188 protein-coding genes, 4 tRNA genes and 1 riboswitch (2 of these 193 only partly in view) are annotated in these 230,686 nt (G+C 63.9%); of the genes, 74 read left to right on the top strand and 118 right to left on the bottom strand.

Annotated features, from left to right (window positions below):
• Positions 1-2,123: the 5' portion of an acetyl/propionyl/methylcrotonyl-CoA carboxylase subunit alpha gene (locus F8G81_RS07760; protein ID WP_267278416.1), read on the bottom strand. Its footprint begins 136 nt before the window's first position; 2,123 of the gene's 2,259 nt are visible here — the first part of the coding sequence; it begins with the start codon at positions 2,121-2,123; its stop codon lies beyond the left edge, outside the window.
• An 8-nt stretch (positions 2,124-2,131) separates the two neighbouring features.
• Entirely contained in the window at positions 2,132-3,739 is a 1,608-nt protein-coding gene (locus F8G81_RS07755; RefSeq protein WP_267278415.1) for a carboxyl transferase domain-containing protein, read from the bottom strand.
• A 141-nt stretch (positions 3,740-3,880) separates the two neighbouring features.
• Between F8G81_RS07755 and F8G81_RS07750 the strand changes: the two genes are divergently transcribed.
• The gene (locus F8G81_RS07750) at positions 3,881-4,549 is read left to right on the top strand and encodes a TetR/AcrR family transcriptional regulator (RefSeq protein WP_323809233.1); all 669 of its coding nucleotides are present in this window, start codon (positions 3,881-3,883) and stop codon (positions 4,547-4,549) included.
• 76 nt (positions 4,550-4,625) lie between these two features.
• Here the strand turns inward: F8G81_RS07750 and F8G81_RS07745 are convergent, their stop codons facing one another.
• From F8G81_RS07745 to pdhA, 3 genes are read right to left on the bottom strand one after another with little or no spacing between them, the layout of a single operon-like run.
• A complete protein-coding gene (locus tag F8G81_RS07745; protein ID WP_267279158.1) occupies positions 4,626-6,116 on the bottom strand; it encodes a dihydrolipoamide acetyltransferase family protein in 1,491 nt (496 codons plus the stop codon).
• Positions 6,117-6,124: 8 nt separating this feature from the next.
• Entirely contained in the window at positions 6,125-7,135 is a 1,011-nt protein-coding gene (locus F8G81_RS07740; RefSeq protein ID WP_267278414.1) for an alpha-ketoacid dehydrogenase subunit beta, read from the bottom strand.
• Positions 7,135-8,313, bottom strand: coding sequence for a pyruvate dehydrogenase (acetyl-transferring) E1 component subunit alpha (gene pdhA / locus F8G81_RS07735; protein ID WP_416377114.1), 1,179 nt, complete (start codon positions 8,311-8,313; stop codon positions 7,135-7,137). Before pdhA ends, F8G81_RS07740 begins: the two co-directional genes overlap by 1 nt.
• 194 nt (positions 8,314-8,507) lie before the next feature.
• Here pdhA and F8G81_RS07730 point away from each other — a divergent pair, with 194 nt between their 5' ends.
• Together F8G81_RS07730 and F8G81_RS07725 are read left to right on the top strand one after the other, a co-directional pair.
• Positions 8,508-8,981 carry an Lrp/AsnC family transcriptional regulator gene (locus tag F8G81_RS07730; protein ID WP_267279156.1) on the top strand — a complete coding sequence of 158 codons (474 nt, stop codon included), beginning with the start codon at positions 8,508-8,510 and terminating at the stop codon, positions 8,979-8,981.
• Positions 8,982-9,174: 193 nt separating this feature from the next.
• Entirely contained in the window at positions 9,175-9,816 is a 642-nt protein-coding gene (locus F8G81_RS07725) for a hypothetical protein (protein ID WP_267278413.1), read from the top strand.
• Between the two features lie 50 nt (positions 9,817-9,866).
• On the opposite strand, the gene F8G81_RS07720 is transcribed toward F8G81_RS07725, so the two are convergent.
• Together F8G81_RS07720 and F8G81_RS07715 are read right to left on the bottom strand one after the other, a co-directional pair.
• Positions 9,867-10,331: a GNAT family N-acetyltransferase gene (locus F8G81_RS07720; protein WP_267278412.1), complete on the bottom strand. Its 465-nt coding sequence runs from the start codon at positions 10,329-10,331 to the stop codon at positions 9,867-9,869.
• 45 nt (positions 10,332-10,376) lie between these two features.
• The gene (locus tag F8G81_RS07715; RefSeq protein ID WP_267278411.1) at positions 10,377-11,018 is read right to left on the bottom strand and encodes a hypothetical protein; all 642 of its coding nucleotides are present in this window, start codon (positions 11,016-11,018) and stop codon (positions 10,377-10,379) included.
• Between the two features lie 366 nt (positions 11,019-11,384).
• Between F8G81_RS07715 and F8G81_RS07710 the strand changes: the two genes are divergently transcribed.
• Together F8G81_RS07710 and F8G81_RS07705 are read left to right on the top strand one after the other, a co-directional pair.
• Complete coding sequence (locus tag F8G81_RS07710; protein WP_267278410.1) at positions 11,385-11,789, top strand: DUF4383 domain-containing protein; 405 nt, start codon at positions 11,385-11,387, stop codon at positions 11,787-11,789.
• 5 nt (positions 11,790-11,794) lie between these two features.
• Positions 11,795-12,481 carry a hypothetical protein gene (locus F8G81_RS07705; protein WP_267278409.1) on the top strand — a complete coding sequence of 229 codons (687 nt, stop codon included), beginning with the start codon at positions 11,795-11,797 and terminating at the stop codon, positions 12,479-12,481.
• A 117-nt stretch (positions 12,482-12,598) separates the two neighbouring features.
• Here F8G81_RS07705 and F8G81_RS07700 read toward each other — a convergent pair whose 3' ends face one another.
• On the bottom strand, positions 12,599-14,215 hold the full coding sequence (locus tag F8G81_RS07700) for a cation acetate symporter (RefSeq protein ID WP_267278408.1): 1,617 nt from the start codon (positions 14,213-14,215) through the stop codon (positions 12,599-12,601).
• Positions 14,212-14,592: a DUF485 domain-containing protein gene (locus tag F8G81_RS07695; protein WP_267278407.1), complete on the bottom strand. Its 381-nt coding sequence runs from the start codon at positions 14,590-14,592 to the stop codon at positions 14,212-14,214. Before F8G81_RS07695 ends, F8G81_RS07700 begins: the two co-directional genes overlap by 4 nt.
• 202 nt (positions 14,593-14,794) lie before the next feature.
• On the opposite strand from F8G81_RS07695, the gene F8G81_RS07690 reads away from it, so the two are divergent.
• From F8G81_RS07690 to F8G81_RS07675, 4 genes are read left to right on the top strand one after another with little or no spacing between them, the layout of a single operon-like run.
• A complete protein-coding gene (locus tag F8G81_RS07690; RefSeq protein ID WP_267278406.1) occupies positions 14,795-16,009 on the top strand; it encodes a sensor histidine kinase in 1,215 nt (404 codons plus the stop codon).
• Positions 16,010-16,041: 32 nt separating this feature from the next.
• Positions 16,042-16,761 carry a LytR/AlgR family response regulator transcription factor gene (locus F8G81_RS07685; protein ID WP_267278405.1) on the top strand — a complete coding sequence of 240 codons (720 nt, stop codon included), beginning with the start codon at positions 16,042-16,044 and terminating at the stop codon, positions 16,759-16,761.
• Positions 16,758-17,108: a hypothetical protein gene (locus F8G81_RS07680; protein ID WP_267278404.1), complete on the top strand. Its 351-nt coding sequence runs from the start codon at positions 16,758-16,760 to the stop codon at positions 17,106-17,108. Before F8G81_RS07685 ends, F8G81_RS07680 begins: the two co-directional genes overlap by 4 nt.
• 31 nt (positions 17,109-17,139) lie before the next feature.
• Positions 17,140-18,606 carry a cation acetate symporter gene (locus tag F8G81_RS07675; protein ID WP_267279155.1) on the top strand — a complete coding sequence of 489 codons (1,467 nt, stop codon included), beginning with the start codon at positions 17,140-17,142 and terminating at the stop codon, positions 18,604-18,606.
• 99 nt (positions 18,607-18,705) lie between these two features.
• Here F8G81_RS07675 and F8G81_RS07670 read toward each other — a convergent pair whose 3' ends face one another.
• The 6 genes from F8G81_RS07670 to rpsB form a co-directional block, all read right to left on the bottom strand.
• A complete protein-coding gene (locus F8G81_RS07670; protein WP_267278403.1) occupies positions 18,706-19,290 on the bottom strand; it encodes a DivIVA domain-containing protein in 585 nt (194 codons plus the stop codon).
• 95 nt (positions 19,291-19,385) lie between these two features.
• Complete coding sequence (locus F8G81_RS07665; protein WP_267278402.1) at positions 19,386-20,309, bottom strand: phosphatidate cytidylyltransferase; 924 nt, start codon at positions 20,307-20,309, stop codon at positions 19,386-19,388.
• Complete coding sequence (gene frr, locus F8G81_RS07660; protein ID WP_267278401.1) at positions 20,309-20,866, bottom strand: ribosome recycling factor; 558 nt, start codon at positions 20,864-20,866, stop codon at positions 20,309-20,311. The genes F8G81_RS07665 and frr overlap by 1 nt, the downstream gene beginning before the upstream one ends.
• A 136-nt stretch (positions 20,867-21,002) precedes the next feature.
• Entirely contained in the window at positions 21,003-21,740 is a 738-nt protein-coding gene (gene pyrH / locus F8G81_RS07655) for a UMP kinase (protein WP_267278400.1), read from the bottom strand.
• Positions 21,741-21,866: 126 nt separating this feature from the next.
• The gene (gene tsf / locus F8G81_RS07650; protein ID WP_267278399.1) at positions 21,867-22,703 is read right to left on the bottom strand and encodes a translation elongation factor Ts; all 837 of its coding nucleotides are present in this window, start codon (positions 22,701-22,703) and stop codon (positions 21,867-21,869) included.
• A 127-nt stretch (positions 22,704-22,830) separates the two neighbouring features.
• Positions 22,831-23,709 carry a 30S ribosomal protein S2 gene (rpsB, locus tag F8G81_RS07645; protein ID WP_267278398.1) on the bottom strand — a complete coding sequence of 293 codons (879 nt, stop codon included), beginning with the start codon at positions 23,707-23,709 and terminating at the stop codon, positions 22,831-22,833.
• Positions 23,710-24,125: 416 nt separating this feature from the next.
• Between rpsB and F8G81_RS07640 the strand changes: the two genes are divergently transcribed.
• Positions 24,126-24,689 carry a M23 family metallopeptidase gene (locus tag F8G81_RS07640; RefSeq protein WP_267278397.1) on the top strand — a complete coding sequence of 188 codons (564 nt, stop codon included), beginning with the start codon at positions 24,126-24,128 and terminating at the stop codon, positions 24,687-24,689.
• Positions 24,690-24,771: 82 nt separating this feature from the next.
• Here the strand turns inward: F8G81_RS07640 and F8G81_RS07635 are convergent, their stop codons facing one another.
• Positions 24,772-25,962 carry an acyl-CoA dehydrogenase family protein gene (locus F8G81_RS07635; protein WP_267278396.1) on the bottom strand — a complete coding sequence of 397 codons (1,191 nt, stop codon included), beginning with the start codon at positions 25,960-25,962 and terminating at the stop codon, positions 24,772-24,774.
• Between the two features lie 510 nt (positions 25,963-26,472).
• Positions 26,473-27,930, bottom strand: coding sequence for a site-specific integrase (locus tag F8G81_RS07630; protein WP_267278395.1), 1,458 nt, complete (start codon positions 27,928-27,930; stop codon positions 26,473-26,475).
• Positions 27,931-28,403: 473 nt separating this feature from the next.
• On the opposite strand from F8G81_RS07630, the gene F8G81_RS07625 reads away from it, so the two are divergent.
• From F8G81_RS07625 to F8G81_RS07590, 8 genes are all read left to right on the top strand, one after another.
• Positions 28,404-28,595 (top strand): hypothetical protein, encoded by a 192-nt coding sequence (locus tag F8G81_RS07625; protein WP_267278394.1) that lies wholly within the window; start codon positions 28,404-28,406, stop codon positions 28,593-28,595.
• A gap of 200 nt (positions 28,596-28,795) precedes the next feature.
• A complete protein-coding gene (locus F8G81_RS07620) occupies positions 28,796-30,118 on the top strand; it encodes a hypothetical protein (RefSeq protein WP_267278393.1) in 1,323 nt (440 codons plus the stop codon).
• A gap of 57 nt (positions 30,119-30,175) precedes the next feature.
• Complete coding sequence (locus tag F8G81_RS07615; RefSeq protein WP_267278392.1) at positions 30,176-30,478, top strand: hypothetical protein; 303 nt, start codon at positions 30,176-30,178, stop codon at positions 30,476-30,478.
• Positions 30,479-30,525: 47 nt separating this feature from the next.
• Positions 30,526-30,834 (top strand): hypothetical protein, encoded by a 309-nt coding sequence (locus tag F8G81_RS07610; protein ID WP_267278391.1) that lies wholly within the window; start codon positions 30,526-30,528, stop codon positions 30,832-30,834.
• 255 nt (positions 30,835-31,089) lie between these two features.
• Positions 31,090-31,608, top strand: a complete 519-nt coding sequence (locus F8G81_RS07605; protein ID WP_267279154.1) for an ArsR/SmtB family transcription factor — start codon at positions 31,090-31,092, stop codon at positions 31,606-31,608.
• 21 nt (positions 31,609-31,629) lie between these two features.
• Positions 31,630-31,908: a hypothetical protein gene (locus F8G81_RS07600; protein ID WP_267278390.1), complete on the top strand. Its 279-nt coding sequence runs from the start codon at positions 31,630-31,632 to the stop codon at positions 31,906-31,908.
• On the top strand, positions 31,905-32,312 hold the full coding sequence (locus tag F8G81_RS07595) for a hypothetical protein (RefSeq protein WP_267278389.1): 408 nt from the start codon (positions 31,905-31,907) through the stop codon (positions 32,310-32,312). The genes F8G81_RS07600 and F8G81_RS07595 overlap by 4 nt, the downstream gene beginning before the upstream one ends.
• 185 nt (positions 32,313-32,497) lie before the next feature.
• Entirely contained in the window at positions 32,498-32,986 is a 489-nt protein-coding gene (locus tag F8G81_RS07590) for a hypothetical protein (protein WP_267278388.1), read from the top strand.
• Positions 32,987-33,081: 95 nt separating this feature from the next.
• On the opposite strand, the gene F8G81_RS07585 is transcribed toward F8G81_RS07590, so the two are convergent.
• The 9 genes from F8G81_RS07585 to F8G81_RS07545 all read right to left on the bottom strand — a co-directional run bounded on the left by F8G81_RS07585 (position 33,082) and on the right by F8G81_RS07545 (position 45,785).
• Positions 33,082-34,152, bottom strand: a complete 1,071-nt coding sequence (locus F8G81_RS07585) for a hypothetical protein (RefSeq protein ID WP_267278387.1) — start codon at positions 34,150-34,152, stop codon at positions 33,082-33,084.
• A gap of 917 nt (positions 34,153-35,069) precedes the next feature.
• The gene (locus tag F8G81_RS07580) at positions 35,070-35,579 is read right to left on the bottom strand and encodes a hypothetical protein (RefSeq protein WP_267278386.1); all 510 of its coding nucleotides are present in this window, start codon (positions 35,577-35,579) and stop codon (positions 35,070-35,072) included.
• A 615-nt stretch (positions 35,580-36,194) separates the two neighbouring features.
• The gene (locus F8G81_RS07575) at positions 36,195-36,899 is read right to left on the bottom strand and encodes a hypothetical protein (RefSeq protein ID WP_267278385.1); all 705 of its coding nucleotides are present in this window, start codon (positions 36,897-36,899) and stop codon (positions 36,195-36,197) included.
• Positions 36,900-36,978: 79 nt separating this feature from the next.
• On the bottom strand, positions 36,979-37,428 hold the full coding sequence (locus F8G81_RS07570; RefSeq protein WP_267278384.1) for a hypothetical protein: 450 nt from the start codon (positions 37,426-37,428) through the stop codon (positions 36,979-36,981).
• A 15-nt stretch (positions 37,429-37,443) separates the two neighbouring features.
• Entirely contained in the window at positions 37,444-39,960 is a 2,517-nt protein-coding gene (locus F8G81_RS07565; RefSeq protein ID WP_267278383.1) for a DEAD/DEAH box helicase, read from the bottom strand.
• Complete coding sequence (locus F8G81_RS07560; RefSeq protein WP_267278382.1) at positions 39,957-41,792, bottom strand: site-specific DNA-methyltransferase; 1,836 nt, start codon at positions 41,790-41,792, stop codon at positions 39,957-39,959. The genes F8G81_RS07565 and F8G81_RS07560 overlap by 4 nt, the downstream gene beginning before the upstream one ends.
• A gap of 176 nt (positions 41,793-41,968) precedes the next feature.
• Entirely contained in the window at positions 41,969-43,600 is a 1,632-nt protein-coding gene (locus F8G81_RS07555) for a UvrD-helicase domain-containing protein (protein ID WP_267278381.1), read from the bottom strand.
• A gap of 47 nt (positions 43,601-43,647) precedes the next feature.
• Complete coding sequence (locus F8G81_RS07550) at positions 43,648-45,348, bottom strand: ATP-dependent nuclease (protein ID WP_267278380.1); 1,701 nt, start codon at positions 45,346-45,348, stop codon at positions 43,648-43,650.
• A gap of 50 nt (positions 45,349-45,398) precedes the next feature.
• Positions 45,399-45,785 (bottom strand): hypothetical protein, encoded by a 387-nt coding sequence (locus F8G81_RS07545; protein ID WP_267278379.1) that lies wholly within the window; start codon positions 45,783-45,785, stop codon positions 45,399-45,401.
• A 56-nt stretch (positions 45,786-45,841) separates the two neighbouring features.
• Between F8G81_RS07545 and F8G81_RS07540 the strand changes: the two genes are divergently transcribed.
• A complete protein-coding gene (locus F8G81_RS07540; RefSeq protein WP_267278378.1) occupies positions 45,842-46,276 on the top strand; it encodes a hypothetical protein in 435 nt (144 codons plus the stop codon).
• Here F8G81_RS07540 and F8G81_RS07535 read toward each other — a convergent pair.
• From F8G81_RS07535 to F8G81_RS07505, 7 genes are all read right to left on the bottom strand, one after another.
• Complete coding sequence (locus F8G81_RS07535; RefSeq protein ID WP_267278377.1) at positions 46,271-46,891, bottom strand: hypothetical protein; 621 nt, start codon at positions 46,889-46,891, stop codon at positions 46,271-46,273. The genes F8G81_RS07540 and F8G81_RS07535 overlap by 6 nt on opposite strands.
• A gap of 57 nt (positions 46,892-46,948) precedes the next feature.
• Complete coding sequence (locus F8G81_RS07530) at positions 46,949-48,013, bottom strand: hypothetical protein (RefSeq protein ID WP_267278376.1); 1,065 nt, start codon at positions 48,011-48,013, stop codon at positions 46,949-46,951.
• Positions 48,014-48,479: 466 nt separating this feature from the next.
• Positions 48,480-48,553 (bottom strand) — tRNA-Ile (locus F8G81_RS07525).
• 77 nt (positions 48,554-48,630) lie between these two features.
• A complete protein-coding gene (locus F8G81_RS07520) occupies positions 48,631-49,827 on the bottom strand; it encodes a glycosyltransferase (RefSeq protein WP_267278375.1) in 1,197 nt (398 codons plus the stop codon).
• Positions 49,828-50,022: 195 nt separating this feature from the next.
• Positions 50,023-50,931, bottom strand: coding sequence for a DMT family transporter (locus F8G81_RS07515; RefSeq protein WP_267278374.1), 909 nt, complete (start codon positions 50,929-50,931; stop codon positions 50,023-50,025).
• Positions 50,931-51,557 carry a CDP-alcohol phosphatidyltransferase family protein gene (locus F8G81_RS07510; protein ID WP_267278373.1) on the bottom strand — a complete coding sequence of 209 codons (627 nt, stop codon included), beginning with the start codon at positions 51,555-51,557 and terminating at the stop codon, positions 50,931-50,933. Before F8G81_RS07510 ends, F8G81_RS07515 begins: the two co-directional genes overlap by 1 nt.
• Positions 51,558-51,698: 141 nt before the next feature.
• Positions 51,699-52,553 carry a phage holin family protein gene (locus F8G81_RS07505; RefSeq protein WP_267278372.1) on the bottom strand — a complete coding sequence of 285 codons (855 nt, stop codon included), beginning with the start codon at positions 52,551-52,553 and terminating at the stop codon, positions 51,699-51,701.
• Between the two features lie 178 nt (positions 52,554-52,731).
• On the opposite strand from F8G81_RS07505, the gene F8G81_RS07500 reads away from it, so the two are divergent.
• The 3 genes from F8G81_RS07500 to F8G81_RS07490 all read left to right on the top strand — a co-directional run bounded on the left by F8G81_RS07500 (position 52,732) and on the right by F8G81_RS07490 (position 54,686).
• A complete protein-coding gene (locus tag F8G81_RS07500; RefSeq protein ID WP_267278371.1) occupies positions 52,732-53,955 on the top strand; it encodes a multidrug effflux MFS transporter in 1,224 nt (407 codons plus the stop codon).
• 94 nt (positions 53,956-54,049) lie between these two features.
• On the top strand, positions 54,050-54,229 hold the full coding sequence (locus F8G81_RS07495; RefSeq protein WP_267278370.1) for a hypothetical protein: 180 nt from the start codon (positions 54,050-54,052) through the stop codon (positions 54,227-54,229).
• A gap of 49 nt (positions 54,230-54,278) precedes the next feature.
• Positions 54,279-54,686: a hypothetical protein gene (locus F8G81_RS07490; RefSeq protein ID WP_267278369.1), complete on the top strand. Its 408-nt coding sequence runs from the start codon at positions 54,279-54,281 to the stop codon at positions 54,684-54,686.
• Positions 54,687-54,758: 72 nt separating this feature from the next.
• Here the strand turns inward: F8G81_RS07490 and F8G81_RS07485 are convergent.
• The 6 genes from F8G81_RS07485 to F8G81_RS07460 all read right to left on the bottom strand — a co-directional run bounded on the left by F8G81_RS07485 (position 54,759) and on the right by F8G81_RS07460 (position 61,201).
• A tRNA-Asn gene (locus F8G81_RS07485) sits at positions 54,759-54,831 on the bottom strand.
• Positions 54,832-54,956: 125 nt separating this feature from the next.
• Positions 54,957-55,029: transfer RNA gene (locus tag F8G81_RS07480), tRNA-Asn, on the bottom strand.
• Between the two features lie 123 nt (positions 55,030-55,152).
• Positions 55,153-57,078: a DNA primase gene (gene dnaG / locus F8G81_RS07475; protein WP_267278368.1), complete on the bottom strand. Its 1,926-nt coding sequence runs from the start codon at positions 57,076-57,078 to the stop codon at positions 55,153-55,155.
• Between the two features lie 70 nt (positions 57,079-57,148).
• Positions 57,149-58,438, bottom strand: coding sequence for a deoxyguanosinetriphosphate triphosphohydrolase (locus tag F8G81_RS07470; RefSeq protein WP_267278367.1), 1,290 nt, complete (start codon positions 58,436-58,438; stop codon positions 57,149-57,151).
• Complete coding sequence (dusB, locus tag F8G81_RS07465; RefSeq protein ID WP_267278366.1) at positions 58,431-59,612, bottom strand: tRNA dihydrouridine synthase DusB; 1,182 nt, start codon at positions 59,610-59,612, stop codon at positions 58,431-58,433. The genes F8G81_RS07470 and dusB overlap by 8 nt, the downstream gene beginning before the upstream one ends.
• An 80-nt stretch (positions 59,613-59,692) precedes the next feature.
• Entirely contained in the window at positions 59,693-61,201 is a 1,509-nt protein-coding gene (locus tag F8G81_RS07460) for a YibE/F family protein (protein ID WP_267278365.1), read from the bottom strand.
• 54 nt (positions 61,202-61,255) lie between these two features.
• Between F8G81_RS07460 and F8G81_RS07455 the strand changes: the two genes are divergently transcribed.
• Positions 61,256-62,044: an alpha/beta hydrolase gene (locus F8G81_RS07455; protein ID WP_267278364.1), complete on the top strand. Its 789-nt coding sequence runs from the start codon at positions 61,256-61,258 to the stop codon at positions 62,042-62,044.
• 138 nt (positions 62,045-62,182) lie between these two features.
• Here the strand turns inward: F8G81_RS07455 and F8G81_RS07450 are convergent, their stop codons facing one another.
• From F8G81_RS07450 to F8G81_RS07440, 3 genes are all read right to left on the bottom strand, one after another.
• Positions 62,183-63,214: a GNAT family N-acetyltransferase gene (locus F8G81_RS07450; protein WP_267278363.1), complete on the bottom strand. Its 1,032-nt coding sequence runs from the start codon at positions 63,212-63,214 to the stop codon at positions 62,183-62,185.
• A gap of 2 nt (positions 63,215-63,216) precedes the next feature.
• The gene (locus tag F8G81_RS07445; RefSeq protein WP_267278362.1) at positions 63,217-64,602 is read right to left on the bottom strand and encodes a glycine--tRNA ligase; all 1,386 of its coding nucleotides are present in this window, start codon (positions 64,600-64,602) and stop codon (positions 63,217-63,219) included.
• A gap of 144 nt (positions 64,603-64,746) precedes the next feature.
• On the bottom strand, positions 64,747-65,763 hold the full coding sequence (locus tag F8G81_RS07440) for a DMT family transporter (protein ID WP_267278361.1): 1,017 nt from the start codon (positions 65,761-65,763) through the stop codon (positions 64,747-64,749).
• Between the two features lie 33 nt (positions 65,764-65,796).
• On the opposite strand from F8G81_RS07440, the gene F8G81_RS07435 reads away from it, so the two are divergent.
• Positions 65,797-66,033: an RNA-binding S4 domain-containing protein gene (locus F8G81_RS07435; RefSeq protein ID WP_267278360.1), complete on the top strand. Its 237-nt coding sequence runs from the start codon at positions 65,797-65,799 to the stop codon at positions 66,031-66,033.
• Between the two features lies 1 nt (position 66,034).
• On the opposite strand, the gene F8G81_RS07430 is transcribed toward F8G81_RS07435, so the two are convergent.
• A complete protein-coding gene (locus F8G81_RS07430; RefSeq protein WP_267278359.1) occupies positions 66,035-66,685 on the bottom strand; it encodes an alpha/beta hydrolase in 651 nt (216 codons plus the stop codon).
• 95 nt (positions 66,686-66,780) lie between these two features.
• Here F8G81_RS07430 and F8G81_RS07425 point away from each other — a divergent pair, with 95 nt between their 5' ends.
• The 3 genes from F8G81_RS07425 (at position 66,781) to F8G81_RS07415 (ending at position 69,565) form a co-directional block, all read left to right on the top strand.
• Positions 66,781-67,629, top strand: a complete 849-nt coding sequence (locus tag F8G81_RS07425; protein WP_416377135.1) for an SGNH/GDSL hydrolase family protein — start codon at positions 66,781-66,783, stop codon at positions 67,627-67,629.
• Between the two features lie 123 nt (positions 67,630-67,752).
• Complete coding sequence (locus tag F8G81_RS07420) at positions 67,753-69,045, top strand: winged helix DNA-binding domain-containing protein (protein WP_323809232.1); 1,293 nt, start codon at positions 67,753-67,755, stop codon at positions 69,043-69,045.
• A gap of 13 nt (positions 69,046-69,058) precedes the next feature.
• Positions 69,059-69,565 (top strand): hypothetical protein, encoded by a 507-nt coding sequence (locus F8G81_RS07415; protein WP_267278357.1) that lies wholly within the window; start codon positions 69,059-69,061, stop codon positions 69,563-69,565.
• Between the two features lie 94 nt (positions 69,566-69,659).
• Here F8G81_RS07415 and metX read toward each other — a convergent pair whose 3' ends face one another.
• On the bottom strand, positions 69,660-70,775 hold the full coding sequence (metX, locus tag F8G81_RS07410) for a homoserine O-acetyltransferase MetX (RefSeq protein WP_267278356.1): 1,116 nt from the start codon (positions 70,773-70,775) through the stop codon (positions 69,660-69,662).
• Between the two features lie 12 nt (positions 70,776-70,787).
• Positions 70,788-70,903: riboswitch (SAM riboswitch) on the bottom strand.
• A gap of 231 nt (positions 70,904-71,134) precedes the next feature.
• Between metX and F8G81_RS07405 the strand changes: the two genes are divergently transcribed.
• Complete coding sequence (locus F8G81_RS07405; RefSeq protein ID WP_267279152.1) at positions 71,135-71,773, top strand: VOC family protein; 639 nt, start codon at positions 71,135-71,137, stop codon at positions 71,771-71,773.
• Positions 71,774-71,903: 130 nt separating this feature from the next.
• Here F8G81_RS07405 and F8G81_RS07400 read toward each other — a convergent pair whose 3' ends face one another.
• The gene (locus F8G81_RS07400; protein WP_267278355.1) at positions 71,904-72,683 is read right to left on the bottom strand and encodes a CPBP family intramembrane glutamic endopeptidase; all 780 of its coding nucleotides are present in this window, start codon (positions 72,681-72,683) and stop codon (positions 71,904-71,906) included.
• Positions 72,684-72,810: 127 nt separating this feature from the next.
• Here F8G81_RS07400 and F8G81_RS07395 point away from each other — a divergent pair, with 127 nt between their 5' ends.
• Positions 72,811-73,467: a histidine phosphatase family protein gene (locus tag F8G81_RS07395; RefSeq protein WP_267278354.1), complete on the top strand. Its 657-nt coding sequence runs from the start codon at positions 72,811-72,813 to the stop codon at positions 73,465-73,467.
• 78 nt (positions 73,468-73,545) lie between these two features.
• Here the strand turns inward: F8G81_RS07395 and F8G81_RS07390 are convergent, their stop codons facing one another.
• The 5 genes from F8G81_RS07390 to tdh form a co-directional block, all read right to left on the bottom strand.
• Positions 73,546-74,340: a DeoR/GlpR family DNA-binding transcription regulator gene (locus tag F8G81_RS07390; RefSeq protein ID WP_267278353.1), complete on the bottom strand. Its 795-nt coding sequence runs from the start codon at positions 74,338-74,340 to the stop codon at positions 73,546-73,548.
• A gap of 93 nt (positions 74,341-74,433) precedes the next feature.
• Positions 74,434-75,645 (bottom strand): imidazolonepropionase, encoded by a 1,212-nt coding sequence (gene hutI, locus F8G81_RS07385; protein WP_267278352.1) that lies wholly within the window; start codon positions 75,643-75,645, stop codon positions 74,434-74,436.
• An 11-nt stretch (positions 75,646-75,656) separates the two neighbouring features.
• Complete coding sequence (locus tag F8G81_RS07380) at positions 75,657-76,763, bottom strand: NAD(P)/FAD-dependent oxidoreductase (protein ID WP_267278351.1); 1,107 nt, start codon at positions 76,761-76,763, stop codon at positions 75,657-75,659.
• Positions 76,764-76,880: 117 nt separating this feature from the next.
• On the bottom strand, positions 76,881-78,077 hold the full coding sequence (locus F8G81_RS07375) for a glycine C-acetyltransferase (protein ID WP_267278350.1): 1,197 nt from the start codon (positions 78,075-78,077) through the stop codon (positions 76,881-76,883).
• Positions 78,078-78,085: 8 nt separating this feature from the next.
• On the bottom strand, positions 78,086-79,132 hold the full coding sequence (gene tdh / locus F8G81_RS07370; protein WP_267278349.1) for an L-threonine 3-dehydrogenase: 1,047 nt from the start codon (positions 79,130-79,132) through the stop codon (positions 78,086-78,088).
• A gap of 134 nt (positions 79,133-79,266) precedes the next feature.
• Between tdh and F8G81_RS07365 the strand changes: the two genes are divergently transcribed.
• Positions 79,267-80,187 (top strand): LysR family transcriptional regulator, encoded by a 921-nt coding sequence (locus F8G81_RS07365; protein ID WP_267278348.1) that lies wholly within the window; start codon positions 79,267-79,269, stop codon positions 80,185-80,187.
• Between the two features lie 77 nt (positions 80,188-80,264).
• Here F8G81_RS07365 and F8G81_RS07360 read toward each other — a convergent pair whose 3' ends face one another.
• The 5 genes from F8G81_RS07360 to F8G81_RS07340 all read right to left on the bottom strand — a co-directional run bounded on the left by F8G81_RS07360 (position 80,265) and on the right by F8G81_RS07340 (position 86,140).
• On the bottom strand, positions 80,265-80,891 hold the full coding sequence (locus tag F8G81_RS07360) for a hypothetical protein (RefSeq protein WP_267278347.1): 627 nt from the start codon (positions 80,889-80,891) through the stop codon (positions 80,265-80,267).
• Between the two features lie 194 nt (positions 80,892-81,085).
• Positions 81,086-82,594, bottom strand: coding sequence for an Asp-tRNA(Asn)/Glu-tRNA(Gln) amidotransferase subunit GatB (gatB, locus tag F8G81_RS07355; protein ID WP_267279151.1), 1,509 nt, complete (start codon positions 82,592-82,594; stop codon positions 81,086-81,088).
• Positions 82,591-84,210 carry an Asp-tRNA(Asn)/Glu-tRNA(Gln) amidotransferase subunit GatA gene (gatA, locus tag F8G81_RS07350; RefSeq protein WP_267278346.1) on the bottom strand — a complete coding sequence of 540 codons (1,620 nt, stop codon included), beginning with the start codon at positions 84,208-84,210 and terminating at the stop codon, positions 82,591-82,593. Before gatA ends, gatB begins: the two co-directional genes overlap by 4 nt.
• Positions 84,211-84,213: 3 nt before the next feature.
• The gene (gene gatC / locus F8G81_RS07345) at positions 84,214-84,510 is read right to left on the bottom strand and encodes an Asp-tRNA(Asn)/Glu-tRNA(Gln) amidotransferase subunit GatC (RefSeq protein ID WP_267278345.1); all 297 of its coding nucleotides are present in this window, start codon (positions 84,508-84,510) and stop codon (positions 84,214-84,216) included.
• A gap of 145 nt (positions 84,511-84,655) precedes the next feature.
• Positions 84,656-86,140, bottom strand: coding sequence for a CitMHS family transporter (locus F8G81_RS07340; RefSeq protein ID WP_267278344.1), 1,485 nt, complete (start codon positions 86,138-86,140; stop codon positions 84,656-84,658).
• 168 nt (positions 86,141-86,308) lie between these two features.
• Here F8G81_RS07340 and F8G81_RS07335 point away from each other — a divergent pair, with 168 nt between their 5' ends.
• Together F8G81_RS07335 and F8G81_RS07330 are read left to right on the top strand one after the other, a co-directional pair.
• Positions 86,309-88,078, top strand: coding sequence for a sensor histidine kinase (locus F8G81_RS07335; RefSeq protein WP_267278343.1), 1,770 nt, complete (start codon positions 86,309-86,311; stop codon positions 88,076-88,078).
• Positions 88,071-88,733, top strand: a complete 663-nt coding sequence (locus tag F8G81_RS07330) for a response regulator (protein WP_267278342.1) — start codon at positions 88,071-88,073, stop codon at positions 88,731-88,733. The genes F8G81_RS07335 and F8G81_RS07330 overlap by 8 nt, the downstream gene beginning before the upstream one ends.
• Before the next feature lie 87 nt (positions 88,734-88,820).
• Here the strand turns inward: F8G81_RS07330 and F8G81_RS07325 are convergent, their stop codons facing one another.
• From F8G81_RS07325 to F8G81_RS07225, 21 genes are all read right to left on the bottom strand, one after another.
• Positions 88,821-89,204, bottom strand: a complete 384-nt coding sequence (locus tag F8G81_RS07325; protein ID WP_267278341.1) for a RidA family protein — start codon at positions 89,202-89,204, stop codon at positions 88,821-88,823.
• 46 nt (positions 89,205-89,250) lie between these two features.
• The gene (locus tag F8G81_RS07320) at positions 89,251-89,754 is read right to left on the bottom strand and encodes a GNAT family N-acetyltransferase (RefSeq protein WP_267278340.1); all 504 of its coding nucleotides are present in this window, start codon (positions 89,752-89,754) and stop codon (positions 89,251-89,253) included.
• Positions 89,755-89,853: 99 nt separating this feature from the next.
• On the bottom strand, positions 89,854-90,687 hold the full coding sequence (locus F8G81_RS07315; RefSeq protein ID WP_267278339.1) for an inositol monophosphatase family protein: 834 nt from the start codon (positions 90,685-90,687) through the stop codon (positions 89,854-89,856).
• Positions 90,684-92,933, bottom strand: coding sequence for an NAD-dependent DNA ligase LigA (gene ligA, locus F8G81_RS07310; protein WP_267279150.1), 2,250 nt, complete (start codon positions 92,931-92,933; stop codon positions 90,684-90,686). The genes F8G81_RS07315 and ligA overlap by 4 nt, the downstream gene beginning before the upstream one ends.
• A gap of 110 nt (positions 92,934-93,043) precedes the next feature.
• Entirely contained in the window at positions 93,044-93,637 is a 594-nt protein-coding gene (locus F8G81_RS07305) for a hypothetical protein (RefSeq protein WP_267278338.1), read from the bottom strand.
• A gap of 153 nt (positions 93,638-93,790) precedes the next feature.
• Positions 93,791-94,372, bottom strand: a complete 582-nt coding sequence (locus F8G81_RS07300; RefSeq protein ID WP_267278337.1) for a hypothetical protein — start codon at positions 94,370-94,372, stop codon at positions 93,791-93,793.
• 119 nt (positions 94,373-94,491) lie between these two features.
• Positions 94,492-98,937, bottom strand: coding sequence for an FtsK/SpoIIIE domain-containing protein (locus tag F8G81_RS07295; protein ID WP_267278336.1), 4,446 nt, complete (start codon positions 98,935-98,937; stop codon positions 94,492-94,494).
• Positions 98,934-99,638, bottom strand: coding sequence for a hypothetical protein (locus tag F8G81_RS07290; RefSeq protein ID WP_267278335.1), 705 nt, complete (start codon positions 99,636-99,638; stop codon positions 98,934-98,936). Before F8G81_RS07290 ends, F8G81_RS07295 begins: the two co-directional genes overlap by 4 nt.
• 64 nt (positions 99,639-99,702) lie before the next feature.
• Positions 99,703-101,496 carry a serine/threonine-protein kinase gene (locus tag F8G81_RS07285; protein ID WP_267278334.1) on the bottom strand — a complete coding sequence of 598 codons (1,794 nt, stop codon included), beginning with the start codon at positions 101,494-101,496 and terminating at the stop codon, positions 99,703-99,705.
• Positions 101,493-103,403: a hypothetical protein gene (locus F8G81_RS07280; RefSeq protein WP_267278333.1), complete on the bottom strand. Its 1,911-nt coding sequence runs from the start codon at positions 103,401-103,403 to the stop codon at positions 101,493-101,495. Before F8G81_RS07280 ends, F8G81_RS07285 begins: the two co-directional genes overlap by 4 nt.
• Positions 103,390-104,307: a PP2C family protein-serine/threonine phosphatase gene (locus F8G81_RS07275; protein ID WP_267278332.1), complete on the bottom strand. Its 918-nt coding sequence runs from the start codon at positions 104,305-104,307 to the stop codon at positions 103,390-103,392. Before F8G81_RS07275 ends, F8G81_RS07280 begins: the two co-directional genes overlap by 14 nt.
• Positions 104,304-105,815 (bottom strand): RDD family protein, encoded by a 1,512-nt coding sequence (locus F8G81_RS07270; protein WP_267278331.1) that lies wholly within the window; start codon positions 105,813-105,815, stop codon positions 104,304-104,306. Before F8G81_RS07270 ends, F8G81_RS07275 begins: the two co-directional genes overlap by 4 nt.
• 365 nt (positions 105,816-106,180) lie before the next feature.
• Entirely contained in the window at positions 106,181-108,793 is a 2,613-nt protein-coding gene (locus F8G81_RS07265) for a transglutaminase-like domain-containing protein (protein ID WP_267278330.1), read from the bottom strand.
• On the bottom strand, positions 108,790-110,121 hold the full coding sequence (locus F8G81_RS07260) for a DUF58 domain-containing protein (protein WP_267278329.1): 1,332 nt from the start codon (positions 110,119-110,121) through the stop codon (positions 108,790-108,792). Before F8G81_RS07260 ends, F8G81_RS07265 begins: the two co-directional genes overlap by 4 nt.
• Positions 110,122-110,171: 50 nt before the next feature.
• Entirely contained in the window at positions 110,172-111,143 is a 972-nt protein-coding gene (locus F8G81_RS07255) for an AAA family ATPase (protein WP_267278328.1), read from the bottom strand.
• A 67-nt stretch (positions 111,144-111,210) separates the two neighbouring features.
• Positions 111,211-117,357 (bottom strand): Ig-like domain-containing protein, encoded by a 6,147-nt coding sequence (locus F8G81_RS07250; RefSeq protein WP_267278327.1) that lies wholly within the window; start codon positions 117,355-117,357, stop codon positions 111,211-111,213.
• Positions 117,358-117,519: 162 nt separating this feature from the next.
• Positions 117,520-123,651, bottom strand: a complete 6,132-nt coding sequence (locus F8G81_RS07245) for an Ig-like domain-containing protein (RefSeq protein ID WP_267278326.1) — start codon at positions 123,649-123,651, stop codon at positions 117,520-117,522.
• Between the two features lie 134 nt (positions 123,652-123,785).
• Positions 123,786-124,955, bottom strand: coding sequence for an adenylate/guanylate cyclase domain-containing protein (locus F8G81_RS07240; RefSeq protein WP_267278325.1), 1,170 nt, complete (start codon positions 124,953-124,955; stop codon positions 123,786-123,788).
• The gene (locus tag F8G81_RS07235; RefSeq protein WP_267278324.1) at positions 124,945-125,544 is read right to left on the bottom strand and encodes a PH domain-containing protein; all 600 of its coding nucleotides are present in this window, start codon (positions 125,542-125,544) and stop codon (positions 124,945-124,947) included. Before F8G81_RS07235 ends, F8G81_RS07240 begins: the two co-directional genes overlap by 11 nt.
• Positions 125,537-126,472 (bottom strand): biotin--[acetyl-CoA-carboxylase] ligase, encoded by a 936-nt coding sequence (locus tag F8G81_RS07230; RefSeq protein WP_267278323.1) that lies wholly within the window; start codon positions 126,470-126,472, stop codon positions 125,537-125,539. The genes F8G81_RS07235 and F8G81_RS07230 overlap by 8 nt, the downstream gene beginning before the upstream one ends.
• Positions 126,473-126,538: 66 nt before the next feature.
• On the bottom strand, positions 126,539-127,444 hold the full coding sequence (locus F8G81_RS07225) for an SDR family oxidoreductase (RefSeq protein ID WP_267278322.1): 906 nt from the start codon (positions 127,442-127,444) through the stop codon (positions 126,539-126,541).
• Positions 127,445-127,694: 250 nt separating this feature from the next.
• Between F8G81_RS07225 and F8G81_RS07220 the strand changes: the two genes are divergently transcribed.
• From F8G81_RS07220 to F8G81_RS07205, 4 genes are all read left to right on the top strand, one after another.
• Positions 127,695-129,278 carry an acyl-CoA carboxylase subunit beta gene (locus F8G81_RS07220; RefSeq protein WP_267278321.1) on the top strand — a complete coding sequence of 528 codons (1,584 nt, stop codon included), beginning with the start codon at positions 127,695-127,697 and terminating at the stop codon, positions 129,276-129,278.
• Entirely contained in the window at positions 129,275-129,505 is a 231-nt protein-coding gene (locus F8G81_RS07215; RefSeq protein ID WP_267278320.1) for an acyl-CoA carboxylase subunit epsilon, read from the top strand. The genes F8G81_RS07220 and F8G81_RS07215 overlap by 4 nt, the downstream gene beginning before the upstream one ends.
• A gap of 118 nt (positions 129,506-129,623) precedes the next feature.
• The gene (locus F8G81_RS07210) at positions 129,624-131,306 is read left to right on the top strand and encodes a DUF885 domain-containing protein (RefSeq protein ID WP_267278319.1); all 1,683 of its coding nucleotides are present in this window, start codon (positions 129,624-129,626) and stop codon (positions 131,304-131,306) included.
• A gap of 258 nt (positions 131,307-131,564) precedes the next feature.
• Positions 131,565-133,013, top strand: a complete 1,449-nt coding sequence (locus F8G81_RS07205) for a dicarboxylate/amino acid:cation symporter (RefSeq protein WP_267278318.1) — start codon at positions 131,565-131,567, stop codon at positions 133,011-133,013.
• 93 nt (positions 133,014-133,106) lie between these two features.
• Here F8G81_RS07205 and F8G81_RS07200 read toward each other — a convergent pair whose 3' ends face one another.
• Entirely contained in the window at positions 133,107-133,667 is a 561-nt protein-coding gene (locus tag F8G81_RS07200) for a hypothetical protein (protein WP_267278317.1), read from the bottom strand.
• A gap of 203 nt (positions 133,668-133,870) precedes the next feature.
• On the opposite strand from F8G81_RS07200, the gene F8G81_RS07195 reads away from it, so the two are divergent.
• From F8G81_RS07195 to F8G81_RS07180, 4 genes are all read left to right on the top strand, one after another.
• Entirely contained in the window at positions 133,871-134,569 is a 699-nt protein-coding gene (locus F8G81_RS07195; protein ID WP_267278316.1) for a Maf family protein, read from the top strand.
• Between the two features lie 142 nt (positions 134,570-134,711).
• On the top strand, positions 134,712-136,529 hold the full coding sequence (locus F8G81_RS07190; protein ID WP_267278315.1) for an acetyl/propionyl/methylcrotonyl-CoA carboxylase subunit alpha: 1,818 nt from the start codon (positions 134,712-134,714) through the stop codon (positions 136,527-136,529).
• A gap of 18 nt (positions 136,530-136,547) precedes the next feature.
• On the top strand, positions 136,548-136,988 hold the full coding sequence (locus F8G81_RS07185) for a YybH family protein (protein WP_267278314.1): 441 nt from the start codon (positions 136,548-136,550) through the stop codon (positions 136,986-136,988).
• Positions 136,989-137,062: 74 nt separating this feature from the next.
• A complete protein-coding gene (locus F8G81_RS07180) occupies positions 137,063-137,794 on the top strand; it encodes a glutamine amidotransferase (protein ID WP_267278313.1) in 732 nt (243 codons plus the stop codon).
• Positions 137,795-137,931: 137 nt separating this feature from the next.
• Here F8G81_RS07180 and F8G81_RS07175 read toward each other — a convergent pair whose 3' ends face one another.
• Entirely contained in the window at positions 137,932-139,344 is a 1,413-nt protein-coding gene (locus F8G81_RS07175; RefSeq protein WP_267278312.1) for an MFS transporter, read from the bottom strand.
• Between the two features lie 263 nt (positions 139,345-139,607).
• Between F8G81_RS07175 and F8G81_RS07170 the strand changes: the two genes are divergently transcribed.
• Genes F8G81_RS07170 through F8G81_RS07160 form a run of 3 tightly spaced genes read left to right on the top strand, consistent with a single transcriptional unit; the run spans position 139,608 to position 144,878 of the window.
• Positions 139,608-141,083: an MFS transporter gene (locus F8G81_RS07170; RefSeq protein WP_267278311.1), complete on the top strand. Its 1,476-nt coding sequence runs from the start codon at positions 139,608-139,610 to the stop codon at positions 141,081-141,083.
• Position 141,084: 1 nt separating this feature from the next.
• The gene (locus F8G81_RS07165; protein ID WP_267278310.1) at positions 141,085-143,319 is read left to right on the top strand and encodes a molybdopterin oxidoreductase family protein; all 2,235 of its coding nucleotides are present in this window, start codon (positions 141,085-141,087) and stop codon (positions 143,317-143,319) included.
• Positions 143,316-144,878, top strand: a complete 1,563-nt coding sequence (locus F8G81_RS07160) for an FAD-dependent oxidoreductase (protein ID WP_267278309.1) — start codon at positions 143,316-143,318, stop codon at positions 144,876-144,878. The genes F8G81_RS07165 and F8G81_RS07160 overlap by 4 nt, the downstream gene beginning before the upstream one ends.
• A 130-nt stretch (positions 144,879-145,008) precedes the next feature.
• On the opposite strand, the gene F8G81_RS07155 is transcribed toward F8G81_RS07160, so the two are convergent.
• Together F8G81_RS07155 and F8G81_RS07150 are read right to left on the bottom strand one after the other, a co-directional pair.
• The gene (locus F8G81_RS07155) at positions 145,009-145,194 is read right to left on the bottom strand and encodes a PspC domain-containing protein (RefSeq protein ID WP_267278308.1); all 186 of its coding nucleotides are present in this window, start codon (positions 145,192-145,194) and stop codon (positions 145,009-145,011) included.
• Positions 145,195-145,279: 85 nt separating this feature from the next.
• Positions 145,280-146,695, bottom strand: coding sequence for an NAD(P)H-quinone dehydrogenase (locus F8G81_RS07150; protein ID WP_267278307.1), 1,416 nt, complete (start codon positions 146,693-146,695; stop codon positions 145,280-145,282).
• Positions 146,696-146,807: 112 nt separating this feature from the next.
• On the opposite strand from F8G81_RS07150, the gene F8G81_RS07145 reads away from it, so the two are divergent.
• Entirely contained in the window at positions 146,808-147,626 is an 819-nt protein-coding gene (locus F8G81_RS07145) for a purine-nucleoside phosphorylase (RefSeq protein WP_267278306.1), read from the top strand.
• Between the two features lie 39 nt (positions 147,627-147,665).
• On the opposite strand, the gene F8G81_RS07140 is transcribed toward F8G81_RS07145, so the two are convergent.
• Complete coding sequence (locus F8G81_RS07140; protein ID WP_267278305.1) at positions 147,666-148,121, bottom strand: RrF2 family transcriptional regulator; 456 nt, start codon at positions 148,119-148,121, stop codon at positions 147,666-147,668.
• A gap of 160 nt (positions 148,122-148,281) precedes the next feature.
• Here F8G81_RS07140 and F8G81_RS07135 point away from each other — a divergent pair, with 160 nt between their 5' ends.
• Positions 148,282-150,030 carry a phospho-sugar mutase gene (locus F8G81_RS07135; protein ID WP_267278304.1) on the top strand — a complete coding sequence of 583 codons (1,749 nt, stop codon included), beginning with the start codon at positions 148,282-148,284 and terminating at the stop codon, positions 150,028-150,030.
• Between the two features lie 45 nt (positions 150,031-150,075).
• Here the strand turns inward: F8G81_RS07135 and nirD are convergent, their stop codons facing one another.
• Positions 150,076-150,450, bottom strand: coding sequence for a nitrite reductase small subunit NirD (gene nirD, locus F8G81_RS07130; protein ID WP_267278303.1), 375 nt, complete (start codon positions 150,448-150,450; stop codon positions 150,076-150,078).
• 321 nt (positions 150,451-150,771) lie between these two features.
• Between nirD and nirB the strand changes: the two genes are divergently transcribed.
• From nirB to F8G81_RS07100, 6 genes are all read left to right on the top strand, one after another.
• Positions 150,772-153,402 carry a nitrite reductase large subunit NirB gene (gene nirB, locus F8G81_RS07125; RefSeq protein WP_267278302.1) on the top strand — a complete coding sequence of 877 codons (2,631 nt, stop codon included), beginning with the start codon at positions 150,772-150,774 and terminating at the stop codon, positions 153,400-153,402.
• A gap of 2 nt (positions 153,403-153,404) precedes the next feature.
• Positions 153,405-154,439, top strand: coding sequence for a uroporphyrinogen-III C-methyltransferase (gene cobA / locus F8G81_RS07120; RefSeq protein ID WP_267278301.1), 1,035 nt, complete (start codon positions 153,405-153,407; stop codon positions 154,437-154,439).
• A 14-nt stretch (positions 154,440-154,453) separates the two neighbouring features.
• Entirely contained in the window at positions 154,454-155,608 is a 1,155-nt protein-coding gene (locus F8G81_RS07115; protein ID WP_267278300.1) for a uroporphyrinogen-III synthase, read from the top strand.
• Between the two features lie 222 nt (positions 155,609-155,830).
• Entirely contained in the window at positions 155,831-156,706 is an 876-nt protein-coding gene (locus tag F8G81_RS07110) for an FAD-dependent oxidoreductase (protein WP_267278299.1), read from the top strand.
• Between the two features lie 116 nt (positions 156,707-156,822).
• Positions 156,823-157,548, top strand: a complete 726-nt coding sequence (deoC, locus tag F8G81_RS07105) for a deoxyribose-phosphate aldolase (RefSeq protein WP_416377113.1) — start codon at positions 156,823-156,825, stop codon at positions 157,546-157,548.
• A gap of 51 nt (positions 157,549-157,599) precedes the next feature.
• A complete protein-coding gene (locus tag F8G81_RS07100; RefSeq protein ID WP_267278298.1) occupies positions 157,600-157,845 on the top strand; it encodes a hypothetical protein in 246 nt (81 codons plus the stop codon).
• A gap of 92 nt (positions 157,846-157,937) precedes the next feature.
• On the opposite strand, the gene F8G81_RS07095 is transcribed toward F8G81_RS07100, so the two are convergent.
• The 4 genes from F8G81_RS07095 to mfd all read right to left on the bottom strand — a co-directional run bounded on the left by F8G81_RS07095 (position 157,938) and on the right by mfd (position 164,094).
• Positions 157,938-158,324, bottom strand: a complete 387-nt coding sequence (locus F8G81_RS07095) for a hypothetical protein (protein WP_267278297.1) — start codon at positions 158,322-158,324, stop codon at positions 157,938-157,940.
• A gap of 455 nt (positions 158,325-158,779) precedes the next feature.
• Complete coding sequence (locus tag F8G81_RS07090; RefSeq protein WP_267278296.1) at positions 158,780-159,367, bottom strand: hypothetical protein; 588 nt, start codon at positions 159,365-159,367, stop codon at positions 158,780-158,782.
• Positions 159,368-159,571: 204 nt separating this feature from the next.
• Positions 159,572-160,393: a metal-dependent hydrolase gene (locus tag F8G81_RS07085; protein ID WP_267278295.1), complete on the bottom strand. Its 822-nt coding sequence runs from the start codon at positions 160,391-160,393 to the stop codon at positions 159,572-159,574.
• Between the two features lie 5 nt (positions 160,394-160,398).
• Positions 160,399-164,094, bottom strand: coding sequence for a transcription-repair coupling factor (gene mfd / locus F8G81_RS07080; protein ID WP_267278294.1), 3,696 nt, complete (start codon positions 164,092-164,094; stop codon positions 160,399-160,401).
• Between the two features lie 237 nt (positions 164,095-164,331).
• Here mfd and F8G81_RS07075 point away from each other — a divergent pair, with 237 nt between their 5' ends.
• From F8G81_RS07075 to nhaA, 4 genes are all read left to right on the top strand, one after another.
• On the top strand, positions 164,332-165,885 hold the full coding sequence (locus F8G81_RS07075; RefSeq protein WP_267278293.1) for an SDR family oxidoreductase: 1,554 nt from the start codon (positions 164,332-164,334) through the stop codon (positions 165,883-165,885).
• Positions 165,886-165,951: 66 nt separating this feature from the next.
• Positions 165,952-166,449 carry a DUF2505 domain-containing protein gene (locus F8G81_RS07070; RefSeq protein WP_267278292.1) on the top strand — a complete coding sequence of 166 codons (498 nt, stop codon included), beginning with the start codon at positions 165,952-165,954 and terminating at the stop codon, positions 166,447-166,449.
• Positions 166,450-166,453: 4 nt separating this feature from the next.
• Positions 166,454-166,675, top strand: a complete 222-nt coding sequence (locus tag F8G81_RS07065; RefSeq protein ID WP_267278291.1) for an SCO4848 family membrane protein — start codon at positions 166,454-166,456, stop codon at positions 166,673-166,675.
• A gap of 73 nt (positions 166,676-166,748) precedes the next feature.
• Positions 166,749-168,062: a Na+/H+ antiporter NhaA gene (gene nhaA / locus F8G81_RS07060; protein ID WP_267278290.1), complete on the top strand. Its 1,314-nt coding sequence runs from the start codon at positions 166,749-166,751 to the stop codon at positions 168,060-168,062.
• Between the two features lie 100 nt (positions 168,063-168,162).
• On the opposite strand, the gene sufU is transcribed toward nhaA, so the two are convergent.
• The 9 genes from sufU to F8G81_RS07015 all read right to left on the bottom strand — a co-directional run bounded on the left by sufU (position 168,163) and on the right by F8G81_RS07015 (position 180,233).
• Positions 168,163-168,612: a Fe-S cluster assembly sulfur transfer protein SufU gene (gene sufU / locus F8G81_RS07055; protein ID WP_267278289.1), complete on the bottom strand. Its 450-nt coding sequence runs from the start codon at positions 168,610-168,612 to the stop codon at positions 168,163-168,165.
• Positions 168,613-168,637: 25 nt separating this feature from the next.
• Entirely contained in the window at positions 168,638-169,963 is a 1,326-nt protein-coding gene (locus F8G81_RS07050; protein ID WP_267278288.1) for a SufS family cysteine desulfurase, read from the bottom strand.
• A gap of 487 nt (positions 169,964-170,450) precedes the next feature.
• Complete coding sequence (locus F8G81_RS07045; protein ID WP_416377134.1) at positions 170,451-173,087, bottom strand: LuxR C-terminal-related transcriptional regulator; 2,637 nt, start codon at positions 173,085-173,087, stop codon at positions 170,451-170,453.
• Positions 173,088-173,145: 58 nt separating this feature from the next.
• Positions 173,146-175,884: a helix-turn-helix transcriptional regulator gene (locus F8G81_RS07040; protein ID WP_267278286.1), complete on the bottom strand. Its 2,739-nt coding sequence runs from the start codon at positions 175,882-175,884 to the stop codon at positions 173,146-173,148.
• Positions 175,885-176,003: 119 nt separating this feature from the next.
• Positions 176,004-176,594: an aminoacyl-tRNA hydrolase gene (gene pth / locus F8G81_RS07035; RefSeq protein ID WP_267278285.1), complete on the bottom strand. Its 591-nt coding sequence runs from the start codon at positions 176,592-176,594 to the stop codon at positions 176,004-176,006.
• An 85-nt stretch (positions 176,595-176,679) separates the two neighbouring features.
• Positions 176,680-177,276, bottom strand: coding sequence for a 50S ribosomal protein L25/general stress protein Ctc (locus F8G81_RS07030; RefSeq protein ID WP_267278284.1), 597 nt, complete (start codon positions 177,274-177,276; stop codon positions 176,680-176,682).
• Positions 177,277-177,590: 314 nt separating this feature from the next.
• Entirely contained in the window at positions 177,591-178,571 is a 981-nt protein-coding gene (locus F8G81_RS07025; RefSeq protein ID WP_267278283.1) for a ribose-phosphate diphosphokinase, read from the bottom strand.
• Positions 178,571-180,052 carry a bifunctional UDP-N-acetylglucosamine diphosphorylase/glucosamine-1-phosphate N-acetyltransferase GlmU gene (glmU, locus tag F8G81_RS07020; RefSeq protein WP_267278282.1) on the bottom strand — a complete coding sequence of 494 codons (1,482 nt, stop codon included), beginning with the start codon at positions 180,050-180,052 and terminating at the stop codon, positions 178,571-178,573. Before glmU ends, F8G81_RS07025 begins: the two co-directional genes overlap by 1 nt.
• A 109-nt stretch (positions 180,053-180,161) precedes the next feature.
• Positions 180,162-180,233, bottom strand: a tRNA-Gln gene (locus F8G81_RS07015).
• 160 nt (positions 180,234-180,393) lie between these two features.
• Here F8G81_RS07015 and F8G81_RS07010 point away from each other — a divergent pair.
• A complete protein-coding gene (locus tag F8G81_RS07010) occupies positions 180,394-181,023 on the top strand; it encodes a TetR/AcrR family transcriptional regulator (protein WP_267278281.1) in 630 nt (209 codons plus the stop codon).
• Positions 181,024-181,627: 604 nt separating this feature from the next.
• Here F8G81_RS07010 and F8G81_RS07005 read toward each other — a convergent pair.
• From F8G81_RS07005 to F8G81_RS06985, 5 genes are all read right to left on the bottom strand, one after another.
• The gene (locus F8G81_RS07005) at positions 181,628-183,454 is read right to left on the bottom strand and encodes an ABC-F family ATP-binding cassette domain-containing protein (protein WP_267278280.1); all 1,827 of its coding nucleotides are present in this window, start codon (positions 183,452-183,454) and stop codon (positions 181,628-181,630) included.
• Between the two features lie 36 nt (positions 183,455-183,490).
• Positions 183,491-184,453, bottom strand: coding sequence for a 4-(cytidine 5'-diphospho)-2-C-methyl-D-erythritol kinase (locus F8G81_RS07000; RefSeq protein ID WP_267278279.1), 963 nt, complete (start codon positions 184,451-184,453; stop codon positions 183,491-183,493).
• Complete coding sequence (gene rsmA / locus F8G81_RS06995; RefSeq protein ID WP_267278278.1) at positions 184,450-185,322, bottom strand: 16S rRNA (adenine(1518)-N(6)/adenine(1519)-N(6))-dimethyltransferase RsmA; 873 nt, start codon at positions 185,320-185,322, stop codon at positions 184,450-184,452. The genes F8G81_RS07000 and rsmA overlap by 4 nt, the downstream gene beginning before the upstream one ends.
• 160 nt (positions 185,323-185,482) lie before the next feature.
• Positions 185,483-186,643, bottom strand: a complete 1,161-nt coding sequence (locus tag F8G81_RS06990; RefSeq protein WP_267278277.1) for a resuscitation-promoting factor — start codon at positions 186,641-186,643, stop codon at positions 185,483-185,485.
• Positions 186,644-186,925: 282 nt separating this feature from the next.
• Positions 186,926-187,831, bottom strand: coding sequence for a TatD family hydrolase (locus F8G81_RS06985; RefSeq protein WP_267278276.1), 906 nt, complete (start codon positions 187,829-187,831; stop codon positions 186,926-186,928).
• A 164-nt stretch (positions 187,832-187,995) separates the two neighbouring features.
• On the opposite strand from F8G81_RS06985, the gene F8G81_RS06980 reads away from it, so the two are divergent.
• Genes F8G81_RS06980 through F8G81_RS06970 form a run of 3 tightly spaced genes read left to right on the top strand, consistent with a single transcriptional unit; the run spans position 187,996 to position 193,103 of the window.
• The gene (locus tag F8G81_RS06980) at positions 187,996-189,114 is read left to right on the top strand and encodes an AAA family ATPase (RefSeq protein ID WP_267278275.1); all 1,119 of its coding nucleotides are present in this window, start codon (positions 187,996-187,998) and stop codon (positions 189,112-189,114) included.
• 12 nt (positions 189,115-189,126) lie between these two features.
• Positions 189,127-190,569: a DUF58 domain-containing protein gene (locus F8G81_RS06975; RefSeq protein WP_267278274.1), complete on the top strand. Its 1,443-nt coding sequence runs from the start codon at positions 189,127-189,129 to the stop codon at positions 190,567-190,569.
• Positions 190,566-193,103 (top strand): transglutaminase TgpA family protein, encoded by a 2,538-nt coding sequence (locus tag F8G81_RS06970; RefSeq protein WP_416377112.1) that lies wholly within the window; start codon positions 190,566-190,568, stop codon positions 193,101-193,103. The genes F8G81_RS06975 and F8G81_RS06970 overlap by 4 nt, the downstream gene beginning before the upstream one ends.
• 55 nt (positions 193,104-193,158) lie before the next feature.
• Here F8G81_RS06970 and F8G81_RS06965 read toward each other — a convergent pair whose 3' ends face one another.
• Together F8G81_RS06965 and rsmI are read right to left on the bottom strand one after the other, a co-directional pair.
• Positions 193,159-194,658, bottom strand: coding sequence for an NAD-dependent succinate-semialdehyde dehydrogenase (locus F8G81_RS06965; RefSeq protein WP_267278273.1), 1,500 nt, complete (start codon positions 194,656-194,658; stop codon positions 193,159-193,161).
• 196 nt (positions 194,659-194,854) lie between these two features.
• On the bottom strand, positions 194,855-195,793 hold the full coding sequence (gene rsmI, locus F8G81_RS06960; protein WP_416377111.1) for a 16S rRNA (cytidine(1402)-2'-O)-methyltransferase: 939 nt from the start codon (positions 195,791-195,793) through the stop codon (positions 194,855-194,857).
• A 46-nt stretch (positions 195,794-195,839) separates the two neighbouring features.
• Here rsmI and F8G81_RS06955 point away from each other — a divergent pair, with 46 nt between their 5' ends.
• Both F8G81_RS06955 and F8G81_RS06950 read left to right on the top strand, forming a co-directional pair.
• A complete protein-coding gene (locus F8G81_RS06955; protein ID WP_267278272.1) occupies positions 195,840-197,570 on the top strand; it encodes a dolichyl-phosphate-mannose--protein mannosyltransferase in 1,731 nt (576 codons plus the stop codon).
• Between the two features lie 65 nt (positions 197,571-197,635).
• Positions 197,636-199,465: an AMP-dependent synthetase/ligase gene (locus tag F8G81_RS06950; RefSeq protein ID WP_267278271.1), complete on the top strand. Its 1,830-nt coding sequence runs from the start codon at positions 197,636-197,638 to the stop codon at positions 199,463-199,465.
• Here F8G81_RS06950 and F8G81_RS06945 read toward each other — a convergent pair.
• Both F8G81_RS06945 and F8G81_RS06940 read right to left on the bottom strand, forming a co-directional pair.
• Complete coding sequence (locus F8G81_RS06945) at positions 199,456-200,724, bottom strand: TIGR01906 family membrane protein (RefSeq protein WP_267278270.1); 1,269 nt, start codon at positions 200,722-200,724, stop codon at positions 199,456-199,458. The two genes, F8G81_RS06950 and F8G81_RS06945, sit on opposite strands and share 10 nt — an antisense overlap.
• A 125-nt stretch (positions 200,725-200,849) precedes the next feature.
• A complete protein-coding gene (locus F8G81_RS06940; protein WP_267278269.1) occupies positions 200,850-201,842 on the bottom strand; it encodes a stage II sporulation protein M in 993 nt (330 codons plus the stop codon).
• A gap of 81 nt (positions 201,843-201,923) precedes the next feature.
• Here F8G81_RS06940 and F8G81_RS06935 point away from each other — a divergent pair, with 81 nt between their 5' ends.
• Positions 201,924-202,733: an RDD family protein gene (locus F8G81_RS06935; protein WP_267278268.1), complete on the top strand. Its 810-nt coding sequence runs from the start codon at positions 201,924-201,926 to the stop codon at positions 202,731-202,733.
• A gap of 33 nt (positions 202,734-202,766) precedes the next feature.
• On the opposite strand, the gene F8G81_RS06930 is transcribed toward F8G81_RS06935, so the two are convergent.
• From F8G81_RS06930 to F8G81_RS06915, 4 genes are all read right to left on the bottom strand, one after another.
• Complete coding sequence (locus F8G81_RS06930) at positions 202,767-204,005, bottom strand: L,D-transpeptidase (RefSeq protein ID WP_267278267.1); 1,239 nt, start codon at positions 204,003-204,005, stop codon at positions 202,767-202,769.
• A gap of 63 nt (positions 204,006-204,068) precedes the next feature.
• Positions 204,069-205,556 carry an adenosylhomocysteinase gene (gene ahcY, locus F8G81_RS06925; protein WP_267278266.1) on the bottom strand — a complete coding sequence of 496 codons (1,488 nt, stop codon included), beginning with the start codon at positions 205,554-205,556 and terminating at the stop codon, positions 204,069-204,071.
• 72 nt (positions 205,557-205,628) lie between these two features.
• A complete protein-coding gene (locus F8G81_RS06920) occupies positions 205,629-205,925 on the bottom strand; it encodes a Trm112 family protein (RefSeq protein WP_267278265.1) in 297 nt (98 codons plus the stop codon).
• 77 nt (positions 205,926-206,002) lie between these two features.
• Positions 206,003-206,392: a DUF3499 domain-containing protein gene (locus F8G81_RS06915; protein ID WP_267278264.1), complete on the bottom strand. Its 390-nt coding sequence runs from the start codon at positions 206,390-206,392 to the stop codon at positions 206,003-206,005.
• 118 nt (positions 206,393-206,510) lie between these two features.
• Between F8G81_RS06915 and F8G81_RS06910 the strand changes: the two genes are divergently transcribed.
• On the top strand, positions 206,511-207,026 hold the full coding sequence (locus F8G81_RS06910) for a metallopeptidase family protein (RefSeq protein ID WP_267278263.1): 516 nt from the start codon (positions 206,511-206,513) through the stop codon (positions 207,024-207,026).
• An 83-nt stretch (positions 207,027-207,109) separates the two neighbouring features.
• Here the strand turns inward: F8G81_RS06910 and F8G81_RS06905 are convergent, their stop codons facing one another.
• The 3 genes from F8G81_RS06905 to F8G81_RS06895 are packed head-to-tail and all read right to left on the bottom strand — an operon-like array spanning position 207,110 to position 212,701.
• A complete protein-coding gene (locus tag F8G81_RS06905) occupies positions 207,110-208,801 on the bottom strand; it encodes a DUF5719 family protein (protein WP_267278262.1) in 1,692 nt (563 codons plus the stop codon).
• The gene (locus F8G81_RS06900; protein ID WP_267278261.1) at positions 208,794-212,126 is read right to left on the bottom strand and encodes a glycosyltransferase family 2 protein; all 3,333 of its coding nucleotides are present in this window, start codon (positions 212,124-212,126) and stop codon (positions 208,794-208,796) included. Before F8G81_RS06900 ends, F8G81_RS06905 begins: the two co-directional genes overlap by 8 nt.
• Positions 212,127-212,155: 29 nt before the next feature.
• Positions 212,156-212,701 (bottom strand): WhiB family transcriptional regulator, encoded by a 546-nt coding sequence (locus F8G81_RS06895; RefSeq protein WP_267278260.1) that lies wholly within the window; start codon positions 212,699-212,701, stop codon positions 212,156-212,158.
• Positions 212,702-213,137: 436 nt separating this feature from the next.
• On the opposite strand from F8G81_RS06895, the gene F8G81_RS06890 reads away from it, so the two are divergent.
• Positions 213,138-213,836, top strand: a complete 699-nt coding sequence (locus tag F8G81_RS06890) for a TIGR03089 family protein (protein WP_267278259.1) — start codon at positions 213,138-213,140, stop codon at positions 213,834-213,836.
• A gap of 9 nt (positions 213,837-213,845) precedes the next feature.
• On the opposite strand, the gene F8G81_RS06885 is transcribed toward F8G81_RS06890, so the two are convergent.
• Positions 213,846-214,424 (bottom strand): GtrA family protein, encoded by a 579-nt coding sequence (locus tag F8G81_RS06885; protein WP_267278258.1) that lies wholly within the window; start codon positions 214,422-214,424, stop codon positions 213,846-213,848.
• Between the two features lie 220 nt (positions 214,425-214,644).
• Here F8G81_RS06885 and F8G81_RS06880 point away from each other — a divergent pair, with 220 nt between their 5' ends.
• The 5 genes from F8G81_RS06880 to F8G81_RS06860 all read left to right on the top strand — a co-directional run bounded on the left by F8G81_RS06880 (position 214,645) and on the right by F8G81_RS06860 (position 220,326).
• Positions 214,645-215,793, top strand: coding sequence for a 5-(carboxyamino)imidazole ribonucleotide synthase (locus F8G81_RS06880; protein ID WP_267279146.1), 1,149 nt, complete (start codon positions 214,645-214,647; stop codon positions 215,791-215,793).
• On the top strand, positions 215,790-216,374 hold the full coding sequence (purE, locus tag F8G81_RS06875; RefSeq protein ID WP_267278257.1) for a 5-(carboxyamino)imidazole ribonucleotide mutase: 585 nt from the start codon (positions 215,790-215,792) through the stop codon (positions 216,372-216,374). The genes F8G81_RS06880 and purE overlap by 4 nt, the downstream gene beginning before the upstream one ends.
• Positions 216,375-216,382: 8 nt before the next feature.
• Positions 216,383-218,038, top strand: coding sequence for an LCP family protein (locus tag F8G81_RS06870; RefSeq protein ID WP_267278256.1), 1,656 nt, complete (start codon positions 216,383-216,385; stop codon positions 218,036-218,038).
• A gap of 61 nt (positions 218,039-218,099) precedes the next feature.
• Positions 218,100-219,350 (top strand): mannose-6-phosphate isomerase, class I, encoded by a 1,251-nt coding sequence (gene manA, locus F8G81_RS06865; RefSeq protein WP_267279145.1) that lies wholly within the window; start codon positions 218,100-218,102, stop codon positions 219,348-219,350.
• Between the two features lie 4 nt (positions 219,351-219,354).
• The gene (locus tag F8G81_RS06860) at positions 219,355-220,326 is read left to right on the top strand and encodes a lipid II:glycine glycyltransferase FemX (RefSeq protein WP_267278255.1); all 972 of its coding nucleotides are present in this window, start codon (positions 219,355-219,357) and stop codon (positions 220,324-220,326) included.
• A gap of 27 nt (positions 220,327-220,353) precedes the next feature.
• Here F8G81_RS06860 and F8G81_RS06855 read toward each other — a convergent pair whose 3' ends face one another.
• Both F8G81_RS06855 and glpX read right to left on the bottom strand, forming a co-directional pair.
• A complete protein-coding gene (locus F8G81_RS06855) occupies positions 220,354-221,151 on the bottom strand; it encodes an endonuclease domain-containing protein (RefSeq protein WP_267278254.1) in 798 nt (265 codons plus the stop codon).
• Positions 221,152-221,441: 290 nt separating this feature from the next.
• Complete coding sequence (glpX, locus tag F8G81_RS06850) at positions 221,442-222,464, bottom strand: class II fructose-bisphosphatase (RefSeq protein WP_267279144.1); 1,023 nt, start codon at positions 222,462-222,464, stop codon at positions 221,442-221,444.
• Positions 222,465-222,684: 220 nt separating this feature from the next.
• Between glpX and F8G81_RS06845 the strand changes: the two genes are divergently transcribed.
• The 3 genes from F8G81_RS06845 (at position 222,685) to F8G81_RS06835 (ending at position 225,497) form a co-directional block, all read left to right on the top strand.
• The gene (locus tag F8G81_RS06845; RefSeq protein WP_267279143.1) at positions 222,685-223,365 is read left to right on the top strand and encodes a DUF4245 domain-containing protein; all 681 of its coding nucleotides are present in this window, start codon (positions 222,685-222,687) and stop codon (positions 223,363-223,365) included.
• Positions 223,366-223,374: 9 nt separating this feature from the next.
• Positions 223,375-223,989, top strand: a complete 615-nt coding sequence (locus F8G81_RS06840; RefSeq protein ID WP_267278253.1) for a carbonic anhydrase — start codon at positions 223,375-223,377, stop codon at positions 223,987-223,989.
• 86 nt (positions 223,990-224,075) lie between these two features.
• Positions 224,076-225,497, top strand: coding sequence for a class II fumarate hydratase (locus F8G81_RS06835; RefSeq protein WP_267278252.1), 1,422 nt, complete (start codon positions 224,076-224,078; stop codon positions 225,495-225,497).
• A gap of 178 nt (positions 225,498-225,675) precedes the next feature.
• Here F8G81_RS06835 and F8G81_RS06830 read toward each other — a convergent pair whose 3' ends face one another.
• The 3 genes from F8G81_RS06830 to F8G81_RS06820 all read right to left on the bottom strand — a co-directional run bounded on the left by F8G81_RS06830 (position 225,676) and on the right by F8G81_RS06820 (position 227,458).
• Complete coding sequence (locus F8G81_RS06830; RefSeq protein ID WP_267278251.1) at positions 225,676-226,146, bottom strand: NUDIX hydrolase; 471 nt, start codon at positions 226,144-226,146, stop codon at positions 225,676-225,678.
• A gap of 57 nt (positions 226,147-226,203) precedes the next feature.
• On the bottom strand, positions 226,204-226,758 hold the full coding sequence (locus F8G81_RS06825) for an META domain-containing protein (RefSeq protein WP_267278250.1): 555 nt from the start codon (positions 226,756-226,758) through the stop codon (positions 226,204-226,206).
• 142 nt (positions 226,759-226,900) lie between these two features.
• On the bottom strand, positions 226,901-227,458 hold the full coding sequence (locus tag F8G81_RS06820) for a prepilin peptidase (RefSeq protein WP_267278249.1): 558 nt from the start codon (positions 227,456-227,458) through the stop codon (positions 226,901-226,903).
• A gap of 59 nt (positions 227,459-227,517) precedes the next feature.
• Between F8G81_RS06820 and F8G81_RS06815 the strand changes: the two genes are divergently transcribed.
• The gene (locus F8G81_RS06815) at positions 227,518-228,312 is read left to right on the top strand and encodes a hypothetical protein (protein WP_267278248.1); all 795 of its coding nucleotides are present in this window, start codon (positions 227,518-227,520) and stop codon (positions 228,310-228,312) included.
• Positions 228,313-228,361: 49 nt separating this feature from the next.
• Positions 228,362-229,009 carry a GNAT family N-acetyltransferase gene (locus F8G81_RS06810; protein WP_267278247.1) on the top strand — a complete coding sequence of 216 codons (648 nt, stop codon included), beginning with the start codon at positions 228,362-228,364 and terminating at the stop codon, positions 229,007-229,009.
• Positions 229,010-229,354: 345 nt separating this feature from the next.
• Here the strand turns inward: F8G81_RS06810 and F8G81_RS06805 are convergent, their stop codons facing one another.
• Positions 229,355-230,686 carry the 3' portion of a PhoH family protein gene (locus F8G81_RS06805; protein ID WP_267278246.1) on the bottom strand. It continues 93 nt past the right edge of the window, so 1,332 of the gene's 1,425 nt are visible here — the last part of the coding sequence; its start codon lies off the right edge, out of view — the gene reads right to left on this strand; it ends in the stop codon at positions 229,355-229,357.

Below are 230,686 nucleotides of genomic sequence, written 5' to 3'. Positions count from 1 at the left end.
CCCGGGCCCACGCCGAGGAGGACGGTGCCGGCCAGCGGCGCCAGCAGTTGGTGCTCCATTTTCATGGCTTCCACCGAGAGCAGCACCTGGCCGGTTTTTACGTGTTCGCCGTCGCCGACGGAAACGGATACCACGGTGCCGGGCATCGGAGAGCGCACGGCCGGATCCGCGGCACCTTCCTGGCGTTGGATGGCCGCAAGTACCCGGGCGAGCCGCGATTCCCGGGTCAGCACCTCCAGGCGGCAGGACCATCCGCCGGTTCCCAGGAAGAGTTCGGTAGGCCAGGCTGGAGTGGGCTTATCCCAGGTGGGAACTACCGCACCCCGGTACACCGGCGCGAGGGAGTACTGCACCGTTTCCCCCGCAAGGCTCAGCACCGCGTCCCGACGGGAGCGGAACTCCAGTGACGCTTCGCGCCCCGGCCCGTTGTCCACGGTGACCATGACTGGCCCGTCAAGAACCCGGCCGCCGGATACGCGCACCGTTGCGACGCCGCCGTCGGGCGTTCCGAGGCTGATCGGCCGGGGCGCCGCTGCGCCGAGCCGCCAGCCGCTGCGGGTATGCCAAAGATCCGATGGCGCTTGGCGCGTGTCCTCTTCTTCCTTCGCCATGGCATAAAGGGCCGCGGCCACCAGTTCGGCGTCGTCCACATGGCGAAAGGTGAAGCCCGGCAGCTTGCGCTCGATCAGGCCGGTGTCCAGGTGCCCGGCGCGGACGTCGTCATCGTTGATCAGGAGCCGGAGGTATTCAACGTTCGTCTCCAGCCCGAGCGCCGTATAGCCGGCAAGTGCTTCATCCAGCGTGTCCAGGGCGGCCGTCCGGTCCCCGCCCCAGGCCACCACTTTGGCCATCATGGGATCGTAGTTCGACGAGATTTCCAGGCCCTCGCGCAGGGAGGAATCCACCCGAACGCGGCCCTCGCCGGTAGCCACTTCCGTGCGGGCCGGGGCGCTGGGGCGCTGCGGCCGGGCCGGCAGTTCGTCCAGCAGCAGGACGGTGCCGGTGGAGGGCAGGAAGTTCTTTTCGGGGATTTCGGCGTAGACCCGGGCTTCGACGGCGTGGCCCTTGAGTTCGACGTCGGCCTGGGCCACGGTGAGCGCCTCACCGGCGGCGATCCGGACCTGCCATTCGACCAGGTCCACGCCGGTGACCATTTCCGTGACGGGGTGTTCGACCTGGAGGCGGGTGTTCATTTCCATAAAGAAGAACTCGTCCGGGGCCTCGTCGGAGACCAGGAATTCCACCGTCCCGGCCCCGGTGTAGTTCACGCTCCGGGCCGCCTGGCACGCGGCCTCGCCGATCCGTTCGCGCACCGCGGCGCCGTCGGCGAGGGATTCCAGCAGCGGCGACGGTGCCTCCTCGATGACCTTTTGGTGCCGGCGCTGCAGCGAACACTCACGCTCGCCCAGATGGATCACGTTGCCGTGGTTGTCCGCGAGGACCTGGACCTCGATGTGCCGCGGCGTGCGGATCAGCCGCTCCAGGAACAGCGTGTCGTCCCCGAACGCACTGGCGGCGACGCGCCGGGCGGTGGCAAGGGTGGCTGCCAGCTCCCCGGGGCTTTCCACGATGTGCATGCCTTTGCCGCCGCCGCCCGCGGACGGCTTGATCAGCAGGGGGAAGCCGACGGCGTCCGCGGCCTCAACCAGCTGGGCGTCGGTCATGCCCGGCTCGGCGATGCCCGGGACCACCGGGACGCCGTAGCCGGATACGTGGTTCTTGGACCGGATCTTGTCCCCCATCACGTTCAGGGACTCCACGCCCGGCCCGATGAACGTGATTCCCGCGGCTTCCAGGGCACGGGCGAAGTCGACGTTCTCACTCAGGAACCCGTACCCGGGGTGCACCGCCTGGGCGCCGGTCTCCCGGCACGCCCGGATGATGGCCTCGATCTTCAGGTAGCTCTCGGCCGCCGCGGCCGGACCGATCCGGACAGCGACGTCCGCTTCTCGCACGTGCCGGGCACCGGCGTCGGCGTCGCTGTACACAGCCACCGAACGGATCCCCAGGGCACGCAGGGTCCGGATCACCCGGCAGGCGATTTCGCCCCGGTTCGCCACGAGGACGGTACCGAACAGTGCCGGCGTCACGGCCGGCTGAGTCAGTTGGGGTGCTTCAGTCATCGCTGGGCTCACATCCTGAAGAGGCCGAAGGAGGTTTCCGGCAGCGGGGTGCGGGAGACGACGTCAAGCGCCAGCCCCAGCACGGTACGGGTATCGGCCGGGTCAATCACACCGTCATCCCACAAACGCGCCGTGGAATAGTACGGGCTGCCCTGGTCCTCGTACTGCTGCCGGATCGGGGCCTTAAACGCCTCCTCATCCGCCGCGGACCAGTCCTGGCCGGCGGCCTCGTACTGGTCCCGCTTCACGGTGGCCAACACACTGGAGGCCTGGTTCCCGCCCATGACCGAGATCCGCGACGCCGGCCACATCCACAAAAACCGCGGCGAATACGCCCGCCCGCACATCGAATAATTCCCGGCACCGAACGAGCCGCCGATCACCACCGTCAGCTTGGGCACCCGTGCCGTCGCCACCGCGGTGACCATCTTCGCGCCGTTCTTCGCGATGCCGCCCTGCTCCGAATCCCGGCCCACCATAAAACCGGAGATGTTCTGCAAGAACACCAGCGGGATCCCGCGCTGGTCACACAGCTCAATGAAATGCGCGCCCTTCAACGAAGACTCACTGAAAAGCACCCCGTTATTGGCCACAATCCCCACCGGGTGCCCGTGCAGCCGGGCGAAGCCCGTCACCAGGGTGGTGCCGTATTCCTTCTTGAATTCATGGAACCTGCTGCCGTCCACCAGCCGGGCAATGACCTCGTGGACGTCATACTGCGCGTTGACGTCCGTAGGCACGGCCCCATACAGTCCGGCCGGGTCAGCGACGGGTTCGACGGCGGTTTCCACGTCCCACGCCGGGGCCGCCGGTTTCGGCAGCGTCGCCACGATGTCACGGACAATCTGCAGCGCATGCTCATCGTTTTCGGCCAGGTGGTCCGTCACCCCGGAGACCCGTGAATGAACCTCCCCGCCGCCAAGCTCCTCGGCCGTCACAATCTCCCCGATCGCGGCCTTCACCAGCGGCGGCCCGCCCAAGAAAATAGTCCCCTGGTTGCGGACAATCACCGTCTCATCACTCATCGCCGGAACATACGCACCGCCGGCAGTGCAGGACCCCAGCACCGCCGCGATCTGCGGGATCTTGGCGGCCGAGAGCCTGGCCTGGTTGTAGAAGATCCGGCCGAAATGCTCCTTATCCGGAAACACCTCATCCTGCTTCGGCAAAAACGCCCCGCCCGAATCCACCAGATAGATGCACGGCAACCGGTTCTCCCACGCGATCTCCTGGGCGCGGAGGTGCTTCTTCACCGTCATGGGATAGTAGGTGCCGCCCTTGACCGTGGCGTCATTGGAAACCACCAGCACATGCCGGCCATGGACCAGGCCGATGCCGGCAATCACTCCGGCGCCAGGAGACTCGTTGTCATACATGCCGTTGGCCGCAAGCGGGGCGATCTCCAAAAAAGGACTGCCCTCATCCAGCAACTGATCGATCCGCTCCCGCGGCAGGAGCTTGCCCCTGGCCACATGCCGTTCACGCGACTTCTCCGGACCACCCAACGCCGTTTGGGCCAGCGTGTCCCGCAGTTCGCCGGCGAGCGCGGCCTGGGCTGCATGGTTTGCGGCGAACGCTTCACTGCTGGCGTCTAGCCGGCTGACGAGGGTCTCCATCGACGGGTCCGTTCCTGTTTTCGCAGTGCCCACAAGCAGACTGGGTTAGTGTTCCGTAACTGAGATTTAGGTTAGTCTGTATTAACTGTGATGTCCAACACAGTGCGGCCTTGCTAGAATTTCCAGGTCCGAGGAGGAAATGTGCCCACCACACAGGCCGCGCAATCTGTCCAGCCCAACCCGTCAAACCAGCACAGCCAGCGCGCCCAGACCACCCAGCGGAGCCAGGCCAAGGAAAACCGGCGGCAGGCCCTGCTGTCCGCCGCCGCATCCCTGTTTGCGGTGAACGGCTACAACCGCGTATCCCTGGAGGACCTTGGTGCTGCGGCGGGGGTCAGCGGGCCGGCCGTGTACCGCCACTTCACCGGGAAGCAGGCAGTCCTGGGTGACCTGCTCCTGACTGTCAGCCGCGACCTCCTCGATGGCGGCCGGAATGTGCTGGCCGAGACGACGGATCCGCTGGCCGCCTTGGGCCGCCTGGTGGCATTCCAGGTGGACTTTGCGCTGGGCAAGCCGGACGTCATCCGGGTCCAGGACCGGGACTTCAGCAACCTCACCGAGCAGGACCAGGCGGAGGTCCGGGCCCTGCAGCGCAGCTACGTTGAGCTCTGGGTGGAGGTGCTCGCCGCGCTGCACCCCTCAACCGATGCCGCGGAGCTGCGGATGCGGGCCCACGCCACGTTCGGCCTCATCAACTCCACGCCGCACTCCGTGCGCAGCCACGGCCGCCGGGTGGCCCCCAAGACAGCCCGTCCGCTCCTGGAGGGCATGGCGCTGGCGGCTCTGACCGCGGACGTCCGGACGAACTAGGGCTAAGGACGGCTCTGGCCCGCATAACCGGTGCCGGGCAGCAGCGGTCATGCGGGCCAGATGCGTTCATGTACGCCTAGACCATGGTCAGGACCATACCGGGCTCGGCCAGGATGGCGCCGACGTCGGCCAGGAACCGGGAGCCCTGCTCCCCGTCCACCAGCCGGTGGTCAAAGGACAGGCTCAGCGTCATGACCTGGCGGAGGGCAACCTCCCCCTGGTACTCCCACGGCATCCTGCGGACCGCACCCATGGCCAGGATGGCTGCCTCGCCCGGATTCAGGATGGGAGTTCCGGCGTCGATCCCAAAGACTCCGATGTTGGTGATGGACACAGTTCCCCCTGACAGGTCAGCGGGTGTGGTCTTTCCTGCCCGCGCCGTCTCCGTCAATCCGGTCAGGGCCTCCGAGAGTTCCAGCAGGGACAGCCTGTCCGCATCCTTGATATTGGGAACTGTGAGGCCACGCGGGGTTGCCGCTGCGATTCCCAGGTTCACATAGTTGAACTGCACGATCTCCTGGCGCTCTTCGTCCCACCGTGAGTTCAGCGAGGAATTCCGCCGCAGCGCAATCAGGACGGCCTTTGCGACGAGCGTGAGCGGCGTGAGCTTGTACCCGGCAAAAGTCCGGCTGGCCTTCAACTTGTCGAGCAGCTCCATGCTGGGCGTCACGTCCGCCGTCAGGAACTCGGTCACGTGTGGTGCTGTGAATGCGCTGGAGACCATTGCCGCGGCGGTGAATTTGCGGACACCCTTGATGGGTGTGCGGACCTCCCGCTCGCCTGGTGTACCCGCCTGCCCCGCTGTTACTTCCCTATCCCGGGCTTCCCTGTCGGGAACCGTGACGGAATGGTGGGCTGCCGCCAGATCGCCGCCGTCCACAAAGTTCTGCACGTCTTCCCTGGTGATCAGTCCGCCGGGTCCGGTTCCCGTCACGGTGCCCAGCTCAACTCCGAGGTCCTTGGCCAGCTTCCGGACAGGAGGAGTGGATTTGGGCCGTTCGCCACTTGCACCGGGGGCGCCGGCCGCGGGTGCCGAGGTTTCAGCAACATGCTGTGAGGGCGCGGGAGCGTTGACCACAGTCATGTGGGAGACCGGATGTTTTGAAATCATCGTCCGGGGCCGCCGGGCGGGGCGGCTGGAACTTTCGACGACGGCGCCGTAGCCAACCAGGTTCGGCTGCCGTTTGGCGGTGCCCGCCTCAGCCGCGCCCGCCGCCGCAGGTTCAGTCACGCTGGGCGCGGGATTTTCATTGACGTCGAATTCCGCAGGTACGTCCCCGGCGTCCCGCTCAACGGGCGTACTTGCGGAAGGTGACCCACCGGCGTCGTCCGCTACTTCAAAGGAGACGATAGGCTTGCCCACCTCCACGATGGTGCCGGGTTGTTCGTGGAGGGCGGTGATGACGCCCGCGAACGGGGAAGGCAGTTCAACCACGGCTTTGGCGGTTTCAACCTCGGCGATGACCTGGTTGAGTTTGACCGTGTCCCCAACACCGACTTTCCAGCTGAGGATTTCGGATTCGGTCAGTCCCTCGCCGAGATCCGGAAGCCTGAATTCCTTGATCATGGTGGCGCTCACCCTTCCAGCCCGCTGAGCGAGTTGGGGCGGCCCAGGGCGCGGTCCACACCGTCAAGGATCCTGTCCAGCCCCGGAAGGTGGTGCATTTCCAGCTTGGAATAGGGGTAGGGAATGTCAAAGCCGGTAACCCGGACCGGCGCTGCCTCCAGATGGTAGAAACACCGTTCGGTGATGCTGGCCGCAACCTCGGCCCCCAGCCCGCCGGACTGGCCTGCTTCATGGGTTATGACCAGGTGGCCCGTCTTCCGCACCGAGGCCTCCAGCGTGGCGTAGTCCACGGGGGCCAGCGAGCGCAGGTCGATGACTTCGATGGACACTCCTTCGTCCGCGGCGGCGATGGCGGCATCCAGCGCGGTCTTGACCAGGGGGCCATAGGCCACCAAAGTGACATCCGTGCCCTGCGTGAGCACCCGGGCTGCGTCCATCGGCAGCGCGGTCCGCGGATCGAGCGACTCATCCACTTCGCCCTTGTCGTGGTAGCGGCGCTTGGGTTCGAAATACAGCACCGGATCATCGCAGGAAATGGCCTGCTGAATGACCGTGTGGGCGTCCTGGGGGTTGGATACGCTGACCACGCGCAGGCCTGAGGTGTGGGTGAAGTAGGCCTCCGGAGATTCCGAGTGATGCTCGGGCGAGCCAATGCCGCCGCCAAAAGGCACGCGGATGGTGATGGGCATTTTGACAGCACCCTGGGTCCGGTAATGCAGCTTGGCCACCTGGCTCACGATCTGGTCGAACGCGGGGTAGATGAAACCGTCGAACTGGATTTCCACCACAGGACGGTAGCCCCGGTAGGCCAGGCCGACGGCGGTGCCGATGATCGCGGATTCGGCCAGCGGGGTATCCACCACCCGATGTTTGCCGAAGTCTTTTTGGAGCCCGTCCGTCACCCTGAAAACACCACCGAGGGTGCCGATGTCCTCCCCCATCAGGATGACCTTGGGATCGTTCTCGAGGGACTTGCGCAGGCCGGCATTAATGGCGCGGGCAAAGGTCATCTGGGTCATCAGCGTGCACCTTCTTCTGACGGGGCTCCTGCGGGGTCGCCGAAGGAAGCCAGGTAACGGGAGTAGTGGTCCTGCTGCCGGTCGAGCCACGTGTTGGGCGAGCTGTAGACATGCTTGAAGACATCCAGGGGTTCCGGCTCGGGCAGGGACGTGCAGGCCAGACGCATCTCGCGGGCTACGGAGTCGGCTTTGTCGTCCACGTGCCGCTGCAGCTCTTCCGTCAGGAGGCCCTTGCGTTCCAGCAGGGATTTCACCCGCCAGATGGGATCTTTGGCGGCCCAGTCCTCGAGTTCGTTGGCATCCCGGTAGCGGGTGGGGTCATCGGCCGTGGTGTGCGGGCCCATGCGGTAGGTGACGGCTTCAATAAAGGTGGGCCCGCCCCCGCGCCTGGCCCGGTCCAGGGCGACGCGCGTCGCCGCCATCACGGCCAGGACATCGTTTCCGTCCACCCGCAGGCTGGGAATACCGAAGCCGGTGGCCCGGTCCGCAAGGTGGACGTGGGACTGCAGCCGGACGGGCTCCGAGATGGCCCAGTGGTTGTTCTGGCAGAAGAAGACCACCGGCGCCTGGAAGCTGGCAGCGAAAACCATGGCCTCGTTCAGGTCGCCCTCGCTGGTGGCGCCATCACCAAAGTAGGTCACCGCCACGGCGTCCGCGCCGTCGTTCTGGATTCCCATGGCATACCCCGTGGCGTGCAGGGTCTGGGCGCCGATGATGATCTGCGGAGTTGCCATGTTGATGGTGTACGGGTTCCATCCGGATGATGCGTTCCCCCGCCACACCCGAATGATGCTGGTCAGGTCAACCCCGCGGCAATACGCCACGCCATTCTCACGGTAACTGGAGAAGACAAAGTCATCCTGGCGCAGGGCCCTGCCCGAGCCGATCTGCGATGCCTCCTGGCCCAACAGCGGGGGCCAGAGGGCCAGTTCACCCTGCCGCTGCAGGGCGGTGGCCTCGACGTCGATCCGCCGGATAACCGTCATGTCCTCATAGAGGGAACATAGGTGCTCGTCCGTGATGTCCTGTAGCCAGGGATCGAATTCCGGATGGCTGATCCGCTCCCCCGCGGGGGTGATCAGCTGGATCAGACTCCTGCCGGATCCGCCGTGGTGTTCTGCACTGTTGCCCTGGCCACGGGAGCTTGGTCCGCCCTGGCCCGCTTCGTCTGTAGACACGATCGCCCGTACCTTCTCACGTCGTTTGACCCGCTCCTGGGGACTTGTGGTCCCGCCGGATGCCGGCCGCCCGGGCGCCGTTGCCCCGGATAATTGTGACCATACTCACAATGCTCAGGGGGTACAACCACTTCGGCAAAAACTGAGCATAATGCTCTATTCCGGTTGTTCAGACCGTGCTAGCGTTGCGCATTATGCAAGCTTTGGATGGCACAGACACTCGCCTGCTTTCAGCTTTGGCGAACGACCCCCGCCGCACCGTTGTGGCACTCGCGCAGAAGCTGGGACTGTCCCGAAACACCGTGCAGGCGCGGATGGCGCAGCTGGAGAAGAAGCACGTCTTCCTCTCCTTCGAGCGGCGCATCAACCCGGCGTCGCTGGGCTACCCCCTGATGGCGTTTATCTCAGTGCATGTCCAGCAGCAGAAGCTGGGCCAGCTGGCCCATGACCTTGCCGGCGTTCCCGAGATCCTGGAAGGGTATGGCCTCACCGGGTCCGCCGACCTTCTGCTCCGCGTTGTAGCCCTGGACGCCGAGGACCTGTTCAGGATCAACGGCAAGATCCTGGCGTGTGACGGCGTGGACCGTACGGACACTGCCCTTGCCATGGGTGAGCTTATTCCTTTCCGCATCCAACCCCTGCTGGACCGGGGATCGGGCGACGGCTGAAACTCCGGCAGCCCTCTGCCGCGCAGGGCGCCCCCGTGCCATGCCTCAACGGGCCCCGGCTTAACCTGTCCTTGCCGTGTACGGGAGCCTTCGTGCCGGGTTATAGGCTGGTCCCAGTTGAATCGATGGGGCGCCGGTCAGCGGGTCCCTGCAAAAAGGCAGTGCGAACTTACGCTGCCGGAAAGGCTCCATCTTGAGCATTCCTCGGGAACCGTACCAGCCCGACGCCGGATCGCCGGCAGCTCCGGCGGCACCGGCATCGCCACAAATGCAGCCGGTATCGCCACAGATGCAGCCTGCGCCTCCGCAGCATCAGCCTGGAGGCACGTATCCGGCTCCGGCCCAAAGCGGGAACCCGGGCCGCGACCCTAACCCCTTCGGACTCCCCGGCCAGCAGCCTCCCGTCAAGAGCCGCAGGAAGCTGTGGATCATCCTGGGAAGCGCCGGTGGGGTCCTGCTGCTGGTCATCATTGGCCTGATCATTCTGGTCAACGTTGTGGGCAGCGCCACGAATCAAGCGCGGGGACTCGCGGACGACTTCACCAAGCTGGTCATTTCCGGCGACACTGACCAGGCCTATGGCTACCTGGACCCCGCCCTGCATGACCAGCTGACGAAAGAGACCTTTATTGAGGGGATCGCCAGCCTGGAGCTGAATGACTCCTGCAAGCCGGAGTACAACGACGTGCAGGTTACGTCAGAGAACGGCACCAAATCCGCGGACATCGCAGGCCTCATCACCTGCGACGACGACAAAAAAGTTGACCTCACCTACCGCTTTGAAGGCCAGGACGAGCTCAAGATGATCAACATCAAACTGCGCCCCCAGGAATAGCAGGTGGAGCGCCGTTGGAACTCGCGGGCATCACGATCGAAAAGCAGGGCCTATCGATGAGATCGTTCAAGCAGATAGCGTGCAGTTCCAAAGCCCTCTGCTGAATACATCGCAGCGGCGGCGGCATTTGCGCTCACAGTCACTCTCGGCACGCCTCGCTCGTCTGCCGCGTCGATCAATGAGCGGACCAGCGCGCGGCCGATCCCCCGCTGCCGGTGTTGCGGAAGCACGTACACGCTCTGAATGTCACCTGTGAGGCGAGTTCGATCATGGATGTCCGGAACCCGCTCGAAGAGCACCAGCCACGCCATGCCAACAAGCTGACCGTCGGCTTCGGCCACATGGCACAGTAGCGCCTGCCCCTGTGAACGCATCCAGGCAGCAAGGTCTTCAGCAAACTCTCGCCGCTCGGACTCGGATACGGGGTGGGACAGTTGGGCCCAGGCTTCCTTCAAGGCGGCCAATCCCGGAACGTCTTCGGGCTGGGCCGATCTAACGATCACGTTGTCCTCCACGTCTCGAGCATCGCCGCAACCACCGATTGACCGCAAGCCAGCCCACTATCGGACTGATGCAGTGATCTGGCGCGAGGGCATGACGGCGGCGTTCAGAATGGCACGGTGGCCAAGCGGCCGCTCGAGATCGACCGTAAATGGTGTGGCCGGATTTCCCTGACACGAGGCCACCTGCGCACCCGATGCCCGCACCCCAATGACGATCTCGACCGTGGACTCGGTTTCGGCGAGCTTAATGACTTCGATCCGTCCCTCGGCGCTTTGACCCGAATTGCAGTCGAACTCCGTGACTAGCAGTGCGAGGCGGTCGGACTCAGGAGCGGGCGGCAACGAGGGATCGAGAGTGACCGCCCCGGCCCTAATGTCGCCGAGGTCCAGTGTGGGCGAGCAGGTCGATGCCTCGACGACTGCCCACACCGGCTTGCCTGGTTCTGATGCCATGGAGTTGGTGGAGATGACAATGTACTCGTACTCGCGGACATCGCCTTGGCCGTCATCGTCCGGAACTGCGAGCTTGTTCATGAGCATCACCCGATCACTGCTCTCCTGCGCAATCAGCCATTCGACTGGGTCGAACTGCGGGACATCGCGGCCGTCCAGGGCCGGTGCGGCATCGGGTGGGAGCTCGCTCGCCGGTCTCGGGTTCTCCAGCGCCTGCAGCGGCACCTTGTTACCCTGGCACAGCACCACATCGGGTTGATCGTCTAAGGCCGTGGCGGTGGCCGGGCTATCAGCGGACTGTCCGGACGGCGCGCACCCGGTCCCCAACGAGATCACGGCCCCGCTGACCACCGTGAGTCGCACTACGGCTGTTGACAGTTTCCCCATGCCGGTAAGGCTACGCCTCTAGTCGGCAGAGGTCGCATCTTCAAGCGTTGCCCGGCCCGCACTATCGCTCCGGTTCGATGACATCCCGGAATAGTTCCAAGGAAAATCACATCCTCACCCATCCGCATCAACCCATGGTCCGAATTGCCTTCTGAGGGTCCCGTCCGGGATCCCACAGTCTGGCTGGGATGGCACATCCCTGCCCTACCGGAAGGATTTCGGGCCATGCGCACATCACCGAACCGTCTTATCGCCACCGTCTTCGGCGCTGTCTACCTCCTTGTTGGTCTCCTCGGCTTCGCCGTGACCTCCGGGATAGGCTTTTTCGCCACCGAAGGCGCCAACCTCATCATTTTCGAGGTCAACCCGCTGCACAACATCATCCACCTGGCCATCGGCGCGGCTCTGCTTTATGCCGGGCTGAAGAGCACCGCGCTTGCCCGCACCGTGAACGCCGGGGTTGGGGCTGTGTACCTCCTGGTGGGCGTTCTTGGTCTGTTCCTGCTGAGTTCGCCGCTGAATATCATTGCCCTTAACGGCGCAGACAACGTGCTCCACCTGGCCAGTGCCGTGCTGCTCCTGGGCGTGGGCCTCTCGCTGGACAAGTCCCCCGCCACCGCCCGGGCCTAACTGCCATGGACACAGCTGCCGTTTCCCAGCCTGCAACATCCCAGGCTGTGGCCAGGGAACCTGTGGCCTTCGATCCCGCCGCCGGTTCCACGGCAGTGGTCCGGCTCTTCGCGGGCTTTGCAGGTTTCGGGGCGGGTTCGGTAAACCTCGCCGTTTCCTCAAGCCTGTTTGCCGGTCCGGACGGGTCCGGCGACTCGGCCCAGGTCGTTTTCGGAGTCCTTGCCGGGCTGTGGGGAACGGCACTGATCGGTGGGACTGTCCTGGCCCTTAGCCGGGGGCGGATCCCGGCGCCGGGCCTGTCGCTGGTGATGCTGATGGTTGCCGCCGCGGTCCATGCCGCCGCCACTATCTGGCGAGGGGCCACCGGGTCCAGCCTCAGCCTGAGCCATCTGACGGCGCTGCTGCTGACACTCATGATGGTTGGATCCCTCGCCTGGCTGCGCCGGCGGGATCGACGGCTGGGCCGCGGGAAGGTTAACGGTGTCGACGACGGCGGGGCTCCCGCCGCCGTCCGGCCGGGACGCCTCCTGCTCGGTGCCTTCGCCGGTGCCGTGCTGGTGGCAGGAATCGCGACGCCGGGCCTTGCCGCCTCCACGGCCGGACAGTTTGCGGTCCCTCACGGTCAGCATGGTCAGGACAGCGGGCCTGTATCCCCCTTTGACCACAATCAGTCTGGCGAGCATCGTCACTAAGCGCAATCAACACTAAGCGCGCGAAAGGAGTCCCCGTGCCTTGGCACAGGGACTCCTTCCGTTGTGAACAGCTGCTAAGCCGCCGGGCGACTCAGTTTCTGTGGACACTCCTGGTGGTCAGTGGTTGGAGGCCTTCTCGGCGCCAACCCCGGTGAGTGACCTGACTTCCATCTCGGCCTGCTTGCCGCTGTCCTCGCGCTTCTTATCAAGCACCGTGCCCAGCCAGCCCAGCAGGAAGGCGAGCGGGATGGAGACGATGCCGGGGTTGCTCAACGGGAAGAGCGCAAAGTTGACGTCCTTGATCATGGAAGTGGCCGCGCCCGAAACCACGGGCGAGAAGATGATCAGGACAATGGCCGATCCCAAACCGCCGTACATGCTCCACACCGCACCCTGGGTGGTGAACCGGCGCCAGAAGAGCGAATAGATGATTGTGGGAAGGTTCGCCGAGGCAGCCACCGCGAAGGCCAGTGCCACCAGGAAGGCAACGTTCTGGCCGTTGGCCAGGATGCCGCCCAGGATCGCCATGACTCCAATGACCACAACGGTGCGCCGTGCCACCTTAACTTCCGTGTCGGCGTCGGCCTTGCCCTTGGAGATGACACTGGCATAGATATCGTGGGCAAAGGAGGCTGCCGCGGTGATGGTCAGGCCGGCCACCACGGCCAGGATGGTGGCGAAGGCGACGGCCGAGATGAAGCCCAGCAGGAGCGGCCCGCCGAGGTGGAAGGCCAGCAGAGGCGCGGCGGAGTTTACGCCGCCCGGAGCGGACTTGATGGTGTCTGCTCCTACCAGCGCAGCGGCGCCGTACCCGAGGACCAGCGTGAACAGGTAGAACAGGCCGATCAGCCAGATGGACCAGACCACGGACTTCCGGGCTTCCTTGGCCGTGGGGACGGTGTAGAAGCGCATCAGGACGTGCGGAAGGGCTGCAGTGCCCAGGACCAATGCAAGGCCCAGGGACATAAAGTCCAGCTTGGAGGTTTCAGACTTGCCGTACTGCAGTCCGGGATTCAGCACAGCGGGGTTGCCGGCGGTGTCCACTGCCGCCCCCAGGAGGCTGGAGAGGTTGAAGCCGTAGATGGCCAGAACCCAGAACGTCATCACTGCGGCGCCGGCAATGAGCAGGATCGCCTTGATGATCTGGACCCAGGTGGTGCCCTTCATCCCGCCGATCAGCACGTACATGATCATCAGGGCGCCGACGACGATGATCACCAGGGCCTGGCCGCCCCAGTCGCTGATGCCCAGCAGCAGCGAAATCAGGCTGCCCGCTCCGGCCATCTGTGCCAGCAGGTAGAAAAAGCAGACGGCAAGCGTGGAGATGGCTGCTGCGATGCGGACGGGCCGCTGCTTCAGCCGGAAGGAGAGAACGTCGGCCATGGTGAATTTGCCTGTGTTCCGGAGCAGTTCGGCCACCAGGAGCAGCGCCACGAGCCAGGCCACCAGGAAGCCGATGGAGTACATAAAGCCGTCGTAGCCGTTGATGGCGATGGCGCCTGTAATGCCCAGGAACGATGCGGCGGAAAGATAATCGCCTGCGATCGCGGTACCGTTCTGGGATCCTGTGAAGGAGCGGCCCGCGGCGTAGTAGTCGGCGGCTGTTTTGTTGTTCCGGCTGGCCCTGAGCACAATAACCATGGTCACCGCGACGAACAGTCCGAAGATCCCCATGTTGAGAAGCGTGGTGTCTTTGAGGGCGGCAACATCCACCACTGCTGGTATCCCGATCATTTGCTCACTCCTGCGATGACGTTGCCGTGCCTGTCGAACTCATGGCCTTCGATTTCGTTCCGGATCTCCGCAGCGATGGGGTCAAGCCTCCGGTTGGAGTAGCTGACGTACCAGCCTGTGATCGCGAAGGTGGAGACGAACTGGAGCAGCCCCAGGATGAGGCCGATGTTGATGTTGCCCCACACCTTGGTGGACATAAAGCCGACGGCATAGTCCGCCAGCAGGACGTATGCGAAATACCACAGCAGAAATGCAATGGCCATGGGAAAGACAAAGCTCCGGTGACGTTTGCGCAGTTCCTGGAACCGCTCCGTCGACTGGACCTGTTCGAAGTCCACGGCCGCCGCAGCGTCCGGGGTGTGGGCATCATGACCCATCGTTCCTCCTCGTTGAGATTTGCCTGGTTCACATCGGCCGGCCCTGCAGACAGGAGTGGCACTGCGCAGGAGGATTGCGACGGTCGATGTGACTGCAATCACTGTGCGCCGCGGGAGGCGCCGCTACCAGACCCGGCGCCGAATGGGTCGCTCAACGGTTGCGATGCTGCGGCAAACGGCGCCCGCCGCTACGCTGGGCAGCATGCCGGACTCCCCTCTCCTGACCGCCGCCGCCCTTGCCGTGATAGCGCTGGCGATCGCCGCCGTCGTCGGTGTGGGACTGAAGGTGCTGCGGTCATTCCGTGAGTTGGGCACCGACGCCGAACGCGCAACCTACACCACCCTTCACGCCGCGTCCCGGGCGGGACAGCATCTGCGCGCCGGCCTCAACCCTGCAGGGGCCGCCAAGGCCGCCCGCCAGTTGCGCAGCCTGCTGGGCTGCGATGCCCTGGCCATCACCGACACCGCGGGCGTGCTGGCCTGGGACGGTTCCGCCGAGGACCTGAAGCCCCTCCTCATGGACCTCGCGGCAGGCGTCCTTGCCGGCGGCAGGACAGCCATGGTCCAGTCGCCAGCCATAGTCCAGGCGCGTGGCGCCGTTCCGGCGGCCGGGGGCCCCCCGATCCGCCTGGAAGCCGTGATCGCCCCGATCCGGGCCAACGCACGGGTGGTTGGTGTGGTGGCGGCCTTTGCCCCGTCGGTGGGTGCCGGGCTGGTCCGGGCCGTCAGCGAAGTGGCCGACTGGGTTTCGGTCCAGGTTGAGCTGGCGGAACTGGACGCGTCCCGGACGCTCCTGATGGAAGCCGAAGTCCGCGCCCTCCGGGCCCAGATCAGCCCGCACTTCATCTACAACTCGCTCAACGCCATCGCGTCGTTCATCAACACGGATCCGGCACGCGCCCGGGAGCTGGTGGTCGAGTTTGCCGACTTCACGAGGTACTCCTTCCGGCGGCATGGCGACTTCACCACCCTCGCCGAAGAACTCCGCTGCATCGACCGGTACCTGCTGCTGGAGCGTGCGCGCTTCGGGGACCGCGTGCAGGTCAGCCTCCGGATCGCACCGGAAGTCCTGAGCACCGTTATCCCGTTCCTGAGCCTCCAGCCCCTGGTGGAAAACGCCGTCCGGCACGGCCTGGAGGCGAAGGAAGGGCCAGGCCGGATCAGCATTGCGGCCCATGACTCCGGCGCCTATGCGGAAGTCACCATCGAGGACGACGGCGTGGGCATGGATCCTGCGCAGCTCAGGTCAGTGCTGGCCGGGCACAGCGACGGCGAGCATGTGGGACTGCGCAACGTGGACGCCCGCCTCCGGCAGGTTTATGGGGAAGGCCATGGACTGGTGATCGAAACCGCCCCCGGCGAGGGGACCCTCATCACCATGCGCGTGCCCAAGTCCCAGCCGGGCCATGACGCCTGAGCTGTTTGACGGACGCAGCTAATGTAGGAACCATGATTAATGTCCTCGTCGCCGATGACGAGCTTCCGGCCGTCGAGGAACTGGCTTACCTCCTGGGCAGGGATGACCGGATCGGGATCATCCACCGGGCCTCCTCCGGCAGCGAGGCCCTGCGCGCGCTCACCACCCATGCCGTTGATGCCGTTTTCCTGGACATCCATATGCCCGCCGTTTCGGGTCTGGACATTGCCCGCGCCATCGCCCGCAGCAGCAACCCGCCAGTAGTGGTGTTTGTGACCGCTGACGAGGACTGTGCCCTGGAAGCCTTCGAGCTCGCCGCCGTGGACTACCTGCTCAAGCCCGTACGCGCTGAACGGCTGGCCCGTTCGGTGGGCCGGATCAGTGAACTGATGCGCGACGGCGGGGAGGCCCCTGAGATGATCACCGTGGACCAGGGCGGTACCACCCGGATGATCCGCCGGGACGATGTCACATACGTCCAGGCCCAGGGCGACTATGCCAGGCTGCACACTTCCGAGGCCAGCTTCCTGATCCGGATTCCGTTGGCGGACCTGGAGCAGCAGTGGGCCGAAGCCGGATTTATCCGCACTCACCGCTCCTACCTGGTTGCACTGAAGCATGTCACCTCCATGAAGCTTGCGGCGGACAAGCCCAGCGTCACCGTGGCGGGCGCCGGGCTGCCCATCAGCCGCCGCCACCTTCCCACCGTCCGTGAGAAGCTGGAAGCCACCCGCCTCCGGCCACAGGCATGACGCGCATCCGGGTCACGGCGCCACCTTCAGCGGCCCGTCCGCCGCGGGAGACCCCCGAGGCGGCGCAGGAGTCAGACGTGGGCCAGGTATTTGTCAGGTCCCTCATCCGCTCCCAGCTGCGGCTGGCCCTGGTGGTGGGTCTGGGGTTCCTGCTGATCCTCTGCGCTTTTCCGCTGCTCCTGATAGCTGTTCCGGGGCTTGCAGAAACCAGGGTGGCCGGCATCCCTTTCGACTGGATCCTGATCGGCGCCGGCATCTATCCGCTGATCGGACTAAGCGCCTGGCTGTTCATCCGCTCCGCCGCCCGGAATGAAGCCCGGTACCGCGAGTTGGCCGAGGACGCGTGAGGCTGCCGTGAATCCGGCCGCTGATCCTGCCGTGAATCCCGCCGTGGGCGTGGTGGCCCTGGTGGTCGTTTCGCTTGCCACTGCGGTGATCGGCTTTTACGGCCTCCGGATCTCCCGCACCACCGGCGACTTTTACGTGGCGTCCCGGACCGTGCCGCCCTGGTGGAATGCCTCAGCCATCGGCGGCGAGTACCTGTCCGCCGCGAGCTTCCTGGGCGTGGCCGGGCTGATCCTGCTCTCGGGGACCGATGCGCTGTGGTTCCCCGTGGGCTACACCGCCGGGTACCTGATGCTGCTGCTTTTTGTGGCCGCCCCGCTGCGGCGTTCGGGAGCGTACACCATCCCCGACTTCACCGAGGCACGGCTGGATTCGCTGGCGGTCCGCAGGGTCACCAGTGTGGTGGTGGTTGTGGTGGGCTGGCTGTACATCGTTCCGCAGCTCCACGGTGCGGCGCTGACCATCCGGATTGCCACCGGGCTGCCATCCTGGGTGGGCTCGGTGTCCGTGGTGGTTGTTGTGTGCCTGACAGTTGTGGCCGGCGGCATGCGTTCCATCACTTTTGTGCAGGCCTTCCAGTACTGGCTCAAGCTCACTGCCCTGGCGGTGCCCGCCGTTTTCATCATGTTCGTCCTGGCCGGAAGCGGGACGCCTGCTGTTGCCCAAGCCGCCATCAACCCCACCGGGCTGTCACCCGCCGGCCCCTACCAGAACATCTCACTCCTGGTGGCGCTCCTCTTCGGGACGCTGGGACTGCCACACGTCCTGGTGCGCTTTTATACCAATCCTGACGGGCAGTCTGCCCGGCGGACCACCCTGATCGTGTTGGGCCTCCTCTCGGTCTTCTACCTGTTCCCCACGGTGTATGGTCTTGCGGGCCGGATGTTCGCCCCGGAGCTTGCCAGGTCGGGACAGGCCGACGCCGTAGTGCTCCTCCTGCCGGGCCAGCTGGTGGGCGGAACGGCCGGCGACCTGCTGTCTGCGCTGGTGGTGGGCGGCGCTTTTGCCGCGTTCCTGTCAACCACCTCCGGACTGGTGGTTTCGCTGGCCGGTGTCATCAGCCAGGATGTGCTCGGTGGCAATGTCCACGGTTTTCGGCTGGCCGCCGTCATCTCGGCGGCGGTCCCGTTGGGTTTCGCCCTGATGACGGACTCGCTTGCGCTCGCAGGCAGCGTTGGCCTGGTGTTTGCGTTCACCGCCTCCACCGTTTGCCCCGTCCTGCTGCTGGGCATTTGGTGGCGGGGCCTTACCGACGCCGGTGCCATCGCCGGGATGGTGACGGGGGCCCTGCTTTGCGGCGGTGCCATGATTTACGGCGCAGCGGCGGGGGCGGCCGGCACCCCGTTTTGGCTGGCCCAGCCGGCGGCGTGGACTGTGCCGGCTGCGTTCGCCGTGATGGTACTCGTCTCCCGCGCCACCAAGGGCCGTGTGCCCAGGACGATGTCGCGGATCATGACCCGCCTGCACACCCCTGAGAGGCCTTTGATCACCGAACGCTAGATTTGGTCGCCCGAGGCAGGTTTGCGCAGAATCAGGCTTGCCCGGTGCGGACTGCATGGGGCAGGCTGCATGGTGCAGGCTACAACGGCGAGGCGTGGGTCAGTCGATGGCAGCCATCAGTTCAACCACGCGGTCCAGGAACGCATCCACCTGGTTTTCCTCGTACCCGTCCTGGCCTGTTGCGGGACGGAAGACAGCGCGGCGGACATTGTCCACGCTGAGCGGCTTGTCCTCTTCCAGGTAGCCGATCAGCTCGTGGCAGAGCTTGTCCACGTCCGCGGTGTTGTAACTGCGGGCCTTGTTCTTCGACGGCCGGCGGAAGCGTTCGCCGTCGGGCCGGTGCAGCCTGCCGCGCAGGATCCCGGAGAGCCGTCCGATCTGGCGCAGCCAGGCTTCTTCGCCACTGGAGGCAATCAGTTCATCGCGTTCACGGCGGGCGAAAGCGTCTTCCAGCCGGTCCAGGGCGGCATCCACGACGGCGGCAGAGTACCCGCCTTTGACGGGGTCAAAGGAGACTGAACGCACATCGGAGCTCGTAATGACGTGGACGGCCGCCTTCGGCGATTCCAGCGAGACGCGGGCGCGCTGGAGGAACTGGTCCACCTGCTTGGCGTTATAGCCGTAGTCGTTGCGCTGCACGCGTTCAAAGGACGCGGGAATCTGCCGTTGAAAATCCACTGCCACTGTACGTTCCTTCAATGTTCTTCAGCCGGATCGCTGTGGCACCAGTCTATGGCGCCGCCGGCGTTCTGTTGGGGCATGCGGGCTTGGTGCTTCAGTCAGGCTGCTGCGACCAGCCCGTAGAGCACAAACGCCACTGGTGCTGCGAAAACGATGGAATCCAGCCGGTCCATCACTCCGCCATGACCGGGGAGGATGCTGCTCATATCCTTGATTCCCAGTTCGCGTTTGACCATGGATTCCGCCAGGTCTCCGGCTGTGGAGGCGGCAACAAGGCCCACTGCCAGGACCACGCCTACCCACCACGGTTTGCCGAGCAGGAAGATGCTTGCCAGGATCCCGATCAGCATGGCGCCGGCAATGGATCCGGCGAAGCCTTCCCAGGACTTTTTGGGACTGATTTTGGGCGCCATGGGGTGCTTTCCGAGTGACGCGCCGACGAGGTAGCCGAACGTGTCGTTGGAGACAACCAGAAGCAGCATCACTGCTACTTGCCAGGCCCCGTGTGGCACAGTTCCCCCGGGCCACAGGCCCACGGTGATGGCGCCGCCCGAAGCATGAAGGGGCAGGGCCGCGAAACTGATGAAGAACGGAACCCAGCCCAGGGTGAAGACGCCGGCGAAGATACTGTTGGCCGATCCCGCGGCTGATTCCACCGAGCGCCAGAGAAGCACTGCCACGCAGCTCAGCAGCATGGCGAAGAGAAGGCTCTCCAATCCGCCAAAGTAGGCAGCGAAAGGCATGGCCAGCGTGCCCGTCATCACCGGGACGATGGGCATCCTGGTGCCGTTTGCCTCCAAGGCGCGGTAAATTTCCCAGACCCCAAAAACAGCGAAGGCGGTGGTCACCGCCACAAAGCCGAGCGGCAGGAAGACGAGCCCGCCCAAGACCGCAAAGAGCATCGCCAGGCCCACCACGGTGGCCGCAGGGAGGTTCCGTCCAGCCTTGGGCGTCGGGTTCCTCCGGGGCTGCCTCCCCTTCATGCGCGCCCGTTGAGCGGGAGCCTGCTCTGCCTGGCTCATTAGACTTCGAGTAGCTCCGCTTCCTTGCGCTTGAGCAGTTCGTCGATGCCGTCCACGTGTGCCTTGGTCAAAGCGTCCAGTTCCTTCTCAGCCCGGCTGCCCTCGTCCTCGCCGGCTTCGCCGTCCTTGACCAGCCGGTCCAGCGTTTCCTTGGCCTTGCGCCGGATGTTGCGGATGGAGATCTTGGCGTCCTCGCCCTTGGTCTTGACGATCTTGACGTACTCCTTGCGGCGTTCCTGGGTCAGGTCCGGAATGGTGATCCGGATGACGTTGCCGTCGTTGGAGGGGTTAGCGCCCACCTCGGAGTCGCTCAGGGCACGTTCAATGTCCCGGAGAGCAGTTTTGTCGAACGGGGTGATGAGAATGGTGCGGGCGTCAGGAATGGCGAAGGATGCCAGCTGCTGCAGCGGGGTGGGTGCACCGTAGTAGTCCACCAGCACCTTGTTGTAGAGTCCGGGGTTGGCCCGCCCTGTACGGATCGAGGCAAAATCTTCCTTGGCTACCTCAACAGCCTTGTCCATCTTCTCTTCGGCTTCGAGCAAGGTATCTTCGATCACGGTCTCTCCTCAGAAGTTGGTGCAGTCCGTCGGTGCCGGGTCCATGCACAATCTCGGTTCAATGTTCCTTGTTGATCCCCGTTCCATCCTTAGGGGATGGCGGGGAGGAACTGTCCTAAAAACATCCTAGCCGTAGCTAGGGGGTGACCAGCGTTCCCAGCTTTTCGCCGAGAATGGCGCGGGTGACGTTCCCTTCGCCTTCCATTCCGAAGACCACCATGGAGAGATTGTTGTCCTTGCACATGGTCATGGCTGTCTGGTCCATGACCCTGATGTCACGCCGGAGGGCGTCGTCGTAGCTCAGGGTGTCCAGCTTCTCAGCGGTGGGGTCCTTTTTGGGATCGGCGGTGTACACCGCGTCCACGCCGCTCTTGGCCATCAGCACCACGTCCGCGTGGACTTCCAGGGCGCGCTGGGCAGCCACGGTGTCAGTGGAGAAGTACGGAAGCCCGGCTCCCGCTCCAAAGATGACTACCCTGTCCTTTTCCATGTGCCTGATGGCGCGGCGGGGAATGTAGGCCTCGGCAACCTGGCCCATGGTGATGGCACTCTGTACACGCGTTTCAACGCCGGCCTGCTCCAGGAAATCCTGCAGGGCCAGGCAATTCATGACGGTGCCGAGCATGCCCATGTAGTCTGCCCGCGACCGGTCCATACCGCTTTGGGACAGTTCGGCGCCGCGGAAAAAGTTGCCGCCGCCGACGACGATGGCTACCTCCACTTCCGGGATGGCTGCAGCGATCTGCTTGGCGACGTCGCGGACGGTTTCGGGATCAACGCCCAACTTTCCGCCGCCGAAGACCTCACCGGACAGCTTGAGGAGGACACGTCGCCTGCTCTTCTCTGGCTGGATTGAACTGTTGACGGCTTCCATGGTGCCTTCCCGTTGGTTAACTCTGAGCTAGGTTATCGTGCTGGGTGGCCAAAGGTCTCATCTGACGTTTAGCCGGTGCATGCAAAAGGGGCGGCCACCGAAGTGGCCACCCCCTTGCAGATTCGACTAGGAGCCGACGCGGAAACGCGAGAACGCAGTAGCCTTGACGCCGGCCTCTTCGAGGACCTGGGCCACAGACTTCTTGGCGTCCTTGGCGAATGCCTGGTCAACCAGGACCTCGCCCTTGTAGAAGCCGGTCACGCGGCCCTCGACGATCTTGGTGAGGGCAGCCTCGGGCTTGCCTTCAGCCTTGGCCGTCTCTTCAGCGATGCGGCGCTCGGACTCAACCAGCTCGGACGGAACGTCTTCGCGGGTCAGGTAGTTCGGCGCCATGGCTGCAACGTGGACTGCAACGTCGTGGGCTGCGGTGGTGGCAGCTTCGCCTTCGCCGTCAACAGCGAACAGGACGCCCACCTGGGCCGGGAGGTCCTTGGAGGTCTTGTGCAGGTAAGCGTCAACCGTGCCGCCCTCGATGCGGGAGATCCGGCGGACAACAACCTTTTCGCCCAGCACTGCGCCCTCTTCGACGACGACCTCGGACAGCGGCTTGCCGTCGACTTCGGTGGCCAGAAGGGTGTCGAGGTCGGCAGCGCCGGACTCAACGGCAACGGCCAGGACGCGGTCGGCCAGCTGGATGAACTTGTCAGCCTTGGCAACGAAGTCGGTCTCGCAGTTGACTTCGATCATCACGCCGACGCCGTTGTTGACCTTGGCGGCCACCAGGCCTTCGGCGGTGGAGCGGCCTTCGCGCTTGGTAGCGCCCTTCAGGCCCTTGATGCGGATGATTTCGATGGCCTTCTCGGCGTCACCGTTGGCCTCGTCAAGAGCCTTCTTGACATCCATCATGCCGGCGCCGGTGCGCTCGCGCAGAGCCTTGATATCAGCGGCAGTGTAGTTCGCCATGTGAACCCCTCTGTCTAGAAAATGTATGTGGTGTACGGACCGACAGGACAGCGGCTCACCGGGTGAGCCGCCATCCTGTCAGGTGTTCCAAGCGCTGCTGGAGCGCCTGAGAATCCGGATTTACTTGTTACTTGTCGGCGTCGGCGGCGGGAGCTTCGGCAGCGGCCGGAGCTTCCTCGGCAGCCGGAGCTTCCTCGGCAGCGGGAGCAGCCTCAGCGGCCGGAGCGGCCTCTTCAGCCTTGCTGCCTTCGAGGAGCTCGCGCTCCCACTCGGCCAGCGGCTCTTCCGGAGCCTCGGTGGTGCCGGTTGCACGCTGGTTGCGGGCGATCAGGCCCTCTGCAACAGCATCAGCAACGACGCGGGTCAGCAGGTTCACGGAACGGATGGCGTCGTCGTTGCCCGGGATCGGGAAATCGACTTCGTCGGGATCGCAGTTGGTGTCCAGGATGGCAACAACCGGGATGTTCAGCTTCTTTGCCTCGTCAACGGCGAGGTGTTCCTTCTTGGTGTCCACGATCCAGAGCACGGAGGGTGCCTTGGTCAGGTTGCGGATACCGCCGAGGTTGGTCTCCAGCTTGGTGAGTTCACGGCGAAGGAGCAGCAGTTCCTTCTTGGTGTACGCGGAGCCGGCGACGTCGTCGAAGTCGATCTCTTCCAGTTCCTTCATGCGCTGGATGCGCTTGGAGACGGTCTGGAAGTTGGTCAGCATACCGCCGAGCCAGCGCTGGTTCACGTAGGGCTGGCCAACACGGGTTGCCTGCTCAGCAATGGACTCCTGAGCCTGCTTCTTGGTGCCGACGAAGAGTACGGTGCCGCCGTGTGCAACGGTGGCCTTCACGAACTCGTAAGCGCGGTCGATGTAGGACAGCGACTGCTGAAGGTCAATGATGTAGATGCCGTTGCGCTCCGTGAAGATGAATCGCTTCATCTTCGGGTTCCAACGGCGGGTCTGGTGTCCAAAGTGGACGCCGCTGTCAAGCAGCTGGCGCATAGTTACGACGGGCATGCCGGCGCTCCTTCCGGCAGGTCATTCATGAGAAAACCCGGAGGCTCTCTTACCCTGCCAATAGTTGACGGTTGTTTAGCCTGGCCCAAGGCGGGCCGTGCTCCTGGCATCCATTGCGCTTCTCATCAGGACACAGGGCCCTGACCGCAAGAGGCACAATCCTCCTCAGGCAAAGCCATTGGCTTTGGACGAGGAGGGCTGGATGCGCGTAGTCAGCCGCTGTTCCCCCGCACTTCTGAATGAGACGTGCTGACGCGAAATGCGTTGAGGGCACAGCAAACTGCTCCACCAAGTGTACTACAGGCGCTCCCGCCCGCCGGACAGCAGGGCCACCGTTTTAGCTCCGCCGGCAGAGGTTTTCCACATGGGGCAGATGAATGCTCGCGGCGCCTCTTCAGCCGGAGGAAGCTGGGCCAATGAAAGCGCCAGCACTCCTCGCCGCCCTGCTTCTGCTGCCCGCATCGGTGGCGCCCTCAGGCGAAGTCCTTTCCACGGGCGGAATCACGTCAGGAGCACAGTCCCCGGAGCTGCGGCAAGGTAGTGACCCGGGCGCGGCACGTCCCTCCTGGGCCTGGCCGCTCGCTCCGAAGCCGTCGGTGCTGCGGCCCTTCGACCCACCGGACAAGCCGTGGATGAGCGGCCATCGCGGCGTGGACCTCGCCGCAATCCACGATGGCGCCGAGCTCACCTCCCCGGCTCCCGGAACTGTCAGCTTTGTGGGTGTGGTGGTTGACCGCCCGGTCATCACCATCGATCACGGGAACGGACTGCGCAGCAGTTTTGAACCTGTGCAGAGTGACCTGGCCACCGGGACTGTCGTCGCTAGAGGCCAGCTCATCGGCACGCTGCTCCCGGGGCATTGCCGGTCCGGCCCGTGCGTGCACTGGGGCGTCAGGCAGGGGGATGAGTATGTCAATCCGCTGCAGTTCGTCATGGACCTCCGCCCGTCCGTCCTGCTTCCCCGCAGCGGAGCTCCTTAGCCTGGCTCCGTCCAGGGCGGCTGCGGCTCCGGCCAGGGCTTGCCCCGCCGCCAACGTTCCGACAGCTAGATGGACTACCCAGCTAGACGATCGCGGAGATGCCGGTGATGGCCCGGCCCGTCACCAGGGTGTTGACCTCGTGGGTCCCCTCATAGGAGTAGATGGCTTCCGCATCCGCAAAGATCTTGGCCATCTCAAAGTCGGTGACAATGCCATTGCCGCCCAGCAGGCTCCGCCCGATTGCCACGCTTTCGCGCATCCTGGCGGTGGTGAAGGCCTTGGCCAGCGCGGACTGTTCGTCCTTGGCCAGGCCCGCGTCCTCAAGCTGGGAGAGCCGCACCATCATGCCCATCGAGCTCACGGCGTTGCCGAGAATCTGGACCAGCTGGCTTTGGACCAGCTGGAAGGACGCCAGCGGACGGCCAAACTGATGGCGCTCCACGGCATAGCGCCGGGCGACGTCGAACGCGGCCAGCTGCTGCCCCACAGCCTGCCAGCCAACCCCCAGGCGGGTTACCTTGAGTACCTTGTTGGTGTCGCGGAAACTGTTGGCGTTGGCAAGCTTGAAGAAATCGGGAACCACCACGTTATTCAGGACGATGTCCGCGTTCTGGACCGTGCGCAGGGAAATCTTGTTCTCGATCTTTGTAGCGCTGAATCCTTCGAGCGAGGTGTCCACCATAAAGCCCTTGACCTGGTTGTCGGCCAGGTCCCGCGCATAGATGACCACCCAGTCGGAGAAGGTGGCGTTGCCGATCCATCGTTTGGCACCATTCAGGATCCAGGCATCCCCGTCCTTCTGCGCGGTGGTTCGGGTACCGCCGGCGACGTCGGAACCACCAAGCGGCTCCGTGAGCCCAAATGCACCAATCTTCTTCAGCGAATAGATGTCCGGAAGCCAGGCTTCTTGCTGCTCCTGCGAGGCAAGCGCCTCTATGGACCCTGTGAACAGACCGTCGTGGACACCCATAAAGGTCGCTATGGACGTATCGGCACGGGTGGCCTCGGCATGGACCAGGCCGGCGAAGAGGTTCGAATTCCCCTGCCGCCTGACCGGACTGACCAGATCAATCTCGGCAAGCTTGGGAATGAGCTCCATCGGGAATTCGCCCCGGTTCCAGCAGTCCACGGCAATGGGGCGTACTTCACGCGCCAGGAACGCGCGAATCTCGGCGAGCCGGTCCTGCTCCTTGGCAGTGAGCAGCTGCTCGAAGGCAAAGAAGTCACCGTCGGCATACGGAAGGCTGTTGATGTCAAAAGCGGCTTTGGACATGGTTTCCTCACACAAGGATCAGCAGTGCCGGGCTGGGCCCGGGCTTAGCAGTATCGATAAGTTACTGGTCAGTAACATACCGCAACTGCGGCTGAAAACAAAAGAAACCATGGCCGGCTGTGAGTCGGTCATGGTTTCTTTGGTGTTATTCAGTTGTGGCAATGGATACCTGCGGTAGGGCTACTCGGACTTGAACCGAGGACCTTAGGATTATGAGTCCCGCGCTGGGCGCAGCAGGCAGATCGCACGCTGTCAAGTACCCCCGAAGGCATTGACTACCAGAGCGGGAAACCAGCCACATGGTACCGCGATGCGCAACCTCGACGGCATGGTCAACCGTAGTGACACCGTAGTGCCACGGACGAGCGAACGTAGTGACATGGAGTAGGGGGTTCCTATCCCTTATTTGACAGGCACGCCGCTCTTAGAATCATTCCCGACGAAGCGACAACATGAAAAAGCCCGTAGTGCCATGACACTACGGGCTTTTCTTCTCCTAGATTGCTGGTCCTACGAGACCAGTTCCCCGTCCTCGTCCCATTCGTTCGGAGAGATATTGTTTTCGATCATCCATGCGCGCCCGTGTTCTTCTTCGAGACGTTCTTTCCACGCAAACACACTGTCTACAACCGAGTTACCCATGGCATCAATAACACTCCGCTTCTTGCCTTCAAGAGCATGGGAGTACTTCCGCCACGTGAAGCTTGGATCAGAGTGCCCAAGGATGGAGCTGACCGCGATGTGGTCTACCCCCGGCTTAGCCATCATCTGACTGGCGGCATCATGCCTAGCCACATAGCGACGAACTTCCGGCACACCGGCGGACTTGAGGAACCGCTTCCAGTTGGTGTCATCGAGACGCTGTGGGATGCTTCGTCCGTTTAGCTGCGTGAAGACGAGATCGTACTCTCTGCCATCGAACTCATACTGGGTCCAGTTCGGAGACCGCTTTTCGCGGCGCTTCCGTCGTGATGCTTCTTTGAATAGCTGGAGGGTGTCATCGCGCAAGGGGATAGTTCGCTTGCCTGAGGGCGTCTTTACACGAGGGACAAGTATGTTGCCTCGTCCGGTCACCGGCTGCAACTGACGGCGGATCACCAGCTCTTTGGTCCCGTAGTCCACATCTGAAAAACAAATTCCAAGGGCTTCACCGGGACGGACGCCGTATATAAGGGCGAGGGTCCAACGGAGCTTCATCCGAGCGTTCACTGGCTCATCGAGTGCAGCCAGTACTTTCCAGCGCTGGAGATCAGACAATTCGTATCCGTGCCGCTCCTCTTCCCGCGTGAGGTGACCAGCGTCCCGCTGGGAGTTGGTCTGCGCTCCCGGCGCGGCGTAGTCAACAGCAACATTTCGCGAAACGAGCCGCTGGGCGACGGCAAATTTCAGCGCGTCCCTGATCACCGCATAACACTGTCTCTGAATTGAGGTCCCGTATTCCGTGCGCTTTGGCATCTGCGCCGTGATCCGTATTCGCTTCTGACTTTGCAGTGGATCAGTGATCTTGATGGAATTCAGTTCTTTAGTGAGGGTCTTAGTTTTGTGCTCTGCAAATTCGCCATTTGCCAGTGACCGAATGAAGGAACCAATGTGCTCGGCGGTGAGGCTGTTCATTCTAATATGCGCGATCGGCGCGTGGGCGATGTAGGCGTCAGTCTTCTGGCGGTACCCCTGAATGGTACTGATGGCGAGGTCTTTGTGGTTCGGGTTGTCTTTGCAGCCCTCACGAAACCAGCCCTCGATGACCTCGATCAATTCTGACTTCGCGCCCGAGATGAGCAGACCTTCATCGGACTGGTTCTTCCACGCCCTGACCTGATCGCGCCCTTCTTTGGGCGTAGCCACAAGTTTGGACTTCTTGACGCCGTTCACGGTGAGGCGCACGCGATAACCTCCCCCGGAGTATGGCTTGATGCTGCCTTCCCCGCGCGGGTTCCTAACTTCCTTTGCATCTTCCGTGTTCAACATCTGGTCTGTCCTCCCCCATGGCATCCGAATCCCTTGCTGGTCCAGACACTACGTTGACAGACAGACATTCTGGGTTCATGACGGCTGGTGGTGTCACCGGGTGCTTGTCATCGGCTGCACCTACGTCTTCTTCGTGCACACGACTTTCGCCAGTTTCGAGCCCTAAGTAACTGTCGAAGTGGGCGACCTTCACTGAGCACCTAAAGGGGACAACGATCTATTTTGCCGCATAGTATCCCTGATTCCTAATGATGGCGCGGAAGTTCATGTAAACCTCGTTGTCGCTTTGAGAGAGACGCTCCGAGAAACGCAGGGATGGTCCAAACCGTTTCTCTTGTTTGTCGTCACTGCACTGAAGAAACGTTGATGAATTCATCCGCTAATGTTGCCAATGTAACTAAAGCGAGCTATTCGGAAGCTGCAGGTTTCGGGAAAGCGAATGCAACAGCCAAGACAAGATGAAAGGAAAGGAGGTGACCATGAAGACCTGCAAACGACGTCACGTTCACAACGAAGCATTCTGCCCCGAATGCCGCCGGATCACACTGGCTGCTCGCTACAGGCGCAATGCCGACAGCATCAAGGCAAGGAACAAGGCGCAAGCCGAGGAGTACAGAATCCTCAAGGCTATTGCCGCGAAACATGGAATCGCCGCCAGCAAGTAGCTATCGATAGCCAGTGACGACGATCCGAAATATAGAAACATATCCTCAGTAGCTTGAGCTTCTGGAGCGTTCCGAGTTCGCTTCGCTCCCGGCTACCCCCACTGATTCATGCGAAATTATCCCGGAAGGGGTGCCCCATCATGTCCTCTGTCGCAACTCCTTGCCTGTCGGAACGCTCCAGCAAGTTCACCATTGATCCCATGTCTGAGCTGCTTGCCTCATACGTGGCGTCCAATAGCGCTGCTGAACGTGAGACGCTGCGCTCCGCAATGTTGCACCTGCACGTAGTCGAGGTTGTGAAATACCACGGTATCTTCTCCAGCCTTGATCTCGTCGCCTTCGATGAGCATTTGGCTGAGGGTTGCGAACCGATGTACTTCCGCCGGACGCGCACTGAATTGGTTGCATTTATAAACCGAGTAAGCCCCACTTCTCAGCGAAGCAAGAGTGTCAACAAAGTGACACCCAAAGCGGATATCAGAACATCCGATATCCCCCGCCGTTCTGGGGAAGTTGTATCCGGTGCTTCCCTCTGGAATTCCACAGGGACTATTAAGGGCACTTCTTCAGCCCCCTTTGTTCCCTTGCGCAGTACATCCAGTACCACCCTGATTCCTCTTACTTCAGCGTCATCGGGATTTCTTGATGAGTACAATCTGGTTCCAGCAGCAGGAACTCAGTCTGATGCACCTTCTAATTCAGACAGCATGATTCCTTCTGTTTCCGTAACGGGGCTCCGTGATGACATTCAGGAAGCAGAGCAGGTTGAGTCCCTTGATTCTGTAGCGAACATCGACCTCCGCAAGCTGACTAAGCGTGAGCTGGAACAGGAAGAGTATGCGGCGCTACTAGCCAAGTACGACCACTTAAAGCGAGTGACGGTGAAGTTCAGCGCTGATACTGCTCGCAAAATGCGAAAGGTACTGGGGAAGCGTGAGCTGACTCCGATCCTTGAAAATCAGGTTCTGGCTACGTATGTACTGCTGGAAGAAGGAATGGCTGATGAATTCACTGGCAACCTGAGGTACCGGATCAACAAGTTCATTTTCGAACAGTTTGAGGTTGCGTTCGGCACTTCCATGCAGTGCATCTGGAAGCTGGAGTTCACTCCGGTCGCAGGAACCAAGATGGTCTGCGGTCACATGCAAAGCGGTACTGCTCATGTTCACTTCTACCTGAGTGAGCCGGACGGATTGTCGTCTTACCCGAGGAAGTCCCCCTACTTCTCCCGACTCTCGGGATACACGTTCGCTCAGTGGTTTGAACGTGTAGTGAGAATCGCAACCAAGACGGTGTCCCCGAAGAAGCGCAACATGACCCATGTACCTACGGGGTCTGCGCGTCCTGAGCGTCCTAAAACTATCGATGATCAGATAGCCCAGATGCTCGGGTATTTCGCAAAACAAGGCAGGACCGCGGCGATGCGAGCGAAGCAGATTCAGAACCACATTCCCTTCGACCTGCTGGACAGAGGAGAGACGAACTTGAGGATGTACGGATTCAACGCCCTTGATCGCATTTGAGGCGCTTAGAGCGGCAGACAGCGGCTTTCACCAATAACACTTTGAGAGGAGATAACCATGGATAACCAGACGGCAGTGGAGGGCAAGAGCTTGTTGCTCAGGACGGAGGTGTTCTTACTGTGGGGTGGACGACACACCAAGACGGACTTGGACGCTTCCTCGTTGCAGTTGAAATGCTGGTTGGCACTCGACTCCCACTTGTTCAACTTGCAGCAGGGAGAGAACGGTTCGGAGTTCAGGACGCTGCGGCTCTCTCGCAACGATGAGGTTCTTGTTACCGAAGTCGAGCGCGGTAGGGACGGCGCGCGTTACACGGTTCTTGGCAAGCTGGTCGCTCGTCCTGCGGCGGTGACGGCATGACGCGCGAGATCAAATTTGCTATTGGCAACCATACGAACATCAGAACCATGCTCGTCCACAACGGCATCCATCCCGCCGTCGTCGACAAGGACCGACCCCTGTTCTATGACGACGAGACGTCGGTGTTGTCCTTCGGGATACTGCCCTTGCGAGAAGACTACGAGTGGCGTCAATACCAACCGAAGGTCAACAGGAGCAGCTACGAACCGTCCGCGCTGAAGAACGGGCAGGACTTTCCAGTAGTGGAGGTCAAGCTCTGGAAACAGCCATGGGAGTTCGGTGTTCTCCTCCGTCTTCCGGAGCATGAGTCGCTGCTCGCTGGTGGCACTACTGCACTAATGGAGGGAGCGCTCTGATGGGGGTTAGCCGCTTTCTGGGCATGTCCACTTTTGCGGGGGTACGGGCTAGCAATCTGTCAGCATTTATTGCTGCACGGCAATGAATGCTGCTTCCCAGCCATTGGAGCACGATGCGAGGTGAAGGCGGATTACCGCCACGGTATCCCTTTCGCCTTAAAGGTGAGTTTTGCCCTAAGGTTCCTGATATTCCCCGCCGAGAGAAACCCGAACTCCGCGACAAATGGTGCTTCGCTGATGTGAATGCGGTGGGTGATGCCCAGCGAGCCTGCACCACTCACCTCTTCGCTGGCTGTCGAGTGGGACGGCGGCGCTGCGCGCGGCTCAGCGGCAACGAGCGGAAATTTCGAGCAGGTCACAGGCGCTACTTTCATTGAGATAGCAGCCATCAAGGAGCGGAACATGAGTCGTATCGGAAAGTCCATCCCGTGGGAGCAGAGCTGGAAAGTTGATTCAGAGTTCCTTGCCGTTTCTAACCTCGACCGGCAGCTCATCTTGCGTCAATTGTCGACGGGACCCAAGTCCGGCAAAGACCTGTGCGAACTAATCGGTGACATCTCTCAGCCTGAAATGTCCCGGCACTTGAAGATTCTGGTGGAAGCCCGGCTCGTGACGGCGGCGCGTGTTCCAAAGAAGGCGACGATCTTGTACACCTACCAAGACGAGATGGTCATGGAAATGATCGACTCCCTGTCCCGGCTGAACGAACCCCGCTATACGCGCATAAAGGCAAAGATGGATGCACGGAAAGCAAGGCTCAGCGATTCCGTCTGACCCACCGGGTAACCTGCGGCTATGACTCTTCCAGCAGCGACAGCAGAACAGGTTTGCCTTCGCGGACCGGCGGACGGAACCTCGTTCGAACCGGACGGCGCACCACCACCCAAACAGTTCATAGCCGCCGTGCATCACGGGACGTTGTGCTGCGGTGAAGGCTACGACGAAGCGGAAGATCATGGCGACGGACCGTGCGACTGCATGCCGCCAACACGGGGGCTCTACGCGCTGGACCTTGACCGCAGCGTCGCCAACGGAACGCAGTGGGTTTACGTTTACGAGCGGGAAGTACCGTGACCACGCTGACGGAGTTGCTAATGTCCGGCGGCGGACTAGAGGGCGCAAGCCCACGGCAGGTCAAAGCGATCCTCACCAAGTTGGAAAAGTTGGCAGTCGTGGTCGAGCACGGGACTTTGCCGACTGCCGTATTTGGCGTTGCAGAGAATGAGCCATTCGTTGCTTTCTGGAATAGCAGCGGCGCGATGAACACGACTGCGGACTTTTCCCATGATCATCTTTCCGACCGTCGCGCCTTGCGTGCAGTGCGTGAGGCTATGGCAGTTCATGCGGCAATCAAATCTGATAACCCGTACCGAGCGGACGAATACGCCAAAGCGCGGGAGCAGTACCTGCGCAACCGACTGGAAGATAAGTCAGTAGCTGCTGGCGGCTCGCAGGCACTTGCCGATGGCGCGCTCTGATGAGCGTTGCTCCCGGTTATCCAATCCGTAAGTGGACCGATGAAGAGCTGGACGTGCATGCAACGGCTGGACGGCACTCACCACTGACGTGCCAAGGATGTATTCAAGTGGAGCGTCGGGAGTTCGAGCGCGCGGCTGTCGCACGCGGCGATGTCATTGCAGGGTTAGCAGACGGGTGGCTCTGAATGGATGTTCGAATTGCCAACGCGCAAATGGTCAAGTTCCTTGGGACAGCGCTCGCCAATGACCTTGCGGATGCCGTTGCTATTCGCAGAGAAGCGGGGTCGTATTGGGAGGTTCTGGAGCGCGAGTCGGTCAAGGATGGCACCGCTTGGACCCAGATTGGCAGCAAGATTCTTGTAGCGGACGGGTCACCGGAATTCGTTGACTACATAGTCGTGAGTGGTTGTCCCGACATCTACATACGACGTATGCGCGCCCAGAGCGCAACTCTCTCAGAAGTCGTCAAGATCGGCGACCCTAAGGCGAAGTACCTACTCCTGTTGTCGATGGCGAGGGCGTGGGAAACGTGCGAAGGCTGGGACCCGGAATGGGAGTCCGTTCCGATTCGGAAGTCCGCGATTCACTACAGCGACGATCTGGCTGATGCACTGGAGCGGGGAATGCCTGACGGTGCGGCAAGCTCGGGGATCATTGCTGGCGGCTGGCTTTAGCAGTCAACAGAAGGTCTGGTCGCGTTGACTAGGCACTAGCACGAAAGCCAGCAATATTTGGACGGCGACATGAATTGCACGATATCTCAAGCTGCTCATTCGACCCGAACTTGGTACTTTGTGAAGACCTCTTCCATTAGCCTGAGCAAGGTTCGGGTGACTTCCGAAATCTCCGCCAGACTTGCATCCAACGGGAACTGGTAGCATCCGCCGAGTTCTGTATATCCATTGCCGAGGTACCCGTAACTCCATTCGCTCGGAATATTCTGCTCGAAAAAATTGCGCTTGAAGTGCCCCTCGTATTTGGCTGAACTCTTTCCCGTTCCACCTCTAGTTTTCCAATCAAGCCGCCCATGGAGGATGGTCTCGCCTATTTCCCTGAGGACGGGCAGATTGAAAGACTCTGGGACTTCGTTCAAAGTCCTCAAACAGAACTTCGCTTGCAGGGCGCTAGGCTTTTCCTTGTCCCGACTGGCGTTCTGCAACTCGACGCGGATGTGGTGGTCGTCATGGAGTGGAAGAGCTGGGCTGAAGAACTGCATGAGTGGATAACCGGAGTCACCGACAGACTGAAGCATCTCTTGAGCCCCTAGGTCTTGTTGAACCGTGCTTCCGAGGTACGCCAGCTTCGCCACCGGATGTACGTCAGTTGAACTCCAAACGGTTTCTGCTCCGGCAGACGAAAATGTTTGCTCGTGATGGGCTTGCCATTCTCGTGCCACGGATCGAACATCTACGATTTTGGACTTAGAGAACGCCGCAAGAACGGTAGACCACGAAGCCGACGACCAGCGCAGCCGATCTGACTTCGAGACCAAATGATCACTAAACGGGGCAATCAGTAGCCGGTGAGACGCGTGGTCAAAGACGTCGGCGTAGTTTAGAAGCTGGTTCACCGTAAATCCCGCCAGAAGTTTACTTTCGATGATGGCAGTTGTGGGTGCAGTAGAACTATCCACGTAGAAGTCCACTTCAAGATCAACTTGGGTTAAAGTGCCTTCGTCGGAGGACCGTCGCGATTCTCGGTGGACGACTGCCGTAACTGAATCCGCTACAGTCACGCCGAGCAGAATTGCAGCCACCCTCGGGTCACGTTCGATCAGGTAGGCGAGAAGGTCCGACCACTTCGTTTCGCGCAGTCCAACTAAATGACGGACAGCCAACATAATTCCCCCAATTCGATGCGGTCGATGGTTCCCAAGCCATGTGCAAGCTGCGACGCTATCTTGGATTTTGACACTAGTAAAGTTCAACCCTGACAGGCTTGCCACATGCCCTAATGCCGGTTCGGAGGGAAGCGTCCGGTGTTATCGCTTCTTCATCGAATGAGGAACTTCTCGAATACCGAAAATGCCGGAAGCGAAACGAAGCACGACAACTATTGTGACCAAGCCGGCGACAACAAGGGCGACAAACAGGGTAACGGGCGTAGCGCTCACGGCGTCGCTCTCCGTCTGACTGGCAGCCACGATCGTTCCTGTGTCCTCAACTTCCTCTACCGGCTTCAACATTGACTCCACGCTGGCAGTAGCTACGGGACTTGCTGACGCCGTAGCCGAGGCTGTGGGAATTGTCGACGCCTCCGTAGCCTGAGGGCTCTCTGGGACAGCATGGACTTCGGCAATGACTGCTGCTGGTGCTTCTGGTGGCTGATCCGGCGTTAGCGCTTCCTGCCCTCCTGCTGGCACAGGAGCAACATAGACGGGAGGTGGTGCGGCTGGAGCGTTGTAGACCGCTGCTGGGGCTACAGTGGCTGGCGCCGGGGCTGCTGGAGGAATGTAGGGAGCCGGGATCAGATCGGCTGGACCGATGCCCGGAGGGGTAAGTGCCGGGAGGTCGACCACGGGCGGCGGGGGAACTGCGCCCGGAGTATTGCCCCCTCCCCCATCGACCGTGCCACTGCCGGTGTTGCTACCGCCGCCACCGTTGCCCGTGCCATCACCCTGTCCGTTGTCGTAGCAAACAAGTGCGCCGTTGGGAGCAGTCACGCAGACGGTAGCAGCCTGCGCTGGTGTCGCCATCAATGGCAGACCGATGAGCAGTAGACCTGATGCAACAAGAACCCGACCGATGCGAACCATGATCAGCCGCGTGCGCAATCGAGAATGGAATCGTCCTCGTTGGTCAACTGGAATCCTCCGCCGACCATGCGCGCTTTGACCTTCGTCCGATCCCCTGAATACGTAGGGTGCGCGATGACGAGCGTGCTGCCAGTAGACGCCGCCGTAGCTGTGTCAGGGAATCCGGGAATGTCTACCGACTTGGACACGCCCTCATCAATCACACCGATGGTGATCGTGTTGCCTCGGAGGAGCCAAGTCCCTGCGCTTGTTGGAGTCGCCCAAGTTCCATCAGCACCGATGGTCAAAGCACCGCCGCCGGAATAGTCGAATCGTCCTCCGGGGAAGAAATCGTCAATTTCGAATCCTGAGCCGCCGGATACTGCGCACTGATAAGACCCCACGAAGTACGCAACAGCCGGTGACGGACTCGGATCAGTTGTTGTGCCTGACGTTGCACGGGTCGCTGAGGCACAACTGGCAAGCATGAATGCTGATGCCGCGACAGCGATAAGAGCGATGGGTCTTTTCACGAGAACTCCTTTTAGTGGGTCCTCGCAGCCTATGGAATGGGTACGACAACATACCCCCAATGGGTATTTTGGGTGATTAAGGGGCGGAAGGAGACCGAGGCAAACCAGCACTATCGCTCTGTTCCTAGCTCGGACCGCACCTGATCAACCAAACCTTGAAACGTTTTGAGATTCTCCTCTCGTCTTAGCTGCAAATCTTCCGGTGTGATCGATCCATGAGAGAGATCGCTGTGCCACAGGCGGAACGAGGTGTCCACTTCATTTTCCACGCTTCCCGACGATCCGGAGGGGCGTTGCCTTCAACCCATTGATGCTTGTCCACGCTTGCGAGAGCGCTTTCGCTTCGCCACTGGTGGCACGTGTCAGGCGACCGAAAGAGACTTCAAACTGTTCAATGAGGCTCAGGTACGTCTGATACTTGAGGTCCGTTGCCCATGTCTGTTTGTCTCGCTCATGAGTAGCCACAGCCGAAAGCCTGCCGTTTCGCCCTGCCAGCCACTGACCAACTAAGCCAGAGGAGATTACAGCTACAGCGCCGATGAGGATTTTCAAAATTTTCCGCGTCCATGCCACAAAACTAAACACCGGAGACCTTGACGCGATAAAGCGTCTGAGTCAGGCAAGAGCCTTGATCCGACCATCCTCTTCTTCACTGTCCACATCTAAGTCCTCGCGGATAGTTTTGATGCGTTCTCGGTTTGCAGCGTTCAAAGCCTCATCTTCGGGCGAGACGGTTCCCAAGTCGTCCCTTACATCCATGACGAATTGGTTCGTCAAGCGGAAAAAGTCTTCTCGGGTATCCCAATACTCCTTTTGGGTCTTTCGGATCAACTTTCCGATGTTCTCAACTCTTGGACGGTCTTGGTCAGTGTGCTCCTCCGAAGTTAGCTCTGAGCGCTTCTTATTCAGTTTGCAAATGAACGTGTGAAGGTCATAGCTAAGAGTTACATTCTGGTTTATTGCCAAGGCTGTGTGCCTTACGACTGGCGTGCCAACCAGCATGATCCTGCTTCGCTCAACTTCAAGCTCTTGACGGTTGACATCCAAAGTCTCCGTCACTGCTGTCGCAAAGATTTTCTGACGCATATTCTGTGCAAGTAGCAAGAAATTCGTATAAGCCTCCTGCTTCTGATCCCTGACCCAAACAGCGTGCTCTCGGTTCTGCATCTCCCTTCGCTGTTCTTCGGCAACCTCACGGGCAGAAGCTAGCGTGTCCTTGGTGTTCTTACGATTGATGACTGCCGTAAGGGTAGCCGCGCCGATACCGGCAACAACAGCGGCAGCGGCGGTGATAATCAATCGAATAGTTTCAGCATCCATGCCACAAAACTACACAGGAAAGCCACTAGCAGGAGGCTAGTGGCTTTCTGTCCGGGAAGGCGATGAGAAGGGACAGCGGCTAGTAGAGTGCCGTGGTCCAAATCTTCAACTTTTCCACACCCTGCGCACCCCGAATGCTCGCAAGGTACGACGTGTTGTGCGCAGGCACCTTACGGAAAATCTCATACTCGCGGCTGTAGAACAGCAAGTGCACGCCGACGCTTGCAGTATCAATACGGAGCAACTCCTGTGAACCGCGCCTGAACACCTTCGCGGGGAACGCTGCCGGGTTGAGCCACCCGACCTGTACGACGTCACAGAGGGCAGCCGCATCTACACCGGAAATGGTCGCCGGTCGCCGGTGGACTCGCTCAAGCAGCCAAATCTCGTCTTGGACCTTTGTCAGCCGCCAAGGCTCTTCGCGACCGACCTGATGGTAATCCAGATACGCAACGCAACCAGCACCCAGCGCCACGAGCAGGCTCACCATAGAGACAATCAATGCCCATAGCGCCAATGGATCAGCCAACGGTGCCGGCGCCCATCAGTTGGTGAACTCGCTTGCGAACGACTTGAGCACTTCCCATGATCCGTTGGCTTCCTTGATCATCGTTTCGGAACAGAACAAATACTGCCATTGCGGGAACTCCCCGGAATCGTTGACGTGGTTCTGCCAACGCTGGGCAGCAACCCGGTTTTCCGTGACTTCTTGTCGCGTGAGGTCCCTGTCCGCTTTGCCTTCTATGAGGTAGTGGACGTTGTCCTCATCGACCGCGATGAGGTCAGGGTAATAGCTCCGTGCGCCCACATCGATGCTCACATCTCGGTCGCCATTTACGTAGAGCCGGGTCCAAGCGGCTACCTCGGGTGTCGCATCAATGAGCCGCGCTAGTGCCAGTTCGGTAGTTGCTGCGTCAAAGGCGACCAACGGCATCGCAGAGCGCTTCCATCCGTTGTAGTAGCGGTCTTTGACTGGTCCAGCCATGTCTTTGTGCACGATTGGCTTGTCGGGGAAGATGACTGGCGACAGAGGCACTTCAACAAGTTCAAAACGAAACGAGGGGACGCCAACGGACGTTTGCTTCGCGTAGCTGTCATCGATGAGCCTAAGCAATCCGTTGACTGCCATTACCGTACGGTTCACGCCCCACTCGATGCTGTCTTGGTCCTTGCCTACTCCAGCGCCGAGCAGAAACTGATCAACGAGACGGTTTAGAGCGTTCTTCTCCGCAGTGGTCCCGACAAACAGGTCTTTCTTTCTCAGCCGCGCGATCACCTCAGACTTAACCTCCGAGACCGGAGCTTTCTCCTGATAGCCCTCAAGGTAATCCTGTTGAACCTCTTGGATAGACACCGTTCCGGCTTCATCCCGCGTTGCCTCCAGTGCCTTACGAGTCAGGCGGTCAGACACTTCTTGGGTGTACTTGGCGCCGACGCTGAATGCCTGAGCGTTATTGACCGCCGAGAGACTAAAGGCTGCCGGAGTGATTTCCGTTCTCTGCGCTGGGAAGTAAATCTCCTTGAATTTTGCGTCTTTGTACATGTGTGTCGGCTTCTGCGCCTGCTGAACTCGTTGTCCAATTTCCTGAATCAGGAAAACTTCCGAGGCGTCCAACACAGTTGCGTCATTCTCTGCGGCGGGTGCACCGGGGCTCCAAGCAAAAGCAATACCATCCGGTCCTGCTGCCGGGTCTCCAGCACCAGTACCCGTCGACGAAAGGGAATCATCCTCAGTGTGGTTAGCCACCACTCCCGCTGTGGGGCTGTCCGTCTCCCCCGGCTCGGTCTCATGTTCTTCCCGGACGTGGTTCCGGACGTCTTCGTCTGGGATTAGCTGTTCCAGCAGAAGGTTCTTCTGGGCAAGAAGCTTCTTATAGCTCTGGTGGTCGATGATGTCGAGCTGATCGATCAAAGGAATGCCAACACGGCGACCAAAGGGAAGTCTCAGCCCGCGTCCCATAATCTGCTCAGTTAGAGTTTCAGAAGCCAGCTTTCGTGTCACCATGATCACTGCAACTGTCTTTACATCCCAGCCCTCTTTCAGCTTGCTGACGCTGACAACAGCGCGCACAGGCGAGTCCGGGCGTTCAACAGTTTCCAGTGCCTGCAAATCAGCTTCAGAAGACTCGCTGGTAATGCAGAGGACAGCACTCTGGTCACCGCCAAAATGTTCACTGACCAACTTGTCGGTGAAGTCGGTGGCTTCGCTGATGCTTGCACAGACGACTAGCAGCAAAGGTTTCCGAGCGGGAAGGTTTTCCTGAACGGCATAGTCCAGATAGACAAGCTCTTTGGCATCCCGAACTGCACAGGCATCTGCCAACTGAAGATCGACTGAGGCATGACCATTGAGGCGGTAGGCAAGCGTGGGGATTTTCACGTACTCGTCGACGATCGCATCAGCCAGTCGATAACGGAAGATGACCTTTTCAAGGTCGGCTTCGGCTGGGGTCGCAGTCAGCCCAACGAGCGCACGGGGGCTGATCTCCCGGACAGCTTTCGAGAACTTGGCTGCTTGCTCGTGGTAAGTGTGGTGCTCATCTGCAATGACAACCAGATCGTCGGCTGTCTGAAGGTGCTCATACAACCCGGTGCCGATGAACTCATTAGGCTCGAATGTCGCCCTGTTGTCCTTGATATTGGGTTTGAGAAGCTGGTGGACGTTGAAGATGAAAATCTTGAGCGTGTTCGGGTTATGGAGGGCATCGCCCACCTCGGAGCGCTGAAAATTTTCTCTCGTCACAACAAGGGGCTGGACTTCCAAGTTCGGTATGTACTTGGGGTGCCCCGGAGTGAAGTTTCCTACCGTCTTCTCCAAGACAACTTTGCCCGGAGTCATAATCAGGACATTTCGAACACCCTTGGCAAAGAGATACTCGACCAATCCAGCGGTGATGTAAGTCTTGCCCACCCCGGTCGCCAGATCGCAGACAACCTCGCGGAAATCGTCCGCACCGATATTATCGACGATGGCGGACAGCGCGCGGCAGTTGGGGTCCCGGAGCCCGACCCGGACACCGATTTCCGCCACAAGCTCCTGATCGTTCTCCAGCCAACTCATGAGCGAACCGCCTTCAGGACGTCAAAGGATGCATGCAGTGGAAACTTCTTTATGTGAGAACCGGGAGACGACGCGCGGAGTAGCTCCGAGGCTCCCGGTGCAATACCTTTGCTGGCTACGATGACTCGCTCATCCTCGCGAAGGGATCGGACGATGTCCCTGACATTGGCTGCACTGACAATCCCATCTACCACTGCCAGCAGAGTCGTGTCTCGCTGACCAGCAAAGGGGTACCTATCAATTGCGTTCTTGGCGAAGCCAAGCTGCACCCGTGCCCCCTCTGTAAACACTCCGTTGAGAGCGTGGTCGGCAAAAAGCGGGTACCCGTCTTCATCCAGCGTGTACATGCTCGGGGCAATACTATAGACACCAAACGAGCCGCCGCCTGCCCACCGCTCTTCCGCAGGAATCACCTTCGATTTGGTGAGTCGCTTGAGTTCTTGGACGGCTGCATCGTTGGAGTTCAGCAGTCCGGCGTTGACTAGCTCCTTCAGCACTTTGTTGGCGGTTTTGTACTCATCGAGCACCCCGCCTTCGGGGAAATCGTCTTCCGTGGGTACTTCTCTCGGCGGCAACATAGTTATGCCGCCGGGGTCCTCGTTATTGGTGACTCTCTGGAGACGCGGTTTCGTGAACGTGTTGACGGTATTTTGCGAAAGCTCAACGGTGACCCAGTGCCGTCCCATCTTGTGTGCAACGGCCGCGGTGGTCCCAGACCCGCCGAAGCAGTCCAAGACGATGTCGCCGGGGTTGCTCGCAATGTGAATGATTCGTTCGAGCAGCAGCTCGGGCTTGGGCGTGGAGAACTGTGTTCCTTCTTCAGGGAACATGGTCTTCAAATGAGCTTTGGTTTGTCGGCTCGTGTGAACGTCAGTCCAGATAGTTGCCCATGGACGCTCTGGAACGTCGGGCGCATACTCCCGCGTGTACGGAACCCACTTTTCGACTCCAGCGTCATCGATCCGCTTGGTCCAGATCAGGCGACCTTCAGCCTCGGCTCGCTGAACACCCTCAACACCTGCCGCCCATCGTCCCTCGCGACCGTCATCACGAATCGGATAAACATCGTTTCCGTCTGGATCGGTTAGCTTGAAAAACATCGTCTCCCGGTCTGACCGGAGGCTGCTCTTCCCGTTCTTCCTGAGCAGCCTGTCCCGATAGCGGCGTCCAGACTCATCAACCTTCCCGTAGGCAGCCGCCAGTGCGGGATCAATCTTCCGATTGAATGTGTTCCGTGTGGACGGATTCTTGGTGTAGCAGAGGATGTTTTCGTGATCAGGGGTGACAGTTACTTTGTTATCGTTCGGGCTGTCGACCTTCCTCCAGATCACCGACGTGACGTAATTTCGTCGTCCAAACACCTCATCCATGATGACTTTGAGGTAAGCCATTTCGGCGTCGTCAAGGTGGACCCAGACCGAGCCGTCTTCGGACAGCAAATCACGAATCTGAACCAGCCGATCCCGCATCACCGTCAGCCACACCGAGTGTTCCAGACCATCGTCGTAGTGCTCAAAGGTCTGACCAGTGTTAAATGGCGGATCGACGTAGACGAGCTTCACTTTGCCCCGGTACTTTTGCGCGTAATCGGGATGGTGGATCAAGGCGCGGAGCGCATCAGATGAATCCCCAATGATGAGCATGTTGTCATCGGTGGCACCGGGCGTCGGTTCGGCAACAGAGGACGAGCAGTGATCTTCCGGCAGCAATCGCCTGACTTCATGTACGCGGACGTCGTCTTGTGCCACCCACTCGTACCCCCCATCAGGGGCGTTTATCAGGGAGGCGTCTTTGCCGGTCCATGTCAGTGTCAAGCGTCCGTGGGGCTCCATGCAGTGCTTTCTCCAGATTCTCAATGCGTCGTTCTGATCCTAAGCCAACCGATCTGCCGGATACGCAGTGTATTTCGGTAGGCTCTGACTTCTTGGATGGTGGCAGTGAAGACCACTGCCTGTGCAGCCGACAATCGACGCCGTGCTCCGCCTGAGCAACGCGCAGCAGATTTGTTCTAATTGGCAGATATCTTCTGCCAGTCAGCGGCTTTCAGCCACTCAACAATGGCTGAACCGCTCCGACACAAAGGGGCGTTCTTGAGTGAACTGGCGAACCGAGAGGCGTCTTTACTTCGAGTCCTCCCGTATGAGTCCGCCACAGACTTCGAATGTAAGACCAGCGCCCCATGCCTAGCCCGCGAAATCATGACGGAGAGAACGCGCGCTTCTTCAGCTAGTTCCTCGGAGGACGTCGCCTTGAAGAACGGGAGCACGCCTTCTTCAGCCCCAACCACGCAAACCCAATCAAACTGCTGCCCCTTGCCCGCGTGCCCGCTCAGGAGATGAACGCCGGGAGCGCTGATGAATGCAGATGAGTCACCGACCTTGATCCGGGCAAGCAAGTCCGTTGCTTCCGCGCCTCGAAGCAGTTCATCATGCACCCACTCCAGTGCCTCTCGCAGGGAGGTACGCGTATCTGGGTCGTGAAGTGCCTCTGCATCTGCCATATTCATGAGGAACTCGGTGGGGTTTTCGGCACGCTGCCACGACGTGCGCTTAAGGTCGGACAGAATTCGACGAGTGGCGTTCGCAGTTTCCCTGTCCAACAAAGGGTCGTCCCATCGGTGCCATGGCAGGCTTCCCGCTTTGAAGGCTTCGTCCACAAACCGGCGTCTCCCTGCCGTCCGACAGATGACCCCGACGCGATGAGTAGGAGCACGTTCCAGTACATAGGCTGCGAATTTGTAGACCCACTGCGCCTCAGTTTCCGTGGTGGTGAACGAAGCTACGCCAGCCAGCCCATTTTCAGACCAAGCTTCCGGCGCTGCACATGTTAGGTGTTCACCGCCAGTGAAGTTACGTAGAGCGTTGACAAGTTCCAGAACGGCAGGGGATGACCTATGGGATTCCGCGAAAACAATCTGTTTCTCGGCATACTCCAAGATTGACTCGTAAACGTCGTTGGGGGCAGCACCGGAGAACGAGTAGATTCCCTGTGCGAGGTCTCCGGCGAAAGTTACTTTGTCCCCTCCGATGCTCCTGACAAGTCGAAGTTGCTGGAGTGTCAAATCTTGGAACTCGTCTACGACCACACATTCGAAGTGTTGTGCGTAGATGTCGGCAACAGATTCGTTTTGGAGGATGACTTCGGCGTGGCGCAAGAGGTCTTCGTAGGTAAGTCGTCCCTCCTCTCGTCGCTTGAATTCAATTGACTCCGCTATCGTGTCACCGTGCTCTCGGAGCGAGTGTAGGACTTCCTCGTCCGTGAACGGCTGCAATTTGGTGTTGCGAAGAACCCGACGCACATCGTCTGTCCGATCGTAGCCGAGCCCACGCAGTCGGCACTCGGCGGCAACCCAGTCAGAATCCGGAAGCGCAGCGTCCGCCTCAACACCGATGACGTTGCCGTGAGCACGGACTATTCTGGCTGCCAAGCCATGGAAGTTAGCAATCGTGACCATGTCTTGAAGCTTGCGGGAATCCACGTAGTACTTGAGACGCTCGCGAATATTATCTCGCGCTCTTTTGGAAAATGTGACGACGAGGATTCTTCGAGGTCTACGTACCTGATCACGCTTGATGAGTCCTGCAATCCGGAGTGCTAGGGCTTCGGTTTTGCCGCATCCCGCAGGGGCTACGACCAGCATGCTTAGTTCCGGCGAATCGCGAATAAGGGCTTGCTTAGCAGTTGGCACTACCATTCTGAGCGCTCCATCACGTCGGACAGCAATGCATCAACGCTGCCCACTTTTCGCGCCGACGCCTCATCCATAATGCTTGCCGCGACCAAGGCAGCTCGGACCTTGTAACTTGATTTGAACCTGCAAAACGCGGCGACGTCAGCGGGGAGAACTGTTCCGCCTGTCCCCGACCGCGTACAGTTCCTCAGCTCGTTCTTTGTGAATAGCTTGGAAGACTCCAAAGCCGCAAAGAGTTCGATGTGACCAAGTGCGGAAGTGTACTCGTCCTCTAAGTCCGCCTCTGACACGAATACTGAGTTCGACGCGAACTCAGATTCTGTCAAACCTAGGTGAGTTTCAGTCTCGCTTACTGCATCGCGATCAATCAGGATCGACATCGCCACGTTGAAGCCCGAACTGCCGAACAACTTGTGAACGTACTTCACATCGCCCGCGCCGCCCAGTTCCACTAGTGCGACGCCCAACCGGTCGAGGTCCCTGTCCGTCAGCTCCGCTGCCTTCTGAATGATGATCCGATCAGCCGGTCCCTCAACCAGCGCTACCCGTCTGGAGGTTAAGGGCTCTAACTTATTCGCCACCCACCAATGTGCAAGTAGCCGTTCCTCATCGTCGAGAAACCCGGCTGACGGCTGAACCACGACGCCACCGGGCTTAACGACAACGACGTCGTCAACGTCAAAGATGCCGACGATATCCGGTGAATGAGTTGCCAAGATTTTTTGGTTTGCCCCATCGCGGAGTAAGCGCCCTAGGCTTCGTTGGCTGGATGGATGAAGATGTATTTCTGGTTCGTCGATGGCAACAATATTCGCCGACTCAGCAACGAGATCGTACAGCGCGATAGCAAAAAGAGCCCTTGCCCCGTCTGACTGTTCCGTCATGTTCCGCAGCTCGCCCTTCCGACGAATTTGGAGTCTGACGTCACTCAGCAAGTCGTCCGTGGCAGTCGAAACGAAACTTAAGTCGTCCTGCTCGATGCCTTCAGGGAGCGCCTTCTTGAGCTGATTGGATAACCGTGATCGAAGCTTCCTTAGAACAGCGGAGCCATCAAGTTGACCTTGAAAAGCTGCGGCAATCGACTCAAATTGCGCCTCCTCGTCTCCAAGCTCGATCGCGGAAATGATGTCGTCCAGCGAGGTGTTGCGGTCGTCTCTGAAGTCTCGGGACGTCGAATGCGCTGCGCCTACTGTCTTCCAGCCCAAGCCCGCTAACTGATCCCGTGACATTTGCCTGCCTGTCGAACCGTCCGGCGCAGTTCTCGTGGCGCTGAGCGTCTCCTCGGAATCAAGGCTCACGCTCAACTGCACTCGCAGGTGCCTCTCCCCAGTAACCGGATCGACGTAAATCTCATCCGGAAACAGGGCGTAGTCGTCCGGCTTGAGATCAGTCAAGGTCGCGTCGACAACGAACGGAAGCGACTTATCCCTAAAATCGGTGGCGTCTAGTCTGCCGTAGAGTGCGGCAGTTGAAGCACCAAGCAGTAGGTCAAGGCATCGGAGTAGCGAAGACTTCCCAACGTCGTTTGGACCCACGATTACGAGATGTTTACGTACCTCGATAGTGCAATCCGCCAACCGGCTATGATTCTCAATTTTGAAAGTGCTTAGTTTCACTGGTCCCCCGTCAACGACACAGGGGCTAGGAAGGACGCCCCAACGCTTCAGCTCCTCATTATGACAACGCAGCACCCCCATCCTCCGCCCGACATGCTGAAAGGCTACGGACTTGAGTTGCCTTGCCGGTATCAAGTACCCCTGTGAAGCCCGCCGGCCTCCCTCACGCGGCGCTCTGCGGTCCTCGTGGCGTAGGCGTGCAGCAGAGTCCAGACTTCACCTGCCATACCCTCAGAGCGATCCCTGATGCCTTTGATCGTGGAGAGCGGCGTACGGGGATGAGCGATGAGCCGATTCAGCATGTGCGCATCGTCCGTTTCAGCGCACCATGCCAACTGTTCCGGCGTGACATCTGGACGCATCGCCAAAGCAAGACGTACCTCGATGTGGGCATCCTCTGTCATGAGAACGGACAGTACTTCGGGTTTCAGTGATGCACGGGACAGCACGCTGATTGCGGCTTTCCAGTCACCGGCGATGGCTCTCCGCTCAAACTCTTCGGCATCGTATCCAGTCATGAAGCCAGCCTAGGCTTTACTGGACATACACCCGTCACGGAAGCCTGAGGATCGCAGTGAACGAGATTGAGAACTTGGAGCATCTGTTGGCGGACTTCATCGCCGCCGTTCACCGGGTCGAGTGGAAGCCGCCAATGGCGGTCATGAACTTCTTTCCCACAAACTGCTGCTCTGTCGCTTCGTTCTTCCTCGGCAACCTGCTCCAAGCGAGAGGGTTAGGCAAGTGGCATATCGTCAACGGAGTGTCTGCCAACGGAAATCACGATTGGCTTCGGTCTGAGTCGGGGATTCGGATCGACGCAACCTCGCACCAGTTCGGTGTGGAGCCGTTCGTCGCCCTCGGTCCGTCGCCGTTGGAAGAAACCTTTCAGCCCCAGCAGGTCATCGCCCTGACCCGGTGGACGCAAGCTCATCGAGACGCTTATGCGATGTTGCTGCCGGAACTCCCTCCACGCGAGTCGTGTTCGCCCCACTTCGAAGGCGGATCATGACTCCCGGTAGCTTGCGCGTGCCTCGGCGCTGAGCATCAGCATGCCGGGATCAGGTTCCTGCCAGTCGTCTTCCATGACCTTGACGCTGACGATCCGCATAATCCCGTCGGTTCCTCGCTGGTACTGGACGGAGCCGATGTCCTCAGCAGCAACCTTCCGGCAAAGATCAATGAGACTTTCAACGGGGAGGAAGTACAGATGCTTGTGGCGTTCGTTTTCTGAGGCGACGAACGCGCCGTCGAATAGCTCGGTGTCCTTATTGCCGCTGATGATCCAAACAAAGCTGTGGATCAATTGGTTGCAGAGGTGCGGAATCGTGATCTGGTCACCCTGTCCGTTTTCCAGATCGTAGTGTTCCCAGAATTCCTGCCGATTCCAGATGTCTGGCACGCCTCCGATCCGGGCGTATCGGATCACCGGCACCCGTGTCTTCGCCAAGACGTCAGAAATCTTGTGCGCTTCGTTGAGTCTCCGGATGGCGTAGGCACTCGTCATCATGTCCCGCTCGACGAGGAAGCTGCTCCGCTCGGTCCACCGCTGTTGCTTGGACTTCTTTTCCAGCCTGTCGGCTACACGCCAGAGTTCCTCACGCCACGGGATGGAATCGGAAATCATCGTGCAAGCTCGCAGTCACCGGCGATGGCTGCTGCTTCGAAGCTCTCGGCGTCGTAGTCACTCACCCGGAGCGCCTACTGGTGCCAAGTCTGCCGACGTTCCGTCTGCAATGCGGAGGAGGTCAGCGGCAAGCATGAAGCTCCAAATGACACACTGCTCAGCCTCAGCAGCGGTGACATCGCTGTGCACGCCCTTGCTAGCCATAGAGTCCAGATTCGTGATGCGCTTGCCATAGCTAGCAAGGGCGTCACCCATGACCTTGCCTTGAAGGCGCTTGCCGAGTTTCTCTTTGGCGAACTGGATCAACCGATTGCGGTATGCCTCGTCGTCCATAGCGCGCTCGACTTTGTCTACGCCGACGATTGTTTCTCCCGTTGCCGGGTAGAGCGCGTCGGCAAGAGCCTTGATCATCCGGCGCGTGCTGGTTAGGGCATGAGACAGGTCCTCGGGAGTGCCTGCCGCAAGACTCGCTTCCGCCGCCGAGAACTTTTCGAGAGCTGCCGGAGCGCGTTCAGCCAACGAAGCCCGGACGTACTCCAGCCCGCGTTCGAAAACGCTGCTGGTCGGCTTGCCGCTGTGCAGGTTGGTTTCGGTGAGCAACAGGTAGCTATGTACGTCCTGCCGAACGTGCTCAACGATCTCCGAGTGGGCTTGGATCATTGGGAGCAACTTGGCTTGCTGCTTGTCAGCGGCGATAGCCGCCTCGTGGGCGTAGTAGCTGCTTCCCTTGTCAGTCACGGAGTACTCGGCGTACACGCTGTGGAGCTGTGCGAGGTTGGCTTCAATCTGGGCGATGCTGATGACGTTGATGTTCTCGGTGCCAGTCATTCGGCGTCCACGCTCATAGCCGTAGTACGCCGTCAACACCTGCTTCCGCGCGTCCTCAACACCGAGGAGCGTGATGAGGTTGTTGTTAATACCGTCAATGGTCGGGTCGGTCTTTGCGGCACCGGAGGCGACATCCAGCAATTCTATCTGGAAGCGGTACTGCGCTGCGAAGTCCTGCCGCAATGATGCGATGCGGGCTGCCTGCCGCACGAGGGAGGCGAGAGATTTACCGGGGTTGTCGAAATTATCGAGGGCGGTGCTTACCAATCGTGCTACTCGATCATGGTCCTGCATACTGTCCCTTGTCCGTCGGCGTTCCAGAAACCTTATCGGACAGCGATGGTGAACCGTGTCAGGCGTCCCAGCCTGCTGCACTTCCGCAGCGACTCGCCCAGTTGTCGTAGGGTTCCGGCTAGCCTTTAGAAGCCGCTCTACCGCATCAGAACGCTCCGTGCAGAGCCAGACTCCCGAGCGGCGCTTTCTAGCGTCCGTGTGGCGTACTCAGCGAGTCTCACCCATGCCTCACCGTCGTGCTCCGAAGCCCTCGTGCGAATGGAACGGATCGTGTTTATCCACGCCTTCGCGTGCGCCACCAGCCGGTTGAGGATGAACGCGGAGTCTCCTAAGAAACCAGAAAGCACCTGACGGTGAGGTCAAAACGGGCGCCTAGCCTGTGGATAACTTCCCGTAGTGACAAGTTAGTGACACAGGTCGATTTCGCGGAAGCCTGAATCAGGCTGAAACCCGCAGAATCTAGCTGTAGGGCTACTCGGACTTGAACCGAGGACCTTAGGATTATGAGTCCCGCGCTCTAACCAGCTGAGCTATAGCCCCGTGTGCCCGGCGGGGCCTGGTCCTGGGGACTTCAGCGCCCGCGGGGCAAAAACACTCTAGCAAACAGAGGAACCCCTCTAGACCACTTTGTCCTCGAAACCGGCACCCCGGTAGAGATCCTCGAAGGTTTGCAGAGTGCCCTGCATGCTGTGAGGTTCCACCAGCCTGCGGCTGGCCCGGCCCATGGCGGCGAGCTGCTCGGGCGGCAGCTGGAGGATCTTGGTGACCTTGGCCGAGAGGTCGTCGCTGTCGTTGGGCGTAAACAGGAAGCCGTTCTCCCCGTCCCGCACCAGGTGCGGGAGGGCCATGGCGTCCGCCAGCAACACAGGCGTTGACGCGGACATCGCCTCCAGGGTCACCAGTGACTGCAGCTCGGCCGTGCCGGGCATGCAGAACAGGTCCGCCTTGATGTAGGTCTCGCGGAGTTCCTCGTCGCTGGCAAGCCCCAGGAACGTCACCCGCTCCCCCAGGCCCAGCCTGTCAACCAATGCCTCAAGCGCCGGGCGGACCTCGCCGCCGCCCACGATTTCGAGGTGGACGTTGAGCTCGGGCGGCGTCTTCGAGACAGCCTTGATCAGCACATCCACGTGCTTTTCCTCGGCCAGGCGTCCAACAAACACCACTGTGGGGTAGGGATTGCGTTCAATGACCTCCCCCGGCTTCAGTTCATAGGCCGAAGAGTCAATCCCGTTGGACAGCGGCAGGACTTTACGAAGGAAGGCGTGTTGGTGCATTGCCTTCGCAGCGAGCGGGGTGGGCGTGGTGATGACGTCCGCCTTCCCCATGACCTTGCCCATGTCCTTCCAGGAGATTCGCCCGATGATGTCCTTGAACCACTGCGGGAAGGGCAGGAAAGGGTTCAGGTTCTCCGGCATGAAGTGGTTGGTGGCCACGATGCGTATGCCGCGCTTTTTCGCCTCATAGAGAACATGCTCGCCGATCATGTAGTGGCTTTGGATGTGCACCACGTCCGGCTTGATCCGGTCGAACAGGAGGCTGATTTCCTTCTTGATTTCCCACGGGAAACAGATGCGGAAGTACTCATGGGTCCACACGCCGTGGGACCGAAGCCGGTGCACCGTGGCCTCGGACCGGAACTCCGTGAAGCTCTTACCGTCGTCGGCGCGGCAGGCCAGTACGTGCACGTTGTGCCCGCGCCCGGTCATACCCTTGGCCAGGCGATAGCCGAAGGTGGCGGCTCCGTTGATGTGCGGCGGATACGTATCCGCGGCAATCAGGATAGTCAGGGGTGGCTGGTCAGCGGGCGTTGTCACGTGGAGAGCTCCTGATGGTCACGGCACTGTCAGCTGACGCTGCAGCACCGGTTGGCCGCTGGCACGGTGGCCGGGCCTCTTAGTGAAAATCGGCAGAGTGAAAATCGGTCTGGCAAATACCGGCATAAATCGGCTTGGTACGGGTTGAATCGGTGGAAAAATCGGGCGTGTGGATCGGCGTTGAGGGGACTTCGGCTAGCGGGACGCCCTGCCCACGGTCTTCCGCGCGTCTTTCCTGCGCTTGGTGACCTCGGGATGGTGCCTGGAAAGGGCGATTACCCCAACGATAGCAAGCGAAGCAGCAGCGGCCATCGCAATTGCCGTCACGGCATGGACGTCCGGACGCAGTTCGCCGAGGATAACGATGCCTATGGCGATGCCCACAATCGGATCGATGACAGTGAGCCCGGCAATGACCAGGTCCGGCGGTCCGCCGGAGTAGGCGTTCTGCACAAACCAGGAACCAAGCCCGCCGGCCGCCGCGATGGCCACCACCGAATACCACTGGACATTTAGCAGTGCCAGGCCGTTGGGGTCCAGGAGGTGCTTGCCGATAATCCGTGTCAGCACAGCCACAAAGCCGAACAGGACGCCGGCCCCAATAATGTAGATGAAGGCACTCATCCGGTGCCTGAACATCACCGCAAGCGTGCCAAACAGACCCACCGCCAGTGCCAGTAGGAGCACAATGGTGAGCTCGTCCGCCTGGCCGACGTGATGGTTTTCCTGGGTCGCATTCACGGCAAGGAGCACAAAGAGGGCGGACCCCGTGACGCAGCCCGCGATAGCTACCACCGTGGCCCGGTTAATCGTCAGGTCCTGGTCCCTGGCGTTGACAACGGTGGTGATGACCAGGGCAATGGCGCCGATCGGCTGGACAACCGTCAGCGGCGCGGACACCAGGGCAATCGCGTTCATGCCCATTCCGGTGCACAACAGGAGCAGGCCCAACATCCACCGCGGATTGCGCAGCAGGCGAAGAAAACCGTTGGAGCTCAGCGCCAGGCCGCCTGTATCGGCCTTGACAGCACTCCCCTGTTTTTGGGCTCCGAGGGCAAGGAAAAAAGCGCCAAGCACCGCGAGCAGGACAGCTACCCAGACCATCAGGCGGTGCCGCCGTCGTGATGATGTGATTGCATTCTGCCCTTCCGCAGGATGGCCCAGAAATAGTTGTACGCGGCAATCCAGTGACCGGTCAGGCCCAGGCCGAGCACTATCCAGGCTGCAACAAAAAGAGCATCGGCAAACGGCACATCCAGCCGGGACAGGACCAAAAGAGGTGTGCCCAGGAGCAGGAGGCCGGTCCGGATCTTTCCGATCAGGCTCACTGGCAGGTCGGGGTGGCCGTGGAAGTAGGAGAGGGTCAGGACAAGAAGAACAGCATCCGGTACCACCAGCGCGGCAAGGTAAAGCCAGTGGACAATGCCGGCGATAACCAGCGTGATGGCAACTGCAATCAGTGCCAGCCTGTCAGCGATCGGATCCATCACGCGGCCGAGCTTGGAAGCCTGGTCAAAACGGCGGGCCACGTACCCATCCACCCAGTCCGTGCCGGCCATGATGGCCAGCACCAGGACCGCGAAGCCATACTCCTGCCGGGCCAGTACCAGCCAAATGAAGATCGGCACACCCATAAAGCGCAGGACGGTGAGCACGTTGGGCACGGTCAGCACGCGGTCGTGGTCAACGTGCGGGCGGCCCGGACGGGAGCCAGCGCCAATAATCCTCATCCCGTCCCCCTTCCTTCCCGCTGCCTGTCAGGGCGTACGTTTTTCTTTTTTGCTTTGCCTGTTGTGTCCGGCTGTCTCTCTTGTCCGTGGCCGAAAGGCTAGGTGCCCGTCCGTTCCGCGTACCCGCTTCAGCTGGCCCGCTTACAGATCCCTAAGCAGCTTGCGGAGCAGCACGGCGAAAACTGTGGCGGCCGCAGCAAAAGCTGCCAGCGGCTTCCACCGGGGCGCGGCCCCGCCTGTCTTTTCGGACAGCGCGGCCAACTTCTGGCCGGCGAAGTCCTTGCCGTGGTCCACCAACGACTGGCCCTCCCTCAGCTTGTCCTGCGCTGCGGCCAAGAGGAAGCTGGCCTGGGTCTTGACGTCGAGCTCACTGTCAAGCTCATCGCGGGCCTGGGCCAGGTGGTTGCGCCGCTGATGCAGGCGGCGGTGCAGTTCAGGTTCGGAAGCGTGCGGGTATTCCTTGTCGTGGGCCTCTGCCTTGGCTTTCTTCTCTGCCTTCGCCTTGGCTGCAGCTTCATCCTTGGCGGCCTTGGCGGCCTTAGCCTCGGGGCTGGCGGGATCAAGGATGGCGGCGTTGAAGTCTGACCCTTCCTTGGCTACGCCGATGTCATGCCGGATTCCGCGAAGCGTCTCCTCAGGCACCAGTGGCATGGCTTGCTTGAATTTTCGGAGGCCGATCAGGCCCCCGATCGCGGCAATCAGCAGGAAGGCAGCACAGACCAGCAGGGCGGCCAGCCAGGCGGGCATGATGGTGGCCAGCCCCATGATGGCGGCAACAATGAGACCCACCACAAGGAACGCGACGAAAATAAGGGCAACGCCCATAAACGCCGCGGCAACGCCGAGCTGAATGCCCTTGCGCTTGATCTCCACCTTGGCGAGGGCGATCTCGTCATTGAGCTGGCGGGGCGCCAGCCGGACGAGGAGTTTTAGCGTTTTGGGCAGCGCGGTGAGGCGCAGCCCCTGGCTGGTCCGCCCGCTGTGACGTCCGCTCATCGGTTCCGCCTAACTGGTTTCATGGTCGATTCAGCTTCCCTGTGCTGCGGGAGAGTGCAGCTGCACCGCCCCCGCCCCCAAAACTATCATTCAGGTTCAGGCCGAACTTCGGTCATCTGCCGCGGCGTGCCCTCCAACGCTGTAAATGCTGGTTGTTTCGGGCCTAGGATGGATCTCCGTGACCATTCCCACCAACCCGGGCGACTCGCTGAGCCGCCGCCGGAAACTCCTGTACATCCTTTTGCTCGGTGCACTCACCGCTTTGGGCCCCTTCACTATCGATCTGTACCTTCCGGCTTTTCCGGCGCTCGAGGCCAGCCTGGGAGTATCCGAGGCCGAGGTCCAGCTGACCCTCGCGGGCACCACGGTGGGCTTTGCCCTGGGCCAGCTGGTGGTAGGACCGTTCAGCGACAAGTTTGGCCGGCGGTTTCCCCTGATCCTCGCCACCGCGGTGCACATCGCCGCTTCAGTGGGGGCAGCCATCTCCACCGACATCGCCTCCCTGGGACTCTTCCGCGTCCTGATGGGGGTGGGCGCGGCCGGCGGCGGAGTTGTTGCCATGGCGATGGTCCGCGACTTGTTCTCCGGGTACGCGATGGTGCGGATGTTCTCCCGGATGGCACTTGTCAACGGACTGGCACCCATCCTGGCTCCGGTCATTGGCTCGCAGCTCCTCCTGGTGATGCCCTGGCCGGGGATTTTTGTGTTCCTGGCGGCCTACGGCACGCTGGTGGTCATCGCCGCCCTCTTCCTGGTCCGCGAAACCCTGCCGCCGGAAAAACGCGGCCAGTCCGGCCTGACGGCCGGCCAACGCTACCGCGTCCTTTTCACCGACCGGATCTTTGTGGGCCTCCTGCTCCTTGGCGGCATGAACTTTGCCGGCCTGTTTACCTACCTCTCCGCCTCACCGTTCCTGTTCCAGGACATCTTCGGCTTCTCGCCACAGCAGTACGGACTCCTGTTCGGCATCAACTCGCTGGGCATTGTGGCCGGCGTGCAGACAAGTTCCAGGCTGATCAGGCGGATCCCGCCGCAATGGATCCTCGCCTGTTCCACCGCCTGGATGTTCCTGATGGCCCTGCTGATCGTGATTTTCGATCAAATGGGACTGGGGCTGTGGGGCGTGATGGTGCCGCTGTGGTTCTACATCCTGGGGACGGGCTTTACTTTTCCCTGCGTGCAGGTGCTTGCACTGGCAAGCCACGGCGACAAGGCCGGCACCGCGGCCTCCCTGCTGGGGGCCGCAACATTCCTGATGGCCGGGCTGATCTCGCCGGTAGTGGGCTGGCTGGGGATTGAAAGTTCCACCCCCATGGGCGCGGTCCAGGCCGCCTGCATCCTGCTCTCGATCGCAGCGCTGTGGCTGGTGGTCCGGCCCCGGACCGTTCCCTCCATTCACTAGTCAGGCCATCCGCTAGTCAGGCCATCCACTGATTGACCGGCGGCCATTATTTAGGCCGCCAGCCATTTGATCTGGCCCCCAGTAAGGTGGAACGATGAAACGCAGACCGCACCAGAACCGAAGGGGACTCTTCCTCGGAGCGGTGCTGGGCGCCGTCGCGGGCTATTTTGCCGGCCGGGCCCTGGGCAACCCGGCCATCGGGATAATTCTGGGAATGCTGGCCGGCGCTGCCCTGCTGTACCGCGTCAACCCGGGCCCGTGGAACCGGCCCTGACCTCCCCCTGACCTCCCCCCGGGGGCCGTTCCCGGGATAAAATGGGACCGTGCCCAGCTGGCAGGACCAACCGCCACTCCCGGCCACGTGGCAACGGTGCGACTCCGGCATTTTGCCTCTGTGGTGGGAACGCTTGTGCGCCCAAACCGGAGAACAGTCCGCAGCGCTCTACGCGGCCGGGCTCTTCACCGAAGACCGTAGGCGGCCCATCGCCCAGTGGTACAACCCGGCCTTCAATGCCGCCCTCCTGGTGGCGCCTGAGACCTCACCGGAGTGGCCTGTGCAGCGATTCGGCATCTTCTACGCTCCCCCAGATTCCGGTTTTGTCCGGGTCCATTCTGCTCATCACGAATGGCATCCGCGCCAGCCGCGAAAGTCCCCCACCGAGCAGGAGGCTTTCCTGGCAGCCATAGCCGAGGCGGAGCGTTTCCTGCAGGTCGAGATGGACTTTGTGTGACTCCGCGTCCATATCCCCAACAACGAAAGATCCCCGCCCTCAGAGCTGAGAACGGGGATCTTTCTTGTGTTGCTCCTCCTGCTGGACTTGAACCAGCAACCCTTCGATTAACAGTCGAATGCTCTGCCAATTGAGCTAAGGAGGAAGGAAGCAGGTATGACATTAGCAAAGGTTTCGGGGGTAAGGGAAATCGAGGATCCGTGAAGGCAAAATACCCTCCCCGGGTATGAAAAAATCCCCGTTCCGGCGGACCGGAACGGGGATTGTGCGCTCCTCCTGCTGGACTTGAACCAGCAACCCTTCGATTAACAGTCGAATGCTCTGCCAATTGAGCTAAGGAGGAATGAAGCGGCTACTAGCCTAGCAAGCCCCCGCAGGGAAGTGAAATCGGGAAGTGAAAGCGGGAGCGGCAATTGGTGCCGGTTCCTATCCCGGATCCCCCGCGGGTTCCTCGTGGCAGGGAGCGTCAGGCCTCCGAGCGCAGCGCCCGGCGCTCCATCTCAAGCATCATCAGTTCCCGGTTCAGGCGCTGGAATGCCTCCGGGTCAGAGGCAGGATCGAGCCGCTGCAGCTGGCCCATCTTGTCCGCCTTCACCCGGGTGATCTGCAGCTCGAACAGCCGCGACAGGATGTCCTTGCAGTATTTCTGGACGGCCTCGGCGGTGCTGGCCGGCAGCGGAACTACGGCAAGCTCCGAAACGAGCCCTCGAAGCGGCTCGGGCACTTCATGCATGATCTGTTCCACCCAGCGGACGGGATCTTCCGTGAGGCCGGGCCCTGTTGCCCGCATGGCATCGTGGACTGCCTGGAAGGCCGGTGTGGCGAACCTCACGGCCGCGAAACGCTCCCAGATGCCGCCGCCGAGGTGCGCGGGCTCCTGCAGCGCCACCTCAAGGGCCTGCCGCTCCATGGAGGCAACGGGATCCCGTGGATCCGGACGGTGATAGGACGGCACAGCGCCCGACGCCGGTCCCGCAGCCACGCCGGGTCCCCCGGCCTGCGTGGGCCTCCCCTGGGCCTGGGCACTGGCGGCTGAAGGGCTGCCAGCGCCGGCGTGGTCGCCGCGCTTAACGGCGGCACTGACCATCCGCAGCACCTCGTTGGGATCCGGCATTCCCAACCAGCCAGTCAACGCCTGGCAATAGCCTGTCCTCGTGGAGGCATCCCTGATGGCTGCCACTACCGGCACCGAGGCCTTCAGGCCCTGCACCCGCCCTTCCACGGTGTCGAGGTTGAACTGCTTGAGGGTGGTCCGGATGGCGAATTCGAACAGTGGCCGGCGCGACTGAACCAGCGCGTGCACTGCCTCGTCGCCCTTGCTCTGGCGCAGGTCGCAGGGGTCGGCCCCGGTGGGCTCCACGGCCACGTAGGTCTGTGCGGTGAAGCGCTGGTCCTCTTCGAAGGCCCGCAGGGCCGCCTTCTGCCCGGCGGCATCGCCGTCGAAGGTGAAGATAACTTCTCCGCCGGTGCCGTCGTCGGACAGCAGGCGGCGGGCGATCTTGATGTGTTCGGTGCCGAACGCTGTACCGCAGGTGGCCACCGCCGTCGGGATTCCCGCCAGATGGCAGGCCATGACATCGGTGTAGCCCTCCACCACCACCAGCTGGCGGTCCTTGGCGATGTTCCGCTTGGCGAGGTCGATCCCGTAGAGGACCTGGGACTTTTTGTAGAGCGTGGTTTCCGGGGTGTTCAGGTATTTGGGGCCCTGGTCATCCTCGTAGAGCTTGCGGGCGCCGAATCCGATGGTGTCGCCGGCGATGTCCCGGATGGGCCAGATCAGGCGGCCGCGGAACCGGTCATAGATGCCACGGTTTCCTTCGGAAAACATCCCGGTCAGCTTCAATTCCTGGTCGGTAAAGCCGCGGCCGCGGAGGTGCTTGAGCAGCGCGTCCCAGCCCTGGGGTGCATAGCCAACGCCGAACTGTTCCGCCGCGGCCCGGTCAAAGCCGCGGCCGTGCAGGAAGCTGCGGCCCTCTGCGGCGCCGGGGGTGAGCAGCTGGGCGCGGAAGAACTCGTCCGCAATCTTGTGGGCGTCCAGGAGCCGCTGCCGCTTGCCCACTTCCTCCCGGTTGGGGCCGGTGCCGCCGTCTTCGTAGCGGAGCTCGTAGCCGATGCGGGCGGCCAGCTTCTCCACGGCTTCCTGGAAAGAGGTGTGGTCCTGCTTCTGGACAAAGGCGATGACGTCTCCGTCCTCGCCGCAGCCAAAGCAGTGGTACCTGCCTACCTGCGGGCGGACAGTGAACGACGGCGAGCGCTCGTCATGGAAGGGGCACAGTCCCTTGAACGTTCCCAGGCCGGCACTCTTGAGCGTGACATAGCCGTCAACCACTTCCTTGATGTCCGTGCGCTGGCGTACTTCGTCGATATCTTCACGTTTGATCAGGCCAGCCACAAAGCCATCCTAATGCGGGGGTACAGCCTCATGCGGAGGTGCGACGGCGATGGCCACTTTCCGGCGTTCCTCACCACAGCGAGGGCAGGCTGCCCACCAGCCGTTCGTACATGGCCAGAGCGGAACCGTCGGTCAGCGACGCCACCTGGTCAATAACCACCCTGAGCCGCGCGCCGTCGTCCGCTGCGTCCCGCCAGTCAGCGGCAAACATCGGCTCCAGGTGCCTGTCCCCGGTGGCGCTCAGTGCCGTGACAAGCGCGTGCAGCACTTCGCGCTGGCGCTCGTAAATGGGCTGGCGGTGTTCGGTGGTCATCACAAAGGTGGTGGCCAGGCCCTTCATCACCGCGATTTCCATGACTGTCTCGTCCGGGACCATCAGCTCGGCGTTGTACCGGGTGAGGTTTTCCGGTCCGTACAGGGCGCGGGTGGTCTCCAGGGCGCTCTGGCAGAACCGGCCAATGAGCTGGCTGGTCATGTTCTTCAGGGCAGCCATGGACTTGCGGCTGCCGTCGGCCTCCCGTACCCAAACGTCGGTGGCTTCAAGGCGGGCCAGGGCGGCGTCGATGGCCGCGGGATCGTTATGCGGGAGGTACCACTGTTTGGCATAGCCCACCACGCGGGCGCGGTGGTCCGGGTTGTCCATCCAGCGCAGCTGGAAGTGCCCGGCAACGATCGCATCCTCGACGTCGTGCACTGAATAGGAGATGTCGTCCGCGAGGTCCATGACCTGCGCCTCCAGGCAGGACCGGCGCACCGGTGCTCCCTCCCTGATCCAGTTGAAGATGGGGAGGTCGTCCTCGTAGGCGCCGAACTTGCTGGTGCGTTGCCCATGGATGACGGGCGCATCCAAAGCCGACCAGGGGTATTTGGCTGCAGCGTCAAGGCTGGCGCGAGTGAGGTTGAGCCCGGCTGGGCGGCCGTCCGGGGCCAGGACCTTGGGCTCCAGCCGCGTCAGCAGCCGGAGCGTCTGGGCGTTCCCTTCGAACCCGCCGATACCGTGGGCCACCTCGTTCAGGGCGGACTCGCCGTTGTGCCCGAAGGGAGGATGCCCCAGGTCATGGCTGAGGCAGGCGGTGTCAACCACGTCAGGGTCGCAGCCCAGGGCACGGCCCAGTTCGCGGCCCACCTGCGCCACCTCCAGGCTGTGGGTCAGCCGGGTCCGGACAAAGTCATCGGTGTCAGGTGCCACCACCTGCGTCTTGGCACCGAGGCGGCGCAGAGCCGAGGAGTGCAGCACCCGGGCGCGGTCCCGCTCGAAGTCCGAGCGGTAGGTGTTCTTGGGAGGTTCCTCCACCCAGCGGGCGAAGTCATGGACTTCATAGCCGGGAAGGACAGGTGCTGTGGTCCTGGTCTCAGCCACCGGAGACGTCCAGTTCCGCGGCGGAGATGTCCTGGGACTGGGCCTCGTTGAGGGCCCGTGAGTCAAGCCAGTCCTTGGGCAGCGCCGGCTTCTTGGGTGAGCCCGCGCGGCCGCGGGGGCCTTCGGCGTCAACGCCAGGGTAGGGCGACTCCAGGTCCAGTTCGTCCAGGGTATCCTTGAGGCCCTCGAGGGTGGCCACCATGGCAAGCCGGGTGCGCAGTTCGCTGCCTACCACGTAGCCCTTGAAGTACCAGGCCATGTGCTTGCGGATCTCGCGGAGCGCCTTGCCTTCGTCGCCGGCGAAGGTTTCGATCATGAGCTGGGCGTGCCGGTACACGCCGTCCGCCACCTGGCGCAGTGCCGGCTTGTGGCGTTCGTCGCTGCCCTCGAAAGCGGCCATCAAGTCCCCGAACAGCCACGGACGGCCCTGGCAGCCGCGGCCTACCACCACGCCGTCGACGCCGGTTTCACGAACCATCCGGACAGCATCCTCGGCCGACCAGATATCTCCGTTACCCAGGACGGGGATGTCCGGCAGCGCTTCCCGCAGCCGGGCGATGGCATCCCAGTCGGCCTGGCCAGAATAGAACTGTGCAGCAGTGCGGCCGTGGAGCGCGACGGCGGCCACTCCTGAATCACGGGCGATCCGGCCGGCGTCGAGGTACGTCAGGTGATCCTCGTCAATGCCCTTGCGCATCTTGATGGTCAGCGGCACGCCGCCCTTCGACGCCTCCCTGACAGCGGTCTGGACGATGGAGGTGAAAAGGTCGATCTTCCACGGCAGTGCCGAGCCTCCGCCGCGCCGCGTGACCTTGGGCACGGGGCAACCGAAGTTCAGGTCGATGTGGTCCGCACGGTCTTCCTCGACCAGCATCCGCACCGCCTGGCCCACGGTGACCGGGTCCACGCCGTACAGCTGGACGGACCGGACCTTTTCGTCGTCGTCGTGCGAAATGATCCGCAGGGATTCCGGGGTGCGCTCCACCAGGGCGCGCGAGGTGACCATCTCCGCCACATACAGGCCGCCGCCGTACTCGCGGCACAGCCTGCGGAACGCGGAGTTGGTGATGCCGGCCATCGGGGCAAGGATCACGGGGGTATCCACCGTGATGGGACCCAGTTTCAGGGGCGGGAGTTCCAGCTTGGGGGCAGGAGGCGTTGCTACAACAGTCACCTCACCATTGTTGCAAAGCCGGGCAAATCGGCGCCCCCCTTCAGGAACCGGCCGGTAACCGGCAGGGAACCGGCCGCCGGTCAGCCGCGGTCTGCCCGCCGGCCGCGGCGGGTGCCGGCCGCCTCGGCAGGATCTGACGTTGCGCGTCTGGACCGGCTGCTGGCTGCCGCCGCGGCAAGCGCGCCGGTATCGTCGACGTCGTCGGGGTTGACAGCGCCCGGGCTGATGGCACCGGGGCTCACAGTGCCTTGTTCGCCCGTGGCGCCGTCGGCGGGCAGCGCAGCCTCCGGCTGGCCCGCTGTCCGGATACCGGTGGCCTTGACCACCAGCACGGCAATCAGGGTGGTGACGGGAATGGCCAGGACCAGTCCGATGGAGCCCACCAGGGTCCGGATGACCTCCTCGGACAGCTCCGCGCTGGTCAGGGTCTCCCCCAGCGGACGGTTATACAGCATCACGATGATGAGGATGGGCAGGGCTGCACCGGCGTAGGCGAAGGCGATGGTGTAGACAGTGGAGGCAATGTGGTCGCGGCCGATCCGCATGGCTGAGGTGAACAGTTTGCGGGCGCTGGTGCCGGGGGCGAGTTCGTAGAGTTCCCACACGGCTGAGGACTGCGTGATGGTGACGTCATTGAGGACACCCAGGCCGGAGATGATCAGGCCGCAGAGAATCACGCCGCTGATGGAGATGTTGGCGGACGTGTTGATCAGGGTGGTGGCATCATGGCTGCCCACCCCGGCAAGGTTGGCGGCATCCGTGGCCCAGGCCGCCAGCAGTGCGGTAATGCCCAGGCCGAACATGGTTCCCAGGAGCGCGGTGGACGTCCTGGCCGAGAAGCCGTGGGCAAAGTACAGGACCCCGATCATGATCACCGTTGACCCCACCAACGCCAGCAGCAGGGGCGGCTTCCCCTCCACCAGTCCCGGAAGCATAAAGCTGACCAGGACAAAGTACGCGCCCACCAGTCCGATCAGGGCGCGGAGCCCGCGCCAGCGTGCCACTGCTATCACCACCAGGGCGTAAAGCAGCGCCAAAAACACAATGGGCATGGTCCGGACAAAGTCCACAAAAATGTAGGCAGGAGACCCTTGCGACGCCGATGCGCCCTGGGCGTTGGAAAGGTTCAGGTACCTGATCTGGTCCCCGGCCTTTACGCCGTGCGACTTGGCCACATCCGGGTTAATGACTACCTTGACCGGACTGCCGCCCTGGTCAGGCTCCGTGAAAGCGAAGGTACAGTCCGAGCCCTGCTGGCCCGGCTCCTGTTGGCCCGGCTGCGGCTGGCCCTGCTCCTGTTGGGCGCCGGAAGAACCGGACGACGGCGTTCCCTGCGTGCAGCTTTCGACCACCACGCTCTGGATCTTCCCGGTGTCGAAGGTCACGCCGGGCGCCGCCGAATACGGGTTGGCCAGGGAAATGCCCTCTTTGGTCCCGGAGGGCCACAGCATGGCCATTCCCGCGAGGGTAAGCAGTGTGAGCGGAATCAGCACGGCCGCGAGGATGCGGTTGGCTTTACGCCGGGCGGCAACAGCCGGGGCCGTCGGCTCCGAATGACCTGTGGAAGCGTGGGAGTGACCGGAACCCATCAGCAGTTAAACCTCATACCTTGAACTCTACGTCCGGCACCTTAGTGTTGATAAATGGACCAAGAGGACCACGAGGAACTCGAAGAAGGCGGCACGAGCGGCCACAGGAGCGGGCAAAACGATGGGAGTGGCGCCCCCGCCATCCCGGCGAGGCAGGCGGTCATCACTGTGCTCCCGGCATCCGGACCCACACTCGGCGTGGCGTTGGTGCTGCACGGCGGCCGGTCCCGGAGCTATGAGCCCGTGGAGACCCACCACCTGAGCCCGGCCAGGATGATTCCCTTCGCCAGGCACCTGCACCGGGCCGGAAAGAGCTACGGACTGGCGGTATGGTCGATGCGGAACAGTGTGCGGGGCTGGAACGGTGAGGCCATGACGCCCCTGCAGGATGCGCGCTGGGCCCTCAACCGGATCAGGCAGCAGCATCCCGGGGTCCCGGTCTACCTGCTGGGGCATTCCATGGGAGGGCTGACAGCCCTCTGCGCCGCCGACGATCCCCAGGTGGCCGCCGTCGTGGCCCTCGCACCGTGGTTGAATGCGGCGACGCCCGCCTCACGGGTTGCCGGCAGTCGGGTGCTCATCGTGCACGGCACCGGTGACCGCTGGACCAGCCCCTCGGAGTCCCTGCAGTTCGCCCGCCGAGCCGCCCCCCAGGCCGCCTCGATGCAATACGTTTCCCTCAAAGGGGCAGGGCACTTTATGTTCCGACGGGTCAGGCTCTGGCATGCCCTGGCCACCGGTTTTGTCATGCAGGAACTCAGCGCGCACACCGGCGCCGCCATCCCGGCTTCCAGCACCTTGGATCAGCTGCTCCCTCCCACCGCGGTGGAGGTGACCCTGTAAGGGGTGACAGCCAAAGCAAGGCGAGCCCAGAGCGGGTGCCTCCCCGCCGCCGTCGTACTTTCCTCCCCAACCAGGTAGCGCCAAGTCGTTATGGGCCCCCAAAACGACAGATGGCGCTACCCAGTTGGGGGGACGGGGTCAGTCCGAGACGATGAGGGTTTCCGCACCGGCCAGGCGCGCCTTGCCGCTTTCGAGCAATGGCTCGACGGCGGCACGCAGGGCTGTCATGGAGTCGTCCAGTTCCAGCATGACCGGGTGCTGGTACGCGATGAGTGCGAGCAGGTCCCGGACGGCTGCCGCCGCATCCTCCGGTTGCAGGGCCGGGTCATGGCCCACAAATACATCCGTTGCCGCCGCAGCCGGCGAGGACCCTTCTGGAGCCAACGGATCCTGGGCGGCCTCGGCATAGCTGACGGCGAAGGCGCGGATCCGTCCCTTCCTGGTGGGGGCCACGCCGGCGCCGAAGGCCGACTCCGGTTCGGCCCGCAGCACGATCGCTCCATGCGCACCGGTCAGGTCGTCGAGGAACAGCTTCTGCACCTGTCCCACCGACAGCACTCCCGGGGAATCCCAGCTGTGGATGGCTGAGTAGTACCGTCCCACCACATCCGTCAGCTCCACCGAACCCGTGGCGAGTTCCATCACGACGTCGGAGCCGGCGTTTTCGTCGTTGGCGGGCCTGCCGGCGTCGTCCTTGCCGGGGAACACAGGCAGCTTCAGGGCGCCGGGTTCCACCACCACCAGCCGCGAGCGCTGGATGGGCGCAAGCCCGAACGCGCCGGCGAAGGCGGCTCCGGGAGTGTCCGGCTGGACTTTGGCGCGGAGCCTGGAAACGCCCGACGGCGACTGCTCCGCTTCCCGGCGCAGCATGGTCAGGAGCGTGGCCCCAATGCCCGCGCGCCGGTGATCCCGTGCCACTTCAATGTAGGTCCACAGCCGCTCCGGATGCAGGGACGCCTCGTAGACCACACCGGCGGCCACCGGAATGCCAACGCCGTCCACAACGTCCTCGGCCACGATGCAGCGGCGCCAGGGCGTGCCGTCGGTGCCGGCGGAGGAGACTGTAAGGGCGCCGCGGAACTGGCCTGCCTGGAACGTTTCCGGGTCTCCCCAGATTTCCAGCAGCGCCAGGTCATCGCCGTCGCGCCATTCGCGGTACTCGATGGCCATGGCTACGCGCCGATCAGGCGTGCGGCCAGGTAGCCTTCCACCTTGTCCAGGGATACACGTTCCTGGGTCATGGTGTCGCGCTCACGGATGGTCACGGCCTGGTCATCCAGGGTGTCGAAGTCCACCGTGATGCAGAACGGGGTGCCGATCTCGTCCTGGCGGCGGTAACGGCGGCCGATCGCACCGGCGTCATCGAAGTCGATGTTCCAGTTCTTGCGCAGCTGGGCACCCAGGTCCTTGGCCTTGGGTGAGAGGTCCTCGTTGCGGCTCAGCGGCAGCACAGCGGCCTTGACCGGCGCCAGGCGCGGATCGAGCTTCAGGACCGTGCGGACGTCCACGCCGCCCTTGGCGTTGGGAGCTTCGTCCTCGGTGTAGGCGTCCACCAGGAAGGCCATGAAGGAGCGGGTCAGGCCGGCGGCGGGCTCGATCACGTAGGGCGTGTAGCGCTCGTTGGTGGCCTGGTTGAAGTAGCTCAGGTCCGTACCGGAGGCCTTGGCGTGGGTGGAGAGGTCAAAGTCGGTGCGGTTGGCGATGCCTTCAAGCTCCCCCCATTCCGAGCCCTGGAAGCCGAAGCGGTATTCGATGTCCGTGGTGCCCTTGGAGTAGTGGCTGAGCTTGTCCAGCGGGTGCTCGAAGAAGCGCAGGTTCTCCTCGCGGATGCCAAGGCCGGTGTACCAGGACATCCGCTCCTTCATCCAGTACTGGTGCCACTCTTCATCCGTGCCGGGCTCCACGAAGAACTCCATCTCCATCTGCTCGAATTCACGGGTGCGGAAAATGAAGTTTCCGGGCGTGATCTCGTTGCGGAAGGACTTGCCGATCTGGCCGATGCCGAACGGCGGCTTCTTCCGGGAGGTGGTGAGGACGTTGCTGAAGTTCACAAAGATGCCCTGTGCGGTCTCGGGGCGCAGGTAGTGCAGGCCTTCCTCGCTGGCCACCGGACCCAGGAAGGTCTTCAGGAGTCCGGAGAATTCCTGCGGTTCGGTCCACTCGCCGCGGGTGCCGCAGTTGGCGCAGGCAATGTCCTTCAGGCCGTTTTCTGCGGGGCGGCCCTTCTTCTCCTCGTACTCTTCCTCAAGGTGGTCCGCCCGGTAGCGCTTGTGGCAGGACAGGCACTCCACCAGTGGATCGGAGAAGACATCCACGTGGCCGGACGCTTCCCAGACCTGGCGCGGAAGGATGACGGAAGAGTCCAGGCCAACGACGTCTTCACGGCCGCGGACCACGGACTGCCACCACTGTCGCTTGATGTTTTCCTTCAGCTCGGCACCGAGGGGTCCGTAGTCCCAGGCAGAACGGGAACCTCCGTAGATCTCACCGGCCTGGAATACAAAGCCCCTCCGCTTGGAAAGGGAAATGACCTGGTCGAGAACGGATTTTGCTGCCATGGTGGAACTCCAATTTCTACAGGCCGCTGGGTGCGGTCCGCGGTTATCTGGCCCCGCTTGCACCGTTGGTGGGCACCTCTGGTTGCCTGCGGGGCGGGCTAAGGAAAAAGTTGCAGAAACCTGCGTGTCCTAGCCTACCGGCCACTACCTCCGGAAGGCGCCCCGGGGCCACGGCAGGGTGGCCAGCACGATGGCGGCCAGGGTCAGCAGCGTACCCAGGACGGTGGCCGCCGCCACCACGGTGCCTGGTGCGGGAAACAACAGGTCCAGGCCGAGGGAACCCAGGAGCTGCCCGGCGATCATGCCCAGGCCGGTAATGAGCACGCCAAGGCTGCGGACCAGCAGCGCCCCCAGGCCAATGAAGACGCAGCCCATCGGCCCGCCCAGGTAGTACCACCAGTCCGGCGGCAACGGGTTACCGGTCCCCCACCAGGCAACCTTTAGCCCCCAGACGATAGTGAGCACTAAGGAGCCCGCCACGAAATTCACCAGGGTGGCAGCGATGGGCGTGCCGTAGGTGACGGTGGCGGTTCCGTTCATGGCCTGCTGGAAACTCATCAGGAAGCCGGCGAGGACGGGCAGCAGGAGGGGCAGGATGAGCGTTTCCGGCCCGCCGGACACACCGGCAGCGCCGGTAACACCACCACCGGCAGCGCTTGCAGCCCCGCCGCCGGCAAACCTCGGCGACACGGCCCAGGCCACAGCGGCAATGGTCAGGACGCAGCCGATCACCCTGATCCCTGTCACGGGCCGCTTGCCGGCCGGCCCGATCCCCAGGCGGTCCACCAGGAGACCGCTCAAGGTCTGGCCCGTCACTACAGCCACCGTAAACAGCGCCACGCCCAGGACACCGATGGTGGAGGACTGTGCGATCACAAACAGTGCCCCGATCCCGCCGGCCATGACGTAGAGGCGGGGAAAGGCACGGTTGCGGACGGCGGGGATGATCCTCACCAGGCCGGCGCGGCCCTTCGGGAGAACCAGGGAGATCAGGATCATCAGCACCAGGCCGGTGCCGAAACTGATCAGCGCAGCCGCAAAGCCGTCGTCGAGCCGGGCGCCCAGGGCGCCGTTGATACGGCCCTGGACGGGGATGGCAAGGCCCGCTCCTACTGCCAGCAGCAGCCCTGCGAGCAGGGGCAGCCGGGGAGGGTGGGTCATTGAATTCACCTTACGTCAGGCATTATTGCTTGTATGAGCAACCAGGACATCGAAGAGATCCCCATCCGCGACAGCATGATCCGCCTTGGCCAGCTCCTGAAGCTCGCAAACCTCGTGGAGGATGGCGTGGAGGCCGCGGAGCTCATCAAGAACGGCCTGGTCAAGGTCAACGGCGAGATCGATGACCGGCGTGGCCGCCAACTGCACAACGGCGACACCGTGACAGTTAACAACCAGACCGTGCGGGTGGTGGCGGCGGAAGCTTCCTGACTTACTTGTTCAGGACTTCATGGGTGAGGAACTCGGACACGTGCCCGATTTCCTGCTGGTTGATGCCGTGCCACATTCCGGTATAGAGCACCTTGGTGAGCTTGACGTGCTTGCGCACCCAGGCCATGGTGTAGTCGATCTTGTCCGGTGTGATCACCGGATCCTGCTGGTCCCGGCCCCAGAACATGGGCACAGTCCCGTCCAGTTCGTCGTCCCGGAACGCGGGATCGTCGCCTCCGTCCACCACAAAGCCGGACAGCCCGACGACGGCGGCAAAGTCAGCGGGGCGCTCCCGCAGCAGCGTGGTGGCCATGGCCATCCCCATGGAAAAGCCCAGCAGTGTCACCGACGGGTGGTCCTCTTTGATGCGGTCAATCCACTCCAGCACGTAGCCGGATGCCTTCTTGACGGCGTCGACGGAGTATTCAACGGACCCCGTCAGCGGGAACCAGGTGAATCCCTCTCCCATCGCCAGCGGGGCACGGACAGAGGCCACGGCAAAGTCCCCGGGAAGCATGTCCGCCAGGCTCAGGAGATCCCGCTCGTTGGCGCCATAGCCGTGGAGCAGGATCAGCAGCGGCTTTCCGATGCGCTGGGCCTCCGGCTGGGACCACAAAATAACGGGGGCAGGAAATACTTGGGCGTCAGTCATGGTTTCCATTCTTACAGTTACCCATCGGTAGCAACCTACGTTGGCGTAGCTTGAAAGGGAGAAGGCAGGATAAGACCGTGAGCGAAGCAAGAGCAATGCAGACCCCCGCGGCAACCGTGGAATCCCACCCTTGGAGCCGGTACGTGGCCATGGGGGATTCCTTTACCGAGGGCATCGGCGATCCCGAGCCCTCAAGCCCCGGCGGCTACCGCGGCTGGGCAGACCGGGTGGCCGAGGAACTTGGCCGTGGCCACAACGATTTCGCCTACGCGAACCTTGCCGTCCGCGGCCGGCTCCTGCAGCAGATCGTGGACCAGCAACTGGCACCATGCCTGGCCCTGAAGCCTGACCTGGTGACACTTTCCGCCGGCGGCAACGACCTCATCCGGCCCGGCGGCGATCCGGACGCCCTCGCTGAAAAGCTTGATTCCGTGGTGCAGATCCTGTCACTGAGCGGCGCCACTGTGGTCCTGTTCAACGGGCCCGACACCGGCTCCTCCGTGCTGGGCCGGGTCAGAAGCAAAGTAGCCATCTATAACGAGAACCTCCGGACCGTGGCAGCCCGCCACGACGCCATCATCGCCGACATGTGGTCACTGCGCCAGCTCAGCGACCCCCAGATGTGGGACCAGGACCGGCTGCACTTTTCACCGCTGGGCCACCACACCATCGCAGCCATGGTCCTTGACTCCCTAAACGTCAGCCACAGCCTGGAACCGCTGATGCCCAAGCCGCTGCCGCCGCGCACGTGGCGCGAAGCACGCACCGGCGATCTCGTCTGGGCCCGCGAGTACTTTGTCCCCTGGGTGGTCAGGCGGCTCCGCCACCGCTCCTCCGGTGATGGCATCACGGCAAAACGTCCGACGGCGGGTCCCGTCTTCGGTCCTGGCGTCCCGCTGGGTTCCGGCGAAGGTCCGCTGGGCACCACTGACGCGCGCCGCTGACGCAGCCCGCAGGGCAAAACCAGGACAGACCCCGGATAAGATCCAGGACAAGCCCCAGGCAAGACCAGGACAAGACCCACAAGACCCGGAACAAGAACCTTGGACAGGAAGGGACCGACGCCTGTGGCCATAGACCCGGACGGCGTGGTGCGGAAGAGGCTGCACGCCCAGATGCTGCGCGGCCCCGGCGCCGCTTCGCCCGAGGATGCACTTCGGAACCTGCTGGCGGTGCAGGCCCAGGAGTTCCCGTATGCCCGCTGGAGTTTGGCGCAACGCACAGCTTCGGCGCAGCGTACTGCTTCACAGCCGACACAGGGGACATCCCAGCAGGCTCCTCGGCAGACGGCCCAGGACGCAGTTCGGCAGCCGCCAACGGCCACAGCGGCCCAGGTGGAAGATGCCGTGGCCGACGGGCGGATCCTGCGGACCCACATCCTCCGGCCAACGTGGCATTTTGTCCATCGCGACGACCTCCGTTGGCTGATGGCCCTGTCCGCGCCCAGGCTCCATCAGGGGAACGCCGGAATGTACCGGCAGACAGGCATCGACGCGGCGGCCGCGGCCCGGAGCGCAGATGTGTTGGCCGACGCCGTCCGGGGCGGCCAGCATCTGACCAGGGAGCAGCTTGCCGCAAGACTGCAGGATGCGGGCTTCGCGGCCAAGGGTGTAGAACTTGCCTACCTCATCATGCATGCGGAGATCAGTGCGGTTCTAGTCAGCGGGACCCCTGTTCGCAGTCCAAGTGGGGCCCTCAAACAGACGTATGCCCTGTTCGACGAGCGCGTTCCGGCCGCTCCTGAAGTGAGCCGGGCAGAAGCCCTTGCCACGTTGGCCCGGCGCTATTTCAGCAGCCGCGGTCCGGCCACGGTCAAGGACTGCGCCGACTGGTCCGGGCTGACCATGGCTGACGTCCGGCAGGGCGTTCAGGATGTCCTGGAGAACGAACAGGACGCCCTGGGAACGCACGAAATTGACGGCGTCGTCTTCTACTTCAGAGCCGGAGCCGAACCGGGGCCGGAGCGGGATGCCGCAGATGCAGGCCGCGGGCCGGTTCATGGGGCGGAGCCCCGGATCGACCTGATCCAGTGCTACGACGAATACGTGATGGGCTACTCGGCCACGAGGCATTACCTGGGAGGCAGCGCTCCCGCGATCCCCGCCGACGGCGCCCTGCTACACGTGGTGCTGCTGAACGGAAGGATGGCCGGTTCCTGGCGGCACACCATGCTGCCCGGCCGGTGCGAACTGGACATCCGCCTGTCCACGTCGGCAGGGTCACACGCCGCTTTTGCCGGTGCGGTCGGAAACACCGATATGGAGCAGGCGGTGGAGGCCGCCGTCGCCGCCTATGGAGCCTTTCTTGGCATCCCCACTGTCCGGAAGGAGTCCGGGGCTAAGCTGGAAGGACACATATGAGAGGCGCAGCACCGTGAACAACCTGTTTTTCTGGATCATCATTTTGTCATTCCTGATACCGATGGGGATGCGGATGTACCGGAAATACGTCAACCGCCGGAACCAGGAACAGAGCTTCTCCGGACGCTACCCGGACCAGTTCCCCGGTCCCCGTCCGGGACCGCAGAGCAACCAGCCGCGCGACGGCTACACCCAGCAGGACTACATGAGCGGCGGCTTCCGCCAGATCAGCAGCCCCGAGCCCCTGCCGCCCAGCCAGCCACTTCCCCCGTTCCAACCATTGCCGGGCCAGCAGCTTCCGACGCCGGACCAGCAACGCCCGCCGTACGGCCAGCCAGTGCCTCCCCGGGACCGGGAACAGGAACCGCAGAAGCCTGCGGCCCCCTCCACTCCCCCGCTGCCGTCGGCCCCGCAGGGCTACCGTGCCCGCAAGCTTGCAGAACTTGACCAGCAGTACAGCAACGGCGAAATGGCCATGGATGAGTACATGGCGCGCCGGGCGGAGATCATGAACGGCTGACGCAAAAAACTTCACGGCCCAGGAGGTTTCCAGCCCGGGAACTTCCTGGGCAAGGAACTTTCCGTGCCAGGAACTTTCCGGGCAGGACTTCTTCTTAGACCAGGAACGTCGTCCTGAGCTGGCTGCCCAGCTGGCCGATTTCGGTGAGGAAGCCGTCGTGGCCGATGGGGCATTCAATGATGTGCACATCAACGTCGCCCGGCAGGGCTGCCGCCAACTCGTGTGACTGGGACGGGAAGTAGAGCCTGTCGCTGTCCACGGCCGCCACAAAGAACCGGGCTGTCGCCGTGGCCAGGGCCTCGTCCAGGGAACCGCGCCCCCGGCAAACGTCGTGGCTCATCAGGGCCTCGGTGATGGCGATGTAGCTGTTGGCGTCGAAGCGCTGGACCAGCTTGTTGCCCTGGTGGTCCAGGTAGCTTTCCACCTGATAGCGGCCGCGGTCGCCCAGAGCCGGTGCCTGGAATGGTGTTTCGGGTGCCTGGGCCAAGCGTCCGAACCTGCCGTCAAGTTCCCGGGCCGAGCGGTAGGTGATGTGGGCTATCCGTCGGGCCAGGGCCAGGCCGTCCTCCGGAGAGGGACCGCCGTAGTAGTCGCCGTTGTTGAAGTTGGCATCCTGGCGGATCGCGAGGGTCTGGGCCTGGGCGAAGGCAATCTGTTCCGCCGTGCTCGCGGCGCCGATCGATACCACGGCACACCGCTCTACCCGCTCAGGGTAGGTCAGGGCCCATTCCAGGGCACGCGCGCCGCCCATGGAGCCGCCCAGGACGGCGAACCAGCTCTGGATGCCCAGCAGGTCAGCCAGCCGCGCCTCGGCAACCGTGCTGTCCCGCAGTGTCACCAAGGGAAAGCGGGAGCCCCACGGCTTTCCGTCAGGGGCAGGCGACGACGGTCCGGTGGAACCGTAGCAGCCGCCCACGATGTTCACGGAGACCACAAAAAACCTGTCCGTGTCCACCGGAGCACCGGGGCCGGCCAGCTGTTCCCACCAGCCCGGTTCATCGGTGTCGCCCCGCGTGACGTGGGTGCTGCCTGTCAGGGCGTGCTCGATCAGGATGGCGTTGGAGGCGTCATGGTTGAGTGTGCCCCAGGTTTCATAGGCCAGGGTGACATCCGGCAGGAAACCTCCGGCTTCGAGTTCGAGTCCGCCGATGGTGGCGAACTGGACCACTCCGTTTTCAGGTACGGCGGTGCGGGAGACGGTAATCGTCATGTGAGGACCTTTTCTACGCGCTTGCCCGCCGTCAAGTGACCGGCAGGCCAGGTCTTCACCCGGGGCACCCCACCGCGGAAGGAGGGTTGCCGGCCAGCAAGCCGGGGCTGTCACTGGCACTCATGACCTGCTTCGAGTGTACGAAACAGCCATGCCTCTTGACCAAGAGTGTGACTGGTTATGACTTTCCCGGCCTGCAGCCCAGGTGCCGGCGACCGCCCGGCTGCATCCGCAGGGCCATAGTCAGCAGACTTCCTAACCATGGTTTCCGGGCCAATGTCCACTCATGACACAAAGTAGAAAGCGGGTAAGGCTACCCTTAGCTGAGAGCCCGATCACAAAGTGCCAAGATGAAGGGCATGCGCATGGATCACGTCTCTTACGCCTGTGAACACGATGGCCTGGCTGCCACAACCGAACGAATTTCGTCCGCCCTCGGCGTCGAAGCCGTGAAGGGTGGAGTGCACCCCCGTTTCGGAACCCGGAACATGATCATTCCACTCGCGGGCCACAAATACCTTGAAGTAGTGGAGGTCCTTGACCACCCGGCATCGGACAAAGCGCCGTTCGGACAGGCCGTGCGTGCACGCTCTGCCGCCGGCGGCGGCTGGATGGGCTGGTGCGTCGAAGTGGACGACCTCGCCCCGTTCGAACGCCGGCTGGGACGCTCTGCCGTCAACGGCAACCGGAAGTTCCCCGACGGCCGCGAACTTGTGTGGAAGCAGATCGGAATCCTGGGCCTCATCGCCGATCCCCAGGTCCCATACATGCTCAAGTGGGAAGGCGATCCCGCCCTGCACCCGTCCAACGCCTATGAAAGCAACGTCAAGATGTCCTGCCTGACCATTGCCGGCTCGGCGGAACGGGTGACCGAATGGCTCGGCGAACCTGTCGAAAAGCCGCTTGAGGATGTAGCAGTGGAATGGGTGGCTCCGCATGGAACCCCCGGCATCCTTTCCGTCACGTTCGAAACCGCCTCCGGGGCAGTCACCATCTAAGCCCTCCCCCGGCCGGTCAACGGCCGCTGGGAACAAACTTCGGCCGCCATCAGCGGGTGCCAATGACGTCACCTGCCGATGGCGGCCGAATTACTTTAACGCCGCCGTCGCTCCTTGGTTTTCTCCCACCTCACCCGAGGCCTACGGCAGACCCAAAGAGGCTGAAGCCAACGAACGCCACAATGTCCAACAGAGCGTGCGCAATCACCAGTGGCATCACCCGCTTTGTCCGGGTGTAGAGCCAGGCGAACACCACCCCCATCACGGCGTTGCCGATGAAGGGCCCAAAGCCCTGGTAGAGGTGGTAGCTGCCGCGCAGCATGGAGCTGGCGAAGATTGCCAGGGGCATGCTCCAGCCGAATTTGCCGAAACGGTCCATCAGGTAGCCCACCACAATCACTTCCTCCACCACCGCGTGCCGCACGGCGGACAGGATCAGCACCGGCACCGTCCACCAGTAGGAATCCAGGGCGCTGGGAATGATGGCAGTGGTAATGCCTAATGCCCGCCCTGCCGCGTAGAGGCCAAGTGACGGGATGCCGATCAGGGCGGCAAGTCCAAGACCCTGCAGCATGTCCCGGCCGGGCCTGGCGAAGTTGAAGCCAAGCTTCCGGAAGGCCGAACCTGCATGTGCGCCGTCCCCCGCCCCCGGTTGCCGCTGGTCGGACAGGAAGTAGATGACCAGCAGGACCGGCACCAGCGCGAAGACGATGTCCAGTAACTGGTAGGTGAGATCGAAGTATTCACGGGTGCTCTGCGAGCGGTTGAGGGTTGAGGTGCCTTCCGCCAGCGGGGCGCGCGTCATCTTATCCAGCAGCTGGACCACGGAGTAGACGGCGGACTGGCCCAGGGACAGCCCCAAGACGATCCAAACTTCAAGGCGCAGCCGACGGCGGGAGGGAACCAACATGCTCCCATCTTGCCTGTAGTTTCTGGTTCTTCGCTGATGCATTACCGGGTCAAAGGGCTGTCAAACAGCTGCGCCGCTCCGGCGGCACCTATGCTTGGGGCTTATGAGTGCGCCCGGGAAAATTATCATGATCCGGCACGGCCAGTCTGCAGCCAACGCCGATACCTCGATCTACAACAGGGTGCCGGACTATCGGATTCCACTGACCGCCCTGGGTGTGGAGCAGGCGAGGGCAGCCGGCGAGCAGATCCGGTACGAGCTGGACGGCCGCCAGGTGTGCGTCTATGTCTCGCCCTACCTGAGGGCCCATCAGACCCTCGAGGCACTGAACCTCGGAAGCCTCACCGAGCGGGTGATCGAGGAACCGCGGCTGCGCGAGCAGGACTGGGCCAACTTCCAGATCAGCGGCGATATTGAAGACCAGAAGGAACTGCGCAACGCGTACGGCCATTTCTTCTACCGTTTCCGGGAGGGCGAATCCGGCTCGGACGTCTACGACCGGATCTCCTCGTTTATGGAAACGCTCTACCGCCACTGGTCCAAGCCCGACTATGCGCCGAACACACTGCTGGTAACGCACGGGCTCACCATGCGCCTGTTCTGCATGCGGTGGTTCCACTGGTCAGTGGAGTACTTCGAGTCCCTCAACAACCCGGACAACGCGGCGGTGCGGACGCTGGTGCGGACCGACCTGAACAAGTACGAACTCGACATCCCGTTCAGCCAGTGGGTGGACCGCAGGGTGGACGAGACTGTGCTGGACGCGCCCCCGGTCATTTTCTAGCGGCTTCCCAGTCGGCGGCCTTTTCACCCATCCGCTTCTCCAGGCAGCGGCTGTCGCGACAGCGGAACTGCGGGGGCCTTACGCGAGTTTCGGCGCAACAATGACTTCGGTGCCGGTGGCCTCAAAGGCCGCCTTATCCTCGGCTGAAATGCCGGCGTCGGTGATAAGGCGTGTGAACTCGTACCCGTCCATGGTGGCAAAGGCGCGCACACCCACCTTGGACGAATCGGCCAGCACGTAGGAGACCCGGGCCCTGCTGGCCAGGAGCGCGTTGACGGACGCTTCGGCCTCGCCGGTGTTGGTGGGTCCCACCACGGGATCGATGCCGTTGACGCCGATGAAAGCGATGTTCAGGACCACCTTCTGCATGATGATGTCCGTGTACGGTCCCACCAATTCATAGGAACGCGGGTTGAGGATGCCGCCGGTCACCATCACCTTGATGTTGGGCCGGACGGCCAGTTGCGCCGCGATATTGATGGCGTTGGTGACCACCGTCAGGGTTGGCTGGTTGGACGGAGCGTTGAGGTCTTCGCGGGTTGCCAGGATCTGGGCCAGCGCCGTGCTGGTGGTGCCGCCACAGAGCCCGATCACCGCACCGGGACTGATCAGGGCAGATGCCGCCTGGGCGATTTCTTCCTTGGCCTGAGCGTGGTCGTCCCGGTTATACCTGCCTGGAAGGTCGTAGGCGAGGGCCCCCGTGGTGGCTCCGCCCCTGGTCCGCGTCAGGAGCCTCCGCTTGGCCAGGCTGTCCAGGTCGCGCCTGACGGTGGCAGGCGAAACACCAAGCTTGGTGACAATTTCCTCCACCTCCACCTGCCCGGTTTCGGCAAGGAGGTCCAGAATGGCGGTCAGTCTGTCGTTCCGGGTCATGCAGGCCTCTCAGCGTCAAAAGCCACCCAATGTGACGTTTGTTGATCATAACAGACCTCAAATGATCAACTTCCGTCAAATTCACAGATTGACTCAGCGTTGTCGGATACCTGCCCGCCATACAGCGTACGTGAGCGGCATGCCCGGCCGGTACGCGAGGTGGGTGGCGGAGGGCGCGTTGAGCAGGTGCAGGTCGGCCCTGTGTCCTACCGCAAGGGAGCCCACGGCCCGCTCGCCGTCGGCGTCGTTCCCGCTGTCCCGGTGCAGCGCCAGCGCCCCGCCGTAGGTGGCGGCCCGGACCGCCTCGTGGACAGTCAGCCTCATCTGAAGCACAGCGGTGGCCACACAAAACGCCATGGAACTGGTGTACGAGGTCCCCGGGTTGCAGTTGGAGGCCAGCGCCAGCTGGACTCCCGCATCCAGGAGCCGCCGCCCGGGGGCAAGCGGCTGCCGCGTGGACAGATCGCACGCGGGAAGGCAGGTGGCCACCGTGCCCCGGCTTCCGCTGCCCTGGCCGGCGTCCCAGCCGGACCAGGTTCCGGCCAGCGCCGCGATGTCCGCGTCCGACAGATAGTTCACGTGGTCCACGCTGGCGGCTTCAAACTCCACGGCAAGCTGGACGCCGGGTCCTTCACCCAACTGGTTTCCATGGACCCGCAGGCCCAGGCCGGCGTCCCGGCAGGCCTGCAGTACCTCACGGGACTGTGTGGCAGTGAAGGCACCCTCTTCACAGAACACATCCGCCCAGCGCACGTAGGGGCGGACCGCTTCCAGCATCGGCCCGCAGACCAGTTTCGTGTACTCGTCGGCATCCATGCCGGCCGGGACCAGATGGGCTCCAAGGTAGGTTGCTTCATCTGCCACGGTGGAGGCCACCCTGGCGCTCCGCGCCTCGTGCTCGGTGTCCAGCCCGTAGCCCGTTTTGGTCTCAAAGTAGGTGGTGCCCTGGGAGACGGCCTCGGCCACGCGCCCCATGGCCAGCCGGGTGAGGTCAAAATCCGGCGCGCGCCGGGTCGCCTCCATGGTCACCGCGATGCCTCCGGCCGAGTACGCCTCGCCCGCCATCCGGGCTTCGAACTCGACGGTGCGGTCGCCCGCGAACACCAGGTGGGTGTGGGAATCAACCCAGCCGGGAAGCAGCGCCCGGCCACCGGCATCCACCGCCTCATCCGCCGCTGGCGCCGAAGCTGCGGCGCCGATCCACTCGATCCGTTCGCCGTCGATGACCACGGCGGCGTCCTTCAGGACCCGGTGCTCCAGGTCCTGGGTCATTAGCTCGGCGATGTTGGTGATCAGGGTGCTCATGGAACCATTCTTCAGCGCCGGATGGACCAGCGGGTGGCGGCAAGGGCCTGCGCTGTCCGGGATGCCGGACTGTCCGTCCCGGCTGGTCCCTGGCCGGCCAGGATCTGCTCCGCGGCAAGCTCCGCCATGGCCGACGACGTCTGGAAGCCGTAGCCGCCCTGCCCGGCCAGCCAGTAGAACCCCTGCGCTTCAGCATCGAATCCTGCCACCGGGATGCCGTCCGCCGCTTCTGTCCGCAGCCCGGTCCAGGCCCTCCGCACACCGCGGATCCCCAGTGTGGTCACCTGGTTGAGCCTGGCCACCAGCCGCTCCACGTCGCCCGGGCGGGGCTTGGCGTCCTCCGGCCCACTGGGGACCTTCTCCGACGGCGAGACCAGGACATCGCTGCCGTCCCGGCGGAAGTAGAAGGAGCTGTCCGCCGCCGCCACCATAGGACAGCCCTCCGGCAGCGGGTGTTCGACGTCGACAATCGCCGCGGTGCGCCGGTACGGCTGCAGGCCAAGCTTTTCCACGCCGCTGATCACTGCCAGCTCGTCCGCCCAGGCGCCTGCGGCATTGACCAGAACCCCGGCCTGGAACGCTTCCTGCCCTGCACCGATCTCCCAGCCGGAGCCCAGGCGCTGGGCAGAGTGCACGCGGGCGCCCGTGATGATGTCGGCTCCGGCACCCTCGGCACGCTGCCGGTGATCAGCCAGCAGCAGGGGCGCGTTGCAGGCGAAGGCTCCGGTATCCAGGCCCGCAGCCGTGAAGGATTCCGGAACCAGTGCGGGGCAAAGCTCCAGCGCTTTCGCATGCGGGATGGGCTGCATATGGCCGCTGGCCTCTGCCCTGACGCCGTCCTCGCTGCCGATAAGCATAAAACTGCCGGGCGCCAGGACGCGCTCAGGCAGTTCACTGTCCCGGGCCGCCATCAGCTCCAGGGTCCGGACTGTCAGTTCCTGGACCACGGCAGGGCCGTAGCTGGGAATCAGATTCCGGGCGGACCGGGAGGACGTGTGATAGGCCAGTTCCTGCTCGGCTTCCACCAGTGCCACGCTGCATTTGCCGGCGAGCGCCGAGGCAACGGACAGGCCGGCGATCCCGCCGCCCACAATCAGGACATCGTAGTGTGCAGTCATGGGTCCATCCTTGCAGAGTTGGCGCCCGCAGAGTTGGCGAATCTGAGTTGGCGCCCGGCGAACTGACGGCCCGCAGAATCGGGGACCCGCAGAATCAGCTGCCAGCAGTCCGCGGTCCTAAGCGGCTACCGCCGCACGGCTGGCGACGAAGGCACGCACGCAGGCCTCGACGTCGTCCGGTGAATGGGACGCCGAAAGCTGGACCCTGATGCGGGCGGCACCGCGGGGAACCACGGGAAAACTGAAGGCTGTCACAAAGACGCCATGTTGGAGCATCTGGTCTGCCACCTTGGCGGCCAGCACGGCGTCCCCGAACATGACCGGAACAATCGCATGTTCGCCGTCCAGGAGTTCGAAGCCCTCCTCGGTCATCCGGCGGCGGAACAGTCCGGCATTTTCGAACAACCTGGTGCGCAGCTCGCCCGAATTCACCACGATGTCCAGCGCCTTGATGGTGGCCGCCACGATGGCAGGAGCCAGTGAGTTGGAGAAGAGGTAGGGGCGCGCTTTTTGGCGAAGCATTGCCACTACTTCGCGGCGGCCGGAAACGTAGCCGCCGGACGCCCCTCCGAGCGCCTTGCCGAACGTTCCGGTGTAGATGTCCACTCGGTGGGACACCCCGGCGTGCTCAGGGGTCCCGGCACCGGTGGCGCCCATAAATCCGACGGCGTGGGAATCATCAACCATGACCAGGGCATCGTGTTTCTCCGCGAGGTCGCAGATGGCTTCCAGCGGCGCCAGGTAGCCGTCCATGGAGAAGACGCCGTCAGTCACGATGATCTTCCGCCTGGCATCCTTGGCTTCCACGAGCTTCGCCTCCAGGTCCGCCATGTCCTGGTTGGCGTAGCGGTACCGCTGCGCCTTGCACAGGCGGATGCCGTCGATGATGGAGGCGTGGTTCAGGGCATCGGAGATGATGGCATCCTCGGCACCGAACAGGGACTCGAAGACCCCGCCGTTGGCGTCGAAGCAGCTGGAGAACAGGATGGTGTCCTCGGTGCCCAGGAAGCTGGAGACCCGGGCTTCCAGTTCCAGATGCAGGTCCTGGGTGCCGCAGATGAAGCGAACACTGGCCATCCCGAAGCCCCGGCTGTCCATGGCAGTCTTCGCGGCCGCAATGATGTCCGGGTGGTCGGCCAGGCCGAGGTAGTTGTTGGCGCAGAAGTTCAGGACGCTGGCCCCAGGCTGGCCAACCTGTCCTGCCGTGATGTGGCTGGACTGCGGTGAGTTGATGCTTCGTTCGGTCTTGAAGAGTCCCGCTGTGCGGATCTCCTCCAGCTCAGACTGCAGCTGGTCCTTGATCGAGGTGTACATGGTGCTCCTTAGAGTTCGGTCCAGTCGAGGACAACTTTGCCGCCGACGCCGGCGCGGGCAATATCAAAACCCTTTTCCCAGTCCTGGGCGGGAAGCCTGTCCGTCACCACGGCCGAAATGGCAGCATGGAGCACCGGGTTGGAGGACAGCATGGCGCTCATGGCGTACCAGGTTTCGAACATCTCGCGGCCGTAGATGCCCTTCAGCGTGAGCATGTGCGTCACTACCTTGCCCCAGTCGATGGTGATGGACTGGCTGGGCAGCCCCAGCATGGCAATGCGGCCGCCATGGTTCATGTTGTCGATCATCTCAGGAAGCGCTGTGGGGTGGCCGGACATTTCCATGCCGATGTCAAAGCCTTCGCGCATGCCAAGTTCCTGCTGGGCGTCCCTGATCCGGGTGGTGGAGACGTCGATGGCCAGGTCAACCCCCAACTGGCGGGCAAGGTCCAGGCGGGGCTGGGAGACATCGGTGATGGCGATCTTCCGGGCGCCGGCGTGCCGGGCCACGGCGATGGCCATCAGCCCGATCGGGCCTGCACCGGTGATGAGGACGTCCTCCCCCACCAGGGGGAAGCTCAGGGCGGTGTGCACGGCGTTGCCGAAGGGGTCGAAGATGGCGCCCAGTTCCGGCGTGACAGAGGGATCGTGGTGGACCCAGGCGTTGGTTTCCGGAATGACGACAAACTCGGCGAACGCACCGTCGCGCTGCACGCCAACACTGACCGTGTGGATGCACATCTGCCTCCGGCCGGCCCGGCAGTTGCGGCAGATTCCGCAGACCACATGGCCTTCACCGGACACCCTGTCGCCCACCTTGACGTCCCGGACGTCGGCGCCGACGTCCACGACTTCGCCATAGAACTCGTGGCCGGGGATGAGCGGTGCCTCAATGATGCCCTGCGCCCATGCGTCCCAGGCCTGGATGTGCAGGTCGGTGCCGCAGATGCCCGTGGTGATGACCCGGATCTTGACGTCGTCGGGGCCGGCTTCCGGTTCAGGCCGGTCCACCAGTTCGAACCCGGCCTGGGGTCCGGCCTTGTACAGAGCCTTCATTGGCTTCCTCACTCTAGAAAATCCTCGTTGCTGGCACCATGCTGCCTGTCCCATTACAGCGAGGAAAAAGCATTAGCACAACAGTTATCTTCTCAATCGACGATGTAGTGATTGCTAATGCGTACAATGGCCTGATGGAAATTCACCAGCTGGAGATCCTCCGGGAACTCGGAGCACTCGGCAGCGTCAAGGCAGTGGCGGAGACCCTGATGGTCACGCCCTCCGCCGTATCCCAGCAGCTGGCCCTGCTGCAGCGGAGCGTGGAGGTACCGCTGACCAGGAAGGAAGGGCGGAACCTGGTGCTGACGGAGGCCGGCCAAGTGCTCGCCGACGCCGGGGCCGCCGTGGTCAGCGCCATGGCGGACGCGAGAACCGCCATCGGCGCGTATCACCATTCCTCAGTAGCGCCGGTGACCATCAGCGGCTTCCACAGCGCCGGGCAGGCACTGTTTGCTCCACTTGCCGGAATGCTCGATGCACCCGGGCAGCCGCGGATCCAGCTTTCGGACGAGGACGTGGCGCAGCACGACTTTCCTGCCCTCACCGCACGTTATGACCTCGTACTTGCCCACCGGATGGACCACAGCCCCGGCTGGCCGGTGGAAAGGGTGGCCGTGATTCCGCTCGCACATGAGCCGCTGGATGTGGCACTTCCGGCGGGCCACCATTTGGCGGGACAGGCCAGGGTCACGGCGGACGACGTCGTGGGCGAACCCTGGGTGACCAGCCACGCCGGCTACTCCCCCGCCGACGTGCTGTCCGCCGTCGCTGCAGTTGCCAGCAGGGAACTGAACATTGTCCACCGGATCAACGATTACTCCACCGTGGCCGCCCTGGTGGCGGCGGGCGGGGTGGTGGGCCTGCTGCCCCGGTACACGGCCCGCCCCGTGCTCAATCCGGACATTGTGCTGCGGCCCCTTGAAGGCATCAGCACGCGGCGGCGGATCGACATCCTGGCCCGTCCGGAGAATCTGAAACGCCGGTCCGTGACGATCGTCTGCGAGGCGCTCCAGGCCATCATGACAGGACTGGTAGAGCATCCCTGGCCCAACTGACCGCCCGGCCCAACTAAGCCCTGGCCCAACTAAGTAGTGCGAAGTGTCGTTATGGGCCCCTAAAACGCCAGTTAGCACTACTTACTTGGGGATGCGCCCTTGTCCAGGCCCCTGCCCTGTCCCCTGCCCAGCCCCAAGCCGTTGCCGGGTCCGGCACCTGCACCTTCCACCACTTGCTTGGCAGTGACGTCACTGCCTGCCCTGACTCCGGAAACCCTGATGGTTTCGCCTACAGCAATTTCGGAGATGGGGACGTCTGAGGGCCTCAGGCGCTTGCCATCCGGGCCCTTGGCCGGGCTTCCGTCCGCTGCCGGAGCGGGGATCTTGATGATCCGGGTCTCCGCGTTCACGGCGTAGCTTTGGCTGAAGCCGTCCTCGCTTTTGACGGTGACCGAGGAATCAGTCACGGCCTCAACCGTGCCCCGCTGGCTCACCTGGGTCTCGAACGTGCCGTCGCTCTTCTTGACCACGCTTTCGCTGTGCAGCTCCTGGGGACGGTTGGCCTTGTCAGCCTTGGGGCCTTTCCCGGCCTTGGCTGCCTTGTCTGCCTTGTTCTTGCCTTGTCCCTGAGCGGATTCCGACGGCGTTCCGGACGGTTCGTCCGAGGCTGCCCAGGTGAGTGCTGCTCCCGTCCCGGTCAGAGCCAGAGCCACCACCCCGGCCAGCAGCGCCTTGCGGATACTTAGGGGTTTTCGGAAAGACATGGGATCCCTCTTCCAGCACGTGCAGGGCTTCGGCGCCCCGGGGATTTCAGTGTAAGGCCGGCAACCGCTGCTGAACACGAGTACTTTTGCCCGGCCGGATGTGAGTACTTAAAGCCCAACTGGGTCGCATTTAACGTTGTTATGAGGCGTTTTGACGACGTTAAGTGCGACCCACTTGGGGTAAAAACAGGTACTCAGGCCTTGACGCCGAGCTTTTCGAGTATCAGTTCCTTGACCCGTCCGGCGTCGGCCTGCCCGCGGGTTGCCTTCATCACGCCGCCCACGATAGCGCCGATGGCCTGGAGCTTTCCGTTGCGGATCTTGTCTGCAATGTCAGGCTGTGCGGCGAGGGCGGCATCGATGGCTTCCAGCAACGGTCCATCGTCGGAGACAACAGCCAGGCCGCGCTTCTCCACGATCTCTGCCGGGGTACCTTCGCCGGCAAGGACGCCGTCCAGCACCTCGGTGGCCATCTTGTTGTTGATCTTGCCGTCTTCCACCATTTTTGCCAGGTCTACGATGGTGGCCGGCTGGACGCCCAGCTGGCCGGGATCGACGTCGGCATTCTTGGCGCGGCCCACAATCTCGCCCATCCACCACTTCCGCGCCACGGAGGCGGAGGCTCCGGCGGCAATGGTTTCCTCGATCTCGACCAGGACGCCGGCGTTGACCACGTCACGGAATTCGAGGTCCGAATACCCCCAGTCGGCCTGAAGCCGCTTGCGCCGGTCGGCCGGCGGCTCGGGCAGGGTAGCCCGAAGCTCCTCCACCCATTCACGTGATGCAACCACCGGCACCAGGTCAGGTTCCGGGAAGTAGCGGTAGTCATCGGCGTCGGACTTGGGCCGTCCCGAGGTGGTGGTGCGCGTGTCCTCATGCCAGTGCCGGGTCTCCTGGACCACGGGGATGCCGGAGTCAAGAACGGCGGCGTGCCGCTGGATCTCGTAGCGGACGGCGTGTTCGACGGCGCGCAGGGAGTTGACGTTCTTGGTTTCAGAACGGATGCCGAAGCGTTCACGGCCGTGGGGCCGCAGTGACACGTTGGCGTCGCAGCGGACATTTCCGCGCTCCATGCGGGCGTCGGAAACACCAAGGTTCTTGACGATCTCGCGGACGGCGGCCACGTAGGCCTTCGCCAGTTCGGGAGCCCTGGAACCGGCGCCCTCGATCGGCTTGGTCACGATTTCCACCAGCGGAACGCCGGCGCGGTTGTAGTCCACCAGGGAGAAGTCGGCGCCCTGGATGCGGCCGGTGGCCCCGCCCATGTGGGTCAGCTTGCCGGCGTCCTCCTCCATGTGGGCACGCTCGATCTCCACCCGGAAGACTGTACCGTCCGACAGTTCGATGTCCAGGTACCCGTCGTAGGCGATGGGTTCGTCGTACTGGGAGGTCTGGAAGTTCTTGGGCGTGTCCGGATAGAAGTAGTTCTTCCGCGCAAACCGGCAGTTCTCGGCGATCTTGCAGTTGAGCGCCAGGCCGATCTTGATGGAGGACTCCACCGCGGTCCTGTTCAGCACCGGCAGGACGCCGGGCATGCCAAGGTCCACTTCGTTGACGTTGGTGTTGGGCTCATCGCCAAACACGTTGGGCGCCGAGGAGAACATCTTGCTCTTGGTGTTGAGCTCCACGTGGACCTCGAACCCCAGCACGGGATCGTACTTCTCCATGGCCTCTTCGAAGGTCAGGATTGCGTCAGTCATCAGAGTGAACCTCCATGGCTCGGAACGGCGCCAGCCGTGGAAACGGTAAGGTCGGGGGCCGTCAGCGAGGGTGCACGGTCCAGGAGCGGGCCGCCCCATTTCGCTTCTAGCAGTGACTCCAGGACTGCTCCGACACGGTACAGGCGGGCGTCCTCGCGGGCCGGGGCCAGCAGCTGGATGCCCACGGGCAATCCGTCCTCGTCGGCCAGGCCGCCGGGCAGGGACAGTCCCGGCACACCGGCGAGGTTTGCGGGGATGGTAGCGACGTCGTTGAGGTACATGGCCAGCGGGTCATCCAGCTTCTCCCCCAGCTTGAAGGCCGTGGTGGGCGCAGTGGGCGAGATCAGGACGTCGGCCACGGTGAAGGCGGCATCAAAGTCGCGCTGTATCAGGGTGCGCACCTTCTGGGCGGAGCCGTAGTAGGCGTCGTAGTAGCCGGCGCTCAGGGCGTAGGTGCCCAGGATGATGCGCCGCTTGACCTCGTCGCCGAAGCCGGCGGCGCGGGTGGCCCCCATCACGCGCTCGATCGTCATGGGCGCGTCCTCGGGCAGGACGCGGAGACCGTACCGGACGCCGTCGAACTTGGCCAGGTTTGAGGAGGCCTCGGATGGCATGATCAGGTAGTAGGCACCCAGGGCGTACTTGAAGTTGGGGCAGGAGACCTCAACGATCTGCGCTCCGGCCTCCTTGAGGAGCTCCAGCGAGTCGTGGAAGCGGTTTTCGACGCCGGCCTGGTATCCCTCGCCGTGGAGTTCCTTGATGATGCCGATCCGCAGGCCTTCCACGTTGCCAATCCTGGCGGCGGCCACGAGATCGGCCAGGGGGTCCTGCAGCGAGGTGGAGTCGAACGGATCATGCCCGCCGATGACCTGGTGCAGCAGTGCAGAGTCCAGCACAGTGCGCGAAACCGGCCCGATCTGGTCCAGCGAGGAAGCCATGGCGATGGCGCCGTAGCGGGACACCCCGCCGTAGGTGGGTTTGACCCCCACGGTGCCGGTCACGGCACCGGGCTGGCGGATGGAGCCGCCAGTGTCTGTGCCCAGGGCCAGCGGTGCCTCGAATGCCGCCACCGCCGCAGCGGAACCGCCGCCGGAACCGCCGGGGATCCGGTCAAGGTCCCAGGGGTTCCGGGTAGGTCCAAAGGCGGAGTGCTCAGTGGAGGAGCCCATGGCGAATTCGTCCAGGTTGGTCTTGCCCAGGATGGGCATCCTGGCTGCGCGCAGCCGCTTGACCACTGTGGCGTCGTACGGGCTGTGCCAGCCCTCCAGGATCCTGGAACCGGCAGTGGTGGGCTGGCCCACGGTGACAATGAGGTCCTTGACGGCGATGGGCACGCCGGCGAGTTCGTGGAGCTCGTCGGCCGCTGCGCCGCCGGCGGCGCGGATGGCGTCAACCTCGGCTGCCACGGAGAGTGCTTCCTCGGTGTTGACGTGGAGGAAGGCGTGCACGCCGCGTTCGCCGCCGTCCACAGCGGCGATCCGGTCCAGGTGCGCCTGGGTGACCTCGACGGCGGAGACCTCGCGGGCGGCCAATTTGGCGGCGAGCTGCGCTGCGGAGGAACGGATCAGGCTGTCCGCGCCGTTTGAACTGCTGGAGCCGGCGGAGTTTTGTTCAGTCATGGGTTAGTCCTCATCCAGGATTGCGGGGACCTTGAAACGGTTCTCATCGGAATCCGGCGCCCCCGAGAGTGCCTGCTCCGCAGTGAAGGTGTGGCCCACCACGTCTTCGCGGAACACGTTGCTCAGCGGAATCGGGTGGGAGGTCGCCGGGACATCGTCACCGGCGGCTTCACTGACGGACTTGATGGCATCAACGATGACGGCGAGCTCGCCGGCCATCCTGTCCAGCTCTTCAGCACTCATCTCGATGTGAGCGAGCCGCGCGAGATGCGCGACGTCGTCACGGTTGATCGCAGCCATGGATCTCCCCTGCAAAGTTTGAATTGTTTTCCGAACCAGTCTAGTGGGGAAACGAAGATGCCCGTCTGACGACCCCCAGCGGGCGTCAGACGGGCACCTTCACTGCCTGGTCCTGCCGCGAGGGCCGGACACAGGCACTTTCAGACTAGCCGATACCGATGGCTCCGGTCAGCATGCCCACTCCCAGCATGACCAGGGACACCACAGCTGTGCGCCACAGAACCTTCTTGTGGTGGTCGCCGAGGTCCACCTTGGCCAGGGAAACCAGCAGCAGGATGGCAGGGACCAGCGGGCTTTGCAGGTGGAAGGGCTGGCCAGTGATGGATGCCCGGGCCATTTCCGCAGCGCTGATGCCGTAGTGCCCGGCCGTTTCGCTCAGGACAGGAAGGACGCCGAAGTAAAAAGCATCGTTGCTCATGAAGAACGTCATGGGGATGCTGAGGACGCCGGTAATGACTGCCATGAACGGACCCATGCTGGACGGGATGATCTGGACCAGCCAGGCGGACATTGCCTCCACCATGCCGGTTCCGGTCAGGACACCGGTAAGGACGGCGGCGGCCATGACCATGCTCACCACGGCAACGATGGACGGCGCGTGGGCGATCAGCTGGGCGCCCTGTTCCTTGACGTTCGGGAAGTTCACTATCAGGGCGATGGCCGAGCCCACCATAAAGACAAACGGCAGGGGTACCAGATCGGCGATGAGCATCGCCATCACGGCCACCGTCAGGCCCAGGTTGAACCAGATCAGTTTGGGCCGGAGCGTGGTGCGGTTCGGATCCAGGGCGGTGTCAGCCATGGCGGTGTCCCGGTCATCAACCAGCGATTCGGTGCGTTCGAGCAGCGCGAGGGATGAGCCTGCACCGGGACCGCCGACGGCGGGGCTTCCGGTTCCGGGGGCAGGTGACCCGGCGCTGCCGGTGCCGGCCGTGACGGAGGCGGTACCGCCGTCGAACGCTTCCGGTGAAAAAGGTTCTGCCGCAGACGGCGTCGCCCAGATCTCAGGCGCGGCGGCGCGGAGGCGGTTGCGTTCCTGCAGGCCCAGCAGCCAGGCGAACACGAACACAATTGCCAGGCCTGCGATCAGGGACGGGATCATGGGAACAAAGACGTCGTTGACGTCAATCTTCAGGGCGGTGGCGGCGCGGGCTGTGGGGCCGCCCCACGGCAGGATGTTCATGGTGCCGTTGGCCAGGCCGGCCACGCAGGTCAGGACCACGGGGCTCATCTTCAGCCGGAGGTAGACGGGCAGCATGGCCGCCGTGGTGAGGATAAAGGTGGTGGAGCCGTCGCCGTCGAGTGATACGGCTGCGGCCAGGATGGCCGTGCCCAGCACCACCTTGGCGGGGTCATTGCCCAGCTTGCGGAGGATGAACTTGACCAGCGGATCGAACAGCCCGACGTCGATCATCAGGCCGAAGTAGATGATGGCGAACATCAGCAGGGCCGCGGTGGAGGTCATGGACTTCATCGAGTCCAGGACCATGTCCCCGATGCCCAGGCCGGCGCCTGCAAAAAGTCCAAAAACAGTGGGTACGATGATCAGCGCCAGCACTGGCGTCAACTTCTTCGTCATGATCAGCACCATGAATACCGCGATCATGGCGAATCCAAGTAATACCAGCACGGCCGGCTCCTTCTTGTGAACGGCGACACAGCGGTGTGACGCGTGCTACAGACCATATGGTGGCGGGCGTCACGGCAGTGCCTTTGGCTCAATTGATTGGCATACTGCTTATTGGGAGCATTTTGCGCATTGTGCTCACGCCATCCCACCCCACGTTCAAGGAGGATCATGCAGGGTTCCGTGCCACGGCGGCCGTTGCGGTTCTCCACCCAGACCCTGCTCCTGCAACTGGGGGTTGTCCTGCTGGTGGCCCTCCTCAGCGCAGCGGTCCACGCCTGGCTGACGTACGACAGGGTGGGCCGCGAGGCCGAAAACCAGGCCCTGACGCTGGCGCGCACCGTTGCTTCCGATCCTTCGGTGCGGGCGGATGTCCAGTCCATCAGTGAGCAGGCAGGAACTCCCCCGCCCGCCGAGCTCAGGGATGGGCCGCTGATGGCGGAGGCGGAAAACGCCCGGATCCGCACCGGTGCACTGTTCGTGGTCATCACCGATGAGACGGGACTGCGGCTCGCCCACCCGGACCCGGACCGCCTGGGTGAAAAGGTCAGCACAGACCCCTCCGAGGCCCTCTCCGGCCAGGAAATCACCACCCGGAACACCGGGACGCTTGGCCCATCGGCGGGCGCCAAAGTGCCTGTTTATGCGCCGGGCACCGGAACCGTGGTGGGTGAGGTGAGCGTGGGCTACTCCATGGAGACAGTGGGCCAGAGCCTGGCCAGGGATATTGGGCCGGTTGCACTGACCGCGGCCGGCGCCCTGTTGGCGGGTGTGCTGGCCTCGTTCCTGCTGCGGCGCCGGCTGCAGCGGCTCACGCTGGGCCTGGAGCCGGAAGAAATCAGCACCCTGGTCCATGATCAGGTGGCGGTGCTGCAGGGAGTGGACGACGGCGTTATCGGCATTTCGGCCGACGGCCGGATCAGCGTCTTCAACGCCGCAGCCCAACGGCTGCTGGCGCTGCCTGACCTTGCCGGGACGCTTTGGGAGGAGGCCCCGGTTCCGGCGCAGCTGAAGTCCCTGACCCGCCCGGCTCCGGGCGGTGCCCAGGCCGATGCGGCGGAGGCGATGGAACTTGTGGCGGCAGGACGGGGACTGGTGGCAAGCGCGCGCAAGGCCCTGCACCGGCGCGAGGACCTGGGCTGGGTGGTGATGCTCCGCGACCGCACGGAACTGCAGCACCTGACCCGGCAGCTGGACGCAGTGGGCACCATGTCCACCGCCCTTCGCGCCCAGCGCCACGAGTTCGCGAACCAGCTGCACACCCTGGCCGGTTTTATGGGCATGGGCCAGCACCAGCAGGCGCGGGAATACCTGGCCCGGCTGGCTGCTACGGGGCCGCTGAAATTCCCTGTCGACCAGGCCGAGCTGCTCCAGGACCCCTATCTGCAGGCCTTTGTCGGGGCGAAGGGGGTGGAAGCCGATGAACGTGGAGTCACCCTGCGGATCGGGCCGGAGACCCTGGTCCGCGGCCAGGTCACTGAACCCCAGGATGTGACCACGGTGCTGGGAAACCTGATCGACAACGCAGTCAATGCCGCCGTGGCCGGCTCTGCGACGGACCGCTGGGTTGAACTGGAAGTCCTGGATGAACCGGACGACGACGGCGGGACCCTGCACATCGTCGTCGCCGATTCCGGCGACGGTCTGGGAGCCGGGGTAGATCCGGAGATGGTGTTCGCGGAGGGCTTCACCACGGCTGCTGCTGCCCGCGGTGCAGGTCCCGTCCTGTCCAGCGGCGGCCACGGCCTGGGGCTGGCCCTCGCGCGGCAGCTGGCCCGCCGCCGCGGCGGCGACGTCAGGGTTCTGGAACCGGGTTCCGTCGGCGGGCCGGGTGCAGTATTTATGGCCTCGCTGCCGCGGACAACCGCGGGCGCAGCCACGGACTTGGCAGCCAAAGACTCCGCAGCCAAAGACTTGGCAGGAAAGGACAACGATGCCTGAGGATTTCAGGGTGCTGATTGTGGACGACGACTTCCATGTGGCCAAGCTGCACGCTGCCTATGTGGACTCGGTGGCGGGTTTCCTGGCACTGGCGCCGGTGGGGACGGCGTCGCTCGCTTTGCAGGCCATCCACAGCCTGCGCCCGGACCTGGTGCTTCTGGATGTCTATTTGCCGGATGCGTCCGGGCTGGACCTGTTGCAGCAGCTTGATGTGGACACCATGATCCTAAGTGCGGCGTCAGACGCGGCATCGCTCCGCAAGGCATTTCGCCGGGGCGCCCTGGGCTACCTCCTGAAGCCGTTTACCGCCGATTCGCTCTCCCAGCAGTTGCGGTCCTACGCGCGGTACCGCCGCATCCTGGGCCAACCCGGGGTGCTGGACCAGGAATCGGTGGAGCGGGCCAAACGGTCGCTGATTCCCGGCGAGGTGGCGGCGTCGGCGAAACCGCGGTCCGCCACCGAGGCTGCGGTGCTCGAATCGCTGGTTCCCGGCGAGCAGTACTCGGCCGTGGAGGTGGCCACGCGAGTGGGCGTTTCCCGGGCCACGGCGCAGCGGTACCTGTCGTCGCTGGCTGATGACGGCGCCGTAGACATCCAGCTGCGCTACGGAACCACCGGCAGGCCGGAGCACCGCTACGGCCTGCCCTCCACCTAACACCCCTCGGCAGGTTAGTTACAGCGCGAACGAACACTTAAGCCCCCACAAGTTGGGCCTCAAGTGTTCGTTCGGGCTCTCGCTGGGCTAGCTGGCGCTCTTTTGGGCTACGAGCTCGATTTCCACAAGCATCTTAGGGTCCAGGAACGGCAGCACGTGGACCAGGGAAAGGGTGGGACGGATCTCGCCGAAGACTTCGCCGTGGGCGCGCCCGGCCTCTTCCCACTTGCTGATGTCGGTTACGTACAGCTTGGACTGGACAACGTCAGCGAAGCTGAAACCCGCATCGGCGAGGACGGCCCCGAGCTTCTGGAGAATGTACTGGGTCTGGGTGTAAAAGTCATCACCCACGATGCCGTCCTCACCGCTGGCGGCGGTGGCTGAAATGTAAAGCGTATTGTCCACCTGGACTGCCCGTGAGTAGCCGAGGGTCTGCTCCCAGACGGAGCCAGTGCCGAAGGTTTTGCGCATGGTGGGCCTTTCAAAGCTGAAATGAGTCGGCACCACTTTAGGGTGGCTACACCTCGAGCCGGTAAACCAGCAGCTTTATGTCGGTGCCGGGAACAAACCAGTCACGCTCCGGGACGCGCTGGAACCCGAACTTCCGGTAGAGACCATGGGCGCTCTCCCAGGTTTTTCCAGTAGTGAGGGCAACTGCCTTAATGCCGGTGAGCGACTTGGCGTGGTTGATGATGGCCTCAACAATGGCCTTCCCGGCTCCGCTGCGTTGTACGTGCGGATCCACCACCAGCATCCGGAACTCCAGCTCGTCATCCAGGGCGATGTCGGCATACGGTTCCCCGGCTCGGGCCAGGGTCACCGAGCCGACAACCTGGCCGCGGCGCTCAGCCACCCAGATCGTAGCGCTCTGCGCACGCCGGGCCACGTCCTGGATCTGCAGGATGTAGGGGTGGTCAGGGCTGTCGAAGTACCCCGCGGCGAGGTAGGAGTCCCGCGTGATCCGGGCAACGTCGTCGAAATCTTCCGCAGTGGCGGGACGGATGGTTATCTGCGGATGCACCTGACAATGGTAGTGGCAGGCTGAGCCCGGACGCCCGGAAGAAGGCGTTTCCGTGACGGAACTATCACTCCCGGCAGAAAGTCCGCTCCCGGCGGGAAGTCAGAGCGGGAACTTGCCGGACAGCTCCAGGCTGGCGGCACAGGTCCAGGCGGCCAGCCTGTCCTCATCTGTTGGCCCGCCGTTGAGTGGGCTGACCAGCCGGGGACGCCTCACCCAGCAGCCCGCCTCCTCAGCGATAAGCGCCCCGGCTGAGAAATCGTGCTCGTTCAGTCCCCGTTCACCGAAGGCGTCGTGGGTTCCGTCGGCCACCATGCACAGGTCCAGCGCTGCAGAGCCCAGGCGCCGGACGTCGGCGAAGTCCTCCATCAGGCTGCCCAAAAGCGCTGCCTGTTCCGCCCGGACGCGGGGATCGTAGCTGAAGCCGGTAGCCAGGATTTGGCCCTTCCTGCCTGCCTCCGGCCCCTGCAGCCGGGTGAGCCTGCCGGACTCCTCCAGCCACGCCCCCTGGCCGCGGGCCGCATAGTAGACGCGCCCCAGTGCCGGGGCATTAACGACGCCGGCGAGCCAGACACCACGGGCATCGGCCACCGCCACGGAGGTGGCGTAATAGACGATGTTTCGGATGAAGTTGGTGGTGCCGTCCAGCGGATCAATGGACCAGCGGTAGCCGCTGGGCTCGGCGGGGAGTGTGGTTCCGTGTTCCTCGCCTGTGATGGTGTCCTGGGGCCGGGCCGTGTTGATGGCGCTCCGAACGGCATCCTCCGCTGCGATGTCAAAGGCGGTGACCCAGTCACCCGCCGCGCCCTTGTTGCTGGCCCCAAGGGCATCGCCGTTGCGGGAGGCAAGCACTGAAGCCCCTGCGGCGGCCGCCTGCTTTGCCACCTCCAGGAGCACTTCCGGATGATCCGGAGGCAGCAGGTCCGCGTTGCTCATTCGGCTGCCTCCGGCTCAATAACGCCGCCCGCTCCGGCAGGTTCAGGGGCTGGTTCCTTGTCTTCCGGCTTGGCTGTCAGATGGGCCGGTCCGTTGGCAAGGAGTTCGCGGAACCCGTCCTCATCCAGCACGGGCACTCCCAGCTGCTCAGCTTTGTCCAGTTTGGTTCCAGCGTTCTCACCGGCCACCACGTAACTGGTGTTCTTGGACACCGAGCCGGCCGCCTTGCCGCCCCGGATGAGGATGGCTTCCTTGGCCTCGTCCCTGCTGAAGTCCGGCAGCGAGCCCGTGACGACGATGGTCAGGCCTTCAAGGGTGCGCGGCATGGATTCGTCGCGCTCATCCTCCATCCGGACTCCTGCGGCGGCCCAGCGGTCGATGATCTCCAGGTGCCAGTCCTCGGCGAACCATTCCTTGAGCGCCGCCGCGATGGTGGGGCCCACGCCGTCCACCCCGGCCAGTTCTTCCTCCGACGCCCGGCGAATTGCGTCCATGCTCCCAAAGGCGTTGGCCAGCGCCCGTGAGGCCCTCGGCCCGACGTGCCGGATGGACAATGCCACCAGCACACGCCACAGCGGCTGGGTCTTGGCCTTTTCCAGTTCCCTGAACAGCCTCTCCGTGTTGGCTGTGGGCTTGGACGGTGACTTCGCCGTGCCCTTGCTGTAGAAGTAGGGCACCAGTTCAAACTCGCCCGTGGGCACCCCCTTGGAGCGCTTCTCACGTCTGATCCGGACATCCGCAAGATCCCCAGGGGTGAGGTCAAACAGCGCCGCCTCGGACGTCAGCGGCGGCACGGCGGGTTCGGCAGGCTGGGTCAGCGCAATGGCCGCCTCCCAGCCAAGCGCCTCAATATCGAAGCCGCCCCGGCCAGCGAGGTGGAAGACCCGTTCACGCAGCTGGGCGGGGCAGGACCGGGCGTTGGGGCAGCGGATGTCCACATCCCCTTCCTTCGCCGGGGCCAACGGTGTTCCGCAGGAAGGGCACTCGGTGGGCATGACAAAATCCCGGACCGGCGGTTGCTGCTGCTCCCGCAGGGCAAGCACCGGCCCGACAATCTCCGGAATGACATCGCCGGCCTTGCGCAGGACCACGATGTCGCCGATTTTCACGCCCTTGGCCTTCACCACGTCCTGGTTGTGGAGCGTGGCCATCTCCACAGTGGAGCCGGCAACCTTGACGGGCTCCATGACTCCGTACGGCGTGACGCGTCCTGTCCGGCCGACGTTGACGGCAATGTCGAGCAGTTTCGTGTGGACTTCCTCGGGCGGGTACTTGTAGGCCACTGCCCAGCGGGGCACCCGGGACGTATAGCCCAGGGCGCGCTGGGTGGCGAAGTCATCCACCTTGATGACGATGCCGTCGATCTCATGCATCAGGCTGTGCCGTTTGTCGCCATAGCCCTTGATGAAATCAAGGATCTCCGGGAGGCTTCGCAGGACTTCAAAATAGGGGCTGACAGGCAGGCCCCATTCCTTCAGCTGTGCGTATGTCCCGGACTGGCTTTGCGTCTGAAGTCCTTCCCGTGCCCCAATCCCGTGGACGAACATCTTCAGTGGCCGTTTGGCCGTTTCGGCGGGGTCCTTCTGCCGCAGGGAGCCCGCCGCCGCGTTGCGGGGGTTGGCCAGCGGTGCTTTGCCCGCCGCGATAAGGGCCTCGTTGAATTCAGCAAAAGCCGTTGACGGAATAAACACCTCGCCGCGGACTTCCATTTCAGCGGGGTAGCCTGTTCCGCTCAATTCCTGCGGTATTTCCTTGATGGTAAGCACGTTGTGGGTGATGTCTTCGCCGGTGGTGCCGTCACCCCTGGTGGCCGCCCGGACAAGTTTCCCGTCCCGGTACAGCAGGTTGACGGCCAGGCCATCAATCTTCAGCTCCGTCAGCCAGGCCGGCGGCATTCCGCCGTTACCCACCTTGGCGATGCCGGCAGCTGCCTTATCGATCCACGCTTCCAGCTCCTCGAGGGAGAAAACGTCCTCCAGGCTGTACATGCGCTGCAGATGTTCGACGGCGGCAAACGCGGCTGACACTTCACCGCCAACCACCTGGGTGGGCGAGTCATTGGACACCAGCTCAGGGTGCAACGCCTCGATCTCCTCGAGGCGCCGAAAAAGTTCGTCAAACTCGGCATCCGAGACCAGGGGTTCGTCCTCCTGGTAGTACGCGAATCTGTACTTCCGGACGAGGTCGGCCAGGTTTTCGTACTCCTCCCGGACCGACCCAGACGGAACCGCCTCAGGTTCCGTCATGTCTTCAGTCCGGGTTGCTGTCTCTTCTGCGGGGCCTGGTGCTGTGCTCACAGACCTATCTTGCCCTACACCCCGGACATTTTGCTGGGGATGCAAGGACGCGCGCTGAGTCAGTGGCTGGAGACACGCTGCCGGGCCCACCAGGCGAAGGCCAGGCCGCCCATGCCAACCAGCAGCACCCCTGCCAGGATGGCCGGCACGCCCGAATCTCCAAAACCTGGACCGTCTGCGCCGGAGACGGCGGCGGCCTGGGTCGGTTTGGCGGACTTCGTAATCGGCTTGTTCCAGTTGGATTCAGTGCTGGGGGTTGCCGCGGACGGAGTGGCCGCAGCGCTGCTGGAGGATGGTTCCGCTGACGGTGACGGCTCTATGGTTTCGCTTGGCTCGGGGGCAAGGGTGGGACGGGGTTCCAGCGTGGGCTCAGCGGGTGGCACACCGGGCCCGGGCTTCGCCGGGGGTTCCTCAGGCGGTTTCGCCGGAATGGAGGGCTCTTCCGCCGTCGGCTTCGGCTCAGGTTTCCGGACAGCTTCCTCTGGTGCGGGTTCGCAGGACTCCTGGCAGGCGGCCGTGGCCGTGGCCGTGGGCGTGGGCTCGGGTGAATCGGCATGGGCGGCCCCCACCGCCGAAAGACCAACAGACAGAGCGAGGACTGCAGCTGCCGCGGCCGCGGTGGCGGCTTTGAGTGCAGCGCAGGACAGGGTCATTTGTTGCCTTTGGACGGGCGCGGCCCCCCTCCGCTGCGAACATGTGTTCCCGGTAGTCTGCTACAACACGCCGCCGGGCCGCAAATCTCAGGAATTATCAGCCCGCAGGTTATAAGGGCTCCCGGTGGGCACCAACGGCGGCCGCCAGCATGCTCAGTGGGCCGAGACCCGGTTCCTGCTCCACCAGGCAAAGGCCAGGCCGGCGAGCCCCACCAGAAGCACCCCAGCCATGATGGTCAGCAGCCGGGGGTCTCCGAAGCCAGGCCCGTTCCCCGGCGATACAGCGGCAGCCTGAGTGGACTTCGCTGACCCCGTGATGGGCTTGTTCCAGTTTGGTTCTGTGGAGGGTGCTCCGCTGGGCGGAGCGGCGCTGGTTGACATGACTGTGGCCTCAGCGGAGGGTGTCTCCTCAACGGCAGTCTCTTCGGGCGCGGGGGCAAGGGTGGGAGCCGGGGCAGGGACCGGGTCCGCGGGCTGTGGCGGAGCCGGCGGGGACGGGGCCGGCGGCGCTGCCGTGGCGGTAGGTTTCGGGGAAGTAGGAGTCGGTTGGGGACCCGGCGGATCCTCGGGATCCGGTTCGGATGGGCCCGGGAGGCAGATGAGCCGGCAGGTAGGGGCAGGCTCGGGAGTGTCAGCTGCGGCAGGCGGAACTGCGGCAAGGCCGGTGGAGAGTGCCAGGACCGAAGCTGCCCCCGTCACAGAAACAGCGCGGAGCACAGTGGAGGATCGGGGCATGTATACCTTTTCGACTTTGCGCGGCCCCCTCCGCCCAACGGGTGTTCCCGGTAGTCTGCTACAGCACGCGGCCGGGCCGCAAATTCCAAGAATTCGCGGCCCGCCGCATACAGGTGCGCTCAGCCCCTGTTTTCAGGCGGCAGCGCGATCTGCAGTTTGCGTACTTTGCCCCGGCCCACAATGTACCCGCGGCCGGGGATGAAGTCGGGGCTGACCCTGCCCAGGGAGGTGTTGAGCAGGCTGTCGCCTTCGATGTCGCCGGGGTTGATCAGCAGTCCGCGGCGCCCCGATTTGAAGGGCTGGGAAAGGGACCAGGCTGAAGACCAGGTGGACGTTTCGGACTCCCCGATGACCCACTGGTCGGCCTTGATTGACGCCGTCACCAGTTGCCCTATCCGCGATTCTGCCACCGTGTCGGTGAACTCTGTCAGGCCCTCGATGAAGATGGCCACCGCGCCGGGATTTCCGGATGAATGCTCGATCAGGTCTTCGGCCACCTCGGCGAGGTCATCCGCGCCTACTATCGACCGGTTCCAGATGGGCAGCGAGGCTACAGCTGACCGCCTCGAGCCGATGTAGACGAGCTCCGTCTCCGGGTTGGAGCGCCTGAGCGCGTAGGCGAGAGTGACCAGCGCCACGGTTCTTCCGGCGCCGGGCGGACCTGACACCAGCAGCGGCCCCTTCGCCATGATCTCCGCCGGTTCCAGCGTTTCGTTGTCGACGCCGATCACCGGCAGGTCCGGACGGCCGGCTGGCAGCACGTCGAGGTCCACCTGCTCCGGGAGCCGTTCGATCCTTGGTGCCCTGTCCAGGCCCTGGCGGAGCATCGCCTCGCTGAGCTTGTGGACCTCCCTCGCCTGCAGGGCCAGGTTGGAGTTGCCTCCCAGGACCGCGAGCTGGACCTCCAGACCATCCAGCAGGCCCCTGCCCGGCGGCGAGGTGTTGCTGAGGACGTCCCTGGGAACCGCCATGGTCAGATAGTCGTCCTCGGAGGAGAGCCGCAGAACCAGCCGGCGCTGAATGGACGCCAGCAGCGACGCCGGCACGGAGTTGGGGCGGTCACCCGTCACGACAAGGTGGATGCCCAGGGGACGTCCGTCGGTTGCCAGCTGCAGGAAAATATCCCACAGTGCGGAAAGTTTGCTGTACTCGTAGGTCTCGCGGAATGCGGACATTCCGTCCACCAGCACAAAGATCCGCTTTTCACCGGGGCGGTTCGCCAGCCTCCGGTACTCCACGATGGTGGAGGCCCTGACCTCGGCGAAACGGGCGGAGCGTTCATCAGCGATGTCGCGCAGCAGGCGAAGGAGGCGTCCGACGCGTTCCACGTCGTCCCCGCTGATGATCTCCCCCACGTGCGGCAGCTCTTCAAGCATCTTCAGCCCCGAGGACCCGCAGTCAATCCCGTAGAGGTGGACCGGACCTCCCCTCGGAGTGACGGCCGCGGCAATCGCGATACCGCGCAGGGCCGCTGATTTTCCTGAGCCGCCGGTACCGTAGATGGCCATGTTGCCGTCTTTGTCCGGTTCGTAGAAGACCGTGGGCTGGTCCTGCCGGGAAGGATCATCCGCCACTCCCAGGAGCAGCCGCTCGTCCGTCCGCGGATTGGGGAGCTTGGAGAAGTCGTAGGTCTTGGCAAGCTCATCCAGCCAGGGTTTGCGCGGCGGGCGGATGGCCAGGAGTTCGGCCGCACGGACGATGTTGGTGGTCATCCGGGAGATGTCGTTCGGACCGGCGGGGTCTTCCTTTACCGGCTGGTCGGGGGCAGGCAGATCCCAGCTGGGACCTGAACCGAAGGCCATTTCAACGATGTCGATCTGAGGCCGCTGTGGCTTCTCGGTGGTCCAGCCACCTGCATAACCGGTCTGGAAGCCCTGGATCCTGCCAGGACCGGTCTTTGCGGCGCCGCGGCCCGGGATGGTTGGGTCAAAGTAGGCGGCGTCCGGGACGCCGAGGATATCGGTGGCATCCTCTACGTCCGCCATCCGCAGGGCCACGCGGAGGTTGGTGTTGGCCCGCAGGCTGTCCTTGATCACACCGGCGGGACGCTGGGTGGCCAGGATCAGGTGGAGTCCCAGTGAACGTCCGCGGGCGGCCACATCCACAACACCGTCCACGAATTCAGGCACTTCGGTGGCCAGCGCAGCGAATTCGTCCACGATGATGATCAGGTAGGGCGGAGCATCGGGATCGGCTTCGCGTTGAAGCGCCAGCAGGTCCTTCGCCTTTTTCCGGTTCAGCAGGTGCTCCCGGTAGTGGAGTTCTGCCCGGAGGGAGGTCAGGGCCCGGCGGACCAGGTGCTGGGAGAGATCGGTGACCAGGCCTACGGTGTGCGGCAGGTGCAGGCAATCGGCGAAAGCGGCCCCGCCCTTGTAGTCCACAAACAGGAAGCTCACCCGGTCAGGGCTGTAGGCGGCGGCCATGCCCATGACCCAGGACTGCAGGAACTCCGACTTGCCGGCACCGGTGGTTCCGCCCACCAGGGCGTGCGGCCCCTCGTTCTTCAGGTCCAGGTACAGCGGTTCAATGCCTTTTGAACCCACCAGCGCGCGGAGCGTCCCATTGTCCTTGCGGTTCTGGACGGCGGTGGCATGGACAGAGTTGTTCTCTTTCCACCGTTCAGCCACGGCCTGCGGGTTGTCCAGGAAGTCCTTGCCGATCAGGGTGGCGTAGGACACCGCACGCGGCAGGTCCGAGTCGTCACTCATGGGCTTGCCCACGTCCACTACCGGGGAGAGCATCCTGGCCAGCTGGGCGGCGAGATCCGCGTCGAGGCTTTCGCAGCTGACGGGGTAGGTGTGCTGGCCAAGCCGCACCTGTCCGGTGGTGGTGCCGTGATCGCCGTCCACCACCATAAAATCCCGGCACGCGGCAGGGAGAGCCTGGATGTCGGTGGCCACCCACATGACATGAACGCCGGAATCGGGCCCGCGCTCGGCGAGCCGCGTCAACCGTCCGCGGTCAACAGGGGCGTCGTCCTCCACAATGACCAGGACCGCCGGCAGGACCGGCACGGGAACCTCCACGTTGGCGGGGTCAAGCTCCGGGCGGAGGTCGGCGCCGGAGCGCTGGGCCAACGCTTCACGGGTGTCCACCAGGTCCTCAAGGCGGGCCAGGAGGGAGGAACCGCCTGCTGAGCCTGCGGCCAGATGGTCGCCGCTGATCGGGCTGTGGCCCGAACCTACGTGCGGAAGCCACTGCAGCCAGTTCCAGCGTTCGCGGGACTGGGCTGAGGTGATGGCTGTTATGACGGCCTCGGCGGGTGAGTGAAGGCCCGCCAACTGCAAAACCATGCCGCGGGCCACGTCATCAACCAGTCCGCGTGCTCCCGCGACACCAAAGGATCCCGCCGTCCGCAGCTGGGAGACCACCGGCACGCCCTCGATGTCCTTGAACTGCTTGAGGCAGTCCTGGATCTCGCGCATGTATTCCACTTCGGTGTCGTTGTTCGACGACTCCTCAAGTATCACCCGGGACGGCGCAGTGCCCAGGCCAAACCTCAGGCCCAGGAAGCCCTTGTGCTCGGGGCGGTGGGTCCAGAGCAGCGGCCCCAGTTTGTAGATGGAATCCACGGTGTCACTGACAGAGGGCGCCTCCTGCAGCCGGACGGAGCGTTCAACGTGCTGCAGTTCGGTGATGTCCTGGCGGAACGCGGCCATGGACTCCCGGAAGTGCTTCAGCTGTTCCTTCATTCGGCGCTTGGTCTGTATCTTCTGGTCGACGTAGTGGCCCACCACGAACAGCGGCATCATCAGCATGAACACAACGGAAATCAGGTTCCGGGTGGTTGCGAAGATCACGGCACCCATCAGCAGCGGCGCCATCAGCATGATGTAGGGGAAAGGCTGGTTGTCCGGCCGTTTGGGTCCCGCCGGCAGCACCCGCTTGGGCGATTCAAACCGGGGAACCACGCGCGGTGACCGGTTGAAATCGACAAGGGGCGACGTCGGCGCTGCCGCCTGGTTCCGCCCCAGCGGAACCACTGTGACGGTGGTATCACCAAGGGTCACCGTGTCTGAGGAATTAAGCGTGGCCCTGGTGACCGGAAGTCCGTCCATCAGAAGGCCGTTGGCCGAATTGGTGTCCACGATCTCGACGCTTTCGCCTACGGTGATGCGGGCGTGCCGTTTTGAGGTCATGGGATCGCTCAGCCGGATGTCAACGTCCCGGTCCCGGCCAATGTAACTGGTGCCCGAGGGGAGGGAAAACTCCTGGCCGACGTCGGGACCGGACAGGATCCGCAGGGTAGCGGCGGCCGGGCCCCGGTTGGCGCCCGGAGCGTCAAACTGGGCGCTGACCTGGGTCAGGGAAACAACCGAGCCGGGGCGCAGCCCTGATTCCAGCAGGTTGTCCGTGCGGGTCAGGACATTGCCGCGCATCCCGCCGGCCACGAAGGCCTCGTCGATCCGCAGCGAAAGGTTTTCCGGGGCCGGGACCCCCTTGCGGTCCGGGTCGGCGGACCAGAGCTGCGTGGCAGTGTCCGCCACCGTGGCCAGGCCGTCAACGGTGACCGCGAGGTCCTTGGTCTCAGCCGGGTCCCGGCGAAGTGTCAGCCGAATCCTCATCCTTCGTCCACGCCCCTCATCTTTTCGAGCAGATACAAGTCTTCAGGCGTGACCAGATGGGACGTAACCGCATGTTCAACAAGCCTGGCGCGCCGGTTGGTGGCCAGTTTTCCGCCTCCGCCGCGCAGTCCCACTACTCCAACCCTGTCCAGCTTGTCGCAGACGTTGTCCAGCTTGCGGTTGAACCGGGTCAGGGCCCAGCCGAGCGTCTTGGCTGCAGCGGCCGATGACGGAATGGCACTGAATCCCGTCCCTTCGCGGCGGAGCATCGGTTCGGCGAGCGCAACGATGAGCGCTTTCTGCGAGTCCGTGAACACCACGGGGCCGATGGTGGTGTCGCCATTGCTGTTTTCGTCCCGGGCCTCTTGGCGGAACGACGGCGTCTTGAGGTGAACGGCGAACTCGTATGTGGTGGGTCCGGCGGTGAAAATGATGTTGGTGTGGCTGAAGACGAGGGGTATGCGTGCCCCAGGAGACAGCCAGGCCTGCATGCCGCCGGAACCGTCGGCGACTGTTGCCGACAGCATGCTGCCCACGTTGCTGAGCCACCACATTCCGTCGTAGCGGGCCACCTGCAGGAACTGGCGATGCAGGTAAGGGTTGTCGTCCACTTCAAGGTCGCCCTCACGCCCGATGTTGAAAATATCCTCATCCGACGGTTCGTACCACTCACCACAGAAATCTATTGCTAGATCCCCCATTTTCCGTGCCTCCTCATAGGGCATTGCATGTTGTTCGTCGGCCTGTCTGCTGGCCAGGCCATTCCTACTTATTGGGCACGCAGCTGACCGAATCTTCTTCTTCCATGGGAGAGGAGGACCCGTCACTTCGGACCAACATCACCCTGATACAGGTGGTTCCGGAGGGATTTGGTTTCACCTCGACAAAGGACGAGGTAGTGGACTGGTAGGGACCCTCGGTCTCCCCGGGCGCGAAGACCCGCCACTTGAAGACATCACCGGGTTTCGGCTGGGGATTGTTCCAGGTGAAACTCACTGTTCCTGCACCGTCCAGGTACCCGCCTAGTGCCTCGACGTCCGGGACAGTCCCGTTATCCAGGGGATCTACCGGAGGCTTGCTGACCTGCTCGGTGGGTACTGGCTTCGGCGGGGCCGTTGCAGACAAGGCAATTCCCACCACGACGGCGACGGCCAGCAGGGTCCCTCCGGTGATCGCCAGCCACAGGTTGCGTTTGCCGTGGTCGGCGGGGGCAGGACTGGGGGCGTTCCCCCGGGCCATGGCCGGACGGCCGACGGTGGCGTCAAGCTCGGGTTGTCCCGAGGGTCGTCCTGCAGGTTGACCGTAAGGTTGTCCGGTGTCAGCCGTCAGGAGGGACGGGCGGTGGACGGTGGCGTCCTGCGGCGTGCCGTAGGCGGCGGGTGTGCTGCCGCGGAGCATGGTGGCGTGCGACCACTCCCCCGCCGGGTTTCCCTGGGGATGCTGGCCGCCGAAGAGGTGGCCCGGGACCTGGGGCCGGGCGGCGTCTGCCGCCGGGACAGGGGAAGCCGGACCGGCCGCCGGCCTGGCGGACGGGGGGCCAGCCACCGGGAATGGGCCGGGGCCCTGGGGACGGGTACGTGCCGGGAATGTCGGGGCGCTGCCTGTGCGCTCCGGATCGATGGCGGCAACGCTGCGGACCCGGGTTTCCTCGAAGCCGTCGTCCGGGTGGCCGTCCTCCTGATGGGGTTCTTCGAGCACCTCGAAGGGGGTGACTGAGAGGTTCAGCTCAGCCTGGATCCGCTGCAGGGCAAGAGCGAACGCGTGGGCCGAGGAGTACCTGGACGATGCTGACTTCGCCATGGCGGTGGAGAGTGCCAGTTCGAGGGACTCCGGAACGTCGGCGCGGCCGAGCTTGGGCAGTGCCATGGTGCTGATGCGCGAAATCAGTTCACGCTGGGAATTGTCGGCCCCCGGCATCACGAAGGGAGACCGCCCGGCCAGCAGTGTGTACAGCGTGGCCCCCAGGGCCCAGACATCCACCAAAACGCCGTCGATGGGCCCATCGGTGAACTGTTCTGGCGGGGACCACGGAATTGACATCCCGGCGTCGTCGTCGGCATCGCTGCCCAGCGTTCCGGAAATCCCGAAGTCTGTCAGTGCCGGGCGGTTGTAATCAGTGACCAGGATGTTCGCCGGTTTGATGTCCCGGTGCGCAATGCCTGCCCGGTGGGCGGTTTCGACGGCGGATGCCACCTGGATGCCCACGGCCAGGACTTCGTCCACGCTGAATCGCTGGCGCCGGTAGCGCACATCAAGGCTGGGCCTGGAGCAATACTCCATGGCCAGGTAGGAATGTCCTGCCTCAGTTACCTCAGCCTCGTAGATGGTCACGATGTAGGGGTGGGAGGAGAGTTGGGCCATGAGGTTGGCCTCAGACTCGAACCTCCGCCGCGCGCCGTCCGTTTTCAGGTCGGACAGCAGGACCTTGACAGCCACTTTCCGCCGCGGCCGGTCCTGCTCGTAGAGGTAGACGTCGGAGAACCCGCCGGATCCCAGCAGGCTGATGTAGTTAAAACCCGGGATGTGGGGCGGCGGCGCAACAGGCCGTTTCGAACTCAAAGAATCTCCTCAAAACGCAATGAGATGTTGTCGCCCAGTTCGGCGATATCGCCATCGAGCACGATGGCCATTTCGTTCTGGGCCAGCCGCCTCGGCTGCTGGCCTTCCCGGACCAGGACCGTTCCGTTGGTGGCCTTGAGGTCACACAGCATCACGTGCCAGCCTTCCAGCCGGACTTCCACGTGCGAACGGGAGATATCGCCGCCGGGGCTCGCCACCTGGACGAGCCGGGGCATCACCCCGCCCTGGACCCTGGAGACTGAGGGCTGCCGGCCGATCACCAGCGAATGGTCAAGGTCCACCACTTCACCGGTGGATACCCGCATCCGGCCCAGCCGTGGCCGCGACACCTGGACGCCGTCGGAGGGCAGCGGCAGCCCGCAGGCGGCGCACTGCGCATGCGTAGGCGGGTTTGCGTGGCCACGGCTGCAGACCCGGGCTAGCACCAGCGGACCGGCAGCATCAGGAAGAACGGTGGGTGCAGGATGGGCAGCCATTCCGGCAAGGTCGCTTTTCATGATCGTGTGGCCGTCGTGGTCTCCGTCGAATCCTGCGGGAAGGCCTGCCGGGTCCTCCGCCGGGGAGTCCTGGCCGCTGCCAGGGGCCATTTCCGGGCCGGGACCGCCGGAAGGAATGTTCAGTGCCGGCGGGGCCTCGACGTGCCTGGTATTGGCCCCACCTGTGCGCCAGGGAACCGAGTCGATCAGCCCGCCAGTCATCGGGCCGTTACTGATCGGCCCGCTGTCTGTGGGTGGTGCGGACACTCCGGGCATGGAAGCTTCGGGCGCGGACACTTCGGGCGCGGCAGCTTCGGCCGTCGGCATCTGCGCTGGCAGCTCCAGATCGGCACTGCCAACCTTCCCCGGCGGTGATGCGGGCCCAACACCCTCCGTCGCCTCGGGGTCATCGCGGACGGCGGCATCTTCGATACTCCGTACCACCGTGCGTTCCCACAGGTGGTCGTACGTGCCGGTCAGTTCGTTCGCGGGGACAGGGTCCGGCCCGGTGGCCGGTTCCTCCCCGGCGGAAGCCGGATATTCCCCCGGTTCGGAAGACTCCGCCGATTCCGCCGAATAGTAGGCATCATCGTCGAGGACGCCCATGACGGTCTCAGCCGAAGCACCATGTTCCGGGGCCATTGAATCCGGGACCGTGGCGCCTTCTTCGGGCAACAACGCGGTGGGCTCGGCGATGGCCTCCCCGTCAGCAGCAGGCTGAAGTCCTTCAAGAACGGTGTCGGGTTCAGCAGCCGTGCGCATTTCAGGCGTGGCAGGTTCGGCGAGTACCGGCTCAGGCGAGACCGGCTCAGGCGAGACCGGCTCGGCCAAAACCGGCTCGGCCAAAACCGGCGCAGGCAGGACTGGTACAGGCTGGACTGGTAGAGGCGAAGCCAGCGAGGTTACGGCAGTGGCGGCCAGCCCATCCTGTGCATCCACGCCTTGCCTTGGGGCAGCCGTGGTCGGCGCGTCGGCCAGAGCCACCGTCAATGACTGCATCAGGACCACGCCCTCCGCCAGGGGAAGCTCCCGGGCGGCAGGACCAGCTCCGGGAAGGGTGAGCCGGTACCACTCCGGAGCACCAAAGCGTCGCTCGTTCCACGTGGTCACGTCCCGTCCGCTGACCTCGATGGGACCCCCCGGGAGCTGGGCTGTCAGATCCAGCTCACCGCGCAGGAAGACATGGAGTGAGTTCTGCAGGTCAACTATTCCGAACGAAGGAATCTGTGACAGTGAAACACCAAAACTGCTGGTGACCGCATAAAGGACTTCGTGGGCCTCAGGCCCGTCCGCCAGCAGCTCCCACACTGACTGGACCAGGGCCGGCTGCGTATCGGGCCCAAGAATGACGGCCGTCCCGGAGCGAACAATTCCCAGCCAGGTTCCCGGCGCGTAACTACCTGCTGCCATCTCCTGGCTCCTCGCTTTCATTCTGCTCGCCCTCTGGCCCGCGCGCGTCCACAACCTGGGCACGGGGCAACGTGACTTCGTCTTCTGCATCGATGGCGGGCCTGGGGGCGGTGGTGGCGATTCCGGCGTCGTTCATCACGTTCTTGGCGTCTACCACAATGACGGTGACGTTGTCCCTGCCGCCGTTTCGAAGGGCTGCCTGGATGAGGGCGTCGACGGCGTCCTGGGGATGCCCCACGGTGCTGAGGATGCGGAACATGTGTTCATCAGTCAGTTCGGCATTGAGGCCGTCTGAACAAATCAGCATGCGGTCCCCCTCCTCGACGGGCAACAGCCAGTAATCGGCTTCCGTGTCGGTTCCCGTTCCCAGCGCCCGCGTGACCACATGCCGCCGCGGATGGACTGTTGCCTGCTCGGGCGTGATTTCGCCGGCGTCAACAAGTTCCTGCACTTCAGAGTGGTCCACGCTTATTTGGGCGAACTGCCCCTGGCTCAGGCGGTAGGTCCTGGAGTCGCCGATGTTCATGACCAGCCAGTACGGCATGCCCATCTGTTCAACAACAACTGCCCCGGTCAGGGTGGTTCCGGCGCGCGCACCGGTGGCTTCGCGAATGGAGCCATCCGCCCGGACCAGGTACTGCTGGAGCACCGCCGCGGTAACGCTTCGCTCACCGGTGGCCAGTTGCGGCATCGCCGCCAAGGCGCGGACGCACATGCCGCTGGCAATTTCGCCGGCCTCATGGCCGCCCATTCCGTCAGCGACCGCGAACACGGGGTCGGACGCGATGAAGGAGTCTTCATTCAGTTCGCGCCGCAGGCCGCGGTCCGTTCCGTAGCCGTAGCTCAGGCTCAGCCCGGCCCCCTGGTCGGCGTCGGGGGAAACACTGGCGGGCTGGGAGTTCATGCCTGTCCTAGGTGGAAGGAACGGTCACCAAAATGAACAATGGATCCCGGGCTGACAAACGCGGGCACGCCCGGCTGAAGGGGTGTGCGCAGGCCGTCCGCGGTGGTGACAGCGCTGCCGTTTGTGGAGTTCCTGTCTGTCACCCAAATCCCTGCACCGTCGGTCAGGAGGTGGAGGTGCGTTTTGGAAATAGAGCGGCTGGAGTCATCGATGGCCAGCAGCTGGGCCTGCTGCTCGCCAGTCTGTCCCACCGGGTTCCGGCCTACCAGGACGTTGCGGTCAAGCTGGAAGTCGCGTCCGTCGTCGAGCTTTATCCGCAGGACAGCCACAGGGGCGGCCTCCAGGGTTCCGCCGCGCATCTGTGTGCGGTCGTGGTCATCGTCCGGGTGCCCACCGGCAGAGGGGCCGGCAACTGCGGCCGAAGGATTGACGACGGCGGGCGGCTGCGGCGGGGCCGGGTGCGGCTGGAAAGACTGCGGCGCGGCCTGGTACTGGGGCTGCTGCTGGAACGACTGCGGCGGGGCCTGATACTGGGGCTGCTGCGCCGAGGACTGAGGTGCCCCCGGGATTTGGGCAGGCTGGAACGGTTGCGGTGAGGCGAACTGCTGGGCCGGTGCTGGCTGCTGCTGTCCAGCGGGCTGCTGGGCCGGGGACGGCTGGGCTGCGGCCTGGGGCGCCACAGGCGGGTGCGCTGCAGCGGGCCGGGGTATGGGCTGGTACGGGGCGGGCCGCTCCGCTGATGCCGGCTGCCATTGGTTGGGATTGTGTTTCTGGTTCGGGTTCGGATTCTGGCTCAGGGTCGGATTCTGGTTCAGGGGAAGCTGGGCGTTAATGATGTGGGGTGACTTGACTGCACCTGCCACGGGCGATACCACTGGCTGCACCGGCGGCAGGTCCAGCGGCGCGAAGCTGTACGGGCCCTGGATGCCGCCTGAAGTAATGGGGTTGCGCCCCGCCTTGACGTCGAAGACAAGTGTCTTGGCGGCTTTGTCATGCCAGCCACGGAGCCCGCCGTTCCGGTCCCACGTGTTGGATACCGCCACCAGGACTGCCCACACGGCACCGATGAGCAGCAGCGGACCGAGGATCAGGAGGGCGGCATCGAACCACTTAAAGACAACAACAGCGATCGCCGCGACGGCGGCCAGGATGATCCCGGCGCCCATGACCAGACCGCGGAGGAAAATGCCACCTGCACCCGGGCCATAGCCGTCTTTGTCTGCGCTCCGGATGCCCATGATCGTGTTTCCGATGGTCGTCCCGGACCGGCCTTCCATGCCCAGCTGCACAAACAGGTAAACCAGGGTCAGCCCAAGGCCGATGCCACCGAACAACACCACCGAGCCCGTGTCGTAGACGATGAAGCCACCGCTTTGGGTGCGGGTGATGCCGGCGAACCCAATGGCAAAGGCCACCACAAGGACGGCGAGCGGACCAAGCCAGTCCAAAACGGCCGCGCCGAGCCGCTTTCCGGCGCTTGCCGGAACGAGCTCAAGATTCACTGCCATTCCTGTCCCTCCCCCTGGGCTGTGGCCAGCCGGACTGCTCCGGACCGGACCAGGGCCCACCGAACCGGCGGCGTCCTGTCCGCTGCCGCCGGGTCCGTGACCTGGCTGTCCTGAGTGTCCTAGCTGTCCTGAGTGTCCTGATTGTCCGGTCCGGCCTTCGGCCGGTGCCCGATCTACTACCGGGATAGTACCGGGAATTTGGCCTGCATGCGCAGCCGGCCGATCCATCAGTGCCCTCTGCGCGTGGTCCACGTTCCGCTCGTTCCGGGCCGCCCTGTTGGCCAGTGGAGCGCCGCAGGATGTACAGAACGTGGCCCCGCTGCGGATCACTTGCTGGCAGCGCTGGCAGCGCTCGGCGTGGTTGGTCATGACTCGGTCTTGTTCTTTCTGCCAGGGTTCCTGAGGACTGTGGACTCGTCGGGCTCAACAAAGCCCGCAGTGTCCTGTTCGGCCACAGCCCGGGACTCGCTGGATGCTGCGGCCTCCGGACCGTTCTCCACCCTACCGGCGGCGTGCCCCCTGGAAGGAGAACTGGCAGCGGAACCCGCCCCGGCGGGCAGTTTCCGGGCGCCCAGGACCGGCCGGGTTCCGCGCAGTTTAAGGGCAGTGCGGCCGTCGGCCAGCAGCGACCGTGGCGAGAACCGGGCCTGCTGCCTGCGCCAGAACCCTACGGTTCCGGTCATTTCCTTCAGGGAACCGTCCACGATGGTCCAGTACTGCCGGACCTCTTCCTCGCTCGGCTGCCCCGCCCCGAAGATCGAGGCATCAGCGCGGTGGGCCAGCATGGTGGTGGTCGATGCAGACGTTGGGAAGGCGTCAGCAACCACCGCTGCGCTTTCACGGCGGGTGGACCGGGTGTTGATTCCGGCTCCCATGTCCGTGGCAAGGCTCACCACTTCGTTCCAGCCCCCGCCAACGCGCTCGGCCGGGTGCCCCGCGCTGAAACGCGCCTTCCGGCGCCGCGACTTAAGCAGGGCAATGAGCAGCAACGGCAGTGCCAGGATCGACAACGGAATGAGCGCGATCCCCAGGGCGCCAAGCAGCGCCCCCCAAAAGAGCCACGGATTGTTTTTCTTCTGGTCCGCATCCAGGGCGTCCGGAGAGGAGTCCGGCGGGAGGTCCGCAGGTTCCTGCGGCGGCGGTGGCGGCTGCAGCACCTGGGGCTTGGGCTTGGACTTGTTTTCCGGGTCCGGCGGGATGGGGATGTTGTCCTTGGGCGGGGTGGGATCAAAGCTGACCCAGCCCACCCGGTCGAACGCCACCTCCACCCAGGCGTGGACGTCCTTGCCGGTAATCTTCACTTCCCCTGCACCGTTCTCCGGGCTGGTGGGATCAGGATAAAACCCCATCACCACCCGGGAGGGGATGCCAAGATGCCGCAGCATCAGCGACATGGCCACGGCGTACTGTTCGTCGTCACCGAGCATCTGCTTGGCGGTCAGCAGGCTCCTGATCCGGGCCGAACCATGCCCGGACACGCTGGGCAGCTGGCCCTCGGTAACCAGCCCGTTGCTGAAGGCCCCGGTTTTCTGGAAGTGGGCTTCGATCTGCCGGACGCGGTCAATGGCGGTGGGGGCATCTGCCGAGAGGTCGTTGGCCTGGGATCCCACCACCGGCGGGACCTCCAGGGCATCGGGGAGGGTGACCCTGGCGAAGTCGTACTGCGTCAGCTGGCCGTGCTCGAGCTTGACGGGGTCTGACACCTGGACACTGTACGAGTCACCCTTGGACAGTCCCTTGGTGGTGACTGCGGTGTCCGTGCCCGAGTTGAAGTAGAGGCCGGAGGCGGCCGCGGAGGCGCCGGCGTCAAAACTGAGGCCGGTTGTCTTTCGCCCGCCCGGGACAAAATAGCCCTGGTATTCCCCAATGGTGATGTTCATCGAGTAGTCGTTCGTGGGAACAACGCTCGACGTATCTGCCAGGGTGTTGATGGACTTGGTGTCCCCCACCTTGCTGAAGCTGCCGGAGCCGTTGGGGTCCATGTTGTAGTTGGTGCCGTTGAAGGCGTCCAGCGCACCAAGCCGCACGCGGCCGTCGCGTGGCAGGCCCTTGACCACAAACAGGGTTTCGTCCTTTTTGTCCTTGACGAACGTCCGGAAACTGGCGAGCGGGGTGATGTAGTCCTTGGGGTCGAAGGGTGGAACCACCACGTTGCGCAGGACCTTCCTGTCGTCGGCCGCCGTGACCAGGGGCGCAGCCACGGCGGTGACTGCCACGCTCACGGCGATGACGGCAGCTGCCGTGCCTAGCCGGCGGATCTTGGCCCGCCGGGCAGTGGCGGTGTCGCCGTCGGGACGGTTAACCGAAACCTTCCGTGTATCGCTGCGCCGCAGGGCATCCCTTCTGAAGGTTGCCCAGGCGATGGCCACCACGGTGAGGGCGATGCCGCGTTCCACCGTAAGGAAGGCGGCGTTGGTGCTGAAGGCAATGCCGGTGACAAAGAGTGCCAGCACCGGAAGCAGCGGCCAGTAAGGGCCTTTGACCCGCCAGATCAGGATTCCGGCCACGGCCGCGGCGACCATGGAACTGAGGAACGGGACAATCAGGACCCCGCCGGCAGTACCCACCGGCACGCCCACCGTAAGCATGTCCTTCCAGGCGAAGACGACGCCGAGGAGAAGCGTCCGCAACGAGTCCAGGCTGGGGATGAATCCGGCGATGGCCGACTCGGGGACCGCGAGCGCTGTCCCGAACCCAAGGTACGCGGCCAGGGTCAGTGCTGTGGTGATCAGCAGCCCCAGCCTGAGGTGGGCATTGCAGGCGGCGATCGCCAGGCCCAGGATGATTCCCCCGAATCCTGAAACAAGGTAGTAGGGATCACCTCCGAAGCTGAGGCTGAAGCCAAGGACACCCAGCCCGAGCAGCACGGTGAGTGCACCGGCGTCGAGCACAAAGTGCCAGGCCGGCTGCCCGTCGGCAAAGGCCGATTCCTCCTGCCTGCGCTGGGTCCGTGGGCGGAGGCCCTGGGCCGTGCTCATGCGGCCGCCTTTCTCAGGACGATGGCAAGATCGGAAAGATCCCCCAGGGTCAGTACTGTCAGGTCTGCGATGTTGGCCCGCGACGGCGCAGCCCCGGTCTGGAGCCGCACGGCCAGGCTGCGGACGCCGGGCGGCACGGATGCCGAGGCGGAGCGGAGCTGGGTGGGAGTCACATTGCTGCCCACAATAAAGAAGACCACCGAGGCGTTCGGGACGGTGTCCGCCAGGGTCCGGGCAAGGTCGACGGCGGTCCGGCGCATGGGCGCGCCAACAATCCTGGTCATGTCATCGAGCATGTTCCGGCCCGTTTCACAGCGCAGCGGGCCCTTCTGCGTCAGGACGTCCAGCTCGCGCTGCTCGCGGATGGCCTGGCGGCCGATGGAGGCTGCCGCCGAGATCCCCATTTCGAATTCCTGCTCCGAGGCATACTCATCGGTGTTGATGGAGAGCGAGATGGCCAGGTGGGCCCGCCGGGTCTCCTCAAACTGGCGGACCATAAGCTTGTTGGTCCTGGCCGTGGTCTTCCAGTGGATATGCCTGCGGTCATCCCCCGGGACGTAGTCACGCAGGGCGTGAAAGGATACATCGGCGCTGGAGAGGTCCGTGGTTGGCATGCCTTCGAGGTCACGGATGAAGCCCGCCGCGGAGCCGGCCAGGGCAACAGTCCGCGGGTGGACATAGAGATCCTCGGGCTCGGTCCACAGCACCTGGCGCCGCAGCAGGTGCAGGGGGTCGGCGCGCACGGAACGCACCGGTCCCACCACAATGACCGCGCGGCGGGCTGTTGGAATGGTGAAAAGGTCCTCGTGGACCTGTTGCGGCTTCATCCTGGGCAGGTGGAACACAGCTGTGGCTGCGCCAACCGGCAGTTCCAGGGCCGCGGGCAGCAGGGGACGGGCGGAGGTGTTGGAGACGGCGATGCTGCCTACGGCTGTGTCCCCCACCGCAACGCGGGTCCGCGACAGGTCCAGGACAACTCCGTACGAAGATCGGCCCAGGATAAAGCCGATGGCGATGACAAACAGGACAAAGGCCGCTATCGCCGCGGCCTTCGCTTCCTGCCAGCCGAAAGCCTGGCCCGCCATCCAGAGCACGATGCTGGCGGCAAGCACCGACCAGCCGAGGACGCTCACCACCGACAGGACTGGCCACAGGAACCGCAGCCAGTGGCCGCGGACACTCTGCCACAGCGGAGCCAGCGCCAGCCCCGCGGTGCCGGTTGCTTCTGCCCACAGGGACGAGGGGTGGAGCCTGCCGGGACTGCCGTCCTTACGGAAGGGCTGCCGGAGCCGGTCAAGGAGCCGGGTCAACGGATGGCCGCTGGACATAATGGTGCCTTCGTTCGCGCTGAATGGTGGTGGGTCTGGCTGGGGAGAAGTCAGGCGCTGGCGCGCTGCTGCGGGGCAGCAACCTCAGAAAGTACACGGACCAGCACGGCTTCCGCCGTGGCGCCGGAGAACTCGGCCTCAGGGTCCATGACAAAACGGTGTGTCCACACCACGGCTGCCAGCTCCTTGACATCGTCCGGCAGGACAAAGTTCCGGCCCTGTCCGGCAGCCCAGACCTTGGCGGCGCGGACCATTGCCAGGGCTCCACGCACGGAGACGCCCAACCGGGTCTCGGGGGCGCTGCGGGTTTCTTCGCAGAGCCGTGAGATGTACTCAAGAACGGCGGTGTCCACATGCACCGTTGCGGCGAGGTCAGCCATGTCGGCCACGGCCTGGGTGGTGATGACCGGCGACAGTTCCTTGGACCGGTCCTTCAGGTTTGCGCCGCCCAGGAGCCGGACCGTGGAGGCGTGGTCCGGGTAGCCGATGGACGTCTTGATCAGGAACCGGTCCAGCTGCGCTTCCGGGAGCCGGTAGGTGCCTGCCTGTTCAATCGGGTTCTGGGTTGCCATGACCATAAACGGCCTGCCCGCTTCATACGTGACACCGTCCACCGTGACGCGCGATTCCTCCATCACCTCAAGGAGGGCTGACTGGGTCTTCGGCGACGCACGGTTGATTTCGTCGGCCAGCACGATGTTGTTGAAGATGGGGCCCTTGTGGAACTCGAACTTCTGCGTCTTCTGGTCGTAGATGGTCACACCGGTGACGTCAGAGGGCAGCAGGTCGGGCGTGAACTGGATGCGGTTATTGGATCCCTGGACGGTGGCTGCCAATGCGCGGGCCAATGAGGTCTTGCCTGTCCCCGGCGCATCCTCGAACAACACATGGCCTTCTGCAAGCATGGCTGTGAAGGTCAGCCGGATGACGTGTTCCTTGCCTAGGACCGCCTGTCCCACGTTGGCAACGAGCTTTTCAAAGGTGCCTGCAAACCATTCGGCCTGCTCGGTGGTCATTGTCATGAGGTGCGTCCTTTGCTGATGGTGCTTGATTGGGGAGACGGTAGTGGAGTGACTGGCTGGCCGGGCGTCAGCACCGGGGAACGTCCGGTCCATTGATGTCGATGGTGGCCAGCTTGACGTACCAGCCGGGGTGCGGGCCGTTCTCCATCCGGTACCACTTGTAGTAGGTGGGCGGGTTGGATGATTCGCTGGACCCGTAGATGTTCATCCAGCATTGGCTCACGATCCAGCCGTCGGACGTCGAGACCCAGTTGGCATCACTGGAACCGCAGCGGGCGTCGCCGCCCACGTTGCTGTAGCGGTCCGCGACTCCGGGCTTGCCTGGGCAGCTGTTGTTGTCGGCGGGCTTGACCCGGACCGTTGTTACCGGCGGAGCGGGGTCGGCGCCGGACGTCGAGCTCACCGGTCCGCCGATGGCACCGGCCACCACCGACACGGCCCGGACACGCAGGTTACGGCTGTTGCTCCAGCCACCGCCGGGGGCATCAAAGCTGTTGGCCTTGCCCACGTTCTGCCAGCCGCCCCCGTCCACACTCACCTCGTAATGGCTGAGCGGACGGCCGTTCGTGTTGGGGTTGTTCCAGCTCCAGTGGACCTGGCCGTCGCCCTTGGGCGAGGTCATGCCGTTCACGCTGGGCGCGTTCGGCGGTCCGTAGGGGTTGCCCGTACCGATGGCCTGGGCGTCGCCCGAGACGTTGTTCTTGGTGGACGTGGCGATGATGGTGACGGTGATGTCGCGGCCGTTGGTGAGTCCATTAATGGGCCCGCCGCCCGCAGGGATGGTGCCCGATCTGCCGTCAGCGTTGTACCTGTACTGGATTTCACTTTCAGTGGACCCGTTCCGCTGGGCCTGGGTCAGCGGAGTGAAGGTCACCCGCAGCTGGCCGCTGGTGCCTGTGTCCGCCACCGTGCCGCTGCTCACCTGGCCCGGCTTGCCGGCAGCGCGGATTGCCGCCGACGGGCTGCTGGTCCCGCTGGTCCCTGCCTTGTTGGTGGCAGATACCGTAAAGGTGTAGTTGGCCTCGGAGTTATCCACCGTGACGTTCTGCGATGTTCCTACGGTCACCGGCTGGCTGCTGACAACCGCTCCGCCACGCAACGTTGTGAGGGTGTAGGACTTCACTGCGTCGCCATTGTTGTTAGGTGCAGTCCAACTGACTTTCAGCTGGCTTTGGGCCCCGACGGAGCCCGCATCAGATGCGGTGGGCGGCGCAGGCGTTGCGGGTGGACCTGCCGGCACCTCCGCCGCGGAGTACGGGCTCCACTCGGATGGGTCCTTGGCATCGTTGCGGGCCAGCACGCGCACCTTGTAGGCCACACCATTCTGAAGCCCCTTCCAGACATAGCTGACCGCTGTCAGGTTCTGGATTTGCGCATTCTGGCCGGCGGGGGCCGGAGAGATTTCAAGGTCGTAGGACTTGACCGGTGACCCCTTGCTGGCAGGTGCCACCCAGGTGACGGCGAGTTCTTTATCGCCGAATTTCAATGCAGGAGCCAGCGGGGTATCCGGCTTCACGTCCGGGCGGACTTCAGCAGAGGCCGGGGACTTGTCCGAGTCGCCGAATTCGTTCGTGGCGGTGACCTGGAAGTGGTACTTGGTGTTGTTGGTAAGACCGGTCAGTGTGCATGTGTTCGCAGGGCATTCCTGCTGGAAGCCGTTTTCGCCAAAGACCGTGTACTTGGTAATCGGGGCGCCGCGGTCCGCGGGGGCTCCCCAGGTCAGCAGTGCCGTCTGGTCCCCGACGCTCTGAGCCTGGGGAGTCGTCGGAGCCATCGGAGCGTCCTTCACCGTCAGCCGGATACGTGCTGTCGCATTGCGGGAATCATCCCCTGTCTTGTCCGCCACCGTGTAGGCCACCACCATGGTTCCGGTGAATCCTGCCGACGGCGTGACCGTGACGGAATCTCCTGTCATCTCGGCAGTTCCCTGGCCCGTTTCGGTGATCGCGGAAAGGATCTTCAGCGGTGATTCGGGGAATGGGTTTGCATCGTTGTCCAGGACTTTGACCGTTACCGGCTTACCCGCAGCGGCGCTGGGCTCCACATCGTCATTGGCCACCGGCTTTGGCCGGTTGGAGGCCGTCACCGTCAGCTGGAAGGTGGCGGTGGCTTCCAGGCCACGCGAGTCCTTGGCCTTGACCTGGAGGGTGCCAGCTGTACCGGAGGCGCTGTTGTCCGTGGCGGAGACCTTGAGGGATTTGCCGTCGATTCCGGCTTCGAATCCGCCCGGCGTGGCTCCCACCAGCTCGTACTTCATGTTCTCGAGGTCGTCGCGGTCCGGGTCCGCCGTCAGCTTGCCGAGGTCAACGGTAGCCGCGTCCCCCTTGGGTACGTCAACGTTGGCACCCAGCAGTTCCGGCGGGTTGTTGCGGTTGGGGTCAGGCAGCACCTTGGTGCGGATGCTCAGGGTGGATTTGAGGCCGGCGGGATCATCCACGCCGCTTCCGTCTGTGACCTCGAAGCTGATGGAGCCGGGGCCTACATAGTCAACTCCGGCGGTGTACTTAAGCTGCGTACCGTCTCCGGATCCGGGGTCACTGCCGTCGGAGCCGATGAGCTTGACCCGGTCAGTCTGGGTCAGGCGCGGCGAGCGTCCTTCCCGGACCTTCACCCATTCGTCCAGGTCCACCGTGACCGACTGGCCGGCGATGACCTCAATCACCTCGTCCTTCGCGAGCGTTGGCACCTGCTGCCCGATCCCCGGCACCCAGATGATGGCCGTTGACTTCTGGCCGTCCACGTCTTCCACGGTGTACGGAATGAGCTGCGGCTGCTCGGTCAGGTCAACGATCATGTTGCCGTCAGCGCCGGGGCGGGCTGTCGGCACCTCCGTGCTGATTTTCAGGTTCTCCCCCACGCCGTCGGGGTCTTCATCGTTCTTCAGGACCGGCACGTCCACGGCAGTCTTTCCCATGGTCTGGGCAGACGTCACCCTGTCGTCGCGGGCAATGGGTGCCTGCAGGGGCACGTCATTATCCACCACCATACGGATGGTTGCCTGCGCGGAGGCGTCCCTGTCATCAGCCACGCTGTAGCGGACGTTGACCGTTCCCGCAGCATTGGGCGCCAACAGGATAATCCGGCCACTCTGCTTGCTCACGGTGGCCTGGAGCGCGGGATCGGCCTCGATGCCGTCGGTGAGGACCCGGATGAGGTCACCGTCGGGATCGGTGTCGTTGCCGGCGGCGTCGACGGCAATCTGCCGCCCCGGCCGGACCTTGACCTCGTCGTCCACTGGAGTGGGATTCTGGTTGGTCTCACCCCGCGGTGCTATTCCCACGGTTACGGTTCCCGTATTGACCGCGCCCTGGCGATCCACCACCTTGTAGCGGAAGGTGTCGGTTCCGGCGCCGTCGCCCGCGGCCGTAAAGTCAATGAAATTGCTGCCCACGGCAGCCGTCCCCATGGCCGGAGTGCTGTCGATGCCCGTCAGCTGCACGGAGTCGCCGTCGGGATCTATCCCATCCAGCGGAACCGGTATGCGCACGGTGCCCGCAGCCACCACCCGGGCTGTCAGGTTCCGGGGCTGCGGCCTTGAGTTTTCGGCGCCTTCCAGCGGAAGAATATGGATGGTGACGGCCGCAGCGCTCTTCTGCCCCTGCGGATCCACCGCGTTGTAAATCGCGCGGACCGTTTTCGGCTGCGGCCCGGCGATAAACCGGAGGGTGTTCTCCGACACGAAGCTCTTGCCGTCAGCCGGGTCCACGCCCTGGGGAAGGACGGGATCAACCGTCAGTTTTTCGCCCTGCGGATGGGTGTCGTTGTCCAGTACGGGAATGGTGACGACGTCGTTGATGCGGACGTTCACCTCGTCCGGTTTTGGCTGGGGTGCCTCCACGATGGCAGGCGCCGGTACCGGAACAACGGAGACGCTGCCGGTGGCGGACTTCTTTCCGTTGGACATGGTGTACTCGAAGAGGAACGGGTCTTTGGTGCCCAGGATGTCCGTGATCCGCAGGACGCTGTGGTCGATCACGCTGACGGACGCGGTGGTGTTCTCCGGAAGCTTGACTGACTGCAGGACCAGGACCCCGCCGGAGGGGTCTGAGTCGTTGGCCAGCGGATCCAGCAGGACGCTGCCTCCAACAGGCATCAGCGCAACATCGTGGACTGCCACGGGGTCGCCGCCGTCCTTGCCCGACTCCACGTCAACCCGGATGAGTCCCTGGCTGCTCTGCGGGCCGTTGCTGGCGATGTACGTGAGGTAGACCGGGCCCGGGGTGGTGCTGCGGAACGTGAAGGTGCCGCCGTCTGTGACAGGGCCGAGTTCGGCGGGGCCGTTGGCCTCCACCTGGGCGAGCCGCAGGGCACCTCCGTTGGGGTCCACGTCGTTCTTCAGCGGGGCGATCACCAGGTCCTGGCCCACCACTGCTGTGACATGGTCGGCATTGACCACCGGGGCCAGGGCTCCGGGCGGTTGGACGTTGACCACTACTTTTCCGGTGACTGTTGCCCTGCCGTCCCAGATGGTGACGGTGACGTTCTTCTTGCCGGCCGTGGCGCCGGAATCCTGGAAGGTCAGCAGTCCGTCACGGCGGACCTTGACCTGGTCCTGGTCGTTGTCAGCCTTGGCATCCATCAGGACCAGGTCGTCGCCGTCGGGATCAGCCCAGTCGGTGAGAATGTTCTGGCTGACGGTTTTGCCCTGTTCGACGAGCATGGTGGTGGCGTCCCCGCCCCGTTTGAACTGGGGTGGCCGGTTTTCGTCCGGGCCCACCACGCTCAGCGTCACCTGGCCGCCGGCGGAGAGCCCCCGGCCGTCCGCCGCGTTGTAGTCGAAGGTTTCGGTGCCCGGGTTTGCCGTGGCCGGGACAGAGATCTGGAAGGCGGTGCCGCCGTAGATGCTCTCCAGGCTACCGGCCTTGGGACCGGCATTGCCGACGGCGGCGGTCAGGACGTCGCCGTCAGGATCGGAGTCATTGTCCAGGACGCTCAGGACGGTGGTACGGCCGGGGCGTACGCCGACGATGTCCGGTTTTGTTTCCGGCGGCCGGTTGGGTTTGGTGCGGTCAGGGAGCACGTTGATGGTGTTGTTGTCGGCGGAATCCTGGTCCTGTTCATCGGACTCGTTTTTGGGCGGGACAACGTCGTCCCAGTTGTTCACCAGCTGCATGTTCTGGTTCACCAGCCACACATTCCCGGAGTTCACATCGTTCAGGACCACCACGTCCCGGTTCACCCGGAAAACATACGACGGCGACGCACTCGCCTTCGGCACGTCCACGTTCTTGTCATCAACATCATTCACGCAATCACGCACGTACTTGTTCGCGCCCGACCAGGCCGCATGCACACACCCCGCCAACTGCACAGGCGCCGCCGGCACACCCTCACCATCAAAGGTCACAGTCTTCGCCGTCGAACCATCCAACGGCTGCTTCAACAACGCCTTCTGCGTCGAAATCGCCACAACATCACTCGCCGGACCAGTCTGCTGCAGCTTCGCATCCCGCGCATTATCCAGCTGCAAACGCTTCCCGCCCGGCAAAAACAGCTTCCCGGCCCCGGCATCAAGCACCACCGGCCGGTCCCCCACCACCGTGATCTGCAGGTCACCGGAGCCTTTCAGCTCACCCCAGGTGCTGGACTCCGACGACGTCACCTCACCATTGGCATCCACACCAGTAACAGTGACGGCTCCCGACTTCGGATCCGCAGAATAAATCCGGTCATCCGCACCGACGGCAGACACCGTGCCTTGCGAAGCGGTGAGCGCCGGTTCAGTAGAGTCCGCTTCGAAGCCGCTGACCGTGGACGGCGACACCGCCCAGACCTTGCCTGACGCCGGATCAGTCACCGAGATCACCTGAGCGCCAAAACCCACCTGGGCGGCACCGGGCAGCTGTTTGTCCCCGCCCAGGCGCATGTTCGCCGGAGAAACCTGGTTCAGCGTCGAACCCGTCTCATCATCAACAAACACATCCCCCGCATGCTGCAAAACATCAAACGTAGTACTCGCCGGCGTCACCGCCCCATCAAGAACACGCGACGGATAATTCAGCCGCCCCACAGCATTCTTGGACTTCGAAACAACCCACACACCACCATCGTTCAACTCCACCTCAGTGGTCTTAAACCCCGGATACAACACAGCACCCGTGACCAACACCACCACGGCGGCTCCAAACGCCGTTCCGGCGATGAGCCCCTTGTGGCGGTTGGCGAGTTTGTTCCGGCGCTTTTTCAGCCCAAGCTTCCCCAGCAGAGTTGTCACAGCGTTACTTTTCCCTCAAATTTATGGCGGCCCCCAGGCCGACCTGTCCAAAGACCCTGTCCAGGGCTCTCTGTTCCCCGCGCTAGCCTACCCAACCCGGTCAGGGGCTGCGATGGGCAGGGCTGCCCATCCGGCAGATGCGCGTTCCCGAGCCCCGGAAGCTCAGCATTGTGGTGCATAGGACTGTCCTCCGACCCCGGTGTGGCTGACGTTGACGTAGCGGCCCACATTCCGATAGGAGCCCTCTTCCACCCGGTACCACTGGCCGGTGTTGCCGTAGCCGTCAGTGTGGGTGATCCAGCACTTCACCACGATGGTTTGCCCGGCATAGAACCACGGCGGATTGTCCCCGCCGACGCCCTCGCACGTGTGCTTGACTGGATCGTAGGTGGCGCGGTCGGCGGGATCCGTGCAGGAGCGCTGCATGCCGGCGGAGAGCGTGGTGGTCCACCCGCCCTGTTTGCCTGATGAGGCGATCGCAGCGGGGGCCGTGCCGCCGGTGCCCAGTGAGTTGAACGTCTGGACCTGTATGGACACCAGCTCACCGTAGCCCTCGGTGTTGACCACCCGGCTGCCGGAGGGCGCCACCACCTCCCAGCCGCGGTTGTTGATGTTGATTTTGGTTTGGGCGACATCGTTGGTGCTGGTGGACGGTGAGGACCAGCTCATGGTTGCGTACTTTTGGTTCATCGGGCCGTTTTCGCCTGCGGCTGTCGGCGTTCCGGGTGACCCGTAAGGGGTGGTCGATGCGCCGGCGCTGGCATTGGAGCTCGGCGCTACCGTTGAGTGCGCGATCACCGTGATGGTGGTCTGGACGCCGTTGGTGAAACCGCCAACCGTCTGCCCCCGCGTAATCGGACCGCTTTCGCCGGTGCTGGCGTTATAGCTGTAGCTGACCTCATTAACCGACGAGCCATTCCGTTCGGCAGCGGTCAGTTCCCTGAAATCGATGGCCACCTTCCGGCCGGCTCCCCCGGTGTCTGCCGCAGCGACAGTGACGCCGGAGACCTGGCCAAGTTTGCCGGTGGCCCGCCGGGGTGCCGAAGGCGGACTGACCGCACCCTTTCCTGCCTTGTTCTCCGCCTGGACGGTGAAGGTGTATTCGGCTTCGGAATTGTTTGCACTGAAGTTGGCGGTGCGAACGGTACCTGCGATCGTCTGGGTCTGCGGCGTGGCGCCGCCTCCGCTCATGGTGACGTAATAGTTCCTGATCGCGTCGCCGTTGGTGTTCGGTTCCGTCCAGTTAACACGCAGCTGATTAGTAGTTCCCACGGCGGAGGCCACGGCGGAGGTCGGTGCCGCTGGCGCGGCGGGCACTCCGGCAGGGTTGTCTTCGGAGGAGTAGATACCCCAGTCCGAGGCTCCCAGCTCGTTGACGGCCTGGGCGCGAACCTTATAGCGGACGCCGTTGGTCAGGCCAGTCCAGGCGTAGGTCAGGCCGGTCACGCCGTTTTTGACTGCAACGCCACCGGCGGGAGGCGGTGAGATCTCGAGGTTGTAGCTTTTAACGGCCGAGCCCTCGGTCTTGGCCGGCGGCCAGTTGATGACCATGTCCTTGTCACCCGCCTTCACGGTGGGGGCTTCCGGTGGAGACGGCTTTTCGTCCGGCCGGATTTCGTTCGACTGCGGGGACGCTGGAGAGTTTCCCACTTCGTTGGTAGCGGTCACGGTGAAGACATACTTCACGTCGTTGGTCAGCCCGCTGAGGGTACAGGTGGTGGTGGCACAACGTTGTTCGAAGCCGTTGGTGGACGTGACGGTATAGCCGGTGATCGGTGCACCGTTGTCCGACGGCGGGGCCCACTTGAGTACGGCCGTCCGGCTGCGCACGTCGGTTGCGGTGGGGGCCGAGGGTGCGTCCGGTTCGTCCCGGACGGTGATGCGGACCCGCCCGTTCACCTGGCGTGACGGATCCTCGGTTTTGTCCGCGATGGTGTACCTGAGCACCATCACGCCCTTGGATCCTTCCGCCGGCGTCACCGTAACGGAATCTCCGCTGATGACGGGTTGTCCGGCGGCGGATCCGGTTTCCACCGCTACCGAGACGACTTTCAGCGGGGTGTCGTCAAAGGGATTGAAGTCGTTGGCGAGGACGTTGATTGTTTCGGTCCGCCCCGCGTTGGCCTTGTCCAGGACGTCCTCGTTGGCGGTGGCGAGCGGCCGGTTGGACGCGACGACGGTGGCCGTCACCGCGGCCTTGACAGGTTCCGAGCGGCCGTCCGTGACCTTCAGCGGGATGGTCCCCTTCCGGCCGGCGGCCATGCCGTTTGCCGAGCGGACATTAAGCGTCTGCCCGTCAATGGTTGCTGTGAAACCTTCCGGTGTGATCCCGTCCAGCTCGAAGGTGAGCTTGTCCTGGTCCCCGGTGTCCACATCCCTGGCCAGGTTGCCCAGGTCCAGGCTGGCTGCTTCGGCCGTCGGCACCTCCAGGTCGCTGCCGCTGAACGTGGGCTGGTGGTTCGCGTTCGGGTCCGGAATGACCCGGGTGATGATGGTCAGGGTGGATTTCAGCCCCTGGGGATCTTCCGGACCGGAGCCGTCTGTCACTTCAAAAGTGACGGAACCTGGACCGACGTAATCTTTCAGGGCGGAGTAGCGCAGCGTCCTGGCGTCACCACCGATGACGTTCTGCGGATCGGCGCCCTGCACCCGGACTTTGTCCACCTGGGTGATCTGAGGTTCGCGCCCTTCCCTGACTCGGACATACTCGTTCAGGTCCAGGGTGATTTCCTGTCCGGCCATGACTTCCACGACGTCGGTGCGGGCCAGGGTGGGGTGCTCTTCGCCCTGGCCGGGAACCCAGATGACAGCGGTAGCGCTCTGGCCGTCGACGTCCGTGACGGTGTAAGGAACCAGCTGGTCCGCCGGCGCAAGGCTGACCACCACATTGCCGTCGCCGCCGATGCGGGCGTTGGGGTTGCCGTCCGGGAGGGTGAGCTGAAGTTCGGAAGCTACCCCGTCGGGATCGGAGTCATTTTTCAGGACGGGCACGTCCACCGCGGACTTGCCCTTCGTCTCGGCGGGCGTGATGACATCGTCCTTGGCGATCGGTGCCTTTAGCGTGGCGTCGGGGCTGACCCTGACCCGGATGACCGCACTGCCCTGGGCTTTCTTGTCGTCCTGTATTTTGTAGCCCACACTCTCGTTGCCGGCCGTATCCGGCGCAGTCAGCAGTATCCTGCCGCCGTCGGCCGTCTCGACGCCCAGTTCCGGACGTGCCTCGAAGGCGTTGGACACCAGCCCGATCGGGTCCCCGTCCGGGTCGGAGTCGTTATTCAACGCGTCCACGGCGATCTTGCGCCCCGGCCGTACATCCACAGCATCGTCAACGGCGATGGGTTTCTGGTTGTTCGGCTCAGGCGGAGCAATCCCCACAATCACGGTCCCGGTGTTCTCGGCGCCGATCCGGTCCCGCACACGGTAAGTGAAGGTGTCCGTGCCGGCGGCCGCGCCGGTCGCCGTGAACTCCAGGTAGCCATCCCTGACAACAGCCGTTCCCATCGCGGGGGCCTTGTCCACGCCGATCAGCTGGACGGAGTCGCCGTCGGAGTCGATACCGTCCAGGGGCACCGGGATCCGCACCACCATTCCTGAGACCACACGGGCTGTCAGGTTCTTCGGCTCGGGGCGGGTGTTGCGTTCGTCATCGCGTGCCCGGATCCGGATGGTGACCTGTTGCGAGTCCGCCTGGCCTGAGTCGTTAGTGACCTTGTAGATCGCGTAGACGGTCTTGGGCACGTCTCCGGCGATAAAGCGCAACGTGTTCCCTGCGCGGAACATGCGGCCGTCGGCGTCGTCCGGTTTCTGGGGCAGCTCAGGCTCAAGCGAGAGCTGGCCGCCATTGGGATCGGTGTCGTTGGCCAGGACCGGTATGGTGACGACGTCGCCAACCCGGACCGACACTTCATCCGGTTTGGCCTGGGGTGCCTGCAGCTTGGCCGGCGCCGGCACCACCAGGACTGCAATATCACCGCCCGCGGAGGACTTGCCGTTGGAGATGGTGTATTTGACGCTGAGCTGGCCCTGCGCCCGGATGTCAGTGATCCGCACAACGGAGTGGTCCAGGACTGCGACGCTGACCGGCAGGCCGTCCGCAGCCGTGACGGACTGGACCACAAGCACTCCCCCGGAGGGGTCCGAGTCATTGCCCAGGACGTCCACCAGGACGCTGCCGCCGCTGGGCAGCAAGGCGGTGTCGCGCACGGCAACAGGGGCGCCGTCGTTGCCGCCGGACACAACGTCCACACGAACAAGCTGTTGCGCGCTGGCGGGACCGTTGGTGACGAGGTACGCCACGTAGTGGGCGCCCTCGGCCGTGGAGTTGAACGTGAAGGTCTGTTGGTCCGCACCCATGGTGGCTGAGGAGTTCCCGTCCGGTGTGACCTGGGCGAGGCGAAGGGCACCGCCCAGCGGGTCGGAGTCGTTTTTCAGCGGCGCGATCACGGTGTCCACCCCGGCCACGGCAACCACGTGGTCTGCATTGGCGATGGGCGGCAACGCTCCCGGTGCGCGAACGTCCACCGTGACCTTGCCTTCGGCGGTGGACTGGCCGTCAGACACCGTCAGGGTGACCACTTTCCGCCCGGGCTCCGTACCGGCGTCCTGGAACGTCAGCAGTCCGTCGGGCCGGACCTTGACCTGATCCCGGGGATCGCTGGCTGTGGCATTCACCACGTAGAGGTCATCGCCGTCGGGGTCGATCCAGTCGGTGAGGATGTTTTGGCTGACGATCTTGCCGGCCTGGACTATCAGCGTGGTGTTCCGGTTGGGCTTCTGCCGGGGAGCGGAGTTCTCCCCTGGCGGAATGATATTGAGCGTGATGTCGGAGGAGGCCGTCAGGCCGCGGCCGTCGTCCACGCTGTACTTAAAGGTCTCGGACCCGGTCTTGTCCGCCGGAACACTGACCTGGAATCCGGTGGAACCGTAGATCGGGGCGACCGGCCCTGAACCGATGGGATCGGGGGCGCGGACGGTGAGGATGTCGCCGTCGGGGTCGGTGTCGTTGTCCAGGACGGGGAGGATGGCCGTCCTTCCGGCGCGGATGCCGAACGTGTCCGGCTTGGCGACCGGTGCGCTGTTGGGTTTGGTGCGGTCCGGCAGGACGGTCTGCTGGACTTCGTCTGCAGAGTCCTTATCGGCGTCATCCGAGGTCTGTTGCGGCGGGATGACGTCGTCCCAGTTGTTGACCAGCTGCATGTTCTGGTTCACCAGCCACACATTCCCGGAGTTCACATCGTTCAGGACCACCACGTTCCGGTTGACCCGGAACACATACGACGGCGACGCACTCGCCTTCGGCACGTCCACGTTCTTGTCATCAACATCATTGACGCAATCACGCACGTACTTGTTCGCACCCGACCACGCCGCATGCACACACCCCGCCAACTGCACAGGCGCCGCCGGCACACCCTCACCATCAAACGTCACAGTCTTCGCCGTCGAACCATCCAACGGCTGCTTCAACAACGCCTTCTGCGTCGAAATCGCCACAACATCACTGCCCGGACCAGTCTGCTGCAGCTTCGCATCCCGCGCATTATCCAGCTGCAAACGCTTCCCGCCCGGCAAAAACAGCTTCCCGGCCCCGGCATCAAGCACCACCGGCCGGTCCCCCACCACCGTGATCTGCAGATCCCCGGACCCCTTCAGCTCACCCCACGTACTGGACTCCGACGACGTCACCTCACCATTGGCATCCACACCAGTAACAGTGACGGCTCCCGACTTCGGATCCGCAGAATAAATCCGGTCATCCGCACCGACGGCAGACACCGTGCCTTGCGAAGCGGTGAGCGCCGGTTCAGTAGAGTCCGCTTCGAAGCCGCTGACCGTGGAGGGCGAAAGGGCCCAGACCTTGCCCTTCGCTGCGTCCGTAACGGAAATTACTCTGGAGCCAAAACTCACCTGGGCGGCACCGGGCAGCTGCTTGTCCCCGCCCAAACGCATGTTCGCCGGAGAAACCTGGTTCAGCGTCGAACCCGTCTCATCATCAACAAACACATCCCCCGCATGCTGCAAAACATCAAACGTAGTACTCGCCGGCGTCACCGCCCCATCAAGAACACGCGACGGATAATTCAGCCGCCCCACAGCATTCTTGGACTTCGAAACAACCCACACACCACCATCGTTCAACTCCACCTCAGTGGTCTTAAACCCCGGATACAAAACAGCACCCGTGACCAACACCACTCCAGCAACGGAAAAAGCCACGGCCGGAAACCAGCGTGGCAGGTGGAAGCGGGGTCCGGCTGCCGCTGCCTTTTGGCGCACGGCTCGGCGAAGATTCACGGTTTTGTTTCCCCCAAGTAAGACTCCGGCAGGGCCGGTCTCCGGCCAGCTGACACCAGGCAGTTATGACTATATCGGCATTCGCCATCAAATGGATAAAGTCGTTCCGGCTCTACAGTCCAGCTCCGTACAGGTCAGTCCAGGATCAGGCCCTTGCCGAGTCCCCTGCTGAGCAGAACAGGATGGATTTCTCCGAAACCGCGGACATTTTCGGCCGGCTGCGGTACCAGGACAAAGCGTTCATCACGGTCCAGTGCCGAGGCCGTCATGGAATCCACCAGGACAGTTCCAGGATCGGCCAGGGTGGTGAGCCGGGCCGCCAGATTCACTGTAGGGCCGTAAATGTCTCCGAGGCGGGACAGTATCCTGCCCCAGACCATGGCCACACGTGCCTCCGGAAGGATCTCATCCTCGGTAAATGCCTGCGCCAAAGCTAGTGAGATCTCGGCTCCCGCCGCCGGAGTTTCGGCAATGTAAAGCACTTCGTCCCCGACGGTCTTCACCAGCCGGCCGCCGCCCACAGAAATGATCTCGGCGCACTTGTTCTCGAAGCGCTGGACCAGCCGCGCCAGCGTCTTTTCATTCATCCTGCGGGACAGGCTGGTATAGGACACAAGATCGGCAAAGCCCACGGCACGTGCCAGCGGCAGGGGCGCATCGTCCTCGTCGCCTTCACGGCCCTCCTCGCTGGCCTGCAGGCCGGCTTCGGCCCGGACCGCAAGGCGCTGGACGCCTGCGTTCAGTTGCCGTCGCCACGAGTACACCAGCATCTCTTCGAGGGCATCCACCAGGGCAGGGAGATCGTTGACCAACTGTTTGCGGGCAACGGCATCGGTGACGCCTTGCTCGTGGACCATGTCCTCGACCAGTGCCTCGATCTGCCAGACCACCATCCGGTCCGTCATCTGGCCGATCGACCTGGTGACGGAGATCGCGGCCTCTTCCGTCAACATTCCTGACCTGACCAGATCCACCACTGTGGAGAGGGCAGCCTGGTCGCGCTCGGTGAAGGCAACATCGTCGTCGCCAAAATTCGGAAAGCCAAGGGCACGCCAGAGTTTCCGTGCCGACAGGAGAGAGAGCCCTGCGCCGGCGGCCACCTCACGGCGGCGGAGCTTCCGCTCACCGCCCAGCAACCGGGTTTCAAGAGCCTTCGCTGCCAGCCGCTCGGCCGACAGCGTTCCCGTGGGAGGGTTCGCGGCCACGGAGAATCCAGGGACAGGAGGAGCAGCGTAGGGGCGGGCGGATTCGGGAGCGGCGGGAACAGCGGCGTCCTGCCGTTCCTGCTGGTCCTCATCGTTCATCCTGTCCACCTTCTCTCAGTTCCCATGGCAGCACCCGGCCGGTATCGTCAAGCGTTTCGTCCATCCACGGTTCCCCGTCCCGGGGCAGCCCATCGATGGCATCCAGCACAAAATCCCGGAACCGCGCAGCTTCAGGCACATCCTGAATGGCGATACTGCCGTGGTATCCGGTCTCCAAGAATATATTCCCGGACCGCAATATGCGCTGCAGAACGGACTGCCGCAAGGTCACGTCGCGCACGGCCGCCAGATTCACTTGCTGGTCCCTCCGTCTCAACATGCCGTACCTGGCAACTATCCTGCGGCTGGTCAGCGTATAACGCGTGGCCTGCCACCGCAGAAAGCGCGGCAGGCAGTATCCCAACCATATCCATGCGGCGGCCAGGACGCATCCCGTGACGAGCCACGGTGACCATTCCGCGGAAATACCTGGCACCAGGCGGGTGGCCTCGCCGCGACTGATCCAGGCACTGGCAAAAGCGGCTGCGGCGGGAGCCGCGATAAAGGCTGCCGCTGGTCCTGCCAACTGCCTCGGCTGCGGGCGGGTGGTCACAATAACCTGCTCGCCCGGCACGAGGTCTTTACGCATAGCCGCCTTCACTGCCTTGCGGAGGAGCCTGGCCCGGCGGCGTCCAGGGGCGGAGATGGACGACGTCGCCGGCGGTCACCACATGTTCCCGGGCGTCGCGGTCCACCACCAGGAGGGAGCCATAGTCATCGAGTCGGGAGGCGCGGCCGATAATCTCATGGTCCCCGGGCAGTTGGGCGCGCACCTGCTTGCCGATGGTCACCATGGCCGACTCCACTCTCTTGTGGAGGGAGGCTCCGCCGGCCAGGCCCGCGGCGGGGTCGCCGTCGGCATTGCAAAAACTGCGGTAGAGGCCGGCGAACCGGGCCAGGTAGCTCTTCAGCAGCAGCGTCCGGTCTGCGGTTCGCGGCTGCTCCAACGTCACCGAGGTGGCCGTGGGGACTGGCAGCTCGTTCGAGCTAAGGCTCACGTTCAGACCTGTGCCAAGGATCACCGGAGGCACAGAACCATCGCTCATGGGGCCCAGCTGCGCAAGAATGCCGGCGATCTTGCGGCCGCGGACCAGAACGTCATTGGGCCACTTGAGTTCCGCCGGAATCCCGGCCGTCTCCAGGAGTGTCTCGCGCAGCGCCAGGGCAGCCAGCAGCGACAGCCAGGAATAGGTCTGGGTGGGAAGCGGCCGGCCCTCGGCGTTGGCGGGACGCAGAACCACGGACACCGAAAGCGAGCTGAGGGGAGGCGACTCCCACCGCCGGTCAAGGCGGCCCCGGGCAGCTGTCTGGTATTCCGCCGTCAGCACGGACAGATCCGGCCACAGGGCGGGCTCAACCGAGACATTGCGCAGCAGGTCGGCGTTGGTGGAACCGGTGGTGTCCACCACCTCAAGCCTGGAGATGCCGGCGGCAGAGAGGAAGTCCTGATCGGCCAGGGCTCCGCGGTTCAGCGGTGTCCGGTTCAACGGCGATCCGTGGGCGTATGCATCATCCATGGTTGAATCCTATCGACTTGCCGTCCCCTCAGCCGATGGCATTCCAACGTCCGCCCTGGCGGCCGCTCAGAGGAAAATGTCGGGAACCAGCTGGTCCTCGGCCGCCCCAAGGCTGTAAGGCCGGAAGTCCGTGACCCCCGCTGCGGTCAGCACCTGTTCGTCGGTGTAGAAATTTCCGGTTGGCGACGCCTCTGCCCCTTGCTGCGCCTCTGCCGTCAGATTGCTGCCGGTCAGCACCGCGTGCGCGGCATCAGCCATAATCTGAGGCCCGCGTGCGGCCTTCACCATGGCCTGCCCTCCTGGCATGTTCCGGATGGCGGCTGTGTCGATGAGGGTGCACGGCCACAGGGAGTTCACGCGGATCCCGTCAGCCTTGAGTTCCTCTGCAAGCCCCAGGGTGGTCAGGCTCATCCCGTACTTCGCCATGGTGTAGGCAAGGTGCCTGCCTGCCCAGTGGGGATCGAGATTCAGCGGCGGTGACAGTGTGAGGATGTGGCCCTGCGCCGATTTCCGGAGCGCGGGCAGCGCCAGTTTGGACAGCAGGAACGTACCGCGGACGTTGATGTCCTGCATCAGGTCGTAGCGCTTCATGTCCACGTCGTCGGTTTTTGAGAGATCGATGGCCGAAGCGTTGTTGATGACCACGTCGATTCCGCCAAAGCGGTCCATTGCGGCGGCAACAGCGCCGGCGACGTCATCGTCATTGCGGACATCCCCCACCAGCGGCAACGCCTGCCCGCCTGCGGCCTCCAGCTGCTCTGCGGCGGTAAAGACGGTGCCGGCCAGTTTCGGGTGCGCCTGGCCGGTCTTGGCCATCAGCACGATATTGGCCCCGTCCTGTGCCGCCCGGGTGGCTATGGCCAGCCCGATTCCGCGGCTCCCGCCGGAGATCAGGATAGTGCGGCCCTGAAGGGAACCGGCGGCCTGGTACGGCGCTGCGGCGGCACCCAAAGCATCGTTGCTCGAAGTCATGCCACTACTGTAGCCGAATTATGTTACTGGCGAGTAACTTATGTGGAGATGTTGCCGCAGGTTGGAAAGTTGTAGGTTTTCTACAGCCATCCCCGCCGGGAGCGTCACTAGACTAGCCAACGGGGTTCGTTCTTTGTGTGGAAGCCACTTAATCCGCGCCATATGAACGGGCCTCCCACGCACTGCACCACATCGTTACGGCGCCACCTTGGGACGGCGCCACATCAGCTACAGAGCCGGAGAACACTTAATGAGCCACGATCTGACAACGACAGCGGGAAAGATCGCCGATTTCCGCGACCGCCAGGCGCGTGCAGAACAGCCCTCCGGCCCCGAGGCAATCGAAAAGCAGCATGCCCGCGGTAAGAACACCGCCCGCGAGCGCATCGACCTCCTGCTCGACGAAGGCTCCTTTGTGGAGTTCGACGCGCTGGCGGTCCACCGTTCCACCGCTTTTGGCATGGAGAAAAAGAAGCCGCTCGGTGATGGCCTGGTCTCCGGCTACGGCACCGTGGACGGCCGCCCGGTGGCCGTCTACAGCCAGGACTTCTCCGTTTACGGCGGTTCGCTCAGCCAGGTTAACGGCGAGAAGATAGTCAAGGTCCAGGAGTTCGCCCTGCGCAATGGCTGCCCCGTGGTGGGAATCCTCGACGGCGGGGGCGCCCGTATCCAAGAAGGCGTCGCCTCGCTGGCCATGTTCGCTGACATCTTCCGGAACAATGTCCACGCCTCCGGTGTGGTCCCCCAGATCTCCCTGATCATGGGCCCGTCCGCCGGCGGCGCCGCCTACTCCCCTGCGCTCACGGACTACGTGGTCATGGTGGACAAAACCTCCCACATGTTCATCACCGGCCCCGACGTTATCAAGACAGTCACGGGTGAAGACGTGGACATGGAGACCCTCGGCGGCGCGCGCCAGCACAACGCCACCACCGGAACCTCCACCTACCTGGCGTCCGACGAGACTGACGCCATTGAGTTTGTTCGCGAGCTGCTGGACTTCCTGCCGTCCAACAATCTTGCGGAAGCACCTGTCCAGGAGCACCAGCAGGAACTTGATATTGACGACGACGACCTGGCGCTGGACACACTTATCCCGGATTCCGCGAACCAGCCCTACGACATGCGCAGTGTCATTGAGCAGATCGTTGACGACGCCCATTTCCTGGAGATGCAGGCGCTCTATGCCCCCAACGTGATCATCGGCTACGGCAGGGTCGAAGGACACACGGTGGGAATCGTGGCCAACCAGCCCATCCAGTTTGCCGGCACGCTGGACATCGCCGCTTCGGAAAAGGCTGCCCGGTTTGTCCGGAACTGCGATGCCTTCAACATTCCCATCATCACGCTGGTTGATGTGCCCGGGTTCCTGCCCGGAAAGGACCAGGAATTCCAGGGCATCATCCGCCGCGGCGCCAAGCTCCTGTACGCCTATGCCGAGGCCACAGTTCCCAAAGTCACCGTCATCACCCGCAAGGCATACGGCGGCGCGTACATCGTGATGGGTTCCAAGAAGCTGGGTGCGGACCTGAACCTGGCGTGGCCCACCGCCCAGATCGGTGTCATGGGGGCACAGGGCGCCGTGAACATCCTCTACCGCCGTGACCTGGCCGCCGTAGCCGAGGCGGGCGGCGATGTGGAAGCCCGGCGCGCCGAGGTCATCCGGCAGTACGAGGAAGAGCTGCTGAACCCCTACCAGGCGGCCCAGCTGGGGTACGTTGACGCAGTCATCGCTCCGTCTGAGACCCGTGTGCAGATTATTAAGGGCCTCCGGGCCCTGCGGGACAAACGGGCCAGCCTGCCCACCAAAAAGCACGGGAACATCCCGCTGTGAGCGAGCCAATAGACGACGTGACCCCGCCGGCCGCGCCCCTGATCTCTGTGGTCAAGGGGCAGCCGACGGCCGAGGAGCTCGCCGCACTGACCGCCGTCGTACTTTCCCTGGGAGGCGCGGAAACGGCGGACAGCCGGAAGCCCACCGTCCGCCATTGGGTGCGCCGTCAGCAGCTGAGGCTGGCGCCTTCCCCGGGGCCCGGCGCCTGGAAGCGGAGCCGCGGCTAAGGGGCTGGCTTCCTGCCGTGCTGATGCCCGCCGGCAGACTCTCGGATATGTCGGGCGGCGCCATGCCGTACGCCATGTCAGCCTGTCCTCACCGGAGCCGCGCGGTTAGTCTCGTGGAGTGACTACTGAAACCTCACCGCCTATCCGTCCGAAATCCTCCATCGATGCCGTGGCCGATGACTACACAGACACCCTCATCCGGCTGAACCCGTCGTTCGCCACCACCCTTGGCCTGCCGGGACACGAGACCGAATATCCGGACTATTCACCCCAGGGGATCGCGGAGTTCGCCGAGGAAGCCCGCAAGGCCCTCACCGCCCTTGACGGACTCGAACCCCAGGATGACATTGACGCTGTCACCCTCGACGCCATGCGGGAACGGCTGGGCCTCCAGCTGGAAATCCATGCGTCAGGCTGGGACGAAGCGGAACTGAACAACCTGGCATCGCCGGCTCAGGACATCCGCGCCATCTTTGACCTGATGCCCACGGAGACCGGGCAGCACTGGGAGCACATAGCGGGCCGCGCGCTCAATGTGCCCGGCGCTATCCGCGGCTACATCAGCTCATTGCGGCAGGCCCGGGACGCCGGGCGGGTAGCGGCAGCGCGGCAGGTCAGCACTGTGATTGAGCAGGCCGGCAAGTACGCGGCCGCGGACGGATTCTTTGCCAAGCTGGCCGCCGGGGCCAAGACGGCTGAAGGTCCGCTGGACCACACAGTGCAGGAAAAGCTCGACGCCGGCGCAATGGCTGCCCGGAGTGCGTACGCGGAGCTCGCGGAATTCCTCCGCCGTGAACTGCTGCCCGCTGCCCCGCAGAAGGACGCCGTAGGCAGGGAGCGCTACGCCCTCGCGTCGCGTTCCTTCCTGGGTGCCGCCGTCGACCTCGAAGAAACCTACACCTGGGGCGTCCAGGAGCTTGACCGCCTGATTGCCGAACAGGAGCAGGTGGCCGCCACCATCAAGGCCGGAGCCACCGTTGCAGAAGCCAAGGAAATCCTCAACAGTGACTCTGCACGGCAGCTGAAAGGCACCGACGCCCTGAAGGCATGGATGCAGGAGCTCTCGGACAAAGCCGTTGCCGACCTTGCCGGCGTGCACTTCGAGATCCCGGACGTGATGAAAAGGCTGGAGTGCCTGATCGCCCCCACCGACGAGGGCGGCATCTACTACACCGGCCCGTCCGACGATTTCAGCCGCCCCGGCCGCATGTGGTGGTCCGTCCCCGCCGGCGAGGACACCTTCACAACCTGGGCCGAAACCACCACCGTGTTCCATGAAGGGGTCCCCGGCCACCACCTCCAGGTGGCCACGGCAACGTACCGCAGGGAACTGCTCAACAACTGGCGGCGCAATGTCTGTTGGACCTCCGGCCACGGCGAAGGCTGGGCGCTTTATGCGGAGAAGCTCATGCAGGAGCTCGGGTACCTCTCGGATCCCGGCGATTACATGGGCATGCTCGACGGGCAGCGCATGCGTGCCGCCCGCGTGGTGTTCGACATCGGCGTGCACCTGGAACTCGAAGTGCCCGAACGCTGGGGGTCCGGAAACTGGACGCCGGACAAGGGCTACGAGTTCCTGAAGGAGAACCTGCCCATCAGCGAAGGCCAGCTCAGCTTCGAATTCACCCGCTACCTCGGCTGGCCGGGCCAGGCCCCCTCCTACAAGGTGGGCCAGCGCCTGTGGGAGCAGATCCGAGCCGAGCTCGAATCCCGCCCACGCTTTAACCTCAAGGCCTTCCACACCAAGGCGTTGAACATCGGCTCAGTAGGCCTGGATACCCTGCGCCGGGCGCTGCTGTAACCCCCTCAGCCACCGGAGTTTTTGTCCAGATCGGGCGACCAAAAGTCAGGCAGCTTCATATGGTGGTTGCAACGATCTGGACAAAAACTCAAAGGTGCGAGGGGAGACAATCGCCACACCCTGGCCGGGAATAACTTCATACTTCCTTGGATTATCGGCTAGATTCCGGGCTTTTTGAAGCTTCAGCCCACCGGATGCCGCGTAACATTTCTCAACGTTCGTTCGCGATGGTATACGCGATGCCTCTAGCGTGTTCGAGTGAGCACTCAAACCCGCACCCCCGAATCCGCAGGAAAGACCGGCTTCCAGCTGCCCGCATGGGCAGGCTCGTTCGGCTTCCAAATCATCGCAGCCCTGATCGTTGGCTTGGGCCTGGGCCTCCTGGCCAAGTACACCGGCAGCACGCAGTCCAGCCCCAACGGCCTGGGCGCGACGCTGCAGACCATCGGCTCCAGCTATGTGTCGCTGCTGCAAACCGCCGTGGTCCCGCTGATCTTCACGGCAGTGGTCAGCTCCATCTCCAACCTGCGGCAGGTGTCCAATGCCGCCAAGCTGGCCTGGAACACCCTGCTCTGGTTCGCCATCACGTCCCTGATCGCCGTCCTGATCGGCATCGGCCTTGGCGTCCTCCTGCAGCCGGGCAGCAACACCGGCATCACCGGGGAAGGTGAGGCTCCCGGCAAGGTGGGCAGCTGGTGGGCCTTCCTCACCGGGCTCTTCCCGAAGAATTTCCTGGGCCTGGGGGCCAGCTCCACCGTGGCAGAATCGGGCGCAGTCACCACCGCCGTCAGCTTCAACGTGCTCCAGATCCTGGTGATCGCCATCGCCGTCGGTGTGGCAGCGCTGAAGGTCGGCAAGGCCGCTGAGCCGTTCCTGAACCTCAACGCCTCCGCCCTCGCCGTCATCCAGAAGGTCCTCTGGTGGATCATCCGCATCGCCCCGCTGGGCACCGTTGGCCTGATCGGGAACGCCGTAGCCATCTACGGCTGGGACACCATCGGCTCGCTGGGCAAGTTCACCCTGGCCATCTACGTGGGCCTGGCCCTTGTGCTGTTCGTTGTTTACCCTGTGCTGGTCCGCACCCACGGCCTTTCCGTGAAGCAGTACTTCTCCGGCGTATGGCCCGCCGTCCAGCTGGCGTTCGTTTCCAGGTCCTCGGTGGGGACGCTGCCGCTGACGCAGCGGGTCACCGAACGCAGCCTGGGCGTGCCCCGCGCGTATGCATCCTTCGCAGTGCCCCTGGGTGCCACCACCAAGATGGATGGTTGCGCTGCAATCTACCCGGCCATCTCGGCAATCTTTGTGGCCCAGTTCTTTGGCGTCCAGCTGGACTTCACCCAGTACCTGCTGATCGCCCTGGTCTCGGTCCTCGGGTCGGCAGCCACCGCCGGCACCACCGGCGCCGTGGTGATGCTCACCCTGACGCTCTCCACGCTGGGACTCCCGCTGGCCGGCGTCGGCCTCCTGCTGGCCATCGATCCGATCCTGGACATGGGACGCACAGCAGTCAACGTCGCCGGGCAGGCGCTGGTCCCCACCATCGTGGCCAAGCGCCAGGGCATCCTGGACGAGGCGCTGTACAACGCGCCCCGGAACGGCACCCCCTTTGTGGATGACGACGCCGACTCCCCCACCGTTGACCCCTCCCGCACCGGGACATCCACGGATCTGGCCGGCAGCCGGGCACTTGAGGACGCGAAGGTCTAAGCGCGACGCTCACCACCGCAGTACAAGCTGGCAGCAGCAAAGGAAGTCCCCGGGAAAAATTTCCCGGGGACTTCCTTGCGATGGGGCGGTCTGTTAGCGGCCTCCGCCCCCGATCACACCGCTTTCGACGGCCTTGGTGACGGCATCCGCCTCAGCCTGCGTCAGCTTTCCGTCTGTAACTGCCTGGTCCAGCTTCGTCTTGAGGGCGGCCGCCCTCTGCGCCTGGCCCTCGCTGCGGAGTTCCTGCAGGGCGGTGGCCACCTTGGCCTCGTCGATCCCCAGCGTGTCCGCGAGGGACTTGGCGAGGGCAGCATCCCTGGCCGCGGCATCCGGCTTCGTGCCCTCAGCCGGCGGGGTGGTGGGCTTGTTCGCCTCCCGGAAAGCCTGCAGCGCCTCCGTGACCTTGCTCTCCTCGACGCCGAGCTTCGAGGCCAGCGCTGACGCCTGCGCTATTCCTCGCTCACCGCCCCGGCCGCCGTGCCGGCCCTTGCCCTCAGCCGGGGTGCTGGTGCTGCCGTCCGCCGAGGCGCTGGAGCTGGCACTCGGGGTGGGAGCGGGGGTGGTGGCGGAGGCCATGCCGGCGACTCCGATTCCGGCACCAAGGGCCAGTGCCGTGGCGGTCAGGCCAAGGGTGATTCTCTTTGTGCGTGACATCTTCTTTGTCTCCTGGATCTGCCGTACGGTGACGGCTGCTCATGGTGTTTCGCCCGTTTCGAGGCATAACCCAGCATCCAGCGGCAGGTTCTGGATCAGCTGTTCGGAACCTTTCATCTTCCTGTGAATGAAGAAATCCGACCATCCTTAACCGGAAATCCCACCCGGAATGCCTCTGCTGGCCAAACCATTAGGCTGGAGCTGTGACCCGCCTGATCCTTGCCTCCCAATCCCCTGCCCGCACCAAACTCCTGGCCGACGCCGGCATCCGCCACTCCGTATTGGTGTCGGACGTGGATGAGGACGCCGTCCAGGCCCGCTACGGCATCACCGATCCGCACGACACCGCGCTCCTGCTGGCGCGGGCCAAAGCCGAGGCAGTTGCTGCGCTCCCGGAGGCGGAGGGTGCGCTGGTCCTGGGCTGCGACTCCGTCTTTGAGTTCGACGGCGAGGCACACGGCAAGCCCTACACGGCCGCCGTCGCCCGCGAGAGGATGCTCCGGATGAGCGGAAACACCGGGGTGCTCCATACCGGCCACTGGCTGGTGGACTGCCGTGCTACAGCAGCCGAAAAGGGGGCGTCCGACGACGACACCACGCCACCGGGATCCGGCGCCACGCTGGGCACTGTCGCCTCCGCCGAAGTCCATTTCATGGAAATGGAACCAGAGGAAATTGACGCCTATATTGCCACCGGCGAGCCGCTGCACTGCGCGGGCTCCTTCACCATCGACGGACTGGGCGGCGCATTCATCCGGAAGGTCAACGGGGACCCGCATGCCGTCGTTGGACTCTCCATTTCCACGCTCCGAACGCTGCTGGCACAGGCCAATGTGCGCATCAATGAGCTCTGGCCAACACAATGGCCGGCGTCGCAGTCGACGTCGCAGTCGGCGTCGTAACAGGCGTAGCAAACAGACCCGAAATCCGCCGAACTTGTAGCTTCCCTACAAAGCATCGCCCGTTTACACGCGGAATCCGCAAGTAATATCGGTTGAACCCTCAAAGTCGCGCTAGGCTCCCTGAAGGAAAGAAGGAGACGCCTTGTCAGCAAAGTTGGAGCAGTCCGCAAGTCCCGTGCAGTCGAACCTCACAAAGGTGCTGATCGCCAACCGAGGCGAAATCGCAGTGCGGATCATCCGCGCGGCACGTGATGAAGGCATTGCCTCCGTGGCTGTCTACGCCGATCCTGACCGCGACGCACTGCACGTGCGCCTGGCCGATGAGGCCTACTCGCTGGGCGGTAACACTGCTGCGGAGTCCTACCTGGTGATGGACAAGATCATCGATGCCGCCCGCCAGTCCGGCGCGGACGCCATCCACCCCGGCTACGGATTCCTGGCCGAGAACGCCCAGTTCGCCGCCAGGGTCATCGAAGCGGGCATCACCTGGATTGGCCCCTCCCCCGAAGCAATCTCCGCCCTGGGCGACAAAGTCCAGGCCAGGCACATCGCCGAGAAGGTGGGGGCACCACTGGTTCCGGGAACCGCCGACCCCGTCGAATCTGCGGAAGAAATCCTTGACTTCGTGGACAAGTTCGGCCTGCCCGTGGCTATCAAGGCGGCCTTCGGCGGTGGTGGCCGGGGCATCAAGGTAGCCCGCACCAGGGAAGAGATTCCCGAGCTGTTCGAATCCGCCGTGCGTGAAGCCACCGCTGCCTTCGGCCGTGGCGAGTGCTTTATCGAACGCTTCCTGGACGCCCCCCGGCATGTGGAAACCCAATGCCTCGCGGACGCTTACGGAAATGTCGTGGTGGTGTCCACCCGCGACTGCTCGCTGCAGCGCCGCAACCAGAAACTTGTCGAAGAAGCCCCTGCTCCCTTCCTCACCGAAGACCAGAACCGGCGCCTGTACGAATCCTCCAAGGCGATCCTGAAGGAAGCCGGCTACCTCGGCGCAGGCACGTGCGAGTTCCTGGTGGGCCAGGACGGCACCATCTCCTTCCTGGAGGTCAACACCCGGCTCCAGGTGGAGCACTGCGTCTCCGAGGAAGTCACGGGAATCGACCTCGTCCGTGAACAGTTCCGGCTGGCCCGCGGCGAAAAGCTCGGCTACGAAGATCCTGAGGTCCGCGGCCACTCCTTCGAATTCCGCATCACCGGTGAAGACCCGGGGCGCAACTTCATGCCCGCGCCGGGCACCGTGCGCGTCCTGAAGAACCCCACCGGCCCTGGAATCAGGATTGATTCGGGGATTGAGCAGGGCGATGTCATCAGCGGCAACTTCGACTCCATGCTCTCCAAGCTGATTGTCACGGGCGCCAGCCGCCCGCAGGCCCTGCAGCGGGCCCGCCGTGCGCTCTCGGAGATGGTGGTGGAAGGTATTCCCACGGTCATCCCCTTCGATCTTGCGGTTGTTTCAGATCCCGCCTTCGCTCCGGCGGAGGGACCGTTCAGCGTCCACACCCGCTGGATCGAAACAGAATTCACCAACAACCTTCCCGCCTGGATTCCGGACGGGGCAGCCGATTCAGACGACGACGCCGGCGCCCGGCAGCGCGTGGTGGTTGAAGTTGGCGGCAAGCGCCTGGAAGTGGTCATGCCCGCCTCCCTCGGCTCCTTTGGGGCCGGTTCAGCCGCCTCCGGAACCAAGACGGCCAAGTCGAAGAAGCGCGCCCGCTCGGGCGGCTCTGCAGCTGCCGCCACCGGGAATGCCCTCACGTCGCCGATGCAGGGCACCATCGTCAAAGTGGCAATTTCCGACGGCGACGTTGTAGCTGAAGGTGACCTGATTGTGGTGCTCGAGGCCATGAAAATGGAACAGCCCCTGACCGCCCACCGCGCCGGGACCATTACAGGGCTCAGCGCCAAGGCCGGCGAGACGGTGTCGGCCGGCGCCGTCATCGCCACGATCGAAGACTAGTACTGCCGGAGGAACCCCATGATCGCACCCAGTTTTGAAGAAGAAGTAGACCGATACCACCTCGCTGTTCCGGAGATCACCCGGGGCAATCCCGGACCCGTCAAAGAGCTCTATTCCCGGCTTGACGATGTCACCCTGGCCAACCCCTTCGGCGGGATCGCCCGCGGATGGGCGCAGGTGGAGGCCCGCCTTGACCAGGCGTCCCGGAACTACCACGAGGGCGAGATGCTCGGCTTCGACACCATCACCTCGTACACGGCGCGGGACACCGCCTACCTCGTGGAGACCGAACACTTCCGCGCCCGCATGGCCGGTGCCCCCATGGTGGAGGAATTCGCGCTCCGCGTGACCAGCATCTTCCGCCGCGAAGAGGGCTACTGGAAGCTCGTCCACCGGCACGCTGACCCGGCTGCCCAGCCGCAATCGCGCCGGTCCCTGGCCCAGACCGCCACTTCCTGACTTACGCCGGCATTGCGTATGCCAGGGGCATCGGATCGGTGGCATCAAGCCGCCGCCACAGGCACACTTAGCATGTGAAGCCTTTCCTGCTGCTGGCCTCCCGGGCTGAAGACGCCGCCGCCGACGACGAGTATGCCGCCTATCTGAGGTACGGCGGGCTGGAACCGGACCAGCTCCGGCGCGTCAGGGTGGAGGCGGGCCCGCTTCCGGACCTGGACCTGGCGGACTATTCGGGCGTGATTGTGGGCGGCAGTCCCTTCACGTCCAGTGATCCGAATGACCACAAGAGCCCCACGCAGCACCGTGTGGAGCGGGAGCTGGCCGGACTGCTGGACAGGATCGTGCCGGCAGACTTTCCCTTTCTGGGCGCCTGCTACGGCGTGGGAACCCTGGGAACGCACCAGGGCGCGCTGATCGACAGGACCTTCGGTGAGCCGCTGGGCGGCGTGGAGATTGAGCTGACGGAGGCCGGGCTGGCCGATCCGGTGCTGCAGGGGATGCCCCGGCGCTTCACCGCCTTCACCGGCCACAAGGAAGCCTGCACGTTGCTGCCGGCCCATGCTGTGCTGTTGGCCACCTCCGCCGCCTGCCCGGTGCAGATGTTCCGGATCAGGCAGAACCTGTACGCCACCCAGTTCCATCCGGAACTTGATGTGGACGGGCTGGTCACCAGGATCGACATCTACCGCCACGCGGGCTACTTTCCGCCGGAATCCGCCGAGGAACTCATGGAGAGCGCCCGCCAGTTCACCGTCACCGAACCCACCAACATCCTCAAGAATTTTGTGGCCCGGTACGGAATCTGACGGCCGCGGGCTGGAACCAGTGTGCTCGTGCCCGGGCGCTCCACCTGCGGACACAGGAATGCCCGGCGCCCTCCCCTGATAATGGGGAAGGCGCCGGGCACCTCAACTAAAAACCGGGCTGAACCAACGGGGCGGCGTCAGGCCACGTTGTTCTCGTAGTCAGTGTCCTTGGTTTCACGGGTGATCCACAGGGCGATGAAGGTCAGCACAGCCGCGGCTGCCATATAGACGCCCACCAGCCAGGTGCTGCCGCCGGCAGCCTGCCAGAGGGCAATGGCAATGAACGACGCCGGGGCGGCACCGATGACGCTGGACAGGTTGTAGGCCACAGCGGAGCCGGTGTACCGCACGTTGGCCGGGAACAGCTCGGGAAGGATGGCGGCCATCGGTCCGAAGGTCAGCCCCATCAGCGTGAAGCCCACGATGAGTCCGATGACGGCGGCAACCGGGCCGGGGCCGAACATGGTGAACCAGAGGATCCCGAAGACGAAGATGCCCGCCGTGACGGAGAGCAGGAACTTGCGGCGGCCCCATTTTTCGGCCAGCGGGCCGGAGACCAGGGTGAAGATGCCAAAGAAGACAACGCCGAGGATCAGCATCCACAGGAAGTCGCCGCGGGAAATGCCGAGGCCCGGGACGAAGTTGGCGATCTCCACCGCGGACATCGGTTTGCCGGCCTTTTCTGCTGCTGCCTGCGCTGCCTCCACGGAGGCAGGTTTGGTGCCGTAAGTCAGGGTGAAGGAGGTCATCACGTAGAACAGGACGTACGTGGCAAGCATGATGAACGTTCCGGCCACCACCGGGCGCCAGTGGTTCTTGAAGGTGGCAGCAAAGGGAACTTTCGCTACCTTTTCTTCGGTCAGGACCTTCTGGAAGGAAAGGCTTTCAACAAGCTTCAGCCGGACGTACAGGCCAACAATCACCAACAGGGCACTCAGGAGGAACGGAACGCGCCAGCCCCAGGCGAGGAACTCTTCCGCGGACAGGGCAGCGTTGAGCCAGATGAACAGCAGGTTGGCGAGGATGAAACCGATCGGAGCGCCAAGTTGCGGGAACGTTCCGTAGACCGCCCTCTTGCCTTGCGGGGCGTTCTCCGTTGCCAGCAGGGCGGCACCTGACCATTCGCCGCCGAGTGCCAGTCCCTGGGCAAAGCGCAGGACCACAAGCATCAGGGGCGCCAGGATGGCCCAGCCGGGAAGCGAGGCGGTGGGGAGCACGCCGATCAGGAAAGTCGCGATGCCCATGGTCAGCAACGAGGCAACCAGCGTGCCCTTTCGGCCGAACTTATCGCCGAAGTGGCCGAACAGAACCGAACCTACCGGGCGGGCGATGAAAGCGACGCCGAAGATGGCAAACGAGCTGAGCAGCGCGTTAATGTCCGTGGCCTGCGGGAAAAAGAGCTTGGGGAAGACCAGGACAGACGCCGTGGCGTAGATGTAGAAGTCATAGAACTCAATGGTGGTGCCGATGAGGCTGGCAAAGATGACTTTGCCCTTGGAGTTCACCGGCTTCGCGGACCCTGGTTCCGTGGTGGTTTCAAGAGATGACATAAATTAACACTTTCGTGAGAACCGACCGGATCCATAAGAGCCCGGCCTGCAGTAGTTAGAGTCCAATATTAGTTCCCCTTGTCCAGTCAATGGACAAAAGGTCCACTATCCGGACCCTTCGGATTTGTCTCATTTTCAGGCGCCTCACGCCCATCCAGAGGCCCCGATAGGCAAATGTCACAGCGCGTTAACAAACGGCGTCCGTCCGTGAAACGCGCCTTCTCTACCGTGGAACTACAACATCCCCCCAGAGGAGGTACACCGTGACTGTTGACCGCACCGCAGATGCCGGCACCGGCAATTCCGTAGATCTTGAGGCCGAACCCCCGCACGGAAGCGTGCCTGCATCCGCCAGCGCGCAGCCCGGCTCCACCACTACAACCAGCGCACCCGCCCTGGAATTCCGCCCGGGCCGCTGGATCGCCAACTGGAATGCCGAGAACAAGGAGCAGTGGGAAACCGCCGGGCGGACCATCGCCCGCCGCAACCTGAACTGGTCCATCTTCGCCGAATTCCTCGGTTTTGTCGTCTGGCAGCTCTGGTCCATCGTGGTGGTCCAGCTTCCCGCAGCCGGCTTCACGTTCACGACGTCGGAAATCTTCTGGCTGATCTCGATGCCCAGCCTGGTAGGTGCCACGCTCCGCATCCCCTACACCTTCATGGTTCCCCGCTTCGGCGGACGGAACTGGACCATCGTGTCCGCACTCCTGCTCCTGATCCCATCCATCGGATTGGGCCTGTGTGTCGCCAACCCTGAAACCCCGTTCGGCGTCATGCTGCTCGTGGCAGCACTGGCCGGCTTCGGTGGCGGAAACTTCGCCAGCTCCATGGCCAATATCACCTTCTTCTACCCCGCCCGTGAAAAGGGCTGGGCACTGGGCCTGAACGCCGCCGGCGGCAACATGGGCGCGGCCGTCGCACAGCTCGCCGTCCCGATCGCGATCACCCTTCTGGCAATGGGCAGCGTCAACCTGCCGATGGCCGGCTGGATGTGGGTTCCCTTTATCCTGATCGCAGCCTTCGGCGCCTACAAGTACATGGACAACCTGACCAGCGCGAAGGGGGACGTGGCCGGCTCGGTGGCCGCCCTGAAGGAACCGCACCTGTGGATCATGGCGCTGCTCTACATCGGAACCTTCGGCTCCTTCATCGGCTTCGCCGGTGTATTCCCCAAGCTCATCAAGGACTACTTCCCCGCGTTCTCCTCCATCGGAATCGGAACAGTTGCCCTCTCACTCGCCTTCCTCGGCCCGCTGGTAGGCTCACTCGCCCGTCCCTACGGCGGACGCATGGCTGACCGCATGGGCGGCGCCAGGATGACCGTTGCAGCCTTCGCATCCATGGCACTGATCACCCTCACCATGATCTGGACCCTTCCGCTGAAGAACTTCTGGCTCTTCCTGGTCCTGTTCCTGATGCTCTTCACCGCCAGCGGATTCGGAAACGGGGCAACCTACCGGATGATCCCCATCATCTTCGCCACCTCCAGCCGCGCCGCCAAGGCAGGCGCCAGCACCGTGGAGACACAGCGCCTGGCGTCCTCGGCCCTCGGCCTGATCTCGGCCATCGGCGCCTACGGCGGGTTTGTTATCCCGCAGGTTCTGAACGCCTCCAACACCGCCAGCGGTTCCTACACACCGGCCTTCTACGGCTTCGTCGCGGCCTACGCTGTGATGCTGGTTGTCTGCTGGGCCTTCTACATCCGCAACGCCAACCGAAATGCGATGGGACACGTCTAACATGACCACAAGCGCCGACACGCACTGCCCTTACTGCGCCCTGCAGTGCGCCATGACGCTGAAGTCTCCAGCGGAACTGACCCCGGCTTCCGAGCCGGGGTCAGTCCCCGTGCCTGCGAAAACTGTGAAAACTGCTCTGGATGCGCCTCTCCTGGCGGCGCCCCTGGAAGTGAGCGGGCGCGATTTTCCCACCAACCGCGGTGGCCTCTGCCGGAAGGGCTGGACCTCAGCCAACCTCCTGAACCACGCAGGCCGCATCACGGAACCCCTGCTGAAGGGCGCTGACGGTGTCCACCGTCCCATCGGCTGGGACCACGCCCTTTCCCTGGTCACCACGGCCGTCCAGGAAACCCGCGAGCGCTACGGCGCGGACGCCGTCGGAGTCTTCGGCGGCGGCGGCCTGACCAACGAAAAGGCGTACATGCTGGGCAAATTCGCCCGGCTTGCCCTGGGCACTTCCCGCATCGACTACAACGGCCGCTTCTGCATGTCCTCCGCCGCGGCCGCCGGGATGCGCTCCTTCGGCGTCGACAGGGGGCTCCCGTTCCCTCTCGAGGACCTGGACAGCGCCAGCACCATCATGATGCTCGGCTCCAACGTCGCCGAAACCATGCCCCCGTTTGTCCAGCACCTCAAAGGCGCCCGTGACGCCGGCGGACTGATCATCGTTGATCCGCGCCGCTCGGCCACGGCCAACTTCACCTCCGACGGCGGCGGCCTGCACCTGCAGCCCCTGCCGGGCACGGACCTCACCCTCCTCCTGGGCCTGTCCCACGTGGTGATCCACGAAGGCCTGGCGGACCGGCGCTTCATCGAAGAGCGCACCTCCGGTTACCAGTCCGTGCTCCGCAGCGTGAACTCCTTCTGGCCCGAACGCGTGCAGTCGCTCACCGGCGTCCCGGCGGAACTCATCCGGGAAGCGGCCCGGAGGCTCGCCGACGGCGCCGCCAAGGGCGGCAGCTACATCCTCACCGGCCGCGGTGTGGAGCAGCACGTGGACGGAACCGACACCGCCACCGCGGCCATCAACCTCAGCCTCCTGCTGGGCCTTCCGGGCTCCAGGCGCAGCGGCTACGGCACCCTGACAGGCCAGGGCAACGGCCAGGGCGGTCGTGAACACGGCCAGAAGGCGGACCAGCTTCCCGGCTACCGCAAGATCACCGACCCCGCCGCCCGCGCCCACGTGGCCGGCGTGTGGGGCGTTCCCGAGGAACTGATCCCCGGGCCGGGCCTTCCCGCCGTTCAGCTCCTGAAGTCCCTGGGACAGCCCGACGGCGTCCGTTGCCTTTTGGTCCACGCGTCCAATATCGTCGTGGCCTCCCCCGACGCGAACTCCGTCATCAAGGGCCTGCGCAGCCTGGACTTCCTGATGGTCTGCGACTTCTTTATGTCCGAAACCGCAGCCGAGGCGGACCTGATCCTTCCGGTGCTGCAGTGGGCGGAAGAGGAAGGCACGCTGACCAACCTTGAGGGGCGGGTCCTGCGCCGCCGCAGGGCCATTCAGCCACCGGCCGGCGCCCGCAGCGAGCTGTGGATCATGGCACGGCTCGCGGAAGCGCTCGGCGCTCCGTCCACATACAGCGAGGATCCGGAAACGGTCTTTGAGGAATTGCGCCTTGCCTCCGCCGGCGGGCTGGCCGACTACTCCGGGATCGACTACGCCATGCTGGACCGCGGCGAAGCTGCCTACTGGCCGTACCCCGCGGGCAGCGGCGGAACGCCGCGGCTCTTCCTTGATGCCTTTGCCCACGGCGACGGCAAGGCGGTGATGACAGCGGTGACGCCCCGCCGTCGTCGCACACCAGCCGCCAATCCTGATACCGCAGCCAAAACCATGACCCTCATCACCGGCCGGCTGCTGGAGCACTACCAGTCCGGGGCGCAGACCCGGCGGGTGTCGGAGCTCCTGGCCAGCCAGCCTGAGGCGAAAGTGCAGATCCACCCGGCCGCCGCGGCGTCGATGGGCATCACCGAAGGCTCCTTTGTCTCTGTCAGCAACGAGCGCGGCGACGTGCTCTGCCGGGCAGAGCTCAGCACGGCGATCCGCCCCGAAACAGTGTTCCTGCCCTTCCACTTCCCCGAACTCGAAAGCGCCAACCGCCTCACGGAAGCCGCCACCGATCCCATCTCCGGGATGCCGGAATTCAAGTTCAACAAGGTCTGGGTCCGGCCGGCCGCACAGCAGCCGCAGAACCAGCCCCACACCAGTGTTCTTCAGACGACGGAGGCCTCATGAGCGAGCAGATTGTCATTGTCGGATTCGGCCCGGTAGCGGCCCGGCTGATCGATGAGCTGCTGCCGGCAGTGCGCACCGGCCACATCCAGCTGACTGTGGTTGGCGAGGAACCGGAGGCCGCCTACAACCGCGTCCTGGTGGCCGATCTGGGCGTCGGACGCACCACGGCTGAGGACCTGGCGTTGTCAGATGCTGCTGCGCTCATGGCTGACGGCGTGGACGTCCGCCTCGGAGTACGGGTGCGCCGGGTGGACCGCGCCCGGCAGCAGGTGGTCCTCACCGACGGATCCTCCGCACACTATGAGCGCCTCGTTTTTGCCACGGGTTCCCGCCCGGTCATCCCCAACCTCACCGGCATCAACCCCGACCCCACCTCCCCCGTGCTCCCGGCCGGAGTCACCGCGCTCCGGGACCTGCGCGACGCCGGCGTGCTCCGCGCGGCGGTGGACGGCGGCAAGCGCGTGGTAGTGCTCGGCGGCGGCGTACTGGGCCTGGAAACGGCGCTGGCAGCGTCGGAAGAGGGAGCCACCGTGACAGTGGTCCACAACGGTCCGCACCCGCTGGGACGCAACATCGACCGAGGCGGCGGCGCCGTGCTCGCGGCAAGCCTGCGCCAGTGCGGCGTGCGGATGGCCGGAAACGCCCGGTCCACCGGTGTGGAACACAACGCGCCCGACGGCGGTTTTTCGGCGCTGCTGCTCAGCGACGGTTCCGCAATCGACGGCGATCTCCTGGTCATCTCGTGCGGCGTCCGTCCCCGGATCGAACTCGCCGAGGGCTGTGGCCTGTCCACGACCACCGGCATCCTGGTGGACCACCGGCTCCGCGCGCACCACGAACCGCACATCTTCGCCATCGGCGACTGCGCCGAAGTCCGCTGCCCTGATCCGGCCTGCGCCGAATGCCGCAGCGCCAAAGGCCCGTCCGGCCTGGTGGGCCCGGGCTGGCGGCAGGCGGAATGGCTGGCCGAGTACCTGACGCTGCTGGCCGCCGGAACGCAGGAGGACGCCGACGCCCTGCCCGCGCTCCCGCAGGAAATGGCAGGCGTTGTTGTCCTCAAAGCCCGGGGAATGAACATGGCCGTGGCCGGTGACAACGCAGCCGAGCCGTGGGACGAGGAAGCCCTGACCTCAGGAGCCGTCAACGGACGCCCGCGGCTGCAAGTGGCCCAGTGGTCGGATCCCGAACATGGCCGGTACGTCAAGATGACCACCCGCGGAGGAGTGCTGGAAGGCCTGGTGGCGGTAGGCATGCCACGCACCGCCGCCGAGCTGGTGGGGCTCTTTGAACGTGGTGCCGAGCTGCCGGCGGACCGTTCGCTGCTGCTTCGCCTCGATGGCCCGGACCAGCTGGCCTCCTCCGGACCCGCCGACCCGCAGGGAACGGTGTGCCGCTGCGCCGGTGTCAGCGGGGCCAAGATCCAGGATGCCGTGGAAGAGGGCTGTTCCACGGTGGCGGAGGTCTCTAAAGCCACGCGGGCCGGCACAGGGTGCGGCGGCTGTCACGAGGACATCAAGGGCATCATCGAAAAACACTTCCAGGCGGCTCCTGCCGCCTGAAAGTGCCGGTGACCATGGGTAGGGTGACCATGGGTAGGCCTCAGGTGCGCGTTTCCTACCCAACTGGGTAGCAGTAAGTGTCGTTATGAGCCCTCATAACGACACTTACTGCTACCCAGTTTGAGGCCCGCTATGCCGGGGCCTTGGGGATCATGATCCACAGGGCGATGTAGACCAGCTCACCTATGCCCACCAGGCCAAAGATCACAAAGCCCAGCCTGACAAGGAACTTTGGCAGCCCGAACCGCGCTGCAAGCGCTGCACACACGCCACCGATGATTTTTCCACTGCGCGGACGCACAAGAGCTGTAGTCATGCCGCCACGCTACCCCGATCAGCGGCCTGCCACCAGCGATCCCAGCCGCCGGCGAGCCCTTTTTCCCACTGCCCCGCAGGGAGCGTTACATGCGGACGTGGAGACGGCGTGCCGCTTCCGAGATGGAGCCGCTGAGCGACGGATAGACGGTGAACGTGCTGGCGAGATCGTCTACGTGCAGTTTCTGCTTCACGGCGATCGAAATCGCGAAGATCAGCTCCGAGGCGTTCGGGCCCACCACAACGCCGCCAATCACGGTTCCCGATCCCTTCCGGGCGAAGATCTTCACAAAACCATCCCGGTGGTTGCGCATCTTGGCGCGGGCATTGCTCTTGAGCGACAGCTTGATGATGTCGCCCTGGTACTTGCCCGACTGGATCTCGTCCTCGGAGACACCAACCGAGGCGATCTCCGGCGACGTGAAGATGTTGGACGCCACCTGGTGCAGCTTGATGGGCGTCACGCTGTCGCCGAGGTAGTGCGCGATGGCGATCCGGCCCTGCATTGCCGCCACGGAAGCCAGCGGAAGGACGCCCGTGCAGTCACCGGCGGCGTAGATGTTGGGCGCGGTGGTGCGGGACACGCCGTCCACCTTGATGTGGCCGCTCTCGGTGAGGGCAACGCCTGCTTCTTCAAGGCCAATGCCGGCCGTGTTCGGAATGGACCCGACGCAGACCAGGCAGTGGCTGCCGGTGACCTTGGCGCCGTCGCTGAGGGTGACCACCACGCCGTCGGCGGTGCGCTCCACCGTCTCGGCGCGGGAGCGGGAAAGGACCCTGACGCCGCGGCGCTCGAAGACCTCCTCCAAAACCTCTGCGGCATCCATGTCCGAACCCGGCAGCACCCTGTCACGGCTGGAGATCAGGGTGACCCTGGAACCCAGGCCGTTGTAGGCAGAGGCGAATTCGGCACCGGTAACGCCGGACCCCACCACAATAAGTTCCTCCGGAAGCTCGTCGAGGTTGTAGATCTGGGCCCAGTTCAGGATGCGTTCTCCATCGGGCCGGGCGGTGGGCAGTTCACGCGGGTGTGCACCCATGGTCAGCAGGATGGTGTCCGCTTCGACCGTCTCGGTGCCGTCGGCGGTGAGGACCTCGATGGTGTGGCTGTCAACGAGCCTGCCGGACCCGATCAGGATGCGGACGTTCTGATGTTCCAGGCCGGCGGTGATGTCCCGCGACTGTTGGCGTGCCAGGTTGAGGAGCCTGTCATTGATGTGCTTGAGGTCAGCCCGCATCACCGGCACAAAGTCTCCGCCGTCGACGTCGAACTTCACTCCCAGCTCGCCCGCCTCCCCGACCCGGGTCATCAGGTCCGCGGTGGCGATCAGTGTCTTGGAAGGAACGACGTCGGTAAGCACCGCCGAACCGCCCAGCCCGGCGCGTTCGATGATGGTGACCTGCGCTCCGAGTGAGGCAGCCACCATGGCTGCCTCGTAGCCGCCCGGTCCACCTCCGAGGATTGCGAGCCGGGGTGAGCTGAAATCAGGATGGGTAGTCACAAACAACCATTCTCGCTTATGCGGCCCTGCACCACCAATAAAAGGGTGGCCAGGGCTGGCGGCGGCGATCCCTATGCTGGGCACAGCTGCGGCGACACGATAACTTGTACCAGTGAGTAATACAGACTTCCTGAACACTGACCCCTTTGCCGCCGCCAGCGCGGCCGCCGCCTACATCGCCGAGGAAACCGGCGTGGACAGCCACGACGTCGCCCTGGTACTGGGGTCAGGCTGGGGTGAAGCGGCAGAGCTGATCGGCACCACCACCGCAACGCTCTCGGCGGACGAGGTTCCCGGCTTCCACGCGCCCGCAGTGGAGGGCCATGTGGGCACCATCCGCTCGATCCTTACGAAGGAAGGCAAGCGGGCGCTGGTTCTGGGTGCACGGACCCACTACTACGAGGGGAAGGGCGTCCGCTCAGTGGTCCACGGCGTCAGGACCGCCGCTGCTGCGGGCTGTACAACGCTTGTCCTCACCAACGGGTGCGGAGGCCTGAACGAAAGCTGGTCTCCTGGCACTCCCGTGCTCATCAAAGATCACATCAACCTCACCGCGGCGTCGCCACTTGAAGGCGCCACGTTCGTTGACCTGACAGATCTCTACTCCGCGCGCCTCCGGACACTGGCCCGCGAGGTGGATTCGTCCCTTAATGAGGGCGTGTACGCGCAGTTCACCGGGCCGCACTACGAAACGCCGGCCGAGGTCCAGTACGCCAAGCGCATCGGCGCTGACCTTGTGGGCATGTCCACCGCCCTGGAAGCGATCGCCGGCCGGCACTCAGGCATGGAGGTGTTCGGGATTTCGCTGGTGACCAACCTGGCCGCCGGCATCAGCCCCGCGCCGCTCAGCCACCAGGAGGTCATCGAGTCCGGACACGCTGCGGGACCGCGCATCTCCAAGCTTCTGGCGGAGATCATCGCCAGGCTCTGACGCCCGGCCGGAGATTGCTGCGCCGGTGGCGGGAAGCTGTCAGGCAGTATGCTCGCGCTCGCCCCGGATGCCCATCAGTTGGCGGGCAGTTTCCTCCCTGGCATCGGGAAAACGGCGCTCGATGGACTCTGCGATTCCGGCAATGGACTGCCTCGAAAGTTCCGTCCGCCAGGTGACTTCGGCGTGGCGCATGGTCTGGGAAATAAGGCAGGTGCGCGCGTAATCGGCGTCCGGGGCGCCGCCGGGCGCATCTTTGAGGATGCCCTCGCACCGAAAGACATGGTCGTTTCCCTCGATGGCCAGGACCACGTCCAGGACCGAAATCTGCTCCGGGCGGCGTGCAAGCTGGAAGCCGCCGCGCGGCCCGGAAACGGATGTCAGGATCTCAGCACGCACCAGGGCCTGGAGTTGCTTGTTAAGGTATGCGGCCGGAAGTTTGTAAAACTCGGCAAGGCGGGCGCTGCTGACGGCCTCGCCCACGGGTGTCCAGGACATGTTCACACAGCTGTGCAATGCCCATTCCACTCCCTGGCCCATCTTCATATTCGCGACATTACTTGTCCAGAAAAAATCCTGTCAAGGATTTCAGCTGCTTTCCAGGGCAGGTGGGAGACTTCGGGAAGTTGCCTCGGCACAATAACGGTAGCGTTGACCCATGATCCCCTCCGATGCCGATTCCCGCCTCCTCAGCCAGGCCCGTGAATGGGCAGCACAAGATCCGGATTCCGCAACGTCCGCCGCCCTCACCGAGCTGATCCGTCTCTTCGAGGACGGTGTCCCGGTGGCCCGCCAGGAACTGGCCGACAGTTTTGATGGCACCCTGCAGTTTGGCACCGCTGGCCTCCGCGCCGCGCTGGGTCCCGGCCCCAACCGGATGAACAGGGTGGTGGTGCGCCGCGCCGCTGCCGGCCTGGCGGCGTTCCTGCTGGAAGCAGTGGGCGAGGCAGCCCCCGGAACCGCGCCCCGCGCCGTCGTCGGCTATGACGCCCGTTACAACTCGGACATCTTCGCCGAGGAAACCGCGGCGATTTTTACCGCCGCCGGGATCGAAACCTTCCTGATGCCTGCCGCGCTGCCCACTCCCCTGCTGGCTTTTGCCGTCCGGGCACTGGACTGCGACGGCGGTGTCATGGTCACGGCCAGCCATAACCCTCCGCAGGACAATGGCTACAAGGTCTATCTGGGCCGCCATGCAGTGGAGGAAAGCGGCCGCGGGGCCCAGATCGTGGCACCGCATGATGCCCGGATCGCGGCCACCATCGAAGCTGTGGGTCCGTTGGACACCATCGACCTCGCGGAGCGGGGGTGGACTATTTTGGATCCGTCCATCGTGGCGGACTACAAGCGTGCGACGGCGGCACTCGCCGCTCCCGCCCATTTCCCGGCCCGTGATGTGCGGATCGTTCTCACGCCCATGCACGGGGTTGGCGGGGAGACTGCAGTGTCGGTACTGAACGCTGCCGGGTTTGCCGATGTCACCCTGGTGGCTGAACAGGCCGAACCGGATCCCGATTTTCCCACGGTGAGCTTTCCCAACCCGGAGGAGCCGGGCGCGCTTGACCTGGCCCTGAAAACGGCCGCCGCGGTGGGCGCTGATATTGTCCTCGCCAACGATCCCGATGCAGACCGGGCGGCAGCGGCGGCCAAGGACCCTGACACCGGCCTGTGGCGGATGCTCCGGGGCGACGAAGTGGGCGCACTGCTGGGGGCCCACATCGTTGCCCGGCTGGCCGCCGCGGACGGCGAAGAGGCCGGCACCGCGCACCGTGTGTTTGCGAATTCCATCGTTTCCTCACGGCTGCTCTCGCGCATCGCCGCCGCGGCAGGTTACCGACACGAGGAAACACTCACGGGCTTCAAATGGATTTCCCGCGTGCCCGGGCTTCTCTACGGGTATGAAGAAGCCCTTGGCTACTGCGTTGCACCCGATCTGGTCCGGGATAAGGACGGCATCTCCGCCGCTGTCCTTATTGCCGAGCTCGCGGCCACTGCCAAGGCGGACGGGAAAACGGTCTTCGACACCCTGGACGAGCTGTATCTGCGCCATGGCCTGCACGCCAGCGACCAGCTGAGTATCCGGGTAGCCAATCTGGGGTTGCTGGATGCCATGATGAACCGGCTCCGGGTCAGCCCGCCTGAATCGTTCGGCTCGTCCGCGGTGGAGACGTTCGTGGATCTGGCCGAGGGCAGCGGGAGCCTGCCGCCCACGGACGGGCTGCTTTATCTGACGCGTGACCTCACCCGGGTGATCATTCGGCCCAGTGGCACCGAACCCAAGCTCAAGTGCTACCTGGAAGTGATCCACCCGGTGGAATCGGCGGCGGAGCTGCCGCACGCCAGGCAGGCAGCCCGCACTGCCCTTGACCAGGTGCTGGGGGACGTGCGCGAAGCCCTGGGCCTCTAGGGCCCAGGGCTTCAGCCCAATGGGGCTTGGTGCAGGTGGTTGGGGCTAGAGCTCAACCTCGACGAAGCCGTCGGAGATGCGGGTATTGAAAGTCTCCAGCCGAAGTTCCGCCGTTCCGAAGCATTCTCCGGTTTCGAGGTCGTAAACCTCTTTGTGCAGCGGCGAGGCGATGGTGGGACGGGTGCCCCGGGACCCGATGATTCCGCGGGCCATCACGTGGGCTCCGGTCGCCGGATCCTCGTGGGCCACCGCGAATACCTCACCGGGGGCCGTGCGGAAGATGGCCACCTGACGGCCGGAGATGAGCGCAGCCTCGCCCCAGGCGAGCTCCAGCTCATCCACCGGGCAGACACGGTGCCAGCCGGTGATGGTTCCGGCTGCATCGGTTACGACCGCCCCAATTTCCAGTGTTGCCGTCATGTCGGCTCCTCTCCCTGTGCTTCAGCGCCTAATGGCTCAACGCCTGTGCTTTTTGCCCCTTGAATCCAGGGCCTGTGCTTCACTGGCCACCTGATGCGGCCGTATTACCAAGCTAGGCCGCGGGTGTTTCAAAGGGGTGCAGTGAATGTGTCCGGCGCGTAAAAGAGACCTCACCCGCCCGGAAATGCGTTCGTGATGCAGAAGTTAAGTTCACGAAACAATTGGGAAACTGAAGCGAAACTGCGCCTGCCTAGTCTGGATGGACACCTCGTCAGAGAAAGGTCGCAGAGAACCGTCTGCGGCCCATGCGAAAGGCCCACAGTGACCGAACAGACTTACAGCACAGAGAACCCGCGCCGCATTGTCGTCGCCGGCGGCGGCCCTGCAGCCCACCGCTTTGCAGACGCCATGCACGCCCGTGGCCTCGATGGCTGGCATGTCACGGTCCTCACTGAGGAAGCACACCTCCCCTACGACCGGGTGGCCCTGAGCAAGGCCTTGACCCAGACGGACTACGATCTCACCTTGGGCGATGCGTCCATGTGGGACCACGAAGCCATGGATCTGCGCACCGGCGAACGCGTGGTTAAGGTCAACCACGAAGCCAAGACCGTCGAGACTGCCGCCGGCAACACGTACGCCTACGACTCCCTTGTGGTTGCAACGGGTTCGAATGCGGCACGCCTGCCCATCCCCGGCGCTGAGCACACCCACGTGTACCGCACGCTCGAAGACGTGTGGGCCATCAACAAGGCCATTGCCGAACTCACGGAAAAGCTTGGCCGCAAGGTCAACGCCGTCACCATCGGCGGAGGCCTTCTCGGGCTCGAGTCCGCCGCCGGTACGGAGCAGCTGGGCGCCAACCCGATCGTCATCGACGGTTCACAGTGGCTGATGGCCACGCAGCTTGACGAAGGCGCGGGCCAGGCAATGGGCCGGCTCATCAAGGCCAAGGGCTTCGAAGTCCACGGCGGCGTCTTCCCTTCGGAAGTATTGTCCGACGACGAGGGCCAGGTTACCGGTGTCCTCATGGCTGACGGCCGTATTATCGACGCCGACATGGTGATCGTCGCCATCGGCGTCCGCCCGCGGGACGAGCTCTTCCGCGCGGCCGAAGGTGAAGATCAGGTGTTCAGCCTGGGCCAGCGCGGCGGCGTGGTCATCAACGACTACTGCGCCACGGAAGTACCTGACATCTTCGCCATCGGCGAGGTGGCGAACTTCGGCGGCATGTGCCTGGGGCTGGTTGCTCCCGCGAACACCATGGCGGAGATTGTCGCCGACCGCCTGCACGGCGGCGAGGCTACCTTCCCGGGCTTTGACACCGCCACCAAGCTCAAGCTGTCAGGTGTGGATGTTGCCAGCTTCGGCGACGGCTTCGCCAAGACTGAACACTCACTTGAGATCGTCTACGCTGACCCCGCCCGCGGCGTCTACCAGAAGATCGTCACCACCGATGATGCCAAGACCCTGCTGGGCGGCATCTTCGTGGGCGACGCGACCCCCTACACAAGCCTGCGCCCGCTCCTCGGCCGCGAACTCTCCGCCGAGCCCGGCGCTTACCTCACCGCGGCAGGCGGCGGCGATGCACCCGATACCGAACTGCCGGACGACGCCATCCTCTGTTCCTGCAACAACGTAACTGCCGGAACTATCCGCGACACCGTCAACGGCTGCGGCGCCTGCGAGGGCAACGCCCCCGTCCAGGAACTCGGCGAGCTCAAGGGCTGCACCCGCGCCGGGACCAGCTGCGGTTCCTGCGTCCCCATGCTGAAGAAGCTGCTCGAAGGCGAACTGACGAAGTCCGGCGTCGAGGTCTCCAAAGCCCTCTGCGAGCACATCGAGCTCTCCCGCCAGGAACTCTTCGACGCCATCCGCGTCCTGGAGCTCACCTCCTTCGAAGAGATCATGGCCAAGTACGGCACCGGCGCCGGCTGCGACATCTGCAAGCCCACCATTGCCTCCATCCTGGCCAGCCAGCACAACGCCTACGTCCTGGACGCCGGCCGCGGCGCCCTGCAGGACACCAACGACCGCGCCCTGGCGAACATGCAGAAGGACGGCACCTACTCGGTGGTCCCCCGCATCGCCGGTGGCGAGATCACCCCGAAGAAGCTCGGCGTCATCGCCGCCGTGGCCGAGAAATACAACCTGTACACCAAGATCACCGGCGGCCAGCGCATCGACATGTTCGGCGCCCGGCTGGAGCAGCTTCCGGAAATCTGGAAGGAACTGGTGGACGCCGGCTTCGAATCCGGCCAGGCCTACGGCAAGAGCCTTCGCACGGTGAAGTCCTGTGTCGGTTCCACGTGGTGCCGCTTCGGTGTGCAGGACTCGGTGGCCATGGCCATCCAGCTGGAACTGCGCTACCGCGGCCTCCGCAGCCCGCACAAGCTCAAGATGGGTGTTTCAGGCTGTGCCCGCGAATGCGCCGAGGCCCGCGGCAAGGACGTTGGGGTGATCGCCACCGCCGACGGCTGGAACCTTTACGTCGGCGGAAACGGCGGCGCTACCCCGGCGCACGCCCAGCTGCTCGCCAAGGACCTCGACGACGAAACCTTGCTCAAGTACATCGACCGCTACTTCATGTACTACATCCGCACCGCCGACCGCCTGCAGCGCACCGCACGCTGGCAGGAGGAGCTCGACGGCGGCATCAAGCACGTTGAGGACGTGGTGGTGCATGACACGCTGGGCATCGCCGAAGAGCTTGAGGCGGCCATGGCCAAGCATGTCGATACCTATGTGGATGAGTGGGCTGACACGCTGAAGGACCCAGAGCGCCTGCGCCGGTTCCGTTCCTTCGTCAACGCGCCGGACCAGAAGGATGACTCCATCACGTTTGTCCCCGACGAGCGCGGCCAGTTCCGGCCCGCCACTGCGGAAGAAAAAGGGAAGGTCCTCATCGGGGCCTCCATCCCCCTGAGGCCCCGCGATGAGAACGAGGTATAGGCATGCAGCTCAGCATTGATCTCACAGGCCGCGAAGTCCTGGTCACAGGCTCGGACCACGCGGCGCGCCAGGCGGTCCGCCGCTATGAAGCCGCCGGCGCCGTCGTGTACCGCCTCAGCACCCCGCAGGGGGCCGGGCATGACGGCCCGCTGCCCGAACGTCCGTTCCTGGTGGCAGCAGTCAACGATGGCCAGGCGGGCTGGGAAGCCCTCCTGGAGCGGTGCCGTGAAACCGGCATTCCCGTTTCCAGCGAGCCTGCTGCCGGTCAGACCGGCCACGTCACCCTCGTGGGTGGGGGCCCGGGCACCACAGAGTTACTGACAGTCGCCGCCGTCAAGGCGCTGCGGGATGCCGACGTCGTGTTCTACGACCGGCTGGCCCCCTACCAGGAACTGCCCTCCCTAACGTCAGCTGAACTGGTGGATGTGGGCAAGAAGCCCGGCCACCACAAGGTCAGCCAGGCAGACATCGAGAAGCTGATGGTGGAGAGCGCACTGGCCGGAAACAACGTGGTCCGGCTCAAGGGCGGGGACCCCTACGTCTTCGGCCGCGGCGGCGAGGAAGTGGCTTCCTGCGTGGCGGCGGGAGTACCCGTCCGGGTGATCTCCGGCGTCACCAGCGCCATCTCCGTTCCGGCAGCGGCAGGGATTCCGGTAACCCACCGCGAAGTCAGCCACATGTTTACCGTGGTCTCCGGCCACGCCCCGCTTTCGGAAAAGGAGCTCACCCACCTGTCAGGGCTGGGCGGCACGATTGTGGTCCTGATGGGCATCGGCACCCTGCACCATCTGGCGGCAGGCCTACGCCGAGCCGGCATGCGTGCCGACATGCCCATGGCAGTGGTGGAACGCGGGTACCGGCCCGGACAGCGCACCACCATCGCGGACCTGGGCACCATTGTGGGAGCTGCCTCCGGCTGCACCAACCCGGCCGTCCTGGTCATTGGCGAGGTGGTTCGCGTGGCAGAAGCCAACCGTGGGCATGCTGAGGCCGCCGCCGACCTGGACAGGCTGGCGGCCTCGCTGCTGGGTTCGTGAAAGGATTGAACCCCATGAATGCACTTGCACCGGCCGAAGCCCCGCAGCTTTCCGAGGCGCCCGGGCAGGAGCCTACAGACTCCCCGCTGGAAGGCTTCCGCATCGGAGTCACCTCGCACCGCCGTTCACGCGACCTCATTGAGGCCCTCGAACGCCGCGGTGCCGAGGTCCTGCATGCCCCGGCATTGAAGATCGCCCCGGTGCAGGAAGACGTCCGCCTCATCGAGGACACCCGTGCCATCATCGCGGCCCGCCCCGACCTCTGCATCGCCACCACCGCCTATGGGATGCGCCGCTGGTGCGAGGCCGCTGATTCCTTTGGCATCGGTGAGGAGCTGCTGGAAACCCTCGGCGCCTGCCGGATGTTTGTGCGCGGGCCCAAGGCCCGCGGTGCCGTCCGCGCTGCCGGCCTTGCCGACGTCGGAATCAGCAGTGACGAAACCACCTCCACCCTGGTGGACATGCTGCTCGCGGAAGGCGTGCGCGGCAAGACAGTAGCCGTGCAGCTGCACGGCTATACCGATGTCCGGCAACTGGAGCGCCTCCGGATGTCCGGCGCCACAGTACTGACGGTGACACCCTACCGCTGGGTCAAGCCAGAGGGTGAGGACCGGCTTCCCCGGCTCATCGAAGCGGCGTGCAGCGGGAACCTTGACGTCCTGACGTTCACCTCCGCCCCCGCCGTGGACGCCATGTGGAGCACAGCCCATGAGATGGGCGTCTACAAACAGCTGATCGAGAGCCTGAAGACAAACGTCACCACGGCAGTAGTGGGCCCTGTCACGGCCCAGCCGCTGCTCGACGCCGGCGTCACACCGCTGATTCCCGAGCGGTTCAGGATGGGTGCCCTGATCCGGCTGGTCGGTGAGCACCTGGCCCTCAACCATGTCCGGCGCCTGGACACCAGGTCCGGCAACATCGAACTGCGCGGACGAAGCCTGCGGATTGACGGACAACAGGTGGAACTCGCGCCTGCCCCGCTGCTGTTGCTGCGCGCCCTCCTGGGAGCCGGCGGCGCCGTGCTCTCCCGCGAGTCGCTCTCTGACCTGCTGGAGCTGAGGGGCTCGGTCCATGCGCTGGACATGACTGTCAGCCGCCTCCGGTCCTCACTGCCGGACGGCCGCCTCGTGGAGACCGTGGTCAAGCGGGGTTACCGGATCCGCGTCTAGGTCCGCTGTTTCGACGGCACCACCGGCCTTGCATGTCATTCCGGCGCTGAATGAGATGCAGGTCACGGGTTCTGTTACCGGCCAGTAAACGTTGGCGAACCGCGCGCATTTTTTCGGCAACCACCGGGAAACACGCCGGAAAAGGCCGCCGCCTACGCTGGGGTTCATCAAGAACGTCCAGGCCGTGAACACAACCATGGCCGCCAGCGAAAGGGCCAGGACATGTCTGCTCCGGCATCGTTTAACTCCGTCTCCAGCGCACCCCATATCGTCATTGCCGGCGCCGGACCGGCAGCCCAGGCCCTTGTCAGCCAGCTGGGGCGGGCCCGTTTCAGCGGCAGCATCACCGTGCTGAGCAACCGGGACGACGCCCCGGAAGAATTGCTGGAACTCGCTGCCCTCCCCCAGGTTTCGGTCCGGTTCGGCCAGCCGGCCAGCTTCATCGACGCCGACAACCGCACCGTCACCACCGCGGACGGCATGGAGTTCAGCTACGACCAGCTGGTCATAGCCACCGGCTCCGCACCCATGGCGTCCCCTGTTGAGGGAGCCAGCAGATGCCTCAGCTACTCCACCATCGACGACGCCGCGAGGATCGGCGAAGCAGTCCGGGAAGTCACCCGCGAATTGGGCCGCCGCCCGCTCGGCATCCTGGTGGGCACGGGTGCGGCAGCGGGACAGGCGGAAGCCGTGCTCCGGGCGCGCGGTGTCCGCCCCATCCGGACCACCCTCCGCCCGGCAGCCGTGGTGCCCTACGATTCGGGATCCACCCTCTCAGCATCAGGGCTCATTGCCACCGGCATCGTTTTTGAGGACGGCAGCAGCATGAACGGCGACCTGGTTGTCATGGCGGAGGAAAGGGTCTCCCGTGACGGGCTGGCCGCTGCCGCCGGCCTCCGGACGGCGCCCAACGGCGGCATCGTCATCAACCAGGACTTCCGGACCTCCGTCCCGGGCATCTGGGCCATCGGAGACGCGGCAGCGTTCGACGGCGTGCGCCTGGGACTGCTGGTGGCGGCGGCTTCCGCCGCCGGGGCCTGCGCCACCCGGCTCATGACGGCCGCGCCGGCACAGCGGCGGGCGCAGGTCGCGGCCTGACCAGTTGCCCTGGGGCTACCGCGGGCGTGGCAAGATGGTCACCTGACGAGCCATAAGACAATGCTGGCGCCCGCGGCCCACAAGGCCGCCCGCCAGGGCCCCTTGGAAGGAACATCTTGAGCAACGAAGCAACCCCAGCCATGCAGCAGCCCGTGGGCAGCATTCCCGCGCCGGACACCATCGCTTCCTCCATCGACCACACACTCCTCAAGCCCGAAGCCAGCGAAGCGGACATCCTGAAAGTGTGCGCTGAAGCCGCCGAATATCATTTCAAGTCGGTTTGTGTGAATCCCATCTGGGTCAAGACAGTCAAAACGGCCCTCAAGGGATCGGGCGTCCTGACCTGCTCCGTGGTCGGATTCCCCCTGGGCGCCACTCCCAGCGACGTCAAAACCTTCGAAGCCCGGGGCGCCGTCCTGGACGGCGCCGACGAAGTGGACATGGTCATCAACATCGCCGCCGCACGGGCAGGTGACAAGGGAGCCCTGGTGGAGGACATCGCCGCGGTGGCGGAAGCCGTCCATGCGAGCGGCGCCATCCTGAAGGTCATCATCGAAACTGCGCTGCTGGACGATGCCCAGAAGGTCCTGGCCTGCGAGGCAGCGGTGGAAGCCGGGGCCGACTTCGTCAAAACCTCCACCGGGTTCAACGGCGGCGGTGCCACAGCCGAAGACGTGGCCCTGATGCGCCGCACCGTAGGCCCGTCCCTTGGCGTAAAGGCCTCCGGCGGCGTACGGTCGCTGGCCGACGCTCAGGCTATGATTGCTGCTGGTGCAACACGTATTGGTGCCAGCTCCGGCATTGCCATTGTCAAGGGTGAACAAGGTTCATCTGGGTACTGACCGCAACCGGCACCGCCACAGTTTGAGCCCTCCGGGGCGAAGGAGGAATAAATGTCCAGCAAGACCACGGCTTCCAGCCAAGACACCATCCAGACGCCCCAGAACGAGAACAGCCTGGTGACCAGCATCGCCCTGTTTGCCGTCATGATTGCGCTTTTCCTGGGCGCCATCTACTCGCTGTCCTTCCTCACCCTGGACAACCCCTGGCCAATGGCAGTCTGCCTGGGCCTCTTCGCCCTGGCCTTCTGGATCCCGCAGACCATCCTGGGCCGCTCAGACTCCGCCGGCGAGCACTAGAAGCCGCCACGACGCAAAGCTGAGGCCCTGGATTTTTCTAGGGCCTCAGTTACTTAAAAGCTGATCTGAATCAGGGTTCAGGTGACGGACAACTAACTTGCCTCTTTGAAACCGAGATCGTCACGCGCCCATTTTCGAACAGCAGCTTCAACAGATGTCTGCTCGTCGAAGTCCACCGTTGAATAAATGTGCCCGGACAAATCCGTTGGAAGACCAGCCGCCGTTCGATCCTTCAGCACTGCACATCGACGTCCGGTGACTACCATGCCGCCAAGCTCGATGAGGGCGTTGTAATTTAAGCCCCGATCGACACGATCCTCAATAAACCCCAGTCCGTACCGACAAGCCCACATATATGCTCCCACATTTCCGAAAAGATCATCGTCAACGATGGAGTCCGAAGCCAAGTGCAAGGTCAATCCGTACTCACGAAGCACCGTACGGGCCGTTTCAATGGCCAGTTGCACAGGGTCCGACAAGGATCCCTCCGTAGGGAATCTGGTCATAGCCAGCACATTGTTGTCGAATGGATGACGGTCCGTCAGTCGTCGGATCCCTGCTGACCAACGAGGTGGTGCTGCCCACGCGGGAATGACAGTCTGATCGACATGCGCGAATTCAGCACCGTGACTGCCGGACATGGGCGTAGCCGCTTTGCCTAGCCCGAGTTGCTCCACATGCGCCTCTCCAAAGGGAGTGACGGCCCAGCGAGAATTTGAATGCCTGACAACTAGATTCCTTTTTGCCAAGCCGGCCAGAGTCGCGCTTATGTTGCCCGGAGCAGGAACATTCAATTGGGCAAAGGCGTCTCTAAGATCTGCAGGGACAAACCTTCGATCCTCCGACCTCCGCGATGCTAAGTCGGCCAAAACTATCAGCCGGTCGCTGGGGCTGTGAAGACTCTGGATCTGCAGTGCAAAGCGGTTCACGATAGCTAGTCGTCCCCGATGAGGGATCGACCGAGTCGTTCAGCTTCTACGACCCCATCATATTTAATCTTGTACAAGGCATTCTTACCGACACCGGTGACCGTAACGAATGGCTTCAATGCCACGGTCGTCTTTGTGTAGTTGCTTGTGTCTAGGAGCCCTGCCTCATCAATATGGGCTCGAACAATCGAGTCAGGAACAGGATTCCCGCCGTCCAGCCCTGTCCATTTCATTCCGGCAAGGAGCAGTAACGTAAGGTTGGTGACTTTTTCTTTCCTGGATTCGCCGAGTTTTGCAATGGGACCTGTAAACGTCAGCTGGCCTTCGTGTTCATCGAAGATCCTATCGACTTTCTCGGACGGGACCTTAAGTTGCTGGCCTATCTTATCTAGAGGCCCCCCAGAGTTAACCTCGGTAGATGGCGGGCTAACTGGCGTCAACTTTACTGAGTTGGCTGGCAGGGGGAGCGCATGACTGTCAAGATCGACGGCCAACTCTAAGGCCTTGGCAAAAGCGAGGGCGCGAAGGTCGTCAGGTACTCCGGCAGTTTCCACGGCGACGACGGCGCTCTTCAGCAACTCGGCAATATTCAAAATAGGACTCCCCATCGATCGCTATTCGCTAAACAGACCCTGATTCTAAATGAATCTTGTCATATTCGAAGAACAAATCAGGCCTCTTGGTTGAACCACTTTCGTCAATCACTCGTGGACAGTGGCGGATAACGACCACATTCTCTGCTCTTCCCGAATAGAAATTGCATCGCAGCAAGTGGCTATGCACAGGGAATGGGCGCGTCAGACCGCGCCGAAAAGGCGGCTGAACAGGCTCGTCCCCAATGACATAGCGGCGGGGAAATGTGATTTCGCCAGGGACCATCCGGCGATGCACATGCCAACCATGGCGTACGCACTGACAGGGATAAGCACCAGCCATTCCCGCCGGGAGCCCGCCCGGCCCAGCAGCGGCAGGGAGAATGCTCCGTTGGCTTTCCAAACATCGTTGAGCACCGGGAGTTTACGCAGGAACCGCGGTGGCTTGATCACGATGGGCCATAGCAGCGGCACTCCGCCGGTGGTGATCATGTCTCCGACGATATGCACCACCACACCGGTCAGCATCGATACCGGGAGCCAGGTCCACTGGTCGGGCGCAAACCAGGTGACCAGCCCCGCCATGGTCAGGGCGAAAATCCAGTTGCTGATGAAGCCGGACTTGGGAAAAAGCTTCAGGGCCTTGGCCGCGATGTTGATCATGAACATGCAGAGCAGGCCTGCACCTACGGACAGTAGTCCCCATTGTGTCTGCACCTGGATCTGCCCCGCCATGGTAGCCAGCAGCACAAAAAACGCAGCCCCCAGGATGGAGTGGGTCCCTTGCCTGTGCCCGCCGCTGGCATTTTCGATGCCCACCGCTATGACGTTGGACAACGGGGGCAGGGAATGCGCCACAGTGCTTGAGCGGTGGTCCCAGTCGCACACCAAGGCTGTTCCGGCTGTAGCCATGCCGCCAATCAGGATGCCCGTGGCGTCCAGAGGATACCAGCCGAAGGCGTACGGGCCCGTCGACGCAACAGCTACCCACGCCGCGGCTCCCGACGCGGCGTGGTGTCCTCCCATCACGGTCAGTTCGCCGTCGGCGATACGGAGACAGGTGCCTCGGCGAAGATGTTGCTGATGACTCCGTTGGCCCACTCCAGGATTTCGGCGTCCTGCAGGTCACGGCCGCCGATCCTGGCGGTCTTCGGCTTCGGGATCAGCACCGCGTCCAAGGCAGGCTTGGACTGGGCGCCAGGGTACATCCGGGTCAGCCGCATCAGCTTGGACTCCGGGAGCTGGGCCGGGGAGAACTTAATGAAGTTGCCCTGCAGCGCCACGTCGGAGAGGCCTGCTTCGCGGGCGCCCACCCGGAAACGGGCCACCGAGATGAGGTTGTTGGCCGGCAGAGGAGGCTCGCCGTAACGGTCCACCAGCTCAGCCAGGACCTCGTCGATGGCCTCGTGGGTGAGCGCGGAAGCCAGCTTGCGGTAGGCCTCCAGGCGCAGGCGCTCTCCCGGCACGTAGTCGTGCGGCAGGTGGGCGTTTACAGGCAGCTCGATCTTCATTTCGGCGGCCTTTTCCTCGGCCTCGCCCCGGTAGTCTGCCACGGCCTCGCCAACGAGCCGGATGTACAGGTCAAAGCCAACGCCCTGGATGTGGCCGGACTGCTCCCCGCCCAGCAGGTTGCCCGCACCACGGATTTCAAGGTCCTTCATGGCCAGCTGCATGCCGGCCCCGAGCTCGTTGTGGGTGGCCACTGCCTTGAGCCGTTCCAGGGCCACCTCGCCCAGCGGCTTCTCGGAGGGGTAGAGGAAGTAGGCATAGGCCCGCTCCCGGCCGCGGCCCACGCGTCCGCGGAGCTGGTGGAGCTGGGAGAGCCCGTATTTGTCCGCGCCGTCCACAATCAGGGTGTTGGCATTGGAAATGTCCAGGCCGGTTTCGATGATGGTGGTGCAGACCAGCACGTCAAAGCGCTTTTCCCAGAAGTCCACGATGATTTGTTCCAGCCGGCTTTCGGACATCTGCCCGTGGGCCACTTCAACACGGGCCTCCGGCACCAGCTCACGGATCTTCGCCGCGGTGCGTTCGATGGTGGAGACCCTGTTGTGCACAAAGAACACCTGGCCCTCACGCATCAGTTCGCGGCGGATTGCCGCCGAGCTCTGCTTGTCCGTGAATGGCCCCACGTAGGTAAGAACAGGGTGACGTTCCTCCGGCGGCGTCGCCAGTGTGGAGGTCTCCCGGATGCCGGTAAGGGACATTTCCAGGGTTCGTGGAATGGGCGTGGCACTCATGGCCAGCACGTCCACGTTGGTGCGCATCTTCTTGAGCGCTTCCTTGTGCTCCACCCCGAACCGCTGCTCTTCGTCAACGATCACCAGGCCAAGATCCTTGAACGCAAAGTCCTTGGACAGCAGCCGGTGCGTGCCGATCACCACGTCCACGGAACCGCTCTTCACGCCCTCAACTGTCTCCTTTGTCTCCTTGGTCCCCTGGAAACGGGACAGCGCTTTGACCCGGAGCGGGAAGCCGGAGAAGCGCTCGGTGAACGTCTCGTAGTGCTGCTGCGCCAGCAGCGTGGTGGGAACCAGTACTGCCACCTGTTTCCCGTCCTGCACGGCCTTGAACGCCGCCCGGACGGCGATCTCCGTCTTGCCATAGCCCACATCGCCGGAGACCAGCCGGTCCATGGGGATCTCGCGCTCCATGTCCGCTTTGACCTCATTGATGGTGGTGAGCTGGTCGGGCGTTTCGACGTAGGGGAAGGCCTCTTCGAGCTCCCGCTGCCAGGGGGTGTCCGGTCCGAAGGCGTGTCCCCTGGACGCCATTCGGGCCGAGTACAGCCGGATCAGTTCGCCCGCGATCTCCTTGACTGCCTTGCGTGCCTTGGATTTGGTGCTGGCCCAGTCAGAGCCTCCCATCTTGCTGAGCACAGGAGTGTCACCGCCCACATAGCGGGTTACCTGGTCCAGCTGATCGGTGGGCACAAAAAGCCTGTCCCCCGGCGCCCCCCGCTTGGACGGCGCATATTCCAGGACCAGGTATTCGCGGACGCCGTCCCCACCGCCGGCGACCTTGCGCTGGATGAGTTCCACGAACCTGCCGATGCCGTGCTGTTCGTGGACCACATGGTCGCCCGCAATGAGCTGCAGCGGATCCACGGCATTCCGCCGCTTGGACGGCATGCGGCGCATGTCTTTGGTGGACCCTGCAGAAGTCCTGCCGAGGAGGTCCGCTTCGGTCAGCAGCGCGAGTTTGAGGCTGTCCAGGACAAAACCGCGTCCGACGGCGGCAGTGGTCACCTCGATGATGCCCGCCTGTGGCTCCTTCTCCAGGGTGTCCACGCGGGCGCAGGGGATGTCAGCGTCGTGGAACAGTTCAGCCAGCCGCTGTGCCGGTCCGGGGCCCTCGGTCGCCACCACGATCCGCCACTGGTCGCGCACGTGGGAGCCGATGAAATCCATCATTTCGGCGACGTCGCCCTGGTAGCCCCGGGGCTCCCGGGCATGAAGGTTCAGGACGTCAATCTCCGGGAGGAGTTCCTCGTCCGTGGCTAGTGAGGTGATGGACCACCAGGACACCTCGTGGTCCAGGGCGGAGCCGCGGGTTTCGGACAGGGACCGGAAGCTGGCGGAGTGCAGTGCTGCTGAGGCCTGCGAACTGAGGTCCAGCGGTGCCGTCCCGCCGTCAGAGGCCGTGGACCACGCAGCTTCCAGGAACTCCTCGTTGGTCGCGGCAAGGTCGTGTGCGCGGGTGCGTACCTTCTCGGGTTCGATGACCACTGCAATGGAGCCGGCCGGAAGCTGCTCCACAAAGGGCACCATCGAGTCAACCAGCACAGGCGCCAAAGACTCCATGCCTTCCACGGTGATTCCGCCGGCGATCTTCTCCAGCATGTCGGCGGCGGCAGGCAGCTGTGCCTTCAGTGTTGCCGCCCGGGACATGACCGACGGCGTGATGAGGATTTCGCGGCACGGCGGGGCATGCAGCTCACTGGGATGGTGGACGCCGGGTGCCGACAGGGAGCGCTGGTCGGCAACGGCGAACCAGCGCATCTGGTCCACCTCGTCGCCGAAAAACTCCACACGGATGGGGTGGTCCTCTGTGGGCGGGAAAACATCCAGGATGCCGCCACGGACAGCGAACTCCCCCCGGTGCGTCACCATGTCCACCCGCGCGTAGGCTGCGTCGGCGAGGTTCCTGACAACGTCCGAGAACGGAACCTCCTGGCCCACCTTGAGGGTGACGGGAACCAGATCACCCAGGCCGGCCACGATCGGCTGGACCACGGCGCGGACGGGAGCCACCACCACCCGCAGCGGGCCCGCCGTCGAGCTTTCCGCGTGCGCGAGCCTGCGCAGCACCGACAGCCGGCGTCCCACGGTGTCCGAGCGCGGTGAGAGACGCTCATGGGGCAGGGTTTCCCAGCTGGGGAATTCGGCCACCGAATCGGCCGGCAGGTAGGCCCGCAGGGCTGCGGCCAAGTCTTCTGCCTCGCGTCCCGTGGCAGTGACCGCCAGCACGACTGCCGGTTTCCCGCCGTCGCGCGTTCCGTGGTCCTCGTGCGCAGGATCCGCGGAGTTTCCCGACAGGCCGCCGGCCATCTCCGCAAGGAGCACGGCGCGGAGCCCCGCTGGCGCGCTGATCTGGTAGTCCTGCCCGCGGACGGCAAAACCCCTGGCTGCCTCGGCCTGGACGCGGGCGAACGTCGGGTCTCCGGCAAGGACGCGGCGCAGTCCATCCAGGGACGGACCGTGATGGGACGGGCCGGTGAGGCTCATGGCAGAAGCTCCTGTGGTGTTCATGGGGATCGCAGGCAACACGAAAACCCGAAATTCGTGTGGGAATCCCGGGTAATCCAAGCCTACCGCGCTGTGGGGCGGGCTTTCAGGACGTGGCAGTCCGGACGCCCCGCCGCTCCGAATGGCATAGTGACGGCAGCACAGCGACCAGAACACTGTCACCAGGACAGTGACATCAGGACAGTGACATCAGGACAGCGACAGCAAGGAGCCAGTATGGCGGAGTCATCCACTACGTCGGATACATCGGAGCCCAACCCAGCGGCGAAAACTGTCCTCGTGACAGGAGCCACCGGGTACATCGGGGGCAGGCTGGTTCCCAGGCTGCTGGCGGAAGGCCACACCGTCAGGGTCCTGGTGCGTTCGCCGGACAAGATCGAGGCAGTGCCATGGCGGGACCGGGTGGAGGTGGTCCGTGGCAGCCTGGATGACGCCCAGGCTCTCAAAGCGGCGCTGCGGGGTGTTGACCTCCTCTATTACCTCGTCCACTCCATGGCGGCAGGTTCAGGATTTGAGGCCAAGGAAAAGTCCATGGCCGAGCTGGCCGCCCAGACAGCCGGGGAAGCGGGAGCCCGGCGGATCGTCTACCTGGGTGGCCTGCATCCCGGGAACACCGGGCTGTCCACCCACATGCGGTCCCGTGAGGCGGTGGGCCGGACGTTCCTGGCCGGTCCCGTGGACGCAGTGGTTTTCCAGGCCGGAGTGGTGATCGGTTCAGGCTCGGCCTCCTTCGAGATGATCCGGAACCTGTCGGAGACGCTGCCTGTCATGCCGGCGCCCAGCTGGGTCCGGAACAAAATAGAAGCCATTGCGGTCCGTGACGTGCTGCACTACCTGGTGCGTGCTGCGGTCCTGACGGAGCCTCTCAACCGCAGCTTCGACATCGGCTCCCGGGACGTCCTGACATACGCGGGAATGATGAATGAGTACGCCGCCGAAGCGGGACTCCCGCACCGGCTCATCCTGGCCCTTCCGGTGCCCGCCCCACGGCTGGCCGGACTCTGGGTGGCACTGGTGACGCCCATCCCGCTCTCCATGGCACTGCCGCTGGTGCAGTCCCTGCAGCATGACGCCGTCTCCGCGGAACACGATATCGACCAATACATCCCCCCGCCAGACGGCGGCCTCACCGGTTATCGGACCGCCGTCGCCCTTGCCTTGGGGAAGGAACGCGACGGACAGGTGGAGACAACCTGGGCCAATGCCGGCGCCGACGCTGATCCGTTGCCCAGCGACCCGGATTGGGCCGGGCACACCGTGTTCGTGGATGAGCGCACCTTCCACGGTGATGTCGCTCCGTCCCACGTGTGGACGGTGATCGAAGGTATTGGCGGACGTAACGGCTGGTATTCGCTCCCCTTGGCCTGGCAGGTCCGCGGCTGGCTGGACAAGCTCACCGGCGGTGCCGGGCTGCTGAGGGGCCGCCGGCACCCAGGGAACCTGGCGCCGGGCGAAGTGGTGGACTGGTGGCGGGTGGAACGGATCGACCGCGGGACGCTCCTGCGGCTGCGGGCAGAGATGCGTGCACCCGGCCGCGCCTGGCTGGAGCTGTCAGTCGAGCCGGACGGCACGGGCAGCCGGTACAGGCAACGGGCCATCTTTTTCCCCAAGGGCCTCAGCGGCAGGCTCTACTGGCTGGGCGTACTTCCGTTCCACAGCCTGATCTTTCCGGCTATGTCAAGGAACATCATCGCCGCGGCCCGGAAGATAGCAGACCTGCAGGACCGTTCCCAAAAAGCGGACTCCCGAAAAGACGGCGGTTTCCACTAAGGCAGAGGGTGCCCCGTAGGATGTGGGGAGCAAAAAGCGTTCTGACCCCGAACCACTGGAGGACCCATGGCACTGAGTGCAACCACTACCCTTCCCCACGCCGTCGACAGCGTAGCCGCTGTTTTCGCGAACGAGGATTTCCAGCGGCACACGAGTGAATACGTTGGCGGAACGCTGGAGTCCTTCGCAGTGGCCGGCGATATTGCCGGGGCTTTCAGCACCACCTCCGTCCGGACCCTTCCCACTACCCGCCTTCCGGAGATCGCGCGCAAGTTTGTGGGCGAGAAGCTCACCGTGACCCAGGTGGAGAACTGGGATGCCCCTTCTGCCGACGGATCCCGCCAGAGCAACATCACGCTCAAGATCTCGGGTGCCCCCCTCGACGTCACGGCCGTCCAGCGCCTGGTGGCGGAAAACGGCAGCACCCGCATTGAGCTGGAGGGCAACGTGACCTCGTCGGTGCCTTTCCTGGGCGGCAAGATCGCCGAGGCGGCAGAACCCATGGTGACCAAGGCCCTGAATATCCAGTCGCAGCAGGCGCAGGCCTGGCTCGAAAGCCACTGAGGTCATGGAGCTCCCCGCGTTCGCGGCCTGGATCCTGATCATCGCCGGTGTCTGGTCGCTGGTGGTCTGGCCGCAGTTCCTCCGCCGCGTGATGAAAGACCCGCGGGCGCGGGATGCTCAGGGCAAGGCCACTAAATTCCTGACGGTCCATCTGGTATTGGTGGGCGTTTCGATGGCGCTCGGTGCCGCCACCGCCGTGATCGGGTTTATGGCGCTGCTCGGCTAGACTGAAAAACAGGTGCGCCGGGAAGTCTGGTCGGCAATGTATTTGTCGACCCCCTAAATATCCAGGAGCCTTCATGGCCAACCGCCCTGCCCGCCCCTTCCTTGCTGTCAAGGTCCTCAGCCGTTCCAGTTACCCGGAGTACCTGCGGATCTCGCAGATACTCCGGCTGGAGACGGTCGGTGGGGCGCTGCTCCTCGTGGCTACCGCGGCCGCGCTGATCTGGGCCAACTCGCCGGCCGCGGATTCGTACTTCGGTCTCCGGGACGTGAAGCTGGGCTATGAGCCGTGGCACCTGAGCCTGTCGCTGGGCCACTGGGCCTCTGACGGCCTGCTGGCCATCTTCTTCTTCATCGCCGGCCTGGAACTCAAACGCGAGTTTGTTGCGGGCGAGCTGCGCACCTTTTCAAAGGCGGTGGTTCCCGTGGCCGCGGCGGTGGGCGGCGTGGCCGTTCCTGCCATCATCTATGTCCTGTTCAACCTCGGCCAGGGAGCGGACAGCCTACGGGGGTGGGCGATCCCGACAGCCACCGACATCGCCTTTGCCCTGGCGGTACTGGCTGTCATCAACACCCACCTCCCGGCCGCACTCCGGACCTTCCTGCTGACGCTGGCCGTGGTGGATGACCTGCTCGCCATCGGCATTATCGCGTTCTTCTACTCATCCGGGCTCCAGCCACTCCTGCTGCTGGCGGCGCTGATACCGCTGGGCCTGTTCACCCTGCTGGTCCAGAAACGGATCAGCAGCTGGTACCTGCTGCTCCCGCTGGCGGCGGCAACGTGGGCCCTGGTGCATGCCTCCGGAATCCACGCCACTGTTGCAGGCGTCCTGCTCGGCTTCGCCGTGCCGGTGCTGGCTTCGCGGAAACGCGGTGAAACGGGGGCCGGCATGGCCGAATCCCTGGAGCACAGGCTACGCCCGCTGTCGGCGGGATTCGCCGTGCCGGTTTTCGCGTTCTTTTCGGCCGGCGTGGCAATCGGCGGTCTCCAGGGCTTCCAGTCTGCGCTGGCGGATCCCGTGGCCCTGGGCATTGTGGCCGCCCTGGTGGCAGGGAAAACCATCGGTGTGTTCGGGACAACCTTCGTGCTGACCAAAACAACGCGGGCAAAACTTGATGAGGACCTCGCCTGGGTGGACGTTGCCGGCCTGGCCCTGCTGGCCGGCGTGGGTTTCACCGTCTCGCTGCTCATCGCCGAGCTGAGCTTCGGTTCAGGATCGGCCCACAACGACCACGCGAAGGTGGCTATTCTGTCCGGCTCACTGCTGGCGGCCCTGCTCGCCACCGTTCTGCTCCGCCTGCGCAACCGGCATTACCGCACCGTAAGGGACGCGGAACGAAGGGACAATGACGGCGACGGCGTGCCGGACCTCTTCGAGCACAAGTCCTGACCCTTGATTGCCGCCCGGCCCGGATGTTGACCCCGCTGCGATCCTGCGGACTCCGGTTTCGCAGAACCAGCCAGGCCTTTTATGCGATCCGGTTCGACTTTTATGCCGTCTGGTTCAGGGCATCCTCGGCTGCAACCCAGGAGATCATGGCGCACTTAACCCGGGCGGCGTAACGGGACACTCCCTCAAAAGCCGCCGCATCGCCCAGGATGTCCGGATCCGCCTGGATCTTCCCGCGGGAGCGCAGGACCTCCCGGAAGTTCTGGATCACAGAGTGCAGTTCGGTGACTGACATCCCCTCGGCCATCTCGCTCAGGACAGAAGCCGAGGCCATGGAAATCGAGCAGCCTGCCCCGTCCCACGAGACCTGCGCCACCTTGTCCCCATCTACGGCCACGCGGACAGTGACCTCGTCACCGCACACGGGATTGAGCTGGTGCGACTGCCCTGTCGAGGCGCCTTCCGGGGCCGCTGTTTCGGCCAGCCCGCTGCCGTGACGGGCTTTGGCATGGTCAAGGATGATCTGCTGATAAAGCTGGTCAAGGCTCATGTTCTTACTTTCGATAGTCCGGGTGCTAGACGCGGAAGTAGCTTCGGACTCCGGCGACGGCGTCCAGGAACACGTCAACGTCGTCGGTGGTGTTGTACAGATAGGCGCTGGCCCTGGTGGTGGCCGTCAGTCCCAGGCGCCGGTGCAGCGGTTGGGCGCAGTGGTGCCCAACCCGAACGGCAATGCCCCGCGAATCGAGGAACTGGCCGACGTCGTGGGCGTGAACGCCGTCCACGTCGAATGCCGCGAGCCCGATCCGCTCCTGCCCGGCTACTGGCCCCAGAACACGCACTCCCGGGATGTCCTGCAGCCCGGATACCATGCGCTGGCCAAGCTCCGACTCCCAGTGATGGATCCGCTCCAGGCCTGTCTCGGTGAGATAGTTCGCGGCGGCGGCCAACGCAACTGCCTGGGAGATCCGCTGGGTTCCGGCTTCGAAACGCTGCGGTGCCGGCAGGTATTCGGCCCTCTCCATGGTCACCGTGGTGATCATGGACCCGCCGGTCAGGAACGGGGGCAGGGCGTCCAGGATGTCCTGCCTGCCGTAGAGTACGCCGATCCCGGTAGGGGCAAGCATCTTGTGGCCGGAAAAGACCGCGAAATCGACGTCAAGGTCCTTCACGTTCAAGGGCAGGTGCGGAGCGGATTGGCAGGCATCCAGCACCACCAGGGCTCCGGCTCTCCTGCCCAGAGCCACCAGTTCCTGTACTGGGTTGATGATTCCGAGCACGTTCGAAGCGTGCGTGAAAGCCAGTACCTTGGTCCGCTCCCCGATGATGGCGGCAGCCTGGTCCATCCTCAGCGCCCCGGTGTCATCCACCGGGATGTAGCGGAGCGTGGCGCCGGTGCGGAAGGCGAGTTCCTGCCAGGGGATCAGGTTGGCGTGGTGCTCCATTTCCGTGACAACGATCTGGTCCCCCGGTCCTACGGCCAGGCTTCTGAGCCTCGCATCCCCCCGACCCTGCGCAGACCACAGCGAGGCGTTGGACAAGGAGTAGCTGATGAGATTGAGGCCTTCGGTGGCGTTGGAGGTCCACACTGTTTCCGTGTAATCGGCCCCGATGTAATCGGCCATGGTCTGGCGGGCGTCTTCGAAGACTTCGGTTGCTTCCACGGCGAGGTGGTGTGCGCCGCGGTGCACCGCGGCATTTCGCTGTTCGTAGAACTCCTGCTCAGCCTCGATCACACTGAGCGGGTTCTGCGACGTCGCACCCGAATCCAGATAGACCAGCTGCCGCCCGTTCACCAACTGTCCGAGGACGGGGAAGTCATTGCGGATCCGCAGGACCTCCGAGTTATCCATGGCCGGCAATGCGCGTTCCAGCGTGGCAGGCGTTGATACTACGGCCAAAGCTAACTCCTTGAGGTGCCAATGGATTGACACTCAATTGTCCCACAGCACGGCTGTAGCGGCTTCCCCAAGGGGTTGCCGCCACAGTCGCTCCGGGCTTCAGCCGTCGGAATATGAGGGCCGGCGACGGCTGGGGGGAGAGCCTCGGTCTCAGAAGACTCTGACGTCGCCGGCCCCGTCTGTACCCGGTCCTGAAGGACCGGAAGTTCAAGTACAAAGAGGCCTGTAATGCTTGGTGGCTTGGTCTGCGGCTTGTCCTGCCGGTTCCTTTTGCCTCTTTCAGTAAACCCTGTTTGAGGCACCGGTACACGAGTAGCAGGTACTCGTCTTTTGCCGGCGAACACTACCGGTTACATACGCCTGATACGCGTAGTCCCGGCCAGACCACTTAGGCACGGCCCGGCCAGACACCACTACGGAGACAGCCGGTATTTCTGACTGTCAATGGTGGAAAGTGGGTCTTGGCTATGGTCTGGAAGCGAAGACGCTAACTCTTTGGAAGCGCGGACGCTAACTCGTCGCGGCTTCGCACACCCAACTTGACGTACGTGCGGTAGAGGTGGCCTTCCACAGTCCGCACCGACACCATCAGCCGCTGGGCGATCTCCCGGTCTGTGAGACCCTGCAGGGCGAGCTCCACAATGTCCTGCTCCCGGCGGGTCAGGTGCACGGCCGGCGCCGCGGCGATGAAGTGCCCCTCCCGGAACCGCTCACCGAGTTCGTGATCGCATTTCTCACGGAGTGCAACGGCCTGCCTGGCGCGGCGCCGTTCACCGGACTGCTCCAGGAGTGTACTTGCCCTGGCGTAGGCCTCCCGGGCAAGGTTTACGAAGCCTGAATTTTCAAGGGCTGTTGCTGTGTCCATCAGGGCATCGGCATCCGTAGGCTCCCAGTTCCGGGACAACATCAGCATCGCTTCCGCCCACCTGCCTTCGACATCCTTGGCAAGCGAATGGACAAGGGGAATCACCGAGTTGTCACCCAGGTCCCAGCAGATGGCCAGGAATTCCAGGAGGGTCCCAGGGCGGGCGGAGACGTCATGGGTGGTTGCCAGCGTATGGATCGAGGCCAGGCCTTTGCCGTCCCGGGCAAGGTACTCAGACGCTGCGGCGGCATAGGCTGCCGCCAGGTGCTCGTGCGGCCGGGCGATGATGGCGTCCTTGTAGTCCTGCTCCAGCCGTATTGCCTGGGCGACGTCACCCAGCCTGGCAGCCACATAGAAGCCCAGTGCGGAACCGAAGCGAAACAGCTGCTGTGGATCGTTCAGCCTGAGTGCTTCCACCGCCGGCAGGAGCATTTGGTAGGCACGCTCAATCCGGCCCTGCCGCAGGAGCGAATAGCCGCGCAGCACCTGGACGCTCCCGCTGAAGGTGGCCGCACCCTGCACCTGGCTGGCTGCATAGCTGGCAAGTTCACGTTCGGCGGACTCCCACTCGCCCATGGCAAGGTAGTTGATCACCAGCCTGCCCAGGACGAATTCATTGAAGCAGAACAGGCCGTCCTGGAGCGCAGGAAGTTCTGACGCGGCCAGCAGTGCGGCATCCAGCCCCTCCACGTTTCGCCCCGCTGCCGAGAGCGTGTGAGCGAGCAAGGCCAACCCGAACGCACGGAGCGCATCGTCAAAAGGCCCCGCCGGAGTGCGGTTTTTGATGCCCTGGATTTCAGCCTGGAGCGCCTCATGGTTGCCTGCAGCCCCAAGTTCCAGCAAATGAAGGACGTTCTCCTGCCAGGTCCCAGTGCCGTTGCCACCAGGAAGGCCGCCAGCGGATCCAGCCATCGGCGGGATGAGCCCGGCCTGGCTGAGAAGCTCCCGGGATTCGGCCGCGAAAGTCTCCGCTGACTTTCCCAGGGCCTGATGTGATTGTGCCCTGAGCATCAGTACCTGGGCGGCTTCGGCGCTGTCCGACAGCGGGAGCCAGCATTCGTCCAGGACATCCGCCGCCGCGGAATAATCTGCCTTGTTGAAAAGTGCCCGCGCCCGGACGGCCTGGGCGTGCGGCACCAGGTCGGAACGATGCACTTTTGCCGCCATCATCACGGCGCTCACATTGCGGAACTTGGTCACTGCGGTGCCGGCTGCTTCCAGCAGGTCCGCGTCGGCAACTTTCTGCCCGCACTCCAATGCCCATTCCACTGCTCTGAGCCGGCCTTCTGCGCCGGCTGGTTCAGCGTGCTGGCCACGAATCTTTTCCAGCAGCTGCAGGCTCCGGGAGACGGAGACATTCTTCCGAACAGCCTGGCCGAACAACGTGTTCCACATCCGCAGCTCAGCGGGGTGGCCGGTACCCTCCACGATCATCTGCTGGTCCAGCAGCGCACGGACCACTTCGGCCCCGCTGATGTCCTCTATGACTTTTCTCGCCACGGGTTCGGCAAGGGCGATGAGCTTAAGGGCTTCCTGTTCCTCCGGGCTTCGCCGCAGGAGGTCTTTTGTGACCACCGCTGTGAGCCTTGGCCCGTCAGCCGGCAGCGGTCCCAGGAGCATCCAGATGCCGTTGCGCTTCGCCAGCACTTCCCGCTCCGCCGTGTCGTGGAGCAGCGCATCCAGGATCCGGGGGTTCCCTCCGGAGGCGCTCCAGATGGCATCAACGGTGCCGGCTGGGATTGTTCCGTCAAAGACGTGGGTGAGGACTTCCTCGATCTGTTCCCGGTTCAGCGGGCGAAGATCCACACGTTCCGCCAGTCCGTCATACCAAAGCTGGGCCAGCGGCTGCGGCAGTCCGGGCCGTGGCCTGCCGGAAGCAACCACACTTGCCCAGCCTGCTGAAATCATGTCTGCCACAATGCTGGCAGTTGAATCATCAAGGTGGTGGGCGTCATCCACCACCAGCAAAAGCGGGGTGTCCTTGCCCGCCTTGAGTTTCTCGAAGTAGGTCCAAACTGACCTGAGGACCGCCACCGGTGATACAGAGTCCTCCGCTGTGAGTTCCGCCGTATACGGGGCCAGGACGCCAAAGGGAACTCCGGCCAGCGAGGAACTGCCGTGGATCTGCACAACGATCATTTCGGTAGCAAGGCGCTCAGTGATGGCTTCGCTGAGCGCTGACTTCCCGATGCCCGGCCCGGCCATCAGGAATACCGCCTGACTGGTGCGGTTTCGGATAATGTTGCAGATCCGGTCCAGCGGTTCGCGCCGGCCTGTCAGTTGACGGGAAGCCAATCCTGCCTTGGGTGTGGTGCCGTTAAACGAGTCCAGTCAGATCACCCCTGGAAGTTACGCCGAGCTTAGTAAAGACCTGATACAGGTGGCCTTCAACGGTGCGGACTGAGACGCCCATCTCCAATGCGATGTCACGGTTTGAGGCGCCCCTGCCTGCCAGCCTCGCTATCTGCCGCTCCCGGCTGGTCAGGAGGGGACTCCCGCTGCTGGGCACGATGGGCAAACTGGGAACAGTGGCAGCCAGGATGTCCAGCCGGGCCTGGGCCGTCCTGGCCGATACTGGATCCCCGGCCTGGCGGGCGTAATCGACTGCAAGTGCCATACACCTCGCCTCCACAGTATCCAGTTCAAGCGTGGCCGCGAGCTCGCCTCCGGCCAGCAGGGTTTTCGCGTCCTTGGTCCGGCTGCCTATGGCGATCAGGCGGGAAATCTCGGCCAGCGGGCCCTGCCGGTGACCGGCCACCTCCTCCAGGAGACGGAAGTCGGCCTCCGTGCCGTTGATGGTGGCACCCAGGAGACTGATTCCTGCAAGGGTGTATCTTTGCTCCTTGATATTCTGGCGGGCTGACTCCTTCAGGTGTGCGATGGCCTCCGCATCCCCCAACCAGCGCCCCGCCATATCAGTGCAGAATTCGATGATGCTCTCCGTGACAAAACTGCAGGGACCCGCCGGCCTCCTGAGCTTCTCGAGGTACTTTCGGGACTGCCCGGCATTGCCGATCTGCGCATAGGCAAGGGCCGTGGCCGCATAAGCCGTCCGAAGGGCGCCTTGCAGCGGCCGGAGCTCGAGTTGCGCGGCTGCGGACAAGAGCGAATCCAGGGCAGCCGCGCCCCTTCCCGAGTACACGTAGGCAACTCCGGCTGAGAGCTCGGCAGCGGCGCTCCGGTATGGGAGCCGATGGGCTTCGCGCGTGGAGGGTGGGTCCAGCAGGTCAATGCACCTGCGCCACTGGCCAGCTGTCAGCAGCACGGAGTACGCCTCGAGGGTGAACTGTTCACGCAGGCCAACGATCTGGGCGGCGTCGGAGATTTTGCCCCCTACCTGCCTCATGAGGCTCAGCGCGTCCATTTCCCGCCCGGTTATTGCCAGTGCGGTCATCAGGATAACCGCGGACTTCATCCTGAAGCCAAGATCCGGGTTGAGGGCAGGATCTGTTGCCGCTTCAAGCGCGGGGATCATCGAGGCGTAGTCGCCCACGAAAGCCTTGTACTCGAATTCGCTGAGGCTGATCCGGTTGGCGGCTGCGGCCAGGGGGTCGGGCCAGCCCTTCGCGAGCCCTGCGGGGACGTCAAGCCTGTTCTTTGCCGCCTCCAGCAAGGGCGGTACTTTCTCCGTAAGCTCCGGCAGCCACACCATGACCCGGGATTTTGCGGCGATAACGTTGGCGTATTCCGTGGCACCGAGGTTGTCCAACTGCGGCTGGGAGATATCGTCCAGGGCTGCCATGGCCTGGACGGGCAGGTCAAGCAAAAGGTAGGCTGCGGCCTTCTGCCGCTGCCCAGGGACCCACTGGGGATCATTCCTCTTCAGGACCTCGGTGCACGTGAGGGCAAAGTGCGGATCAAAGAGCTGGACGGCGGCCTCGGCCGCCGCAAGCGCCATGGCCGGGCTAAGTTCGGCCTCGCACTCGTAGGTCCAGGCCGCAAAGGACATCAGTTCGTCCATGGTCATGGATGACGGGTCCGGGTCCACACCGTCCAGGAGTTGGTTCCTGAGTTCCCGGCGCCTGCTGATGCTCAGCCATGACCGGACGACGTCGCCAAGGTACTTTTCACGCAGTGACACCCAGCGGTTGTCCGAATCGTCGATGTCCAGGAGTCCGACGTCCTCCATGTCCGCCACGATCGCTGCACCGTAGAGAGCCGTAAGCCGTGAAAGCTCCACACTCCTTGCGCAGGAAAGCATTTCGATGACTTCCCTGGTTTCCGGAGATTTCCTGGCCCAACGGGACCTGACGATGTCGTCCAGGCTCGCCGCGCCGTCGAGCACCACTTTGTCGCGGAGTGTCCAAACAGAATCAGCAAGTACCAGGTTCCCGGACTGCTGCTGTTCGGTGACGAGTGCCTTCAACAACAGGGGGTTTCCGCCCACCATGCTGTGGTAGGTACTGACGAGGGAGGCTGACACTCGATGCCCCAGGAGGGACAACAACACCTGCCGCGTCTGAAGCTCGTTCAGGTTGTCCAGCCTGACCTCAGTCAGCCTCCGGTCCGTGAGGAGCCAGTGGAAATCGGCCGGAAGGTCGCTGCTCTTTGGCGCCACCGCGACGATCCGGGCCGTCCCGGTCAGGAGGACGTTCAGCAGGACCCCTGCACTCATGTCATCCAGGCTTCCCGCATTATCCAGCGTAATAACGCATTGACGCCCGGCAGCATCGCTCTTGATGAGGGATGTGATGCCGCGAAGGATGGCAGTCGGGGAGCCCATGTAGGCCTGCGGAAGCCGGGCCAGAAGGAACGCCAGGCATCCGTACGGTGTTTTTGCAGCGGTGGGGCCGCTGCGCAGCTGCAGTGCCCAGACATCGGGGCCAAGTTCAGAGACAGCCGTCCGGGCGAGGGACGACTTGCCCACGCCACGAGCACCGGTGATGACCACTCCCAGCGAGTCCTTGCTGGTCAGCGCCGTGCGGACAGCTTCGAGATTGGCGCTTCGGGCGGGCACCGACCACCGATGAAGATCAGACGTGTCTGCGACGTTGGTGCGCGACTCAACGGCGTTGAGCGTTGACCCACGTCCCCAGCTGAGTGGCTCGATTGACATGAACTTATCCCCTAGATCCCGCTGCCGCGGGATAAAAGCCCCATCGCTCCCCCGCTTAGGAAGAAGACTACCCCCTGTCAGAGACAGGTAAACAGACCGACGGCGCTTTATCTTAATTTCTAGAGTTCGGACTTCGCCGGATGAAACTTTTGCTGCGCCGCCGTCAGACCATCCCTGACCAGCATGTCTACCGCATCAGCGGCCTCATCAAGCAGGAACGGAAGGTCCTTCCGTTCCGCAGTTGCGAAGTCGCGAAGGACGTAATCCGCGGTGTCCATCCTGCCCGGGGGCCTGCCCACGCCCACCCGGACACGGAGGTAATCCTTCGTTCCCAGCGCCTTGGAGATGTCCCGGAGGCCGTTGTGGCCGCCTTCTCCCCCGCCGATCTTCAGTTTCACCGTGTTAAAAGGAATGTCGATCTCATCGTGCACGGCCACCACATAATCAGGGGTAATGCCGTAGAAGTTGGCGAGGGCAGCCACTGGGCCGCCCGAGACGTTCATGTAGCTCATCGGTTTGGCCAGCACCACCCGGGGGCCGCCGATCCCGAGGCGGCCTTCGATCACCTGGGCGCGGGCCTTGTGCGCCTTAAAACCGGTGCCCATCCTGCCGGCGAGTTCGTCAAGAACCATCTGGCCAACATTGTGCCGGTTGCCCTTGTACTCGGCCCCGGGATTTCCGAGGCCAACGATCAGCCAGGTGTCAGTCATGGGTTAATCCTAAGGTGGTGCGTGGGCGTGATACGGCAGTGGCCGGGCCCAGAGGGACCCGGCCACCGCAGAAATCGATCGAGAACTACTCGGCTGCGACCGAGGAGCCTGCCGTGGTGTCGGCCGAGGCCTCTTCCTCGGAGACCTCGGTGGCCTCGGAGATGTGGACCACGAGTGCCTCGGCATCGGCCAGCAGGATGGAGCCCTTGGGGAGAACCAGGTCCGATGCGTGGATGTGCTGGCCAGCGCTGCGGCCTTCGATGTCAACCTCGATGGCGGTGGGCAGGTGGGTTGCCTCGGCCTCGAGGGAGATGAGGGTGAGTTCCTGGTTGTAGACGCTGCCCGGAGCAAGTTCGCCAACAACGTGGACAGGGATGTCAACGGTGACCTTCTCGCCCTTGCGGACGGTCAGCAGGTCGATGTGCTCGATGATCTGCTTGATGGGGTCGCGCTGGATGTCCTTGACCAGGGCCAGGTGGTCTTCGCCGTTGATGTCCAGGGACAGCAGGGCGTTGGCAACGCGGACCGCGAGGGTGGTGGCCTTCGCCGGAAGGGTGATGTGGATGGGCTCTGCGCCGTGGCCGTAGATAACGGCGGGGATCTGGCCGGCCATGCGGGCACGGCGGGCGAAACCCTTGCCGAATTCATTGCGGACTTCTGCTGCGAGCTTCTGCTCAGACATGTGTATCTCCTCGAAACTAAAACGGTGTTCAGCAAGGGCGGAGGTCTGTTGCGACCTTCAACGCCGGGCGGCCGCGTGGCTGCCCTTTCCGAAGGGAGATTCAGACCCAGTCGATAACGGAGACCTGCAGTCCGGTTTCCGTGTGCACGGCAACCAGCTGCTCTCCCTCGCCAAGGTATCGTCAAGAAGCTTATCAGCGACCGGCCCGAATGGTGAAAACGCGTCCCCACCAGCTCCTTGGGCGCATCAGGTCCCTGGGCCCCCGCAACCGCGCCCGGTCCCCTGCCGGTGTTAACTCCTCGCTGAGAACACCTTTAGGCGTTGCCGTCAAACAGGCTGGTGACGGAGCCGTCGTCGAACACTTCGCGGATGGCGCGCGCGATCAGCGGCGCGATGGAAAGCACCGTCAGCTGCCGGAACTGCTGGGAAGAATTGATGGGCAGCGTGTTGGTGACCACAACTTCACGGGCGCCTGATTCAGCGAGCCGCTGCGCGGCAGGGTCCGAGAACACGGCGTGGGTGGCTGCGATGATGACATCCTTGGCACCGGCGTTCTTGAGAACCTGGACCGCACCGGAGATAGTTCCGCCGGTGTCGATCATGTCATCGATGAGGACACAGGTGCGTCCTTCAATCTGGCCCACCACGGTCTTCGAAATCGCCTGGTTGGGCACTGTCAGGTCCCGGCTCTTGTGCACAAACGCCAGCGGAGCCCCGCCCAGGCGCTCAGCCCACTGCTCCGCCACACGGACCCGGCCGGTGTCCGGGGACACCACGGTGATATTTTCGGCGTCCACGCGCGTGCGGATGTAATCGGCAAGAAGCGGTATGGCCATAAGGTGGTCCACCGGGCCGTCGAAGAAACCCTGGATCTGGGACGTGTGCAGGTCCACGCTCATGATGCGGTCGGCACCCGCGGTCTTGTAAAGGTCAGCTACCAGGCGGGCTGAAATCGGTTCACGGCCGCGCCCTTTCTTGTCCTGGCGGGCGTACGGGTAAAACGGTGAAACCACGGTGATGCGCTTGGCGGAGGCACGCTTCAGCGAATCAATCATGATCAGCTGTTCCATGAGGTGGTTGTTCAGCGGTGCGGGGTGGGCCTGGATCACAAAGGCGTCGGTACCGCGGACGCTTTCGCCGGCACGGACGTAGATCTCGCCGTTCGCGAAGTCATAGGCGTCAATAGGCAGCAGCTCGGTTCCGAGCTCCTTGGCGATCTCCCGCGCAAGCTCGGGGTGTGCCCGCCCGGCGGCAAGCACCAGCTTCTTCTCGCCGCGCGCCGTAATTTCGCTCATTATTGCTTGCCCTCTTCTGTAGGTGCCTGGGTACTGGAGGAATCTGGGGAGGCCGCCTGGGCCAGTTCAGCGGAGCGGCTGCCCGGGCGGTTGGCGATAACCCAGCCCTCGGCATTGCGCTGCGGGGCAACGGACACGGCCAGGGCTCCGGCCGGGACATCTTTCCGGATGACGGCGCCGGCGCCGCTGTAGGCGCCGTCCCCGACAGTAACCGGAGCAACAAAGACAGTATTGGAACCTGTGCGGACGCCCGAGCCGATCACCGTGCGGTGCTTGTTCTCGCCGTCGTAATTGGCTGTGATGTTGCCGCAGCCGATGTTGGTGTCTTCACCGATTTCGGCGTCACCGGCGTAGCCAAGGTGCGACAGTTTGGAGCCGCGGCCGATCGTCACGTTTTTGGTCTCGTAGAAGGCGCCAATCTTGCCTGTCTCGCCCAGCACCGTGCCGGGGCGCAGGTACGTGAAAGGCCCGACGGCGGCATTCGCTCCGATGACGGCACCGGAACCGTGGGTGCGTGTGACTGTCGCTCCCGCTCCGATGTGAACATCGGTCAGGGTGCTGTCGGGGCCGACGACGGCGTCCCTGAACACGGTGGTGCTGCCGTGCAGCTGGGTGTTGGGAAGAATACGGACGTCCTCGTCCAGCGTCACAGTGGAGTCGATCCACGTGGTGGCGGGGTCCACAACGGTGACCCCGGCGCGCATCCAGTCCTCGACGGTGCGCCGGTTCAGCTCGGCTCCAAGGGCCGAAAGCTGCACCCGGTCATTGGCTCCTTCAACCTGCCAGCGGTCCTCGGTCAGGACTGCGGCTACCCGCCCGCCTGCCTCCCGTGCCAGACCCAGCACGTCCGTGAGGTACTTTTCGCCCTGGGAATTGTTGGTGGTGACGTGGACCAGTGCGTCGCGAAGGAAGCCGGCGTCGAAAGCGTAGATTCCGGAATTGACTTCGCGGATGAGGTGTTCGGCCTCCGATGCGTCCTTGTGCTCGCGGATGCCGGTCACCGTCCCGTCGTCGCCGCGAAGGATCCGTCCGTACCCGCTGGCGTCGTCGAGCAGCGCCGTGAGGACCGTGACTGCGTTGGCGTCACGTTCATGGGTGGCAACAAGTTCGGCCAGCAGGTTGCCGGTGAGCAGCGGAACATCGCCGTAGGTCACCACAACCGTCCCGGTCAGGGGCTTCTGGGCGTCCAGGGCGTGAAGGGCGACCTCCACGGCGCGGCCGGTACCGGGAACCTCGTCCTGGTCCACGATGATGGCGTCGGCGTCCAGTTCGCCCAGGTGCTTGGCTACGAGATCGCGTTCATGCCGCACCACAAGCGCCAGTTGCTGCGGATTGATGCTGCGGGCTGCCAGCAGGGCATGCCCCACCATGGAGCGGCCGCCGATCTCGTGGAGGATCTTGGGGGTACGGGATTTCATCCGGGTACCGGCGCCTGCTGCAAGGACAATGACGGCAGCTGGGCCGGTGGTCTCGGGGATCACGTACGGGCTCTCCTTGCTCGGTTGCGCATTGCGCTGGGCTGGGTGCCGTTCGGACCAACAGCCCGGCGCGGCACCGCATTCATCCTACTGGACGCTCTTCGCACAGCAGTTCCGCCCATAGGATTCGAACCTATACTCCACGGCTCCAAAGGCCGGGGTGCTGCCATTACACCAGGGCGGACCATGCCACCGGCGCGAGGCCCGGGCACAAGTATTTATTTTGCCATGGGTTCAGGGGTGGAAGCGACACAGGCAGGATCGGGCCCGCCGGCAGGCAGCTTCAGCCCGCCCAACTCTAGCTTCAAAGCCAGTCACCGCAGGGAGTAGGGCATGATGGAAATGTGAGCAACAGCCCTACCCGGACACGCATGACAGGCCTGCAGCGGCGCAGCCAGCTGATCGAAGTGGGACGTGGCCTCTTCGCGACCCGCGGGCTCGACGGAACCACCATCGAGGAAATCGCGGCCTGTGCCGGGGTCTCCAAGCCGGTGATTTACGAACACTTCGGCTCCAAGGAGGGCCTGTACACCGAGGTGGTGGATTTTGAGTTCCACATCCTCCTGGACTCCATCAACAGCGCCCTGACGGAAGAGGAGGGCAAGCCCCGAGTCCTGGTGGAACGCGCTGCCCTTGCCCTGCTCACCTACATCGAGGAACGCACCGACGGTTTCCGGATCCTCATGCGCGACGCTCCGCCGTCCCAGCCCGAGGGTGCCTTTTCGACCCTCTTGTCACATGTCACCACCCGTGTGGAGCACATTCTCTCCGACGAGTTCCACCGGCGCGGCTTCAGCGCGGAAGACGGTGCCATGTACGCCCAGATGCTGGTTGGCATGGTCGCAATGACCGGCCAATGGTGGCAGGACAGCCGCCAGCCGGACAAGCACACAGTGGCAGCCCACCTAGTGAACCTGGCCTGGAACGGCCTGACCGGCCTCAAAAAGGACCCAGAGCTCAAGTCCGAAGGCTAGTTCGCTTCCGTGGTCAGGTTCGCGGCGCAGTGGCCCTTCGCCGTCGCTTAGCGCGTAGGTCCCTTCCCAACACTCGCAAGCTCGCGTCGGGTCCCTCGGGACGACGCTTACGACGCATAAGTGACGCTCCGGTCGCGGGGCGACCTCCACGCCACGATGGCCCGCGATGCGCTCCTACGCGAAGCCCCCCGCACCGCTAGTGCCGACAGTTCCGTTCCGGTGGTTTCGCGATCCCCTGGCCAATAGTTCCACCCGCAGTCTTACAGCGCGCCGCTATAGCCGGCACGTACACACGGGCGCCCTTCACGAGTACCCCCTGTCGAAGGTTCCGAGCGCGTGCCCTTCTGTTCCACTGCGGGAGGTTTTTTGCTTTGTTAGCAGTCGGCCTTCGGTGGGTGAGGCATCATCGCCGGAGGCGGTCCTTCGGAAAGGAGCGCATCGCGGCACATCGGAGGGCGGAGGTCGCGCAGCGACCGTAGCGCTTCCTATGTGCTGTGTCTAAGCGACGCCGAAGGGCCGGCTCCGGCCCCAAGACGGAAGCGACGTCGAAGGACCGGCTCCGGCACCCAAGCCCAGCCGGACGCCGCCGCCGCAGACAGCAGGCTTACTCGCCGAGGACTTCCAGGGCTTCGAGCCATTCGAGTTCGAGGGCTTCGCGTTCGCCGGCCAGGTCCTTGAGTTTCTTGTTTTGTTCGGCCAGGGCGTCGAAGTCGTTCTCGTTGGTGCTTTTGACCATCTGGTCGTGAAGCTTCTTTTCCTGCTGCTCGAGCTTGCCCATCTGGCGCTCGATCCGGTTTTTGGCCTTGCGGGCGTCGCGCTTTTCGGCTTCGGAGGAACCGGACGCCGCGGGAGCGGAGCCGCCGCTGGGGCCGGTGACAGGGTTGCCGCCGCCGGTGATGGTGGAGCCGGCCAGGGCGGATTCACGGAGTTCCAGGTACTGGTCCACGCCGCGCGGAAGGGCGCGGATCTTGCCGTCGCCCAGCAGCGCCATCTGATGGTCCGTCACGCGCTCCAGCAGGTACCGGTCGTGGCTGACCACCACGAGGGTGCCCGGCCAGCCGTCCAGCACATCTTCGACGGCGGCCAGGGTGTCAGTGTCGAGGTCGTTGGTGGGCTCATCGAGCATCAGCACGTTTGGCTCCCCCACCAGCAGCCGCAGGAGCTGGAGGCGCCGGCGCTCACCGCCGGAAAGGTCCCTGACGGGGGTCCACTGCTTCTCGTTCGTGAAGCCAAGCTGCTCCACCAGCTGGCCGGCGGTGAACTCCTTGCCGCCCACGTTAAAGGAACGCTTTTCCCGCTCGATTACCTCGATGACGCGCAGGTCCGAAACGTCGTCGAGCTCCTTGACTTCCTGGGTGAGCACGGCGGTGACCACTGTCTTACCGCGCTTCAGCTTGCCCGACGTCGGCTCGATCTGTCCGTTGAGCAGCTTCAGCAGGGTGGTTTTGCCGGCGCCGTTAACGCCTACCAGCCCCAGGCGTTCGCCCGGCGCAAGACGCAGGGTGATGTTGTCGAAGAGTTTCTGCCCTTCTTCGCCGCCGAGGAAGTCCAGCGTTACGTTCTCAAGGTCCAGGACGTCCTTGCCCAGGCGGGCGGTGGCCATTTTGCTCAGTGCCGTTGAGTCGCGCGGCTCGGGGACGTCGGCGATCAGGGCGTTGGCCGCCTCGATCCGGAACTTGGGCTTGGCGGTGCGGGCGGGCGCGCCGCGGCGCAGCCACGCGAGTTCCTTCTTGACCAGCTGCTGGCGTTTGCTTTCCGTGACCGAAGCGGCGCGGTCGCGCTCGGCGCGGGCCAGGACGTAGGCGGCATATCCGCCGTCGAACGGGTCCACGATCCCGTCGTGGACCTCCCAGGTCTTGGTGCACACTTCGTCCAGGAACCAACGGTCGTGGGTGACCACCAGGAAGGCTCCCTGGTTTGCCCGCCAGCGGGTTTTGAGGTGGCGTGACAGCCAGGCCACGCCTTCGACGTCGAGGTGGTTGGTGGGCTCGTCGAGCATGATGACGTCGTGGTCCTCGATCAGGAGCTTGGCGAGTGCCACACGCCTCTTCTGGCCGCCGGACAAGGCGTGCACGTTGGCGTGCCAGTCGACGTCGGAAACCAGTCCGCCCATCACCTCGCGGATCTGCGGGTTACGGGCCCATTCATAGTCTGCCTGGTCACCGACGATGGCGGCACCCACGGTCAGGTCGCCGTCGAGGACATCGCTCTGGTCGAGGTAGCCCACATTGACGTCTCCGCGCTTGGTCACACGGCCCGAATCCGGAGTGGCGCGCAGGGACAGCAGCCGCATGAGGGTTGATTTGCCGTCACCGTTCCGGCCCACCATTCCGATGCGGTCACCTTCCTCAAGTCCAAGGGTGACGCCGTCCAGGACGGTGCGCGTTGCGTACGAAACCGTCAGGTTTTCGCCGCCAAGAAGGTGTGCCAAGGGAACTGCTTTCTGCTGCTAATGGGAAGGGGGGTCTTAAAGGAGGGTATCGGAGATGATGCGTGCACCGTGTACTGGCCCGTGGACGGCGATGGCCGTCAGGCCGTAGTGCTGGAGGTCCTCAGCGAGGCTTTCCGCCGCCGCGGGGCTATGCGTCAACAGGGCCACGGTGGGACCCGATCCGGAGACGATGCCGGCAATGGCTCCATGTGACTCGCCGATTCCCAGCGTATCCCGGAGTGCAGGGGCAAGTTCAATGGAAGCCCGCTGCAGATCGTTGAGCAGGACACGGCTCAGGGCGTCGGCGTCGCCGCTGCGCAGCGCTGTGAGGATCTTGGGGTCCACGGCTGTGGGTTCTTCGGCGTCAATGCCCTCCGCGTCCCGGAGCCTGTCCAGGGTGTCATAGACCTTGGGAGTCGGCAGCCCATAATCGGCCGTGACGAGCACCCAGTCCGTCTGGGCTTTGGCCAATGCAGGTGAGAGCTCATCTCCTATGCCCAGCCCAACAGCCGTTCCGCCCAGGAGGGAAAAAGGGACATCGGCTCCGAGCTCGGCGGCCAGCTGCGCGAGTTCATCCCGGGACAGGCCGCTGTTCCAGAGCGCATCACAGGCAAGGAGAGTAGCTGCCGCGTCAGCGGAGCCGCCTCCCATACCTCCGGCTACGGGAACCCGTTTGGTGATCTCAAGATGCACGCCGGTGGCGTGCTCGCTGACATCCGCCATAATGGCCGCTGCTTTATAGGCAAGATTCCGTTCATCCAGCGGGATGTCCACGCCGTCAAGGTCCAAGGTGCTGGCGGGGCTGAGGCTGACCGTAATGCCGGGCGTCTCCGTGCTGGTGGCTGCCACTTCCTCGTAAAGCGAGACAGCCAGGTACACGCTGGCCACCGAATGGTAGCCGTCGGGACGGAGCGGACCAACATCAAGGGAGACGTTGACCTTGCCGGGCGCCTTCACCCGGACCGTCCGCGCCGCGAACCTTCCCAGGGGAGCATTCATGCCGCGGCCTCGCGGGCTTCGGCTATCCGGGCGAAAGCTGCTACGTCTATGACTTCCCCGCGGGCGGTTGGATCCACCCCCGCGGCGAGCAGGCAGCGTTCGGCCTCAGCGGCACCGCCGGCCCATCCGGCCAGGGCGGCACGAAGGGTTTTGCGGCGCTGTGCGAACGCCGCATCAATCACGGCGAAGACCTGTTCGCGGGTGGCCGTGGTGACGGGTGGCTGGCGCCTGGTGAAGGCGACGAGCCCGGAGTGGATCTTGGGTGCCGGCCAGAACACGTTCATCCCGATGACTCCGGCCTTGCGCATGCTGCTGTACCACGCGGCCTTGACCGACGGCACGCCGTAGGTCTTGGACCCCGGGCCGGCGGCCAACCTGTCAGCCACTTCATCCTGGACCATGACCAGGCCGTGCTGGAGGCTGGGGAAGTGCTGGAGCAGGTGCAGCACCACGGGCACGGCAACGTTATAGGGAAGGTTTGCAACTATTGCCGTCGGCTCAACCGGCAGGGCTGTCACTTTCATGGCGTCGGCCTGGACGAGGTAAAAGTCCCCCGCGGCCTCCGGCCGCCATTCGTTCACAGTTTCCGGCAGCTTGGCCGCCAGGACAGGGTCGATTTCGACGGCGACAACCGCCTTCGCAGCGTCCAGCAGTCCCAGGGTCAGTGATCCGAGGCCGGGGCCCACTTCCAGCACGGTTTCATCCGGGCCTATGTTGGCCACGCTGACGATCCTGCGGATGGTGTTGCCGTCAATGACGAAGTTCTGGCCCAATGTCTTGGTGGGACGGATGCCGATCTCTTCCGCCAGCCGGCGTATGTCGGAGGCACCGAAGAGGGGTGCGGGCGCGGCGGGGGTTGGTTCAGTCACCTAGGTATCCTATCCCGCCGGCTTTGCCCGGCTATTCGTGTCCCCGGCGGTAGGTTCCGGAGTTAACGGCAGCGGCCGGACCCTGGATATCCGGGTCCGGCCGCTGTACGGGTCGTGGCCTGTCGGCTGTGGTCAGCTGCCGAATGAGGCTGGTGAGTGCTTAGCTGCTCGCTGCCCAGGCACAGCCCCAGTCCCGGAGGCCGTTCTTTGCGAAGAGCCTGTTGGCGATGTCTATCTGCTGCGCTTTGGTGGCAACGCTGGCATTGGGGCCGTAGGTTCCTCCACCGTTGGCAAGCCAGGTGGGGATGGAAAACTGCAGGCCGCCGTAGTATCCGTTGCCGCTGTTGATGGACCAGTTTCCCCCAGACTCACACTGGGCGATCTTGTCCCACATGGCCTCGTTCATCATGGCCGGGGCTGCAGCTCCGGTGTTCGTAGCGGCAGGAGCCGCCGCCACGGGCTTCGGCTTGGTCCCTACAGTAACTTTTTCGGTGACCGGCTGCAGTGAAACAGTTTCGGAGACCAGGGTACGGGAGGCTTCGCGTCCATCAACCAGCACCAGTTTGAAGGTCTTGTCTACTTTTCCTGCCGCGCCCGCCTGGGTAACTTCCTTGTCCCCCTTGAACAACTCTGCGCTTTCGCTGGTCAGGGTCTCGAACGGAACGGGTTCGGTGGTGGCGTCAGTCTTACCGGTGTCCACGCGGGAAACCTTGACCACCATGTTGTTGACCACGTGGGCATTGCCAGGCTGGGACGTGCGGTCGTTGACGCCGAGTGTCAGGCCCGCATCCTCAAGGACCTGGGCAACGGTAGCGGCAGTCGTGGTTGCCGTGGACACGTTGCCGTCCGCGACGATGCTGACCGTCTTCGGCGTTGTGATGGAGACAAACGAGCCATCAACGCTCAGCTGGGCGTCCTTCGGAACAGAGACGGATGACGCGCTGGCCACGCCGAGTTCGGTCACGAGGCCGCCGACATCCTGCGCCGTGGTGTTGACTGTCTTCTCTGCACCGTCAAGGCTGACCTTGACAGCCTTGGCCATATTGACGTTGATGACGGTGCCGTTGTCCACGGTCGCATCAAGGGACGGCGAGACACGGTCGGCGGGCTTCAGATCCAGTTTGGCACTTTTGACCACCTGGCCCACCGTGCCGCCGAAGGTCTGGACCGAGGTCACTTTTCCGTCAACGTTCAGCGTGATGGTTTTGTTATTGCCAACGAAGGCAACGAGCCCGAGAACCAACGCGCAGAGCACCACCAATTGGGTGCCCACCTTGAGGAAGCTGAGCTTACCGTCCGAGGATGTGAAGATCTTGACCACGATTGCCCGTAACTTTAGGACCGTCCGGGCACGGGGAAAAACACAATGAAATGCCCGGCGCAAATGCCCTAAGGGCAGCTCCGGGCACCTTTGCGCCGCCACACTCCCAGCGGCAGGCGTGCGGGATGGGAGCCCTGCACGGTCCTGCTGCGAAAGAAGTGAAATTATCCGAAGGCCTTCCCCGACCCCGGCTAATGTTTCCCACTGTAACCGTAGCGTTATAAAGCGGCCAAGAATTCTACCTACCGGGTATGTGCAGCCCGAGGAAGCTAAGGCGGACCGTCACGTCCAGGATCCGTATGCCCGCACGGTATTTTCGCTGATACGGCCGCACAGGTTGGCGAGGTCCGTTCCTGTCAATTCCGCCATGGCCCTAACGGTGTACGGCACCATGTAGCTGGCGTTGGGCCGGCCGCGGTGCGGATGGGGTGTCAGGAAAGGCGCGTCGGTTTCAACCAGCACCAAGTCCGGATCGGCCACCGCCAACGCCGCGCGAAGGTTCGCCGCATTTCTGAAGGTGAGCGTGCCTGCGAAAGACATGCTCCATCCGGCTTCATTACAGATCCTGGCCAGTTCCTCGTCTCCGGAGAAGCAATGGAACACCACGCGGTCCGGAGCCCCCTCTTCGCGCAGGACCTGCACCACGTCGTCGTGGGCATCCCGGTCATGGATTTGGAGCGTCAGGTCCAGGCGCTTCGCGATGTCAATGTGGCGGCGGAAGGAGTATCGCTGGTGAGCCAGCCCCTCCCCCTTGGTGCGGTAGAAATCAAGGCCCGTCTCTCCAATCGCCCGGATGCGCGGGTGGCTGGCGAGCTGTTCAATCTCCGCCAGTGCCTCTTCCAGCTCGCCACGAAGGGCATAGCCGGGCGCGTCATTGGGATGGAGTGCAACCGCTCCCAGCAGCCTGGGATCCAGGTCGACGGCCTGAACCGTGAAACGCGACGACGCCAGGTCACAACCCACCTGGATCGCGCCCTGCACCCCCACCGCCTCTGCCGCATCCAGCGCAGCGGCAACCCCCACCGGCGCCTCACCGTCCGGGAAGTCCAGATGCGTGTGGTTGTCCATCACGGGCACCGGTAACGGCTCAGGCGCGGGCGGAAAATCCTGCCTTCCGGGACCTCCGGTTGCCGCTGAACCGTTGGTCCCGTAACCGCGATAGGCGGCGGGAATCAGCGAATTGCACATCCCCCTACCCTAACTGCGGCGGATGCCCCACAATTCGACGGAACTCTCTGTCAGGCAGGGCAGTTGTGTTAGTAGTCTGGTACGAACAACATGCAACGCCCACCGATGGGCGAAGGCAGGCTTGCTGACCCGTCCCAGGTGATACCCGGGCTGAAAGGTTGCCGATGGAACCCCACCGACGCACCGCCGTCAATGAAATTTCCCCTGCCGTCCGGAATTTCGCCGGGGTCACTGAACCTGTCACCCACATGAACGGGCACAAGACGGCGCCCATGGACGCAGCATCCTTCCATGTGGCCAGCCAGCGGATCCTGGACGCCATCAATACGGTGATTGACGGGAAGTCGGAGGCAGCCAAGCTGGCCCTGACGGTCCTGCTTGCGCAGGGGCATCTGCTCCTGGAAGACGTGCCGGGCGTGGGCAAGACGCTGCTGGCAAAAACCCTGGCGCGGACCATCGACTGCACGGTCAGCCGCATCCAGTTCACTCCCGATCTCCTGCCGTCCGACGTGACAGGTGTTTCGATCTACAACCAGTCTTCCCGGCTGTTCGAATTCCGCCCCGGCGCGGTCTTCGCCAACATCGTCATTGGCGACGAGATCAACCGCGCCTCGGCGAAGACCCAGTCCGCCCTGCTCGAGTGCATGGAAGAACACCAGGTCACGGTGGATGGCCACTCCTACAAGCTGGATGAGCCCTTTATGGTGGTGGCCACCCAGAATCCCATCGAAATGGAAGGCACCTACCCGCTCCCCGAGGCCCAGCGTGACCGTTTTATGGCCCGCATTTCCATGGGCTATCCGGACAAGGATTCGGAAATCGAAATGCTCGAGACCCACCAGGCAACGTCGCCGCTGGCAAAGGTCTCAGCAGTGGTCACCGCGGCGGACGTCGCGGCGATGATTGCATCGGTTCAACAGGTCTACGTATCCCAGGCCGTCAAGGAATATACGGTGTCTGTGGGCAGAACTACCCGGGAGAGCCCGCTGCTTCGCCTGGGCGCCAGCCCCCGGTCCATGCTGCAGCTGCTGCGGGCCGCGAAGGCCACAGCCGCTCTGGACGGACGGGACTTTGTGCTCCCTGACGATGTTGTCAACGTCGCTGAATCCGTGCTGGCCCATCGGATCATCCTGGACCGCAAGGCTGCCAGTGCCGGAGAGACCCCGCACAGCGTCATCCGGGGGATTCTGGCCAGGCTTCCGGTGAACCAGGACCTGGCGGATGCCCCGGGCCGCACTGCAACCGGCACTCCTTCGGCTTCCGGGTCACGCAGGAATCATTAGGCAGGTAGAACCATGGCGATTCTGGACCGGCTGCCCCGGCATCTCTTCAGCCAGCGCGGCTGGGGGCTTTTGGCTGCCGGCGCTGTTTCCCTGCTGTCAGCGCAGATTATGGGACGGCGCGACCTCCTGAGCCTGAGTGTCCTGCTGATTGTCCTGCCGTTGGTATCCCTCGCCGGGATCAGGCTTGTCAAACCTCGTTTCCAGGTTTACCGCGAGTTCAATCCTTCGCCGGTGGAAACTTCCGCCCCCACCACCGTCCGGCTGGCAGTGGGGCGGACCGGGCTGGGCACCGGACGCGCCATCATGGAGGAGCGGCTTCCCCACAGGTTCGGAGAGTCTCCGGCGTTCCACTTCCCGGCACGCTCGGCCACCGGCGGAACCAGCAGGTATGAATACCATCTCCGATCGGCCCACCGGGGCCAGTTCCGCATCGGACCCGTTACCGCTGAGTTCACCGACCCGTTTGGCCTCTCCCTGCACCGGCAGGCCATTGACGACGGCGATATCCTCACCGTCACGCCGGCCGCCGTCGAACTTCCCGTCACCGGGCTCGCCGGTGCACGGGGCAACGACGGCGTCACCGCCACGCGGACCCGCGCAAATCCCAGCGACGATGACGTGATGACCAGGGAATACCGCCACGGCGACCCCATGCGCCGGGTGCACTGGCCGGCTACGGCCCGGCACGGCGCCCTGATGGTGCGGCAGGAGGAGTCGGTGACCACTCCGGAGGCCACCATCATCCTGGACCAGCGGCATGTGGCCTTCTCCGGCAGCGGTGGTGCCGGCTTCGGCGGGAACGCCTCGGCGGAGGGCCACGAGATGGCCAGCAGCGACACCTTCGAGTGGGCCGTGGTGATGGCCATGTCGGTCAGCGCGCACCTGGCTGAACGCAACTATGCCCTTCGGGTGCTTGACGTCAAGGGTGATCCCGGCTTCCTCCGCTCGCCGTCGGCGCCGGAACCGGATACCGAAGAGTTCAGCGGCATAGGCGGCCTGCAGTCCATTGCCGAAAGCCTCGCGGCCATCCAGCTCTCCGGACCCCACCACGGCCGCCGGGACTCCGGCCGCAAGACGGAGGCTGTTTCGGGACGCAACCACGGTAGCTCACAGGATTCCGGCCCCGCAGCCTTTGATGACCACCTCATGGACAAGCTGTCGGCCCACCGCATGCGTGGCCCGCTCATCGCGGTCCTGGGCCGGATCTCCCTGGCAGAAGCCACAGCACTGGCGCCCGCTGCCGGATACGGAGCCAACGCCTTCGCCCTCATTGTTGCCGAGCGGCCCGCAGAATTCGACGACGTCCTGGAGGCGCTGCGGCAGGGCGGCTGGCGTGCCGCCGCGGTGGCTCCGTCGGTTTCGGCGGCCACGGCGTGGAGGTACTTTGACCTTGGCGGAGCAGAACTGGACGCTGCTGCTGCAGATGTCCGGCGCGGTGCGGGGGTGGCACGGTGACGATTGCACCGGAACGGAGCACAGCACGGCACGAACCAACTGCCCCTCCCCCTGCACGAGGAGGGTCTGCCGATCGTAGCCGGGTGGGAGCCTACCCCTGGGCGATGGCGGGGGCGGTGGGCTTTTCGGTGGCGGGCGCCGCGCTCTCGCTCAATGGCGTCCTTAGGGGCTGGGCCTGGTATCCGCCCGTGCTGACCACGGTCTTTGTGGTGTGCATGACCCTGGCTGCCCTGCGCGCCCTCAAAGCCCAGCCACTGGTGGTTACTGCCGGCGGCTTCGCGGCACTTGGCGGCATCCTGACTTTTACGTTCTTCCGCGGTTCCAGCATCGCCGGCTTTATCCCGTCCGGGAACACCATGTCGGAACTCAACCGTTTCATCCGCCGTGCCAGCGAGACGGTGCTGGCCGAGAGTGCCCCGGTAGCTCCCAACGCCGGGATTGTGATGGTCACGTGCGCCGTCCTGGGGCTGACGGTCATCCTCATCGACGCCCTTGCTGTCCCCTTGGGCATGCCGGCCACCACAGGGCTGGGACTCCTTGCGATCCTGGTTGTTCCGGCGATGGTGAAACCGCAGAGCGTGGGGATTTTGGGCTTCCTCGCCACTGTGGCCGGCTACCTGCTGATTCTTGCCTGCAGTCAATGGTTCGCCCCTGATGCCCGGATAGCCGCTGACACTGCACGTAACCCAGGGCAGTTCAAAAGGGCCGCGCTGACGGGGACTGCTGCGCTTGTTGCCACCATCCTGGTTCCCTTCGCCATACCGGGTTTTGACCAGGGGACTTTTCCGCAGGGCTCCCGAGTGAACCCGTGGGGTACGTCCACGGGCCTGAATCCCATGATCACCCTCGGCAACAGCCTGCGCAGTCCCAGCGGCAGCGGGCGGATCACCTACGCCACCAACGCCACGGCACCGATGTACCTTCGCTCAGTAACTGTGGACAATTTCGACGGCGACTCCTGGGGCCCGGACGACAGGGACTGGTCCCGGCGGCCTGTAAGGGACGAGCTTGAAACCGGGTACGAGATCCTTGCCGACGAACAGCTCCGGCAGGTCACGGCAGTGGATACCGGCAGCTTTACGAGCCCGTACCTTCCGGTGCCCTATGCACCAGAATCAATCCGCGGGCTTAGCGGCCGCTGGACCTGGGATCCTTCCACCCTCAGCATCAAAGGCGACGATACAAATTCCCGAAGTCAGCAATATATTGTGACCTCCTCGGTACCAAAGCTGACGGCCCAGGCGCTGGATCAGTCATCAGGTCAAGTCCAGGGAATATCGGATGACTTCACGAGGGTTCCCGGCAACGTTCCTGACATTGTGAGGACAACGGCGGATTCCGTGACGGGTTCCAGCGATACCGCCTACGCCAAGGCGATGGCTATCCAGAAGTACCTCCGCTCGGCTGAGTTCACGTATTCGCTGCAGTCCCCCGTCCAAGGCGGCTACGACGGAAACGGACTCTCGGTTCTGGCTGATTTCCTGTCCCAGAAAAGCGGGTACTGCGTTCACTATGCCTCAGCCATGGCCGTGATGGCCCGGCTTGAAGGCATCCCCAGCCGCATTGCGGTGGGCTATGCGCCGGGCAGGCTGACGGGGGCCACCGTGTCCGTTGTCGGGGTAGGCGCGTTGCCAGAGTTTGAAGTGGACGCCCGGGACGCCCATGCTTGGCCCGAACTATATTTTCAGGGCCTCGGCTGGGTCCCGTTTGAACCCACCCCTTCCCGCGGTGTGCCTCCGCCGTATGCAGCGGAAACCTTCACCCCCGGCGCCGACAGCCTGGACAGCAATGACGATCTCCTTGCATCCAACGCCCCCGTTCCGGCTCCCACCCCAAGTACCACCCCGCTGCCCGCCCCGGGCGCCGGCGGCGGCGCCGCCGGTGGAACGGACTTCCTTCCCTGGCTGCTCTGGAGTGCCGGGGGCCTTGGCCTCTTGCTGGTGGCAGCGTCCCCCCGACTGATCCGGATGGGCGTACGGGCGGGGCGTTTGAGGAGTACGGGCACCACTGCCGACGCCGTTCCTCCGGCCTGGTCGGAGCTCCTTGACCTGGGCACGGATTACGGTTTGTCCCCGCACCCGAGTGAAACGCCCCGGGCATACGCGGCCCGGCTTCGCAATTCCTCCCTGATAGGCGAGGCCGGCGGAATGGACGAAGCCGCTCATCAGGCTGTTATGTCGCTCACGGCCGATTTCGAACGCAGCAGGTATGGGCGCCCGCAGCCGGAAACTTCACCGGAGACGGCGAGTGGACCGGCAGCAACCGCGGCCCGCCAGTCCTCGGCGGGCCACGGCGGCAGGACGGCATCCACTGCTCACCGCATTGCCGCCGTTCAACATTCCCTGCGCGCAAATGCCCGGCGGTCCCGGCGCCTGCGGGCCGACTGGCTGCCGCCGTCGATCCTCGGACAACTCGGGCGCATGCTCGGTGCGCCTTTCAAAGCAATAGGAAGCCTGGTCCAATGGACGGCGAAAGCCGCCGCGCACTCGTGGATGAGAGCACGCGACGGCTTGCGGCGTTTGCGCGAGGGCTAATGCCCTCCCCCGCCCGGACTGCGCCGGGCGGGTACGGGTCCTTGCCTTCCTTTGGTCAGCCGGCGTAGGGGTCGGCGATGCCGATGTACTGGGTGTAGAGGTATTCCTCGATCCCTTCGAGGCCGCCTTCGCGGCCCAGGCCGGACTGCTTGACACCGCCAAAGGGTGCGGCTGCGTTGGAGATTACGCCGGCGTTAAGGCCCAGCATGCCGGTTTCAAGCTTCTCGCCCATCCGGATGCCGCGGTTCAGGTCCTTGGTGAAGACGTAGGCAACCAGGCCGTATTCGGTGTTGTTGGCCAGCCGGACGGCTTCGGCCTCGGTGCCGAAGGTGGTGATCGGGGCCACGGGTCCGAAGATCTCCTCGGACAGGATCCGGGAGCCCTCGGTGACACCGGTGAGGATGGTGGGCTGGTAGAAGTAGCCCGGCCCCTCCACAGGTGCGCCGCCCAGGACAGCCCGCGCCCCCGAGGCCACGGCGTCAGAGACCAGTTCGTGGACCTTGTCCCGGCTCTTGGCATCGATCAGCGGGCCCACCTTGGACTCGGCTTCGGTGCCGCGGGCGGTGGTCATCTCCGCCATTTTTGCGGCGAACTTCTCGGCGAACTCCTCGGCCACGGATTCGTGGACGATGAAGCGGTTGGCCGCTGTGCAGGCCTCGCCCATGTTCCGCAGCTTTGCCAGCATGGCCCCGGCGACGGCGGCATCCAGGTCGGCGTCCTCGAAGACTACGAACGGTGCGTTGCCACCCAGTTCCATGGAGGTACGCAGCACGGTTTCCGAGGCGTCGGCGAGCAGGCGGCGGCCCACTTCGGTGGAGCCGGTAAAGGACAGCTTCCGGAGGCGCTGGTCCTTGATCAGCGGACCGGTGGTGGCACCGGCCGTGGAGGTGGGGATGACGTTCAGGACACCGGCCGGCAGTCCAGCCTCCTGCATGACCGCGGCGAACAGCTGGGAGGTCAGCGGGGTGAGGTTCGCGGACTTAAGGACCATGGTGCAGCCGGCGGCGACGGCCGGGGCGATCTTGCGGGTGGCCATGGCCAGCGGGAAGTTCCACGGCGTGATCAGCAGGCAGGGGCCCACGGGCTTCTTGGTGACCAGCAGCCGGGACTTTCCGTCCGGGGAGACCGAATAGCGGCCGAAGGCCCGGACGGCTTCCTCGGAGAACCAGCGCAGGAATTCGGAACCATAGGTGACCTCGCCGCGGGCCTCGGCCAGCGGCTTGCCCATCTCCATGGTCATCAGCAACGCGAAATCCTCGGCGCGTTCGGTGACCAGGTCAAAGGCGCGGCGGAGGATCTCGCCGCGTTCACGTGGCGGAACCTTCGCCCAGGATTCCTGCGCGGCAGCGGCAGCATCCAGGGCTGCCCTGCCGTCCTCGGGACCGGCGTCGGCAATGCTCAACAGGACCTTGCCGGTGGCAGGATCCTCCACGTTGAAAGTCTTCCCGGAAGCGGCGGGCCGCCATTCACCATTGATGAGCAGGCCAGTGGGAACAGAGGCCAGCAACTCGCTCTCGCGCTTTGAGGTAACAGCTGGCGGTGCAGTGACAGTCACGATGACTCCCTCGTCAGTAAGGTTGTTTGCAGCCTGCGCGCAGGAAGCCGGCAAGGCCCGTCCGCGTGGCTGATTAACTGTCAGACTACTGCTGCGCCTCCTGAGGGGTCTACGCCTGGACGCACTACTGAATCCACTGCCTGCTGTGCACCTGCACAGTGCTTTTTTCCTCATTCCAGAGCGTCCCGGAAACGCCTCAGCGTGCCGCGAGGACCGCCGAGTAAAGCTCCCTCTTACTCACCCGGACGTCTTCCGCCACAGCAGCCACCGCCTCCTTGAGCCGGATGCCCCGCGCCACGAGTTCGTTGACAGCCTCCACATAATCCTCGGGAGTGCCCGGCGCCTGGTCAGGTGCCCCGGCGAGCACAACCGCAATCTCACCGCGCACTTCATTGCCCTCCGCCCACAAAAGGAGTTCGCCAACGGACCCGCGGATCACTTCCTCGTAGGTTTTGGTCAGTTCGCGGCAGACAGCGATCCGCCGGTCGGAACCGAAACGCTCGCGCAACGCCCGCAGCATTGATTCGAGGCGGTGCGGAGCCTCGAAAAACACCATGGTCCGCTGTTCGGCGGCGAGGTCGGCAAGGCGGGTGGCCCGTTCACCTGCTTTCCGGGGAAGGAAACCTTCAAAACAAAACCTGTCCGTTGGCAGCCCGGACAGGGCAAGCGCCGTCAGGACGGCGGACGGACCGGGGATGGCGGTCACCGTGAGACCGGCAGCCACGGCGCCTTCCACCAGACGAAAGCCGGGGTCCGAAACGGACGGCATGCCGGCGTCGGTGACCATAACCAGGGTTTTTCCGGCCTTCACCTGATCCAGGAGTTCGGCTGTTTTTGTTGCCTCGTTGTGCTCGTGGTAGCTGATGATGCGGCCGCCCACGGTGACACCGAGGCTCTGGACCAGCCGGTGCAGGCGCCGGGTGTCCTCCGCGGCAACAATATCCGCCGTCGCCAGCAACCCGATCAGGCGGGCCGAGGCATCCCCGGTGTTTCCAATGGGTGTAGCTGCCAGCACTACCCTGCCTGGACCTGCAGCCACCGGCCCCGGGGAACTGGATTCCAAAAGGGCAGGTTCTGACTGGCCGGGAGACTCAATGGTGCTGGTATCGGCAACTGTGCTGGGGTTAGGGTCCACGCCACCAGCCTACTGCTGGCAGGCCGCAGCACCTGCAAAAGGTAGCATGGGGCAGGTGACGCAGACCTCCACGCTGCCTGCCGAGGCCGGCCGAGCCGCCCCGGAGGCCTCCAAACCAGGTTCCACCGAACGTGCCGCCCAAGGCGGCCGCGTTGCCGGCCGCCCCTGGATAAGGCGCCCGGCGGCGGCATTCACTGCGGAGGCTTTGCAGGAACGGTTGGTCGGGAGTGTCCTGGGGTGGCGCGACTATCCGCCCTCCCTACGACTGTGGTTTTGGCTGGTCCCGTTGCTCACTTCGGTCATTGGCGGAGTCCTCCGTTTTGTCCGATTGGACAGACCACACAGCCTGGTCTTTGACGAGACGTACTACGTCAAGGACGCCTATTCGTACCTGATGAGCGGCTACGAACGGAACTGGCCGGACAAAGCCAACGACTCCTTTAACGCCGGGAATCCGAACATCCTCCTGGAAACTCCCGAATACGTGGTGCATCCCCCGGTGGGCAAATGGATGGTCGCCGGCGGCATGTGGCTTTTCGGTTCGGACAACCCATTCGGCTGGCGCTTCGCTGCTGCGCTGACCGGCACCCTTTCGATTCTGCTGCTCACCCTCATTGCGCAAAAGCTGTTCCATTCCCTTCCCCTGTCAGCTGCTGCGGGCCTGCTTCTTGCGGTGGATGGCCATCACCTCGTGATGTCACGGACATCGCTGCTCGATATCTTTTTGATGTTCTGGATCCTGGCAGCCTTTGGAGCGTTGCTGATGGACCGGGATGACGGCCGCCGCCGCCTCGCCCGAAAATTGGCCAACCTGGCCGGCAACGCCAGGGATGGCCGGCCCTCGGCCAAACAGCTGCTGGCGGGCCCCTGGCTCGGTGTCAGGTGGTGGCGGGTTGCTGCCGGGGTATGCCTGGGCCTGGCCGTAGGGACAAAATGGTCAGGCCTGTTCTTCCTCGCGGGATTCGGCCTGCTCTCCGTCCTGTGGGACCTCAGCGCCAGGCGTATCGCGGGTGTGCGGGGCTGGTTCAGCGGCGGCATCATCAAGGATGGGGTGCCCGCATTCCTCAGCATCGTCCCCGTGGCCGCCCTGGTATACGTCGCCGGTTGGACAGGCTGGATCCGCTCCAACGACGCCTACTTTCGCCGCTGGGCGGACGACAATCCGTCGGCGGAGTGGGGATGGCTGCCAGGCTGGGTGCGGTCCCTGGCCCACTATCACCTTGAGGCGTACAACTTCCACCAGGGCCTGGGCTCCGAGCACCCCTATGAGGCAAGTGCCTGGAGCTGGCTGGTGATGGGCAGGCCAACCTCATTCTTTTATGAGTCGCCCCAGCAGGGCACCCCGGGATGCGATGTCGCCAATTGCACCTCGGCGATCCTCTCGGTGGGAAATCCCCTGGTCTGGTGGGGTGCCACCGTCTCCCTGGTGGTGCTCCTGTTCTGGTGGGTCGGCCGAAGGGACTGGCGGGCGGGAGCGGTGCTGGCTGCCGTTGGCGCCGGCTACCTGCCGTGGTTCCTGTATCCGGAGCGCACCATGTTCTACTTCTACGCGGTCTCCTTTGAACCGTTCCTGGTGCTGGCCCTTGTCTACTGCCTGGGCCTCGTCCTGGGCCGGGCCGGTGATCCGCCCTGGCGCCGGCGCGCCGGGCTCTACCTGGTGACGCTCTTCCTGGCCTGCGTGATCCTGCTTTCGGCCTTCTTCTATCCGGTGTGGGCCGCCGAAATCATCCCCTACCAGGACTGGCGGTTCAGAATGTGGATGCCGTCCTGGATCTAGGGCAGGATTGCATCAGACCCTGACGATTGAGCCGCTCCGCGGTGATGCCGCGGAACGGAGACCCGGTGAGAGAAGCAAGTACGGAACTGCTGGTTGAGCTCCCCCCGGACAGCAACGTGACAGATCTCCTGGTGGAGCAGGGCGCCACCAATCCGATGCATGCGCTCTATGCCCGGCGGGGGTCCAACGGGTGGACCGACATACCGGCTCAGAAGTTCCTTCAGGATGTGAGCGCACTCGCGAAGGGGCTCATCGCCGGGGGCCTGGAGCCGGGCGACACCGTAGCCGTCATGTCAGCAACGCGCTATGAGTGGACGCTGGTGGACTTCGCCATCTGGTTCGCAGGAGGCGTGACCGTCCCCGTGTATGAAACGTCATCGCCCGGCCAGGTGGAGTGGATACTCCACGACTCCGGAGCGCGCCGGGTGTTTGCCGAGGACAACGAAAAAGTAGAGCTGGTCCGGCACATCCTGGATACGTCCGCCTTTCTGAAAGACCGGCTGGTGAACGTCGTCAGGATGGATGACGACGGCGAAGCCCCCAATCTCGCCAGCCTTGCTGCTGCCGGCACGGGAGTCACGGACGCGGAACTTGAACGGCACCGCTCTGCGGCAGGGCTGGATGATGTCGCGTCCCTGGTGTACACCTCCGGAACCACCGGCAAGCCCAAGGGATGCGAGATCACGCATGGCAACTTCGCCCTGGTCGCCGTCAACATGGTCGCTTTCCTCCCCGAGCTGCTGAGGCAGGACCATGCCAGGACACTGATGTTCCTTCCCCTGGCCCACGTCTTGGCGCGCGCAGTCCAGGTGGTGTGCCTCAGCGCTGGAACGACGCTGGGCCACACCGCCAGCGCCGCACAGTTGCTGGAGGATGTGCAAACGTTCAAACCCACCTTCCTCCTGGTGGTTCCGCGCGTCTTCGAAAAGATGCGCGCCGGCTCTGCCCGCCAGGCCGCGGCGGCAGGCAGGGCCGGAGCCTTCGGCTCCGCGTCGTCCGCGGCGGTCCAGTACTCAAGGGAACAGGACCTGGCCGCCCGTGGCGAGGGCGCCGGGCCGGGCGTCCTTTCCCGTGTCCGGCATGCAGTGTTCGACAGGCTGGTGTATCCCAAGCTCCGCCAGGCGCTCGGCGGCCAGGTTCACTACACCGTTTCAGGTGCCAGTCCCCTGCACCAGGACGACGCACACTTCTTCCGCGGTGCCGGCATCCCTGTGCTTGAGGGCTACGGGCTGACGGAGACCACGGCGCCCTGCACAGTAAATACGCCCACCCGCACCAGGGTGGGCAGCGTGGGCATCCCCGTTCCGGGCACCACCATCCGCGTCGCCGAGGATGGCGAGATACTGGTGAAGGGCATCGGCGTCTTCAGGGGATATCACGCCAACGAAGCCGCCAACGCTAAGGCTTTCGTGAACGGCTTCTTCCGCACGGGGGACCTCGGCGAGCTTGACGCCGAAGGCTTCCTGACCGTCACGGGACGCAAGAAGGACCTCCTGGTAACCGCTGGTGGCAAGAATGTGGCGCCCGGGCCGCTCGAGGAAAAAATCCGCGAGCATTCGCTGGTCAGCCATGCGGTGGTGGTGGGAGACGGAAAACCGTTTGTTTCCGCCCTTGTCACCCTTGATCCGGACGGGCTGGAAAGCTGGTGCAGGGAGCACAAACTGCCCGCCCTGACGCTGGCCGACGCTGCCGCGGACCCCAAGGTCCGTGCAGCCATCCAGGACGCCGTAAACAGCGCAAACGCCCTCGTATCCAAGGCGGAATCAGTCCGCAGCTTCTCGGTGCTGACGGCGCAGTTTACCCTTGAATCCGGCCACCTGACGCCCTCCCTCAAACTCAGGAGGGCCGCCGTCGTCCGCGATTTTGAAGGCGAGATCGCCAGGCTTTACGGCTGATCCGCTGTTACGGCTGACGGCTCCGTGTCTGTCCGCCCGGCCTTGGCGAGACCGCGCCGGCGGCGGGTGGGCCATGTCAGGATCAGTGTTACCAGCGCAGCAAGAAGGATCAGCGCAGCGATGGTGATACCGGCGTCGATCCAGAACTGGCCCGGGAACAGCCTGATCAGGGTGTCTTCGAGGGCGAAGGTCCACGACCCGCTGGCGAAGAAGATCCGGTGGAACTCCGTGAAGAACTGTTGCCAGCCGAGCACGGCCAGGGCACCCAGGCCCAAAATGATGACCAAGGCTACGATGGAGCCCGCAAACAGCCCCCTGCGCACTCCCCCGGTGCTGCGGCGGCGAAGGTAGGCAATGGCGATGATACTCAGAATTACCAGCAGCGCGCCGGCACCAAAAGTGGAAAGAATCACGAGCTTTACATCCGCCATGTGGCTGACTTCGCCCTCTTTGAACAGCCTTTCGCCGCTCCTGTTGACCAGTTCGCCCAGGTACCGCGGTGCAGCCCAGTTACTCAGGTAGTCAACGGCATACGACCCGTAAGTCATCCTGTCGTCAGTGCTGAAGCCGTAGCCGTCACCGGGGAACCCCGGACGGTTGTACTCCACCCAAAGAAACAGCGGGCTGGTCACTGCCCGGACCGCCAGCACCAGCAGGATGATGGGATAGAAGACAGCCAGCAGCACTTGCATCACGCGCGGAAGCACCGGCTTGGCGTTCGCCGCGCTTTCCCGCTCGGCGTTGCGCCGCTCAACTTCCTCCTGCGGAGGACGGACCTGGAGGGCGGACGTAGGGAGCGGTTCGCTGAACAGCGAGTCCTGGCCTTTTCCGGCCGGGTTGACGGTACGTTGGGTACCGGCAGGTTGGGTACCGGCAGCCTGCCCGGCGGAAGGTTCGACGGCGGCTTCCGCTGCTTTGCGATCAGCCCGGCTTTCGGCCTGTGGTGCTGCTGCGGGCCCGGAACGAACGCCCCGTGTTGCTCCCGGTCGGCCGGGCACATCCCCGGCTCCCGCACCCTGCGCTGCCGTGCTGTCCCCACCCTGCACAGCACTCTGCCCCTGTACTGCACTCTGCGCAGCCGCACCTTGTGCGGCCGTGCTGCCTGCGCCCTGCCTGCCGGATGCCGGAGTGCTGGCAGCCGGGGTGCCGGGTTCTGAAGCCTTCATCCATTCAAATGCGGGCTCGTCCGAGTCCCCGCTGGTGTCCAGTACGGGATCCGGCTGCGGCTCCGTGCGTTTGGCAGGGGTTTTGTCGTTCACTGCAGCGTCACTTCCGTTGGGGTTCGCGCCGCCCGCTCTGGTCCGGGCAGCACCATGTTTCTGCTCACGAGCCTACCGTCCGCGCCTCCGGGAGGGCGAGATGCCACCCCGGAAGGGCTCCGGATTCACGCAGCTATTTCGGTGTATCCGCCCTCGTCCGCACTGAGGTCTCCCCGGGCGCCGGACAGATACGCCCGCCTGCCCCACACCAGAACGTACAGCCAGTAGGCTCCAAGCACCGCTGAACCAATCGCGAGCTTGGCCCAAACGGGCAGCGGACTGGGAGTAACGAACCCTTCCACAAGGCCGGACACGAAGAGGACCAGGACCAGCCCAAGGGCTACTGTCACCAAGGACCTGCCTTCCTCTGCCACGGCGCGGCCCCGGGTACGCGGGCCAGGGGAAACCATGGCCCAGAAGATGCGCAGGCCCGCCGCGCAGGCTATAAACACCGCCGTCAGCTCCATCAGCCCGTGCGGCAGGATGTAGCTGTAGAAAACATCGGACTTTCCTGCGGCAGCGAAGATCCCGGCGGCGATTCCCACGCCCTGGGCATTGCTGAACAGGATCATCGGCACCCAGATTCCGGTGATGCCGAGGGCGACGGCCTGCGCACTGATCCATGCGTTGTTGGTCCACACCAGGCCCGCAAAGGATGCCGCCGGATTTTCGGAGTAGTAGTCAATGAAATCCTCCTCCACGTACTGCTTGAGGGCGGAATCGGAGGCCAATGACCGCAAGGCCTCGGGTGAACTTCCGATCCACAGCGCGTAGGCACCGCCGATGAGGATGAACGCGGCACCGCAGGCCAGGGTCAGCCACGTGATGCGGTACAGCGCGGCGGGCAGCGCAACCACAAAAAACCGGGCGAGGTCTGCCATAAAATTCGACCGCGCCCCCGTGAACCTTGTTCTCGCCTGGGCCAGCGTCGCAGACAGGGATGCGGACAGGCCGCTTTCGGGGGCAAGTGACCTGATCAGGGAAAGATGCGCGGACGTGGCCTGGTAGAGGCGGAGCAGTTCGTCTGCTTCCTCCCCGGTAAGCCGCCGCTTAAAGGCGAGTTCATGCAGTCTCGACCATTTGTCCCCATTAACAGCGGAGAAGGCATCCATGTCCACGGCACCAGCCTAGCGTCCGTGGACAATACAACTAGACTGTGACCGTCCACAAGATGAGACGCGAGGAACGGGGATCCTGCATTGAGTTCTATAGTCACGGGCGAGGCCGTTGTCCTGGAACTGCGCCCCGGGTCTTTCGCGGCCCGTGGCCTGGGTCTGCTGCTGGATTTCGTGTTCAACGTGGTGCTGCTGATCGTCATCCTGATTGGCGTTGCGGCTGCCGGGCCCGAACTTGATGAGGCGGCGATGCGCATGCTGATCCTTGTCAGCGTGGTCTTTTGCTTCGTCATTGTCCCGGTTGGTTTGGAAACCTTGAGCCGCGGGCTTTCGCTGGGGAAACTGGCCGCGGGGCTGAGGATTGTCCGTGATGACGGAGGCGCCATCCGTTTTCGTCATGCCCTGATTCGGGGCCTGGCTGGCTTCCTGGAAATTTACCTCACCCTCGGCGGGCTGGCTATCGCTGTGGCCCTGTTCAACGACAAGTCCAGGCGCCTGGGTGACATCATGGCGGGAACCTACGCCTTGCGGACCCGGGTACCGGTTGAGGGGGCAGTCCGGGTTTTCGTTCCCCCGCATTTGAAGGCATGGGCCTCGGTGGCTGACATCGGACGGATCCCTGATGCGACGGCCCGGCAGGCCACGCAATTCATCCGGCAGGCGGCTCTGATGTCTCCGCTTTCAAGGAACGGCATGGCCGCCTCGATCGCGACCGAATTGGCAGCCCACGTGGCCCCTGCTCCGCCGCCCGGAACCACTGCAGGGGACTATCTTGCTGCTGTGATCGCCGAACGCCGTAACCGCGAATTGACAAAGCTTCAGCACGCCCGCCGTCGCAACTCGAAAGTCGGCGAACGGCTGGACCGCCTGCCTTTCAGCTCCTGGAATCCTTAGCCGGTAGCCACAGCCTGCAGGGCAGCTCGGGTACTAGTTGTCGTACTCTGCCCAGGGGATGTTCCAGTCCCCGTAGCCGTCATCATGGGCAGCGTAGTCACCCTCCGTGTTCACGATCTGCACCACGTCGCCGGTGGTCATGGCGCCAAAGACCCAGGCAGCGCCGTCGGGAGCGAATCCGATGCAGCCGTGCGAGACGTTTTTGTTGCCGATGTACGGGAAAGCCGATTCCAGGGCCTGGTGGATGTAGGCACCGCTCAGGGTGAGCCGGATGGCGTACTCAACGTCCACTTCGCCGTAGTAGGCGGGGTCGCCGGGCTTGAGGCCGATGCTGGCCGCCCTGAAGTGGTCATAGCGGTTCTTTTCCATCAGCACCGCGTAGCCACGGGCCGACGGGAAGCGTTCGTCGCCCATGCTGACAGGCAGGGTCTTAACCACCTGGTCGTTAATGCTCAACGTGAAGGTGTGGGCTGCGGCGTCGGCTATGGCCACCCGCTTATCGCCGATGGCAACGTTGACCTTCTTATTGAAGTTGGCGATTTGGCCGTTCCCGAGGTCAACCCCAAAGAGCTGCATATCCATGGTGATGGTGGAATTGGCGGTCCAAAAAGCCTCGGGACGGTAGCGGACCATGGTGTCGCTGAACCAATGGAAGGCGCCGGTCTGGCCCGCGCTGGAGGTGACCTTGATGGCCTTTTCCACGGCGTCCTTGTTGAGTACCGGCTCACTGAAGATGATCTGGAGGGGCTGGCCCACTCCTACTTTCATGCCGTCGAGCGGATAGACGGCGGCATCCGCTTCGTGGGTGCTGGCAACAGTGCTGAAAGAGTGCGTGGTGCTGGTTTCGCGCCCGGCACCGTCAGTAACCACATAGGTGTAGCTGTAGTCGGTATTGAATTTCAGCGGCCCGGGCGCGGTCCAGCTGCTTTCGTCCGCGCCGAACGTACCTTCGATCGCCTCGCCGGCAGTGCTGGTCAGGGACACCCGCTCAATCTTGCCGTTGCTCACCTTGAGTGAAACGGGAGTGGCGGGGTTGACTTGCCTCGCGCCATCGGCAGGCGAACTGTCCAGCTTCAGCGGCGGAACCACCGGCGACGCCAGCCCGGGGGCTGACCGCATGGCTGAAGCCGCCTCCGACTCCAAGGTCCCGGGGGCGAAACCAGGCGCGACGGCGGCGAAAACGCCGCCGGTGGCCGCGAGGACGCAGACGGCAGCCACCAGGAGGATCTTCTTGGCCGTTCCCCGGGCGCGCGGCTTAACTTCAGGCTCCATAGACCGATCTTAATGCTTGGAGGTAACAGCCCCGGGAGCGGTAGGCACCCGGGGAGTCACACCTCAGTAACGATAGTGCTCGGGCTTGTACGGTCCGGCCACGTCCAGGTCCAGGTATTCGGCCTGTTCCTTGGACAGCTCCGTCAGTTCGACACCCAGCGCAGCAAGGTGCAGCCGGGCCACCTTTTCGTCCAGGATTTTCGGCAGGACATAGACCTGGTTCTCATACTCGCGCTGGTCATCGGACTGGTCCTTTTTGGTCCACAGTTCGATCTGCGCAATGGTCTGGTTGGCGAAGGAGTTGCTCATCACGAACGACGGGTGCCCTGTCGCGTTTCCGAGGTTCAGGAGCCGGCCCTCGGAGAGAACAATGATGGACCGCGCTGCCGAACCCTCGGCGGCGTCGCCAGCAAAGACCCACTCGTGGACCTGGGGCTTGATTTCCACCTTCTTGATGCCGGGAATCCTGGCCAGGCCGGCCATATCGATCTCGTTGTCGAAGTGGCCGATGTTGCCCACTATCGCCTTGTTCTTCATGCCCGCCATGTGCTCGGCCATGATGACGTCCTTGTTGCCTGTGGTGGTGATGAAGATGTCGCCCTGGGCAAGCACGGACTCCAGCTTGGCCACCTGGTATCCGTCCATCGCGGCCTGAAGGGCACAGATGGGGTCGATCTCGGTGACAATAACGCGGGATCCCTGGCCGCGAAGTGCCTCTGCTGCGCCCTTGCCAACATCCCCGTAGCCGCAGACAACAGCCACTTTTCCGCCCATCAGGACGTCAGTGGCGCGGTTGAGGCCATCAGGCAGGGAATGGCGGATCCCGTACTTGTTGTCGAACTTGCTCTTGGTCACGGAGTCGTTGACGTTGATGGCAGGGAAGAGGAGTTTGCCCTGCTCCGCCAGCTGGTAGAGACGGTGGACACCCGTGGTTGTTTCCTCGCTGACGCCCTTGATGGACTGCGCCGTGCGGGTCCACTTCCGGGGGTCCTGCCGGATGGATGCCCGCAGTACCTCCAGGAAGATCGCATACTCTTCGGAGTCTGCTTCATCGGTCACCGGAACGGCGCCGGCGGCTTCAAATTCAACACCCTTGTGGACCAGCATGGTGGCATCGCCGCCGTCGTCCAGGATCATGTTGGGGCCCAGTTCCGGGTTGCTGTCCGCGCCCGGCCAGGTAAGGATCTGCTCCGCCGTCCACCAGTACTCCTCGAGGGTCTCGCCCTTCCAGGCGAAAACAGGCACACCCTGCGGGTCCTCAGTGGTTCCGGCGCCCACCACAACCGCGGCGGCTGCATCGTCCTGGGTGGAGAAGATGTTGCAGGAGGCCCAGCGGACCTCGGCGCCCAGCGCCGTGAGCGTTTCGATCAGGACGGCAGTCTGCACCGTCATGTGGAGCGAACCGGCGATGCGGGCACCTTTAAGCGGCTGGGTGGGGCCGAACTCCTCACGGAGCGACATCAGGCCAGGCATCTCATGTTCGGCCAGGCGGATCTGGTGGCGGCCGGCCTCAGCCAGCGAAATGTCGGCAACCTTGTAATCAAAAGTCATGGGAATCCTTAGCTCTGTCCGATGGACGCGACAGCCTTGAAGCGTCGGGCGTCACTCGTGTGATGGGGGTGATCAGGAAGTGGGGGCTGCGCCGGCGGCGGGGTCATGCCCGGCCTGGTAATACTCAACGGGGTAGCGCTCCACTGCGTCGTGCTCAGCAGCGTCGTGTTCATCTGAACCGGCTGCCTTTGCTGCCTGCAGCAGCTCCGGCGGCAGGAGCAGGGGTATCCCGTCCTCGATCGTGTAGCGCAGCTTCACGCCGGACTCCCCCGCCGCCGTCGAGACGAGTTCTTCGCCCTCCTGGACCAATGGAGATCCCGTAACAGGACACCGCAGGACGGACAACAGTTCAGGACGGATCTTTGGCATGGGTGAAGCTCCCTGACGGGCGCGATTGCGCCGGTGGCTGGCTGATGTGCAGCTTCCAGCCTACCGCCAGAACGGCGTCAGGAAGGTTCACGCAGCACACGGAGATGGCCGCGGCGGGCGCCGTCCGTCCGGGCTGGGGCTTCCAGGGTTGAATGGATCGAGCGGTGGGCCTGGGCCGGCTGAGCCTGCGGCGGAAGGGCCGCGGCCTCCCGCACAGCATTGGCAAGAGCCAGCAGGTCGTCCGGTCCGGGCTGCTGCGGCGTGTTTGGCATCGCCAGACGGAGGACTTCCCACCCCCGCGGCACGGTCAGTGAGCCCGCGTGCTGCTCGCACAAATCGTAACAATGCGGCTCAGCGTAGGTGGCCAGCGGACCCAGTACAGCGGTGGAATCTGCATAGACGTACGTCAGAGTAGCCACCGCCGATTGACGGCACGCTGACCTTGAACATTCACGGATAGCTCCCACGACATCCCAGACTACTCCGTCTGCACGCTGGTTTGCCGTATTGCCGCCAGTACGCCGCGCCTGCTGCCTTGGGACCGATTGTGTCGCGTAAATCTTCCGCCGGGTTTAGAGTCAATGTATGCAGTCATCGAACCATGATTCAGCTTTTACGGTCCGGTTGGCTGACCCGGGTGCCAGCAGTGAAGGTACCGGTTCGGGCCCCTTGGGCAGGAGCTTCGCGATGCGCCGCCGGAACCGGCACGGCCGCGGCCTGCGCGGGGAACTGATGCTGCCCACCCATCCCGGTTACCGGACACGGTCCGACCGCTTTGACGACATGGTGCTGGACTCCGCGCAGCGGCTCCACGACATCTGGGGCAAGACCCTCGACGGCGTGCGGTTTGCCGTGGACGAGATTCCCCCGCAGCTTGAGCGGCTTGTAGCGGACTCCGCTCCGCCGCCGATGGGCTCCTACACCCCGGCAACCTCCGAGGAAGGACCCGTCATCACGCTGTACCGCAGGGTGGTGGAGCAGGGGTGCGCCAGCCGGGAGGAGCTTCAGGACCTGGTCCACGATGTTGTGGTGGAACACACCGCCGAGATGCTGGGCGTGGCACCGGAGACCCTGGACCCCGTTTACCGGCGACGTTACTGACCGGCCGGGCCACGCGGCCCTTGGGCTGCCCAGGACAGCGTCAGAAACCAGACAGCTTCAGGAACCCATCTGCCTAAACGATCTCAGTAACCCAGTGTGACCGGGACTTTCTCCTGTCCTGACGCTGCGGGCGTGAGGGCCAGCGTGGAGATGTCGTCGCGGCCCTCCTGCTGAAGCAGCAGCGCCCCATACGCAGCACCGCCGGAAGCTGACACCACGTACCCCACTACCACGGCCTCTTCCACCTTCTCCGGAACCTGGATGGAGGTTGTTGTCCCGCCTGCAATGTCGGCCGATGCTGCCCCGTGAATCGTGCCGTCAGCCGTGATGGCAGAGTAGGAAATGGTGGCACGGTCCTCCAGGGCCCCGAAGACCAGAGTCCTTCCGCCTCCCGGGGGCACCGGCACAACATGCTGGCTGCCCAGCCGGCTGGCGGACGCTGACCACGCGACGTCGGACACCTGTTCACTGTTGACCCCGCGGGTTACACGCGCCGCAGCCACAAACGATACGTCGGAACTGGCGGAAACTGTGTAATGTCCCGCCGGAACTCCCGCGAGCGAAATCTCGGTTACCGCCCCCGCTTTTGCCGTGACCACGCCTCCACCCGCAAGCGCCTGCTGGCCGTCGCGCCCAAACATTTTGACTTCCACCACGGCGTCCGAAGCCCCCGGTACTGTCAGCTGCAAGGCAGGACCGGCATCCTCGAAGCCTTTTTGCCCTGTCATCGCAGCTATTCCGGCGGGATCCTGGATGTCCAGCCCGGTCATTACCTGTCGGGCGGCGGGGGCAGCCCCCGGCGCAATGTAGTCCACACCACCGGGGGTAAGTCCCCGCAGGACACTTTGTTGGACGACGGCGGCGACGGGGCCTCCCACACTGCGGACGTGCACACTGAGCTGGCCTTCGCCAGGCGCCAGCCCGGCCAGGACAACCGACCGGGTGGTGCCGGGGGCCACCAGCAGGCCGCGGCTTCCCGGTGCATGGATCTGGCCTTTGGCGCCATAGAGTTCCAGGCTGACGGTGGCCGGCGTCGTGGAAGCGTTGCTGAGCACCAGCAGCGAGGTGCGGCCCACCTTGGTGCTGGCTCCGGCCAGCCACAGGTCGTTGGCCGGCTGCTGGCAATTGGCGGCCGCAGCTCCCTGAAGGTCCCCATCGGTGGCCGTGTATTTCACCAGTGCAGCCGCCGATGCTTTTTGGTTGTCCACCGCCTGGGCGCTCAGCACGCTGACGTCGTCCACCGCACGGCCCGGGACGACACCCGCCAGGAGGTCCTGCGGGCCCGCCGTTGCTCCCGCCGGAGCCTGTTTCGCGATCTTGACCGCGTTGGTCCCGTTCAGCGCCGAGAGCCGGCTGTCCGGCAGATCGCCGCCGGCGGCACTCATGACCGCCCCCGTGACTGCGCTGGCCGCCGTGGCCGATTCGGGGCTGAACTGCGGATCCGTTCCTGCCTCAGTACCTTCAAGAAGCCTGGCGGGCCCGGGGCACACCCCAACGCTTGAGCCGGCGGGAACAGCCGCCAGCGCCGCCGGAATCGTCCGGTCACCGGCGGGTTGCGGGGCCAGGGAGGCCGCGGTCACCAGTCCGCCCGCGGACGCAAGAATCGCCACAGCGGACAGGACCCTGACCAGGACACCGGCGGAAGGCTTCCTCCGGGAGGCTGACCCGTGTTGCGGCTGAGGTTGCGGGTGGTCTCCCGCTTTGGGGGCATGGGCCGGCGGTGGCGCAGCCTGGACAGCGTCTGTCCCCGGTTCATTCGGTGTGGACTCATGCATTTTGGTGTTCCTTACGCAAGGAGCCTTCGTCCCTCGAAAGGCCGGTATTGGGCCGGCGGGCAGGCATGGGGATCGCGAGCATCACGGTAAGTCCAATCACCGTGATCTGCCCAATGGCGGACCACACTGACCAAGGGTTGTCGTAGCGAATGGTCAGTTGGCCTGCCGTCGGCGGTAAGGTGAACGCCTGCGCCCAGCCGGATGTTGTCGACGTGAGTTTCCGCCCATCAAGCCAGGCGCTCCACCCCGGATCAGCGCGCTCGGCCAAGACCACCAGCCGCCCCTCCGCCCCTGCCGGGACTGCCGTGTCAACGTCGTCGTATCCGGACGGGAGCAGCGAAACCGCAGCGCCCTTTCCGTCCACAATCCGCGCCCGGTGGGCAACGTCCGCGGGCTGAAGCACCGGCTGGTTAAGGGGCGTGATCCGCCACAGCCAGCCCACATCCGTCTGCCCAACCGCGACGAGGCCCGGGACTGCATCCATCCGGCTGGCAGTCAGTTGCGCCGCGGTATCCGCTGACCGCAAGACCACAAATCCGATCCCCAGCTGTTCCAGCTCAGGCCGGGGGTCCACGCCCTGCCCTGCCACGATGGTGGCAACCACGCTTCGGATGATCGACGTGACCCCATCATCCTCCCGGACAGTTTCAGCTCCCGGAGCGCCCAAAATATCCCGCGCCGCGGCGATGGTGGAGAGGCTGTCCAGTGTTGTTCCGGCGCCGCGCATCAGGGTTGCGTCAAACGTGCCGTTTACCTTCGTGCTGATCAGCAGTGTGCGGGTCCGCTCGGACCCGGTGCCCCTGTCAATGGCGGTGGCGGGCAGCGTACGCGGACTGACTGATTCCACGAGCCGGGGGGTGCCCAGTGCTTCCTGGCCGGTTTCTTCCGCCTGGGCGGCTGAGGGCGTGGACCGCAGCAGGTTCTGGGCGGACCATGCGGCCATCCCGGCCAACGGGCCGGCCAGGAGGATGATCATGGACAAAGCCACCGCTGACCGGACGAGGACATTGCGGCGAGTGCTGGCATTGGAAGCAATCTCCGCGAAGCCGAGCAACCGTTCCGCTCCAATGAGTGCGGCTCCCAGCAGCACGAATCCTGCGGCCGAAACGGCGGGGCCGGTAAAGGGCGTCACCAGGGTGTCGGCGTTGGCACCTGTGGCAACATGGCCGGCCAGCCAGCCGCCGGCAAGCGCGACCAGTGCGGATACCCAGAGTGCGCGTGCTATTCCTGCCCTTTTGCCGGGGACGAACAGCGCAGCGGCGGCCAGGAGCAGCACCGGAACACCCACCAGCAGAGCGAGCAGGAGCGCCCAGGGAATGGCTTGGCCGCTGAAGTACGGCAGACCCGTCAGGCCGGCCTCAGGGCTGAAGGGCAGCGGCCGCCCCAGCAACTGCTGCCACAACGGGGCAGCATCAAACCCGAGGGGAACACCGGGGTCCGCCAGGATGGCCCGCGGCCTGTCCAGCGTTGACAGGCCGAAAGGAATGAACAGGGCGGCGGCAGGCAGCAATGCCCACCAAACTGTGCGCCCGCGGCGCCCGAGAAGCAGGCCACACAGCACGATGATGAGGGCGGAGGGTATCAGCAGTGATGGCGCCGAAGCACAAACAACGGCCATTGCCAGGCCCGCGGCCGCGGCAGCCGTCCAGGACGGCATCCCGTTGATTCCCGGCCGTACCGGTGGCTTCTCGGTGAAGCGCCGTTCCGCGGGCGACGGAAGCAGAAAACGTCCATGACCCACCGCGCTGCCGGTTGCGCGCAGCAGCGCCAGGACCATCAGGGGAATCATGAGGTGCGCCACGAATGCCCCGACCCGGCCTTGGTTCAGGGAAACCTGCAGCGCGGGCGCCGCCGCCCAGAAGAGCGCGGCGATCAGACGGAAGCGGCGCCGTGCGGTGAGGGCCCCGGACGCGAACCATGCTGTCAGCGCGGAAAGGGGTGCCGCCAGCAGGAGGAGCCAGGCCATGGCGGCGTTGGCGTCGCCTCCGCCGAGAAGGCCCAGGATCCACAGCACGTAACCGAAGGGGTCTCCCCTGCCAGGAAGTCCTGCACCCAGGCTGATCCACCAGCTGGAGGCGTGGTGCCAGATCTCGCCGACGGACGAGGAGAGCGGGATGAGGCCGCCACCGGAAACAGCCTCGGCGCGGAATAGGCCCGCCAGCCCCAGGAGGGATGCAACAGAGGCAATCAGGACAGCGGCGAGGGCACCGTTGCCCACCCAGCCACGTTCCGTTGTGGTTAGGGCCGCAAAGTCGTCGGCAGAGTCCCCGCTGGGTTGGTCGGCAAGGGGGTCCTGCCCCAGGCCTTGACCGGAAGCATCATCAGCGCCAATTGCCTCCATCAGCGATCTGCGGTGGTTCCAGACCTCGCGCCGGGGTGTCTGCAGCTTCCGGATCACGGATCGCCGGATCCTCCTGGTGCTGGCGGCCACCCGCCTGCCCTTGGCCACGGCACCGGGCCGGCCCAGGGCAGCAAAGGTAGCGGCCAGTTGTGAGAACCCGTGCCCCGGATCCTTAACTGCGATGCTGAGCACCAGCTTGAAGATGCTGCCCACCAGCGCGCCTACGGCATGGAACGGAACCTTCCACAGCGGAGCGTGCTTGAGCCGCAGATGGACCTGGGCCTTCCTGGCCGCGGCCGGGTTGCCCAACGCGTGGGGCCTGTGGGCTACGTGGAACATACGTGCCGTGGGAACCACCACCACACGGTGGCCGGCCAGGCGGTTTCGCCAGCAGAAGTCAACGTCATCGCCGCTGCCCGGCAGCGCGGGGTCAAAGCCCTGCAGGTGTTCCCAGATGTCACGGCGGACCAGCATGCCGGCTGAATTCACCGCGAAGGTATCGCTGCGTCCGTTGTATTGGCCCTGGTCCAGTTCGTCCGCATCAATGAGCGTCAGCCGTTCGGCCCAGCCGCTGGTGGACAGCCCCACATCAATGAGGCGGCGCCCTGCGTGCCAGTCCAGCTGTTTGCAGCCCGCAACTGTGACTGAGGGTGCCCGCTCCACGGCACCCAGGAGCTCGGCCAATGCTTCCGGAGCCGGTGCGGCGTCGTCATGGATGAGCCAGATCCATTCCGTGGCAGCCCTCTCGGACTGACCGCTCCAGGGCGCCAGCGCGTCCAGGCCTGCCTTGACGGCGCCACCCATGCCGCCCTTGCCGTGCGGGCGCTGGACGATGTTGGCTCCGCCCATGGCAGCCTCAAGCAGGCCAACGGAATCGTCGCGTGAACCTGTGTCAACGCCGATGACCGCGTCCGCGGGCCGGGTCTGGTCAGCCAGGGCAGCCAGGGTTCTGGGGAGATAGGCACTGCCATTGTGGGACACCACAATGGCAGTGACGTGTACTTCCTGGAGAATTAGATTGCCCGCTTCCTCAGGCGCCGGCGCTCGCGCTCGGAAAGGCCACCCCAAATGCCAAACCGTTCGTCGTTCGCGAGGGCGTACTCAAGGCACTGCGACCGCACATTGCATGCGCCGCAGACCTTCTTGGCGTCACGCGTTGATCCGCCCTTTTCCGGGAAGAAGGCTTCGGGATCCGTTTGGGCACACAGTGCGTCAGTCTGCCACCCCAACTCGCCTTCGTCAGCGAAGTCCTGCTGGAAGGGCAATCCGATCCATACCGGCTGGGACGACGTTCCGGCGACATGCGTCTGCAGTTCCATGGGCGGATCCAGGTCGTCTTCGTCCTGGTCATGCCCGCCATCCAGCAGAGCTTCGTGTGCTGCCAGGAAAGCCGTGGCCTGGTCCTGCAATGAGTCTTTGGTGTTTTGGTTATACCGTTCGGCGGCATCGGGATCCGCAGGATCCACGTACCAGTCACTCGGCACGCCCCGTGCCCGGTATTTTGCCGTTGCCTGTCCGGCGACGACGGCATCTTCATGGATACGCTCTACTTGCCCCAATGCGACCCTCCTGATGTTGCAGCCGTTGCCTGGATACTTGGACACTCGGTTGTGTGCCGGTATTTGCGCAGTGGCTCTCGATATCTAATTACACGCGTGTAACTACTGGTGAGTCAAGCTGTGGCCGGGATAATAATCAACAATCGCTGCCAAGCGCGGTCACGCCACGCCCGGGAATTTTCCGCCACACGGCTGGGCCAGGCACCGGAACTGGTTTCCGATTTGGCAATCAGGGCTAAATCCCCCTAATTCCGGGAGGAAAATACAACCTGCGGGCGGATATCGCAAGCGAAATGACAAACTCCTGTGAGTAAAATCACAGCGTCCTTCCGGGTTTCGAACGAACCGCAAGTCCTAAACCAGGTCAGCCTGCACGCAGATCACCGGTGCTTGGCTCTCCCTGACGCGATGAAATGGGCCGTGGCAAGATGTAGCCATGAACATCCCTGCTATCGAACTCATGACAGCCCTGCGCTCCGGGCACGCCACCTCCCCACGGCTGACCTGGTACGGGCCCGACTCTGAACGGGTGGAACTTTCGGGCAGAGTCCTGGACAACTGGGTGGCGAAGACCAGCAACCTGCTGCAGGACGAACTGGACGCCGAACCGGGAATGCGGGTCCGCCTGGACCTGCCCGCCCACTGGAAATCACTGATTTGGGCGCTGGCAAGCTGGCAGCTCGGCATGGAAACCCTCCTTGACGGCGGCGGCGCGGATTTCCTTGTCACCGACAAGCCAGACACGTTCCAGGGACAGTACGACGCCGTTGTGGCCGTGGCGCTGCCGGCCCTCGCCATGCGGTGGCCCGGGGAGCTGCCTGACGGCGTCATCGACTACGCCTCGGAAGTGCGTTCCCACGGCGATGTCTTCATGGCGCATGCCGATCCGGATGCATCCGGCTGCGCACTCAGTGGCCGGGACGGGCAGCGGCACCTCCACGGGGACCTGCTCAGCGCTTTTGCCACGCCGCACGAGGAAGGCGTCCGGCTACTGGTTTCCGCCGCTGACGGGCTGGAGGCAGCTTTGGCGAACTCGCTGGGCGCGTGGACAAAAGGCGGCTCCGTGGTGCTGGCACATCCCGACGTCGAGCTGACGGAGAAGCTCCTGGCCGCGGAACGGATCCACGGAGGCTAACAGCCCGGCCTAGGGCCGGCGGTTGCTCTCCGGTGACCGTGCGCTGTCCTCGGCACCGGCTTCTGCCGTGGGCTGGTGCTCCTTGTGGTGCTCCTTGTGATGGAGTTCAATGAGCTCGTGGTCGTGCGAGAACTCCGGTTCCTGATCGAGTTCTTCGTTGAAGACAAGGAACCGATAGGCAAAGAAGCGGACAACCGTGGCAACCAGGATTCCCACCACGCCGGCCGCAAACAGCATGTTCTTGTCCGTGACGTTCAGCGAGTACTTGGCGATGGCAGTAAATCCAGTGGAGATCCCGATGCCAATGCCGTTAATGAGGATGAACATCAGGAATTCCCGCAGGACGTTCGCCTGCCGGCGATGCCGGAAGGTCCACAACCGGTTCGCGATCCAGGAGAAAAGTGTCGCCACGCTGGCGCCGACAAAACGGGCCTTCGCTTCGCTGTCGGTCATCGGACCGTGCATCAGGAAGTACGTCAGCCCGTTGTCAATGACAAACGCCACACCGCCCACAGCTCCGAACTTGGCCACCTCGCGCCAAAACAGCGAGGCGAGCCCCCGGATACGATCTGCAAGTGTGTTAAACATGACCCTCCATGGCCGTTCGAACTATGGGCCACACGGCCAGGGGTCCATTTTAGCCCGGGATTAGCCTGGCGGCCCACGCGCGGGGGCGGCCGAGAGCCAAATTACAGGGAAAAACGGCCCCAAAGGCATCCGGAAGCCGGGAACCCCCAAGCTTTTCTGTAGGCTGGCCCTTGTGACTTTTCCAGTAATCGGCGTGGTTGGCGGCGGCCAGCTCGCGCGAATGATGGCCCCAGCCGCCACCGCTCTCGGCTTTGAACTCCGCGTCCTTGTTGAGGCGGAAGACGTTTCAGCCGTCTCAGCCGTTTCCACCTCTCCGGTAGGGGATTACAAGGATCTCCAGACTCTCCTCGAGTTCGCGGAGGGCCTGGACGTGATGACCTTTGATCACGAGCATGTGCCCACTGGCCACCTCCGTGCACTCCAGGAGGCAGGAGTGAACGTCCAGCCCGGACCGGATGCCCTGGTCAACGCCCAGGACAAGCTGGTGATGCGTGCTGCGATCGACAGGCTCGAACTTCCGAACCCGCAGTGGACCGCCGTAGACGATGTTCCATCCCTTGTGGTCTTCGGTGAACAGATTGGCTGGCCCGTTGTCCTGAAGATGCCCCGAGGCGGCTACGACGGCAAAGGTGTGCGGATAGTCGCATCCGCTGAGGATGCGGCCCTGACCGTTGAGTGGTTCGACGCCATGAGTCCGCTCCTGGCCGAGGCAAAGGTTGAGTTCAGCCGGGAACTGTCAGCGCTGGTGGCCCGCACCCCCGACGGCGAAGCCCGGGCCTGGCCCGTGGCACACACCATCCAGGTTGACGGGGTCTGTGACGAGGTCATTGCTCCCGCGCTGGACATCCCGCTTGACGTGGCTGCGGCGGCCGAGGACGCAGCCCTGCGGATCGCCAGCGAACTGGGCGTCACGGGAGTTATGGCAGTTGAGCTGTTTGAGACACCGGGGGTCGGCGCCGGTTTCCTCATCAACGAACTGGCCATGCGCCCGCACAACACAGGCCATTGGACCCAGGACGGATCGGTGACCAGCCAATTTGAACAGCACCTCCGCGCGGTCCTTAACCTTCCCCTCGGCTCCACGGACGTCTTGGGCCCCGTGGTGGTGATGAAAAATTTCCTGGGCGGCGATAACCAGGACCTGTTTTCCGCGTATCCCGTGGCTCTGGCAAGTGAACCGGCCGCGAAAGTGCATTGTTATGGCAAGTCGGTGCGCCCCGGCCGGAAGATCGGCCATGTCAACCTGCTGGGTGATTCCACCGCCGACGTCGACTCCCTCCGCCAACGGGCGTCAAGGGTGGCAGGGATCATCCGGGACGGCCGGGTGCCGTCCGAAGAAGCACCACGGATTTCTGAGGAGAACGCATGACCGCCGAAGCAACGCCCGCTGCGGGCAGTTCGACTACTCCGCTCGTGGGGCTGGTCATGGGCTCTGATTCGGATTGGCCGGTGATGGAGGCTGCGGCCGATGCGCTGGCAGAATTCGGCATTCCCTTCGAGGCGGACGTGGTTTCCGCCCACAGAATGCCCACGGAAATGATCCGGTACGGCCAAACGGCACACCAGCGCGGGCTCCGGGTCATCATCGCCGGAGCCGGCGGCGCCGCCCACCTGCCGGGCATGCTGGCCAGCGTCACCCCGCTGCCCGTCGTCGGGGTTCCGGTGCCCCTGAAGACCCTGGACGGGATGGATTCGCTCCTGTCCATTGTCCAGATGCCCGCCGGAGTACCCGTGGCTACTGTTTCGATTGCCGGAGCACGAAACGCCGGCCTCCTTGCCGTGCGGATCCTCGCTGCCGGGACGGATGAGCTGGCGGCCTCCCTCCGCGCCGACCTGCTGGAGTTCGCCCAGGATCTCAACGACGTTGCCACCCGTAAGGGCGCCAACCTCCGGCAGAAGGTCAGCGAAGTCTTCGCTGACGGCAACGGTGTCCTCCGGAACGGCCGCTAGGTCCACGGATGACATCAAGCGATCAGCTGCATTCGGCACCGGCCAGGGCCACCGACCCCGTCCGGTTCCCCCTGGGTGCCTCGTCCCACGTCCGGACCAAGCGCGCCTTCGTCCTGGTGCTCATGACCCTCCTTGTTCCGGGCAGTGCCCAAATTGTGGCGGGCGACCGCAAACTGGGCCGGACCGCTTTGCGGATCACCCTGGGCGTCTGGGCGCTGCTGGCACTGGCAGTGCTGCTGCTGGTCGTTAACCGGATGCTGCTGATCAACATCATTGCCAACCCCCTCGCTTCCTTGGTGATTGTTGTCCTTTTGGCAGCCCTCGCGGTTGGCTGGGCCCTTCTTTTCATCAATACCCTGCGGATCATCCGTCCTGTACTGCTTGCACCGCCGGTCCGCCCCGCCGTCGTGATTGCCCTGGTCCTGGCGATGGTCATCGGGAGTGGCTCGCTGGGGTATGCCGCCTACCTGCTCAACGTTGGCCGGAATGCGCTTGGCAGTATCTTCAATGCCACCGGTCCTGCCATCGAACCGGTTGATGGCAGGTACAACTTCCTGATGATGGGCGGCGACGCCGGCGCGGACCGCACCGGCCGCCGGCCGGACAGCCTCTCGGTGCTCAGCGTAGATGCCAAGACCGGGCAGACGGCCATCATCTCCGTCCCGCGGAACCTGCAGAACGCCCGGTTCAGCGAGGACTCCCCCATGCGCCAGGTCTACCCGGACGGTTACGACTGCGGCGACGAATGCCTGATCAACGCCATCAACACCGAGGTGACCAACGAGCACGCCGACCTCTACCCAGGCGTGGCCGATCCCGGAGCCCAGGCCACCATGGAAGCGGTCTCCGGGACGCTGGGAATGACAATCCAGGCCTACGTCCTGGTGGACATGGAGGGCTTTGCCACGCTCATCGACGCCATGGGCGGCATCAAAATCAAGGCCGGCGGCTGGGTCCCCATGAGCGGCTACTTCGATGATTACAGCCAAACCCACGGCATGCCCCTCGGGTGGATTCCTGCCGGAGAGCAGACGCTCGACGGGAACCAGGCCCTGTGGTATGGCCGGTCACGCGAGTATGTGGACGACTACGCCCGCATCCAGCGCCAGCAATGCGTCCAGCAGGCCATGCTGAAGCAGCTTGACCCGGCCACGCTCCTGGCCAAGTTCGAGGACATTGCCAACGCGGGTACCCAGGTTGTGGAGTCCAACATCTCCTCCTCGCAGCTTGGCAGTTTCCTGGACCTCGCCATCAAGGCGAAAGGCCAGGACGTCAAGCGGCTCACCATCGGCCCTCCGGACTTTGACGCCTCGTTCTCCACAGTCCCGGACTTTGACGTGATCCACGACCGCATAGACCAGCTGCTGGCCTCTGCATCCGCATCTGCGTCCCCTCAGGCAGCAGACGCCCCTGCCGACAGTATCGTGGAACCAACCGGTTCAGGCGGTCACCTTCAGGCGTCGGGCCTCCTGCCTGCATCCCTTCAGGCAACGGGTGGACGGGCGGGCCAACAGTCTCCCCCGCCGTCGGACTTCACCCCGGTGACCACCACGCCGGATGGCGAACCGATCACCGAGGCCATGCTCAACCAGCTCAAGAGTGAAGGCAATGAAGAGGCAATCCGGGAACTCGTGGCCACCAATGGCCAGTGCGCTCCCCTGTAGGCCTGAAGAAACGAAGCCGATAAGTTGCCTTAGCCCGCAGACCAACGAAATGGACACTGCTGTGTACGAAATTGAGAACGTCCTCCGCGATTACGCGTGGGGTTCGACGACGGCGATCGCCGGGCTCCTGGGGCGCCCTGAGTCAGGGCTGCCGGAAGCCGAGCTTTGGATCAGCGCCCATCCTGATTCTCCGTCAGTCGCGCGCCGGCCCGATGGATCCTCGGTTCCGTTGGATGCCCTCATCGCCGAAGACCCGGAACACTTCCTGGGCGGGCCCTCCGTGAGTGAGTTTGGGCCGCGGCTTCCCTTCCTGACGAAGATCCTGGCCGCGGCGGAACCCCTCTCCCTGCAGGTCCACCCCAGCATTGAGCAGGCAAAAGCAGGGTTCGCGCGGGAAAATGCCCAGGGGCTGGCACCTGACGCGGCCAACCGCAGCTACCGGGATGACAACCATAAGCCGGAGATGATCTTTGCCCTGACCCCCTTCGAGGCGCTGTGCGGATTCCGGCGCCCCCGCGAGACACAGGAGATCCTGCGTCAGCTCATGAAGTCTTTCGACCTGGTCGAAGCCCCGGTCCCGGCACTCCTGGAATCACTGCTGGAGGACCTCGCTGACCCCGATGAGGGTGTCGCGCTCAGAAACGCCTTCACACGGCTGATCTCGGGCGGCGAGGACGTTGCAGAGGCCACGGCCCTGGTGGCGGCCGCCCTGGCATCAGGCGCTCCCCGCGCCCCCTACGAGACCGAGCTGTCCACGGTGGCCAGCCTCAACGAGAAGTATCCCGGCGACCCCGGGGTCCTCATCTCGCTGCTGCTCAACAGAATCTCGCTGGCTGCCGGCGAGGCCGTGTACCTTCCGGCGGGCAACGTGCATGCCTACCTGCACGGCCTGGGCGTTGAGGTCATGGCGTCATCGGACAACGTGCTGCGCGGCGGGCTGACGCCCAAGTTCATCGACGTTCCGGAGCTCCTGCGCACCATCGAATTCCAGCCGGTGGCCGTGCCCATGCTGGCCCCGCAGATCTCCGGCCTCGGGCAGGAGCTCTACCAGCCGCCGTTCCGGGAGTTTCAGCTTCAAAGGATCGTGGTGAAACCGGAGAGCGCGCCGGTTCCGCTGGCCCAGTCCGGCGCAGCAGTTGTCATCGTTGTGGAAGGCTCCGTGTACTTGGACTCGCCCAAGGGTGACCTGCAACTGTCCCGCGGCGGCAGCGCCTTCCTGCCCGCGTCCGAGGCCCCCGTCAATGTCCACGCCGTGGCTGGCACCTCCGAAGCGGCCATCGCCTTTGCCGTCACCACGTCGATGAAGGGCTGAGGAGTTGGACCACTTCCTGCAGACTCAAGCGTGGGCTGATGTCCAGGCGTCCCTTGGCCGCCGCGTCCACCAGCAATCCGGGCCCGGGTGGCGCTTCCTGGCCGTGGAGGAAAAGAACCCGGCCGGCAAGGTGCTGTACGCACCCTACGGCCCGGTGGCCGCCACCCCTTCAGCGTTCGACGCCGCCCTCGCCGCCCTGGTGGACGTCGCCCGGTCCTGCGGTGCGGTCTTTGTCCGGATCGAGCCGGTCTCGGCCGGCCTGGAACCTTCCGCCGCTGATGCGGAACTCCGCCGCCGTGGCCTGCAGCCGGCCCCCGTGAATCAACAGCCCGAACTGAGCCGGGTGATTGACCTTGAGGGCGATTTCAAGGACGTGCTGGCAGGCATGAAACCCGTCAACCGGAACCTGTACCGGAATATCCACAAAAAGGGCGTCACGTTCCGGAGCTCGCAGGACCCCGATGACATCCGGATCCTGCTGGACTTCCTTCACATGACCGCCAGGCGCAACGGGTTCAAGCCGCAAAGCGACGAATACCTGACCCAGGTGGCCGCTTCCCTGATGCCTGCCGGCGCCGCCACCCTTTTTATTGCAGAGCTGGAGGGAAGCCCCATAGCGGCGGCCCTCGTCTACGATTCGGCGGACACGCGCACGTACGCCCATGCAGCCCTGGACGACTCCCACCGGAAGCTCAGTGCTGGCATCCCGCTCCTGGTGACACTGATCGCGGAGGCAAAGGACCGGGGCCTCAAGCATGTGGACCTCTGGGGTGTTGCCCCGGCGGACCAGCCGGACCACAAATGGGCGGGCTTCACGGCGTTCAAGAAGTCCTTCGGCGGCCGGGAAGTCTCTTACCCGGGCACCTGGGACCTTCCGGTCAAGAAGCTGCGGTACCGCGCATACCAGGCGGCCCGCAAGCTGCGGAACATGGCGGTAGCCGGTGTCCGCTCCGCCCGCGCGCGAACTGGCAGATAACGCCCTCAAACCTGCCTTTTGCCGTCATTAGCTGCCTGTTCGCGGCCATAAGTCGGGCGCGGAGGAAATCGTAAGGAGTGCGCGGACCTTTTCGACGATGAACGGACGATCTCCTTCCAAGTCAGCTTTGAGCACCCGAAGCTCGCGCCACCCAAGACTCTCGGTCAGCCGCTGCCGGGCGATGTCTCGACGATATTGGTCTGGGTCTCCATGATGGCCTCCGTCGTATTGCAAGGCCAGTCGCCGGTGCGGATAAGCTGCATCCGGCCAGACCACCGGGCGGCCCGATCCGTCACGCAGCACAACGTTCAAGCTTGGCTCCGGAAGCCCGGCCCGGATCAGAGCCAATCGCATCAATGACTCAGGGGCCGAGTCGGCGCCCTCCCGAATCAGCTCAAGGGCGAGCCTGGCCCGTTTCACCCCGCGCATGCCCGGATGCTGCGCAACCATTCTTTGCAAGTCGGACACGGAGGCCAGCTGTTTTCGCGGCGCCGGGAAATCCTCGCCGTGCTCGACGACGATTGAGTCACCGGCCGCTACCAGGTCATCCTCACTCAGCATGGAGGCCAGATCCAGCCACGTCCTCGCGGGCGAGGTGAGCCGGACGCCGTCGGACGTGATGACTTCGCCGGGACGGAACGACAGCTGATGCCCCACCACATTGCGGCGGCGTGGCTTGCAACTGGACGCCTGCCGGGCAATATGGAGACGCCAGTCCTGATCCAGCCACGCCGGCAAACTGATTCGCATTATTCGGGCGCTGGTGGAATGCGTCAGGACACAGCTTGGGTCGATCCGGGTGTAGGCACGAACGTTGTCCGCCACGCTCCCCACGCTCTGAAGGGGCAAGCGAATACCGCGGGAAGGCGTGAAGATACCATCACGTGTGAGCTGCTTGTGGCTGAGGCCCAACGTGGGGGCGTCGGCAGCGAGAAACGATCCTTGAGGCAACTGGGGAGGCATGGGTATCCGGGACATGGTTCATTCTGAACCGGAAACAACCGGCCCCCGGAGTTATCCACAGAAGATGCGGGACGCTTAACGCGAACTGGCAGCTAACGACCTCAAATTAAGAATTTGAGGTCGTTTGCTGCCAGTTCGCGCGGTGGAGAGTGTTACTGCTTGCGGGCGTAGCCTTCCCACTTGCTGGCCTGGTGCTCGCCGTCCACAAAGCGGATGGTGCCGGACTTGGAGCGCATCACGATGGACTGCGTGAGGACCTTGTCCTTTGAGTAGCGGACACCCTTGAGGAGGTCGCCGTCGGTGATGCCGGTGGCAGCGAAGTAGCAGTTATCGCTGGAGACGAGGTCGTTGGTGGACAGCACGCGGTCAAGGTCATGGCCGGCGTCGATGGCCTTCTGCTTCTCTTCGTCGCTGGTGGGCCACAGGCGCCCCTGGATCACACCGCCCAGGGACTTGATGGCACATGCGGCCACGATGCCTTCCGGGGTGCCGCCGATACCCATCAGGGCGTCAACGCCGGTACCCGTGCGCACGGCGGCAATAGCGCCGGCGACGTCGCCGTCCATGATGAATTTGGTACGCGCACCTGCTTCGCGGATTTCTTCCACCAGCGGGCGGTGGCGGTCGCGGTCAAGGATCATGACGTTGAGCTGGTTGACCTTGACGCCCTTCGCCTTGGCAATGAGGTGCAGGTTCTGCTTGACCGGCAGTCGCAGGTCAACCATGTCGGCTGCTTCCGGGCCGGTGACGAGCTTCTCCATGTAGAACACAGCGGAGGGGTCGAACATGGAGCCGCGCTCAGCAACTGCCAGGACGGCGAGGGCGTTGTTGATGCCCAGGGCTGTCAGGCGGGTGCCGTCGATGGGGTCCACGGCGACGTCACACTCAGGACCGGTGCCGTCGCCAACGTGTTCGCCATTGAACAGCATGGGGGCTTCGTCTTTTTCGCCTTCGCCGATGACCACAACGCCGTTGAAGTGGACAGTGTGAAGGAAGGAGCGCATGGCGTCGACGGCGGCACCGTCGGCCTTGTTTTTGTCGCCGAAGCCGACCCAGTGTCCGCCGGCGATCGCCGCGGCCTCGGTGACGCGGACGAGTTCCAGTGCAAGGTTGCGGTCCGGCTCATCGAGTCCCACAGCCAGGGACGGGGAGAGAGTGGAGTATTTCTGGGTCATGGACGCTGGTGACACGTGAACCTCTTCTTCGAGTGGCGATCATTGAGCCCGTTCCGCCGGATTCAGCAGACACGGTGATTCCTCTGCTTCTGATCATAGTCGGGTGCCGCCCTCCGGCGCTGGGATGACGTCGCCGCGCAACACAACCTCCAGTCCCGTCGATGCAGGACCCAAGTGTGAGTTGTACCCCCGCATGGGCGACTATAGAGGGGTGAGTGAAATGCACGAAAAGACCAACAGCGGGCCAGATCAGGCCGACGCCGGGCGCCGCGAAGAGGCTGCCGGAACCTTTGACGACGCGCCCATCAGGCCCGTGATCCCGGCGGCGGCAGCCAAACGCGCCAATGCTTCGGTGATCGGCATGATCATCGCCCTTGTGGTGAGCATCGCGGCGTTCCTGCCCGTTGTCCTGATGAACCCGTCCCCCAAGAGCGATGGCTACCGGCCGAATGTCGACGTCAGCGAGGTGGCCCGCAACGCCACAGATGTGGCGGGATTCACACCTGTCGCGCCGGAGACGGGAGGGGCCTTCACGTCGAACTACGCACGCTGGGAGACAGGAAGCGGCAGCGGCGTCCCCACGTGGGAGGTTGGCTACCTAACGCCGAAGGAGTCTTTCATCGGGCTGGTCCAGACGCGCCAGGCAAACCCCACCTGGCTTCTCCAGGAGACCAATAGCGCACCCGTCACCGGAACACGCACTGCCGGCGGCCAGGAGTGGGAGCTTCGCGATACGGGCAAGGGCGAGAAGAGCATGGTGCTGGACTACCGCGGCACCACCGTTGTCCTGACGGGGACAGCGCAGCTGGACGAGTTTGGCATCCTCGCTGACGCCGTCGTCAAATCCCTGGAAAGCAATCCGGCCGTCACAGTTTCACCCTCAGCCACTGCCGCACCGTAAAGTAGGCGCGTGGCAACCTACCTGACTCCGGCCCTGGCCTGGCGGCGACTCCGCGAAGGCAACGAACGCTTCGTCAACGGCGAATCCTCCCACCCGAACCAGGACGCCTCGCGCCGGTCCTCGCTGGTGGAAAACCAGCACCCGTTTGCGGTGATTTTTGGCTGCTCCGATTCCCGGCTTGCGGCTGAAATCATCTTCGATCTTGGTCTCGGAGACGCCTTTGTGGTCCGCACCGCGGGCCAGGTGATCGATGACGCGGTACTTGGCTCCCTCGAGTACAGCGTCAGCGTGCTGGGAGTGCCGTTGATCGCCATTCTTGGGCATGACAGCTGCGGCGCCGTCAGCGCAACGAAAACCGCTGTGGACACCGGCCAAATGCCAGCGGGCTTCATTCGTGACCTGGTGGAGCGCATCACGCCCTCGGTTCTGACGTCGATGCGCGATGACAAGCACGAGGTCAACGACATGGTGGTTGAGCACGTCAAACAGACCTCGCAGCGGCTTGCGGACAGCTCACGTGTGATTTCCGCCGCAATCGACAGCGGACGTACGGCTGTCATTGGCCTCTCCTACAGCCTTGCCGAGGGCCGTGCCAACGTTGTTTCCGGGATCGGCGAGCTCTAAGGTCCCTGCGGGCCGCCCCGAAACTAAGGCCGTCGCATGCGGTTCACGGTTTTCAGTGCGGCCTCAGAGAGTCCTAAGCTAGCCCCATGACTTCCACTGAAGAATTCCGCATTGAACACGACACGATGGGCGAAGTCCGCGTCCCCGTGAACGCCCTGTACCGTGCACAGACGCAGCGTGCAGTTGAAAACTTCCCCATCTCCGGCAAGACCCTGGAACGCGCCCACATCGAAGCCCTTGCCCGGGTCAAGAAGGCAGCCGCCCAGGCGAACGCAGAACTTGGAGTGCTCGACGGCGAGCTGGCCAAGGCGATTGCGGAAGCCGCCGATGAGGTAGCCACCGGCAAATATGACGGCGACTTCCCCATCGACGTTTTCCAGACCGGCTCCGGCACCTCCTCGAATATGAACACCAACGAGGTCATTGCCGAGCTGGCCACCCGCGCCCTCAAGGCCGCCGGCAGTGACAAAGTTGTCCACCCGAACGACCACGTCAACGCGTCGCAGTCCTCCAACGACGTCTTCCCGACGTCCGTTCACGTTGCAGCCACCTCAGCCCTGATCAACGACCTCATCCCGGCCCTTGGCTACCTGGCAGAGTCGCTGGAGCGCAAGGCCGTTGAGTTCAAGGACGTCGTCAAGTCCGGCCGCACCCACCTCATGGACGCCACCCCGGTGACCCTGGGCCAGGAGTTCGGCGGCTATGCAGCCCAGGTCCGCTACGGCATCGAGCGTATCAACGCCTCCCTCCCCCGCGTCGCTGAAGTTCCGCTCGGCGGCACGGCCGTGGGCACCGGCATCAACACTCCCGCCGGCTTCCCCGAGCGGGTCATCGAGCTCCTGGCAACGGACACCGGCCTGCCGCTGACCGAAGCCCGCGACCACTTCGAAGCCCAGGCCAACCGCGACGGCCTCATTGAAGCATCCAGCCAGCTGCGCAACATCGCGATCTCCTTTATGAAGATCAACAACGACCTGCGCTGGATGGGCTCCGGCCCCAACACGGGCCTCGGCGAAATCGCCATCCCGGACCTGCAGCCAGGCTCCTCGATCATGCCCGGCAAGGTCAACCCGGTTATCTGCGAGGCGTCCATCATGGTTGCCGCGCAGGTGATCGGCAACGACACCGCCATCGCCTGGTCCGGCACCAACGGCGCCTTCGAGCTGAACGTCGGCATCCCCGTTATGGCCGCCAACCTGCTTGAATCCGTCCGCCTGCTGGCCAACACCAGCCGTGTGATGGCCGACAAGATGATCGACGGCATCACCGCCAACGTTGAGCGTGCCCGCTTCCTGGCCGAAGCGTCGCCGTCCATCGTCACCCCGCTGAACAAGTACATCGGCTACGAAAATGCTGCGAAGATTGCCAAGAAGGCTGTCGCCGAGGGCCTCACTATCCGCGAAACCGTCGTCGCCATGGGCTTCCTGGAACGTGGCGAGGTCACCGAGGAGCAACTCGACACCGCCCTTGACGTCATGTCCATGACGCGCCCGCCGCACAAAGCCTAACAACACAACGTACGACGCCGGCCGCCCGCCTTCCCAGTGAAGGCGGGCGGCCGCTGTCGTTCCTACCCCTTGAGAGTTTTTGTCCAGATACGGCGACTTCCGCGCATTCCAAGTCGCCGTATCTGGACAAAAATTCGGAATGCGGAAGGGACGTGAGGGCCGATCTCGCAGTGTCACATCAGGGTTCGAAGTGCGCGGCTTCAACCGGAGCGAGGGCGCGGTGGATGCTGGTCAGGTGGCCTGGCATCAGTTCCGGCAGCTCGTCGATTCCGAACCAGCCCACGGCCAGCGACTCGTCGTCGTTGATCCGCGCAGTGCCGGACACATAGCGGCAGCGGAACACCACGTCCAGGAATTCACAGACATCCCCGTTGGGGTAGGTGAACGGTCCCACGGCACCGACGGAAACCACCCGCTCCGGCTCCACCACCACAGCCGTTTCCTCGAAGATCTCACGCACCAGTCCGCGGGCCGGGTGCTCGCCGGGCTCGAGCATTCCCGAGATGAGGGCCCACTGGCCGTTATCAACCCGCTGGGCCAGCAGGATGCGGTCCTGGCCATCGACCACCACTCCCCGGACGCCAGGAACCCACAATGGGTCATTGCCGATTTTCTTGCGAAGTTTGAGGATGTAGTCAGGTGCTGGCATCCTGCCAGCCTAGCGGAGGCGCTCCGGGCCGGAGAGATACTCCGCTGGGCAGTTCACCTAAAGCTTGGTACTTGGCCCGGAGTCTTTCAGGACCACGGTGCCGTGCCCGTTCTCCAGCAGCAATGATTCCCCCGTCAGTTCCCATGTCACTGTCTGTTCGAAAAGTTCACGCGTCCAGGACTCAAAACCACTCGCCGGTTCCGCGCAAGCCATGGCTGTTGAAATCGTCTGGCCAGGGATCAGCTGGTTTCCTTCCACAGAGACTTCAATGCTCATGTGGTTGCATGGAGTTTTCACTCCCACCGTCCAGGTTCCATTAACAAAGGTGGACGAGACGACGAGGGGTTGGGCGTGGAGCCATTCCAGCTCTCCCGAGGCATCGCTGCCTTCCGTGGAAGTGAACGTGCGGCACCCGAAGGGACCGCCTTCGCAGCTTGGACCGGGAATGGGGGAACCCGTATCCGGGCCTGCAGTTTCCGTCCCGAAACTGGAATCCGGTGCCGCTGGGAGGGGAGAGCCCTGATCTGCGCCCGGCACTCCGGCGCAGCTTCCTAAAGCCATGGTCATCAGGATGGCCCCTGCGGCTCCATGCAACAGTTTCGTGAGCTTCATGGTTTCCCCAAAATCCGCCCGTCGAGGCTCTTCATTGTCCAACCAGGTTGTTCTCATCAGTCTCCCCCGGGGGACTCCCGCCACGGAAGGCAAGGCGTGTTGCGGTACGGCCTCACTTTTCAATGGATCCGGGGCGCAATATTTAACCCGGCAGCAGCATGGCAGCCGCGGTTCCGGCGAGCATAAACGGGCCGAACGGAATGGAAGACTTCAGTGTGCCGCGGCGGGCGACGAGGAGGGCCAGGCTCCAGAGGCCGCCCAGCAGGAAGGCCGCGAAGGTTCCGGCGAAGACGTGCGCCCAGCCCAGATAGCCCAGATACATGCCCAGGACCCCGGCGAGTTTGACATCGCCGAAGCCCATTCCGGGGGGATAGGCCAGGCGCAGGAGAAAGTAGAAAACCCAGAGGACCACTCCCCCGGCCACTACACGAAGGGCAGGAACCCCCAGGAAGCCTGCTGCACCTTCCGGGATGGCCTGGAACGCGCCCGGGCCCCCTGCGACATGCACCAGGGCGGAGGCCAGCAGCAGGACACCGGCCACTGCATAGGACGGGAAAACAATCCTGTTGGGAAGCAGATGGTGCCTCACATCGATAACAGTGAGCCGGACCGCCATCACCGCAAAGTAGGCGCACGCCGCCAGCACCAGCCAGAAGGCCAGCGGAGTCACAGCCCACAGTTCGTCCAGTCGTCGGATCACTCCTCGGATGCTACTGGATTTCGGCTCCGGGCCGCAGGGCCCACGCGTAAACTGTGGATATGGCGACGTGGGACACGAGGCATCGGCCCGATCCGGACAACAGCGCATCGAGCGCAGACCTGACAGCCATGTTCCGTAACCTTTGCCGGTCATCCCCCTGGAAGTGGCAGTCCCTGCGATTTGAATACTGGGACGAACCATTCACCGACGCCCCTGAAGCCTCGGCGCCGCTGGTCAGGGCGTGGCTGCGCCGGCCGGGCGCGCTCCGCCTCGAAACGGTGGACGGACGTGTCCTTCACAGCACCACCGGAATCAATGATTCCAAGGATGACTTCTATGTCAGTGCCACGCGGAAGTCCTGGCTCCTGCCTCCCCATCTGGTGGCGCCCGTTTACGATAATGCAGGTTTGGTCAGGCGCCGGCCCGAGGCCGCCTATGGTGAACCTGGCTTTGGCAACGGCCGTTTCTCTGCTGCCCTCGATCCTGTGGAGCTCGCCGGCAACGCTCCGGTCCCCCTGGAGTTCCCCGGCAGCAACGCCGTGGAGGTCTTGGATGTCCGCCGGATTGAGCAGGACGGCAGGCCCACCCTTGAGGCCATCGTCACGCCGACTGCGGCCTACCATCCTGCAGATCCTGCCGCTCCACTGTGCCTGCCGGGAAACAACACTGTGCGGGTGGATCTCGGAACAGGAGTCTGCGTGTCCAGCCGGTCCCTTGAACCGGTTACGCAGGGCTATGGCCACTGGCTGCGGATCATCGCCGTGGACGAGTACATGCTGGATGACCTGTTCCTGGCTGAGTCGATGAACCTCACCGATGTCCGCCGGCACATCAGCTGGGACGTTCCGGCCTGACCGGGAGACGTGACAGGCCCAAACCCAGTCAGTGGGCTAGGCTTCCCTGATGACCGAGCTGACTTCCATCTGGCCCCTTTTCAACCTCACCCTGACGACGCCCCGGCTGGTCCTCAGGCCCGTGGCAGATCAGGACTTCCCCGCGGCTGTGGCGGCAGCAAAGAGTGGAATCCATGAGCCCGGGAAAAGTCCGTTCAGCACGCCCTGGGCGGAGGCGCCGGCCGAGGAGCTGGGACCGAATATGGCCAGGTGGCACTGGCGCAGCCGCGCGGAGTCAACGCCGGAATCGTGGAGCCTGATCCTGGGCATCTGGCACGACGGCGGACTGGTGGGCTGCCAGGACATCGGCGCCAAGGATTTCGGCACCCTGAAAACGGTCTCGACGGGCTCCTGGCTCAAAAGGTCCGTCCAGGGCCGGGGGCTCGGCAAGGAGATGCGCGCCGCCGTCGTTCTTTATGCCTTTGACTGGCTCAAAGCGGAGGTGGCCGAATCAGAAGCCGCAGACTGGAACGCCGCATCCCTTGGCGTCTCCCATTCGCTGGGCTATGAGCTCAACGGCGTTACGCGGACGGCCTGGGGCGACAAGGTGGAAGACGTCCAAAAGATCCGCGTCACCCCTGAAACCTTCAACCGCCCCGACTGGACCCTCAAAGTAGAAGGCCACGACCCCGTAGCCAAATTCCTCGACATCAGTTAGCGCGTTGCCGTGGTTGGGTCGCCGGGTTCCTGTCCTCCGCCGTCGCTTAGACACCTCCCGCCGCGCTGCTACGGTCGCTGGACGACCTGCGCATCGCTCTGGTCGGCGATGCGCTCCTACGCGAAGGACTGGAACCCGGCACACGTCTGGCTGCGGTCCTTCTCGTAGGAGCGCATCGCGGCACATCGGGCCACAGAGGTCGCCCAGCGACCGCCGTGGCCCTTTTGTGCCGTGTCTAAGCGACGGAGAAGGGCCACTGCCAGGCGGACCCAACCACCGCAACGACGGAGAAGGGCCGTGGCCCGACGAACCGAACCACGGCCCTTCGCGAACCGGAGCGTAGAGCTAGACTTCGGCGCCTTCGAGCAGTTCCGTCACCAGGGCGGCGATGGGTGAGCGTTCGGAGCGGGTCAGCGTGATGTGGCCGAAGAGCGGGTGGCCTTTGAGGGTTTCGACGACGGCGGCAATGCCGTCGTGCCGGCCGACGCGCAGGTTGTCACGCTGGGCGACGTCGTGGGTGAGGACGATCTTTGAATTCTGGCCGATGCGGCTCATCACGGTGAGGAGGACGTTCTTCTCCAGTGACTGGGCCTCGTCCACGATCACAAAGGCGTCGTGCAGGGAACGTCCGCGGATGTGGGTCAGCGGCATGACTTCCAGCATGCCGCGGTCCATGACCTCCTCCACGACTTCCTGGCTGACCAGCGCTCCCAGCGTGTCAAAGACGGCCTGCGCCCAGGGGTTCATTTTTTCCGATTCGGAGCCCGGCAGGTAGCCAAGCTCCTGGCCGCCGACGGCGTAGAGGGGACGGAAGACAATCACCTTCCGGTGTTCCCGGCGTTCCAGCACGGCTTCAAGACCGGCACAGAGTGCCAGGGCTGATTTACCCGTTCCGGCCCGGCCGCCCACGGAGACGATGCCCACCGCGGGGTCCATCAGCATGTCAATGGCAAGCCTTTGCTCGGCGGACCGGCCATGCAGGCCGAAGACGTCCCGGTCCCCCTTGACCAGCCGGACCTGCTTGTCGGCTCCGACGCGGCCCAAAGCGGAGCCGCGGTTGGAGAGCAGCACCAGGCCAGTATTTACCGGCAGTTCGGCGGCGGCGGGAATGAACACAGGCTCGTGTCCGTACAGGGTGGAAACCTCTTCCTCGCTGGCTTCCACCTCAGCCATCCCCGTCCAGCCGGAGTCTTTCACCAGTTCGTTGCGGTACTCGTCGGCAGTAAGCCCCATGGCGGAGGCCTTGACGCGCATCGGCAGGTCTTTGGAGACAACGGTAACGTTGCGTCCTTCGTTCGCCATGTTCTTGGCAACGGCGAGAATCCTGCTGTCGTTGTCCCCGCTGCGGAAGCCCAGTGGAAGTACCTCAGCGGAAATGTGGTTCATCTCCACCACCAGGGTGCCCCCGTCGTCGCCAATGGGAATGGGCTGGTTCAGGCCTCCGTGTTTGACCCTGAGGTCATCGAGCAGCCGCAGCGCCTTGCGGGCAAAGTATCCGAGTTCGGGATCGTGCCGTTTCGCCTCCAATTCGCTGATCACAACAATGGGAACAATAACGTCATGCTCGGCGAAACGCAGCAGGGCCCGGGGGTCCGAGAGCAGGACAGAGGTGTCAATGACGAAGCTGTTTATGGTGGCTTCCCTTCCGGAGACAGCAAAACCGGCCGCAGCAGTTGC

The sequence above is a fragment of the Arthrobacter sp. CDRTa11 genome (assembly GCF_026427775.1).
Lineage (GTDB): Bacteria > Actinomycetota > Actinomycetes > Actinomycetales > Micrococcaceae > Arthrobacter.
The sequence above is the reverse complement of the archived record's forward strand: the minus strand, read 5'-3'. Positions and strand labels throughout refer to the sequence as shown.

Coding starts and splice junctions, on each gene's coding strand:
- F8G81_RS07755 (WP_267278415.1), bottom strand. CDS start 3,739: ATGGAGACCCTCGTCAGCCGGCTAGACGCCAGCAGTGAAGCGTTCGCC.
- F8G81_RS07745 (WP_267279158.1), bottom strand. CDS start 6,116: ATGATCAAGGAATTCAGGCTTCCGGATCTCGGCGAGGGACTGACCGAA.
- F8G81_RS07740 (WP_267278414.1), bottom strand. CDS start 7,135: ATGACCCAGATGACCTTTGCCCGCGCCATTAATGCCGGCCTGCGCAAG.
- F8G81_RS07730 (WP_267279156.1), top strand. CDS start 8,508: ATGCAAGCTTTGGATGGCACAGACACTCGCCTGCTTTCAGCTTTGGCG.
- F8G81_RS07710 (WP_267278410.1), top strand. CDS start 11,385: ATGCGCACATCACCGAACCGTCTTATCGCCACCGTCTTCGGCGCTGTC.
- F8G81_RS07705 (WP_267278409.1), top strand. CDS start 11,795: ATGGACACAGCTGCCGTTTCCCAGCCTGCAACATCCCAGGCTGTGGCC.
- F8G81_RS07700 (WP_267278408.1), bottom strand. CDS start 14,215: ATGATCGGGATACCAGCAGTGGTGGATGTTGCCGCCCTCAAAGACACC.
- F8G81_RS07695 (WP_267278407.1), bottom strand. CDS start 14,592: ATGGGTCATGATGCCCACACCCCGGACGCTGCGGCGGCCGTGGACTTC.
- F8G81_RS07690 (WP_267278406.1), top strand. CDS start 14,795: ATGCCGGACTCCCCTCTCCTGACCGCCGCCGCCCTTGCCGTGATAGCG.
- F8G81_RS07685 (WP_267278405.1), top strand. CDS start 16,042: ATGATTAATGTCCTCGTCGCCGATGACGAGCTTCCGGCCGTCGAGGAA.
- F8G81_RS07680 (WP_267278404.1), top strand. CDS start 16,758: ATGACGCGCATCCGGGTCACGGCGCCACCTTCAGCGGCCCGTCCGCCG.
- F8G81_RS07665 (WP_267278402.1), bottom strand. CDS start 20,309: ATGAGCCAGGCAGAGCAGGCTCCCGCTCAACGGGCGCGCATGAAGGGG.
- pyrH (WP_267278400.1), bottom strand. CDS start 21,740: ATGGAAGCCGTCAACAGTTCAATCCAGCCAGAGAAGAGCAGGCGACGT.
- tsf (WP_267278399.1), bottom strand. CDS start 22,703: ATGGCGAACTACACTGCCGCTGATATCAAGGCTCTGCGCGAGCGCACC.
- rpsB (WP_267278398.1), bottom strand. CDS start 23,709: ATGCCCGTCGTAACTATGCGCCAGCTGCTTGACAGCGGCGTCCACTTT.
- F8G81_RS07640 (WP_267278397.1), top strand. CDS start 24,126: ATGAAAGCGCCAGCACTCCTCGCCGCCCTGCTTCTGCTGCCCGCATCG.
- F8G81_RS07635 (WP_267278396.1), bottom strand. CDS start 25,962: ATGTCCAAAGCCGCTTTTGACATCAACAGCCTTCCGTATGCCGACGGT.
- F8G81_RS07630 (WP_267278395.1), bottom strand. CDS start 27,930: ATGTTGAACACGGAAGATGCAAAGGAAGTTAGGAACCCGCGCGGGGAA.
- F8G81_RS07620 (WP_267278393.1), top strand. CDS start 28,796: ATGTCTGAGCTGCTTGCCTCATACGTGGCGTCCAATAGCGCTGCTGAA.
- F8G81_RS07615 (WP_267278392.1), top strand. CDS start 30,176: ATGGATAACCAGACGGCAGTGGAGGGCAAGAGCTTGTTGCTCAGGACG.
- F8G81_RS07610 (WP_267278391.1), top strand. CDS start 30,526: ATGCTCGTCCACAACGGCATCCATCCCGCCGTCGTCGACAAGGACCGA.
- F8G81_RS07605 (WP_267279154.1), top strand. CDS start 31,090: ATGCCCAGCGAGCCTGCACCACTCACCTCTTCGCTGGCTGTCGAGTGG.
- F8G81_RS07600 (WP_267278390.1), top strand. CDS start 31,630: ATGACTCTTCCAGCAGCGACAGCAGAACAGGTTTGCCTTCGCGGACCG.
- F8G81_RS07590 (WP_267278388.1), top strand. CDS start 32,498: ATGGATGTTCGAATTGCCAACGCGCAAATGGTCAAGTTCCTTGGGACA.
- F8G81_RS07585 (WP_267278387.1), bottom strand. CDS start 34,152: ATGTTGGCTGTCCGTCATTTAGTTGGACTGCGCGAAACGAAGTGGTCG.
- F8G81_RS07575 (WP_267278385.1), bottom strand. CDS start 36,899: ATGGATGCTGAAACTATTCGATTGATTATCACCGCCGCTGCCGCTGTT.
- F8G81_RS07565 (WP_267278383.1), bottom strand. CDS start 39,960: ATGAGTTGGCTGGAGAACGATCAGGAGCTTGTGGCGGAAATCGGTGTC.
- F8G81_RS07560 (WP_267278382.1), bottom strand. CDS start 41,792: ATGGAGCCCCACGGACGCTTGACACTGACATGGACCGGCAAAGACGCC.
- F8G81_RS07555 (WP_267278381.1), bottom strand. CDS start 43,600: ATGCTGGTCGTAGCCCCTGCGGGATGCGGCAAAACCGAAGCCCTAGCA.
- F8G81_RS07550 (WP_267278380.1), bottom strand. CDS start 45,348: ATGGGGGTGCTGCGTTGTCATAATGAGGAGCTGAAGCGTTGGGGCGTC.
- F8G81_RS07545 (WP_267278379.1), bottom strand. CDS start 45,785: ATGACTGGATACGATGCCGAAGAGTTTGAGCGGAGAGCCATCGCCGGT.
- F8G81_RS07535 (WP_267278377.1), bottom strand. CDS start 46,891: ATGATTTCCGATTCCATCCCGTGGCGTGAGGAACTCTGGCGTGTAGCC.
- F8G81_RS07530 (WP_267278376.1), bottom strand. CDS start 48,013: ATGCAGGACCATGATCGAGTAGCACGATTGGTAAGCACCGCCCTCGAT.
- F8G81_RS07515 (WP_267278374.1), bottom strand. CDS start 50,931: ATGGTCTGGGTAGCTGTCCTGCTCGCGGTGCTTGGCGCTTTTTTCCTT.
- F8G81_RS07510 (WP_267278373.1), bottom strand. CDS start 51,557: ATGAGGATTATTGGCGCTGGCTCCCGTCCGGGCCGCCCGCACGTTGAC.
- F8G81_RS07505 (WP_267278372.1), bottom strand. CDS start 52,553: ATGAGCGGACGTCACAGCGGGCGGACCAGCCAGGGGCTGCGCCTCACC.
- F8G81_RS07495 (WP_267278370.1), top strand. CDS start 54,050: ATGAAACGCAGACCGCACCAGAACCGAAGGGGACTCTTCCTCGGAGCG.
- F8G81_RS07460 (WP_267278365.1), bottom strand. CDS start 61,201: ATGGGTTCCGGTCACTCCCACGCTTCCACAGGTCATTCGGAGCCGACG.
- F8G81_RS07455 (WP_267278364.1), top strand. CDS start 61,256: ATGGACCAAGAGGACCACGAGGAACTCGAAGAAGGCGGCACGAGCGGC.
- F8G81_RS07450 (WP_267278363.1), bottom strand. CDS start 63,214: ATGGCCATCGAGTACCGCGAATGGCGCGACGGCGATGACCTGGCGCTG.
- F8G81_RS07445 (WP_267278362.1), bottom strand. CDS start 64,602: ATGGCAGCAAAATCCGTTCTCGACCAGGTCATTTCCCTTTCCAAGCGG.
- F8G81_RS07440 (WP_267278361.1), bottom strand. CDS start 65,763: ATGACCCACCCTCCCCGGCTGCCCCTGCTCGCAGGGCTGCTGCTGGCA.
- F8G81_RS07435 (WP_267278360.1), top strand. CDS start 65,797: ATGAGCAACCAGGACATCGAAGAGATCCCCATCCGCGACAGCATGATC.
- F8G81_RS07430 (WP_267278359.1), bottom strand. CDS start 66,685: ATGACTGACGCCCAAGTATTTCCTGCCCCCGTTATTTTGTGGTCCCAG.
- F8G81_RS07425 (WP_416377135.1), top strand. CDS start 66,781: ATGCAGACCCCCGCGGCAACCGTGGAATCCCACCCTTGGAGCCGGTAC.
- metX (WP_267278356.1), bottom strand. CDS start 70,775: ATGACGATTACCGTCTCCCGCACCGCCGTACCTGAAAACGGAGTGGTC.
- F8G81_RS07405 (WP_267279152.1), top strand. CDS start 71,135: ATGCGCATGGATCACGTCTCTTACGCCTGTGAACACGATGGCCTGGCT.
- F8G81_RS07400 (WP_267278355.1), bottom strand. CDS start 72,683: ATGTTGGTTCCCTCCCGCCGTCGGCTGCGCCTTGAAGTTTGGATCGTC.
- F8G81_RS07395 (WP_267278354.1), top strand. CDS start 72,811: ATGATCCGGCACGGCCAGTCTGCAGCCAACGCCGATACCTCGATCTAC.
- F8G81_RS07390 (WP_267278353.1), bottom strand. CDS start 74,340: ATGACCCGGAACGACAGACTGACCGCCATTCTGGACCTCCTTGCCGAA.
- hutI (WP_267278352.1), bottom strand. CDS start 75,645: ATGAGCACCCTGATCACCAACATCGCCGAGCTAATGACCCAGGACCTG.
- F8G81_RS07380 (WP_267278351.1), bottom strand. CDS start 76,763: ATGACTGCACACTACGATGTCCTGATTGTGGGCGGCGGGATCGCCGGC.
- F8G81_RS07375 (WP_267278350.1), bottom strand. CDS start 78,077: ATGTACACCTCGATCAAGGACCAGCTGCAGTCTGAGCTGGAGGAGATC.
- tdh (WP_267278349.1), bottom strand. CDS start 79,132: ATGAAGGCTCTGTACAAGGCCGGACCCCAGGCCGGGTTCGAACTGGTG.
- F8G81_RS07365 (WP_267278348.1), top strand. CDS start 79,267: ATGGAAATTCACCAGCTGGAGATCCTCCGGGAACTCGGAGCACTCGGC.
- F8G81_RS07360 (WP_267278347.1), bottom strand. CDS start 80,891: ATGTCTTTCCGAAAACCCCTAAGTATCCGCAAGGCGCTGCTGGCCGGG.
- gatA (WP_267278346.1), bottom strand. CDS start 84,210: ATGACTGAACAAAACTCCGCCGGCTCCAGCAGTTCAAACGGCGCGGAC.
- gatC (WP_267278345.1), bottom strand. CDS start 84,510: ATGGCTGCGATCAACCGTGACGACGTCGCGCATCTCGCGCGGCTCGCT.
- F8G81_RS07335 (WP_267278343.1), top strand. CDS start 86,309: ATGCAGGGTTCCGTGCCACGGCGGCCGTTGCGGTTCTCCACCCAGACC.
- F8G81_RS07330 (WP_267278342.1), top strand. CDS start 88,071: ATGCCTGAGGATTTCAGGGTGCTGATTGTGGACGACGACTTCCATGTG.
- F8G81_RS07325 (WP_267278341.1), bottom strand. CDS start 89,204: ATGCGCAAAACCTTCGGCACTGGCTCCGTCTGGGAGCAGACCCTCGGC.
- F8G81_RS07315 (WP_267278339.1), bottom strand. CDS start 90,687: ATGAGCAACGCGGACCTGCTGCCTCCGGATCATCCGGAAGTGCTCCTG.
- ligA (WP_267279150.1), bottom strand. CDS start 92,933: ATGACGGAACCTGAGGCGGTTCCGTCTGGGTCGGTCCGGGAGGAGTAC.
- F8G81_RS07305 (WP_267278338.1), bottom strand. CDS start 93,637: ATGACCCTGTCCTGCGCTGCACTCAAAGCCGCCACCGCGGCCGCGGCA.
- F8G81_RS07300 (WP_267278337.1), bottom strand. CDS start 94,372: ATGCCCCGATCCTCCACTGTGCTCCGCGCTGTTTCTGTGACGGGGGCA.
- F8G81_RS07295 (WP_267278336.1), bottom strand. CDS start 98,937: ATGAGGATTCGGCTGACACTTCGCCGGGACCCGGCTGAGACCAAGGAC.
- F8G81_RS07290 (WP_267278335.1), bottom strand. CDS start 99,638: ATGGGGGATCTAGCAATAGATTTCTGTGGTGAGTGGTACGAACCGTCG.
- F8G81_RS07280 (WP_267278333.1), bottom strand. CDS start 103,403: ATGGCAGCAGGTAGTTACGCGCCGGGAACCTGGCTGGGAATTGTTCGC.
- F8G81_RS07275 (WP_267278332.1), bottom strand. CDS start 104,307: ATGAACTCCCAGCCCGCCAGTGTTTCCCCCGACGCCGACCAGGGGGCC.
- F8G81_RS07270 (WP_267278331.1), bottom strand. CDS start 105,815: ATGGCAGTGAATCTTGAGCTCGTTCCGGCAAGCGCCGGAAAGCGGCTC.
- F8G81_RS07265 (WP_267278330.1), bottom strand. CDS start 108,793: ATGAGCACGGCCCAGGGCCTCCGCCCACGGACCCAGCGCAGGCAGGAG.
- F8G81_RS07260 (WP_267278329.1), bottom strand. CDS start 110,121: ATGTCCAGCGGCCATCCGTTGACCCGGCTCCTTGACCGGCTCCGGCAG.
- F8G81_RS07255 (WP_267278328.1), bottom strand. CDS start 111,143: ATGACAATGACCACCGAGCAGGCCGAATGGTTTGCAGGCACCTTTGAA.
- F8G81_RS07240 (WP_267278325.1), bottom strand. CDS start 124,955: ATGAACGATGAGGACCAGCAGGAACGGCAGGACGCCGCTGTTCCCGCC.
- F8G81_RS07235 (WP_267278324.1), bottom strand. CDS start 125,544: ATGCGTAAAGACCTCGTGCCGGGCGAGCAGGTTATTGTGACCACCCGC.
- F8G81_RS07230 (WP_267278323.1), bottom strand. CDS start 126,472: ATGGATGATGCATACGCCCACGGATCGCCGTTGAACCGGACACCGCTG.
- F8G81_RS07225 (WP_267278322.1), bottom strand. CDS start 127,444: ATGACTTCGAGCAACGATGCTTTGGGTGCCGCCGCAGCGCCGTACCAG.
- F8G81_RS07220 (WP_267278321.1), top strand. CDS start 127,695: ATGAGCCACGATCTGACAACGACAGCGGGAAAGATCGCCGATTTCCGC.
- F8G81_RS07200 (WP_267278317.1), bottom strand. CDS start 133,667: ATGTCACGCACAAAGAGAATCACCCTTGGCCTGACCGCCACGGCACTG.
- F8G81_RS07185 (WP_267278314.1), top strand. CDS start 136,548: ATGATCGCACCCAGTTTTGAAGAAGAAGTAGACCGATACCACCTCGCT.
- F8G81_RS07175 (WP_267278312.1), bottom strand. CDS start 139,344: ATGTCATCTCTTGAAACCACCACGGAACCAGGGTCCGCGAAGCCGGTG.
- F8G81_RS07165 (WP_267278310.1), top strand. CDS start 141,085: ATGACCACAAGCGCCGACACGCACTGCCCTTACTGCGCCCTGCAGTGC.
- F8G81_RS07160 (WP_267278309.1), top strand. CDS start 143,316: ATGAGCGAGCAGATTGTCATTGTCGGATTCGGCCCGGTAGCGGCCCGG.
- F8G81_RS07155 (WP_267278308.1), bottom strand. CDS start 145,194: ATGACTACAGCTCTTGTGCGTCCGCGCAGTGGAAAAATCATCGGTGGC.
- F8G81_RS07140 (WP_267278305.1), bottom strand. CDS start 148,121: ATGTCCTGGACACCCGTGGGCGAGGCCGTCAGCAGCGCCCGCCTTGCC.
- F8G81_RS07135 (WP_267278304.1), top strand. CDS start 148,282: ATGATCCCCTCCGATGCCGATTCCCGCCTCCTCAGCCAGGCCCGTGAA.
- nirD (WP_267278303.1), bottom strand. CDS start 150,450: ATGACGGCAACACTGGAAATTGGGGCGGTCGTAACCGATGCAGCCGGA.
- cobA (WP_267278301.1), top strand. CDS start 153,405: ATGCAGCTCAGCATTGATCTCACAGGCCGCGAAGTCCTGGTCACAGGC.
- F8G81_RS07115 (WP_267278300.1), top strand. CDS start 154,454: ATGAATGCACTTGCACCGGCCGAAGCCCCGCAGCTTTCCGAGGCGCCC.
- F8G81_RS07110 (WP_267278299.1), top strand. CDS start 155,831: ATGTCTGCTCCGGCATCGTTTAACTCCGTCTCCAGCGCACCCCATATC.
- F8G81_RS07100 (WP_267278298.1), top strand. CDS start 157,600: ATGTCCAGCAAGACCACGGCTTCCAGCCAAGACACCATCCAGACGCCC.
- F8G81_RS07085 (WP_267278295.1), bottom strand. CDS start 160,393: ATGGGAGGACACCACGCCGCGTCGGGAGCCGCGGCGTGGGTAGCTGTT.
- mfd (WP_267278294.1), bottom strand. CDS start 164,094: ATGAGCCTCACCGGCCCGTCCCATCACGGTCCGTCCCTGGATGGACTG.
- F8G81_RS07075 (WP_267278293.1), top strand. CDS start 164,332: ATGGCGGAGTCATCCACTACGTCGGATACATCGGAGCCCAACCCAGCG.
- F8G81_RS07070 (WP_267278292.1), top strand. CDS start 165,952: ATGGCACTGAGTGCAACCACTACCCTTCCCCACGCCGTCGACAGCGTA.
- F8G81_RS07065 (WP_267278291.1), top strand. CDS start 166,454: ATGGAGCTCCCCGCGTTCGCGGCCTGGATCCTGATCATCGCCGGTGTC.
- nhaA (WP_267278290.1), top strand. CDS start 166,749: ATGGCCAACCGCCCTGCCCGCCCCTTCCTTGCTGTCAAGGTCCTCAGC.
- sufU (WP_267278289.1), bottom strand. CDS start 168,612: ATGAGCCTTGACCAGCTTTATCAGCAGATCATCCTTGACCATGCCAAA.
- F8G81_RS07040 (WP_267278286.1), bottom strand. CDS start 175,884: ATGTCAATCGAGCCACTCAGCTGGGGACGTGGGTCAACGCTCAACGCC.
- pth (WP_267278285.1), bottom strand. CDS start 176,594: ATGACTGACACCTGGCTGATCGTTGGCCTCGGAAATCCCGGGGCCGAG.
- F8G81_RS07030 (WP_267278284.1), bottom strand. CDS start 177,276: ATGTCTGAGCAGAAGCTCGCAGCAGAAGTCCGCAATGAATTCGGCAAG.
- F8G81_RS07025 (WP_267278283.1), bottom strand. CDS start 178,571: ATGAGCGAAATTACGGCGCGCGGCGAGAAGAAGCTGGTGCTTGCCGCC.
- F8G81_RS07000 (WP_267278279.1), bottom strand. CDS start 184,453: ATGAATGCTCCCCTGGGAAGGTTCGCGGCGCGGACGGTCCGGGTGAAG.
- F8G81_RS06985 (WP_267278276.1), bottom strand. CDS start 187,831: ATGTGCAATTCGCTGATTCCCGCCGCCTATCGCGGTTACGGGACCAAC.
- F8G81_RS06980 (WP_267278275.1), top strand. CDS start 187,996: ATGGAACCCCACCGACGCACCGCCGTCAATGAAATTTCCCCTGCCGTC.
- F8G81_RS06975 (WP_267278274.1), top strand. CDS start 189,127: ATGGCGATTCTGGACCGGCTGCCCCGGCATCTCTTCAGCCAGCGCGGC.
- F8G81_RS06955 (WP_267278272.1), top strand. CDS start 195,840: ATGGGGCAGGTGACGCAGACCTCCACGCTGCCTGCCGAGGCCGGCCGA.
- F8G81_RS06930 (WP_267278267.1), bottom strand. CDS start 204,005: ATGGAGCCTGAAGTTAAGCCGCGCGCCCGGGGAACGGCCAAGAAGATC.
- ahcY (WP_267278266.1), bottom strand. CDS start 205,556: ATGACTTTTGATTACAAGGTTGCCGACATTTCGCTGGCTGAGGCCGGC.
- F8G81_RS06920 (WP_267278265.1), bottom strand. CDS start 205,925: ATGCCAAAGATCCGTCCTGAACTGTTGTCCGTCCTGCGGTGTCCTGTT.
- F8G81_RS06910 (WP_267278263.1), top strand. CDS start 206,511: ATGCAGTCATCGAACCATGATTCAGCTTTTACGGTCCGGTTGGCTGAC.
- F8G81_RS06905 (WP_267278262.1), bottom strand. CDS start 208,801: ATGCATGAGTCCACACCGAATGAACCGGGGACAGACGCTGTCCAGGCT.
- F8G81_RS06890 (WP_267278259.1), top strand. CDS start 213,138: ATGAACATCCCTGCTATCGAACTCATGACAGCCCTGCGCTCCGGGCAC.
- F8G81_RS06885 (WP_267278258.1), bottom strand. CDS start 214,424: ATGTTTAACACACTTGCAGATCGTATCCGGGGGCTCGCCTCGCTGTTT.
- F8G81_RS06880 (WP_267279146.1), top strand. CDS start 214,645: ATGATGGCCCCAGCCGCCACCGCTCTCGGCTTTGAACTCCGCGTCCTT.
- purE (WP_267278257.1), top strand. CDS start 215,790: ATGACCGCCGAAGCAACGCCCGCTGCGGGCAGTTCGACTACTCCGCTC.
- F8G81_RS06870 (WP_267278256.1), top strand. CDS start 216,383: ATGACATCAAGCGATCAGCTGCATTCGGCACCGGCCAGGGCCACCGAC.
- glpX (WP_267279144.1), bottom strand. CDS start 222,464: ATGACCCAGAAATACTCCACTCTCTCCCCGTCCCTGGCTGTGGGACTC.
- F8G81_RS06845 (WP_267279143.1), top strand. CDS start 222,685: ATGCACGAAAAGACCAACAGCGGGCCAGATCAGGCCGACGCCGGGCGC.
- F8G81_RS06835 (WP_267278252.1), top strand. CDS start 224,076: ATGACTTCCACTGAAGAATTCCGCATTGAACACGACACGATGGGCGAA.
- F8G81_RS06830 (WP_267278251.1), bottom strand. CDS start 226,146: ATGCCAGCACCTGACTACATCCTCAAACTTCGCAAGAAAATCGGCAAT.
- F8G81_RS06825 (WP_267278250.1), bottom strand. CDS start 226,758: ATGAAGCTCACGAAACTGTTGCATGGAGCCGCAGGGGCCATCCTGATG.
- F8G81_RS06815 (WP_267278248.1), top strand. CDS start 227,518: ATGGCGACGTGGGACACGAGGCATCGGCCCGATCCGGACAACAGCGCA.
- F8G81_RS06810 (WP_267278247.1), top strand. CDS start 228,362: ATGACCGAGCTGACTTCCATCTGGCCCCTTTTCAACCTCACCCTGACG.